The following is a 230,686-nucleotide window of genomic DNA, read 5'->3' as shown; positions in this document are numbered from 1 at the left end:
TTGTTGGAGGTTTAACGCAACCTATATTTAAAAACGGAGAAAATAAAGCACGTTTAAAAATTAATCAATCATTACAACAACAAGCGTTTTACGATTATAAAGCATCTTGGTTAACTGCAGGTCAAGAAGTTTCCGACGCCTTGTTTTTATATAAAAAATCGCAAGAGAAACAGATTTCTAGAACACATCAAATTTCATCTTTAGAAAAATCTGTAGAGTTTACAGAAGCCCTTTTAGAGTATTCTTCAGATACTAATTATACCGATGTACTTACTACAAAAAACAGCCTATTATCGGCACAAATAGATGGTGTAGAAGACAAGCTTCAGGAGTTACAATCCATAATACAATTATACCGAGCACTTGGTGGTGGATGGTAGAATTAACAAGTATAAATTACAGAGCTTAAAGAAGTCCGTTTAATTATTTGAATGGACTTATTATTATAAATGGTAGAAGAATTTTTTAACAATTAGGTTGGTTTTAGTGGTAACGAATAAAAAATCACCACAGAATGTCTAATTTGTTAATCTTCCGATTTAAAGCTGAAATTTTGATAAGTTGTGTGTCCTGTTTTTATGAAATTGAATATTCTTCAAATACTATTTTGATAATCTTGATTAGTGTGTGTTTTTCAATAAATAATATTTTACGAATACAGCATATTTTAGCATTTGTAATCCATGTACTACAAATGTAAATTTCGTAAAAGTGGTAGATTCAATTAAAACTATCAACAAATATTACTTCGTTTACATTTCATTTGTTGTGATTGACAACAATTAATTTAAAGCTAAGCAGTGTAAGGTTACTTTTAAAAATTACAAATTCATTAAGTACACGAATTTGTAAATGGATTTTTTAAAATGATCGAAACGCTTAAAATTATATTTTCTTTAAAATTAATTTGGAAAAGGATATTCCTCTTTTTTCTATTGCTTTTGCTATGTGATTCTTTATTTTCTCAGCAAACTACTACTTGGACTCAAAAACCACTGTCGACTACTTGGGAATCTATTAGCTCAGATGGTCTGGTTAGGGTAGAATGTAGAATAACATCGGGAGTGTCAATTTCCGGAAACGGAATTATGGGTTGTACGTCAGATGCAACCTATGGAAATCCAACACCAGATATTTTTGGGAGTCCTTCACTAGAGCTTTCTTTAAGTTCTTTATTTGCAGGTACTTTGGAGTTTCACTTTTTTGATGCATCTACTGGCGATGTGGTTTATTTGGCAAACCCTTTAGTCAATGTAGATAAAGTAGGTACTTATAGTATTTTACCTTTTCCATTATTATCAGGTTCAAGTACAGGTGTTTTTACATCTACCAATGGCTCCTGGTCAAATATAAGTAGAAATGGTCCCATTTTTGAATTCACGAATACCACTTTTAATATAGATTCAGGGTCATTAATAAGCACGAATGGAGGTGAGTGTGGTAATGGCTCAACAACCGGTACTGGCGGGGGTACCATGCGTATGGATGATGCTGTAGAATCCATAAATATGAATGCTTATGTTTCGGGAAGTCTTTTAGGTTTTAATGATGAAGTTGAGTTTGTGATATCCAACCTAATTATAGCTAAACCAGAAATAGAAATAACGAAGACCGTTGTAAATAATTTTAGCTCTCCTGTTGTAACCGGTGATTTTGTAGATTATACAATTGAGGTAGAAAACACAGGTAATGTAAAAGTTTCTAATGTCGCATTAACAGATACGTTCAATGATGCTGGCGGTAATACAATTGAACTAAGTAGTGCTCCATCTTTTTCGTCTGCAACAATGAGTTCTTTAGAAGGTGTCCTTTTGGCTGGTGAAGTGGCAACATATACTGCAAGTCATATCTTAACGGCCAATGAGATTGCTGAAGGCGGAGTGATTAATCAGGTGAGTGTTTTGGCTGATAGTCCGTACGGTCCAGGTGATACAGATGATTTGTCTGATGATGGAGATGATACAGATGGTAACTTGTTGAACGATACTACCGATAGTTTTTTTCCGGTTCCACTAATTGATAATGAATCTGTAGAAAAGAATAATACAGTTGATATTTTAGTGACCAGTAATGATGATTTTGGCGGTAATGGTCCTGATTCCGGAAGTATTTATTTAGTTAGCACTCCAACAAACGGTAGTGTTTCATTAAATAATAGTGGGACAGCGACAAATCCGGTAGATGATTACTTTACTTACACACCTAGCACTGATTATATAGGAACTGATTCCTTTACTTACGGAATAACGGATTCTCAGGGTTATACTCAGCACGCAACTGTTACGATAACGGTTTACACATGTCCAAACGCTGGTATCGATGGAACATTGAATATCTGCGTTGGAGATTCATTCGCAAATTCAGACTTATTCGCACAACTGACAGGTTCCCCAGATACAGGTGGAATATGGGTTGATAACAATGATGGCACTCACACGTATACCGTAGCTGCAACATCACCTTGTACAATAGATGATGAAAGTATCGTAACCGTAACTCAACAAGCTCCACCAAATGCAGGCATAAACGGCAGCTTGAATATATGTGCCGGAGATAGTTTTGACAATGATGATCTGTTCGCCCAGTTAACAGGTTCACCCGATACAGGCGGAACATGGGTTGACAATAACGATGGCACGCACACATATACGGTAACTGCAACATCACCATGTACGGTTGATGATGAAAGTATCGTAACCGTAACTCAACAAGCTCCACCAAATGCAGGCATCGATGGGACATTGAATATCTGCGTTGGAGATTCATTCGCAAATTCAGACTTATTCGCACAACTGACCGGTTCACCCGATACAGGTGGAACATGGGTTGATAATAATGATGGCACACATACATATACGGTAACTGCAACCTCGCCATGTGCAATAGATGATGAAAGTACAGTAACCGTAACTCAACAAGCTCCACCAAATGCAGGTATAGATGGAACATTGAATATATGTGCCGGAGATAGTTTCGATAATGATGATCTGTTCGCCCAATTAACAGGTTCACCCGATACAGGTGGAACATGGGTTGACAACAACGATGGCACTCACACATATACAGTAGCGGCAACATCACCATGTACAATTGATGATGAAAGTACAGTAACCGTAACTCAACAAGCACAACCAAATGCGGGTATCGATGGAACATTGAATATCTGCCAAGGAGAGACATTCACCAACGCTGACCTTTTTGCCCAATTAACAGGTTCACCCGATACAGGTGGAACATGGGTTGACAACAACGATGGCACTCACACATATACAGTAGCTGCAACTTCACCATGTACGGTTGATGATGAAAGTATCGTAACCGTAACTCAACAAGCTCCACCAAATGCGGGTATCGACGGAACATTGAATATCTGCGTTGGAGATTCATTTGCAAATTCAGACTTATTCGCTCAGTTAACAGGTTCCCCCGATACAGGCGGAACTTGGGTTGACAATAACGATGGCACGCACACATATACCGTAGCTGCAACATCACCATGTACAGTTGATGATGAAAGTATCGTAACCGTAATTCAACAAGCGCAACCAAATGCAGGAGTAAACGGCACCTTGAATATTTGTGTCGGAGATAGTTTCGATAATGATGATCTGTTCGTACAGTTAACAGGTTCACCCGATACAGGTGGAACTTGGGTTGACAATAACGATGGCACTCACACATATACAGTAGCTGCAACTTCACCATGTACGGTTGATGATGAAAGTATCGTAACCGTAACTCAACAAGCTCCACCAAATGCGGGTATCGACGGAACATTGAATATCTGCCAAGGAGAGACATTTACCAACGCTGACCTTTTTGCCCAATTAACCGGTTCACCCGATACAGGTGGAACATGGGTTGACAATAACGATGGCACGCACACATATACGGTAATTGCAACATCACCATGTACGGTTGACGATGAAAGTACAGTAACCGTAACTCAACAAGCGCAACCGAATGCCGGTATTGATGGTACATTAAATATTTGTGCCGGAGATAGTTTCGATAATGATGATCTTTTTGCCCAGTTAACAGGTTCACCCGATACAGGTGGAACTTGGGTTGACAATAACGATGGCACTCACACATATACCGTAGCTGCAACATCACCATGTACGGTTGATGATGAAAGTATCGTAACCGTAATTCAACAAGCGCAACCAAATGCAGGAGTAAACGGCACCTTGAATATTTGTGTCGGAGATAGTTTCGATAATGATGATCTGTTCGCCCAATTAACAGGTTCTCCCGATACAGGCGGAACTTGGGTTGACAATAACGATGGCACTCACACATATACAGTAGCTGCAACTTCACCATGTACGGTTGACGATGAAAGTACAGTAACCGTAACCGAACAAGCACAACCAAATGCGGGTATCGACGGAACATTGAATATTTGTGCCGGAGATAGTTTCGATAATGATGATCTTTTTGCCCAGTTAACAGGTTCTCCTGACACAGGTGGAACATGGGTTGATAACAACGATGGCACGCACACATATACCGTAGCTGCAACCTCACCATGTACGGTTGATGATGAAAGTATCGTAACCGTAACTCAACAAGCTCCACCAAATGCAGGAGTAAACGGCACCTTGAATATATGCCAAGGAGAGACATTCACCAACGCTGACCTTTTTGCCCAGTTAACCGGTTCACCCGATACAGGTGGAACATGGGTTGACAATAATGATGGCACTCACACATATACCGTAGCTGCAACCTCGCCATGTACAATAGATGATGAAAGTATCGTAACCGTAACCGAACAAGCACAACCAAATGCAGGAGTAAACGGCACCTTGAATATTTGTGCCGGAGATAGTTTCGATAATGATGATCTTTTTGCCCAGTTAACAGGTTCACCCGATACAGGCGGAACATGGGTTGACAATTATGATGGAACTCACACGTATACCGTAACTGCAACATCACCATGTACAGTTGACGATGAAAGTACAGTAACCGTAACTCAACAAGCGCAACCGAATGCCGGTATTGATGGTACATTAAATATTTGTGCCGGAGATAGTTTCGATAATGATGACCTTTTCGCCCAGTTAACAGGTTCCCCCGATACAGGCGGAACATGGGTTGACAATAATGATGGCACTCACACATATACCGTAGCTGCAACATCACCATGTACAGTTGACGATGAAAGTACAGTAACCGTAACTCAACAAGCGCAACCGAATGCCGGTATTGATGGTACATTGAATATCTGCGCGGGAGATAGTTTCGATAATGATGACCTTTTCGCCCAATTAACAGGTTCACCCGATACAGGCGGAACTTGGGTTGACAATAACGATGGCACGCACACATATACCGTAGCTGCAACATCACCATGTACAGTTGATGATGAAAGTATCGTAGCCGTAACTCAACAAGCTCCACCAAATGCAGGTATAGATGGAACATTGAATATATGTGCCGGAGATAGTTTCGATAATGATGATCTGTTCGCCCAATTAACAGGTTCCCCCGATACAGGTGGAACATGGGTTGACAATAACGATGGCACGCACACATATACCGTAGCTGCAACATCACCATGTACGGTTGATGATGAAAGTATCGTAACCGTAACTCAACAAGCTCCACCAAATGCAGGAGTAAACGGCACCTTGAATATATGTACTGGAGATTCATTCGCAAATTCAGACTTATTCGCACAACTGACCGGATCTCCCGATACAGGTGGAACATGGGTTGACAATAACGATGGCACTCACACATATACAGTAGCTGCAACATCACCATGTACGGTTGATGATGAAAGTACAGTAACCGTAACTCAACAAGCTCCACCAAATGCAGGAGTAAACGGCACCTTGAATATATGTACTGGAGATTCATTCGCAAATTCAGACTTATTCGCACAACTGACCGGATCTCCCGATACAGGTGGAACATGGGTTGACAATAACGATGGCACTCACACGTATACCGTAACTGCAACCTCGCCATGTACAGTTGATGATGAAAGTATCGTAACCGTAATTCAACAAGCGCAACCAAATGCAGGTATAGATGGAACATTGAATATCTGCCAAGGAGAGACATTCGCAAATTCAGACTTATTCTCACAACTGACCGGATCTCCCGATACAGGTGGAACATGGGTTGACAATAACGATGGCACTCACACATATACCGTAGCTGCAACATCACCATGTACAATAGATGATGAAAGTATCGTAACCGTAACTCAACAAGCGCAACCGAATGCCGGTATTGATGGTACATTAAATATTTGTGCCGGAGATAGTTTCGATAATGATGATCTGTTCGCTCAGTTAACAGGTTCTCCTAATGCTGGTGGAACATGGGCAGATAACGGTAATAACACCTTTACATATACCGTTGGGGCAATAGAGCCTTGTGTGATTAATGACACTAGTATAGTTACTGTTGAATTTAATCAAACAGATGCTAATGGTAACGGAATTGTAGATTGCAAAGAAACCATTATAGTACTTCCTATTATAACTATAGTTGATGTTGCTTTAGATAATATTGTTAATGAAACCGAAGCTCAGAATCTGATTTCTGTAACAGGAACAGTTTCAGGTGATTTTACACCAGGAGATATCGTTACGCTAATTATCAATACCAATAATTATACGGGTCCTGTTGGTGAAAATGGTCTTTTTGCAATAGTGGTTCCTGGTACAGACTTAGTAGCAGATGCCGATAGTAATATTATTGCTTCGGTAACTACGCTAACTATTGAAGGAAACACAGGCTCAGCTTCGGATCAACATACTTATATCGTTGATACTGAACCACCATTGGTAGATAGTTTTGAAACAATGGATACGTTTCCAATTTTACTTGGTTTAGGGAGTCCTAATGAAATATTATCTATCACTGTGGAAGTAGGAGATACTGGGGTTTCTCTCCTGTATGTTATTAACACGGACATCAATGGTATTTGGGAAATTCAAACTGATGTAGATGAACCCGAAAATGGTTCTTTCCCTATAATAAATCCAGAACTAACATTATATATCATTGCTGTTGATATAGCAGGAAACCAAGGTTTCGGTGAAGTAGATATCATTTTTAATAATGAACCTCTTGACAATGACAGTGACGATGATGGTCTACCTGATGATGAGGAGGTTACAATTGGCACTGATCCTGATAATCCTGATACCGATGGTGACGGAATTATAGATGGTCAAGAAGTTTTAGATGGTACAGATCCTTTAGATGCATGTGATTCTTTAGGTGGAACGCCACCAGCTGATGCGCAATGCGATATTTATGTAGAACTTGATTTGGTTAAGCCGGGAGATATCATGAACGGTAGTTTTGAAATTATCAATATTGACATATTTCCCGAAAATACGGTCAAAATTTATAATAGATACGGAGTGTTAGTTTGGGAGGTCGAGGGTTATGAAAATAAAACTAAAGCTTTTAGTGGTTTGTCAGATGGTAGAATTACGATAAACCGAAATGAAAAATTACCATCAGGCACATATTATTACGATATATATTATACTGTTAGAGGCGAGCAGAAATTATTAACCGGATATCTATATGTAATTCGATAAAAGATGAAGAGAATATATTATACAATCTTTTTGATATTTACCATGGTCATAGGCGGTCAACATTTTATGTTCGGTCAGCAAGATGCCCAGTATACCCAATATATGTATAATACTTTTTCTGTGAATCCTGCTTATGCAGGTTCTCGTGATGTTTTAAGTATTTCGGCGTTGCACAGATCGCAATGGGTAGGTAGAGATGGTGCTCCAAATACACAGACGTTAAGTGTTCATGGTCCAACATCAAATAAAGTGGGATTAGGCTTATCTATTGTGCATGATGAAATAGGTAATAATACCAATCAAAATACATACATAGATGCTGCATTCTCGTATACTTTAAATACTTCAGAAACTGATAAGTTATCCTTTGGTTTTAAAGCTGGCGGACACCTTCTAAATCTAGACTTTAATAATCTAAGAAACTTCAGTGCAGGCGGAACTGCCATTACAGATACTGATTTATATAAGAAATTTACACCTAATTTTGGAGCTGGTATTTACTTTCATAACGACAAGTTTTATGCGGGCTTATCTATACCCAATTTTTTGCAAACAGAACATTTCGATAGCTCTGATGGTAATGATAGGCTAGTGTCGGTAGATAGAATGACATGGTATTTAATATCTGGTTATGTGTTTGAGATGTCTGAATCATGGAAATTTAAACCTGCATTTTTATTGAAAGCTACCCCGGGTGCACCTTTACAGGCAGATGTTTCTGCTAATTTTTTATTGAACGATAAATTTTCAATGGGCGCCGCTTACAGATGGGATTCCGCTGTAAGTGCGTTATTCGGATTTCAAATGACCGATGAGTTTATGCTTGGTCTTGCCTATGATAGCGATATTTCTGAATTAGGCGGAACAAAGTATAACAATGGTTCTTTTGAGGTTTTTCTTAGGTACGAGTTTATTAAGAAAGATAAGATTGATTTAACCCCTAGATTCTTTTAAAATTAACTGATAATGAAAATCAAAACATCCATAATTCTCTTATCGTTTCTTTTTGTTACTACGCTATGTTTTGCGCAGAACGGGAACAAAAAAGGACTACCGGATAATTTTGGACACTATGCATATATGGGTAATGCATCAACTTATGAAGAGTTGAGTAAAAAGGGAATGTCTGATGAGGATATTTGCAAAAACCTTGGTAATGAAGCTTACTTAAGGGCAAAGTATGACGAAGCTAGTTATTGGTACGCAAAGTTGTTAGAATTGAATAGTTCAACGATAGAGCCTGACTATATGTACAGATATGCTCAGTCTTTAAAATCAATTAAGAATTATAAAGATTCCGAGGTTTGGATGAAGAAGTTCAAAAAGGCGAAAAAAAACGATGTACGTGCTCAGAACTATAATAAGGATGAAAGCTATTTTGATAAATTAATGACTGCATCAAACGAATATACCATTGAAAATTTATCTTCTGTAAATTCAAAAGAATCAGATTTCGCACCGTCATTTTATAACGAGTTTTTGGTGTTTTCAACTGGTAGGGATTTAGAAACTACCGATCGTAGTGCTACTCCTTATTTAAATCTTTATAAAACAACGCGCCCAGAGAAAGGGCAATATAGTACAGCAACTGCATTTCCAGAAGAGTTGAAATCTGTGGCAAATGAATCTTCTACCACTTTTTCAAAAGATGGTAATATCATGTATTTTACTAGAAATAATTATAAAAAAGGTTCGTTCAATAGAGACAAAAACGGAATTAGTAGATTAAAGATTTATAGAAGTACTTTCAAAGATGGTGTATGGGGAAATATAGAGGATCTGCCATTTAATAGCGACCTGTATTCCGTCGCACACCCTGCCCTGAACGAAGATGGAACAATCTTGTATTTTTCTTCTGATATGCCAGGTAATTTAGGAGCTTCAGATATTTTTAAAGTAGCTATTAATTCTGATGGTAGTTTTGGAACGCCAGAGAATTTAGGGTCTAAAATAAATACCGAAAGTAAAGAGACATTTCCGTTTATATCGGAGTCTGGGGTATTGTATTTTGCATCTGACGGACATCCTGGTTTAGGCGGACTAGATATTTTTTCAGTCAATCTAAAGAGTCAGGGAGCAGTTAAAAATTTAGGTAACCCTATTAACAGCCCCAACGATGATTTTTCAATGATTTTCGATGAAGAAACCAATTCAGGTTTCTTTGCCTCTAATCGTTCTGGCGGAGTTGGTGGTGATGATATTTATGCGTTGAAAACTATAGACTGTATGGTCACCATAACCGGTACCGCAGTAGATAAGGATACGGAACAACCTTTGCCATTTGTTACGGTTAACGGTAAGAACATTTCAGGAGGTAATATAGGGGAGACTACAACTGATGAACAGGGCAATTATAGTATAGAAATTCCATGTCAAGAGAGTCAATATTCAATTACTGCCAATCTTAACGGTTACGAAGAGGGTTCTTTGTTTATGTTCACTACACCAGATGAAAAGAATATAAAAGATGCACGTGTGGTATTGGAAGAGAGTAGTAAAGTTGCGGTTATTGGTGCCGATTTGGTAAAAGTTTTAAAATTAGCTCCAATCTATTTTGATCTAAACAGTTCTTACTTACGAGAAGATGCTTTTGAGAATTTAGATAAAGTGGTCGATTATATGTTAAAAAGACCTAAAGTAAAAGTAGAAATTGGGTCGCATACAGATAGTAGAGAAGAGGATAATTACAACCTGTGGCTCTCTGATCGTAGAGCAAAGAGAACGGTAGCCTATATAATATCTGCAGGAATTGATGAAAATCGTATTTCAGGTAAAGGTTACGGAGAAACGGCATTGATTAATAAATGCTCAAATAGGGTCATTTGCTCAGATCGAGATCATCAATTGAATAGACGTTCAGAATTTATTTTGATAGAGTAAGATTTAGTTTATATGCTTCGCTACTACCTCTATTTCTTTAACGACATGCATTGGTTTACCATAAGAAGTAAATCCGTTTAAAATTACTTCATAGGTTCCTTCTACATCTGAAGTGAAAAAATCAAACTGATAATCACTATCGGCAATATTTAAAAGGGGGTTCCAGTATAGCATCCTCCTGTAATCTGGAATTCTATCAAAAGAAACATTCTCTGGTTGATAAGATTGTACAAAATAGTTCTTTTTGGCTACGGGTTGGGTAAACGGTACAACTAGGCTATTTTTAGCAGTATAGGTGTCTAGAAATTCTGCATTGAAAGTTTCAATAGAAATAATACCTTGATACTCTTTTTGACCCAAACGAAATTGATCTCTTGTCAAGCTTATTTTTTCAATGTTTCGGGCATCAAAGGTTCTGATTTTTTCGTGATGAGGTATGAATACCCCATCTATTAAGACAATGGCAGGAAAATCGTTGTAATCTTCATCATAAGATTTAAAATCTTGACCAATTCTTATATAGGCGTCACTGGTATTCACTTTTCTAAAGCCTGCGAATTTCACTACTTCTACCAAAGTTTCTTCAAGCGTAGGAAAACGCGTGTATTCATCAAGAATGATAACTTCTGGTATGCCACCATTAAATATATCAATAGGATTGCTTTGTAAAATAGAATCTGGTTTGGCACCAAAGAACTGATTTTCTATTTGGTTTAGTACGCTTCTATTCTTTATATATTCCGCCTGCTCTTTTGATAAATTGAAATTTGCGAATGATAGGTCGGCTAGGTCAATAGGACTGGGTGTTCCTTTTTCAATAGTATACGTTTCGCTTTGGTCTTTAACCTGTATAACTGCCATTGGGTTTTTACGGTCTTTGCGTATGTAAGAATAGAAATTTCCATTTTGGTCGGTTTTTGAAAACTTAAATAATGATTCTTTCCCAGGAATAGAAATAACAACGGGAAGGTTCTCAGCAGGTAATCCTGAGTTAGCTTTTGTTACGGTGCCGTAAACTAGTTCTCCTCTTTGTTCAGGCAAGAAGATGCTATCACCAATGGTCTGTTTAATTTCTTTATCGGCATTGAAATATGCATTACCGTAGGTGACGGAATTGAGAGAAGATAGAATAGCTATTTCTTCCTTTCTTTTCACTTTAATACTATAAAAACCATGACCTAAAGCTCCTTTGTAATTTTTAATATTCAGGCTTACTTTCTCCCGAGTTTGATACGTAGATTGATTGGTTCTAATTGTAATTGTTGATGAGTCTGAAACCGAAATGGCATCAGTTGAAACTGATGTTAGTGCATCGGGTTTATTTTCTAGAAGGGCAGATTGGTCTACTAAATAAGGATTGATGATTACAATATCATCTTTAAAAACTTGAGATAAACCTGCGTTTTTCATCCATTGGGTATAGCCTAATAACTTGTACCTGCCAGAGGGTATATCTGTAGACACAAAGAAATCACCATAGCCATGTCCTTTGCTCAATTTTACTTTATGTTCAAAAACAAAGTCCTTTGCTTCATTTACTAGGGCTACGTATCCAATGGTACTTATTTTAGTAGGGTTATTGGTTTGTGCGTTAAAACAGTGTATAGAATAATATAAATACTCTCCAGAGAGCACTAACGGACCGTTATGGTCTACGTATGCTTTTTCCTGAGGTACTTTTTTTAGACTCAAAAGGTCGCTACCATCTTTGATCACATATTGGGCGCTACCGAGATTGGTAATTAAAATGATTATTACAGTAAGTATTTGTGTTGTCTTCATAAGTTCTAATTATTCTACCCAAAAATCTGGTTCAATATTACTACCCAAAGCTGTACAATCTCCGCATACTCTTGGTACAAATATGTGTGGTCCGCCACAGTCTTCCTCATTAACATTTGGCTTCACATAACTTATTAAATCAAGATCTACTTGTTGAATTACTGATTGTGGACATGGGTTTGGACCTCTCATTCCACTAAAACAAAAAGAAACATGAGATTCTGGTGCTGTCAATTCACTACAATTAAAAGGGTATGGGGGTAATTCTTCATTCGGATAAAAATCGGTGTAATTGAAAAAGAGCCGATTTTTAGAAACGGATACTACATCAAAAAAACCGATTACATTACCCTGAGAGCCATCGTCTGCAGAAAGGTTACCTTCTAAAAATCCGGGTTGTATTCGAGAAAAAATACTACCGGTTTGGCTGAAGTTATTCAATTGATCGTAGAAACTAAAAGATGCTGCACTTGAAACTAATTGTTCTACTTCAATACTATATCTATGGCTTATAATAAAGTTTTCTTGGTCAATAAAACGTACCATAAACTTTGTAATATTATCACCTAAGTTACCTTGTTGAGCTTGTATGATAGAATTAGAAAGGTTATTGCCATAGCAAACCTGTTGTTCTTCTTCTCGTTCTACAATTTCAAGGTCATAAGTTACTTCTGGTAAGGCGCATGGATCGTAGTTGGTAAGTTTAAAAGCTTCTGGAGACCAATTTGGAGCTATTATTTTATACGTTTCATCATAAGTATAGCGTAAGTTTTGAACGGTACCCGACTCTATGTTGTTATCTACAAATATGCCAATACCTTGTACTCCAGATTCACTTGTCGTTTTTTCTGCGTAAAGATTAGAGATAGCTGCTAAACCTTCAATTTGCATATTGGTCGAGGTGTACCTTTTTCCATCTGATGTAGTAATATTCAATTGATATGCATTGCCCATTTCAGCAGCAAATTCAATATCAGATTCATAAATACCCGGACTTGCCTCATTAAAAGAATAGGTGGTGCCATTACTGTTTTCAATTGAAACCGTAGCATTGGTTTCGTAGCGTACCAAATCTCTATTTATATCTCGTATTGGTGTGTACGGGTTGTAAACGGAGTCTATTCCTAAATCTACTAAAGTGTCCATTCTGCTTAATGCTACCGTATGGTTTTTTAGTTCGTTGGTTAGTGTGGCTTCTACAATTAATATTTTTAAGACTTCATCATCTGCGGCTATACCCAAATCAACCTCTTCAATGCATGATGCTAAAGTGGAAATACAAATTATAAATAGAATTAATTTTTTCATTTATAGTAATTTTCTATTCTTTAAAACTTGAAATTATAGGTAATGGAAGGAATAGGAATGGAGAAAATAGAACTTTGTAACGCCTTTACTTCGCCATCATCTGTTACGAAAAACACCGAGTACGGATTGTTTCTACCTAATACATTATAAACTGATATGGTCACAAAACTATGTGCTAACTTATTCTTCTTATGGTTTCCTTCAATGTTTAATCCTAGATCTAAACGATAGAAGTCGGGTATTCTAAACTTGTTTCTATCGCTAAAAGCAACAAAATCTGCGTTATTGAATCTAAATGTGCCTACGGGGTAGGTAATAGGTCTTCCAGTTTGGTACACAAAATTTGCAGATATGCTATATCGCTTTGTAAAACGATAGTTGGTAATAACACTTACATCATGGGGCTTATCAAAATTAGAGGGGAAAAATTCACCGTTGTTAATTCGCTCCTCGCTAAATTCACTATCAAAACGGTATAAAGATCTAGAGTAGGTGTAACTTAACCATCCGTTTAAATCACCGCTTTTCTTTTTTAATAAAAATTCTACTCCGTATGCCTTTCCGTCACCTTGTAATATCTGTGTTTCTACATTTTCGTTTAAGAAGAGGTTGGCACCGGTTTTAAAATCAAGCACATTTTCCATTATCTTGTAATACCCTTCGATACTTAATTCATATTCGTTTTCCTTAAAGTTTTTATAGAAGCCAAGAGAGGCTTGGTAGCCCTTTTGTGCTTCAATATTCAGATCAGAAAGTTTCCATGTATCAATAGGTGAAACTGTGGTGTTATTTGAAAGGGTATGTAAAAATTGATACGAATTGTTTAGACTGGCTTTTACAGAAAAATCGGGTGTAAATAAATATCTAGCGGAGACTCTGGCTTCTGGTCCGCCATAGGTTTTTATATTTTGATTACTTGAATAGGCTATGGTGTCTTGAACGGTAGATTCATTCTTTGGCATCCCTTCTTCATAGGTTCTTTGGGTAGCCTCGCCCAATGCAGCAAAAAATGCATATCTCACCCCTAAATTGACAGATAGTTTTTCATTAACCATAATTTCATCCCCTATAAATAGTGCGCCCTCAACAGCTTGTTCTTTATCAATAGTAAATTCACTGATGTCCGACTCGCTTCCGTCGGGTTCTATGCTTCCAGGGTTAACAGAATAGTATTTGGCTGAACCGCCATAGTCTAAAGTGTTTTTATTGTTTAGAGCTGTTCGAAGCTTATATTTTAATTCGGTTTCGTTAATGTTGTAATCAAGCTTAAAATCACTGTTCGATTCACCGTCAAAATCAATTCCGAATCCGTAATTACTATTATCGACAATAAGTGCGCTATTGGTTTTATCACTCATTCTATGGTCCCAACGTACAGAAAACAGTCGGTTATCATAGTTATATAATGAATCTGAGGTGATACTAAAAGCATCTCTGCTATAATAGGCAGTCGCTTTCACTTCATTTTTGTCATTTATTTTATTGTGATATTTAACGATGCCGTCAAAAAACGTAGCGTTGCTATTGCTTAACGATTCGTCATCTAAAGACCGTAAAATCCAGTCCGCATAAGCACCTCTACCACCAACGACAAGGGATGATTTTTCTTTTTCTAACGGAATTTCCAATGCCAAATTTCCGGTCACTGGACCAATAGAACCTTCACCTGAGAACTTTTCTACATTACCATTTTTTGTTCTAATATCGAAGACCGATGAAAGACGGCCGCCAAACTCTACAGGAATAGCACCTTTATAGATATCTACGCCCTTGGTCGTAAACGGATTCAAGGCTTGAAAGATTCCGAAAAAATGCTGTGGGTTGTATATAACCGCATCGTCTAACAGTACTAAGTTTTGGTCTGTTTTACCGCCACGAACGTTTAAGCCCATTGCACCTTCGCCCGCAGATGAAATACCAGGCAATGCCTTGGCGACTGACAAAATATCTCGTTCCCCTAAAACTAGGGGAATGTTCTTAGACTCTTCAGAATCTATTTGCTCACTACCAGTAATAGCTTCCTCTACATTTTTATAAGCATCTGCCTCTACTACTACTTCATCTAATTGTTGTAGCCCTTCTTCCATCAACAAATCTGAACTACCATTATTGTACATAATGACTTCACGTTCTGTAGATGCAATACCCATGGCACGTATACTTAGTACGTTATAGCCCGAAGGTAATGTTAAAGAGTAATTACCATTCGAGTCGGATACAGTAATTTGGTTGGAGCCTTTAACGCGAATAGTTAAATCTGGAATAGGCTCACCTGTTTTAGAATTTATGGCTCTACCGGTTAATTTATAGGATTCTTGTAAGTTATTAGGGTCGCTTTTACCAACCTTGGCTATATCGTAATTTCGTTTAACCTGAGTATTAGTGGTATAAAATGTTGGGGGAGGTGCGTTGACTTTTGTTTGTTTGCCGTTATTTTCTTCAACTACTTCTTCTTGACCAAAAAAGCCATTGGGTAGGTCGTCATATACTATTGTATTCTCTAAAAGAATGATGCGTTTCTGTGATTCTAGAATATAATAGTTTAAAGAGGTGTCCTCTAAAAGAGATTGCAAGGCAGTGGTTAAATTTTCATTGTCAAAGTTGGCAGTTACGTTGATGCTTTGTGCCCAACTTTCTAGAAAGAAAAATTGATAACCTATTTGTTCTTCAATATCGGTAATTACAGATGATAAGGGAGTTGCAGAGTATTGACCATTAACAGTAATAGTTTCTTGAGCATAACCTATACTTAAAGCAAAAAGTATGGTGAAATAGACTACGGTTTTTTTTATAGGTGTTGCCCCGCTAATTTCAATAAAAGTTTTGAGCAAACTTTTATTCGTTTTTTGGTTGGTCATGTTGGTTGGTTGGATTATTACAAGGTAATAAAAACTATATTACAACAAAATGTGATATTTAAAATAATTGCGTTGAATTATTGAAAAAAAATGAAATAACCTTTGCATTATTAATGATTTGGTATTTATAGTTAACAGGTTTAAAGAGAAAGAGTTAATTTTAAGAGTATAATCTTTTACTTACATTGTTGTTTTATTATTTATCAGTATTTTATTACTATTTTTATTCATAAATACTTGTTAAAATAAATACGTTGACTCCAATTTCCAATAGAATAGAACTTCAAGAAAAGCATCACCAAATATTTATAGAACAAGCTCCGGCCGCAATAGCTATGTTAGATCGCAATATGGTCTATTTAGCAGTATCTAATCGTTGGTTAAAGGATTTTAGTTTGGAAGGAGAACAATTGATTGGTAGAACTCATTACAATGTATTTCCAGAAATTGGAGATGATTGGAAAAAAAAGAATGAAAAGTGTTTAAACGACGCAATAGATATTTGCGATGAAACCACCTTTCATCGTAAAGATGGTTCTATTCAATGGATTTTTTGGAATGTTCAACCTTGGTATAATGCTGAAGGTGAAATCGGCGGACTCTTAATACATGCAGGTGATATAACGGAACAGAAAGAGAAAGAGTTAAAAGAAAAAAAGTTTGAAACCATATTAAGTGATACTAGTGAGATTGCACGAATTGGTACTTGGGAAATTGATCTTTTAAAAGAGAAAGTAACCTGGAGTACAATGGTGTATGAGATTCATGAAGTTCCTCTAGAATTTGAACCAACAGTGGATTCTGGATTGGCGTTTTTTGAAGATGAAGTAAGTCGAAATAAAATCGTAAAAGCACTTAAAGCGGCTCAAGAAATTGGTACGCCCGTAAACTTAAATTTAAAACTTAAGACGGCAAAAGGAAATTATCGTTGGGTTAAGGTTGTGGGAAATATAGAGCGAATCAACGGCATTTCTACAAAGATATTTGGTATTACTCAAGATATAACATCTTCAAAAAATTCAGAACAGCTTTTAAATGTTGCAAATGCAGAGTTAGAAGCTATTTTTAACTCAGATGTAATAGCAGTTATTACAACAAATTCAAAAGGAATTGTTAATCGATTTAATAAAGGTGCCGAAAAATTATTAGGATATACTGCCGATGAAATTGTAGGTTTAGAAAAGCCTGATTTATATCTTCTAAAAGAGGAGCGTGATAAATTTAAAAATGATATTACGAAATTATTTAACGGCAATTCTACATTGATAGATTCAAAGTATAATTATCGTAACGAAAATATTAACGATACAAGACAATGGACATTTCGTCGAAAAGACGGGTCTTTATTTTCAACACTTACTTCAATTACAGCAATTAATAATAATGATGGCGTTAATGACGGTTTTATATCAATAATAACCGATATCTCAAAAATAAAAGAGATAAAGAATGAATTGAGAAAGAAGAATGATTTATTAAATTTTGCCGAAAGACTGAGTTTATTAGGACATTGGCAATGGGATACTGTATTGGATAAGTTGAAATGGTCACAAAATCTTTATACCATTTTTGAACTTGATGAAAATGTAACTGAATTTAAATTTGATACTTATTTCAGTTTTGTACATACTGATGATAAAGATTTGGTAACAGAATATTTTGAAAAATCGGCTAGTGATAAAATATTCTACAACTTTACCCATAAAATTATTACAACCCATGGAATTGAAAAAACAATTCATTTAATTGGTAAGGTTATTACCAACGAGAAAGGCGAGATGGTAGAAATGTTTGGTACTTGCCAAGATGTTACCGAAAGCAAGATGGTAGAGCGTCAATTGCAAAAAGCCCTTTCAGAACTTCAAGCTATATTCAATTCAAAATCTGTTGCAATCATCACCAGCGGTAGAGATGGAATCATTAATAATTTTAATAGTGGTGCTGAAGCTTTATTAGGATATTCCGCAGCAGAAATTATTGGCATTCATAATGGTTTCCTATTTCTTGCAGAAGAAGTGATAGTAGCTCATGAAATTGAAATAGCGCAATTGTTTGGCGAAAAGATACCCAGGTCTGACCATTATGAAGCTGTCTCAAAATATATAGATTTATCTAAAGAGGAAGTACACGATACCCGGGAATGGACGCATCGCAGAAAAGACGGGTCAACATTTCTAGGCCAAGTAACAATATCATCTATTAAGAACATAGATGGTAAGCATATTGGTTTTATGGCGATGTTATTGGATATTTCGGAAATTAAAAATACGGAGCTTGAATTGCTGAAAAAAAATCAACTTTTAACTTATGCCGAACAGATTTCAAAGATGGCCAATTGGCAATGGAACCCTTTTACCGATGAAGGAAAAAGTTCAAAAAATCTATATAACATTCTCGAGCTTGACGAAAATATTACAGATCTTAAGTTAGATATATATTTGGATTTTGTTCATCCAGAAGATAAAGAAATTACTGCTCAACATTTTGAGAAAGCCGTAATAGATAAAAAATGGGAAAGTTTTACGCATCGTATTATTACCACTTCGGGTATCGTAAAAACAATTCAGCTCTTGGGGGAAGTTTTAACTAACGAAAAAGATGAGATTATAGAAATAAGCGGTACTTGCCAAGATGTGACCGAAATTAAAATGGCGGAACGTAATTTGCAAAAAGCCCTTTCAGAACTTCAAGCAATATTCAATTCAGAGTCTATTTTAATTATATCAACAGATAAAGATGGTATTATTAATCGTTTCAATCATGGTGCTGAGGTGTTATTGGGGTATTCTGCTGCAGAAATGGTTGGAATAGAAAAGCCTAGAAAATATGCTCATAAAGATGAAATCAAAAAATTTAAACATGATATTGCTAGATTAAATGGTAAAGATCCATCTGTATATGATCATTATCGAAACCTTTCGAAAGAAGATTTAAACGATACTCGAGAATGGACCTATTACAAAAAAGATGGTTCACCGGTTTCCGTACTTTCTACCATAACGACTATTAAAAATAGTGACAACGCGAATGAAGGCTTCATAGCAATTTCAAAGGATATTTCGGAAATTAAAAATACGGAGCTTGAATTGCTGAAAAAAAATCAGCTTTTAAATTTTGCCGAACAGATTTCAATGATGTCTAATTGGAAATGGGATACGGTTGCCGATAAAGTAGAATGGTCGCAAAATTTTTATAAAATTCTAGAGCTTGACGAAGCTATAATTGAACTTAAGTTTAACTCGTATTTCAGGTTTGTTCATCCAGAAGATATAGAAATTGTTAATCGACATTTTGAGAAAGTAGAAAGGAATAAAAAATGGGAAAGTTTAACACATCGTATTATAACCACTTCGGGTAAGGTAAAAACAATTCTAATTTTAGGAAGGGTTTTTACGAATGAAAAGGATGAGATTGTAGAAATGATCGGTACTTGCCAAGATATAACCGAAATTAAAATGGCGGAAAAGAAGTTTAGAGGACTTTTAGAGTCTGCCCCAGATGCCATGGTTATCGTCAATGAAAAAGGCAGAATACAACTAATTAACAAACAATCTGAAAAACTATTTGGATATGCACCAGAAGAATTATTCAATAAAAAAGTAGAGGTTTTGATTCCTGCAAGATTTACCCTGAAACATTCTTCATATCGAGAAGGTTTTTTTCATACACCTAAGACTAGACTTATGGGTGATGATAAAGATTTATTCGCGCTTACAAAAAAAGGAGAAGAAATACCTATTCAAATAAGTTTGAGCCCACTACATACAGAAGAGGGTCTGTTGGTTTCTGCAGCTATACGAGATATATCGAAACAAAAAATAGCGGAACAAAAGATTATTGATGCAAAAGAAAGTTTAGAAATTGTAGCACAAAAATTATCTCACCAAAATAAGCAACTGGCAGATTTCACACATATTACTTCTCATAATCTGAGAGCACCTGTGGCAAATCTAAACTCGTTAATGGAGATATATAAGCTAACTGAAGATGAAACAGAACGTTTAGATGTTTTCAATAAATTCGACACTGTAATAGATCGTCTTACGCTTACATTGAATACTTTGATAGAGGCCCTAAAAACAAAAATTAGCGATTCTAAAGAAGAACTTGAAAAAGTAGACTTAAATAAAGTTTTAGAAAATACAACTCAAATATTAAGTGGTGCCATATTAAAATTTGGAGCGGTAATAGAATCAGATTTTTCTCAATACTCAGATGTTACTTATAACAGTATTTACATGGAAAGTATTTTTTTAAATTTAATAGGTAATGCCATAAAATATAAAGCTGAGAATAGATTGCCCCACATATTAATAACAGCAAAAATTGAAAACGGTAAAAATATTCTTACATTTAAGGATAATGGCCTTGGTATTGATTTAGAAAGGCATGGCCATAAATTATTTGGACTCAATAAAGTTTTTCACAGACACCCAGATGCCAAAGGTGTTGGTTTGTTTCTTACCAAAACACAAATTGAAGCGATGGGTGGTACAATTACCGCCACCAGTGAAGTAAATGTAGGAACAACTTTTAAAATTAACTTTAATTAAACTTGCTATGAATAACGTTTTAAAAACTTGTATTGTTGATGACGACTCTATTTACCGTTTTACAATGGTCAAAACTTTAGAGTCAACAAAATTACCAATGGAAATAATGGTATTTTCAGATGGAGAAGAGGCCATAGATTTTATGTTAGATAATCTTGAGCAAGATTCTGTATTTCCAGATGTTATTTTCTTGGATATTGATATGCCGGTTATGGACGGATTTCAATTTATGGAAGAGTACGTAAAAATTAAGCCTAGAGTAGGTAAAAAAATAACGATTTACATGGTGTCATCTTCCTTAGATCCAGTTGATATAGAAAGAGCTAAGAAAATTAGCGCTATTTCAGATTATATTGTAAAGCCTATTGGTTTAGGTAGGTTAAAGCATATTATTGTGGGGTTGTTAGAGGAAAGAAAAGGTTAAACTTTATTTTAGTTTCTTAAAATTTTTAAGGACATCATTCAATTTAATCGGGTTAAGCTAAAATGCTAAATACCAGTAATTTTGATTGAACCTAAAAATTAAACTATGTCTTTACTAACAATAATTTTAAATATATTATTACCACCATTAGCTGTTTTTATGAAACATGGTATTGGTACTACTCTTTTAATAAGTATTCTATTGACTTTGCTTGCTTGGTTACCTGGAGTAATCCATGCATTTATTGTTAATCAATAGTGTTATATAACTTTTAAATTGCCGTTGCATATTTCTGGCAAAGCATATGAAAACCGAACAATTATCGTATACAAGATAATTGTTCGGTTTCTTGTTAACGCTTAAACGTTTTAATAGTTGGTAACATTAACATTTATTTTGATTGACCATTTATGATTCATTAATTTTAATGATAACTTTGAATTGTTAGGAGTCGTTATTTTGTTCGACTACTAGTAAGCTCTAATTTATATGTAGTTTTAGGTTTATTACTTTAATTTATAATCGATGCATAATTTTTTTAAAATAATTTTTGGGATTGTCCTTTTGGTATTTCTAGGTTGTAAAGACCATTCTAAACAAAATAAAATTGCTGTAGACAATGCAGAAGTCAATGAAGTTTTTAATAAAAAAAATGCCGAAATTACCATTCAAGATGCTATAAAAGCCCATGGAGGATCTTTATACAATACAGCACATTATGAGTTTGTTTTTAGAGATAAAATGTACATGTTCAATAATGCCAACGGTTATATTTACAAGGTAAATTTTAAAGATAGTACAGGAAATAGAATTGAAGATATATTAAACAATGGTGTGTTTAGAAGAGCGGTTAATGATGAAGTTGCTGAGTTATCTGAAAAAGATGTTGCAATACATAGTAATGCCTTAAATTCAGTAATTTATTTTGCTACGCTGCCTCATAAATTAGATGATAAAGCAGTTCATAAAGAAGGTAAAGGCGAAACTACAATTAAGGGTGAAGATTATGATATAGTACGTGTAACTTTTGGTAAAGAAGGTGGTGGTACAGATCATGATGATATTTTTATGTATTGGGTTAATAAGAAATCTCATTATATAAATTACTTTGCATATAGTTATAGCGTAAATGATGGTGGTGTTCGTTTTAGAAGCGCATACAACCCGAGAACAGTTGACGGTATACGCTTTCAAGACTATATAAATTGGGAAGCTCAGGTTGGTACTCCTTTGAAAGAATTACCATCACTCTTTGAAAAGGGAGAGTTAAAAGAACTATCTAAAGTTGAAACATTGAATGTGCGTAATCTTAACGCTGTGGAATTGGTAGAATAAGGCTCTTCTAGAACACAATTTACTTATTGTATCTTTGAAATACTGTGTTTGAAACTTTTTCAAATACTTGTTATATAAACTTGCTTTTTAATTGAACTACGTCTTATATGAACAATCATGCCTTATTTGAAAGTTTTAGGGTTGTTTCTGGAAAGGAATGGAAACAGAAGATTCAATATGATTTAAAAGGTAAAGACTACAATGAAGAGGTAGTGTGGAATTCTCCTGAAGGTATTAAAGTAAAACCTTTTTACGATTCAGAAGATTTAGAACATATAGCGGTAAAACCTTCACTAATTAATACATGGAATATTGGTCAGGTGGTTTATGCTGGTAATGCTATAATGTCTAATGAAAAGGCACTTAAGTTTATTGAAAAAGGTGCTGAAGCTATTCGGTTTCTAATTCCAGATACAACTATTGATATTGCTAAAATTTTGAACGATATCGATTTAAATGTTGTAAAAGTATATCTAAACATGCAATTTTTGTCTAAACAATTCATGGACAATACTCTTGTTAATGTGTCGCGATCTAATAATATACATTTTCAAATTGACCCTATAGGTTATTTAGCTAGGTCAGGTAATTGGTACGATACGATGTCGGCAGATATCGATATGGTAGTAGATTTGGCTTCCTGTGATATTGAAAATTTACTTTGCGTAGATGTTTCGCTTTATGAAAATGCTGGTGCAGATATGGTACAACAATTAGCATATGCCTTGGCGCATGCTAATGAATATATGAACATTTTAAATGAAAGTGGTAATCTTAATAAATTAAAAGTTATAGATTTTAATGTAGCTGTTGGAGGTAATTATTTCTTTGAAATCGCAAAGCTAAAGGCTTTACGTAATCTTTGGAGTATTCTTGTTGCTGAGTATAATACATTTGTAAAATGTCATATAACTTCAATACCGTCTAAACGTAATAAAACCATTTATGATTATAATGTAAACTTGCTTAGAACTACAACAGAATCTATGTCTGCTATTTTAGGAGGAGCTGATTCTGTTTTTAACCAGAATTATAATGTAGTTTATAAAAAAAGTACTGATTTCGCTGAACGTATTACTATAAATCAGTTGATTTTATTAAAAGAAGAGAGTTATTTTAACAAGGTGGAAAATCCAACGGAGGGTAGTTATTATATTGAAACGATTACAAATCAATTATCAGAAAAGGCTTTAATTTTATTTAAGTCAATAGAAAAAGATGGCGGATTTTTAAAGCAACTAAAGAATCATACTGTTCAAAATAGAATTGCGGAGAGTGCTAAAAAGCAACAAGAGAAATTCAATTCGAAAAATACGATTTTGGTAGGTACAAATGCATATCAAAATGGTGAAGATAAAATGTCGAAAGAGATAGAATTATATCCTTTCTTAAAAAAGAATCCTAGAAAGACATTGATTAGTCCTATTATAGAAAAACGATTAGCAGAGGAACTAGAGCAAAACCGTTTGTCAAATGAGTAGAAAAGACATACAACATATAAGCTTAAAACCCTTTCAAATTGCCGATAAAAGTGGTGGTACTTTAAAGGGTAGCAAAGAACAGTCGACTTTTGAAACTGCAGAAACGATTCAGTTAAAAAAAAAGTATTCTAAAGAAGATGTAGCCGATATTGAACATTTAAATTTTGTTGCAGGTTTTTCACCATTTCTTCGAGGTCCGTATGCTACCATGTATACCCAGAAACCTTGGACGATACGACAATATGCAGGGTTTTCAACAGCTAAAGAAAGCAACGAATTTTATAAAAAAAATTTAAAAGCAGGTCAGAAAGGTTTGTCGGTAGCTTTTGACCTACCTACACATCGAGGTTATGATAGTGATCATGAGCGTGTGGTCGGTGATGTAGGTAAAGCAGGTGTGGCCATAGATACCGTTGAAGATATGAAAGTGCTTTTCGATGGCATTCCGTTAAACGAAATGTCGGTTTCTATGACAATGAACGGTGCGGTGCTTCCTATTATGGCATTTTATATTGTTGCGGCAGAAGAACAAGGTGTGCCATTAGATAAGTTATCTGGTACCATACAGAATGATATTTTAAAGGAATTTATGGTGCGTAATACTTATATCTATCCACCAAAACCTTCTATGCAACTGGTAGCGGATATTTTTGAGTACACAAGTAAAGACATGCCTAAATTCAATAGTATAAGTATTTCAGGATATCATATGCACGAAGCTGGTGCCCCGGCTCATTTAGAGTTGGCTTATACCTTGTCTGACGGATTAGAATATATTAGAACGGGATTAAAAGCAGGGTTGAAAATTGATGATTTTGCACCGCGACTTTCCTTCTTCTGGGGCATAGGGATGAACCACTTTATGGAAATCGCCAAAATGCGTGCTGCAAGAATGTTATGGGCAAAAGTGGTGAAAGAATTTAATCCACAGAACGAGAAATCGTTGATGTTGAGAACACATTGCCAAACTAGCGGTTGGAGCCTTACGGAACAGGATCCGTTCAATAATGTGGCAAGAACTACTATTGAGGCGGCTGCTGCTGTATTTGGTGGCACACAGAGTTTGCATACTAATGCATTAGATGAGGCAATAGCGCTGCCTACAGATTTCTCTGCGCGTATTGCAAGGGAAACACAATTGTACCTGCAACATGAAACGAACGTGACTAAAACGGTCGACCCTTGGGCGGGAAGTTATTATGTAGAGAAACTTACGCATGATTTAGTACATAAAGCATGGGAGTTGATGCAAGAAGTGGAGAGCCTAGGCGGAATGACCAAAGCTATTGAAACCGGTATACCAAAAACACGTATTGAAGAAGCCGCCGCTAGAAAACAGGCAAGAATAGATAGTCAGCAAGATGTAATTGTAGGCGTCAATAAATATCAATTGAGTGAAGAAGATGAACTTCAGATCTTAGAGGTCGATAATAAAGAAGTGCGCAGGCAGCAATTAGAACGACTAAAAGAAGTAAAAGCAAATAGAAATACAGCTGTAGTTGTCCAAAAACTGAAAGAACTTACCATTGCTGCTAAAAATAAATTGGACGATAGCGATTCGGAAGAAAATTTATTAGCTTTAGCAGTAGACGCGGCAAGGGAGAGAGCAACTTTAGGAGAAATTAGTAGTGCTTTAGAAGAAGCATTTGGCAGGCATAAAGCGATTATAAATTCATTTACAGGCGTGTATTCAAGAGAAATTAAAGAAGATAGTAGTTTTAAGAAAGCACAGGAACTCGCAGATCAATTTGCAGAGCAAGACGGGCGTAGACCACGTATTATGGTTGCCAAAATGGGGCAAGATGGTCATGATCGTGGAGCTAAGGTTGTTGCTACAGGCTATGCCGATTTAGGGTTTGATGTTGATATAGGTCCACTATTTCAAACTCCAAAGGAAACAGCTAAACAGGCAGTAGAGAATGACGTCCATATTTTAGGAATATCATCACTTGCTGGCGGACATAAAACCTTGGTGCCGGAAGTAGTTAAAGAACTTAAAAGCTACGGTCGTGAAGATATTATGGTTATTGTTGGCGGAGTAATACCGAAACAAGATTATGATTTTCTAAATGAAGCTGGTGCAACTGCTGTTTTTGGGCCTGGAACCAAGATCAGTGATGCGGCCATTCAATTGTTGGAATTACTTTTGGAATAAATTGATACTACGATATAAAAAAAATGCCCGAGCAATTTCATTGCTTGGGCATTTTTTTTATATCATTAAAAGAAGTTACGCAGCGGCAACTTCTACATTACTCTCTTTATTTTTTAACCAGAAATATAGAATGGTAAATAGCACTATAAGTATAGCTGGGAAAAGTACCATAGTACCTAAAGTTTCTTGACCTGAGACTAATTCTAATTCATCACCTGTGAATCCTTGTGCTTCTGCAGCTGCTCTGTCAGCATCGATCCAACCACCAATAATAGGTTGAAAAATTGAAGATGAGAACATCCCTATAGCTCCAATAATAGACATGCCTAAGGCACCTGTTTTTGGTGTCTTAGTGGCAGCCAAACCAATCATGTTTGGCCAGAAGTAAGCAACACCCAATGCAAATATTACAGCGGCAACATAAGCCATTGCCCCTGTTTGCGTGCTAAATAAATAAATACCTAAAGTTGCTAGAATTGCAGATCCTAATAACACTCCCGTTTGGTTGAATTTCGCTACCATGCTGCCTCCAAAGAAACGTGCTACAGCCATTAAGCCTGCCGTCAGTGCTAAAATTAAAGTTGGTTCAGCTCCACTTTTAGAAAGAATAAGTCCAACCCATTGGTTAGGTCCAAATTCAGAAATTGCTGTTAGTGCCATACATATTGCAATGAACAAAAATAACGGAGTAAACATACCTTTTAAGTTTCCGCTAATGGTTGCAGCTTCTTCAATTTTAGCTTTAGGCCACGTTTGACCAAAGAATAAAAACGCATAAATAACCGCTGGTATTAGTAACAACCATACTTGGCTCTGACCAATGATTCCCATATCTGTCATAAAACCAGATAATAAGCTCCCTACAGCAATACCACCCGGGAACCACATATGAAACCTGTTTAGCATCGTACTCATTCTATTACCCTTGTAAGCATCTGCAATCATAGGGTTACAAGCAGCTTCGGTACAGCCGTTACCAAGTCCAATTAAGAGATTGGCAACCAAAAGACCCATATAACTTCCTGAAAAAATTAAAAGTAAAATACCAATGGCATGTGCAAAAAATGCAAATTGCATAATGACTTTGCCACCTACTTTATGATAGATCAAACCACCAATGACCATAGCAATTGGAAAACCTAAAAACCACATGGAGGTTATAAGTCCCGCTTGACTAGCGCTTAATTCTAATTCTGTTTTTAATTGGTCTAATATACCTGCCGCAATGGCAAAAGAGAATGCCGTGGTAATTAACGCGAAACAGCTGGCATAAAAGAGCCTATTCGCATTTACTTTAGAAGTTGAGTTAGAACTGTCCATATTTAAATTGATTTAGTTGTTGTTTTGCATAATGTGCTAAACTAATAAAAATGAAATAATATCAATGCTTTTTTAGTAAAATGATACCTTAACTACGACAGAAAGCACAAAAAATAGTATTTATATAATTTTTGATGTTTTTTATGCAATGAGCTGTATATAGATTTGGACAGTATAGTGTTGATTATGAACTATTAGGTAACTTGTAGTCTAAATAACCACCTTTAATTATAAAATATGAAATACGCTATTTATGTTCTCTTTGCTTTTATTATCATGAGTTGTGCCGATGCAAATACGAGAACTGAAAATGAAAAAAGCTCTAATGTAATTGCTAATGCAGATTATAACCCAGAGGCTAAACTTGATAGTTTAGATATAAAGCTAAGGGGCCAAGGAACTCCTGTTGCAAATTACGTACATGCGGCAAGAACGGGAAATTTGCTATTCTTGGCAGGCAAAGGACCAAAACAAGCGAATGGAGAAAATATTGTTGGTAAGTTGGGCGATAGTTTAACAGTAGAACAAGGTTACCAAGCTGCACGCGAAGTAGGTATTAACCAGTTATCAGTGTTAAAAGCTGAATTAGGCAATCTTAATAAAGTAAAAAGGATTGTAAGCGTTCATGGTATGGTTAACTCCGCTCCAGATTTTAAGGATCATTCTAAAGTAATCAATGGCTATTCAGACTTAATGGTAGAAGTTTTTGGTGATAATGGAAAGCACGCGCGCGCTGCTGTGGGTATGGGCTCTTTGCCAGGAAATATGGCTGTTGAAGTAGAAATGGTTGTTGAGGTCTATGAATAAGTTAATTTGCTTTTAATAGGGTGAAAGATTTATTGAAGAACTTAATAGGCATCAATTTAATAACCAATTGTTTACCTATAACTTACTTTCTATCGAACTAAGAGGCATAGTTTTGTTTTGCCTTTTAAAAAGGATACGTTCTTAGTTTGAGTTAGTTTAGTAAAGCCGGTTTATATAATCGGCTTTTATTTTGCCATTTAGTATTGACTAATTTCTCTAAATACAGTTGATTTTTTCGAACTAATTCTTGTTTTCACTAAAAAAGAATACCAATAAAAAGGCAACGATTAAACAAATTGCGAAAAATCCGAAAAGGTTAATGTAGTTGGACATAAGTAGGAATTTTCCGCTAATCTATAAAAAGAATGGCAGGGCTACCTTCATCTAAAGTTATTTTCGATAAACGGTGTCCATTTTATAATCCAGTCATTATTCTTTTGCTCCAAATTTCATACATAGGTTCTCCTTTGCTGTTTTTACCTGTATGATGCCAGTCATCCCCTTCTAACTTATAATTGAATTCTAATTGTGCTCCAACTCTAGTATTGTCTTTAGAGAAAAATGCTATGTCTTCTTTATAGATGCCATTTACGGATGAGTAGGTGCCGCCGCCAGTTCCTGAAAATCGAAAAGATTCGGTATCATAGGCTATCCATTGAAATGTATTATCCATTAAAAGTTTCATTGTTTTTCTTGAATTTTCTTCACCTCTTCTTTCTTGCCCGGTATCTGGTCCTCTAGTTGCAAAAAGCCAAGCACCTTCTAAATCTTGTGTTGTAGCATCAAGTGGTGTTAATGTCAGTTTTTGTTTCCAATTCATTTTTAGATTTTCACCGTCCATTTCTACTGGGATAGATAACTGTCTTAAAGTATCATTCTTAAAATTAGAATTGAATTCTAACAATACAACCAATTGGGTGTTCGAAGCCGTATTTTCAACTTGATAAAATCCGCCAACGGTTTTTATGAATTTTGCGGGTTCAATTTCATATGCATTAGAGATGAAATAATCATCGTTTACCTTTACCTGATACACCGTTTTTGAACCATTATTTTGAATGGTATCTACATAGACTCCGGACGGAATTTGACCGTAAGAAACTAAACTAACGCCGAAAAATAAAAATAGAGACGATTGTAGAAGTTTTAAGTAAGATTTTTTCATTTTTATGAGTTGCTAGTTAATTTTGTAATTAATTGAAAATAAGATATTTATATTTTCCTTTATACTATTTTAGGATTGATTTTCTTAAAAAATGTTAATTATCGTAAAAAAAATAAAAATGCTTGTTTTTTCATTTTTTTTGATTTCATTTGTCCTGTTCTAATATACAACTTTGTATGTTGGATATTTCAGGCTTTTAGCTGAACATTATGTATCGTTATTCTATGTTCGGGTTTGAGGGAAATTGGAAGTATTTTTCTCAAATGGCTTATAAGATAGGTTGCCGATTAGTTAAGCAAACTTCCAACTCATATTCTACTATCATGCAAAGTCAGCATGATTACTTCTTTATTCCTACTACTCAGAAGCAAATTCTGGTGTGATGTCTTAACTTAAAATAGTTACGTTTTCTTAACTTCAAGTCTATAGGCTAGTTACTACATTTATCATAATCATATTTCATTATTATTTAATATTCAATTCATGAATACCAAATACATTGATCTTATTGATCAAACTTACTATTTCCCCCAAGAAGAATTTAATTTAGATGGTGAGCACTTACAATTTCACGGCATTCCGTTGAACGATTTGGTTCAGCAGTATGGTAGTCCGTTGAAATTTACATACCTCCCCAAAATATCAGAGAATATTTTGAGAGCCAAAAACTGGTTCGCAAATGCTATAGAAAAGAATAACTATAAAGGTAAATACCATTATTGTTATTGTACAAAGAGTTCGCATTTTCAACATGTAATGCATGAAGCTCTTAAGAATGAGATTCATATGGAAACCTCTTCTGCTTTCGATATTAATATTGTTGAAAAACTAAAAGCAGATGGTAAATTAACGGACCAAACGTATGTTATCTGTAACGGATTCAAACGTGAGAAATACATTGATAATATTGCACGGTTAATTAATAACGGTCACCAAAACTGTGTGCCCATTATCGATAATTATGAGGAGATAGATTTACTTTCAGATGCCATTAATGACACTTTTAAAGTGGGTATTCGTATAGCATCTGAAGAAGAACCAAAATTTGAGTTCTATACTTCTCGTTTAGGTATTGGTTACAAGAATATTGTTCCGTTTTATGAGAACCAAATAAAGGATAATGATAAAGTAGAACTTAAAATGCTTCACTTCTTCATTAACACGGGTATTCGAGACAATGCGTATTACTGGAACGAGCTTGTAAAGTGTTTAAAGGTTTATGTGCGTTTAAAGAAAATTTGTCCTTCATTAGATAGTTTAAATATTGGTGGTGGCTTCCCTATTAAGAACACATTGGCATTTGATTACGATTACCAATATATGATCAATGAGATTTTAAACCAGATCAATATTACGTGTTCAGAAGCAGATGTGCCTGTGCCTCATATTTTTACTGAATTTGGTAGCTTTACTGTAGGCGAAAGCGGCGGAGCTATTTATGAGATTTTATACCAAAAACAACAGAACGATCGTGAGAAATGGAATATGATAGATTCTTCTTTCATTACCACGTTACCAGATACTTGGGCAATCAATAAAAGATTTATCATGCTGCCTATTAACCGTTGGAACGATGAGTACGAGCGAGTGCTGTTAGGCGGATTGACCTGTGATAGTGATGATTACTACAATAGCGAGCAGAATATGAACGCTATCTATTTACCAAAATATAAACGAGAAAAGCCATTGTATATCGGTTTTTTCAATACTGGTGCTTATCAAGAATCTATTGGTGGGTATGGCGGTTTGCAGCACTGTTTAATTCCGCAGCCAAAACATATATTGATCGATAAAGACGAGAACGGTAATTTCACTTATAAGCAATTTAGAGCCCAACAAAAAGCAGAAGATTTATTGGGTATTTTGGGCTACGATGTAGCTTCTGATACTGAATAAAATTAATTTGATTTCAAAGACTTACACTAATAGAATTACGTATATAGAAGTGAAAATAGTACTAAAAAACCACTTAATAATAGCTAATATATCATGAGTACATCTAAGAATTATGCCGGAATTTCCGATGAATTCTCACAACTAGAAAAATCGAGAATTATCTTGATACCTGTTCCTTATGACGGAACCAGTACTTGGGGTAAGGGAGCGGACAAAGGCCCGGAAGCTTTCTTGGAAGCTTCTGAAAACATGGAATTGTATGACATTGAAACCGATTCTGAGGTTTACAAACAAGGTATTCATTTAACCGAGCCTATAACCGAAAACAGTTCGCCAGAGGCAATGGTCAATGAAGTACATGCTATAACCAAAGACTTTATTAAGCGTAATAAGTTCGTAACCTTATTTGGAGGGGAACATTCTATTTCCATAGGTTCTATTCGAGCCTTTAATGAATGTTTTGACAACTTAACCGTGTTGCAAATAGATGCACATGCAGATCTTAGGGAGTCTTATGAAGGTACAAAGTATAATCATGCCTGTGCCGTTTATGAAGCCAGCCAGACCACCAATTTGGTACAAGTTGGTATTCGTTCTATGGATGTGATTGAAAAAACCGTAATGGATGAAGAAAAAACATTCTTCGCTCACGAAATGGTAGCGGATGAGTATTGGTCGGATAAGGTGATAGAGGCTATGACAGAAAATGTATTTATCACATTAGATTTAGATGCTTTTGACCCTTCTATTATGCCATCTACTGGAACTCCAGAGCCAGGCGGATTGTTATGGTACGAGACTTTAGAATTCTTAAAACAGGTTTTTGAAGATAAGAACGTAGTAGGTTTTGACATCGTAGAACTGTGTCCTAACAAAAATGATAAATCGTCAGATTTCTTGGCGGCAAAATTATATTATAAAATGCTCAGCTATAAGTTTGCAGGGCAAGATATTGATCAAGAGTATGACAATACTTTTGATGTTGATTATAAAGCAAACACAAATTCAAGATTCGAAGATGACGAAGACTAAAGGTGCAATCACCAATTTTATAGAAAAGTACTATTTACATTTTAATGCAGCTGCTTTGGTAGATGCTGCAAAAGGCTACGAAGAGCAGTTGGAAAATGGTGCCAAAATGTTGGTTTCATTGGCAGGTGCTATGTCTACTGCAGAATTAGGTAAAATCTTTGCAGAGGTTATACGCCAAGACAAGGTGCAGATCATTTCTTGTACAGGCGCAAACCTAGAAGAAGATATCATGAATTTGGTAGCGCATTCGCATTACAAGCGTGTGCCAAATTACAGAGATTTGACTCCGCAAGACGAGTGGGATCTATTGGAAAAAGGTTTAAACCGAGTTACGGATACTTGTATTCCAGAAGAAGAAGCTTTTAGAAGATTACAAGAACATATTTTCAAAATTTGGAAAGATGCCGATGATAAAGGAGAGCGTTTTCTACCTCATGAATTCATGTACAAAATGTTGCTTTCTGGAGTGTTAGAGGAATATTATGAAATAGACCTTAAAGATTCTTGGATGTATGCAGCTGCAGAAAAGAACTTGCCTATCATTTGCCCAGGTTGGGAAGATAGTACAATGGGGAACATTTTTGCATCGTATGTAATGAAGGGCGAATTGAAAGCGAGTACCATGAAATCCGGTATCGAATACATGACGTTCTTGGCAGATTGGTATACTCAAAATTCAGAAAACGGAATCGGATTCTTCCAAATTGGTGGTGGTATCGCAGGTGATTTTCCTATTTGTGTGGTGCCAATGCTATATCAAGATATGGAACGTACAGATACTCCTTTTTGGAGCTATTTCTGCCAAATTAGTGATAGTACTACCAGTTATGGTTCGTATTCAGGTGCAGTGCCCAATGAAAAAATCACATGGGGAAAATTAGATATTAATACGCCTAAATATATTATTGAAAGTGATGCAACAATTGTTGCGCCCTTAATTTTTGCTTACCTATTAGATATGTAATTATGGATAAGAACGCACATTTAAAAAGAGTAATCGTGGACTTTAAAAAGTTGACGCCAGAGGTTTTAAAACTATTAGTAGAAAGATACCCAGATGGGTATGATGACCGTAACATTATCTCTTTCAGAAACGGGCAGGGAGAACGTATAGAAGCTGTTGAGGTATTGACCGAAGACACTAAGTACTTAGTGAAAATCAGTGCCAAGCTTGAATATACGATGGAGAATTATGATGAGGATGATTATGAGGATTTTGATGATGATGATCCAACTGCTGTAGTAGAGCCAGATCCTGAGGATATGGTTGATGGTGCAGACGAAGACTAAGTTTTCTAGTCCATTATCAAGATTTTACTTAAAGATTCCGGTTTGCTTTTAGTAAGCCGGAAAATGAATCACACATAAAAATTAAACTAAATATCGTTGTACTTACAACAGATAAATGAAAATCGACGAAATTGAAAATATTGAATTAAAGTTTTTAGATCTTGATGATTATCAAGAACTGAAAACTGCTATGATTTCTGCCTATGCAAATATGCCCGGTTCATATTGGAAAGAGGAACATATAAAATCTTTGATCGATAAATTTCCAGAAGGTCAGGTCGTTATCAAGATCAATGGGCAATTGGCAGGAGTAGCCTTATCCATTGTGGTAGATTATGATGCTTTTGATGACAGCCATACCTATGAACAAATTACCGGTAAGTACAGTTTTGATACTCATGATGATGAAGGCGATGTGCTTTACGGTATTGAAGTGTTTATAAAACCGAGCTTTAGAGGTTTGCGCCTAGGGAGACGTTTATATGATTATAGAAAAGAACTTTGTGAGAAGTTGAACTTAAAGAGTATTGTATTTGGTGGTCGTATGCCTAATTATCATTCATATGCATCAGAATTGTCACCAAAGGAATATATCGATAAGGTGCGTAGAAAAGAGATTCAAGATCCTGTCCTGAATTTTCAAATTAGTAACGATTTTCATCCTGCAAAAGTGATGAAAGGCTATTTAGATGGGGATAAGGCATCGCAAGATTTCGCTATTTTGATGGAGTGGGATAATATTTATTACCAAAAACCCTCTAAGAAAGCTGCAACTAAGAAAACCGTAATTCGTTTAGGGTTGATTCAGTGGCAAATGAGACCTTATAAAGATTTGGACGAGCTATTAGAGCAGGCAGAATATTTTATAGATGCTGTTTCTGGATATCGTTCCGATTTTGCATTGTTTCCGGAGTTCTTTAATGCACCCTTAATGGCGGTTAACAATCATATGTCTACTCCAGATGCTATTAGAGAGCTGGCAAAACATACACAGGCAATTGCACAGAAATTTTCAGAATTTTCGATTTCCTATAATATCAATATCATTACGGGTAGTATGCCCGAAATGATTGATGGTCGTTTGTATAATGTGGGGTATCTATGCCGGAGAGATGGTAGTATGGAGCGTTATGAGAAACTGCATGTAACACCAGATGAGGCTAAGGTTTGGGGTATGCAAGGTGGTAATCAATTAAAGGCTTTTGATACCGATTGTGGTAAAATAGGGGTGTTGGTTTGTTATGATTCAGAATTTCCTGAATTAAGTCGTTTATTGGCAGATGAGGGTATGGATATTTTGTTTGTACCTTTCTTGACAGATACACAAAATGGCTATTCTAGAGTTCGTAATTGTGCTCAGGCAAGAGCAATAGAAAACGAATGTTATGTGGCTATTGCTGGTAGTGTAGGTAACTTACCTAATGTTCAGAATATGGATATTCAGTTTGCACAATCTATGGTATTTACCCCATGTGATTTCTCTTTTCCGACCAACGGAATTAAAGCAGAGGCAACACCAAATACCGAAATGATTTTAATTGCCGATGTGGACATTAGTTTACTTAGAGAACTAAATCAGTTTGGGGCAGTACGTAACCTTCGCGATAGAAGAACAGATTTATTTGAGTTAAAAAAGAAATAAGAAAGCTTCTATATTTAGGGGTCAAAAACAAACAAAATTGGATAATTTAAAGATAGTAGGTAGTGAAGAGTGGTGTGTGTTTAATGATTTGGGTATCCCAGCGATAAAAGCCAGGGTTGATTCTGGGGCAAAAACATCTTCCATACAAGCTACCAATTTAAAGATTGTTACTAGAAACGGACAAGAATGGGTAAAGTTTGAGGTGAGTCCGCTACAAGAAAATCGCAGTATTGCCATTGAATGCCAAGCACGATTAGTTGCGCGACGTATGGTAAAAAGTTCATCGGGTATTTCTGAAGAACGTTTGGTCATTAAAACTCCGGTGACTATTGGTGAAGATACTTTTGATATTGAACTGACCCTGGCGAATAGAGATACAATGGAGTTTCGTATGTTATTGGGTAGAGAAGCTTTAAACGAGCGCTTTGTAGTCAATCCTGCTGTAAATTATCAACTACAATCATTTGAAGACAGCGAAGTCAATAAGCTATATACTCCCTATTTCAAGGAGAAAACAGGGTTAAAAATTGCACTCTTAGCAAGTAATCCAAACTTATACAGTAATAAAAGAATAGTAGAAGCTGCAGAGGCTCGTGGACATGAAATACATTTTTTAAATGTTGAGCAAGCCTATATGAAGCTCGATGCTCATTCCCCAGAGATACGTTATAGAGGCGGAATCATTCTAAAAGAGTATGATGCCGTTATTCCTAGAATTAAGCCTTCTGTAACTTTTTATGGTTGTGCCTTAATTCGTCAATTCAATAATTTAGGAGTCTATTGTCAAAACTCATCTGAAGCAATTACACAGTCAAGGGATAAGTTGTTCGCTTCTCAGTTATTTTCTAATCATGATATTCATATACCCATAACCGGATTTGCAAAATCACCGATGGATACCAAAGACCTGATCAAAATGGTCAACGGTGCGCCATTAATTATTAAACTTCTGGAAAGTACGCAAGGTAAAGGTGTTGTTCTAGCAGAAACCAATAAGGCTGCAGAAAGTGTAATAAACGCTTTTAAAAGTGTTAATACCAACATTTTAGTACAGGAGTTTATTAAAGAAGCAAACGGACAGGATATTCGTTGTTTCGTAGTAAATGGTAGAGTAGTGGCAAGTATGCAGCGCCAAGCTCAAAAAGGAGAGTTTAGAGCTAATATTCACCAAGGAGGCAAAGCATCGATTATTAAAATCACTGCAGATGAAAAGAAATTGGCTCTGAAGGCAGCAAAGGTATTGAACCTTGCCGTTGCAGGTGTAGATATTATACGTTCCAATAAAGGACCTTTACTGTTAGAGGTAAACTCTTCACCAGGTTTAGAGGGTATAGAAAATGCTACAGGTAAAGACATTGCCAATGCTATGATTATGGCAATTGAAAAACGATTGAAGTTTGTAGGTTAAAAATAATTTGAAGAACAGGCTAAACCCTGTTCTTCAAATTTTCTAACATTGCTTTTGTTGTCTTTTCAAGGTCAAATTCCGCTTTCCAATTCCAATCTTGTTGCGCATTGCTATCATCAATACTGCTTGGCCATGAGTTAGCGATCTCTTGTCTAAAGTCTGGCTCGTAGGCTATGTTGAATTCAGGAATTATAGCTTTAATACTTTCCGCCATTTCTTTTGGCGTAAAACTCATAGCAGCTAAATTGTAGGCAGAACGTTCTTTAATATTCTCTTCAGATGCTTCCATAATCTGCAAAGTGGCACGTATGGCATCGTCCATGAACATCATTGGTAATTTAGTGTCTTCTTCTAGAAAGCAAGTGTATGAGCCCTCAGAAAGTGCTTTATGGTAGATTTCTACTGCATAATCTGTAGTTCCGCCGCCTGGCATGGTTTTCCAACTAATAAGCCCTGGGTAACGAATGCTGCGTACATCTACATTAAATTTATTATAATAATATTCGCACCAGCGTTCTCCACTTTGCTTACTTATGCCGTACACGGTACTTGGTTCCATAATGGTATTTTGTGGAGTATCTTCTTTTGGAGTATTGGGTCCAAAAACGGCAATACTGGATGGCCAGAAAATTTTATCTATTTTTTTCTCTTTTGCTAAATTCAATACATTGAAAAGCGTGTTCATGTTCAAATTCCAAGCACGCATGGGAAATTTCTCTGCCGTAGCACTTAACATAGCGGCCATTAAATAGACTTCACAGATATCGTAATAGGCGATAACCTCTTCTAATGCATCATAATTGGTAGCATCTAAAATTTCAAAAGGTCCAGAGGCCATTAATTCATCATTACCTTCTCTAATGTCACTGGCAATAATGTGGTCACCGCCGTGTTTTTCCCTTAGAGTTAAGGTTAATTCCGTTCCTATTTGGCCACAGGCTCCAATAATCAATATATATTTTGGCATTAAAATTTGCGTTAAATGAATTTGAGATAAAGATACCTTTTCTTAAAATTTGTACATTCGCTTATGTCCAAAATTATCTTTTTTTTGTCAATCGTTCTATTGGCTGCGTCTTGTAAAGATGCTGTTGAAGAAAAAGCCAGTATTCATGAAACTCGTTGGGAAGAAACTACAGATAGTCTGCCAGTGAAAATTAGTGTCGATGCGAAGGCACAAAACATCTTAAATGATTGGCTAGAATATAATGCATTAGAAAAAAGTTTTGATAAAATATATACTTCTGAGAATATAGAAGATTTTCAGTTTGTTGTAGATGAGTTGATAGAGAATCAAAAGAAAATGGAAGAGGGTAAATATCCTGTTAAATTTGATATTCAACATGTTAAGGGTAGACAGAAATTGTTAAAAACTTTTATCTTAAAAACTAAAGGAGACTTAGAGTATAGACAAAACCCTAAAGCATCTATTGTTCAAATGATTACCGCTTATAATGATTTAAGAAATCAGTTTAATGTAGTAGTTAATAATACCTTACCAGATGAATTAATTAAAAATGAAGATAATTAGGGTATTTCTAATTTTGTTGAACTGCTTACTATTGCCCAAGTGAACGACGAAGATAAACTTGATATAAGGAATTTAAAATAAAGAAATAGAAAAGGCGAATCTTCTGATTCGCCTTTTCTATTTTCAATAATATTTCGCTATTATTTTTTCTCCTCTGGAGCATCTTTTCTAGAGGACAATGCTTGCTTACTTAAACTAGCTAAGTTAAAATTTGGGTCAATTGCCAATGCTTCGTCTAAAGTAGCGATTGCTTGGTCAATATTGCTTTTATCCATGTTATACTGAATAAGAGCCTTCACGTGAATAAAAGCCGCTTTTAAAGGAACTTCGTATGGTTGCTGACGCTCGTAAAAAGCATATTTCATATCATCTGTAGCGTTTGTAATACCATATTCAACATGTTTCATTGCACCAACATTATCACCTGTTTGTACTTTAAGATCTGCTAGTTCATAGGCAAGGTATGCATTTGGTTCTCTGGCATACAAAGCTTCAAATTGTTCTAAAGCTCTTTTTGGCTGGTTTAAAGCTTTTAAAGAAACCGCTTTTACTTGAATGGCTAAATTAGAATCAGAATCTACTTTCTCGATTCCTATAATGTTTAAAGCTTGTAAGTGTTGATTGTCATTTGCATAAATATAAGCAAGGGTATCATTACGTTGCTGAGAAGGGGATAATATATTTAAATGCGTTAAGGCATTGATGACGCCATCAACATCGCCTTGTAATCGCATTTGGTCGTAAAATGCTTCGTAATGCGTTAGTAATTCTGATTTGGTCTGTGAATATCCATAACTACCTGAGAATAATACGGCAGCTACAACTATTAAAACTGATTTTTTCATCTTTCTTGTTCTTTTTAAAGTGCGCTAAACTATTAAAATAATCTGTATGATCTTGTTAAGGAAAGGTTTAAATGTTAGAAATGAAAAAAGGTGACCTACAGGTCACCTTTTTTAAACGTCAATAGTTTTTAGATTCTTAAGCTAATTCCAATCTATTATTAGATTTTTTAAAAGAATTTAAAAGCTGTGTATAAAAGCCAATACTCTTGTTGTCTTTTTCAACACATGAAATTAGAAACTTACATAAGTTGTTAAATAGTAAGTTCGTGTAAAATGTTGGTAAATAAGTATTTACCGTTTTAGGATCATAAAGGCTATCGTCTTCTATTACTTCCATTTTAATTCTATGGCGATGATAGTCTATAGTTACGCTTGTTGCATTATAGTATTTTTTCAATAACGCAATATGTAATTCTTCGTACTTTTTAGAACCGTTTGGGTTCTTGCAACTTAGGGAGATGAGCTTCTCTAATTCAACTAAAACCCTCTCCCGTAATTTATCTTTCTTCATAATATTATGGTTTTATATTGTTATACAAAGGTATGTCATACGTCGATAAGTAGTTGAAAATCAACAATATATTAACGCTGTTTTTGGGTATTTGTTGTGAAAGGGAAGCTAAGTGTTGTGTAGGGTTAGTTTATAGGTGTAAGAAAGTCATATTTATTAATAAGAAAAATACTACAAAATGATACTATTTTTTGATTTTTGCCAGTAACATCGTATTGTGGTGCTGGTATACTTCTTTTAGCAGCTTGTTTGGTATAATATTCTTTTTTTGTTGGATGCTCAGGATAAACGGCATTCATCACATCATTGTAATGGTCGTATTCAATAATTCTTTTTATTATTCCGATACAATCATTTAAATGAATTAGGTTGACGGGAGCGTTACCACCTTTAAGGTTTTCTCTGCCTGATAACATAGTTACAGGATGTCTGTTCGGACCAATTAATCCTCCAAAACGGATAATGGTTGTATTTAAATCATTATCGCTTTTTAAAAGGTCTTCGCATTGTACCAATTGTATGCCAGATTCCGTAGTGGGGTTAGGTGCCGTTTTCTCGGTAACTATACCTTCTGTATCACCATAAACTGCCGTGCTACTTGCAAATATGATATTCTTTACTGCCGATTTTTTAATAGCCTCGTGCAATAATGTAATTTTTGCAATGTAACTTTCTTTAGGACCATTTCCTCTTAACTTGGGCGGAATATTTATAACTAGCACTGATACCGAATCAAGAAATGAATCAATATCGCCTTTGATATCATTCTCGGATAAAGCTATTTTAAACGGTGTAATGCCTTTTTCTTTTAAGATCGATATTTTCTCATCAGATGTAGAAGTTCCATTGACTTTATAACCACTTGCTATTAAACTTTCAGCCAATGGTAAACCCATCCATCCACAACCAATTACGCCTATTTTCTTATTCAAATTTCACTTTTTGTATAGTTAATATGGCGTCGTTCAATACAAAAGGCATGGGTATTTCATTTTCTTTTCGCTTTGGTATCGTGAATAATCCATTTGTAAGTAAATCATTAGAAGCTTCATATATGGTAAGTTCCAATTCTTGTTCCACTGGTACTTGTAGCGTAATGTCGGTGTAATTTTTATCACTGATGTAATGTGTAATCAGTCTACCTCCATACCTATTTTTAAGAAAATGCTCAGACAATTCTATTCCATTTACATCTGCCTTTTGAATGTCAACAGCATTGGTAAAAACTTCCAAACGGTTTATAGGTCTGTTCGGAGTAATACATAAACGAACTGTGCGCATATTATTTACTATAGTATCTAGTTGGACCTCAATAGTTGGTTTTGGCACATTCTTTAACGGAGCTTCATTTGTAAACGTAAAATTAGAGCCGTATTTGCTACTTATGGTCTTTTTTGAAAGAAGAGTATCTGCAGCTTTTTTAGTGATGTATTGCGAAGTCCAGTCAGATGGACGGTGCTCATAAGTTGCCCATTTCCCTTTATTTTCATCGGTATCTAAAACATATAGTAAGCTAGTTGGTTTCGGTCTATCGTTGGTAAAGCCAGAGTTCATATGCGCAGATGCCATAAAGCCTGCAAACAACAAGAAACTTAGAAATGCCAATGCACCTTTTTTTCTGTATTTGGTCACCAAGGGAAGTAATAAAAAAAAGATTAATGTCGTCAATAGAGTAGTAGCCACTAACATTTTGAGACCTAAGCCAACCGGAAACATTTTCACGAAGGGTGCGAATATAAATAATGCCGGAATACCAAGAAATACCAGTAAAAACGGATTCGGATTCTTTTGATTTATATGCACGTAAAAGGCAACTAAAAAGCTATATAAAGGTATAATGAAAAATGCGGCTCCTTGTAAATACACAGCCACTAGTCCACAAATGATAATCCAAATTATGAACGGGGCTACCAATAAATTTGCGGTTTTAATTACCTTGAACTTATAGTATGCATAAAAACAAGTACCTAATGAAAATAGGGTAAACGCAAAGATATAAGCATGGCCATTATAAGTGAAACCATGTAAAATATCTTTATAGCTTGGGTATAGCCATTTTAAAAACTGCCAACTAAAGTACCCTACAACTCCGTTTACTATTAAGGTAAAGAGTACGGGAATAAACCCTTTTAAAATATCTTTTCCATTTAGGACTTTTTTTCGAAACCCTGATACTAATAATAGGATGAAAAAGAGAATGGCAATGACAAGCATGGGTATGATCCAACTAAACGGATAGGAAACCATTTTAAAGAAAGGTACATTGAAATATACGCTATCATCAAGGCTTTTTAAGTTACTGATGTCAGCATTACTGAAATAGGTTAATAATGGTATTAAATAACTACCTTGGTGAGCCAGCGTGTTTCTATCTAATCTTTCATAATTGTCTATTTGGGTATGGTAATCGAAGTGATCATCAATAAACGCAAAGTTGAACCCTTCTACATCGCCATCTTCTCTAAATACGGTTAGATCCGTATCATTGGGTAACATCTTATAAATACTATAGGCAAGTGAATTTGCTACTGGAAACTCAGGATTTGCAGCTATAAATTCAGTAATCAATTTACTATTTCCTCTATTGGTCTCCATTAACATATAACTTGGTCCGCCACTACCACGAGCTTCAAAATTTAAAACCAAGCCAACATCTTTCAGCCATTCATGTTTGTCTACAAATAGATCTGCACCGTTAAGACCTAATTCTTCAGCATCAGATATGAGAATTATAATATCGTTTTTAGGTGTGGTATTAGTCTTTAAAAAAGCCCTTACGCCCTCTAGAATTGTAGCAACACCACTACCTGCATCACTAGCGCCTAATGAAGAATGCGGATTACTATCATAATGACTTAGCAGTAATAAGGCCTTACCAGATTCACTTCCTTTAATTCTAGCCAATACATTTTCTGCTTTACTTAAATTACCCCAATCACCAGCGGTATAGCCTTCTTGCAAAGAAGTTTCCAAACCTAACTTTTGAAGTTCTGCAGTAATATAATTACGTACCGTTGTGTGTGCAGGAAAACCGACACCATGTGGTTCTTTTGATATTTCTTTTACATGTTGCAAGGCTCTATCGGTAGAAAATTCGGTGTCTACGACTGTTTCACCCTCATTATATTGTGGTAGAAGTACTCTAAAACTCCAATATGTGGCAAGAATAATAAGAAGTAAGGTTAGAACGGTTGGTGTCTTTTTCATGATTACGATATTCTTTTAAAATTTCATAAAATATTAAGTATATAATACTGTATAACGAATATTATTAGCAAATTTCGTTTTATTTATTATCTTTAGTAATCAACCTCTAAATAAACTATCATGGGAATCAAAAGCTTTCAAGGCGTTAGAAAAGTATTTAAAAAAGAATTTGAAGCTCCTATTTTGGTCGCTGATTACATGACTACTAAGTTAATCACTTTTTCGCCAGATGAGTCAATTTTAGCTGTAATGGAAAAATTTGCAAAACATCATATTTCTGGTGGACCCGTTTTGGATAAAAATGGATTTCTTGTTGGTATCATTTCTGAGGCCGATTGTATGAAGCAGATTTCTGAAAGTAGGTACTTCAATCAACCTATTTTAGATAAGAGTGTAGAAAATTTTATGACTAAGTCAGTTGAAACTATTCCTCATGACATTTCAATTTTCGATGCGGCAGGTATTTTTGCTCAACACAATAGAAGAAGATTACCCGTAATGAAAAATGATATTTTAGTGGGTCAAATTAGTAGAAAAGATATAGTCGTTGCAGCACTCAAATTAAGTGGACATAATTGGAAATAGAAATTGTAAAGTATGAAGTAAGAAGTAAGCTTGAAAAAAGTCTCAACCAACAAGCAACTATTCTCTCTTCACAATCATATAGAAATCATTGTCTAATGGTAGGTAACCTAAATCATATAGAAAATAGTAAGTGGTGCCTTTTTTTGTTGTGTAAAGGTTGGTCACATAATCAAAGTCAAAACCTTTATCGATTAATCGAGTGCGAGTGGTTTTGGTTTTTCCTTCTGTTAATTTGTAACTATCTAAAATTTTGTAATTTTTTCGTAGCCTATTATTAATGTTTCTTATGAGATTTTTACTGTCGGGATTTACTTTGTTATTATAGGAATTGCGACAGTAGTCATTGCAGAATTTTTTATCTATTCTACCTATAACCTCTTTTTCACATTCTAAACATTTCTTTTTCATTTACTGCCTGTGGTAATTAAATTTTATTTCACTTGAAGACCCATCTTCTTCACCAACTTCCACATACATATTTATTTCCTTGTCAGATATATATTCAATAGTGAAATCATCGAAGTAAAATCGATTTCCCTCAACTTTTACCAACCTAAAATCAATATTCTCGTCCTTTTCTTCCCAGCCGCTTAAATTGGCATCAAAATGTTTTAATTGTAAGATGAGTGTTTGATCTGTCTCGATAAGGTGACCGAATTCATAAAAGCTTACGTCACCTTTATCAAGTAATCTAAAAGAAAACATCATTGAACCATCTGCAGGCGGGCTCCATATTTCTTCGGCAATACCTCCAAAAGCTTCTCCTTTCCAATGTCCTGCAAGCCAATCTATGCTGCTAATAGTCGCAGCTGGACTCGTCATGCCTTCTTCAAAAGAAACTGTGTTTTGTGCCTGAAGTAAACATATTGATGATAGTAACAAAGGCAGTAATAATTTCATGTTCTAGTATTTTCAACAAGATACAAATTAAACGTTTACATACGGCTTTGCTTACTTTTCATAAAACTCTATTGGTAAGTCGTCTGGGTCGGCAATGAAAGTGAATCGCTTATTGGTAAATTCATCTATACGAATAGGTTCTGCTATTACATCGTGTTTTTTACAATGTGCAATAATATTTTCTAAATTGTCTACTTCAAATGCTATATGACGCAAACCACATGACTCTGGTCTAGATGGTCTTTTTGGTGGGTCTGGGAAAGAGAACAATTCAATAACATACTCCCCTTGTAACGCCAAATCTAATTTGTAAGATTGTCGTTTTTCTCGATAAACTTCTCGAATAATCTCTAAGCCTAAAACTTCGGTATAAAATTGTTTAGAAACTTGGTAATTAGAGCAGATGATAGCGGTGTGGTGTACTTTGTTCATTGGTTTCAATTTAGAACTATTTTTCTAAAAGTATGTTAGCTAGAAAATTTATAAAACAAAAAAGGTGGTTTACAAACTTGTAAACCACCCCTGTAATACTATAAAAAGTGTTCTTATAACTTATAAGTAATTCCGATTCTACCACCACTTACAACATTTCCTCCACCAATTTGAAGGTTGATTGCAAAGTTGTCATCGAAGAAATAGCGACCACCAACTTGTAAACCTATACCGAAACTATCGGCACCACCATAATCAACAGTACTACCGTTAATTTTAGTAGACCAGCTATAATAGGTCAGATTAGCTCCTGCATATAAATCCCACTGACTTGGAATTTCAAAGACCTCATTAAAGTGATAATTACCATTTCCTGTAATTCCAAAAATTGAACTCTTGTAGTCGCCGCCAAAACCACTACCGTGGTTGTAAGTTTGATAAGATAATTCTCCACCAACAGAAATATTCGGTGCTACACCATATTCTAATCCTGCATAGATCGGAACTCCCCATCCTGAGAAACCGACTCCTGCATTTGCTTGTAAGGCTCCTTCCTCTAATGGTGATTGTGCGTACGTAAAGCCAAGTGTAAATAAGGCTAATAATAAAGTGATTTTTTTCATGGTTAATGTTTTGATAAACAATTAGTTAATTAATGTTGTTTGTGATGATTAAATTGTAAATATCTGCGAAAGATAATTAATTATTTTAATTGTTAATGTTTATTAATAGTCTAATTATATAAGTTGAAATTTATGGTAGTTGCTAGTAAGACCAACATCCAAATAACAATTTCTTAGACTTATTATAGCAACATTTATGAACTCCTAACTATTCCCGACCCTCATATAATTCAATCGCCTTCAAATAATTTTTTGCTCCAGTCATAGTTAGGTCATTTACAAAACCATCTAGTTTTGGGTGGTTTATTTTTATCCAATTCACTAAAGAATCTTTCTGTTGATTCCATTCTTTCCAATTAACATCTATATAATCTAGCTCTTCAAGTTTTGTTATTTTGCTTGAAGTAAAAGAGACTCTAACATTCAGCTTAAGCGGATTGTTCTTTAAAAAGGCATTGCGAATATTCTTTTGACTGATGGTCGCAATAAGGTGATCGTTATCTTCAACCAATTCAAGTATTTCATATGACGGCTTAAAAATGGAATCCCATTTATAGAATTCATTGAAACTATCCTTATCAAACGGCATTAAAAAATCACCGGAAATTAATGTAATACTATCATGAATTACTGTTTTTAGCTTTTCGAAGTCGCCAGAATCAAAAACTTTATAATATGTAGTAACAGTTTCCTTATGACTTAACTCCTTATTGCCGCAACCGAACAATAATCCTATTACGAATAGAATAAGAAATGTGTTTTTCATTATTTCTTTAGTTTAACGATTCTACCATCTTTTTGATTTTCACCGCTTTTTCAAAATGGTCTAATTTGTGTTCTAAAATCCACCATTGAGCAACTTCCATCAAAAGTTCAGGATTGTCATTTTTGTTTTTGAAGAATGCATAGAACGATAGTCCTACATTTTCTCCTTTAGCTGCGATTTTGGCATCACAGACTTCAATGATTTTTCCTTTAATTGCTTGGTTCATTTTTAAAATTCTTGATTAATTTCAGTTAAAAATCTTTTAGTCAGGGATTTTTCTCTCCTCACTCCATTGAAATTTTCATAAGTCTCTTTGGAATTTTCTATTGAGATAATTAGTTCGTCATCAATTATTGACCATACTCCATTCTTTGTTTGATCAACAGTCGGTTTCTTGCTATATGGATTGTATACCCACATCCATTTTGCATTTCCATCATCTGAAAGAACATAGATTTCAGCGAATTCTATCGAATTTGTATCGCTAACGTTGACTATGTAATTTCCAGCATGCTTAGTCCATAACAGTTGTTTTTTATTAGTAAAAATCGAATCAGATTTAATTCTTTCAAGTAAAAGATTCTTTTCTATACTATCAATTTTTTTAATAAGTGTCCTAGCCTTTTCATAATCTTTATGATTAGATTTCAACATGTTCAATTGATTTTTTGCTAATACATAATTAGATTTAGAAAATGATTTTTCAGCTAAATTAAAATAGTTTGGTTCCTCTTCATTACAAGCTGAAAACACTATAAATAGATATGCGATAAAAATTTTTCGATTCAATTTCATATTGAAAATTTAGGTAGTCTTAAATTAGGGGTTTACTTAATTTAGTATCTTCAATTTGTGTTTTTGTAACAACCCCGTTAAATTATCTTTCGAGAATATGGCTCCTGACATAGAATTATTATCAGGGTCAATACTGAAATTTATTGCCGAACTAAAATCCGATTTTTCAAGATTGGTTCTTGAGAAAATAGCACGTTCTAGATTGCATTCATCAAATTTTGATTTGCTTAAGTCGCAATCTCCAAAATCTACTTCTTCCATTTTACAAGAAACAAAAACCTGATTCATCAGTTTCAAATCGGTAAAAAGGGAGAAACTTAAATTGCAGTCAAAAAAGGAAAAGTCCATTAAAAAAGTATTGCAGGTATTAAAAGCTAACCCCATAAGTTTACAGTGCGAAAATTTCACATCTTTGAACGTGGTATTTACAACATTTGCATTGCTCAAATTACAATCTATAAACTCACACTCTAAGAAGGTTTGGTTGTCTACATATCCCTTAGAAAAATCACAACTTTCAAAAATGCAATTCTCATACTCCGCTCTGGGTAGTCTGGTGGCTGTATAATTTTGACCTTTAAAAGTTTGATCTAGTATTAATTTTTCCAATTCTATTTTAGTTTTGTGCCTGTGGTAAAATGATTGCAGGTATTTCTAAACTCTTAAACATCGTATTATACGCTTTCATTTCGGTATTGATAATCGCATTATGCTCTGTTTTAAAGGTATTCCACATTGCTAATAGATCTTTTAATCTCTCTTTTGCACCAGCGGTAACCTTTGGGTTTGAAGCATCAATATAACCTCTTAAATTCAATAATTGTGAATTCAGTTTATTTTCAAAATTAATCACATCTTGAAAGGTTTTCTGGTTAGGCTGAATTAGATTTTCTTGCCATGTTGTAATGCGTTTTGTTAAAGAATCGCCTTGTGTTAATAACGCTTCTGCTTTTTCATTATCTGTAAGTAATTTATCATATTGTTTTAATTGCGATTTTGCCGACTGCATATCGTTTACAGCATTATGTATTTCTATTACGGTAGCTTCAATGGTTTTCATCATTGTTTGTTGCTCTGCATAGTCTGCCATGCTAGCCTCTACTTTTGGGTGTGGTAAAATAGTTACGGTAGTTTCTGCTGTTTGCTCGCTTAAGGTCAATTTTAACTTATAATCACCAGGACCAACAGTAGAACCGTTTAATCCGCCAAGAACAAAAACCTTGTCCACTGCAGGTAAAGGCTCTCTTTTAAAATCCCAAGTAAAACGGTTATATCCTTTTTTTGAAGCTAGAATAGCTGGCTTTGCCGGACCGCCTGGCCAAGATTTAAATTTTTTGTCTTTTTGGTTGGTTATGGTTCTAATTACCTCACCGTCTTTCAGTACTTCTAATTTTAATTCGGTACTGTCTTGTGCTTCGCTTAAATAATAATCGAAAGTTACTCCGCTTTTTGGATTGCTGCCCAAACCAGGAACTGGTTTTTCACTAGAACCTCCAATGAACAAATACGTGTCCTTTGGTTTGAAAATATTTAGCTCTTGTTTTGGGGTAGTGCTATTCTGTATAGCAGCTAAGTCATCTAAAATCCAAAATGCACGACCAGCCGTTGCAGCAACCAAATCATTGTCTTGAATAACTAAATCATTAATAGGAGTTAAGGGTAAATTTAATTGCAATGGCTGCCAGTGTAAACCATCATCTATGGAAATATATAAGCCAGTTTCTGTACCTGCGTAAAGCAATCCTTTTACTTTTTTATCTGCACGTACAACTCTAGTGAATGTATTATCGCCTGTTATACCATTGGTAATTTTTGTCCAAGTGGTTCCGTAATCTGTTGTTTTGTAGATGTAGTTGGCAAAATCCATTGACTTGTATCGCATCAAAACAATGTAAGCTGTTGCTGGGTCATGAGGCGACACTTCAATACTGTTAATGATACCATTTTTGGCACCAGTGGGTGTAACATTTACCCAGTTTGCGCCACCGTCTTTGGTTACATGAACTAGTCCATCATCACTACCAGACCAAATAACACCCTCTTCATGTGGAGATTCTGTCAAGTAAGTTAGGGTGTTATATATTTCACCACCAGCAGCTTCATTGGTAAACGGACCACCGCCAAGACCATGTTTGTCTTTTTCATCTCTTGTTAGATCCGGACTTATAACCGACCAACTTTGACCTTCATCTGTTGATTTGAAAACAACATTACCACCATGATAAATGGTTTTTCTGTCATGTGGCGAGGTGATAATCGGGGCATTCCAATTGTAACGGTACTTTGCATTTTCTGGCGATATACTTAAGCCCAATTCAGGGTATTCTTTAATAGGTTTAGATTCTTTGGTATTTGCATCCCACTTATCAATATTACCTTGGTATGTCCCACCATATATCAATTCAGGATTATCTGGGTCAAAGGCTAAAAATGCACTTTCGCCACCAGCAACGGCATACCAATCTTTCCAGTCGATACCACGATCATTTGTTCTAGAGGCAATCGCAACGGTAGAGTTGTCTTGTTGCCCGCCATAGACATTATAGGGTACTAGATTATCTGTAATTACCCTGTAGAATTGTGCTGTATTTTGGTTCTCTTGTGTGCTCCAACTTTTACCACCGTTATTAGAAACATTCGATCCTCCATCATTAGAGTTGATCATACGTTTGTTGTTCATTGGGTCTATCCATAAATCATGATTATCGCCATGTGGTGTTGGTAGGGGTGAAAAAGATTTTCCACCATCTATTGATTTTGTTACAGGTGCATTTAATACGTAAACGATATCTTCATTTTGAGTGTCTGCAAAAATCTCCATGTAATACCAAGAACGTGTAATATTGATACGGTCTTTATTCATTAAAGTCCATTTTTTACCAGCATCATCAGAGCGGTATACGCCGCCTTTTTCTCCCTCTGCTTCTATTACAGCAAATACACGCTCTGGGTTGGCTCTAGAAACGGAAATACCTGCTTTACCCATTTCTTTAGGTAACCCTTCTTTTAATTGTTCCCATGTTTCTCCACTATCGGTCGATTTGTAAATGCCTGAGTTCTTTCCACCAGATTCCATCGTCCAAGGAAAACGTCTGTGTTGCCACATAGCTGCATATAAAATGGTAGGGTTGGTCATATCCATAGATAAAGCAGAAGCCCCGGTTATGGTATCAACGAACAATACATTTTTCCAAGTGTCACCGCCATCTGTAGACTTATAGATTCCTCGTTGAGAAGAAGGTCCATATTGGGCGCCTTGTGCGGATACAAAAATGATATCGGGATTTGTAGGGTCTATAATAATATCAGATATATGTCTAGTTTCATCAAGCCCCATGTTTTTCCAAGTTTTCCCTGCATCGGTAGATTTGTATACGCCGTCGCCCATTGAGGTCATCACACCACGGGCTGCATGTTCGCCCATACCTGCGATTACGATATTTGGGTTACTTTCAGAAACGGAGATTGCACCTACAGTAGCGGTTTTTAAGAATCCGTCAGAAATATTCTTCCATGTAATTCCGTCATCCGTGGTTTTCCATATTCCGCCACCAACGGTTCCCATATAATAGACCATGGGCTGACCTAAGACACCGGTTGAGGCTACACTTCTACCACCTCTAAACGGACCAATATTTCTCCATTTTAAGCCTGTAAAAAGAGAGTCTTCTAGTTTAACGGTAGGTTGGGTGATTTTACTTTTTCTTCGCTGAGATTGTAATGCTAGCGGTGCCATAATGACGAGCACGAGCAAAAGTCTGATGATTTTCATGGTGTGGTCTGTATTAGTTGTTGAATAGGGAAGATAATAAAAGGCTGTGTAAAATGATAGTCTATAAATTGAATTTGGTTATTCTAAGTTTAAGGGGGTGAATTTTATGGTTTTAACCAATATCAATTTGCTAAAATGACAAATTGGTTTTAATGTTGGCAGTCCTTTTTTTTTCGCTTTTATCTGGTTAAGTTAGGTGGAGTATGATACACCAAAATAGAGTTTTAAAGCAAGAAATAACTACTGAAAAATTAAAAGAATATTTCCCGAACGGAGCGTTAAAAACATACGCTAAAGGATATGCCATCAGTTATATTCATAAAAAAGTAAGAACGTTTAGATGGCTTATAGAAGGTAGTGTCAACTATTACATTTCACTCGATAATCCTGAAAGTGATATTCTCGTTTGTCAAAACTCAGAACCTTTTTCTACTATTGGTTTAAACGGATTCAATACGCCCAAAAGATTTACATATAAAGCTACGGTTGCATCACCAAAAGCATCATTTTTTGAAATTCCATTTCATGAGCTAGACACATATTTAAAAAAAGGGCATCAGAATATTTTACTGAAAAATATTGGTTCAAAATTGTACCGTGTATTGCATACTGCCCTAACGAAGCAAACCGAATTATTGAGTCCCGTAAGGTTTCAGCCTTTTGTTGAAGACCGACAGTTTTTTATTTCTCCCGTTTCTGAACAAGAAGAGATTGTTTCTTTAATGCGACGCTCTCCTTTTTTGGATTATTTTGAAGAGAAAAATTTAATGGCTTTAGCTGCATTGGCAGAACGTAGGGAATATGAACCCGATGAGGTTTTATATGTACAAGACGGTTCTAGTAATGGGTTGTTTATTCTCATTCACGGAGAAGTTACCATTAAGCGAATAGAGAACACAATCGAAATTAAACAGCGCTCCATTAAAAATTCCGGCTTTGTATTTGGGTGGTCATGCCTATTGAAGGAGAAAGATATTTGCTCTGCTATTACAAACACGAAGACCTCTGCTTATTTTATTCCTGAAGGCGATTTAATGAAATTGTTTCAAATTGATGATGCTTTTGAAGGTCAATTTTATCAGCGATTATTGTGGCTTATGGGCAATCAGCTAAATGCTGCTTTTGTACGTTATGTTGGCTTGTTGGGCAAGCACAATCTGCAGGCCGTGTATCAATTGATAAAGAATAATAAATCGCGACTATTATTATCATCACCATTGCACCAAGTGCCACATCTATTAAAAAGTAATACCACCAAACAGTTTGCCTATGATGCCTTAACAGGTTTGGTTAAAAATGGTACTGCACTAGAACGGCATATTGCCTCATTAAGTTTAGAACTGCTGGGCGAAGATCAAAAAGAGCATGAGTTTATAAGCGGTTTACAGCAGATTTATGAGAATGTAGCAGAAAAGAACAGTAAAGATGCTGAGCAAAATAGAAAGGTTTGCGCTGAGTTGACCATGAAGGTGTTTAAAAACGTACCCTATATTATTGAAGGATGGGATAATTTGCCTAATGATACCGGTAACATTTTTATTTATAACCACTTAATCAATGACCCACATTATACATTAAATAATAATTTTCAGATTACCTTAGATTCTCATTTTCTAAGTGCCATGGTTTTGTATAAAAAATACGAGGAACCTGGTATTAGAACAGTTAGAATAGGGCAGGGACAAGAATACGGTCATCAGAATTACTACGACAACCTTGGCTATATAAATGTATATACCAAAGAATCTGATGAAACTTCTAGTAATAGAAAAGAAGAGGCAAGAAGTATTTTTTACAGTGAAGCATCTAAACATTTAAAACAGAAATACAACTTAATTATAAGCCCTGAAGGCACCTCTTACAGAACAGATGAATCTCCCGGTCCTTTTAAAATGGGCGCTTTTAAATTGGCATTGCATACGGATCCAGAGCCGTATATAATACCTGTAGTCATGGTAAATTTTGATCATAGAATTGGTAAATCTTTATACTACTGTGCCATTAAAGAACCTTTTTTGCTAAGTGAAAAAGTACCTTCTAAAAGCAATAAAGATTTATATGCTTTTATGGAGCAATACCAATTAGAATACCAGGGCTATGTCAAAGAAGCTATTGAAAGAGCTGAACAGTTAAATGTATCTAGTTCGGGTGCTGATAATTTAGAAGAGCCACCTGCTATTTGGTGCAATGAAATAAAACGACTTAAAAGACGCGTAGCTAAATTACCTACCCAAGAAAACTTGATAGCTTTCTACGGAAGTTCATCGGTACGTTTATGGGTAAATATGAAGCGAGATCTTAGTCCTTTTAATGTGGTGAATCTTGGTTTTGGTGGATCTACATTCGCTTGGTGTATTCATTATTTTGATGAGATATTTACAGAAGCTAATCCGTCTAAAATAGTACTGTATGCAGGAGAGAATGATTTGAATAGTGGTAAAACTCCGCAAGAGGTTCTTTCTGGATGTATGGAATTAGTAGGATTGATTCAAGATAAATATCCTGATGTAGAATTGGCATTGATCAGTCTTAAACCTAGTGTAGAGCGAGAAGCTTTAATTCCGTTAATAATGGAAACTAATTTAATGTTGTCCAAGTATTTTATCACCGAACTAAATGCACAATACATCAATGTATTCGCACAAATGATTACTACTGATAATAGACCGATACCGGAATTGTATCTTTCTGACGGATTGCATTTAAACAAACAAGGCTATGCACTGTGGAGTACTGCAATTAAGAAAGCACTGCAAGCAGCGGATAGCCTTGAGCTTGAAAATCAATTATAGATTAATTATTCGTCTTGCCCACCTTTGCGTTGTGGTGATCTTGGTGTTGGCCATTCTCCTTTTTCACCAGATCTAGGGTTAATACCTAACACTGCTTTTTCACGTGATGTTTTCTCTGGATCTTCACAAGCCATATACGTAAGAATCGCCGTTAGAATAGCGTTGTTACGTACGTCGTCGAATACTATCTTGTCATACGTATCTAGATTGGTGTGCCATGTGTAATTCCAATAATCCCAACTAAGAGAGCTTAAAGAAAAAGCTGGTGCACCAGCAGCAACAAAAGAGGCATAGTCAGAACCACCACGCCCAGGTGATCCCGGGAAGGTAGTTTCTATTTCATTTTTATACGTTTCTGGTACGGCTTCTAACCAACGCCCTAAATAATCATAGGCATGAAGAAAACCTTGTCCCGATAAACGAACAACACGACCGGTACCATTATCTTGATTGAAAACAGCTTGTACGCCAGCTACAATTTCCGGGTGGTCTTCAACAAATGAACGAGAACCGTTTAAACCTTGTTCTTCACTACCCCAATGTCCAATCAATATCGTTCTTTTCGGATTCGGATATACTTTTTTAAGAATTCGAGCAGCTTCTAACATGGTAATTGTGCCAGTACCGTTATCAGTTGCTCCCGTTCCACCATCCCAAGAATCGAAATGAGCAGAAAGAATTACATATTCCTCTGGGAATTCAGTGCCAGGTATGGTGGCTATGGTATTGAATGTTGGTACCACGCCTAGGTCTTTAGATTCCGCTACTATTTTAATCTTAGTATCGGCACCATGTTCAACCATTCTGTACAGCATTCCATAATCCTCTAAAGAAATATCCACTGCAGGAATTTTATCAGTACCTGCACTAAATATTTTGTTAGCGCCAAAACCTTCAGACCATCTGGATTGTGCAATACCAACTGCGCCTGCTTTTTCAAATGCAGCATTGATATTTCTACTCGTGTAGCCTGTATTGTTAATATTCTGTCTCCATATTTTTTCGATAGAATCGCGCTCCGTTTTCATTTTCTCGAAGGATGATTTTGTTGCGTATTCTTCCCAGTTTTCATCTGGTCTACCTGTAGGTTGCAGCATGCTCACCATAACTATTTTCCCTTTAACATTAGGAAGCCATTTTACAAAAGATAAGGAGTCTTTGAAACTTGGCAATGTTATTAAAGATGCGGTAACACCTTTAGAACTTGTACCTGGGTTCCATGCCAATTGTGTAGCGTGAAGCGAAGCTACACGTGGCGATACCAAATCTACGTGCGTGATGCCTCTCTGCCAACCTTTCCAAGTTCCCCATTGTTGGTTTTCGGCAGCAATACCCCATTTTTTATAGGTATTTATTGCCCAGTCATGTGCGGTTTTCATTTCTGGTGTTCCAACCAAACGTGGTCCGTTGAGGTCCATTAATTCGTAAGCTAATTGCTCTAATTGCGAGTTTTCAATGCCTTCTTTTTCAATGGCATTGACAATGTCTTCTGTAGTTTGCGAAATTGCGATGGTAGTGCATAGAAAGTATGCACAAATGAGTAGTCCTTTTTTCATGTTCAAGATAGTTTGTTAGTTGAACTAAGGTACTAATTTAAGGGTAGAAGATTGCTGTTAAAATTTGTCTGATTTTTGAAGGAAGAGAGGTAAGCTTTCCTTAATTAAATACGACCATCCTGCCTCGCCGCTTTCTCTTTTAAATTCTGGAATATGTGTTGGAAAATCTTTTGTGATTTCGCTTGTGAGCGTAAGTAGTGTTTGATGCTCCTTCTCATATAGCTCAAATGTAGAGATGCTTTCTCCTGGGTATTCATCGAAGGTCCAAGTGTAACTAATTCTAGATTTTGGAATAGCGGTCGTTACAATCCAATTATGAGTGAAGTTTCGTCCCCCATTCGTAATTAAAAAGCTAGTTTTAAAAGACATCTCTGGCTTAAAATCAGGAATAGCATTAAAATACCATTGCCGCATATCATCCACATTGGTCAATGCTTTCCATACCTGCTCAATTGATGCATTTAGAAGTTGTTCTATATGTATGGATTGATTGTCTCTCATAAAATGTTATTTAAGCTTATCGTCCAAAGCCAAAATAGTTTGTAATAATACATTAGCACCATTTGCCATGTCAACCGCAGAAGTAAATTCTTTAGGAGAATGACTAATTCCGTTTTTACTTGGTACGAATATCATTCCGGTGGGTGCAATAAGTGCCATGTCTTGGGCATCATGACCCGCGCCACTTGGCATTGATTTGTAACTCAATTCAAGAGATTGAACACTTTTTTCAATTTCAGATTGTATGGTTGAATCCATGATGGCTGGGTCTGCTGTGGTATCTAGTTTGTTAAAAGTGATATCTACGCCAGATTCCTTACTAATTTCTACAGCTCTTTTTTCGATAGCAGTATACATCTCTTCAATAACCTCAGAAGACAAATCTCTAATTTCAAGACTCGTAACTACATAACCTGGAATTACATTAGGTGCTCCTGGTTCTGACTTTATTCTACCAACAGTTGCAACTTGTGAACCATCAAAACTTTTGGCAACCTCATTGACTGCAATGATGAATTTTGAGGCTGCTAATAATGCATCTTTTCTTGCATTCATTGGTGTTGTACCTGCATGGTTGGCAAAACCGTTGAATTCAACATCCCACCATTTAAGTCCCACAATACCTTTTACAATACCAATCTCTAAATTTTCTTTTTCAAGAGTACCACCTTGTTCAATGTGTAGTTCTATAAAGGCAGCAACGTCTCCTTTTTTACGAGCCACTTCTGCTAGTCTGGTGGTATCTCCACCTAATCTCATCATACCTTCGCCAATGGTGTACCCTGTTGAATTTTTAACGCCAAAAGCACTTTTATTCAAATGACCGGCGATTGCTCTACTACCTACAACACCACCTTCTTCATTAGAAAATATGATAATTTCTAAAGGATGTTTGGTTTTGACTTTATTTTCATCAAGCACTTTAAGAACTTCCAAAGAAGCCATACTACCAACACAGCCATCATAATTGCCACCATGCGGAACGCGGTCTATATGTGAGCCAAATGAAATAGGTTTCATATTTGGTTTTGTCCCTTTTCGTATTCCAACTACGTTGCCTGCATAGTCGATATGGGTTTGAATGCCCATGGCTTTTAATTGTTCAATAAACCATTGCTGGGCAGCAACATCGGCATCACTAAAAGCAACACGTTCGGTTTCACCATTTTCTTGAATGCCAAACTGGGCAAGATCTAGAATACGCTTTTCTAATCGGTCTTGATTCACCGAGATTTGAGCGATACCTAATAAAGGACTAATAATTAAAAGTAAAGTAAATATATTCTTATATTTTTTCATGATCCTTTATGGTGAAGTGTTTGTAATACTCTGTAAATATTCCAAAAATAGGTGAACTAAAATTATAGACTATTAGGTGTATACTTTCAATATTTAGAATACACCTAATACTTATGTTTACACTATTTATAGATTAACCTATCCATTCTATTTTTCTATGTGATCCATCACAAAATGGTTTGTTTTCTGAGACTCCACAACGGCAAAAACCCGTAGTTCCTTCTTTTGTGACAATTTCGCCTGAAGCAAGTTGAATTTCTAAATTACCTTTGACTTTTAAAGGTCCATTATTAGCGACAATAATTTGAGTTGCAGTTGTTTCTTTTTCTTCCATTTTAATTTTTTTAGAAATTTTAAGGTAGGAAAAAAATGATTCTGTAGGGTAATCAGGGTAATATGAATTTATAAAAACGGTTATTTGTTTTTATTCTATATTAATTTATCATTTAGTGAGGCTTTAAAACGTAAGGTAAAAGTTGTGCCTTTATTTATTTCGCTTTCGCAAATCATTTCCCCGCCATTCATTTTTACAAAATCTGTTGTAATCATTAAACCAAAGCCAGTGCCTATTTCACCTTTTGTACCTTTTCGTACTTCTGGTTTATTATTGTTCCAATCGGTACTCATACCTTGGCCAAAATCTGTTACGGTTAATTCTATAGAATCATTATTGTATTTTGATGATAATATAACATGTTGGCCTTTTTTACTAAATTTAATAGCATTTGAGGTTAAATTTCTGAGAATAACTTTCAACATATTCTCATCTATAAATATCTTATGACCAGATAACTCAAGTACTATTTCAATGTTTTTATCCTCTGCGAGCCACTTAAATTCTTTAGATATAGAAGTGAAAATAGCATTTAGTTCACAAGTTTTTTTATTAAGGGTAACACCATCTAATTGCTTATAAGACCAATCGAGTAAGGCGTTAACCATAGAGATTCTATCATTGACATCATTTTTTAGCTTGTTGGTAAACTTTTTTAAGGGACCATCTGCAAGTTCAACCTCAATCATTCCCATTATAGTGCCGACGTTATTGAGTGGACCACGTACATCATGTGTAAGTAATGAAAATAGCTTGGTCTTAAGTTTATTAACAGTTTCAAGTTCTTCATTTTTAATTTCAAGTTCCTTCTTTGCTATCTGAAGATTTTTAGTCTGTTTATCAACTTCTACTTTTAACTGTTTATTGGTTTCTATTTGCATTTTTATGTTGTCAACTTCAATAAATTTAAACTTAAAGCTGATTAGAATGGAGAAAAGTATTAATTGTAGAACTACTAATGCTGATGTGATTAATAATGTGTGGTCCGTGTATATATTGAAGTATTTTTTAATCAGCCATGTTCCAATATATAGGGCCGAAGCGATTAGTAAAGGAGTGTAAGCGTATAAATAATATTTGTTGACCTTTTCTTCATTATATAAGCGATATCCTGAAAATATATTAAGAAAAATGCCTGACATAGCCGTTATTGCAGCGATTAATTTTAAAAAATCACTTAGCAGGTTTAAGTTGAATATAAAATTGAGAATACCATGTAAAACCGATAATGAGACGGTAATTACAATTAGTATTTTATAATATCTAGATAACTTTGGGTGATTGCTTTTGCTTATGTTAAGGTAATTTTTCGTGAAATTTAAAAGACCAAAAGTACTAATCATTGCAGTTATTAGAGAGATGTTAACTATAAACTCTAAGGCTTGGTCATTTGTAGCTTTGTATATAAATATATATAGGCTCCAATGTAAGGTTATTCCTAAAATGAGAATGAAATAATAAAGTAAGATCTTATGTCTTAATATGAGAAAAGATATAAGGTGATATATCGCAAAAACACCAAAAATTGCTGTAAAAATAAATATTTCTAAATACTTGAAATCAATAACATTCATAATATAGTATTAGAAATAGTTACAAGTTAAATAGTTGAAATTTCATTTAATTTTAAGGTAATGAAAATTAATCTCTTGTTCATGGTTATTTGGGGTAATTTATAACCATTATGTAAATTTAAGTCGCCTTATGTATAAAATTCTTAATTAATTTACGTGTATTTCTTTTTTTTAAATAAGTACGGATTAGATTATATCATTAATTTATTTTAAGAATTAAAAGTGTTTGCTATATCTTCAAACTTTTGATTAGTATTTATTTTTTTTTAAAACTGATTATATTTATTGGAATGGTAAATTTAGAAGAGCAACTTAAAAACCCGGTTTGGTATTCTTTAAACGAAACACATAAAAAGTTTAGGGTTAAACTTGATGGAGTTCAATTTTATGACCAAGAGGTGTGCACTTTTGGTTCTTTTTTCGATGAAACTAAGACAGTAGAAGCTTCTAATGAATATATAAAAACAATAGATAATTTTTTCTTTGTTTCAGAGAATCAAACGCCTATTGTAGATGAGAGGAATATTCTTTTCGAAAAGAAAATAGAAGGTTGTCAAATGGTTTTAAACGAGTTTTCAGAAGTTTCAATAACTGAAGACATTGTTTTATTAGGTGAAGAATATATCGATATAATATATGATTTAATCTGGTTGGTAATGCCTGGGTATTATCGTAAAAGAACCTTTGAAATGGGTAACTATTACGGAATTTTTAAGGATGGTAAATTGGTTTCATTAACCGGTCAACGAATGCAGACAAATCTTTTTATAGAGGTGAGTGCGGTTGTTACACATCCGGATTATACTAGAAAGGGATTGGCAAAACAACTGATTAGCCATACTACTAAAGAGATTTTAAAAGTGAATAAAACTCCTATTTTACATACGAATAAGGGTAATTTTGCTATTCCACTTTATGAGAAATTAGGTTATAATGTAACTAGAGATATGAACTGGTGGTTGTATTCAAAAAAGTAAAACTCTTCTATGTTTATCTTTTGCAATACTATATTGTTGATGATCAATAGTATAAGCGTTTTTTAACGACTGTATACGATTACAAACGATAGTAAACGTTTACAAACCGATTAAAGTTTTAATGCTGTTCTAGGTTTGCAGTGTCAAGTCGCAATGTCTTGAAAGTAATTTGTTTAACCATAAAATTTATTTAAGATGAATGCATTAAAAAACAAAGTACAATTAATTGGGAATTTAGGTCAAGACCCCGAAATCGTAAACTTAGAAGGTGGAACCAAATTGGCAAAATTCTCTATTGCCACTACCGATAGTTATAAAAATGCTAAAGGCGAAAAAGTAGATGATACCCAATGGCACAATATAGTTGCTTGGGGCAAAACGGCAGAAATCGTTGAAAATTACTTATCGAAAGGTAAGCAAGTTGCTGTAGAAGGTAAACTTATGCATCGTTCTTATGAAACCAAAGAAGGCGAAAAAAGATATATTACCGAAGTAAGGTGTAATGAGTTGTTGATGTTGGGGAAGTAAGTTGATACGTCTTCACGAGGAGGTACGACGAAGTGATCTGTTAGTTTGGTACACGAATTCGGCAGATTGTTTCGTGCCTCGCAAAGACGTTTGGATTGTATTTTCTGAACTTATAGTATCGAATTTTCATGGTAACGTCTTCACGAGGAGGTACGACGAAGTGATCTGTTGGTTTGGAATACGAAATTGACAGATTGCTTCTTGCCTCATAAATATCTAATCCTGTGAAAAGACCTGCTAAAGACATTCTCAAACACTATTTTTGCAAAACATGACAGCAACAGAAAAAGATTTAATACCATTATTAAAAAAACATTTTGGTTACGATTCATTTAAGCCTAATCAATTATCAATAATTGAAGATGCCCTTGATAAAAAAGATGTTTTGGCGATTATGCCAACTGGTGGTGGTAAGTCTCTTTGTTATCAGCTGACCGCTTTAGCTTTAAAAGGAACTGCAATTGTAATTTCACCGTTAATTGCTTTAATGAAGGATCAAGTAGATGTTTTAAAAGCTAACGGAATTGCTGCCGAATACTACAATAGCTCTCAGACCCAAGAAACACAGCAAGAGATTCTAGGAAAATTGGAGAGAGGGGAGTTAAAATTGTTTTATGTGGCTCCAGAGAGTTTGGGTTTTTTCAATAACATTCTTGGGAATTTAAAAATCAGTCTGTTCGCGGTTGATGAGGCTCATTGTATTTCTTCATGGGGGCACGATTTTAGACCTGCATATACTCAGCTCGGAGGATTAAAAAGAAGGTTTCCAAATATACCGGTAATGGCACTTACGGCGACTGCCGATAAAACTACCCAAGACGATATTGCAGATCAATTACAAATTACGTCTGCTGAACGTCACCTGGCATCATTCAATCGACCTAACTTGTATCTTGATGTAAAACCTGCTCAAGACCGAATAAAACATATTCTCGATTTCTTGGATGATCGACCTAATGAAAGCGGAATTATTTACTGCCTAAGTAGAAAAAGTACGGAGTCTATTGCCGAGAAATTGCGTAATGCAGGTTTTAAAGCAAAGGCTTATCATGCAGGAATGTCGTCTGAAGAGCGTTCAAATGTTCAGGAAGAGTTCATTACCGATAAGGTGCCCATTATTGTAGCAACTATTGCCTTTGGTATGGGTATCGATAAGAGTAATGTTCGTTGGGTTATTCATTATAATCTTCCAAAAAATATAGAGGGCTATTACCAAGAAATTGGTCGTGGCGGTCGTGACGGTTTACCTGCCCACGCCTTATTATTTTACAGTTTTGCCGATGTAGCTCAGTTACGTAGATTTATCACAACAAGTGAAAATGCCGATGTTGAATACGCTAAGTTAGAACGTATGCAGCAATTTGCAGAGGCTTTGAGCTGTCGTAGAATCGCTCTACTAAATTATTTTGGAGAGCAGGTAACAGAAGGTTGTGGCAATTGTGATATCTGTAATGCTCCACCTGCTTATTTTGATGCTACATTATTGGCGCAAAAAGTATGCTCTGGCGTTGCTCGGTTAAAAGAGCGAGAACCAATGGGTATGGTTATCGATGTTTTAAGAGGTGCACAGAATGCACAAGTTCTAGAAAAAGGCTATCAGAATATCAAAACATATGGTGCCGTAAAAGATGTCTCTTGGTTAGACCTGCAACAATATGTTATTCAGTTATTGAATCAAGGCTTATTGGATATTAACTTTAGGGAAGGTGCAAGACTTGGTTTAACTGAACAGGCGAAAGAGGTTTTGTTTTCAGGTAAAAAAGTTCAATTAGCGGTCTTACAAAAGGAAACAGAAAAGACAAAGACGGCTGCCAAATCAAAAGTTAAGAAAACTGATTTATTTGAAAAGCTACGGGTGCTTAGACAGCAAATTGCAACGGAACAGAATGTACCAGCTTATGTTGTTTTTGGAGATGCAAGTTTAAAGGATATGGAAGCTAAGCTACCTAAAAATGAGACAGAGTTCATGGAAGTTTCTGGAGTAGGTCAAGCTAAGCTAGAAAAATATGCCGAGGTTTTTCTTAAGGAAATAAAAATGCATATTGGCACTAAAAAATCGAAACGAAAAACCCATGATCAAACTTTTGACCTTTTTAAAGAAGGACTTACAGTTTCTGAAATAGCGACTTCAAGAAACCTCTCTGAAAATACCATATATGGTCATTTGATGAAGAAGCATGAAGAAGGTGAGGATCTCGATTTAAATCAGTTTGTAGACGCTAAGGAAATAGCGGAAATAGAAAAGGCAAAATCAGAACTAACGGAGGTTACAGGTCTAAAAGACTACTTTGATTTTTTTGAGAAAAAAATGCCGTATTGGAAAATCAAATTTGCACTATATATGTTAGATATATAATGTACTAAATTTAAGTGTTTTAAAAAGATGAGTTACCTATCTAAATAAAGAAAACCTTGAATGTTTAAATTTTCTTTACCTAATTCTATTTGATAGAAATAAATGCCTTCGGCTAAACCTGTTTTTCTGCTAATTGCCTGTATATTAGAACTTACATCTCCATTAAATTCATTCGTATAATTTTCTTGTTCAAAAACCTTAAGTCCATTTCTGTCGAAAATCAACATTCGATTATAATCATAATCACTAAGTTCTGGTATGAATAAGAAATCATTTATACCATCACCGTTTGGCGTCACTAAATAATGATACCCTTTGTGGGAAACTGGAGATTTATCCTCTAGAACGCCAAAGGTTAAGGCACTGAATAGATTGGGTGTAAATGTCATTGAAGTAATAAACCCCTCTTCTAGATTTCCGGTAATATCAATAGCACCTAAATTTGTCCACTCTCTCAATTCTTTGTCGAAACCTACTACGGTTAAAGAATTAATGTCAGAAGCCATACTGTGTAGTGAACTTCTTTCGTTCCATCCGATAGTAATCTCTGTAGATGATTCTCCTTCTAAGATCCAATATTCTAAATTGCTAATTCTCGATAATTTTGAGTCTTTTGATGTTATTTGGTTATAGTCTGAAGTAGCATCTTCAAAGAGATATGCACTTTTAAAATTTGATAGTGTTTCTTCGGTACTTATACCAAGAGGTCTTAAATACGTTTCATCACCTATAGGGAATATAAAGCTTTGAACATCTGAAATTGCTACGAATCCGTCTACTTTTGAAAAATCAGATTCTCCATTATAAAATGAGGTAGCACTAAAATATAAATACGAGTTGTTGTTATATTTTTCGGTTATAATATTACCGAATACGAAATTGGTATTATTACTGACCTCGATAGTTCGTTGAAGAAAAATGCCTTCATCATTGTTTATTTCTAAATCATAAAAATTAGGTTGAATAGAACCAGAAATAGAGTTTTGAACATCACCATAAAAACCTGCTAGTCCGATAGTGTTATTAAAGGTCCCATCATTAACAAGAGAGGAGAAAAAACCTAATTTGCCAGATTGATGTATTTTTAGGTCACCAAAATTTCTAATATTTTGAGCTTGTATCGTCGGCATATATGTAATGCTAAGAATAAAAATAAATATAAATTGTTTATTCATTTTAGAAGTCTAGTATGGTAAAATAACATGTTCGGTCAACGTAATTGTCTAAAGGTATTGTACCCCCAAATTCTTCTATAATAGCAATACTGAATGTGGTTAATGTTTGTGATGTAACATAAATATTAATGTTTCCTTGGCTAGACTCTAATACACTTAATTGTATTGGGTAGGTGGTAGTTGATCTTGTAGATGCCATGGTAAATGTATATCTGCCAGTACCATTTTTAACAGCATTACTAATGCCAATGGCCGTGTAGGAGTTAGATGAAGGAATTAATGTACCGTATGCTTTTATTGGATTATTAAAATATGCTCCACCATCAGTGCCAGTTGTGATACTGTTGTTTGCATTTGTACTTACTACATTTACGGTTTGCGTACTTCCATCTTCACTATGATGTGTAATTGCGCCTGTAGTCGTATTTTGTGAAATTGTAGTTTTAGTTTCTAGGCTGGTAATAGGTAGCTCCCTTAAATTTCCATCTGTGTCGGCAGTCACAATATTATCAGTATTTGCACCTGTGGCAAGGGTTCTTATTTTGACATTTCCATTTACATCTAAATTGGAATCAGGACTATCCGTTCCTATTCCTACCCTATTGTCGTCTCCACTTATGACTAGGGTATTGGTATCAAAATTAAGATCAAAATTATTTTGTGTAATTGCCCTGTTATCACTTAAAGTACCATCATATGAATATAGGTTAATATCGTTACTATTGGCTAGTTCAGTTAATGCGCCTTCTACGTTTGTAGCCGTGAAAATACCACCGGTATCATCGATATTCACTTCTTCGGCGTCTTGTATTTCATTTGTGGAACTTAAATCGTTATCTGCGGTTATATGATTGTTGATTAACGTTGTATTTGCAGTAATGTCGTCAGATTCTTCTAAATCTGAAAGATCGGCAGAAAAATTTGTTGAGCCTTCTTCAACTGTTAAATCTGTACCGTTAAAACTAACATCTGTAATGTCATCATCACTTGCGCTAGTCAATTGGTTATCAACATAGGTCTTTACAGCGAGCTCAGTTGGAAATTTCGTGTTTGTCGCATCTGCTAAACTGGTATCCGTAGATTTATTTGCGCTATCTTCTTTTTTGGAAAGTGCATCTAAATTTATTGTCAACCAATTACTACCATCATAAATCTTAGTAAGTTCTGTACTAGTGTCGAACCAGATATCGTTCTGCAAAGGAGTGTCAGGAGCAGTTGCAGCAGTTGTTACAATCGTATTTCTAACTTTTACACGCGTACCCTTTAAATCAATAACCTCTTCTACTTGAGCGAAAATGCTTATTTGTAGAATAAAAATCATTAAAAAGCTTGTTAGACAATATTTGGTATTTATAGTTATAATGGTCAAGTAAGTTTAGATGAAATGTAAAGTTTAGCATAGTAATTATGGGCTCTATGTTGAATGTGCATGCATGAGCCCATATAAAAATTATTTTACGTATTGAACCTCAATAACATCTCCTGCGTACACAGACCAATCATTTGGAACTGTGGTATTTGGAACCAAAGTAACTGTTGAGGTAGCAATAGTATAATCTAAATTTGCAATTAATTTTGCTCCATTTCTATACACCCATACTTGGCTAAATGCCGGTAATACAGGTGAGCCTGTAAGCGCATAGGTAGTTTGACTAGCAGTTGCCGTAAAAGCCTCTTGTCCACTTTGTATTAAATCTGTAGCCAACAATTTTTTGGTTGCACCGGTAGCTTCATCTCTAACTAATATGGTATAACCAGTTCCTGTACCTGCGTCAGATTCTGTGGTAGCATCTGAAGAAGCACTTTCTGTTGAGGTATCTATTAATTCTAAACCGTTTAAACCAAATAACTTTCCATCTATGTCAATAAATGTAGAGTCGGTTAGTACGCCACCTAGCTGCCAGGTTGTAGTAGTTACATTATCGGTTGTGTTCGAAAGCATGGTAATACCATTTTGCGATTGTAGATATTTAATGGTTCCTTTATTGTCGACTACTCTAACTGCACCTGCAGTGGTCGTAGTTCCCGGATTAATATCGCCTTGCTTGGTAACGTCGCCCGTGGTCTGTTGAGCACTAAGTGATGCGCCTAAAAACAATGAACAGACTACCAGTATTTTTTTTGAGTTCATAATATTTAATTTAAAAATTTAAAGAATTTATTTATATTGGTTTATTAGAATATTTGTACGATTCTTATCGTATCATTTTGATAACATGTCGCGCCGCTTTCTAGTTGAATTGTGTTAGCGTTTAGAGTTGTAAAAGCTATTTTTACACCGTTTCTAAATACCTCTATTTTATTATCGTCAATTATAGGAATGGGCGTGGTAAATTGGGTTTGACCGGTACTTGCTGTAATTACTGTTTGTTCTTGATTATGGCCTGTATTAGTTCCTTCACAGAGACTTATCCAACTGGTTCCGTTATAGGAATGAATGCAACCAGTATCTATATTATATACCAAACCACCAGCCAATGGATTTATAGCCATCATTTGATTATTGGTCATACGCGTAAGTACCATGACCTTAGTAGTACTTTCTAATTCTAATATAGAAGTTTCATCAATAGAATTGATATCGTCACCAATTTTTACTTGTGCTATTAGAGTAGAAGTTAGTCCAGAAATTAATAGAAATAAAATGTAAGTTTTAGTTATTTTCATTTATCGAATTATATTCGATACTAAATAACTGATTAATAGATCAGTAGATTAAATAATGTTGTAAAATGTAAGAAAAGACGTATGAAAGCCTATAAATATGTTGTAAGAATAATCTTATAAAAATTTAAATATGAATCTATATTTTATCACTGAATAATTAAGAAATTCTCAATACTGAAGCTTAATTAGAAATTTACGGTAATACCCATTTGACCGGGACCAAAATTGAGGTTCCAACTTACCATTTTCTTTTGGTCATTATACTTTTCATCATACCTTTTATCTAGGTATCTATCAATAGATTCTACGGTAGCTATACTAATGGCAAAAGCAAAAACCATATCACTTAACCAATGTTGACCATCCCAAATACGAGAAATGCCAGGTATGGCACCGACTGTGTAAATACCGGCTTTTACCCACGGATTTTTAAATTGCTTACCAATAGCATATGCATTTGTAAACGCAAGTAAGGCGTGTCCTGAAGGAAATGAGTGAAAATTTCTACTAGAATTAAATGGGTCAAAAGTATCCTTGCCTAATTCTGCTACCGGTCTTGCTCTACCAACTACAGATTTTAATACCTGTTGTAGTAAACCGGCAGATGTCGCAGATGAAATTAGTAAGACCCCGGTTCTTCTTAATTTTTCGTTTTTGGTAATTAATCCTACTGCATAAACACCAGAGGTTGCTATATAATTGTTTGAAGGATTGCCATAGAATTCTCCATAATCTCGAATTACTTGAGGTACACCTTCTCTATTGTTTCTAATAAATCTGGAAGTATCATCATCTGTTAGATAAACTAAAGCTGTACCGCCAACAACAGCACCGAATTGAGCCCATTGATTGCCTTGCCAATGTAGTGGTCTGGTATAAGAATGACCTACTCCTTTAAATATACTTCCAACATCATATTTAAACATATTCCACCTGGTATCTGTAGAATCTTTGCTTTTGTCTTGGGCGTGAAGAGATATACAAAAGGTTATGCCTAAAAGGAGTATTAGTTTATTCATGGCGTAAATTTAAAGTTCTGGTTGTTTATAAAATAATCAAATTAGATCAATGTTTTGCCAAAACGTTTTCAACGACCTTAAAAATATAGATTTTGAGCTATTCTAAAAGTATTGGCATGAGCTTCAACAATAATGTTGATGTCAGGAGAATAACCGCCGCCCATACTACATTGTACGGGTATGTTTAAGTTGTGACATGTAGTCAAAACAAATTCATCCCGCTTTTTGCAACCTTCTAATGTTAGAGCAAGAGTGCCTAATTTGTCACTATCTAAAATGTCAACACCACAGAGGTAAAAGATGAAATCTGGTTTTACCGTATCTATTAGTTTGGGTAAATTTTCTTTTAATATAGAAAGATAGGTGTCATCAGTAGTTCCCTTTGACAAAGGAATATCTAAGTCCGACTTTTCTTTTTTAAACGGATAATTACTTTCGCCATGCATAGAGAATGTAAATACTGCATCATTTTTTTCAAATATTTCTGCAGTTCCGTTTCCTTGATGTACATCTAAATCTACAATGAGAATCTTTGTCGCAAGACCTTTGCTTAATAAGTATTTAGCGCCAATTGCTTGGTCGTTCAACATACAAAATGCTTCACCATGATCGCTATAGGCATGATGAGTTCCGCCGGCAATGTTCATGGCAATTCCATATTCTAAGGCATAATCGCATCCTTTTATCGTTCCATAGGCAATAATACGTTCTCGCTCTACTAAATCTTCTGAGAGGGGAAAGCCTATTTTACGAGCCATTTTGGGCGAAATCATCATATTCAACAAATCATAGAAATACTCAGGGTCGTGAACAGCTACAATATGTTTGTCATTTGGTATTTCTGGCTCAAAGAAATTCTCTTCTGTACAGGTTCCTTCATGAATTAATTGCTGTGGTAATAGCTCATATTTCATCATAGGGAAACGATGCCCCTCTGGTAGCGGATGTTTATATATAGGATGATTTGCTATTTTCAGCATCAGTTCAATTATTTATGCAACTTTAATTGAATACGTTTTCTCGCAACATCCACATCTAAAACTTTTACAATAATCTGCTGATGTAAATGCACATGTTCATTTACATCTTTTACAAAAGAATCTGATAAGTTAGAAACATGTATTAAACCACTTTCTTTAATGCCTATATCTACAAAACAACCGAAGTTGGTAATGTTATTTACAATGCCTGGCAGCAATTGTCCGCTATGTAAATCAGTAATAGATTTTATGGTTTGATCAAAGGTGAACACTTTTGCTTTCTCACGACGGTCTAATCCTGGTTTTTCAAGCTCAGAACGAATATCTTCTAAAGTAGGTAGCCCAACATTATTGGTGCAATATTTTTGAAGATCAATTTCTTTGAGTAACGTTTTATTTCCTATCAATGATAGAATTTCTGTTCCCTTATCTTTCGCCATCTGCTTGATTATTCCATAACTTTCTGGGTGTACGGCAGAATCGTCTAGCGGATTTTTAGCATCTTTAATACGTAAAAAAGCTGCACCTTGTTCAAATGCCTTACCGCCTAATCTAGGGACATCCTTTATGTCTTTTCTGCTTTTAAACGCTCCTTTTTCTTTTCGTTGGGTAACAATATTCTCGGCTAATTTAGGACCAATACCAGATACATAACTCAATAAAGGAATGCTAGCTGTATTGATGTTCACGCCCACAGAATTCACACAACTTTCAACAACCGTATCTAACGAAGTCTTTAGTTTACCCTGGTCCACATCATGTTGATATTGCCCAACACCAATAGATTTTGGGTCTATTTTTACGAGTTCGGCAAGTGGATCAGCCAAACGCCTGCCAATAGAAACGGCACCACGTACGGTAACATCATAATTTGGGAATTCATCTCTTGCAATTTTAGAGGCGGAATAAATAGAGGCACCGGCTTCACTGACTACGAATACTTCAACAGGATTGTTAAAAATCACTTTTTTCACAACCTGTTCTGTTTCCCTTGATGCCGTACCGTTACCAATGGCTATGGCTTCTATCTTATAGGCATTTGCCAATGAACTTAATTTCTTTATCGCCCCAGAAACATCATTTTGTGGTGCATGCGGATAAATTGTTTCATTATGTACTAAATTGCCTTGTGCATCTAAGCAAACCACCTTGCAGCCAGTTCTAAAACCTGGATCTATGGCAAGAATACGTTTTTCGCCTAGAGGTGCGCCTAGTAATAATTGTCTTAGATTATTAGAGAAAACAGCAATAGCTTCATCATCCGCTTTTTCTTTTGCTCCCTTGAGCAATTCGTTCGATAGGGAAGGAAACAACAATCTTTTATAGGCATCTGAGAGGGCTAGTTCAATTTGCTGTCCACAGGCATTGTTTGTTTTTATGATTCTATTTTCAATTCTATCTAATAAACGTTCATCATCCAACTCAATTTTAACCCTTATGAATTTTTCAGTTTCGGCACGTAAAATGGCAAGTAATCGGTGAGACGGACATTTATTTAAAGGTTCGCTCCAATCAAAATAATCTCTGAATTTCTGAGCCTTTTCATCATCTTTTTTAGTGCCTATTACTTTGGTGCTAATAATAGCAAATCTTGCTAATTGAGATCTTATAGAACTTCTTATATCTGTACGTTCATTAATCCATTCAGAAATAATGTGTCGAGCACCTTCTAAAGCATCATCTTCGTTTTCTATGGTTGCATTGAGATATTTGGATGCTGTGAAATCAATATTGTCATCACGTTGCGCCATTATGATTTTTGCTAAAGGCTCTAATCCGTTTTTACGCGCTACTTCAGCTTTGGTTTTTTTACTCTTTTTAAATGGGAGGTATAGATCTTCTAACTGGGTGAGATCTTCAGCCTTTTTAAATTTCTGTTTCAACTCAGCAGTTAATACACCTTGTTCATCTACAGCCTTTATAATTGCTTTTTTACGCTTATCAAGAGCTTCATACTGTTCTTTAAATTGAACTATTGCACCAACTTGTACTTCATCTAAATTGCCCGTACGTTCTTTACGATACCTAGAAATAAAAGGTATGGTACAGTCGGTATTTAAAAGCTCAATAGTATTTTGAATTCCCTTCTCTGGCAGTTGGGTGTGTTTTAGTATATAAGGGAGTAATTGCATGTAAAATCGTTTAGAACTTTTAAAAATACCCATTATTAGGTATTGAAATCAAGCTGATCTAGGTATTTATTTGTCAATAATATTCCCTCCTAATAATTCTCCCCCGGTTCGCATTTAAAAATAGCACAGTTATGATGGAATAACTGATTCTATATATTATTAATCATTAACCAAAACTAAACCATTATGAAAGTAAAAGTATTTACAATTTTTTGTGCATTGTTGTTGACCATGGGATGCAACAAAGACGATGACACAATTGAAGAAACACAAGTAGAAAAACCAGAAGAGCAAGAGCTGCCAAATGAACCCACTTCAGTTACGGTTCTAACCGGTAAATTTATTGATGGCGCAGTACAAGGACTAACTTTTGAAACTGCAACCCAAGAAGGAGTTACTAATGCAGATGGAGAATTTAATTATGTTATAGGTGAAGAAATCACCTTTAAGGTAGGTGAAGTAGTATTAGGTTCTGTAATTGCAAAAGAGGAAATTACACCGATAGATATTGCTCAAGTGGCTGATGCAAATGCAAGTATTGAAAGCCGAATAGCTAAAAATATAGCAGCTTTTTTACAAACATTAGATGATGATCAAGATCATACCAACGGTATTAATTTAACTACAGATGTCATCGCTGCATTGGGCGTACAGAGCATAGATTTTTCTAGTAGTATTTCATCTACTCTTGCAGATATAGTCATTAATGTTTCTCAACAAACGGGTGCTTATTTAGAGATTGTTTATCCTGAAACTGCTACAGTAAATATGGCTGCTGCGTTAGAATTTGAATATACTGAACAAGAGAATTTGGCATTAACACATTTATTGCCGCTACTTGAGTCTTTATACGCCGCCGATGTGCCAAAATCTGCTGTTTATAAGAATTCTTTTAATGCGGATGGAACATTACTTTCTACAAATATTGTTTTAAGATATTCGGGGCGCATTTTGCATGAACTTACTTTTTCAAATTACAATAATTTAGGTTTACCTTCAACACTTACTAAAATAGATGTAAGTCCGAGATTGTTAGGGGGTACATATGGATATCCAATTAGTTCATACTCTAATTCTTTTGATTTAATTTATAACTCAACTAATCAAATAGAACAACTTGTTTATAGAAATAGTGCGTCAGATACACAACATTTTATTCAAATTTCTGAATGGAATGAAGAAAATAAAGCTTTGTCTTATGTAGAAAATATTACTCAAGAAACAAATGTTTATAGTCGAGAAAAAACTTGTATAAACACCTATGTAGAAGGAAAACTTAAATCTCAATCGATTAATGATATTTCTCAGACTAATGACGTTGAAGGACAGTATAATTCTAATAATAATTATACGTCAACTACTAATTTTCAATATAACGAGAAACAAAATTTTTCGGAAATCAGTATTACCTCTAGTAGCGAGTATTCATCACAATATCAAGATGATTTGCCATATGAGAATGTCTCTAGTTCTACTCAAATTTGGGCATTAGACTATAGTGATGCCAATAAACTTACCGAATTGAATATTCAAAGCAATACAGTAGGTCAAGATTATATTTCTTCATTCGAAAACAATTTTGTGTTCGATGAAAATGAGTTGGTAGTTGCCAATACTTTTACAACAGGTGATGGTTTTCAGCAAGTGCGAACCTTACTAGGAGGATATTTACTTACTTCTGAAAGTTTTGATAATGGTTTATTAACTTTTAGTACTACCTATGAGTCTGATGGCTCTTATGTCCAAATGATCAATCAGTACAATGACAATTCGGAAATTATTTTTTCATATGCTAATAACTGGGTCATACTTCCAACTGGACATTATGTTATTCAAAAAACTGAATATTTTGACGCTAACGGGGTTTTAACTGACTATTATAGTTATGAATTTCATGAAAATGGAGTTGTAAAAGAAACACGTTCATACGATGCTTTTGATGAACTCAATTGGGTTGATTATTATGACGAAAATGGTTATTGGATAAAAACAGAGTATTTTTATTTAGGTGCAGTTGACTATACGTATCTCTATGAAAATGATGAAAATGGAAATAGGTTAAGTGCAGAAGGATATGATTTAAATGGAATTTTATCTGTAGCATTTTACTATAATGATTTAGGTTATGTTTCTTATGAAGAGTATTATGTTCAAGGAGTTCTAGAGGAATATTACCATTATAACTATGAGAACAATATTCTAATAACCGTTGATGGTTATTTGGCAAATGGTCAGTTATATTTAATTGAGTATTATGAAGATGGTATTTATATAAGATCTGAGTTTTTTGATGCAGACGGTAACCTTACAAACACATCTACCGGCAAGTCATTTAGCGTTCAAGCAAATAGACGTTTAGCATCTTTAAAATTAGACGCTGCTAAAAGGTTGCATGATGCTTACGAATCTAAATCGGTTAAACGTATCATTAAGTCTAAATATGCTCTTAAAGACAAGCGCATGCTAGAACAGTATTAAACGATGACATAATATGATAAAATAAAAAGCCTGGGTAAATATTCACCCAGGCTTTTTAAATGTATGAAAATTGTTATTCTAATTTATCCCTTCACCATTACCAACGCTATCCTCATCTGGATTAACAAATACTAGTTTTCCATCGGCATTTTCTGTCATTAGAATCATGCCTTCACTATCAACACCACGTAATGCTCTTGGTGCTAGGTTGACCAATACGGTTACTTTCTTACCTACAATGTTTTCTGGTTTAAAGCTTTCTGCAATACCAGAAACAATAGTTCTAACATCTAAACCTGTATCTACTTTTAAAACTAAAAGTTTTTTGGCTTTTGCCATTTTTTCAGCTTCGATAATAGTACCTACACGCATATCCAATTTAGAAAAATCATCGAATGTAATGGTATCTTTTTGTGGCATTACTTGTTTGTTTTCGTATTCGTTAGCTTTTTTGGTCGCCTCTAATTTGTCTAGTTGAGCTTGAATTTCACTATCCTCAATCTTTCTAAAGAGTAATTCTGCTTGATTGATTTGATGGTCTGCATCAAGTAAATCTTCTTTTGAAGAAACATTATCCCAATTTAGGTTTACATCTATATTTAAAATAGTTTTTAGTTTATTAGATGTAAATGGTAAAAATGGCTCGCTTAAAACCGCTAATCCTGCTGCTATTTGTAGTGCAACATTCATAATGGTTTTTACGCGTTCTTCATCAACCTTGATGACCTTCCAAGGTTCGGCATCGGCTAAGTACTTATTGCCTAATCGCGCTAAGTTCATTAATTCTTGACCTGCTTCTCTAAAGCGGTAACGCTCAATAGAACTTGAAATGATTCCTGGATATTTTGATAATTGTTCAAGTGTCTCCGTATCAACATCGGTTAGGCTTCCTGCAGCTGGTACTTTACCATCGTAATATTTATTGGTCAATACTACCACTCGGTTAATGAAATTACCTAAAATGGCTACTAATTCGTTGTTGTTACGAGCCTGAAAATCTTTCCAAGTAAAATCGTTATCCTTTGTTTCTGGTGCGTTTGCTGTTAACGTGTAACGTAACGAATCTTGCATTTCAGGAAAATCGACTAAGTATTCATGTAACCAAACTGCCCAATTTTTAGAGGTAGAAAGTTTGTTTCCTTCTAAATTCAAGAATTCATTTGCCGGTACATTTTCCGGTAAAATATAGCTTCCTTCCGCTTTCAGCATAGACGGGAAAATAATACAGTGAAAAACAATATTATCTTTTCCTATAAAGTGGACTAGTTTGGTGTCTTTATCTTTCCAATAAGGCTCCCAATCTTTTCCTTCTCGTGCGGCCCATTCTTTGGTAGAGGAGATATATCCAATAGGTGCATCAAACCAAACATATAAAACTTTGCCTTCTCCACCTTCTACAGGTACGGGTATGCCCCAATCTAAATCTCTGGTTACCGCTCTTGGCTCTAATCCGCCATCGATCCATGACTTACATTGCCCGTAAACATTAGGTTTCCAGTCGTTTTTATGTCCTTTTAATATCCATTCTCTTAGAAAATCTTCATATCTGTCTAGAGGTAAAAACCAGTGTTTGGTTTCTTTGGTAGTTGGTATAGTACCTGTGATTGTTGATTTCGGATTAATTAAATCCGTCGCATTTAAACTAGACCCGCAATTTTCACATTGATCACCGTATGCCTCTTCATTACCACATTTTGGGCAAGTACCTATTACAAAGCGATCTGCCAAAAATTGCAGTGCTTCTTCATCATATAATTGAGCTGTAGTTTCTTCAATAAAATCTCCTTTTTCATAAAGATTTATAAAGAATTCTGATGCGGTGTCATGATGTACCTGCGCAGAGGTTCTTGAATAATTATCGAACGTAATACCGAAATCGACAAAAGATTGCTTAATAATCGCATGGTATTTATCAATTATATCTTTAGGTGTTACCCCTTCTTTTTTAGCCTTCATTGATATGGCAACACCATGTTCGTCGCTACCACAAACAAAAGCAACGTCTTTACCTGTTAATCTTAAGTAACGAGCATAAATATCTGCTGGAACATATACGCCGGCCAAATGACCAATATGTATTGGACCATTTGTGTATGGTAATGCTGCAGTAATCGTATATCTAGAGGGTGTTTTAATATCGGACATCAAAATAAATTAGGCTGCAAAAATACAGAATTTGACGGGAGAATTACTAATTACTTCGCAATTGTGGTCTTGTAGAAAAGTGAATTTGTTTCGGTTTTTTTAGAAATGAAGCTTAAAGTTAAATTACAGCTGAAAAAATATAATAAAACGCATCCATTTTAGTTCTATTGTAAGAAAAAACTTATTTATTAACTAAAACATATAAGATATGGGTGTTGGTAATTCTAAAAAAATTATGTTGGATAATGGTCTGGATGAGATAGAAAAGGCTATAGAAAAAGCTAGTACTAATAAAGAAGATGTCGTTAGACTTTTTAAAGATAAGAACCATAGGGTTAAAAAAGAGCTGCGGTTCGAATCTAAAATGAACAATACTAAATTAACATAAATAAAAAGCCCTATTCATTATCAATGAATGGGGCTTTTTACATAGTGGGAAACCAATTAGACTACCATTACAGATTTACTCATTTTTTGATTCTGTACATTGATACGATAAATGTACTTTCCTGTAGATAGTTGTTCGGGCATGCGCTCTCGTATATTTATTTCGGTAGAACCCTCAAACATCATTTCGTTAAAAACGGTGCCTACTTTCTGCCCGAGTATATTAAAAAGTTCAATATCTACATGTGCCGAAAATGGCATTTCTAAATAGATATGTGGTGTACTATCCGTTGGGTAAAATGGTTTATGAACAACGGCATTTATTAAGTCTGGGTTAAACGGAGTTTCAGCTTCTTCATCTGGGTATACTGGTGGAGTAACTTCACCGTCGCTATATACGATATCGGGGAAAGCTTCACCGCTACAACTAAAGCCTAAATCTACCGGCACATATGGTTTATAGTTTAGTAAGTGAGCTTCTACCAAAGGAATGTCAACACATAGCCATTCTGCAAGTACAGTAGCATAAAGGTCTCTAAAATCCATCGTGTATTCTAAATTACCTCTACCATCTGGGTCGTCTAACGTTGGGTGGTCACCAACAAAGGCGCTACCATTTAGACCAGATCCGAAGAATAAGGTCGGTGTAGCTTTACCATGGTCGGTACCATTAGAACCGTTTTCGAAAATACGTCTTCCAAATTCAGAAAAAGTCATGCTAAGAACCTTGTCATCTTGCTGCGTAAATGCAATATCTTCATAGAAATTATTTACTGCTATCGAGAGATTGGTCATCAATTCAGCATGAGTTTGAGGTTGATTACCGTGCGTATCAAAACCGCTCATAGAAATCATATATACCTTTGTACCCAAATTACCTTTTATCAATCTAGCTATAAGGGCCAGTTGACGGGCGAAGCTATTATCTTGATATTCTACTTGGTTTTCTCCACGCGTGTAGGCATCGTGTATTGTACCAGAATATTCATATGTAGTATTTGCAACTCCCCTTAAAAACTTAAGTTGATCGCCATACATACAATCATTGAATAGGGTGTCGTCTAAACCATATACTACACCAGATTCTGCGATTTCTTCTAGCTGATCAACATTAGAAGTTACAAAAGCATAGTTGGTCTCATCGCCTTGAAATACTAAGCTGCCGAATTGGCCAATTTGTATAGCCGCTGGTGCTTCTGGCGGATTGATTAAATAATCGGGATAAATGTTTTCAAAATGTCTACCCATCCAACCAGTGTTTAAACCACTGAAACCTGTAGTTTCTATATCTGTATTTGCAAATATATCTGAACCCGTAAAGTGTGATAAACTTTGACCTTCGTACCCTACTCCGTGTACGGCCTTAAATTGACCTTGGTCCCACATTGGTGCCAACGAGTTCATATAAGATGGTACACCGAATTCATCGGTCAGTTTTAAAACTTTACTTTCAGGTATATAGATATTCGGTCTTGCATTGGCATAACTATCATATTGTTCTATAGGTATTACGGTACTCAAGCCATCATTACCACCTGAAAGGCGAATAAGTATTAAAATATTATCTGTTTCAGCTGCTGATATACCAGCCGATAATGGCGATGGTGCAGAAGCTGATAACATATTTGCACCTAACATCATTGAGCCTGACCCAGCAATGCCCATTGCTTGTAAAAAAGAGCGTCTGCTCCATGTTTTGTGTTCTTCATCATGGCCTTCGTGTTGCAGACCTTTAAATGGTGAGTGGTGTGTGTTGCACATAAGAGTAGGTGTTATTTTAATTGATACTCAGGTTGTCTAGCTAAATACTGAAAAAGGAGGTATACTTGAAACGGACCTTGTTGCCAAGTACCCAATGTCCAAGATTCTTGATTACCACCTTCGTAGTAGACATCTTCTACATCACTTCTAAATATGGTAAAAGCTTTGGCATATTCCTCCTCATTTAGAAGTCCTTTTGTGAGTATGAAATCTATTATTAGTCTGGCAACTTCATCAGGATTTGAGCTTGTTAAACCTACGTTACCTGATATTTCCAGTCCGAAGGTTCTAAATTGCTCATTATCGGCCATATAGAATTCTTCTAATATACTTTCAATAGTGAGCCAACGTCCAATCATAAAGTTGGTGTTTATCCAAGATCTGTCTCTTTGCCAACCAGCGACATCAAATGGTTCAAATATTTCTTGACTAAGTAGCGTGCTATAGTTGACCATTTCAGCAACATTCGTATCAGTATAGCTAAAGCCCGATTCGTTTAATGTGTTAAAATAGAAATCTACAGGACTCTTTATAATTACACCAATAGCTTCATCATCGAAAAAGTGTTGACTCTTAAATAAAAGTCGTAATACAGGTGCCAATTCAAAATCATTGGACACAAAAGCTGCAGCCATACCATCGATAATGGTTTGTGCATTGTTTGCTTCATCTTTAGAATCTGGATGAACAAAAAATTCATATAATTTACGACAAATGAATTCTGCAATTTCGGGTGCTCTTTGTTCGAAGAGAATGTTAATAACATCATCGTACCCCCAGTTACCTGTTTGCCCTAAAATTGTTTTAGTACTTTCATCATGTTTGGTGGCATCAAAGATAACAGCTGAACAACCAACTTCTCCACGTTCTACATAACCACTAAGAGCTTTAGCAGTTTCTATAATATCCTCTTCCGTATATCCATTACCTTCACCTAAAGTAAAAAGCTCATATAATTCACGAGCATAATTTTCATTAGGATTGTTACCGTTATTATAAACGCCATCTAAATAGTATAACATGGCATTGGTGAGTCCAATTTCACTGGTAAAAGTTTTAAAATTGCCTATAGAATGCCTTTGTAGGCAATCTATATATTCATATAAATATGAATTACAATTATATACCTCTAATTCTGTCACGAAATGATTACTCCAAAAGAAACTTAATCGATCTCTTAAATTGTTATTTAGTAAACTATTGGCATAGGCCAATTGAAACTCAGATTTTTGTTCTCTTTTTAATTGATTGCTTTCATCACTATCTTCAGGGTAATTGTCATTGTTCCAATTTGACCATATAGGTGTGGGAATTTCTGGCATATTCAATGCTTCATCTACCATACTATCGACCAATGCGGCTGCAGATTGACCCGTTGCTTGGTTAATTGTGGCGACAGAGGCACTAAATCCTAATCGTCTGTATAAATGAGCTGCTCTAAGCTGATCTAAGTTAGCTGTATATGGAGCAAGAGTAGAAGTATTACAATTAATGAAATATTCCATATTCTTAAATAGGCATTTGTATTACGTTCGTAGAGTTGGGGCTTCTAAGCTAAACGTATCGAAATTTGGTATAGTATTTTTAACTATCTATTTTCGATAATCAGATGTCAAATAACGAGATTAATTGGTAAAATGACGATGAAATTCCAATTTTTTCGATGAATTACACAATTTAGTAAGTATGTTATGGGTAAACACAATGAATTTGGAAAAGAAGGGGAGCAGATAGCAGTAGATTATCTTAAAAAGAAAGGATACGCTATCAACTATAAAAATTATAGATATCTTAAAGCTGAAATAGATATTATCGCAAGAAAAGAAGATACTTTAGCTATCGTTGAGGTGCGTTCTAGAAGTTCAGATTTCATAGAGAACATTGCCGAGACGGTTACACCTAAAAAAATTAAGCTTTTGGTTATGGCTGCTGACCACTATGTAACCGTTAATAATCTTGATGTAGAAGTGCGGTTTGACATCATTACAATACTTAAGAATAAGAACAAATTTGAGCTAGAACATTTAGAATCTGCCTTTTATCATTTCTAAGTATTCTACTAAATCAGTAGATTTATTAAAAAACATTTTGTTTTATTTATAACAAGTTGTTATATTTGCACAACAACCATACAGTAAAATGAAAACAATATCATCAGTCGTTGAAGAGTACATCAAGAAAAAGCCATTTTTACAAAGTGCTCTTGCACAAGGTATCATCAATCTTACATCACTATCTAGAATAGTAAAACCAGAGATTGAACATGAATTAGGTAAAGACATACGTAATGGCGCAATTGTTATGGCTTTGAAACGTCTTTCTGACGACCTAGAATTTAGGGCAACACACAAAATTCTAAAAGTGTTGAAGAATATCGGTGAAATAACCGTTCGTTCTTCTTTAACGGATTATACTTTTTTAGCTTCTGATAAAATATTGGTACACCAAGCAAAGTTGCTAGAGGAAATAAATAATAATCAAGATGTCTTTTATACTTCTAGTCGCGGTGTTAATGAAATCAATATTGTAATCAGTAATTTAATGGATAAAACAGTTGAAAGACTGTTTAAAGATGAAAAGTGTACTCAAAAAGCTGAGGATCTTTCTTCGATTACAGTAAAATTACCGGCTGAAAATGTATCTGTTCCAGGAATTTACTACTTTATCTTTCAACGATTAGCTTGGGAGGGTATAGTTCTTTATGAGGTAATCTCAACAACAAACGAGTTTACCATATTAGTAAATGATGAGCAGGTAGATATGGCGTTTAAGACCATAAAGGATTTAAAATCTCTTTAATTTTCTAAAAATTCTATTACTTCTTTATCAGATTCTGGCTTAGCTAAAAATCGTTTTTCACTATCCAATATAAAATAGGTAGGTGTACTTTGAATGCCAAAAGTTTGCGCATAATCACTTTCCCATCTACCTAATGCTATGGCATGATTGAACCTTGGTAAAGTTGCAGAGACTTCTTTCCAATTAACATCATCATCTTCTAGTCCTACAGCTATAATTTTTAGATTTTCATAACCTTCTATTTCTTTATGCAATGCTGGAAGCTCTTTTAGGCAGTGCGAACACGTACTGCTCCAAAATACGAGCAGATAATTATCTGCTTTTTCCATATTTAAAAGTGAATGCTTCTTACCATTTACTTCCCAAGTAATATCAGGTGATATAGCGCCTGTTCTTAATCTTGAAGCCATTTCAATTTCATCCACCAATTTTTGATTGTTATTGGCAATTGCTAATTTTTTTAAATGATTTTTAAATATGGTGTCTTGTACAGTTGCCATTCCATTTATTTCTGCGACTTCCCACAATTGATGAAATGCTTTTTCTTGAAAGCCAATAGGTGTTGTCGCTATTAACCCAGCTATTGTTTTTATGTTTTTATTGACTTCTACCTCAAATTCGTCTTTTGTAGTAATACTTAACGGAAGTGCTGAAAAGGCATAACTGGCAAACTTATCCGTTAATAAATTTGAGGATTGTAATAAAGGGTCGTTTATAGTTAAATGATCAAAATGATGCTGTTTCTTATTTTTTAAAAAAGTTTCTAAGTTTTCAAATTTTGTTGGAATATAGCCTCTATTTGCTTTAATGAATTTATGTGCAATGGTGTTTGCATGTTTTTCTTCAAAAGTCGTTTGTATTGTACTTAGCTCATCAATTATATTGGTGTATTCTTGTTGAGAGTCTCCGCCTGATTCATAATATTCTAAAAGATCATCTTGAGCCACGGTTATTTTTTTAAAATACTCATGGTACCATTTATTTTCTTCTGAGTTTGTAATTGTTAATCCATCTTTAAGATTGAAATTAAATTTTACATCTTCCTTTTTATTGTAAATAACATCTATATAAAATTCATCTTGTGGTACTGCATAAACCAATCTATATATGCCAGCTTGTGCGGTTGTGGGCATTTCTAATATAAAAGACCCATCTCTTATAGCTGTATCTACACTATAACGTTCGCCGTTTGGAGTAAGTTCATACGCAATTAACCATTTGAAATCTTTTGGAGGCGAAAAATTTCCTGATATGGAGCCTTGTGCTTGAATGCTAAAAGATATACAGATTAGGTAAAAACTGAGAAGAAATTTCATGACTATATAAAAACAATTATTAGACCAACTAGTAAAGAAAAACACTGAAAATTATACTATTCTATTTTTGAATCGTATTATTCATTGGTGTTGTAGTAAAGAATATCACTATTAAAGTCAATAAAAGTAATAATCAAGAAGCAATTGTGTACCTATATTTTGAAAAGCTTATGAAAATTCTTTCTCAATTTCCATATGAGCCAGGGCTTCAGTAATTTTAATTAGCTCCTTTTCATGAACAAAGCCATCTGATTTAGCTACTTCATCTAAAAGTTTAGCTAGTTTTTTCTTTTTAGGTAAAGACATTAAGCTTAATGTCTTATAAGCCTGATCTTTATTTAGATTTCTTGCTTGACCTACAAAAAAACTATCAAACGTAAAGCGGTCCATTAATTGTGTAAGATATCGCATTTCTGCGGGGTCTACTTTGCTATCTGCTAGAATAACATAATCAACCATTTTTACAACGGCTAATTTCTCTATTTCTGTAAATTCTATCATTTGTTAAATTACTCAGTTTCTTCTCCTAAACCAATATTAATGAAGGTTTCAATAATAAGCTCCATTTCTTTTTTATGAATAGCCCCATCAGCCATTGCAACTTCATCGAGAATTTCTGCTAAGGCTTTTTTTCTTTCGTGAGGCAGGTTGTATAGTGTAATTAATGCATTATCATAATCAAGCAATTTTGCCCTTTCTAAAAATGCGTCGTTAAAGCCAATGCTATTTTTTAGTTTGTTCAACACTTCTAATTCACCAGGATGAATTTTGCCGTCTGCTTCTATTACTTCATAAATCATCTTAACAAAGGCTGCTTTTACAAACTCTTGAAACTCCATGTGTTTTATTTTGGAGTCGAAAGATAAGCAAAACAGGGCTATATTTTATTATCTCGAGGTAAGGAGTTTTATAATAATCTTAAAAAATTATTAGTAGTAATCGTTAATTTAAAATATGAATTGTAATATCGAATTTTATCTCTTTTAGGTTTATTTGATATTAAAAGAAGTGCTTTTTTATAGCTTAAAAAATAGTTTTATCTAAATCAAATTATAAGTGCGTTTGTAATGATGATAATCTAATTAACGACTTATGCTTTTTTTGATACCCCAATTTCTGAGAAAACGTGACGTATAATTTCATTTTCTTTTTCATGAAAATGACCATCTGAAATAGCTACATCTTCTAAAATTTTAGCTAATGAACTTTTTTTACTTACTGACATGTTCTTTAAAATTTTGACACTTTGTTCCAAGTCGATGTTACGTGCCTGGATAAGAAAATTACTATCAAAATCAATAATTGTCATTAATTTAGTTAACGCATTAATTTCACCTTTGTGAACTTCTCCATCGGCAATAATTACTGAGTCTATTAAGTGTACCATTGCCAACTTTTCTGATATATCAAATTCCATTATGCAGTTGTTTTTTCTTTAATTTCAAAAGGCTTTAATGCTAAAAAGGCCCTGTCTATAGAACGTATGTTTTCAAATACTAACAATAACCGTAAACCGTTACGGGTCTTTTTTTCTTTAATTTTACATTGCTTTGCATGTGACTGTACGTATTGTAAAACTCTTGTAAATGTGGCAGTTTGATAAAATGCCGATTGTTGGTCGCTTATAAAGTACCCAATCATTTTACCCTGTTTCATTACTATTTTCTCTAGACCTATACTATTTGCTATCCATTTTATGCGAACTGAGTTTAATAAATCTTGAGCTTCATCTGGTAATTCGCCAAAACGATCTACTAATTGTGCTTCAAACTTTTGGAGCGCTTCTTCATTTTTTATTTGGTTTAGATCGGTGTATAAGGTAAGCCTTTCTGTTATATTATTAATGTAATCATCTGGGAAGAGCAATTCAAAGTCAGAATCTATCTGTGTTTCCTTTACAAAGACCTTCTCATGTTTGCCTTCCACTTCTTCATACAGGTCCTTAAATTCATTTTCTTTTAACTCATCTATGGCTTCGGCTAGTATTTTTTGATACGTTTCAAACCCAATTTCATTGATGAATCCGCTTTGTTCACCACCTAAAAGATCTCCGGCACCACGAATCTCTAAATCTTTCATAGCGATATTGAATCCACTACCTAGTTCTGTAAATTGCTCTAGAGCCTCTATACGTTTACGAGCATCTGTGGTCATTACTTCGTGAGGCGGAGTAATAAAATAGCAAAATGCTTTTTTATTACCACGACCGACACGACCACGCATTTGGTGCAGATCACTCAGCCCGAAATTGTTGGCATTGTTTATGAAAATAGTATTCGCATTGGTAACATCCAGTCCACTTTCTATAATGGTGGTTGAAACTAGAACATCAAACTCGCTATTCATAAAGCCAAGCATTAAAGCTTCTAGTTTTTTACCTTCCATTTGACCGTGACCAATACCTACTTTGGCATCTGGCACCAATCTTTGAATCATACCGGCAACTTCCTTAATATTTTCAATACGATTGTGAATAAAGAAAACCTGACCGCCACGTTCAATTTCATAACTGACCGCATCTCTTATGACTTCTTCATTAAAACGTACTACCTGACTTTCTATAGGGTATCTATTTGGTGGGGCAGTAGTAATTGTAGAAAGGTCACGAGCCGCCATTAAACTGAATTGGAGGGTTCTTGGTATAGGTGTTGCCGTTAAGGTCAATACATCCACATTTTCTTTAATGGACTTTAATTTGTCTTTTACCGCAACCCCAAATTTTTGTTCCTCATCAACAATTAAAAGTCCAAGATCTTTGAACTTAACATTTTTATTGACCAATTGATGGGTGCCAATAATAATATCGACTTTACCTTCACTTAATCGCTGTATGGTGTCTTTTTTCTCTTTTGCCGTTCTAAATCTGTTCAGATAATCTACCGTTACCGGCATGTCCTTTAATCGCTCGGCAAAAGTACGATGGTGCTGAAATGCCAATATGGTTGTAGGTACTAAAACTGCTACTTGCTTACCGTTGTCTACAGCTTTAAATGCTGCACGAATGGCAATCTCTGTTTTTCCAAAACCTACATCGCCACATATTAAACGATCCATTGGTCGCTCGCTTTCCATATCTCTTTTTACATCTTCGGTAGCGGTACTTTGATCTGGGGTGTCCTCATAAATAAAAGAAGCCTCTAGTTCATTTTGTAAGTAACTGTCCGGACTATATTGAAAACCTTTTTCCAGTCTACGTTTTGCGTAAATTTTAATAAGGTTAAAGGCAATTTTTTTGACGCGTGACTTGGTCTTGTCCTTAATTTTCTTCCACGCACCTGAGCCCAATTTGTAAATTTTTGGTGGTGCACCATCTTTACCATTGAACTTGGAAATTTTGTGTAATGAATGTATGCTTACATACAGAATATCACGTTCGCCATACATTAATTTTATGGCTTCTTGCTTTTTACCTTCAACGTCTATCTTTTGTAAGCCGCCAAATTTACCTATACCGTGATCAATGTGGGTAACGTAATCACCAATTTCAAGCTTGTTTAGCTCTTTTAAAGTTATGGCCTGCTTTTTTGCATAGCCGTTTTTTAAATGGAACTTATGATATCGCTCAAAAATTTGGTGATCGGTATAGCAAACCAATTTTTGGTCATCATCAATAAAACCTTGAAATAACGGAGAAACTATAATTTGGTAGTGAACCTGTTTGTTTACTTCTTCAAAAATGTCATGAAAACGTTTGGCTTGCTGCTCACTGGCACAAAAGATATAATTGGTGTAGCCTTTATCTTTATAACCGTTTAAATTATCGATTAATAAATCGAATTTTTTATTGAAAGATGGTTGAGGTTTTGAATGAAATTCAATTAGGTTGGGAGCGTCGCGCTTGGCATCTTGTGTTAAAAGTGTAAAGCCAGATAATTGCTCGTTAAACTCTTTGCCGCCCATGAACAATTCTTCAGGCTCGGCATGTTTAATGTCTTTTGACAATTTTGTAAAAGCTTCTTTCGCCTTTTCAAAGAAATCATCTAACCTATCAAATAAAAAGTCAGTATTCTTAGCGAAAACTAAGGTGTTAGAGGATACATATGTTAAAAAGCTCTGTCTTTTGTCAATTAGAAATTTATCTGCCATGTTGGGCACAATGGTAATTGACTTTACCTTTTCTTTAGATAGCTGTGTTTCTACGTCAAAAGTTCTAATACTATCAATTTCATCACCAAAAAACTCAATTCTATAGGGTTCGTCATGAGAGAATGAATATACATCTACAATACCCCCACGAACAGAAAACTCACCTGGTTCGGTAATAAAATCGACACGCTTAAATTTATATTCGAATAAAATCTCGTTCAAAAAGTCTAATGAAAGTGTATCCCCCAATTTCATTTTCAGGGTATTCTTATCCAACTCTTTTCTGGTAACTACTTTCTCAAAAAGTGCATCTGGGTAAGTGACTATTACCGCGGGTTTTTTTCTTGAATTTATTCTGTTCAACACCTCTGCACGTAACAGTACATTGGCATTGTCTGTCTCTTCAATTTGATAAGGTCTTCTGTAACTACCTGGGTAAAAAAGAACTTTATCTTCACCAATTAGTCGTTCCAAATCGTTTAAATAATACGCAGCCTCTTCTTTATCATTGAAGATTGCCAAGAACGGGCGATCTTCTGATTGAAAGATGGTTGAAAGAACAAAGGATAACGACGACCCTACAAGACCTTTTAATTGAACGTTTTTAGTGCCTGAATTTTCAGAATCGGAAATAGCGTTTTGCAGTTTCCCTATTTGGGGAGACTGGCTATACCGTTGTTGTATTGAAGAATGACTCAACAGTTTAAGTTTTTGCAAATATACGGATACCTAAGAAATGGATACCACTCATTATTATCACAAATGGGCTACATATTGCCCGTAAAAAGTCGCAAATTGTGTAGTATTATAAAAAGTACTGTTTTATGGATGATAAGGAGTTTGATGTTTTTGTAATAGGAAGCGGAATTGCGGGGCAAACCGTTGCGAAAGCTTGTGTAAAAGCTGGTATGAAAGTAGCAATAGCAGATAACCGTGAGTTTGGTGGTACCTGTGCCAATAGAGGGTGCGATCCAAAGAAAATTTTGCTGGGTGCCATGGAGGCATACGAATTAAGTGAAAATTTAAAAGGAAAGGGAATTAGTAAACCTGCTAAAATCAATTGGAAACAACTGCAAAAATATAAGCGAAATTTTACGATCAATGTTCCCGTTTCTACCGAGCGTATTTTAAAAGAAAAGGGGATAGTTCTATTTCATCAATCCCCGAAATTTATTGACAAAAACAGTCTGTTAGTAGAAGGTAAAAAAATTACTGCAAAAAAGATCGTAATTGCAACGGGACAAATACCAAGAACACTAACAATGCCTGGGGCAAAGCATTTTAAGAATAGCGACGATTTTTTAAACCTAAAAAAGCTACCTTCTAAAGTTGTATTTGTGGGAGCGGGGTATATAGGAATGGAGTTCGCTCACATGGCGGCAAGATCTGGAGCCGAAGTAACTATTATAGATACCGGTAAAAGACCTTTACATGCGTTTGATCAAGATTTAGTTAAAGAGCTTAGAAAATATTCTGAGTCATTAGGTATAAAATTCATTTTTGAAGCAACACCGATTTCTTTGAAAAAGAAGCGAAAATTACGTACGTTGACGTATAAAATTAAAGGTGTAGAAAAGACGATAGAAGCTAATGTATTTTATAATACTGCCGGTCGTGTACCAGCATTAGCGGCTTTAGATCTTGAAAAAGGCAATGTTGATTTTAGTGATAAAGGTGTTGAAACAAATAGCTTTTTGCAAAGTAAAAGTAACCCTAATGTATATGCTTGTGGAGATGTATCTGATAAGAATTTACCGCTAACTCCGCTCTCGGGTAGACAAGGTTATGTGGTGGCTGAAAATATTTTAAACGGGAATAAGAAGGAATTGGAAGTTCCAGTGATACCGTCAGTGGTATTTACATTGCCTAATTTGGCAACCGTAGGTTATTCTGAAGATGAGGCAAGAGCTAGATATAAAAATGTACATGTCAAATTTGATATAGCGACAGATTGGTTCAATGCCAAAAGGATAAACACACCTTTATACGCCTATAAAGTTATTTTGAATGCACGTACCAATGAGATTGTTGGTGCACATCTATTAGGACCAGATGCCGGTGAGACAATAAATATCTTTACCATGGCAATAAATAATGGAATGACGGATAGTGATATAAAGTCCACTATTTTCTCATATCCTTCTTGGGTAAATGATATAAAAAGTATGGTCTAGGATTTGTCTTTTAAACGCTCTTGAAATTTTTTGAACGGACTAGTTTTGTGGTTTTTTATTCCATGTGCTGCAATAGTGGTAAAAAGAATAATAGCACCTGCCATTGCTGAATAGGCAATGTACAAATTAGAGCCATTATGTCTTACAAAAATGGCTGCCAATGCCCAAACGCCAACAAGGGCAAATTCTCTCATGTTTCTTTTCCATATCATTAATAAATTAATGACTGTGGCTGCTACTATCATATTTATCGTCCAGGCTTGTTCAGATAAAATACCCCCGTTCCAATCTAGCTTGCTTAAATATGCTGATATATTGGCAATGGTGGCAACAGATATCCATCCACTATAAAAACAAATAGGCCACCAAACAAAAGCCAATACTTCTATAGGTGCATCCCATCTTTCCATATTTGTGTTCAGAATAATTTTTATGAGCGAAAGCAGTATACCTAACATAATTATAACTGAAAGTCCTGTGTAATTGTACATAAATGCAATTACCCAGCAACAGTTTAAAACATTCGCTAAGACAAACCAGTAACCTGTTTGTTCAATAAAATCACTTGATTTATCACTGAAAAAAGCTCTTTTTACTTGAAAAATACCATATGCCAGTAGGCTCAAAAATATAACACCCCAAATGGCGAAAGCATATCCTGCAGGAGTAAACAAGTTAGCGTACTTGGCGCTCATTTCACCTATTGTGGTATCGTTTAAAGAAAATGCCTGTGAAATGTAATTCACTAGAATGACCAAAATAACGGAGACTAAGTTGAGAACGGATAGCTTCTTTTTCATAATGTAAAACTATAGCGGTTATCTTATAAAGTTATGCTCTTTAGCACATTAAACGGACTATTTTCGGTATTTACGCTTCTTTTTCACCTCTTTTATAGGAACAGGTAGTACTGCATCGCCTAAAAGGGCATAGACTTCACAACCATCAGAAGGTTCTAAAGTGTAGGTGCCCGTAAATTCACCAAATGCAGGTACTATCATTTGATGCTCGGTTTTATAAAAACAAGGTAGCCGAACAGATTGCCTACCTAATCCACTTAATTTAATGGCGGGGTGTATGTGTCCCGAAAAATTAAAAAGACCTTCCCGTTCTTCTGGGTGATGGGTCAATAAGAAAGAATCGACTATCAACTCGGGAATTACCTTTATTGATAAAGCTTCATATTTTAAGGGTGATATGATATCATGATTGCCGCTTACAAGAATAATTTCAGCTGATATGGTTTTTACCCATTCTTCAAAAATTGCCCATTCTATATTTAATGAGGAATGGAATAAATCACCTAAAAAAATAATTGTTTTAGGTTTAAAATAGTCTACAACGTCAGTTAAAGCGTCAAAATTTTGCTTTACGGCTTGTTGCGGTACTGCAGCGCCATATTTTCTAAAATGAGAAACCTTGCCTAAATGCACATCGCTGATTAATAGCATTGAATTTTCTGACCAGAACAATGCGCCAGAGAAATGCATTTCAAAAGTTTGATTATGAAGGATGATGGAATGGGTCATTGATGCAAAATTACAAGAAAGTCCGGATTTAAAATTCATTTTGACCTCAAGAACAGAAATTCCCTCTTTGGTGGTTAAGGGGCAAGGTTTTTTATTTCTTCATCAATAGTGCAGCCATCTTTTTAATTCTATCAGCTAATTTTTCGCTTGATAATTTTTCGCGTCCCACACGTTCGGTAATTAAAGGGAAAGAAAATGGCGTGGGTTGATCGCACGCCTTCCAAACGATTTCTTGTGTTGCAATTCGCTCTAAGGACAATCGTAAACGACCTTCTTCTAACTGGTGTTCAAAAGTCTCGGTAAAGGCTTGTTGAAATAACAAATTGTCAGGCTCATAATCTCTAAATACATCGAATAGCAATTGAGAACTGCTTTGTAAATGTTTCATTTTTATTCCCTTTTTAGGGTAGCCGGTAAATACCATACCGCTAATAATGGCAACATCTCTAAACCTGCGGCGCGCCATTTCGGTAGCATTTAAGCTTTTTTGCAAATCATCTAACATATAATCTGTCGTAAAAAGATCATTATCCAATACTTGTTGAATGTCAATGGGCTGGTCTGATAAAAGTTCAAAACCGTAATCATTGAATGCTAATGAAAAAGTAATAGGGGAGAGCAAACTAATGCGATAGCCCAGTAAGCTGCCCATGGCTTCGTGTACAAAGCGACCTTCAAAAGGGTAGAAGAGGTGATGGTAGCCATCGCGAGTTTTAAAGGTTTCAATTAAAAATTCCGAAGGTTTGGGTACAATGCTATCTCTTCGTTGTCGGTCAAAAAGAGGTTTCAATGCCCGTATTTCTGCAGATTGATTTTTTACAGGTTCACCAGAACTATATAATTCGTTTCTAAGTAATTCTGACATTTGAGAGGAAAGGGTTAACCTACTTCCCATCCAACTAGATATCTTATTGGTTTTTTTGTTCGAGTTTTTTACCTGAACGGTCATTTCCTTTATCCGAATGAATTCTAGGTTTCTGCCCGCAAATGTAAATACATCACCTCTATTTAGTTTAGAAATAAAGAACTCTTCAATAGATCCAATGTAGCCTCCTTTTTGGTACTTGACGGATAAATTTACATCACCAACTATAGTCCCTATTTGAAAACGGTGACGCATCGCAACACCTCTATTATTCACCTTGAACTTGCCATCTTCTTCAATTTCTACTTTTTTATACTCGTCATAACTCTGTAAACTCTGGCTGCCCATCACCAAAAAATTCAATAACCATTGCCACTTTTCTTCAGTAAGTGCTTGGTAGCAAAATGTTTGCTTTATTTCTTGATAAATTTTATTAGGATAGAATCCATCAGAAATCGCCAAGGTGGTTAAATACTGCAAGAGCACATCATAACTGTTGAGGTAGGGCATGCGGTCTTCAACGGTATTCTGCTTTACTGCTTTTTGCAATGCCGATGCTTCTATAAGCTCAATCGCATGCGTAGGTAAAAAATAGATAACACTTTCCTTGCCAGGTCTGTGACCGCTACGCCCAGCACGTTGTAAAAAACGGGCAACCCCTTTTGGACCGCCAATTTGAATTACAGTTTCTACGGGAGCAAAATCTACACCCAAGTCTAAACTAGAAGTACACACAACAGCTTTTAACTGTTCATTTCTAATGGCATTTTCTACCCAAACCCGTGTTTCTTTATTTATACTACCATGGTGCATTGCCATTTCACCTGCATATTCAGGATGTTTTTCCAGTATTTTCTGAAACCAAATTTCGCACTGACTTCTAGTATTTGTAAAAAGTAAAGTGGTCTTGCTGTTATTGATAATGGGTACAACATCTTCCAGTAAGTGTAAACCTAAATGCCCACGCCAAGGAAAGGTTTCCATCTTTTTAGGAATGATGCTTTTTACCGTAATCTTTTTATTGATTTTGGCTTTTATAAGAACGGAATTTTCAAGAGTTTGAGATTCAATACCTAGTAGCACATCTCGTGCTTGTTCTAAATTACCTATGGTTGCGGAGATTCCCCAAATGCGTAATTGTGGCGATACATTTTTTAAGCGAGATAGTGCAAGCTCCATTTGTACACCGCGTTTGGTACCAAGAATCTCGTGCCACTCATCAACGACAATTGCCGAGCAATCTTTAAATATTTTCTCGTAGCCTTTAGTGGCGAGTAATAGTTGTAAGCTTTCTGGTGTAGTGATCAGCAAATCTGGCATTTGCTTTTTTTGCTGGGCGCGTTCTTTCGTGGTGGTATCACCAGACCGAATACCAACGGTCATTTGGGTGCCTAAATCCAAGGTAATACGTTCTGCGGATTGTTTAATTTCTTGGGATAACGCACGCAGCGGAGTAATCCAAATAGCCTTTAATCCTTTTTTATGCTTTGTCTTATAATCGGGATTGTTTTTAATGTAATTTAATACGATAGGAAACCACAATGCATAGGTTTTACCACTACCTGTTGGTGCATTTAGGAGTCCGTTTTTACCCTGTAGAAATGCTTTCCAAGTATCTTTTTGAAACTTGAACGGTTTCCAATCTTGTTCTTGAAACCAATTTTCTGCTATATCGTATAACTTCTCTCTATTCATTGCTCGGAATTAATCCCTTCAAATCCTCAAGCGTATTTGCTTCATGAATGTTCTTATCTTTTCGCCATCGTAGCATTCTGGGAAAACGAGTGGCTATTCCGCTTTTATGTCGTTTAGATAATGCGATACCTTCAAAAGCGATTTCGAAGACGTGATGCGGAGTAACACTTCGTACGGGTCCGAACCTCTCCAAGGTATTTTTCTTTATCCATGCATCAAGCTTTCTGAATTCTGCATCTGTTAAACCGGAATAAGCCTTTGCAAAAGTTACCAGTTCTTTTTCTCCTTCCTCGTTGTCTTTCCAAAGGGCAAAAGTATAATCTGTAAAGAGATTGCTGCGCCTTCCATGCCCTCGCATAGCATAGGTAAGTACGGCATCAATAGTTAACGGGTCAACTTTCCATTTCCACCAATCGCCTTTTTTTCGTCCTACCAAATAAGGAGAATCTTTTCTTTTTAGCATCAATCCCTCGCTATGCATTTCACGAGAGCGGTCTCTTTCTTGTGCCAACTCATCCCATGATTTAAAATGCATTGTTTCAGAAATGTGAAGCGGTATTTCGTTTTGGCTACGTTTGGTGATATCGTTAAACATTTTCTCTAAAATCTCTCTACGCTCCATAAAAGGCAATTGTCGAGTATCTTTTCCTTCCCATTCTAAAATGTCATAGGCTTTTAAAATAACAGGCACTTTTTTCATAAGTGCCGCAGTTACATTTTTACGCCCAATACGAGTTTGTAAATCGTTAAATGTTCCAATTGTTCCATTAGGATAAGGAAGAATTTCGCCATCTATAACGGTACCATTGGGAATTACGCTGATAAACTTTTCAAATTCGGGATACTTATCCGTTACCAATTCTTCACCACGGCTCCACACAAAAAGTTCATCATTTCTAAGAATTACTTGAGAGCGGATGCCATCCCATTTATGTTCTGCTGACCAGTCATGAATATCGCCTAAGTCAGAAGCTTCACCTTCTATTGCATAGGCTAAATAAAATGGGTAGGGTTTAGATAGGTAATCACTTTCATTATCTTCAAGTACCAATTGCTGAAAAGATATAGTGTTCGGGTCCCAATTTCCCATGAGTTTATAGGCTAGTATATCTTCATCTATTTCGGTAGCTTTGGCTAATGCCCGGGTCATTAATTTTTGACTTACACCAATTCTGAAACCGCCAGTTATCAATTTTGTAAATACAAAACGTTCATAGTAGTTTAATACTTTCCAGTTTTCATATAAATACGTTTTCTTTTCTTCATCTGTCTTCTTTTTTAAAGCGATCATTTCTTGTAAGAAGACTGTTAAGCTTTTATCTGATGACTGATTTGCTGCAGGAATGACCAATGCTATGGTCTCGGCTAAATCACCTACAATATGATAACTCTCTTCAAATAACCACAGGGGTATATTTGCCAATTCAGATGCCCAAGTTCTTAAAAGAGTGGTGTTGACAGGTCTTGGTGGTCTTCTATGAGATAAAATAGCTATTGTCCATACCTTATCAGCATCGTTGGCTTTTAAAAAGTAATCGGTCAATGCCCGTACCTTAACCGTAGTTTTATTGGTGCTATCTAGAGTCTTTATGAGCTGGGCGAAATTTTTCATATGGCTGTAGTAGATTTTGAAGCCAGTGCGGTTTCGTTTTCTTCTTCACCGTATTGTGTGGCTTCGGTTCGTGCATCATAACCTTGTTCTCGTAAATATTTAGAGAATATATCTGTGTACCCGTGTGTGCAGATAATTTTTTCTGCTCCTGTTGCTTCAATACTTTGTAGAAGCCCTGGCCAATCGCAATGATCACTTAATACAAAACCTTTATCTATGGCTCTTCTTCTGCGAGCTCCTCTAAAGGTCATCCATCCGCTTGCGGAAGCAGTTACATAAGGTACCATTTTTCTAATCCACGTACTGCCATGTGCACTTGGCGGTGCTAATACAATATTGCCCAGTAATTGCTCTTTCTTTGTTTCTTTGGTAATCAAAGTCGTTTTTGGAAAATCTACAAGAGGACGCAATACCTCTGTCATATTTTCAATGGCGCCATGGGTGTAAATTTTACCAATGTCCGTATTTAAATATTTTAATAGACGCTGCGCCTTACCTAAACTATAGCCAAAAAGTATAGAGGTTTTGCCCTCTGCTTTATTTTCTGCCCACCAATTATTGATATTTTCCAATACTTCTGCTTGTGGTGTCCATTTAAATGCCGGTAAACCAAAAGTACATTCGGTAATGAAAGTGTTACATTTTATAGGCTCATACGGAGTGGAAATGCCATCATTTTCGGTTTTATAATCGCCTGTAAACACCCAAACCTCACCTTTATGTTCTACACGTATTTGAGATGAACCAATAATATGACCAGCTGGGTGAAGACTAAAAGTTACATTATTGATAACAAATGTTTCTCCCCATTCTTTTCCTGTAACATTTATTTCACCTAATCTGTGAAGAATAATAGGAACATTTCTATGATGTGTTATATACTTTTTATGACCATATCTACTATGGTCTGCATGACCATGCGATATTATGGCATGGTCAACGGGTTTCCATGGATCAAGATATACTTGTGCCTTTTCGCAATAGATACCATTGCTTGTAAATTGTAATAAAGGAGATTTCATAGCGATAACAAGTTACAACTTTAGGTTGCAAACAAAGTTGATGACAAACGAAACTATGACCTCTAAAAAAATTATATTTGCTCAATAATTAAAAAATAAGATATGTCTTTTGCAGATTTATATAGTAGCGGTGAGCACAGAAGAAACTTAGCTCATTTTGCAGCTTTAGCAACTTTAGCGTCTATTGACGGTGAAATAAGTACCGAAGAAAAAAAATTATTGGATCGTTTCGCTAGTAAATTGGATATTACCGAGTCTGAGTATACAGAGGTATTGAAGAAAGAAAATAAATACCCAATAGATTCTACACCGGATTCTGAGAAAAGGTTAGAACGTTTATATGATCTTTTTAGAATTGTTTATTCTGATCATGAAATTGATGATGAAGAAAGATTACTAATTAAGAAATATGCTATAGGTCTTGGCTTTACAGGTGAAAAAGCTGACACTGTTATAGAGCGCTCTGTTGCAATTTTTGGAGGAAAACTAGATTTTGAAGATTATTTGTATCTGATAAAACACTAAGTTTTTTAGAAAAGAAAAGTAAAAAAGGGAGCGTTTAGCTCCCTTTTTATATTTAATGATATTTATCTAAGAATTCTTGAAGTTTTATAACCATATTTTTGCTCCCGCAAAAGAATGGAACACGTTGATGCAGTTCTGTTGGTTCTATATCCATAATACGATTTTTACCGCCAATTGCTAAACCGTTTGCTTGTTCGGCTAAAAAAGCCATAGGGTTACACTCATAAAGTAACCTTAGTTTTCCACTTTCGGTAACACTGCTTTTTGGGTACATATATATACCACCTTTAATCATGTTTCTATGAAAGTCAGATACTAGAGATCCTATATATCTAGAAGTATAAGGTCTGTCATCTTCTTCCATTTGGCAATACTTGATATAATCTTTTACACCTTGATGAAAATGCACGTAGTTACCTTCATTTACAGAATAGATTCTGCCATTTTCAGGGAATTGCATATTTGGGTGAGATAGATAAAAAGTTCCTAATGCAGGATTTAATGTAAATCCATTTACACCATCACCTGTAGTATATACCAACATGGTTGATGTACCGTAAACTACATAACCTGCCGCAACTTGTTTGTTGCCAGGTTGCAGAAAATCTTCCATAGTTACAGGTGTACCCACTGGAGTTACACGTCTATAGATAGAAAAAATAGTACCTACAGAAACGTTTACATCAATATTAGAAGAACCGTCTAATGGGTCAATCAATACAACATATTTGTTTTGATGGTTATCATCGTTGCTGTTAATACTAATGAAGCTATCTTCTTCTTCAGAGGCAATACCGCATACAATTTCTCTATTTTTTAAAGTTTGAATGAATTTGTCATTTGCGAAAAGATCAAGCTTTTGTTGATCTTCACCTTGAATGTTGGTTTCTCCAACTCCGCCCAGAATATCTATTAATCCGGCTTTGCTAACCTCATGGTTAACAACTTTTGCAGCTAATCTAATAGCATTGATAAGTTTTGATAATTCACCTGAGGAATATTGAAATGAATCTTGATTTTCAATAATAAACTCCCCTAGTGTTTGATTTCTTTTTGGAGACATTTTTTAGTTTATGGTTTATACAAATATCGTGTATTTTGTTAAACGTTCAATATTGATTTTAATTACATTTTTTAAATTTATAACTTTGTGTTTTATTTGTAACAAATATGGATTATACAATTAGGATTGCTAGTAGAGAAGATATGGGGCAAGTGCTTCAATTAATTCAAGAATTAGCCACTTTTGAGAAAGAAGATGATGCAGTAGAGGTAAGTGTGCAAAATTTGGAGGAAGACGGATTTGGTAAACAGAAGTTGTTTCATTGTTTTGTTGCAGAAAAGAATGATAAAATTGTTGGTATGGCTTTAGTATATCCAAGATATTCTACTTGGAAAGGACCGGTAATACATTTAGAAGATTTAATCGTTACCAAAGAAATGAGAGGTACTGGTTTGGGTACCGCGCTTTTAGATGAGGTGGTGAAATATGGAGATGAATTAGGCGTAAAGAGAATAAGTTGGGAAGTGATTGACTGGAATGAGCCTGCCATTGGTTTTTATGAAAGTAAAGGGGCTAACGTCATGAGAGATTGGGATGTGGTTCAACTAGATGAAACCGGAATGAAAGAATATTTAAGTGCAATAGCTTAATTGAAAAAGAACAAGAAAAATTAGATAGATATTGAGTATGAGGGTTTTTAAATTTGGAGGAGCATCGGTTAAAGATGCAAATGCGGTTAAAAATGTAGTGAAAGTTTTGCAAGAAGTAGGGTATGAAAATACACTATTGGTAGTTTCGGCAATGGGGAAAACAACCAATGCCATGGAAGATATCATAAACGCTTATTTTAACGATAAACAAGAAATTACTTCTAAGGTGGCGGAGTTGGTAGATTACCATCATGGTATTGTATCTGAATTATTTCCTAATGCACAGCATGCCATTTATAAGGAAATAAAGATTCTTATTGATGAAATCAACGGATTTTTAGTTTGGAACAAATCACCCAATTATAACTTTGTTTATGATCAAATTGTAGGTTACGGAGAATTGCTGTCTACCACCATTATCAGTGCCTATTTTAAAGAAATAGGCATAAAAAATAATTGGTTAGATGTTAGAAGTTTTATTAAAACTGATAGTAATTATAGGGATACCACGGTAAATTGGGAACGTACGCAAGAGAACGTTACGAAAATAGACCAAAAGGTTCTTAATATTACTCAAGGTTTTTTAGGTAGCGATGATAATAATTTTACAACTACCTTGGGTCGTGAGGGATCGGATTATTCTGCAGCTATATTAGCCTATTGTTTAAATGCAGATTCCGTAACTATTTGGAAAGATGTACCAGGAGTGTTAAATGCCGATCCTAGATACTTTAAAGAAACACAATTGTTAAATAATATCTCTTACAGAGAAGCAATTGAATTGGCTTTTTATGGCGCATCGGTAATTCATCCTAAAACTTTGCAGCCCTTACAACGTAAAGAAATTCCGCTTCATGTAAAATCATTTGTAAACCCTAAGGATAAGGGTACTACAGTTGGTAAAGGAATTGGTATTGAACCAAAAGTACCTTGTTTTATAGTAAAAAAGAACCAAGTATTAATGAAACTTTCTTCGCTTGATTTTTCTTTTATTGTTGAAGATAGTATCAGTGAACTTTTTAAGTTATTTCATGAGCATAAGATAAAAGTAGATTTAATTCAGAATTCTGCCATTAGTTTTTCGGTCTGTGTAGATAACAAATTCGGTGGGTTAGAAAAACTTTTGCAGCAAGTAAAAAGTAAGTTTAAAGTAGTGTATCACGAGAATGTTTCTTTATATACTATTAGACATTTTAATGCTAAGGCACTTGAATCTTTACAAAGCGGAAACGAAGTGTTGTTAGAGCAGCGTGGTACAGAAACTGTACAATTGGTAGTAAAGTAACTTACATTATTTTTCAGTTTTTTAAAAACGTAGCTGCAAAGGCTATTTTCCTATATTTACAGTCTAATTTTTGATGATGTATGGGTTTAGTTACCGCTAAGGAAATAGCAATAGCAATCAATCTCTCTAAATATGGGGTATTGGGTACTTTTGTAGGCTGGGTACTATTAAAGGTGACACGTTTATCTCGTATTAATAGAGACTATGATAACATTGCTCATTTAGAAGGAGAAGATTATGCCAATGCTATTCTAAAATTATACGAAATTGATTATGAAATACCTGAAGAAGACTTTAGACGTTTACCCAAGGAGGGTCCTTATGTGACTATAAGTAACCATCCTTTAGGCGCTATTGACGGTATTTTGTTGTTCAAGTTAATGGTAAAACAACGACCCGATTATAAGATAATGGCCAATTTCTTACTACAAAGAATGGTGCCGTTAGAGCCTTTTGTTTTACCCGTAAATCCGTTTAGCGAACATAAAGATGCTAGAAGTAATTTAGCCGGATTCAAGAAAACTTTAGAGCATTTAAAAGGTGGTCACGTATTAGGGGTTTTTCCTGCTGGTGAAGTCTCTACTTATAAAGACGGTAAACTCATTGTAGATAAACCTTGGGAAGAAGCCGCTATAAAATTGATTAGAAAGGCAAATGTACCTGTAGTTCCAATCTACTTTCATGCAAAGAATAGTTCTTTGTTTTATCGTATTTCTAAATTAGGCGATTCTTTACGTACGGCAATGATTCCGTCTCAAGTTTTTTCTCAAAGAAATAGACCTATTAAGGTAAGGATAGGACAGCCTATTTCTGTATCCGTACAAAATGAACAAGAGAGTTTAGAAGAATATACAGATTTGTTACGCCGTAAAACTTATATGCTGTCTAACGCATATGAAAAAGAGCGTTTAATAGATCAATTACCTACGTCTCTAAAAATACCCAAACAACCTAAGAAAATTGCAGATGCGGTTCGAAAAGAGGTGATGGAAGGGGAAATAGAAAAGCTTAGGGAAAAAGATTGCCGCTTGCTTCAAAGTAAGAATTACGAGGTTTTTTTAGCGAAGGAAAAAGACATGCCGTTCATCTTAAAAGAAATTGGGAGACAGCGCGAAGTAACTTTTAGAGCAATAGGCGAAGGGACTAATAAAGCTATTGATTTAGATAGCTTTGATAGTTATTATCACCATCTTTTTCTTTGGGATAATCAAGCAAAATGTATTGTTGGCGCCTATAGGATGGGTATGGGGTCAGAGATTTTTCCTGAACACGGTATTAATGGTTTTTATGTTCAAGATCTCTTTAGGGTAGAGCCAGAATTGTACGGTATGATGCAAAATTCCATAGAAATGGGTCGTGCTTATATTACCAAAGAATACCAGCAAAAACCAATGCCTTTATTTTTACTTTGGAAAGGGATTGTGCATACTACATTGCGGTTTCCTGAGCATAAGTATTTAATTGGGGGTGTTAGTATCAGCAACCAATTTTCTAACTTCTCTAAATCATTGATGATCGAGTTTATGAAGTCTAACTATTGGGATCCATATGTTGCTCAGTACATTAGACCTAAGAAGGAATTTAAAGTGAAACTTAATGATGCGGATAAGGAGTTCGTTTTTGATGAAACACAAGCCGATTTAAATAAGTTTGATAGACTAATAGATGAGGTAGAACCAGGAAGTCTTCGTTTACCGGTTTTGATCAAAAAGTATATAAAGCAAAATGCAAAAGTTGTCGCATTTAATGTAGATCCATTATTTAACAATTCGGTAGACGGCTTAATGTACATTAAGATAGCCGATTTACCAGAGAGTACTGTAAAACCTGTAATGGAAGAATTTCAAGCAGAATTGGAGCGAAAATTATTGGAGTCTCAAAATTCTGAGACAGAAGAATAATTAGTCTATACCAACAAAGCTACTGCGTCTTTCAAAGAGTACATTGTCTACCCACTTTCCGTGAAGTTTTCCAATACGTTCACGTTTGCCGATCATTCTAAATCCTGTAGCTTTATGCACTTTTATACTACCATAATTGGTGGGAAATATACCAGATTGCAATGTCCAGATACCTTCTTTTTCGCTTGCGATTATTACATGTTGTAATAAACATTTGCCCAGACCTTTACCTCTGCTTTTTTTAGAAATATAGACGCTTATTTCTGCCACTCCGCCATAAACGCACCTGTTGGAAACTGGGGAGAGCGCAACCCAACCTAATATTTCATTATCACTTTCAGCTACAAAACGGCAGGTGCTCATATGTGCTTTGTCCCAAGTTTCAAAAGCGGGGACATCGGTTTCAAAAGTGGCTATGCCAGTATCAATGCCTTCTTTGTAAATATTAGCTACGAATTCCCAATCGGTAGGTAGCATTGTTCTTATTGTTATATCATTCATATAAATTTTTTTTAACAACAATTGCTTTTGGTGGCGTCGAAGAAAGAATTTAATAGTGCTTGTACTGCTGTCCATTTTTGTAGATTAATACAATAACATACTTTCTTACCTTCAATTTCACCTCTAATTAAATCTATACTCTTTAGTTCTTTTAAATGCTGTGAAATAGTAGGTTGTGCTAAACCTATTTCATCAACGATGTCATTGCAAATACATGCATCTTGCTGGCTTAAATATTGTAGAATTGCAATACGTGCAGGGTTGGACAGTACCTTGAAAATGACCGCCAACTTATTCTGCTCTGTATTGAAAATTTGTGTTTTGGTAATTCCCATTTTGTATTTATATATTGCTATATTACGATAATAAAATATATAAAAAAGCCAGATAATGTTTTATCTGGCTAAAGTTATTTAGAACCAAGGTTTTCTGCCTACTTGGTATGTATTGTAAAATTCTTCGTCTGATTTTGTTAAGTAGATGATACCTTCAATCAATCCGATAACTCCTGGAACCCATACGAAAAGTAGACCAACCCCAACACAAGATAAAACCCAGGCAGCCACTGAAACACCTAAAAGAATAAATCCTTCTTTTTGATATCCCAAAATAAATTTATGAACTCCGAATCCTCCTAAAAATATTGCTAATAATCCTGCTAATACTTTTTTATTGTCCCCTCCAGGACCTCCGCTAAAAGCCTCTTTGGCTCCTGCAGTGAAATCGTTGGCTGTTTTTTTAGCTCCTTCGCTAAATTCTTTTGCAGATTCTTCTGCCTTATCTCCGAAATTTTTATTTTCTTCTGACATTTTTATATGATGTTTGGTGATTATTATTAGGGTTAAATGTAGCAATTATTTAAATATCATAGAAATGCTTTATCAATTGGTTCCCAGAGTTCTAGCTTATTTCCGTCTGGGTCTAGAATCCATCCGAATTTTCCATATTCAAATTCTTGTATTTCACCAACAACCGTAACCCCTTCTTTCTTGAGAGTTTCTAATAGTTCTACAAGATTTTCAACCCTAAAATTCATCATAAAACTTGATTGGCTTGGCTTGAAATATTCAGTGTCTTCGTTCATTGGGCTCCATTGTGTTGAGCAGTCGTTGCCTTCTTTGTCTTTCCACCAAAAAGTACAGCCATATTGATCTGTATTCAACCCTAAATGCTTGTTGTACCAATTTTTAGAATGGTCAGGGTCTTTTGTTTTAAAGAAGAATCCGCCTAAGCCTGTTACTCTATTTTTCATAGCTATCTATTTTTTGATATTATTCTCGTATAAACTAATCCATTCTTGGGGTGTCATTTTAGTGCATAGTTCTGCAATGAGCTCGTACGGAATATCATCCATACTTTTAAAACGAACGTAACTTTTGCCCATATCTAGCTTGTGTTTGCAATGAATAGGGTATTCGCTCTTGAACCAGTTCATTAAAGCAGGGTCTGCATATATGCCGGAGTGATAAAGTGCGATAAAATTCTTCTGTGAAGCCAAATTTACAAAAGGCAACGGTAGTTCTGCCTGTACATGATACCCGGCCGGATATAAAGAATGTGGCACTACATAGCCCAACATGCCATAACTTAATTGCTCTTCAAAACCATTGGGTAAATTTTGTAAAATAATACCTCTTAGCTTTTCAATAACCTCTTTACGTTGTAGTGGTAATTGGGCAATATATTCGTCTGGTGTGTTGGCTTTATATTTCATATCACTCTAAAAATTTTGCTTTCACTTTGTCTACTACCGTTTGGGCTAGTTTTATTTTGCTTTCTACCGTCCAACCTGCCACGTGTGGTGTTAGAATTACTTGGTTAGAGTCAATTAGATATTGAAATGCTTCAGGTAAATTATTATCTGTAAACATATTTTCAAAAGAGGCTTTTTCATACTCCAGTACATCTAAACCTGCACCAAGAACTTTTCCTGATTTTAAGGCATCGACCAAATCCGTAGTTACAATACATTTGCCTCTGGCGGTATTAATAATCCAAATTGGATTATTGAATTTTTCTAGAAACTCAGCATCGACCATACCAATGGTCAATTCTGTTTGTGGTACATGTAGACTAACAACATCAACTCTATTCTGGAATTCCATAATACCTACTTGGCGTGCATTTTCATCTTCTACACCACCTTGTATGTCATAGCAAATAACCTCTTCTACATCAAAACCTTTTAGTTTTTTAGCAAAGGCTTTTCCCATATTACCATAACCAATGATACCTACTACTTTGCCTTCTAGCTCTATACCACGGTTACCTTCGCGATCCCATTTGCCATTTCTAACTTCTTTGTCGGCGGTATTTAATTTATTAAATAACGATAAAAGCATACCTAACGCATGTTCACCAACGGCATTACGATTGCCTTCTGGTGCAGCAGCTAGAAAAATACCTAGTGATTTTGCGTGTTTTGTATCGATATTTTCTAAACCTGCGCCTAGTCTACCTACAAATTTCAAGTTTTTTGCTTTGTCTAAAAATGCAGCATCTATAGAAAATCTACTTCTAATTATGAGTCCGTCATAGTCTTCGATTTTGGCTTCGATCTGTTCTTTGGTCGAGCTATAATCTTCATCGTTCTGAAAACCTAATTCAGCAAATTGTTCAATGATCAATGGGTGATTTATATCTACGTGTAATACTTTCATTTATACTTAATTATATTTCGGGGTAATCTGTTTTTGTTTTTTCGTCTGCAACGTTGCCGGTATGAGCAGTACTTAATTTTTCAAATAGCATGACATGTACTTCTTCATCGTTCTTCGTTATTGGGCAATGTTCAATGCCTTTGGGGACTATAATAATCTCTCCTTGTTGTACTACTTCCGTACGGTCTCTAAATTGCATATGCAAAGTGCCTTTTACTACTTGAAAAAGCTCATCTTCATTGTCGTGTGAATGCCATACAAATTCACCTTTTAGTTTTGCCAATAAAACCTGCATATTATCTACAACACCTATTTTATGTGGATGCCAATGCCCATTTACCAAATCATATTTTTCTTTAAGATTAATGCTTTTCATGGGCGTATATATTCGATTCTAAATTAGCAGTGAAAGGAATTTAATAGAGTAATATACGGAAAGCCACAGTATTCTAAAAAGAAGAGTAGTAGTTTATTATATGCCCAAAATTAACTTGGCGATAGAAAAGTAGATTAAAATACCGAAAATGTCATTACTTGTGGTAATAAATGGTCCGGTTGCAATGGCGGGATCAATACCTCTTTTGTCTAAAAATAACGGCACGAAAGTACCTATGAATCCGGCAACAACAATCACTGCAATAAGTGAAATGGAAATTGCCAAAGAGGTAAGGAAATCTCCCTTCCAAATCCATGTAAAAATCAATAATAAACAGGAAAGTATAACGCCGTTCAACAATGCCAAAAGCATTTCTTTGATTAATCTGCTACTTATACTTCCTTTAATGTCGTCATTTGCCAAACCTTGTACTATTATGGCGCTAGATTGTACACCAACGTTACCTGCCATTGCAGCTATTAATGGTGTAAATAGAAAGAGTACGGTGTATTCACGAAACATTTCTTCAAAACCACCCATGATCAATGCTGCACCTGCACCACCAAAAAGACCTAAGATCAACCATGGTAAACGCGCCCTTGTAAGATCCCAAATACTATCATCAGCTTCTACATCTTGAGATATACCGGCTGCCATTTGGTAATCGCGCTCAGCTTCTTCTTTGATGACATCAACAATATCATCAATAGTAATACGGCCTACCAATCTGCCAATTTCATCAACTACAGGTATGGCTTCTAAATCGTATTTACTCATGATCCTAGCAACTTCTTCTGGATCTTCATTAACGTTGACAGAATCTACATTTTTTATAAAAACATCTTTAATATGTGTTTTGGTTGAAGTGGTCAATAGATCTTTTAACGATAATCTTCCTTTTAGCTTGTCCTCATCATCTACCACATAAATAGAATGTACGCGGGTTACGTTCTCTGCCTGTGTGCGCATTTCTTTAACACAAGTAAGCACATTCCAGTTTTCATTGACCTTTACGAGCTCTTTTGCCATAAGACCACCTGCGGAATCATCTGCATATCTTAAAAGATCAACGATATCTTTTGCGTGTTCTCTATCTTCAATTTTAGAGATAACGTCTTGTATTTGATCTTTAGGTAACTCGCCAATAATATCTGCGGCATCATCGGTGTCTAGCTCCTCTAATTCGCCGGCAATTTCTTTTGTAGATAAACTGCTTAATATAGCTTCACGAACATCTTCATCTAACTCTGTAAGAACATCGGAAGTTTTATCGCTGTCCAATAATTTAATTAGATAGGTAGCTTTGTCCTTATCCAATTCATTAATGATTTCAGCAACATCGGCATAATGCACCGTACTTAACATAGCGTTTAGTTCAGTATCATTGCTTTGTTCAATGAGCTGTTCTATCTCTACTACAAGTTCTTCTGTAAGCTTAAAGGGTGTCATCCGCTATTTTGTTCGTCAATGCTATAAAATCATCAACCGCCAACTGTTCCGGTCTAAGGTCAAATATAGTATCTTCTCTGAGATTATCTGATAATGAAAATGTTTTTAAACTGTTACGTAATGTCTTTCTACGCTGATTAAAAGCGGTTTTTACTACTCTATATAGTAATTGCTCGTCACAAGAAAGTTCAAAGTTGGTTTTACGTGTTAATCTTAAAACTCCCGATTGTACTTTTGGTGGTGGGTCAAAAACATCTGGTTCTACCGTAAAAAGGTATTCGGCATCGTAAAAAGCTTGAACTAAAACCGATAAAATGCCATATGCTTTACTGCCTTCTGTTGAACAAATACGCTGCGCAACTTCTTTCTGAAACATCCCTGAAAATTCAGGTATTTGATTTCGAAGCTCCAACATTTTAAAGACGATCTGTGTAGATATATTGTATGGAAAGTTACCGGTAATACCAAATTGCTCATCGCCGAACAAAGTAGCAATATCAAAGTTTAGAAAATCTGCTTCTATCACTTTAAAAGAACCATCGCCCTCAAATGCCTTTGGGTGTTCTAAAGGAAAAGTTTCGTTTAAGTACGTAATGGACTCTGTATCCAAGTCCATTGCTACTAAATTGCTATCTCGTAAAAGTAGATATTTGGTTAAAACACCTGTTCCCGGACCTATTTCTATGACATTTTTATAATCTTGCTGTAATAGTGTTTCGGCAATTTGTCTGGCAATGTCTTCATCTTTTAAAAAATGCTGACCTAAATGTTTCTTCGCTTTTACAGGACCTTTTTCATGATGCTTTTTATGAGCATACTTATCACCTTTGTTCTTCTTTCTTTTCGTTCCCATAAATCTCTTTTAGCGACAGTTTATTTTGCTATATAGGTCCAAGCTTTTTTTCCCGATGCCAATTGAATCTCAATTCTTTCGTATGCTTCACCTTCGTATCTATCTGCTTTATGTAATTCTTGATGAGATAGTGTATATACTTGACCTTTGATTGAATCTTCTTTTGATCCTGTGTGTTGCAGTGTAGGGTAGAGGTCGGCTACTTTTATATCTGATATTGTATATAATGGTAATTCGTCTTCAAATCCGTTTAAAGGTCTTGCGAATACCCCCAATTGTACTTCTCTTTCCTGTAAAGTTCCGTAGGTGAATAAATAGTGGGTTGCTGTAGCTCTTTGTACAAAGAACTCATCTACTACTTCTAATTCTGTTTTAAAAGAAACCAACTGACCTGCAAATTTCTTTTGAATACTTTCTATTAGTGCCGGTGCATCTTCTTCATAATATCTGTCTAAAGTAGCTTTGTCTGGTACGGTGTATTGAACTGAATAGGTATAGCCACCCATATCTTCTTCTACCAAAACTTTAGTGAATTTAGCACTTAAGAATTTACCGGTTGAAAGAACTTGTGGTATATGCGTTTCTTTCATCCATTGCAGCCAAGTATCATGGGCCGTTTCTTCTATATTGGTGGTAACGTTATATATATACATGTATTATTTCAAGTTCTATTTGAATTGCAAAGTTAGTTCAACTAGGGCTTAAAACGAATTAGATAGGTGGCGATTTTAATTTATGGCGTCTCCCCTTAAAATTCTAAAGTTTTTACGTGCTTCAGGAAAGTAATAGCTGTCTTGATAATTGTAGATGATTTTCTCGTACTGCTCTTTTGCCTTTATGGGGTCATTGAATTCTTTACGGTAAAGTTCGCCCAATGCATAATATGCATCATCGGCAAGAATACCATTGCCATAAAATGTGATGATTTTTTGATAGTTTAACTGAGCGTCTTCGTATTTCTTTTGCTTTTCAAATAGTTGTGCTTGTTTTAAGAGTGCTTCATCTTCGATCTTTTCCCCTTTATGATTTTCTAATATATCGCCCAAAGCGGTAATGGCTTCATCGGTTTTATTTTGATAGGCCAAGAAATCTGCTCTCGCATATTTTTTTAAGGCAGTTTGCGTAGAATCTTCCAACGAATTGTCTGATATCAAAAGGCTCAACTGCATAGCGTCATTTGCGATGAGCTGAGAAGTAGAACTTCGTAGTACTTTTAATTGCGTTAATGCCCAATCGAAATCTCCTTTGTAAAAACTTGTCTGTGCTACTTTATAACGTGCGTCTTGACCAAGTACATCGTTTTTTAATTTTTGCTGAATCTGAGAAAAATAGATAAGTGCTTCATTAAACTTTTTGTCATACACCAAAATATCGCCTAGTGCCAATTTTAAATAAGCGGTACCTCTATCGTTTAATGGTAATTCTAGACTATTCTTTAGCAATTTTTCTGCAGGTGCGGGATCGTTCTTTTTGAACGTAAGAAAATTTGCATAGGCAACTTGCAGCTGTAATGATTGCGATTTATATCCGTAAACATCTACAAGAGCGTCGTACTTTTTTTGAATAGCATCTAACTGTCCGTTTGTAGCATTTAGTAAATCAATATCAATTAGGTTTAGTTCTGCATCTAATTGCGTAATCTTATTACTAGTATTCTCAATGATGTAACCGTAGATATCTTTTGCCGTGTCATATTCTTCATTATCTAAGGCATCGTTGCCTAAATTCTCTAATCTGGTGGTAGAGCTGCCGTTCATGCGTTTAAAAATGGCTTTTTCTTGCCTAAACGCACTACCGTATTGCTTTTGCTGAACAAATAACCAGCTTAAAAGCTCATTCCAAAGAACATCTGGGTTTTTCTGTGCACGCTCTAGTAATACCTTTTTTAATAGGATGTTATTTTTATCCGTTGCATTTTCAGATATAAAATCATCTATACTTCTTAGAATATTTGATTTAGAGGTTTTTCCATCAATAACAAGATTGAGGTATGAGTTGTACATGGCTTCAACATTACCTTGTTCTCCATATATTCTGGCAAGTTGAAAATTGAAGTTTAAAGCAGGATTCAATTCCATAGAATTTTTAAAAGCTTTAATCGCTAAGTCCAGCAGGCTGTATTTTTGAAATTGAAGACCTAAGGCGTAACCGTAATTAGGGTTTTTAGGGATAACATCTAACGCCTTTTCATAATACGTTTGTGCCATCTGTTCATTATCCTGTAACTTGTAGTTATAACCTAAATCAATCAATAATGTGGGATACGGATTTCGGTCTTTTAAACGCTGATTTAAAAAATCTTCAGCATCTTGGTAGCGTTCTAATTGCTGATAGCAGGCAACTAAATCTTGCACGTATTCCGTTCTTCTAGGACTTTTTTCTACTAGTTTTTCGTAAAAAACTACTGCTTTTTCAAAATCACCATCGGCAAAATATTGCTTCGCCAAGAAATCATCTTGGGCAAAACCGAATGTTGACAGAGCTAAAAATGTAATTATGAAAAAGGTAAAGCGCATAATCAAAGATACATAGAATGCAGTAAGTTGTTGTTAAGTAGATGCTAACAAGCACTTGATTTTATGCCGTTATAGTATTTATTTCTAGTTAGCAAATCTTGTAATCACTATCTCATTAATGAGATACTACTTTAAGACCTATAATAGAACCAATTAATGTTGTAATAAAAAGTATACGTAAAAAAGTAGCCGGTTCTTTAAATACGAATATACCAACGAGTACTGTGCCTACCGCGCCAATACCTGTCCACACGGCATATGCGGTACCAATGGGTAATGTTTGTGTCGCTTTCACTAATAGTATCATACTTATGGCAAGAGCAACTAAAAAACCAACATACCATAAATACATTTCATTGCCAGTGGTTTCTTTGGCTTTGCCTAAACAGAAGGCAAAACCTACCTCAAAAAGACCAGCGATTATTAACAGTGCCCAATTCATAATTGTACAGATTTAGTAAAAGTAAAGGTCAATAATCTCTTTTATTTACTTGTTAAAATGAATGTATTTTTTTGAGGTTACTATCTTCAATGTTTTAGGAAAGATTTTATTGTAGATAATTAGGTGATAACCATAACCTGGATTAAAATTATTTTGGTTGTAATGTGGTTAAAAAGGTATTTGTTATTTCTTTTTTTTGATAATAGATTAAATCTGCTTAGAAGTTTATGTTGATAATGAGTGTGGAAACTATTATTTAAAAATATCCGATTTCGTTAAACGATTTAAATGGAGTAATTATCTTATTAGTGAAAAATGACCGGTAAATGTTGAGTCACTCTCTGCTTCAATAAATCTATACCAATAATCTGATTCAGGTAGATCGCTGCCATTGAAAGTTCCGTTCCAGCTTCCGGTCTCGGCATCGAACTGATAAAGTAGTTTTCCGTAACGGTCGTAAATAGTAACAGTTCCGCTAAGTGTAAAAAAATCTTGATCGACCTTCCAAAGATCGTTGGATCCGTCTTCATTTGGAGAGAAAAATTTTGGAAACTTCAGTTTTATGGCTTCATCGGAATTTTCGCATGCGATAAGATCTATATCGACCTCAAAGCTAGATTCTGCAAAGCAAGTGCCGTTATCATCGTAAATATAAATGATTTGGGTTTCCGTAATTTCCTCGCCGCTATTCAATAAAGTACCCGTACCTCCACTTTGAGTATAGTAATTACCGTTGTTTAATTGTGGTAATATATACACGCCACATTCAGTGACGTCCTCTAATTCTTCTACTGTGATCAAAGGTTCAATTGTAGCCAAAAAGTTGGATTGATCTGAGCAATCTCCTGCACCGGCATAAATATAAATGGTCTGTGTTGTGGTAATACTTTCTCCTGCCTGTAATAGCGTTCCGCCAGCATCGGGCTGTGTGTAATAATTACTGCCGAGATCTAATTCTGGTAAAGTGAAACTTGCACATGCCGTTACATCGTCAAATTGTTCTGCAGTGGCAGGTAATGTCGTTATCAAATTAAAGGAAGTCTCGTCAGAACAACCGCTAGAATTGGTAACGCGAACGGTTATGGATTGTGTGTTCGGTGTTGTGTTGGTAAAATTATCAGTTAGTGTCAGAGGATTTTCTGATGCATCGTAATAGGAGACTGTCAACCCTGTTTGGTTCCCTATGGTTTGCGATTCTAGGTCTGTAATGTCAATTGTAAACGCTGTAAATCCGTCACCATCTAAATCACAAACTGTAATGTCCGTAATTTCATTTGCGGTTGGGGCATTATCATTAACGGTAACCGTAATCGGGTTTCGTTCTAACGTCAGCCCTGTTACTATGGTGCTGGTGATTTCACAAGTATATATGCCCACATCGGCTGTACCTAATGGGTCTAGAATTAGGTCGGCATCATTTGCACCAGTAACTGGTGAGCCGTCTTTGAACCATTGGTAAACGTTGGCCGTACCACTGACCGTTGTAGATAGCGTTATGGTAGAACCTACACAGTTGTCAGTACTTTCTATTTCATTTACTTTAGCTTGTTCTATGTATCTAAACGCAAAAAGTTCTTGGTTGTAATAATCAAACTCATCTTCAAAATCGCCAAATTGAAATCTGTTGTTATTTATTTGTAAAAAATCTCCAGATGTATCACCACTAAGTGCTGTTGTAAAATCTGGTACTTGTCCTTCAAATTGATTGTGTTGAAAACTAATTCCTTGAGCATTTGCCCAATTAGAAAAATCGGGAGATAGTTCACCACTAAATTGATTGTACCCTAGATTTAAAAATTCTATATTAATTAGGTTTGCAAATGTGTCTGGAATTTCACCGCTTAATTCATTGTATTGTAAAGCTATAAAGGTTGCGCTAGCCCAATTAGAATAGAGAGGAGATAATTCTCCAGAGAGATTATTATACGAAACCTCAAAATTGGTCATATTAATAAAGCTAGCATAACTTTCAGGAATTGATCCGGAAAGTTGATTTGATCCTGCTTTAAAGGTTGATAATTGAGTCCATTGCGAAAAGTCAGGCGACAGTTCGCCTGATAATTCATTACTGAAAACCTCAAAATTTCTTAATTGTGTAAGATTTGCAAGTGAACTTGGTATTGTACCTGTGAGTTCATTTACATATAAACGTAAACTTTGTAATTGAGTTAGGTCTCCGAAAGATTCCGGTATACTGCCAGATATATTAGCGGAACTTATATCCATACTCACTAAATTACTTAGGTTGCCAAGATTGTCAGGTAGTGTGCCGTTCAAATCGTTTCTGCCGATATTTAAAAACCTTAAGCTGGTCATATTTCCTATTTCTGGTGGTATTGTACCTGTAAGTGAATTACTAGATAAGTATAATGTTTCAAGATTAACAAGATTTTCATATTCTGGATATATAATACCTGTAAGTTGGTTAGAGGTAAGTTTTAAGGTTATTAATTGAAGCATGTCGGTAAATTCAATAGGTATTTCTCCAGAAAGGTTATTGTTGGATAGTTCTATTGTTTCAAGATTTGTTAGAGTAGTTAGTGATACTGGTATCTCGCCTTCAAAATTATTATCATAAAGTCGTAAAATTTTTAAATTTACTAGTTGAGATATTTGATCGGATATTTCTCCTGATAAGTTATTTGACCTTAAATTAATTAAAAGAAGGTTAGTTAAGTTAAAGAGGCTGTTAGGTAAATTTCCAGATAAGTTTTCTGCAGCTAAATTAAGCGAGCTGAGTGATGTAAAATCTCCAATTTCATCAGGAATTGTGCCTGTTAAATTGTTTCCTTCAAAAGTTAAATTACCTGGGTTCATGTTAATACTAATAACATTTTCGCCAGAAATCGTTAAACCTTTCCAGTCATTTGTTACGGGGCCTGAAAAATCCCAATTGTCTGTTAGGTCCGCATCATTCTCACTAAACCAATTAGGTCCATCTGTGGCAGTGTAAAAGGCTTGAAGTGCAGCTCTTTCTTCTAGAGTTACCTGTGCTAAAGAAACATGGGCGAAAGTCAGCATAACCAAGAGTAGACAAAATCTCATGTACGGGGATTGAATTTGATACTAAATTGCAAATGAATTATCACAATATACAATTTTCACTTGCCTAATCATAAAGCAATTATTTAAATCTAATGGATATTGGTGAAAAATCGTTGAAGGGTAAAAAATATATAGATTCGTCTTCTTATTATTTTTAAAAAAAAACAATAAGAGTAGGGCTAAAAAATATTTGAGGGTTAATGATGCAACATCATTAACCCTCAAATAGATTATATCTATTAGGTAAATATCATATGTATTACTCTATTAAATCAAAACCACAATAAGGTACTAATACATCTGGTATTTTAATGCCATCTGTAGTTTGGTAGTTTTCTAAAATTCCGGCTAAAACACGTGGCAATGCTAAAGAGCTACCGTTTAATGTATGAGCTAATTGGTTTTTTCCGTTTTCATCTTTAAAACGTAGTTTTAGTCTATTAGCCTGGTATGTTTCAAAATTAGAAACAGAGCTAATTTCTAACCATCTGTCTTGCGCGGTTGAGAATACCTCAAAGTCAAACGTAAGTGCAGCTGTGAAACCTAAATCACCACCACATAGTCTTAGAATTCGGTATGGTAATTTTAGTTCTCGTAGAATATTTTTTACATGCTCAACCATACCATCTAAGGCATCATATGATTTTGAAGGATGCTCTACACGTACAATTTCTACTTTATCGAATTGATGCAGACGGTTTAGGCCACGCACATGTGCGCCATAACTACCTGCTTCTCTTCTAAAACATGGAGTATACCCTGTGTAGGTAATAGGGAAATCACTTTCCTTTACAATAACATCTCTAAAAATATTCGTTACCGGTACTTCAGCTGTTGGTATCAAATAAAGGTCATCTGCTGTTACATGGTACATTTGACCTTCTTTGTCTGGTAATTGACCTGTGCCATAACCAGATAGTTCGTTTACCAAATGCGGCACTTGAATTTCAGTATAACCCGCTTCGGTATTTTTATCTAGGAAATAGGCGATAAGTGCGCGTTGTAAGCGGGCACCTTTACCTTTGTAAACCGGAAAACCGGCTCCAGCGATTTTAACGCCTAATTCAAAATCTATGATGTCATACTTTTTCGCCAGCTCCCAATGTGGTAGGGCACCTTCAACCAATTTAGGAACATGACCTTCGCTGAATATTTCTTCATTATCTTCTTCAGTTGAACCTTTTTTCACAGAAGCATGCGGTGCATTCGGTAATTGGTAAAGAAGGTTTTGTAGCTCTTCTTCTGCGGCGTTTAAATTTTCACCTAATTGTTTGGATTCTTCTTTTAGCTTTACCGTTTGTTCTTTTAATAAATTTGCTTCTTGAGCTTTTCCAGTTTTGTACAAAACGCCGATTTCTTTGGAAATTTTATTCGATTCTGCCAAAACGTTGTCCAAACTTGTTTGGGCAGCACGTCTGTTTTCATCTAATTGAAGCACTTTTTCAATTAAAGGTTGTGCATCAATATTTCTTTTTCCAAGGGCAAGGATAATATCTTCTTTATTATCTCTAATGGTCTGTATTTGTAACATTATTGAATTGTATTTAACTGCAAATTTACGTTAATCTTATATTTATAGCAGGTACTTTTGAGGACTAAACACGTATTGCCTAGTTTTTAGAGTTCCCGAAGTTGGAGGGAAGAATCCAGTCGTGATGTTTTGTTTGATACCAAGTCTCTGCCGCCAAATCAGTTTTTGCATCAATAAAGGGGACAAAAGGTTTGCGATTGATACTTATTCTTGAGTTTTCTAGATAGACAGAAACGTTTCTATCGTCTTTCTTGAACTCCTTTTTTAAGTATTGGGCAAACTGCCAGGCAAAATCCGGGTAGGCAAATATTTTGCGTTCTTGACCTCTAGATACATAATCTTTAGGTTTTATGATGAACTCTTCTTTAGTGTCTTTGTCAACTACTTTAAATCTGCCTTTGCCCTGTCTGTTACGTAACATCATTCGCCAGCTCATTCTATGACCCTCTTCGGTCCAAAGTACATTGTCTTCAATAGAATGATGTCGAACAGGTAATAAAATCTGAACTATAAAATAGATGCCTGCCACAAGTAGCAATGCATTTTTATAATTAGGTGTTTTATCGTAAGTCGACGTAAAGACCGGTTTAGTTTTAAAGAATATTTTACGGATTGTTTCCGGTTTAAAAAAGAAAACACTGAAAGCTATCGATAGGTAGGGAAAAATACCGATTTGAAAGACAATAGAATTAAATAGATGAAAGAATAGTGAAATAAAGAATGCTACTTTTCTTGTAGGTTTCCAAAGTAATGCAGGTACAATAAGTAAATCAAACAAAATACCCACGGTACCAATAATACTGTGTACCCATGGTTGCTGTAAAATTTCACCTATTAACCAATACTTTTTTTTGGATCTCATTAAACCTTCTATAGTGCTAAAGTCTAACCAATCGCCATACATTTTGGCGATTGAGGCATATACATAAACAATAAACAGTTGAAGTATTACAATCCATTTTATATATGCATACATTGAATTGCTCTCTAAACTCGGGTTTACTTTAACATCACAAGACCTACTTCTTTCTGCAGGAAAGAAACACATGATCGTCGATATTAAGATCAACAAATAATAGTGATTATTGTAGGCTGTTTTCTGCATCAAATAGGTTGCAGTCCATAATAATGTAAACGATATGATGCTTGTACGATATTTAAATCCAACAGCTATAAAAAGCCCTAATAAGCCCATAAGAGCAAAGTAAAAATACATGCCAAAACCAGGTAATGGCTGTAGAAATTCAAAATCTATAAAAGGAAATTTAAATTTTGGCTCTATCAAATTTCTTTTGACCCAACCTGTAGCGATCGCACCAAAACACTCTAGGGAGACGAGTATGCCAAAAAAAACACGAAAAATAATTAATGGGCTATTATCGATTCGTTGAAATAATAACCTATTGAGCATAATTATTCTTTAATATAGTGAAGTGACTTTTCTTTGTCCTTGGCTAATTGAGCTTTTAAAGCATCAATAGATTCAAATTTATGCTCATCTCTTAAACGAGCCAAAATATTAACTTGAATTTTTAATTCATATAAATCGTTGTTAAAATCAAAAAAATTGATTTCTATAGTTTTTTCAGTACCGTTTACGGTTGGGTTGAAACCTATATTCATCATTCCATAAACAGTGACACCTTGTAAAACACTTTTAACGATATAGGCTCCATTTTTAGGTATAAGCTTATAATCCTCGGCAATAGAAAGATTTGCTGTTGGGTAACCTAACTGTTTGCCAATACCTTTTCCTTTTATAATCGTGCCCGTAAGCATATATTCATAACCTAGATAACTATTGGCGGTTTCAATATCACCATCTTCTAATGCTTTTCTGATTTTTGTAGAACTTACAGATACATCGTCAATTTCTTGAGCAGGAATTTCATCTACCGAAAAATTATATGTATCACCAAATGTAATAAGGTCTGTAATATTCGCATTTCTGTTCCTCCCAAACCTATGGTCATAACCAATAATTACTTTTTTAATATTTAAGGTATTTACAAGAATATCACGTACAAACTCTGTTGCCGTAAGTCTAGAAAAGTCTTTAGTAAAAGGATGAATGATAAGAATATCAAGACCAAGTCTTTCTAAAATAGAAATTTTTTCTTCTATAGTATTCAACAGTTTTATGTTGGCATCTTTTTGCAGAACCATTCTTGGATGAGGAAAAAAAGTAAGAACCGATGACTTCAATTCTGTACTCTTGGCATGATTTATGATTTTATTAAGTATTTTCAGGTGACCTATATGTACACCATCAAAGGTTCCTATGGTAATGACCGTAGGATATTCTTCTTTGTACTTAGAAATGTTGCGGACTGTAATCACCTGTGATAGAAAATAAAAAGACTTATATTTGATTTTTGAGTTAAAAGCCTCTTAATGATTGCAAAATTACGCCTAGTTTTCTCAATTACCATAGTATTTCTATCCTTTTCCGGTATGGCTCAAACAACATATTGGAAAAATACTGAGCTAAAGGGGTCGGCAAAGCAATTTTCTAAACAACGCTTAAGAGTCGATAAAGGCAAGGCTTTTAAATTAAATCAAAAAGATTTTGTAGCTGCTCTTGCAGGTAATAATGACTCTAAAATAATATATTTTCCGACTGAAGAAGGTGATATGATTCCCTTTCTAGTAGAAGATGCCCATTTATTTTCTGAAGAACTTGCGGCAAAATATCCAACCATACAATCTTACAAGGGGATAGCTTTGAATGATCCTACTAGGCAGATTCGATTTAGTCTTTCTTCTAAAGGTATTCAAAGTACAATGAGTACATCAGGCGAAGATGGTGCTTTGTTTATGCAAAAATCATCAGAAGATACCTATGTATTATATAGGCGTACAGAACAAGACGAGCGTGATATAGATTTTCTGTGTAAAACCATACCAGAAGTACAAGATTATACACAGAACCATACAGCTAAGTTGGTGGATGATCAAACGCTTAGAAAATTTAGGGTTGCAATTTCAGCTTCAGGAGAATATACAGAATTTCATGGCGGTACCGTATTGGATGCACTTGCGGCAATTAATGCCTCTTTAACCAGAATAAATGCTGTTTTTGAGCGTGATCTTGCAATAACGCTTGAGCTTATAGCCAATACAGATTTAGTTATTTATACTGATCCAGATACTGATCCTTATACGGGTAGCTTAAGTTCTCAAGTTCAAAATACGCTTACTAGTGTTATCGGTGAAGCCAATTATGATATTGGTCATTTATTCAATCAACAAGATAATACGTTGGACGGTAATTCTGGTTTTATTGGTGCAGTATGTACAGATACTAGAAAAGGTAGTGGTTATAGTACTTTGTCGTCTCCATTGGGAGATGCATTTGATATTGACCTGGTAGCGCATGAAATGGGGCACCAGTTTGGAGCTAACCATACTTTTTCGCATACTTCTGAAGGTACCACAGTGCAGGTAGAACCAGCGAGTGGTACAACCATTATGGGTTATGCTGGTATTACAGGTGATAACAATGTAGCTTTAAATAGTGATGATTATTTTCATTATGTAAGTGTGGTACAAATTCGAGATTATTTAGAAACTGTTTCTTGTGGAGAGTCGGTAAGTCTTTCTAATGCGCCGCCAACTTTGACTCCGCTAGTAGATTATATCATTCCAAAAGGAACAGCTTTTGTACTTACTGGTAAAGCAGAAGATGTTGATGTAGATAATGTACTAAGTTATAATTGGGAGCAAATAGATAACGGTATTGTTACCCAAGCTACCTTCGGGCCTGATAATCCCGCAGGGGCGAATTTTAGATCGCTACCCTCTAAATTGGTTCCAGAACGGTATTTTCCAAATTTAAATAGGATTTTAAGTGGTGAACTTACTCAGACAGAGCCTTCTGTTGGAGATGATTGGGAAACAGTGTCTAGTGTTGGTCGCGATATGAGTTTTTCTCTGACGGTTAGAGATAATGCTTTGAACGGTGGTCAATCCGACTCAGACGAATTGACCGTTTCTGTTATCAACGATGCAGGACCATTTTTAGTCAGTTCTCAAACTGCTGAAGAAACTTATGAAGCCGGTACGGTACAGACCATTACGTGGGATGTTGCAAGTACTGATATTTCTCCTGTTAATACAGAGACTGTTTCTATATTTTTATCTACCAATCGAGGAATAACTTTTCCTATCACTTTATTGGAAAATACATTGAATGATGGAAGCGAGACCATAATTGTGCCAAATATAGCGACCAGTACAGGTAGAATTATGATAAAGGCAGATGACAATATCTTCTTTGCCGTCAATGAAGCAAATTTTGCAATTACGCCTTCAGAAATAGTTATGAATTTCGATCAAGTTATATTCGATATTTGTAAGCCAAACAATCTTAGCATACCTTTTACATATGAAACAAATTTAGGTTTTGATGAAGAGACCACATTTAGTGCTCTTGATTTGCCTGCGGGTTTAACAGCATTATTTACACCAACAACTGCAGATTCTACCGATACTCTGGTTACTGTTGATTTTGAAGGTTTTTCGACTTTAGATGTAGGTACTTACCCTGTACGTATTTTGGCTACTTCAAATTCTGTATCTAAAGAAATTACTCTGCAACTAAGGGTTTATGACGATAATTTTGAAGATGTTGTTTTAGTAGCTCCAATTGATGGATTTGAAAATGCTTCAACCGATGTGTTATTAGAGTGGGGTACATCTGTAGGTAATACACAATATGAAGTTGAAATTTCCGATGATGTTAATTTTACTAATATTATTGAATTAAGTGCGGTAAGCGGTAGTTCATATTCTCCTAATCTTTTAGATAATAATAGTACTTATTTTTGGCGGGTAAAACCTAAAAATGAATGTGGAGAAGGAAATTTTAGTGAAGTGTTCAGTTTCTCTACAGTACAGTTTAATTGTTCTATTAAAAGAGCTACAAATTTACCTATTGCAATTTCTAGTAGTGGAACGCCTGTAATTACTTCTAAAATAGTGTTTTTTGAAGATTTACCGTTAGCTGATATTAATGTTCAGTTAGATATTGAGCATACCTTTTTGGCAGATTTAATTATTACCTTGACATCTCCTTTAGGTACTACCGTTACTTTGGTTTCTAATTCTTGTGGAGATGCTAGTGATATAGATGCTACTTTTGATGATGATAGTCTGGTGTTTGATTGTTCTGTAAGTCCAGGAATAGGAGGTTCGGTAAAACCTTTGGGAAGTTTGAGCTCTTTCAACGGCGAATCAATCTTAGGGGAGTGGGTTTTAGAAGTTCGAGATAGTGCGCCGTCTGATGGTGGTAGTCTAGTTTCTTTTGCATTAGAAGCGTGTGTTGAAGGTGAATTTAGGCCAGATGCTGACAATGATGGTGTTTTCGATGATGGTGATGATCTTTGTTTGGATACTGCCGATGGTCAAGAGGTAGATGCTTCGGGCTGTGCCATATATCGTTTTCCGTCAGAGAATTTTGTTGTTACTTTAGAAAGTGAAACCTGTAGTAATAATGATGATGGCTCGTTATCCATCGTGCCGAAATTAACTTTAGATTATCAGGTTGTAGTTTCTGGTAATGGAGTTAATTTAACTCAAAATTTTTCTAATGTCTTTAACTTGGCAAATTTATCTTCAGGTTCATACTCTCTTTGTATTACTGGAACAGATGGACTTGTCTCTTATCAAGAGTATTGTGTAGAAGTGCAGATTACAGAGCCTTCACCTCTTAGCGTGACTTCTAAAATTGTTGATGATGGGTCTTTAATTACCCTTGAAATGACAGGTTCATCTTTTTATACTATAGAGTTGAACGGAGTGGCAATACAAACCGAGGAATCTACAATTGCACTTAGTTTAGAAAAAGGAGTTAATACTTTAAAGGTATTTACCGATATACCTTGCCAGGGCGTCTATGAAGAGCAGGTGGCTTATTATGATCAACCCATTGTATTTCCAAATCCGGTAAAAGACCTCGTTGAAGTTTATTTTAAAAATCAGCAAGAAGAGGTTGTAGTTAGTGTATTTAGTGCTGATGGACGTTTAGTTATGAATGTAACGGCTTTGCCAATTGGCGGAACAATTAGATTAGATTTGAGTTCTTTAGCTGCAGGAATTTATTATTTAAAGTATGTTGGTAATACAGTAAATGGAACTTCTAAAGTAATAAAGGAATGATGCGCTTTTTGATAATTATTATTTGTTTGATTATAACCGTTACCAGTTGTAAAAAGAAAAGTACTGCACAGTCACCCGAGGTGGTACAGTTGATATTTCCAGAAAAAAATTCTGAATGTACAACTGGTGTTGATATAAGTGATGAAAGTAGTAGGGTAGAGTTTACGTGGAATTTAGCAGATAATACCGAAACATATGAATTACGAGTAACAAATATAGCAACGGGTACCATACAGACTATTGTTTCTTCATCTAGCTCAGCAAGCTTGCCTTTGGCGAAAGGCGAGCAATTTTCGTGGTTTGTGCGTTCTAGAAATAGTGAAGTGGAACAAACCGTGTCAAGTGAAGAATGGTATTTTTATAATGCAGGGTCTAGAACCACATTTGCGCCTTTTCCTGCAACTATTGAAAGTCCGGCATCGTCTGATAATGTATTTAAAGATATTAACAATGAGGTCGAGCTATCTTGGACTGCGTCTGATTTAGATGATGATATCAACGGTTATGAGGTATATTTCTCTGTAGAAACACCTCCGATAGATTTAATACGTGAGGTTACGTCTTCTGTCACCAGTGTAAAAGTATCAGTCACTTCAGATACTGTTTATTACTGGAAGATTGTAGTAATAGATGAAGAAGGTAATAAGTCTGATTCGGGTATTTATACCTTTAAAGTTCTTTAAGAATTATTGAATTGATTCATAGTTCTTGCGATACCAGCTAACACAAATGAATTTATAATTTCTGTAGATTTTTTTAAACGTTCGGGCATTAGTGCTTTCTCTTCATCGTTCCATTGTCCTAAAACGTATTCTACCTGCCTACCTTTGCCGAAATCAGCTCCAACGCCAAATCTATACCTATTGTAAAGTATGGTCTGAAGAAACAGCTCTATATCCTTTAATCCGTTATGACCGCCATTACTTCCTTTTGTTTTTATTCGAATAGTTCCAAAAGGTAAATTGATATCATCGGTTATCACTAAAACATTGCTTTGAGGTATTTTTTCTTTATCCATCCAATATTTTAAAGCTTTACCACTGCGATTCATATAAGTAGATGGTTTAAGGCAAATAATTGTTCTGCCTTTAATTTTATATGATCCTATATCGCCAAGTTTAGCGGTTTCAAAAGTAAAGTCATTTACTTTGGCTACTTCGTCCAGTACTTTGAAACCTATATTATGACGGGTTTCTACATATTCTTCTCCTATGTTGCCAAGTCCAACTATTAAAAATTTCTTCATGGGGTCTTTCTCTTCTATAATTATGTTCTGTTTTGTAAAAAGAGGTTTTAAAAACTTGAACATTGGTAGTTTGATTTGAGGTGTAAAAATACAAAAGCATCCTGATACAATTATCAGGATGCTTTAATGTATAATTTAGACTTTTAAGACTATTCTTGAGCAGCTTCTTCAGATGCACCTTCTGCACCTTCAGCTCCTTCTTCACCTTCTTCATCTTCATCAACCACAACAGCGGTACGAGCAGTTTTAACTTGTACAACAACTTGACTTTCTGGATGTAAAATGGTGAAATCTTCACTCATCAATGATGCTACAGAAATATTTTGACCGATTTTCAATTTAGAAATATCGACGTTAAAGAAATCTGGTAATTTGCTTGGTAAAGCTTTAATTGAAAGTTTACGTTTTCTGAATAATAAACGTCCACCATTACGTACACCTGGAGAATTTCCTTCTAATGTTACAGGAATATTCATAGTAACCATTTTGTCATCGAATAATTGATAAAAATCAATATGGATGATGGCATCTGTTACAGGGTGAAACTGAATATCCTGCATAATAGCTTTAACCGAAGCTCCGCCATCTAATTCAATTGCAACTGTGTGTGCATTTGGAGTGTAAACCAAATCTCTGAACGCTAGTTCATCTGCTGAAAAGTGTAATGGTTTATCCCCTCCGTATACTACGCAAGGAACCTTTCCAGCATTACGTAGGGCTTTCGTTGCCTTTTTGCCCACGCTTTCTCTTTCTGATCCTTTAATTGTAATTGACTTCATTATATGTATTAAAAATTAATATTCTTGTTTTACTTCTAACTTACATTAAGAACTTAGAAGATATAGAGTTATTGTTATGTACCTTATCCATTACTTCTGCAAATAGGTTGGCACAGGTCAATACCCTTACTTTATTACTCTTAACTTCTACAGGTATAGAATCTGTAATAATCAATTCTGTCAGTTTAGAGTTTTCAATTTTTTCATATGCATCTCCTGATAGTAAACCGTGAGTGGTAATTGCTCGTACGCTAAGTGCACCACGTTCCATCATTAAGTCTGCAGCCTTTGTTAATGTTCCGGCAGTATCTACCATGTCATCAACAAGTACTACATTTTTACCTTTTACGTCACCTATCAATTCCATATGTGAAATTACATTGGCTTTAGCTCTTTGCTTGTAACAAACTACTACATCACTGTCTAGCGCTTTAGAATATGCGTAAGCTCTTTTAGAACCGCCCATATCTGGCGAAGCAATGGTAAGGTCTTTTAAACCTAAGCTTTTTAAGTATGGTAAAAATAACGTAGATGCAAATAGATGATCAACTGGTTTTTCAAAGAAACCTTGTATCTGATCTGCATGTAAGTCCATTGTAATAATTCTAGTCGCACCTGCTGTCTCCAGCATTTTGGCAACTAGTTTAGCTGCAATAGGTACTCTAGGTTTGTCTTTTCTGTCTTGTCTTGCCCAACCGAAATAAGGCATAACAGCAGTTATGTGACGTGCGGATGCTCTTTTTGCAGCGTCTATCATCAATAACATTTCCATTAAATTCTCAGGGCCAGGATGTGTAGAGCCAATTATGAAAATTCGCGTTCCACGAATGGATTCTTCAAAAGAAGGTTGGAACTCCCCATCACTATATCGGGAAAAAGATATTTTACCTAATTCCATACCGTAAGCCTTAGCAATTTTCTCGCCTAAGATTTCACTTTGTGTACAAGCAAATATTTTCGGTTGTGGAACTTGATATGGCATGTCTTTCTTGTTGTTTTTCAAACAGTTGCTTCAATAGTTAATTGGAGCGGTTGTTTTTAAAGAGGTGCAAATTTAAAAATTAAATTTGGTTGCTAATGCATAAATCTTATTATTTTTAGTGTTGGAAAGAAAATAATTATTTAGTTTTGCAATCCTGTTTTACAGGATGCCCTTTTATAACGGTAATATATGCTCGAGTGGCGGAACTGGTAGACGCGCTGGATTCAAAATCCAGTTCTTCGGAGTGCGGGTTCGATTCCCGCCTCGAGTACGAAATAAAACCCCAAGAATTTGAAAATCAAATTCTTGGGGTTTTTGTTTTGCCAAATTTTTGTGAAAGTATTTCAAATCGCTTTTTCGAATATTGGTATGTGTTATATTAGCGAATTATTATATCTTAAGAATATTTATTATTTAATAATGCTTTGAAGGCAATAAGATTCTTGTTGATGGTTGCACTATTGATCAGTTTTTTGAAAAAGTATGAAATATGGGTATTCTTGCTACTTGCACCTTTGTTGAATACGGTTATTACCTATGCTAGTAGTAAGGGATATATAGACTTTTTTCCGTATACGAACGGTCGCTTTTATGCACTGTTTTTTTTGTTATTATTTATAGTTAAAATAACAAAAGGAAATGAAGGTATAAAGTGCCTATTTAGACCTATGCGTAATTGGAGAGTTCACCCTAAGTGGTATGTGTTCAGTTTGTTATTCGCATTTACGATAGGTGTTTTGACCTTAGCGATTAAAGCTTTGTACCACGGCGATATGTCTTTTCTCTCTTTTGACTTATATATACCAACCTTAAAATTTACGCTGTTCTTATTGTCATGGGCATTTTTGGGTGAAGTAGTTTGGATCGGTTATGCGGTACGAGAACTATCTAAGATTATAAGTCCGTTTTACGCAAGTCAGATTATCGGTTTTGTATGGACATTATGGTGGTTGCCTTCAGTTTATATAAATGTGGGGGTTATTGAAGACCTTCCTGTATGGCCATTACTTGTTAACATGATGGGGGCGGCTGGTATGTGTACCATTGTTTATGCAAAAACTAAAAGTGGTTTATGTGTATTGATAATACAATCAATGCTTAATATGTCTCTCGTTTTGTTACCTATTTCACCAGATGCCGGTGATTATACCTATACTATTTTTGCAGTACTTTATTTTGTGATTATGTTAGGCTTCATGTACTTTATGCCTCCTAAGTTAAATTCAGATACGTTAAAGAACGAAAAGTCAAATGATTTGGATAAACTAATCGCTAGCGTAGAGTAATAAAGCTTAACTATACTATTACCTGATCAGCTTTTATTTTAAAAGATTTTTTTGGTTTTTGAATATCATTAATCTTTAATTGTTTCATTATGCTGCTAGCTAAATACTTTGCTAAATTAACAGGTACGGCATTGCCAATCATTTTATAACCTGCAGCTACTTTTTTATAATGAAAAACAAAATCATTCGGAAAGGTCTGTATTCTGGCACATTCTCTTACACTTAGTCTTCTATACAACTGTTCTTTTCCTGGTACAAAAACACGTACGTCTTTTTCTATCAGTTTCATTTTTGGTGCTTGCGGGTGTAATGGTGCGTGCCTGCCACCTGCTTGTATAGTAAAAGATTGTTCATCCCAATTTCGAACACGATTTCTAGACATAAACATAGTAGAAAATCCACCTATCATATATTCGTGATTTGGTATAATACATTTATCAGCATTAGTATTGTTGAATTCTAATGCAGGAATTGCTTTTTTGTCTAAATCACCTATGGCAGATTTTAGTGTAATTTTTGGAAAAGTCTCAATCGGAAATTCATATTTGAAATTTAAATCTTTTCTAATTCCGATGAAAAAAACTCTTTTTCTATCTTGAGGTACATTGTAATCAGCTGCATTCAGCATTTTAAACGAAAGGTCATAACCTATACCCGCATTTTTTAAAAGATTCTTAATGCCATCAAGTGCTTCGCTATGTTTGTTGATCAACATACCACTAACGTTTTCAGCTAGAAAGAACTTGGGTTGTTTGGCTTCTAGTATTCTAATGAAATCATAGAATAACTGACCTCTTTTATCTTGAATGCCTCTTGCTGCACCAGCAGCGCTCCAACTTTGGCATGGCGGACCACCAATGATTCCGTCACAATCAGGGACTTCATCTGCGGGAATATCTGCAATGCTTCTTTTATCGAATATAGTGTTAGGATGATTCTTTTCATACGTCTCCCAAATATCTTTGTCATACTCATTTGCCCAAATAACATTGAAGCCAGCTTGTTCAAAACCAAGGTCTAGACCGCCTGCTCCAGCAAAAAAGGATACTATATTCATTTTCTTATGCTATTCTTTTAATATTGTTTTTTTGAAAGACTTATCGAAAAGCAAACCACATTGATACAAAAATACATTTTAGAATTTCAAATCACTTTTAATTTGTCAACCTATTTTATTTGTATGGTTTCTTTTTTGTTTTTAATGCCCGCAATATTTTTTTCAAATGCTGTGATTGTATTTTGATCTTTAATAACCACATGCATGCCTACTTCGCAATGTATACCGTTATAACTAATGTCAGGCATGTTTTTAAATCGAGAAATATTTACATTATCTAGATAAATAAATTGGGTGGGAGTAAAATTAAAAGAACAGTAAATTAGTGTATTATCTATAAGTATATATTTCGAATGTATGTATTCGTTAACGAAATACTCAATATTATTGGTAACCATAATTTGCTTGTAAAATTTTTGGAAATTAGTGGTGTTGACGGGTCTTCTGAATTTAGTTTTTTTAAATTTATTTTCATCTTCTAAAAGAGGTGTAAATGTCTGGGATAAACAGGTGACATTTATACTTTTTTTTGCCATTTCTAACACAGCACCTAAGATACCTTTTCGTGTTTCATTTTTTGTCATGACCGAATGGTGCTTAGCGTTAAATTGATAGTTGAAAGCTGCTAAATGTTGTGCGCAAATAATGATTCTTTCTTTAGCAGATTGAATATATTCGGTAAGAGTTTTTTCTGTAATGTGAGCAGAATTGTTATAGAATGGAGCGGTAATGCCAATAAACATTGATTTCTTAAACACTATTTTTTTATACAAATTACAAGTAGTGTTCAATAATTTATTGTAATCTTTTATGTGAATTGAATTATTTATTAAATCAAAATAGAAACTTTTTACAATCTTCTCATAACCTTGTTCATCTTCAATACTGATCATTGATTCATGTTTTACTAAATCTCTAACAGCTAGATTAGATGAACTCAATAGTAAGGTATATCCGTTTGTCTTTTTAATGTACGCTGATTTAATATGTAAAGAATAGGGTAGGGATCCCCTTGAAAATTTATTGATATAACTACTTCGAACATATAAATGAGGAAAAATATAAAGGTTAAAATTTGGATGTGATGTTGAGTGGTACATCTCTCTAAAAATTTTTCGAGCCAAATCATATTTTGTAACTTTTGCTATATTGATTTCTCCTGTAGTAAGGTTCTCTAGAGGTTGAGGTTTTGTATGGTCATACCCTTCAAGAGGAATGGTAATTACATTTATTAGAATGCCTGTTTTTGAGATTTCCTTTAGATAATCATGTACGTATTTATTGTTGTAGAGGTACCAAGAAATGTTAATTTCCTCAATATCATCTTTTTGATGTTCTATACTTTCAATAAATTTTTTAAGTAAAAATGGAGAGCCGCCTTGCTCATAAAAATTGAATTTATTTTTATAGAGGTCGGGTTCATCAAAGTATGAATTAAAGGGCATATTGCAGTGTTTTGCTATTTTACACTGATTAAAACGGCCTCACAACTTTGTAAATCAGAATTTAAAACAATGTTTTCTGATGTTTTACCGTCAGATATTTCTACCGAAACTGTATTTGGAGGTGAATCTCCTAAATTATGGGCATATAGGAATAAGTCGTTAGATTTTTTAGGGTCTAATTTTATTTTGAATTCTTTTTTCCAATACGTTAAATAGTACTTTTTAACTACCTGAACACCGTTAAGGTAGATAGAAACTATGTCACCATCTTGTCTGCCATGATCCCAAATTTTCACAATGATATTCTCAGATTCAAACTCGAACTCTTTGGTGTAAGAGATTTTTCGACCGTCAAAACTATCTCTTACTTCTGTTTTGTTTTCAGTTTCGGTAACTATAGTTTTCTGGGCTTCGGTTTGTTCTTTATTTTTAGACTTTGACTTTACTTTCTTTTTTTTAGGAATAATGGTTGTATTTGCCAATTGCTGCTTTTTCTTTCTTTCGTCAGATGCTGCATTTACTATTGAAAAAAACGGGGTTACCTTTTTTGCAATATTAAACTTGTCATCTGGAAATAGTTCTATTGCAACGACTTGATATCTATTGCCCGACCCAATATTTTTAGCTAATTCAATCTCTTCTTCAAGCCCGTCATTTTTAAATGAACCCAATTCTTGTACGACCATTTCGTCTCGAACAAGAAAAAACCGAATAGATTTACTGGTATCTATTTTAATAGTATTCCAATGCAACGCTACCTTGTCTGGAATATTCCATACGGTGCTTTCATTAGGGAAAGCTATGTTAATTGTAGAAATATCTTGCCCGTGGCTAAAAGATGATAACAGCAAAAAGGTAACTATAAATAAAAAAAGAATTTTACGCATATATAATAACTTATCTCAAAGATAGTATTAAACCAGAAAGTTGATTAATACCTTAGAAATCTACAAGATATATGCTGTTTAACGAAAAGTTATATCAATTTAATATAAAAGCACATGACTTTTTTAAGTTATAAATTTTAAATCAATTTCTTTTCAACGGCAACTTTTATTAGAGATGCGGCATTTGATACTTCTAATTTTTGCATTAAGTTTCTTCTATGGGTTTCAACCGTTAGCGGACTAATAAATAGTTCTTCCGCAATGGTATTGGTGGTTTTGCCATCGGCGATAAGTGTAAGAATATGTTTTTCTCTACGTGTTAGTTTAGGGGTGTCTTTGGTGTCTTGCGATACAGAGTCTGCTAGAATTTTTTGTATTTCGCTACCAAAATAAAACCTGCCTTTATTTACTTGAGTAATGGCTTCTACTAGTTCGTTGCTAGTGGCATTTTTTAATAAATATCCTTTTACACCATTACGTATCATTTGATTGATGATACTGGGTTCAGAATAAGTGCTTAATCCTAAAATTCCAATATTGGCTCTTTTATTAAGTATCATGCCCACCATTTCAACACCGTTAATATCAGGTAGGTTTACATCTAATAGTATAATATCACAAGTTTCCTTTTCTAAGTAGTCTAGCGTGTCTTTGCCGTTGGTAAAATAATTTTTGATATGAATTGTAGGTTCACCTGCCAAAAGTGTTTTTAATCCCTCTATAACCATTGGGTGGTCATCTACAATAACTACATTGATTGGTTTAAGCTGCATCTATGTTTATATGTACGTTAACGGTTGTGCCTTCATTTATTTCTGAGCTAAAATCTAAATTACCTTTAAGGTAAGCAACTCTGGTTTTTAAGTTAGAGAGACCCATGCCCGATGATGGTGTGTTATCGGTCAAATCTTTATTAAAACCTACGCCATTATCTTCTACGGTAATATCTACTTTATTGCCCTCTCGTATATATTGCACCAATACTTCAGAAGCATTGGCATGCTTAATGGCATTGTTGATCAATTCTTGTATTACTCGGTACATTGTTACTTGTTGGTTTATTTCAATGCCTTTTTCATTGCCATAAAATTGAAGCATTACTTTAGTTTCATTACCAGTCATGCTGCTACAGTAATCTTTTAAAGCAGCTTCAAGCCCGAATTTCACCAAGGTTTCGGGCATCATATTTCTGGCTATGGACCTTAGCTCGGTTAATGAATCTCCTAAATCTTTCATTACTTTTTGAAGTTCCTTTTTGGGGTATTCTTTGGGTTCGTCTTTATCTAACTTAGAAAGGTTTAGACTTATTCCTGATAACCTGCCGCCTAAACCATCATGAAGGTCGATTGCCAATCTCTTTCGTTCTTTTTCTTGTCCCTCTATCATTGCTGAAAAGATTTGATTTTGTTGCTCTTGTTTAAACAAATTCATTTCAGATTCGTGCAGGCGTTCTTTTTTTCTAGCCTTTCGTAACCTTTGGTTATAAATGTAATAGCCGCCAAAAAGTAAAAAAGCAAGAACAGAAGCTAAACCGATTAACATGTAGGTTTGAGATTTTTTCTTTTCATTGGTTATGGTCAAAGAAAGAATTTCTTTTTCTTTTTCAGCGGTATCATATTTAAATTCTAAATCTTTTATATTCTGCATCATTTCATGCGTATTTATACTATCATAAATGTCTATTGCAGCTATGTAATCAAAATATGCATTTTTGTAATTTTCTTGTATGGCCTCGTATTGTGATCTCTTATAAAGACCTTGAAAAACATTGGTTCTTTTTTTCTTTTCTTTGGCTGTATTGATAAATTCGGTCATGTAAGAAATGGCGGCCGGGTAATCATTACTCTTTTCGCTAACAATGGCATAGCGTTGCAAAAGAATATAGAAATCTTGGTGCATTTTGTTTTTAACAACAATCTCCCTAGCATTGTCTAACGATGATATTGCTTCGGTATAATTGCCTAAGCCTGTATTATAAAAACTTTCTTGAGTGTAGTACAATTGCCAATCTAGGGCGTTTGGATCTGTTTCTAGTAAATCTTTCGCCTCTTTTAGGTATGGTTTCATTTGGTTTACCGAATCTAATTGATATAATAATTGGGCAAACATGAGGTCGGTAAAAATGGTTCGTTTTTTAGAGGCTAAAGTTTTATTTATTTCAATACTTTTTACAAAGTTCTTATACGCATCTAGAGATTGCCCCATTCTCATATTCATAACACCCATATTGGTATATACTCTGGTTAAAAAATCTAAGTCATTTAGTTTTTTTGCCACAGGTATTACCATGTAGGTCATTTCAATCTCTTTTTCTAAATCACCTTTGTAGCTGTAGTTTATGGCTTTAAAATAATTGCCTTTTAGCCATAATTTTAAATTGGCTCTAGAAGAATCTTGCTTTACTAAATTTTCAATAATATGCAAACCTTCGTCAAGATATTCATCGCCTTTTTCAAGTTCAAAATAATCCATATACGCACCGCCAATAGAGAAAAGTGCAGCAGCTTCTCCTTTTTTGTACTTTATTTTTCGACTTAACGATAATGCTTCAAAAGCAGTTTTAAATGTCTCTACAGAATCTGTTTTACTTAATACTATTGATAGCTCTGAAAGTAAATTTACTTTGGCAGTATCTGTTTTTACCGATTTAAGTTCATTGCGTAGGCTATCGATTTCTTTTGTGTTGTCAATTTGAGAAACCAAACAATGAGGTATAATCAGAACTAGTAATAATATGTTAAAATGAAATGTGTTTGTTTTCATAGAGAAATGTTATTAGCCCCAATATACATCTCTTTACAATAGTATAAATACTTCAAAATCAATATACCAGAAAACCAGTAGATAAAAATACGGTTTAGAGGGTATTTCCTAAAACAATAAGCGAGCCTAACTTGTGCCTATCAAATGATAGCCAACCAACCTAATAATTTTAAGAGCACAGAATGAAGTTAAAAATAACCTTGACTATTTTATTATGTATGCTGTTGTTTTCATGTAAATCACAACAATTCACTGTAGATAACTTACCAGAAAAACGCTTAGTTTTTGGTAAAGGTGGTGGTATGACCGGAGTAATAGATACCTATATTCTTTTAGAGAACGGTCAGTTGTTCCATACCAATTCTATCACTAAAAAATCAGAAGAGCTCAATTCTATTTCTGAAAGTAAAACCGAAGAGCTTTTTGATCACTTAGATATGCTACAGCTAGTTAATGTTGATTTTAATCACCCTGGTAATGTCTATTATTTTATTGAAGATGTAAATGAAGAGTTCACTACAAAAATCGTTTGGGGAAGTTTTGAGTATGGTATAGCACCCAAGTATAAAGCTTTATATGAAAACTTAATAAAACAAATAAAATAAGTAACCATGAAAAGAACACTAAGCTACTTAATTGTTTTAAGTTTCCTTTCCACTACCATAGTTATGGCTCAGGATTCTTTTGATGACAAACGACATGATAATCAAGGGGCTACATCTAAATCTGTTCAGCCCAAACCTTTTAATCTAGATCCTTTAAAACAAAATACCCAAAGAACATCGGTATTAACGGGTAATAGAAATTTTCAAATGCCTTCAGTTTTCAATAGAATAAAGGCTGATGCAAAGTTTATACATACTACTATTAAAAGACAAAATAGTGCTTCTTCTATTTTTATAAAGAGTGTATCTACCGATGAAGCTAAACAAAACATGTCTAGAACATCTAATGAGGCTACAGCAAGAACATATCTTTCTGAAATTGCACCATTATTGAATATCAAAGATGCTACAAATGAGTTTCGGTTAAAAGCCGAAACAACCGATGATTTAGGTCAATCTCATCTTAGAATGGAACAGGTGTATAAAGGGGTAAGGGTGTACGGGGCAGAGGTTATTGTGCATATTGGTGCCAATAAAAATGAACTGGCAATTAACGGTTCGCCGTTTTCTAGTCCGGCCAATACTGATATTACGGCTAAAGTATCATTTGATAATGCGATTATGCGTATAGAATCAGATTTGAAAACCAAGCTGACCAAGTCGACTATTTCAAATAACGGATTCATTACCATTCCGCAACCGGAAGCCGAACTTATTTTTTATCCTACAGAAGAAAATTTGGTTTTAACACATCACATTACTGTACACCCTAATATAAAAGATCGTTGGGAGTATTTTTTAGATGCCAATACGGGCGAGATACTTCATAAGTACTATCATACCTGTACTTTAATGCATGAGCTAAACTCTTTTGAGCCAAGTGAAAATGCACCTGTATCACCACCGTCCAGTGGATCTGGTCAAGATTTAAATGGTATAACAAGACAATTGAACACCTATAATACAGATGGTTTCGATTATATGATAGATGTTTCTAAACCAATGTACAACGCTTCTCAGTCTACAATGCCCGATAACCCGGTAGGTGGTATAATGACACTTGATCTACGAAATGCCATACGTGATGAAAACACGGTAATTTATCATGTGCAGAGTTCGAGTAGTACATGGAACAACCCTATAGCAGTTTCGGCACACTATAATGCTAGTGTTGCTTATGACTACTTTTTAAATACATTCAATAGAAATTCTATTAATGGGGAAGGCGGTACTGTTTTTTCATATGTAAATGTTGCCGATGATGATGGCGGTGGTTTAGATAATGCTTTTTGGAACGGTACATCTATGTTTTATGGTAATGGTAGAGATGCATTCGCTCCATTGGCAGGTAGTTTAGATGTAGGCGGCCATGAAATGTCTCATGGCGTTATCCAAAATACTGCGGGGTTGGTATATGAATATCAATCTGGAGCCATAAACGAATCTTTTGCTGATATTTTTGGTACGATGATCGATCGTGATAATTGGCAACTGGGCGAAGATATCGTAAATACAGAATACTTTGCCTCTGGTGCTATGCGCGATATGTCTAACCCTAATAATGGCGGTAGTGAACTTAGTGATCGAGGTTGGCAACCTAAAGATATGACCGAGTATTATACGGGATCAGGCGATAATGGCGGGGTACATATTAATAGTGGTATACCCAATAGGGCATATTATTTAATAGCTACGGCAATAGGAAAAGATAAGGCAGAGCAGGTATATTATAGAACGTTGGCAACATATCTTACGGCAAACTCGCAATTTATTGATCTTAGATTAGGGGTAATACAAGCTGCGACCGATTTACATGGTGCCAATTCGCAAGAAGTACAAACGGTTATTGATGCTTTTGATACTGTGGGGATAGTAGATGGTACTGCCACCGATACCGAGAATGAAATACCTACGGCAACTGGGTCAGAATATATTTTGAGTGTAGATATTAGAGATGAAGACCCTAATACACTTTATATTTCAGATACTAACGGTGAAAATTATGTGCCATTGACCACTACTAAGCTTTCTCGCAAACCTAGTGTAGCAGATGATGGTAGTCTTGCTATTTATGTTACAGAAGATCATACCATAAATGCGGTGGTCTTAGATCAAAATAATATAGAAGAATTTGTAATTTCTGAAGAAACAATATGGGCTGCTGTGTCTCTATCGAAAGATGGTTCAAGGCTTGCAGCGGTTAGAAATGATGTTGACGGAGTAATTTTTATTTCAGATTTGGTAACATCAGAAGCGATGGTTTATGAGTTGTATAACCCTACTAGTGCAGACGGAGTTACCACAGGAGAAGTTTTATATGCCGATGCTTTAGAGTGGGATTATTCTGGACAATATTTAATTTACGATGCTTTAAATGAATTGAATAATGCCAATGGGTCTTCTATAGATTATTGGGACGTTGCATCGCTTCGTGTATGGAACAATCAGACCAATACTTTTGGCGATGGTAATATTCAAAAAATATTTACCAATCTGCCCGAAGGATTAAGCATCGGTAATCCTTCATTTGCTAAAACATCGGGTAATATTCTGGCATTTGATCTATTTGATGAAACAGATGATTCTTATGAGGTTATTACGGCAAATATTGAAACAGGTGAAGTAAAAACGGTTTATATCAATAATAAATTAGGATTTCCTAACTACTCGAAAAATGATGATAAGTTGTTATTTGACACCTTTAATGATGGCGATGAAGATATAGCGATAATCAACTTGGCAGCAGATAAATTATCTCCAAATGGGGCGGCAAGTGCCATTATACCTAACGGAATTTGGGGTATTTGGTATACCGAGGGTTCGCGTGAAACGGCTAGTAGTGAAAAAGATATTACAGATTTTAGGTTTACTGTTACCAATCCGGCATCGGTCGGGGCTGTCAATGGAACCAATATTTCTATTTCGGTGCCATCTAATATTAATACTCAGAATTTAATAGCCACATTTACCCATTCTCAAAAATCTCAAGTCTATATAGGCGATGTGCTACAGCAAAGTGGTGTTAATGCCAACGATTTTTCGAATCCGATAAATTATACGGTTATAGGTGAAGATGGTAGTAGTAAAGTATATACCGTTACATTGAACGGTAGTAGTACTACAGACCCTAACGATGATGATGGTGACGGTGTGCCAAATGATTTGGATCAATGCCCTAATACGCCATTCAATACTTCTGTGGATACAAGTGGGTGTGAGATTTTCTCATTGCCTGCAGATAATTTTAGGGTGCTTGCTAAAGGAGAATCTTGTATAGGTAGCAGTAATGGTAGTATCACTGTGACTGCTAGTATGAGTGCGAATTACACAGCGACACTAAGCGGTAATGGAACAGATATAGCGGTAAATTTCACTAATGAAATTGCATTTAACGATTTAGTCGGCGGTGCATATACTATCTGTATTTCGATACAAGGTCAAACTGGTTATGAGAATTGTTTTGATGTGGTCGTTGCAGAACCAGATAGCTTATCGGTTTCTTCTAAAACCGATCTTACTTCTAAATCGGCAACTTTTAACTTATCCGGTGGATCTTTTTATACCATTAAAATAAACGAAGAAGTTTTTACAACTTCAGAGGCTGAAATAACAATTCCGTTACAGGTTGACGTTAACAATATAACTATAAAAACAGATGCTGATTGTCAAGGGGTCTATGAAGAAGTTATCGAATTGTCGGCAAAGACCATCATCTATCCTAATCCTGTTAGTACGGGTGAAATTACAGTACAGTTAAGTGCTCCGTCCGATCAGGTAATGACGATGCAGTTGAACACTTTCGATGGTAGTACTATACTATTGAAAATGATAGCACCTGGTACTACCATGGTTGTTTTAGATGCAGATATGCTTCAAAGCGGAATCTATTTGTTATCCATTATGAATGAGGATAGAATTGAAACTTATAAAATTATAAAGCAATGAAAAGCGTATTAAAAATAATAATGGGAGTAGTGGGTCTAATCACACTTACGTCTTGCCCTGGTAGTAAAGACGACTCTGGTAATGACAACCCAAATGAAGGTGGTGACCTTGGTAGTGTTACCTTGGTTTTTCCAGAAAATAATTCTGAATGTACAGAAGGCGATTCATTGAATGATACCGAAAGTACAATAACCTTTATGTGGGAAGAAGGTGTCAATGTAGATAACTATGAGGTTACGGTTCGTAATCTCAATACTAACAATATAAACACCGTTAACGCGAGTACCAATGAGAAGGCCATCAGTCTTACGAAAAATACCCCTTACGAGTGGTATGTAGTTTCTAAGGCTGCTGGTTCTGATCAAGCTCCAAGTAGCGCTAAATGGCAATTTTATAATGCGGGTACGGGTGTGGAAAATTATGCTCCTTTTCCGGCTACAGCAGTAAGTCCTACAAGAGGGCAAACAGTTAGTACAGCTGGTACTATTACTTTAGAGTGGAATGCCAATGATGTGGATAATGATATTGTAGATTATGAGGTGTTGTTTAGCACATCTAACAATCCTACAGAAAATATTGCAAATACATCGCAGAATACAACAACTGCGACTATTAGCTCTGGGCAAACCTATTTCTGGCGTGTCATTACTAAAGATGAAGCAGGTAATTCATCTAAATCAGATGTGTTCGATTTTAAAGTGCAATAAATACGAGAGATGAAGAATTATATAAAATCTAGCAGCTTTTTTATTTTATGTTTTCTAAGCATTTTTATAATAGGTTGTACAAAAGATGCTGAGGTAGCATTGAATGAAGACGGAGAAGTCATTAATCCAGAACAAGGAAATAAAATTGTTTCTGGTGACCCTGTTATGAATAGTTTTATTATGACTACTTGGGATGAAAGTATCGTTAAATTAGATGCTACTACTGGAGAAGAGGAAATTGTGTATACGCTTCCAGATTATATTTATCCTGAAAGTTTGCCAGATTATAGTAACGGGGTGCTTTATATAGCTTCAGATGATAATTCGGTCAATGCCGTTGATGTAAATACGAATAGTTTTTTATGGGATACGCCCATGTTAGAATATCATAATGCTTCGGGTATTTCCAATACCAATTGTGAAGGTGGTATTTGTTATACTTCTGGTGGTTACGGGGTAGTTGTAGCGTTGTTTGAAGGTTCTGGAGATATAAAATGGCATTATTCTACAGATTTAAATGGGGAGTTGGATGATGTCTTAAATGAGGCTACGACACCAATTGTTTATCAAGATAAAGTGTACATTTTTAGTGAAGAAGATTTTTTGGAGTATTACCCTGCGTACATGCATGTGCTCGATAAAGAAACTGGTGCTTTGCTTAGTAAAGTAGAACTGCCTAATGATATTTCTTCTGTGCCGGTTATAGAGAATAATATGTTATACCTGCCAGCGAAGAACATGTACGCTATAGATTTGAGTACGTTACAGGTGCGTTGGTCTTTTGAAGCCGAGGGTGTTAGTGCGCCCCAAGTAACTGAAGATAAAGTATTGTTTGGTGGGATACCTGCAGATGATACTATTCACTCGGCACTGTATTGTTTAGATAAAGAAACAGGTGCTTTTATATGGGGAAAAGAAACTGGTTTTGATACGTTATGGTCGCCAACCGTCGTAGAAAATGTTGTCTTTGGTGTTCATGAAAAAGGAACTTCTTTTATCGCTACTAACGGTAGACCTTTTGCATTACGACTATCTGATGGGGAGGAGCTCTGGTATAGAGATAGTGTTTCTTGTGATACTACCCCGGTATACGCTAATGGTATGCTTTACTTTCATGGGCATAATATTAACGCTAGTTCTGATAGTGACGAAGATGTAGGTTTAATTGCTATGGACGCTAATACAGGTGATGTTATTTGGCTCAACAATATTTTTGGAAATGATCGTGCATATACACCTATTGTAATAGCACAGAACGGAGTCTTTGGTCCGGGATATTTTAGGTAAAATTTAATAGGGTGTTTGTTCGAAACCCTGTCACCGTTAGTTGGGTGGCAGGGTTTTTAAATTGCCATTAAAAATAATAAGCGACCCCAAATAATAGGCCAGATGTATTTAGGTTGAGGTTAAAATTGTTGTTTTTTGAATAATTTCCTGCATCGTATTTAAGTTCTGAAAAAGAGTATCCTAAAGAACCATAGTTAACTTCCATTGCTAATTTTTTATTTAAGAAATAGGTAATGCCTGGGCGTATTCCAATAAATATAGTGTTTATGTTATAGTCATTTTGGTCATTTTGATTATTCAGTTTATTGGAATTCCAAGATTTAAAATAATTTGCCTCGCCTTGTAAATAGAGAGAAAGTTGTTTCCCTATACCTTTATAAGCTCTTACGTAAGGGGCTATTCCTAAACCGTGTTGAGTTGATTTTGAAGAATTACTAGTAATGTCATCACTTATGGTGCCTTCAGAAGTATAATTTCTGTACTGTAAACCTAACCCCAAACTTATATTGTCTTTAAAGGCATAGCCAAAAGACGGTGTTATTAAAATTGAGCTACTTGATGTTTCTCTGGTATCACCAAAAAAAAGAGATGTTGGATAACTATAATCCGTACTATTCGAAAAATTTATGGAGGTCTTACCAGTAATGTTCCAAGTCCCTTTTTCGATAATTTGTTTTTCTTCGGTTTCTTGTGCGGCACAAAAAGTGGTAACGCAGATGGCGGTAATCAGTAAAATTGTTTTCATAGAAAGTATGTTTTATGTTCACTTAGGCACTATCAATTGATATGCCATTATTGATGTAAATTCTTACATTAACCATTGCATAACATTAAATTAATTTTGATGTTAAATATTGGAAATAATCCTAATAATTGGAAATAATCCATAATTTAGCTATCCCGAATTTTAAAGGATAGTTATGAGCAAAACCATTTTACATATAGATTTAGATACATTTTATGTATCCGTAGAACGATTAAACAATCGTGAATTACAGCATAAGCCATTATTAGTGGGCGGTACGGGAGATCGCGGAGTAGTAGCTGCGTGCAGTTATGAAACCCGCGGATTTGGAGTGCATTCTGGTATGCCCATGAAAATGGCGCGTGAACTGTGCCCTGATGCTGTTGTAATTCGTGGTAATGCGGGTGACTACAGTAAGCATTCAGATATAGTAACCGAAATCATAAAAGAGTATGTTCCTGTTTTCGAAAAATCGAGTATCGATGAGTTCTATGCAGACCTCACCGGTATGGATCGTTTTTTTGGTTGTTACCAGTATGCATCAGAAATGCGTAAGAAGATTATCAATGAAACCGGACTCCCAATTTCTTTCGGATTATCAGCTAATAAAGTAGTTTCTAAAGTAGCGACGAACGAGGCGAAACCAAACAATCAATTAAAGATAGATGAGGGATTGGAAAAACCTTTTTTAGCACCGCTATCCATCAAAAAAATACCAATGGTGGGCGATAAAACTTATCAGACTTTACGGAACCTTGGTTTGCGACAAGTACGAACCGTACAAGAAATGCCCATGGAGGTAATGCAAAGGGTGTTGGGTGCTAATGGCGGAGTAATATGGAAGCGTGCTAATGGAATTGATAATACGCCTGTAATTCCGTTCTGTGAGCGAAAATCTATTTCTACAGAACGAACTTTTAACAAAGACACTATTGATGTAAACAGACTACGAGGTATTCTCATTGCTATGACCGAAAACTTGGCGTACCAATTACGAAGGGGCGAAAAACTGACCGCTTGTATTTCGGTAAAGATTCGGTATTCCGATTTTAATACTTATTCAAAGCAAATGCGCATACCGTATAGTAGTGCCGACCATATTCTAATACCTAAAATTTTAGATCTATTCAAGACCTTATATAACCGTAGGTTATTAGTTCGGTTAATTGGTATACGTTTCAGTCATTTAGTGTCCGGTAATTATCAGATTAATCTGTTTGATGATACCGAAGAAATTCTAAGTCTTTATAACGCTATGGACAATATCAGAAAACGCTACGGAGACAAAAGTGTATTGCGGGCATCGGGTATGGGAGCAAAAACAATAGGCAGAATGCATAACCCTTTTAACGGATTGCCACCTGTGGTTTTGGCGCATAGGAAAATCTAGTTGTTGGTTGTTCGTTCGTTGTTCGTTGATGGTTGTTGGTTGTCGGTTGTTGGTTTTTTGCGCCACACGCTAAGCGCAAGTACGTCTTCACGAGGAGGATCGACGAAGTGATCTGCTAAATTGGGGTGATAATGATTATCCCTAGTACCCATTTTCGGCAGATTGCTTCGGTGAAAATACCTCGCAAAGACGACACCCGTTCACTGAGCGTAGCCGAAGTGAAGTATTGTTTAAGAAAGGAGAGAAAAGAAGAAGAGCATTGCGCAGCACGCTTAGCGCCTCACGCAAAAAAAAAGCACACTGCGCGTAGCGTCAAGCGAACAGCGCAAACACGAACAACCGACAACCAACAACCGTCAACCAAAAAGCAAAGCGCAAAAAACGAACAACCAACAACGAACAACGAAAAAAGTGTACCTAAACTGCCACACATACTACAGCCTTCGCTACGGGACTTTCTCGGAGATTGAGCTTTTGCAATTGGCAAAAAAGCATGGTATTACACAATTGGTATTGACCGATATAAATAATACATCGGCTTGTTTAAACTTTGTTCGTAAAGCACCCGAATATGATGTGCGACCTATTTTGGGTATCGATTTCAGAAACGGAGTGGAACCATGCTTTGTTGGTGTAGCAAAGAATAACGAAGGGTTTTTAGAGCTCAATGATTTTTTGTCGCATCACATTCATAACGAAAAGAAGATTCCAGAAATCGCTCCGCAGTTTCAAGATGTGTTTGTTATTTATCCCTTTGAGAAAGTATTGGAGAGTGAAAAGAAAGTCTTTGCAGCACATGAGTTTATAGGGGTTTCCGTTAATGAGTTAAAACGACTTCGTTTTTCAAGGTTATTAGAACAACGAGATAAAATTGTATTGCTACAACCAGTCACGTTTAGAAACAAGCGCGATTTTAATGCACACCGATTACTTCGTGCCATTGATAAAAATACTTTGCTGAGTATGTTGTCGGTTACCGAGCAGGCTCGCGATGATGAACACATGTATGCGATACCTAATTTGGCGGCGCATTTTTCTGAACACAGCTTTATTTTAGAGAATACTCAACAGTTGATGGATGCCTGTACTATAGATTTCGATTTTACCGAAGGGCGAGAAACACAGAACTTAAGTACCTATTTGGGCAGTAAGGCAGAAGATGAGGTATTTTTAGAACAATTGTGCCAAGAGGGATTGCCCAAGCGTTATTCAGAAATTGACCAGACTGTTTTGGACCGTTTAGCGAAAGAGCTGTACCTCATTAAAAAGATGGGTTTTGTGTCTTATTTTCTCATCAATTGGGATATCATCACTCATGCTCGAAAACAGAATTTCTTTTACGTGGGTAGGGGTAGCGGAGCCAATAGTATAGTGGCGTACTTGCTTTTTATTACCGATGTAGATCCTATGGAGCTAGATCTGTATTTTGAGCGTTTTATTAATCTGTATCGTGTAAATCCGCCCGATTTCGATATTGATTTCTCGCATCGCGACAGACCGGTTATGACGGAGTATATTTTTAACCGATTTGGGAATGTGGCGCTCTTGGGGACCTATGTTACTTTTCAATCTAGGGGAGTAATCAGAGAGCTGGGTAAGGTATTTGGGCTACCAAAAGATGAAATAGATCTATTATGTAATGGTAATGTTGAGGCAAGTAGATTAGATAATATATCGGCTTTGGTTTTGAAATACACACAGCTGCTACATGGCATGCCCAATTACTTGAGTATTCATGCAGGCGGAATTCTAATTACCGAGAAACCTATTCACTGGTTTTCGGCGACCAATATGCCACCAAAGGGATTCCCGACTACGCAGTTTGATATGATTATTGCCGAAGATGTCGGTATTTTTAAATTCGATATTCTTGCTCAACGCGGACTCTCAAAAATAAAGGAGACACTTGATATTTTAGAACGCGACCGACCAGAAGAATTTGCCAAGTTCGATATTCATGATATTAAGGCATTTAAGAGAGATCCTAAAATCAATAATTTGGTGAAAACAGCACAGTGTATGGGTTGTTTTTATGTGGAATCTCCCGCCATGCGGATGTTATTGAAGAAGCTTGAAGTAGATACCTATTTGGGTTTGGTAGCGGCAAGTTCTATAATTCGCCCGGGAGTATCTAAAAGCGGAATGATGCGTGAATACATTCTTCGCCATCGTAATAAGGGCAGGGCAGAGGAATTGGCGCACCCGGTGATGTTAGAAATTATGCCAGAGACGTACGGAGTTATGGTCTACCAAGAAGATGTGATAAAAGTAGCACACCATTTTGCAGATTTAGACTTGGGTGAAGCTGATGTATTACGACGCGGAATGAGCGGTAAGTTTCGTTCGCGAGAGGAGTTTCAAAAAGTGCAAGATAAATTTATGGACAACTGCCGTAGAAAAGGATATGCAGAGAAGCTCATTCAAGAGATTTGGGATCAAGTTGCAAGTTTTGCAGGCTATGCTTTTGCTAAAGGGCATTCGGCATCATATGCGGTAGAAAGTTATCAGAGTTTGTTTTTGCGTGCCTACTATCCGTTAGAATTTATGGTGGCGGTGCTCAATAATGGTGGTGGATTTTATAAACCCGAATTCTACGTACACGAAGCCCGTATGTTAGGGGCAACAATTCATCCACCTTGCGTAAATAGAAGTAATGCGGATAATCGTATTTACGTTAAGGATCTGTATTTAGGATTAGGCTATTTACGGGAATTGGAACAACGGGTAATGGAGCGTATTTTAAAAGAACGCTTTGTAAAAGGTGATTTTATATCGTTGGAAGATTTTTTGGATAGATTGATTATTTCCATAGAACAAGTCAGTATTCTAATACGAATTGATGCTTTCAGGTTTACGGAAACCAATAAACATGAACTGCTATGGAAAGCACATTTGTTTTTGAACAAGACCAAAAAGATAGACCACCCGAAATTATTTGCACCACGGCACCAACATTTTGAGATTCCGTCATTATATAGTACCAATTTAGAAGTCGCTTTTACGCAGTTAGAGTTGTTAGGGTTCAGTTTATGCAGTCCGTTTGAGCTTTTGGTAGAAACACCATTAAATAGTTCGGGCAGTAAAGATTTGGAACGTTACCTGAATAAGAATATTGATATCTATGGATATTTGATAACGGTAAAGCGAACCAGAACACATAAAGGTAAAGCTATGTTCTTTGCTACGTTATTAGATCAACAAGGGCAAGTTTTTGATACCGTGCTGTTTCCGCCCGTTGCTAAAAAATATATGTTTCTAGGAAGAGGCATTTATAGGTTCTATGGAAAGGTGGTCAGTGAATTCGGTTTCTTGAGTATAGAGGTCATTAAAATGCAAAAGCAAGACTTTATACAAGACCCTAGATATGCCGATATGAAAACCAGCATTAAGGTTTTTGATCAAAAGAAAATTGGAGAAGAGAAAATAGAAGTTAGAGAATAGAGGAAGCGCAGTTCGCTATTCGCAATATGCCACTCGTAAAGCGCAAAAATAATCATCGAGTGAATCGTTCAGGACGAGGCGAAAAGCACCCAGCGCAAAAACCAACAATTAACACTTGTGCTGAGCCTAGCCGAAGTAACCAATTTAGAAAGCCTCTAATACATAACCGAATATCCAATAAAGAAGGATAAATACAAAAAAGGTTCCAATACAACCGCATTTTCCACCGCCTATTTTCTTAGCTCCATACCAAGCGCCAATAATTTGAATTAGTTTTTTCATGAGAGCAATTTACGGGTTTTTGTGGTTGCTTTTGGTTTAAAAGTTAGCTCAAAAGGTCGTGGTATATGGATTTGAAATCTTTTTTAGATGTTGGGTCAACCTATATCATAAAATAAATGGCAAGATATTTCATGACTTATATTTTAATAGTATAATTTTATGTGTAATATATACATGTAAACTTCGTTATCATCACATAAACTAAGTTTATTAAAACATTAAAGGCGCCCCCATCATAGATGCACGAAAATAATAAAATCCTTGTTGATTCATTGAAATGGTTTGTTCTAGTGATTAAGCGTAATCACGAAAAGCAGGTGGCGAAGATTCTAGAAAATCATGGGTTTGAAATCTATTGTCCTTTAAAGAAAGAAATTAGGCAATGGAGTGATCGTAAAAAAACAGTTGAAGTTCCAATTTTTCAAAACTATATATTCGTTAGAATAAAAGAGTCTAATAGAGATACTGTATTTCTAACTTCTCATATTAAAAAATATCTGTATTGGTTAGGTAAACCTGCTATTGTACGCGATGTTGAAATCGAAGTAATTCGTAGATGGATGACTGATGATTCGGTCTGCAACGTAACAGCTTCGCATTTACAAAAAGGAAAACTTATTAAAATAGAAAAAGGAGCTTTTAAAGATAAAGAAGCTACCATACAAGAAGTTCGAAAAAACGAATTAAAACTTGTTTTAAATGGTTTAGGTATTGTGTTACTAGCTAAAATTAGAGATGTAGCTTAACTAAGGTGCTTCTGTCGACTGTTTATTCGCGTATTTTATTAGAATAGGATTTCGAATCACTAATTAAACCGCCTTTTTTAATTGATAGAGTTCATAATTGACCACTTTTTGTGCAATTGGTCTTAATTACGCATCTTATCTTTTTTATTTCTTTCAAATTACTTTTATTTGCCCTACCATAACTATTAATTTGCTTAAAACGAAGTATTTGTAAGTTTTTTCTATCAAAAAACTTAGTAAAGGCAAAAAAATAAACACTAATCTAATCTAAACAATGCACTATCTTAAAAGTGTGAAAATTATGATGTGGATTTAACGGCGGAGCCGTTGAACTACCTGAAATAAAAGTCATAATTATCTAAGACTAATTGAGTTTTTTTGTAAAAGTCAACGGTCATTTTCTAAATAATTTAGCGGCTTTTAAAATTCGATGATGTTTCACATAGTAAGCATTAATCGTGCTTTGCACTATAAGAAAATAACAAATCTTTTTAAAAGGTTAACTTATCATGTAAATGATTTTCTTCGTCGAATATAATTGTAACTATGATTAAATTTTACAAATATTGCCAAGAATAATTTTGTTATTATTCCATATCTATATTAAAGTTTTCCCTTATCAATAAATGAAATATCGAAATTCAGATTTTATAATACCTGTATCTATAATACTGCACTTATGTATTATAAATGGAGTGTTATTCATTTTAACTCCAGAAACATATTTTAATGCATTTAATATAGCGTATTACAGCATTAGTTGGCTACTGGTTACTTTTTTCTTGAACTACTATACCACAGAAAGAAAAGAGCTTTTTTTTACAAGGTTCCACAAAATCATACAAGTTCTTTTCGTTTATTTTCTTTCCTATTTTGCCTTGTTTGCAATTAAAGATGAAAGAATACCTTCCGTTCACTATCAATATTTAGTTTATGGTATTTTATCTCTAGCGTTGTTTTGGTATAGGGTTGTATTTTTTTGGGTAAGAGGTAAGTTTAGGGTTGTCGGCGGTAACAATGTTAAAGTTGTCGTTCTGGGGCGTGATCGTAATTTGAAAAAAATTAGAAAGGTTTTTGATAACCCTACTTTTGGGTATCATTACATGGGTTATTTCTCCGATAGACCATCCAAAAGCCCTACATATTTAGGTGAGGTTGTTAATTCATTTGGTTATATCTTAGATTATGATGTTGATATCATTTACTGTGTGGCTTCTAATTTCAATGAGTCTGAACTAAAGAATTTTGTTGATTTTGCAGATAATAATTTGATTCGTTTTAAGGTGATATTAGATGATATGGATGTTTTTAACCGTGCAATGTCTATTGAAACCTATAATACCACACCGGTACTTAATTTACGCAATGTACCTTTAGATACCGAATATGGTCGTATTATTAAGCGTGCATTTGATATCGCTTTTTCTGGTATGGTCATATTATGCATACTCTCGTGGTTAACACCTATTTTATATATTTTAATAAAATTAGATTCCCCTGGTGATTTTTATTTTAAACAATTACGGCATGGGTATAAAAGAAAAACTTTTTGGTGTTATAAATATCGTTCTATGACAGTAAATATGGAGTCTGATTCGCAGATGGCTAAAAAGGGTGATATGCGTGTTACGCGTATTGGTAAATTTATTCGTAAAACCAGTATAGATGAATTACCGCAATTTATAAATGTATTTAAAGGAGATATGAGTATCGTTGGTCCCAGACCACACATGGTAGTGCATACCAGTGATTTTGAAAAATCTGTAGATAAGTACTTGGTACGACACTTTGTAAAGCCAGGTATAACTGGTTTGGCCCAAATAAAGGGATATAGAGGCGAAATTGTTAAGCCTTCAGATATTATGAACCGTACGCGTTTAGATATTTTCTATGTAGAAAGATGGTCTATGGGCTTAGATTTGCAAATTATATTTTATACAGTTTATAATATATTTAAAGGAGAAGAAAAGGCATATTAGTATTTTTGCCTTAATACGATATCGATGTAATTAAAATGATATGAAAAAGATAAAAAATATGTTCTTGAATTTTACCAATCTACAATTCAGAAATTTTGTTGGGGTGCTATTTATACTAATGTTTGTTTCATGCGGCAATATGAAAAAGTCAACATATTTTTATGAAGCTCCAGATTCTATATATAATTCTTCGGTCCATGAAAATTTAGAAGATACATTACGAGAGAACGATTTGTTAAGTATTTCGGTAAGCAGTGTAAATAAAGAAGCGGCCGCTATGTTCAATACTTCTAACCAAGTAGGGGCGAATACGGCAATGGTAAGTGGTGTTTTAGGGCAAGCTTCTGGGTATTTGGTTGATAGACACGGCAATATTCGTTTTCCTATATTAGGTGAAATTGAGGTCATTGGTAAAACAAAGCAAGAACTTAGAGACCATATAACTACTATGTTAACAGATAAGAAATTGTTGTTAGAACCTATTGTAGATGTGCGTGTACTTAATTTTAGGGTTTCGGTACTTGGTGAAGTATTAAGACCTAACTCTTTTATAGTACCGAGTGAAAAAATATCGGTTTTAGAAGCTTTGAGTTTAGCCGGTGATATTACCATTTACGGTAATAAAGAGCGGGTTTCGTTAATTCGTGAAGTGGGTGATAATAAAATATTACAACATCTGGACCTTACCTCTAGTGAAATTTTAAGTTCACCTTATTTTTATTTAAAATCTAATGATGTTATATACGTAGAGCCAAGACCTTCAAAAGTGGCAGAATCAAGTGTAGTACGACCATGGATCCCGGTAGTGCTAAGTGCAATTTCTTTAGCGGTAATAACTATAGTAAATTTTAATTAAAATTTTTCATTACTAAGTTACGGCATTTTTTAATGGGATCTGCTCTTGCGATAAGTATTGAAAAAATAGTTTAAAACAATATTATGTCTGAATTTCAAATGGCAAATAATAGGCAGCAAAACCTATTTCATATCATTCTCCAAAAATTTTTACCATTTTGGCCTCTATTTGTGGTCTTGGGTTTTGTCGGGCTGGTAATCGCTCAATTTTATATATGGAATACAGTACCAAAGTTTGAGAGTTCTGGTGCTTTAATTGTCAATGATGAAAAGAAAGGTGTAGATCAATCGCAATTGATGGAATCTTTTAATGTCTTTGAGTCAAAGAAAATTGTAGAAAATGAAATAGAGGTTATTAAATCAAAAGATGTTGTTGAAGATGTGGTCAACACTTTAGGTTTATATGCAAATATATTTACCAATGGTTTTTTTAACGAACATGTATATTATAAAGATGCTCCAGTTAAAATAGTTTTAATGGATCCATCAGATGTACCCGTTGATTCTGATATTGATGATGTTGAGTTTTCTGTAGACTTTGAAAAAGGCATGGTGTATATGGATGGCGAAGGTACACCGTTCGATACTTGGGTAAGTAATCCTTTTGGTGGTAGTGTACTAAAATTTCTTCCTAATGGTTATGAAAAGTATGATAATGACAAAGTGTTTAGATTTCAAATCATTCCGCCAAGGCTGAAGGTGAATCAAATAGTAAGTAATTTATATGTTGGTGCGGCTAGTAAATCTGCTACTGTTGTTAAAATTCTTTACACTGATGCTATACCGGAGAGGGGAAATGAAATTGTAGATCAACTTATAGAATCGTATAAAAAAGCAACAGTAACCTCTCAAAATTCATTGGCTTCAAATACCCTTAATTTCATTGATGAAAGAATGGAGGTTGTGGGTAAAGATCTTCAGGAAGTTGAAAAGGACCTAGAAAAGTATCGATCTAAAGAAGGTGTCATTAATTTAGGAGAGCAAGGTAATTTATACCTTCAAAATGTGGGTGATTATGATCGTCAAATAGGTGAAATAGATCTTCAGCTTTCGGTTTTAAATAAGGTGGAGCGCTATGTAATATCAAAAAATAAAACTAGCGGTATTGTGCCTTCCACTTTAGGGGTGAACGATCCTATTCTAGGGCAGTTATTACAAAGATTATATGATGCGGAAATTGAATATGGAGAGTTAAGTAAGACTACAGCAGAAAATAATCCATTGTTGACCGTAGTAAGAAATAGAATAGAAAATATAAGACCTAGTATTCTCGAGAATGTTCGCAGTCAAAAGTCTAACTTACAGGCTAGTAAAAGTAGTTTGTCTACCAATAGCGGTAAATATAATGAAGCGCTTAATGTATTGCCCGAGCAAGAACGTATATTTTTAGAAATTAATAGGCGAAAGAAAAGTATTGAAGATTTATATGATTTTCTAGTACAAAAAAGGGAAGAAACTGCACTGTCTTATGCCCCAACCTTAGGTAATGTTAGGGTAATTGAAAAAGCTGAGGCTTCTATTAGACCAGTGTCACCTAAGAAGCCTTTTATATATCTCATTGGTATGTTGATGCCATTAGTTTTAGGGCTGGTATGGGTTGCAGGCAGGGAGCTTCTGAATACTAAAGTCTTATTTCGCTCAGATTTAGAATTGGATGCAGCAATACCTGTTTTGGGAGAGTTGGCCTTTGTAGATAAACCAAAAGAAAAATTATTGGTATCTCAACATAAAGATCTTTTTATTGTAGATCAGTTTAGACGTATTTTAACCGATATGCACATGTATGACGGTGGTGAAATGATACAAACCGTTATGATAACTTCTAGTATCGCTGGGGAAGGTAAAAGTTATGTTAGTTCTAATTTAGCCATGACTTTAGCATTATCTGGTAAAAAAACGGCACTTATAGACATGGATTTAAGAAAGGCTGGTGTTACCCAATTATTTCAATTAGAGAATGATATGGGTATGAGTCAAGTATTAAATAATGGGATGTCATTGAAGGTTGGTGTACAAAAAGCAGAAAATTTAACGGTGTTTCCAGCGGGTGCAAAAACATTAGATTCATCAAATCTATTGGTTAGTGATTATTGGAAAACATTTATAGCTGCTATAAAAAAAGAATATGATGCGGTAATTATAGATACACCGCCTACAACCTTAGTTTCAGATGCTACTATTTTAGCCCAATATGTAGATAAGACAGTTATTGTTATTCGACATGATCATACACCTAAATTTGTATTGCAACATATAGATGAAACTGTACTTAGAAAAGGTTTTGAAAAGAGCACTCTCATTTTTAATGGGGTTAAAATTAGGGGTGTGATTAAACAAGGGTATGGATATGGGTATGGTTATGACGATTCTGTAGAATTTCAAGAAAATTCATTTTTAGTTCGTTTTAAAAGAATAGTTCAAAACTTTTTTAACTAATTATGCTACAATACATTATAGCGTTTGTTATCATTTTGCTTTTTTTGTTTTTTTTTATAAAAAAACCTACGGTTGAAACTTATGTTAAGTTCACAATTCTTTCATTGCCATTTACTGACACTAAGTTATTACCATTGGAATATGGCTTTGTCAAAGTATTTGATATTTTAGCTTTAACGGCTTTCATTTTTTTATTTAAAGAATTCCTTACTTTAAAAAATAAAAGGACTAATATGACTTATCTAGTTATGGTTGTTATTTTTATAAGTATTACATTATTTGGTAAATTTTCTTCAAGCTTCCCAGATGAAAAATTATATACACTATATCCTATATTTACTATTTTTATTTTTTTAAGATATTTTATCAAGTATTTATATGAAGATTTTACACGTAGGTTTGAATTAGTACACCTTTTAAAAATCGGATTTGTAGTAGCCATGGTTGCTATGTTTCTTCAAATGTCCGTTAGCCAAGAGATAACTTATTATTCCGCTGTGCATGGAAATGCTCGAGGAGAATCTATTAGTACAACTCGATTCCCTGGTTTGTTTGCAGATTCACAAACAAATGGACAATTTTTAGCTATGGGAAGTTTTCTTTTTTTATATGGAACAGCAAGTATAAGAAAAGTGAACTATTTAAGATTTCTTGGATTTATTTGTATGGCGTTATGTGTCGTTTTAGCAGGTAGTCGTTCGGCATTAGGTGGTCTATTAGTGGGTACAGTACTTATTTTTTTAATGGCCAATCTTCGTACAAAATTGATTATTGGTTCACTTGCCGCTATTACAATGCTAATAGTTATAGTTGCTAAACCCAGCATAGCAATTTTAGGGAGAACGGATAATGTTGGAGAAGATCTGTCTTTCAGAGAAGCTATTTGGGAAGAAACAATGCTAATGATTGAAGATAATCCAATAATTGGTATAGGATTGGGTAACTATCAAAAATACATCATGACTTATTATCAAGATTTAAATATAGTTATTGAACCTGGTGTTAAGTATTATTATTTTAGCCAACCGGAGAATGGCTATTTAAAAATACTTGTTGAGCATGGTATAATAGCATTTGTCTTGCTTTTTATACTTATTTTGCGTCCAGTTTTTAAAAATTTCTTAAGGCTTATGAATCATTCGGCTATGGTTGAAGTAAAATTTGTTCTCTGTTCAATTGTAGCTTTTTTGGTGGCATTTACAACCGTTTATAGCTTTCTTGATTATCGATTGTTATCACTGTTCGGAATACTAATTTCCTTATCTATATTACATACAAATTATCGTAAGTCTTATAACCATACTGCGACACAGTTTATTTAAATTTTATAAAAATTCTATTGGTTGAATAAAATTTTTTCAATGAAAATGCATGCCTATCTACAAACTTAGAAATTAATATGAAAAATCTAAATTGGCCAAAAAGATTATATGCTCTGGATATATCCAGAGCTTTTGCTTCTATAGCTGTTATTTTATGGCATTGGCAACATTTTTATTATAATGGCACCTTATTAGATCAGAATTTTGACAGGGTTTCACAACCTTTTTACTCTTTTTTGAGAATTTTTTATGAGCAAGGTGGGCGCGGTATTCAGTTTTTTTTTCTGCTCTCTGGATTTGTTTTTTTTTGGATATATTATGATGCTGTTAAGACTAAAAGAGTAAGTATAAAAGACTTTTTTTTAGCTCGATTTTCTAGGTTGTATCCGCTCCATTTTTTAACACTTATGATTGTACTCTTTTTGCAATTACTTTATTTTTCACGAGAAGGAACTTATTTCGTTTATGAATTTAATGACTTATATCACTTTATTTTAAATCTTTTTTTCGCTTCGCAATGGGGTATTGAACAAGGCTGGTCATTCAATGGACCTGTGTGGTCAGTTTCAATTGAAATATTGCTTTATTTTATATTCTTTATTGTAGCCGTAAAAAAAATAGGAAACTTTTTTTTCTGTATTTCCATTTCGCTCTTGGCATTTGTCGTTAGCAGTTTTTTCTCAGACCATAGCATTTTTGTGGGGTTAACCTCATTTTTTTTCGGCGGTGTGCTGTATCAATTCATACGGCTTATGACCTCCAAATATTTCAGATACAATTATCTGATTTATGTAGTATGTGCCGTATCATGGATTCTAGTAATAACCAATATTTATTTGGTCGAGTTTAGTGAAAACTTAATTGCATATGGATTTTTAGGAAAGTCTGTAGTTGTAATGTTTCCCATTTATATTCTTTTTCCATCAACTGTTGCTTCTTTAGCCATTTTTGAAATATCTAGTTATCATAGTTCTAGTAAAGTTATTGGTTCATTAAAATCTTTATCGTGGATTGGTGATATTACGTATTCATCGTACCTTCTACATTTTCCGTTACAATTATTGGCTGTTTATGCTGTTAGCTATGGCATTTTAGAAGATAGATTTTATTTAACTCGGTGGTTTTTTATTTTATTTTTTGTCTTATTACTACCACTGTCATATGTAACTTTTTTAAAGTTTGAAAAACCTATGCAACGCTGGATTAGGAAAAAATTTGATGTAAAGAGAAAAAACAGCTCGATATTAAAATAAAAATTAATCCTTAAACATAGAACGTTAACCAATTGTAATTATTTTCGATAGCAATGCTCTTCAATTCTTTTCAATTTTTGCTTTTTTTTCCTGCTGTCTGTCTCATATACTATATTCTTGAACCAAAGTATAGATGGGTATTCCTCTTGGTGGCCAGCTATTATTTCTATATGAACTGGCAACCTATTTACGCAGTTCTCATATTTACTTCTACTTTGGTGACTTATTTATGTGCCTTAAAAATTGATAGCACTACAGTTAAAAGTAAAAAAAAGACATATTTAACAGCCAGCCTTATCATTAATTTGGGCATCCTATTCTTATTTAAATATTATAATTTTTTCAATGAATCTATTTTCGGTCTACTGAATGATTGGGGTATTCGTATGACCTTGCCAAATTTTGACCTCTTGCTACCCGTTGGAATTTCATTTTATACGTTTCAAGCTGTTGGCTATACTATAGACGTTTATCGCGGTGACATTAAAAGTGAAAAACATTTTGGTATATATTCATTATTCGTATCATTCTTCCCTCAGTTGGTAGCTGGACCAATTGAAAGAGCAGTAAATTTACTTCCACAGTTCAAAGAAGTAAAAGTATTCAACTACCAACAAGCAGCTGATGGTATTAGGTTAATGATTTGGGGCTTCTTTATGAAAATAGTTGTGGCAGACCGTTTAGCTATCTACGTAAATTCGGTTTATGTTGTACCCGAAAACCATAGTTCTATTACGCTATTGGTAGCTACTATATTTTTTGCATTTCAAATTTATTGTGACTTTGCTGGCTACAGTAATATTGCGATTGGCTGTGCTAAAATAATGGGCTTTGACTTAATGACGAATTTTAAACGGCCCTATTTTGCCCAATCATGTGCTGAATTTTGGTCAAGATGGCATATATCGTTGTCTACATGGTTTAAGGATTATGTTTACATTCCCTTAGGAGGAAATCGAGTAGGTACTATTAAAAACTATCGTAATCTACTTATCACTTTCTTGGTAAGTGGGTTATGGCATGGGGCGAATTGGACATATGTGATTTGGGGGGGCTTAAACGGCCTTTATCAAGTTATCTATAAGATATTGGGTATTTCACCTAAAAGAAAAAAAACAAACGTAAGTATAAATTTGGTCTACATTGGTAACCTCTTGCTTACGTTTGTTCTAATATCTTTTTCTTGGATTTTCTTTAGAGCTAATACACTTTCTGATGCGTTAATCGTAATTGAGCGTATGATAACTGCCCAAGGTTCATTATTTCTGGGAGATAAAAGTTCATTTGTCTATGGCTTGTTTGCAATAGTTATATTGATGCTAAAAGATGGGTACGACGAATTCTACCCAAACGGCACTTTGTTTTTTACGAGTAAACTGAGGCCTGTACGCTATATATCTTATTCTTTGGTGATTGTTTTGATACTACTTTTAGGAGTTTTTGACGGAGGCCAATTTATTTACTTTCAGTTTTGAAATTATGAAGAAATTTATTTTAAGTTGTTCAATAGGTTTTATTTTGGTTTTTGCACTAGATTTTACCCTAGGTCATGGAGTAACTTATTTTTATTACAATCAATCCGCAGGGCCTCAGTATATGACCACTTATGCCATGGACAAATCCAAAGAAGAGTTGTTGATTTTTGGCTCTTCCAGAGCAAAACATCATTATAATACAAAAGTTTTAGAAGACGAACTTGAACTTTCTATCTTTAATACAGGGTCTGATGGTAATTTTATTTTCTATCAAACGGCACTGCTCAAAGCCATATTAAATAGACATACTCCAAAATTTATAATTTACGATTTCTATGGTAGTTTTGGATATGAACAGAATGATTATGATAGATTGTCGGCATTATTACCATATTACAACAATCACCCTGAAATTCGTGAAATAGTAAATATGAGAAGTCCTTTTGAACTAATAAAGAATATATCTCATATTTACCCCTATAATTCAACTCCGGGAAAAATAGTAATGGGCAACATAACATCGAAATCCTCAAAAACAGCTCATCATAATAATAAAGGCTACGAACCTGTAAATAAAAAATTTCACAATTTAGCAGAAATCCCTTATCGTGAACCTTATGATTTTGACGAAAACAAAGTTAAAGTATTCAGAGAATTTTTACAACTATGTAAAAATCGCAATATTCCAGTCCTTGTTACAATATCGCCGGTTTCCTATAACTATCCTAACGATTTTTCATTTGAAATGTGCAAAGACATTTGTGAGCAAGAAGGTATAAGTGTTTATGACTTTTCTAATAAAACTGCATTTCCGAAAGACTTAAGTTTATTTGCTGACGAAATACACCTTAATGAACAAGGTTCTACAGTTTTCTCAAAACTTATTGTAGAATTGGTAAAAACTAAATTTAATTACAAAAAATAGTAATCATAGATAAAGTAATTATATGTCATTTATATTACAGGACTGGAAATCCAATACCACCAAAGGTCGTATTGTATTGGTATTTTTTCGATTGGCAAATTTGGGTACACGCAACAAATTTTATAAAATAATCGGTCTACCCTACCGCATTTTTTACACCATTTTGGTGGAATGGATATTAGGTGTAGAACTTCAATGGAACACGAAAGTAGGCAAGGGGCTTATGTTACACCACGGGCAAGCATTGGTTGTGCATGGCGCCACAATATTAGGTGCTAATTGTAGTCTTAGACAAAGTACAACTATTGGCAGAAAAGAATTACCTGATGGTAGTTTTAGTACATCGCCGGTCATTGGAGATAATGTTGATATTGGTAGTAATGTATGTATTATTGGAGCGGTTAAAATAGGTAACAACGTTAAAATAGGTAGCGGTTCGGTTGTGATAAAAGATATTCCCTCCAACTCGGTAGTTGTTGGAAATCCAGCAAGAATTCTAGGGTGAAATCATATAAAATTAAGTCTCAACAAACCGCATAAAGCATGAAAACTATTTCCAATAATTTTTTTAATAAGTTTCGTTCCAAAATTTTTAAAAATAGCATTTGGGGTCTTCTAGGTAGTTTGCTAAGTAATGTTTTTTTAAGCCTATTTTATGTTTTGGTGGCTAGACACTATTCTGTAGAAGATTTTGGTCAGTATATTATTGCCTATAGTCTTTATCAAATGGTGGTTGCCTTCTCGGCTATGGGATTAGGTCATTGGTTTATTCGTGAAGTTGTAAACGTTCAAGATAAAAATGAATTAGTTGGTAAATTTTTAAAGATGCAAGCTTATTTTGGCATATTTTTCTTTTTACTTAGTTTGTTGTTTACCGTAGTATTATATAAGGATAGTACGGTACGTATTCTTTCTTTGTTTTTTGCCTTTAACATCGTTTTTGACAACATTATTTATTCAATTAAAAATGTTAATATTGCAGAATTTGCTCAGAAGAAAACAGTTACTGTTATGTCTATCGAAGCTTTTTCTAAATTTGCAATTGCCTGTCTTCTTTTCCTTTTTCCTTTTTCTATTATTGTTTTGGCGATTTTACTCGTAATCATACGTTTTATTACGCTTAATCTATTTCTTAAAATTGGGGCTGCAGATGGTATTAAATTTGTTGGATTTTGGAACGCAAAATTACCTTGGAGTTATGTTAAAAATGTTTTATACAAATATTGGCCTTTTGCTGTAATTGGGAGTACTTTTGTTATTTATTGGAAGTCCGCTACATTAATTATTTCAAAAATGCTACCCTTAGAATCTGTAGTTCATTACGAAAACTCATTTAAAATATTTTCTTTGGCACAGATGGTGCCAGTAGTTGTAATTACCACTGCACTACCCAAGTTAGTAGAGCTTTACAAAGAAAATAGCATGCCACTTTTAAAAAGTACTTACAAAAACATTTTTCAGTTATGTATGGTTTATGGTCTCGCTGCCTTTACCTTTACATACTCCTTTGCTGATGAATTAGTACCATGGATTTTTGGTGAAAAGTACGCTGATTCTGCCTTATACACCAAAGAAATGTTCTTTACTATGTTGGTATTTCCTACTTCATTGTTACAAGCAAATATGCTAATTGCTATGAGATTAGAAAAACTAGACATGTGGTTTAACATTAACAGTGTTGTTATTAACACCTTAATTTGTATTATTGGGCTATCCTTTATTCAATCTCTTTCTGTTGTTAACTACGGTATCTTCTGCTCTTTTATAATATTTCACATCTCTCAAGATATTGTGTTGTTAAAACGTAAAATAATTTCACTTACCCATATTATTGGATTCATTGTTATTAGTACGGTCCTAGTGACGAGTTATATTTGGTTTTCTGCAGAACTTTTAAATTACTACTTATTCCCTGTCTTTTGGATCATCATTGGCTTTATTTATTTTTCAATTACTCAAAGCCGAGCCAAGAAAAAAACTACCTGACACAAATATTATGAAAGAAAAAAAAATTGTTTATTATACACAGGTACATTTTCTGGATATGGCGATAGAATACGCTCGTTTATTATCTACCAATGGCTACAAGATGCATTTAATTATTGAAATGTCTCCCAATCAGTTAAAAGCTAATATTCTAGACATCAAAGCAAACCTTGAAGAATATCCAGCCCTTACCACTTTTAATTCTGTTGTAAAAAAATGGCGGTTAGAGTATCTGTCACCATATTTTGAAAACTGTGTTTCTGTTCATTTTGCGGTCTATCCTTCTAACGGTATTTTGCAAACACGGTCAGTGGCCAAATCCGTTCAGAGATACATTTCCACTATTGGTCCTGATTTTATTCACTTAGATGATTTTTCCAGTCGCACGCTCTTCTTTCTTAGTTATTTTATAAAGTATAGAAAAAAAATAGTTGCCAGTATTCACGACCCCTTAACTCATAGTGGAGAATTTGAATTGCAGCGAGAAGTTTATCGTAAAATATGGTTCTACCTAATTCCTATGTTTGTTGTTTTTAGTGAATTCAGCAAAACTATTTTAAAACCCCAACTCTCAAAAAATAAAGAGATCACTGTCCTTAAACTTATGCCCTATACAGTTTATAAATCATTTTTAGCTCAAGATGTTATAAATAAACACCAGCCCAAAGAATACATAAGTTTCGTTGGACGTATTTCTCCATACAAGGGTATCGATATATTCGTTGAAGCTGCCAAAACCATATCCAAATCTTTTCCTGAAGCAAAATTTTTAATTGGTGGTAAAACTGCTCGCGGATATCAACTGGATTTTTTGAGCAGCTCTCACGATAATATTACCATAAATCACAAATTTTTAAGTAACAGCGAGTTATCTTCCATAATCATAAAGTCAAAATTAATCGTATGCCCATATAAAGATGCGACACAAAGTGGTGTTATTATGACTTCATATGCTTTAGGGTGCCCTGTTTTGGTCACTCCTGTTGGTGGTCTACCCGAATATGTCGCACACAACATAAACGGAATGATATCGGAAGAGGTATCAGCAGAGGCAATTACAGCATCAATTAGTGATTTTTTATTAAAAAATAGGTATCAGGAAATGAAGAAAGTCTTAGAAGAAAATACCTTAAAGGAATTTGAAATATATAATATCAAAAAGATAAATAAGGAGTTGTATCAATAAATACTTAGTTGAATCCCTTCGCAGGTAGTGGGAGCAATTCATTGCAGTTAAATAACTCTAACTAATTGTTTACCTAAATGATATTTTGGTATAGCCCCATCATTATGACTGCTTTTTGGTCCCAAGACAATTCCTTTTGACGAAGTGCGCAATTATTTGCAAGAGTTTGGAGTTCTTCTCTATTATTATATAAATTATGGAGCTGTTCGGCAAATTGACTTACAGACTCGTTTGGTGTTGACAAGGGTATTTTTCTTCCTACTTTGTTATTGATTACCTGTCCCATACCACAGGTGTCAAAACATAACACGGGTAAATGATTGCTAATGGCTTCCATCACAACTGTGGAAGTGTCTTCACTAACACTCGTAAAAAAAAACAACTGCGCTCTTTGCATAGCTTCCTGAACAATTTGATGTGGCTGATTACCATGCCAAATAATTTGATTATCAATACCTAAATCAGATGTCAAATTTCTGACATTTTCTTCTTGCTTCGTTCCCCCAGATCCATACACATGCAACTTTATATATTTATTCTTGGTGGTCGCAATAGATTTTAACGCTATTGGAAGCTGTTTTCTAAAGTCGAACTTACCTACCCACATTATGTCAAATGTATTATTTTCAAATCGTTGTTTTGAAATATTTTCAGAAGAAAAGCACCCTGTTTCCGTTATTATTACAGATTCCAAACCTTTATATTTTTTTATAGCATTATATGAATCGGGAATGGAACTAATAAGTAAACTTGCCCGGTTTAAAGCTTTATTAACTCTTTGGTCGTATTGCAATTGTTTTACATTTAATAAGTTCTTTAAACGGACAAAAAGCTGTGTCTTTAAACCAGCTCCCCTTAAATATGCTACAGGGAATTGTTTCAAGCCCCCAATTGGCCCCCATATGAAAGGTAGCTCTTTAATTTTCCATAAATAACCCGGCTCTCTAAAACCTATCATATTAAGTTGATGCACTGCATCAATTGTTTCCTTGCGGCAAATGTCAACCGCCATTTCGTAAGTTTTATATTGCCATTTTTTATAATGTTTATAAAAGCGCCAATCCCCTTGGTTCCAGCACATTTCCCTTACCTGAGTAGCAACAGGATTGTAGTAAAAATGCATATTCTTAGACTGAGGAAGTGTCTCTAAAGCTTTTTCTATATGAACTTTAAACTCGCCTTCCGTAATTATGTGCAATTCACAGTATTTCGCTAAATAACTACACCAGTTCCATGCCATACCAGGCTCACTTCCTGTATGAGGTGAAACTGCATAAGCGTTTATTAGGATTTTTATCATCATATCTAAAAACCATCAACAATTTCATTTTCTAAGGGTACAGAATTGTTTGTCAAATCAGTTATCTCCTCAATATACCGTACCATTTCACTTGTTCCTTGACCTCTATTAACTAGACAATTTATTGTTTTATTGGAGAAGGGTTGAATATGATATTTCAATTTAAATCTTCTTACAATAATATCATTCATCCATTTTCTATTAATAGGAGATTCTCTACGAAATACTTTAAACTTATAATTTAATAGATAAAACAAAGACGACATCAAATAGGTATAACGATCATTATCACCTAGTGCCCTATATACTGAACCGGAAAACATACTACCTAAATTAGGAAATTGAAAGTCTTGATACTTATGTCTTTTAGAATGAAAAATCTCCATTTTATTTTCAATTGACGATGCATTTCCTTTCTTTGCATTAAAAGTAACTTTTGTAATAACCGCAGAAATTTCGCCTCTTCTTAGTGCTGAATTTCTTTTTTCAAGTCGTAAATCATTAATGCTAAAATTAATAACATTCCCGTTAAAATCTACCGCCTCGACTTCCTTTAGAATTTCACTAATTTCATAACCATAAGCACCAGCGTTCATAAAAACTGCACCGCCTATTGTCCCTGGGATGCCTTCTAGACCTTCGAATCCTGTAATAGAATTAAAAAGTGCTATTCTAGATAAATGTGGTAGCATTAATCCACTTCCAGCAATAATTTCCCCAGAACTTTCCAGATATTCAAAATCGTTTAAATCTTTAGTAGAAAGGAGACAATTATAACGAGTTTCATCCAAAAATAATAAATTTGAAGTTGCACCCACAACCTTAAATAGAATTTTCATAGATTTTAAGGCTCTAATTACAAGAACCATTTCAGCTGTATTTTTTGGATATATAATTAAACCAGCGTTACCGCCAGTACCCAAATAAGTGAAACGTTTAAGGTCAACATTTAAAGAATAATTAATCTTTGACTTATTTATTTCAGATATTAATTTATCCATTATCCTAAATTTTTCTTGATATAATTCAAAGAATTAATTTTTTTTTCATTTAACCTTTCATTCGATACTTTAAAATTAATATCAGAATCTAAATCTTCTTGCTCACTTCCTTCCCAAATAATCCTTTCAGAAAGACCTAAAGTGCCTAAAAAATCAGTGATTCTAGAATTATTAGCTTTGTTAGGTTTTAGTACTGCATAAAACGGAATATTAAAATTTACAGAAAAAGCTGTTCCATGAAAGGAAGTTGTAAAGACAAATTCTGCGTTTCTAAATAATGCTACAAATTCCGCAGGTCCCGCATCTAATAAATTTACAACTCCCTCATGAGTAGCATTAGAAAAAGCCCTTTTGCATATATTATAAATCTTACAATTCATTTTTTCCTTTAAAGCTAGGGCCTGTTCAATTAATGTTTCGGACTCATGCAGCTTGTAAATAAGGATATATTTTTCCTTTGGTAGTGAACTCGTATCTTTTAATACCGTCTCCCAGTCATCTTTAGACAACAACAATGTGGGGTCCAAAACTTGAGTTGCCTCTTTGCCGGAGATGGTTTTTACTAACTTTACACCTTGGTTTTCTCGAACGGCAATATGATCTAAATTATTAAAATAATTTTTATAAAGGTCATAGTATTGTTTTGGGATTTCAGAAACACCAAAACTTGACGCATATGTCATCTTTAGTTTTCCCTCCGGTGCAAATTCTAAAAAATAAGGTGAAAGAGATGTAGCCGTCCCTGGATTCCAAACTTGGTCACTCCCAACTATAAACACATCATAGTCTAATTTTGCATTTTTTAATTCTGGATAGCTCTTAAATTGTTTTGAGTATTTAGTACCACCTTGTTCATGAAATTTTTTAAAATTTCTTAGTCTTTGTTTTATAGGGCTATATAAAACAGCACCTACCTTATCTACCAACGGTGAAATAATTCTATAAGTCAAAAAATTTTTAAAGGTTTGCTTTTTACTGAAAATAACATCCGGTTGTGATGCCTTCGTGGGTTTGTGGTTACTATGCTTAAAATAGAGATAATCTATTAATTCAGCATCGTATCCTAACTCGTTTAACTTTCTTTGAAGCGCATGAGCTTGTAGTTCCGCTCCGTAATTACTTGTTCGAGAAATTGTGATAATTCCTATTCTTTGTCTCATCTTTTTAGTTTTCCATTAATTACCCCTTCGTAAATCAAAGATAGTTGATGATTGATTATTTGTAGATTAAATTCGTTTTTCATAAGCTTATCTGCTTCCCGAACTATAGCCATTCGACTTTCTTGAGACTCCATTAAAACGAACAGCTGTTCTACGAGCATTTCGGTGTTGTAAGTATCAAAAATATATCCATTTTCTCCATTTTTAATAAGATCTGGTATACCTCCAACTGGTGTAGTTATTACTGGAATTCCATATGCGATTGCATCCAATACTCCCATTGGAAAACCTTCTCCCCAACTGGGCAAGCAATAAATTGATGCTTGTGAAAATACTTTGTCTTTTTCAGAACCACTTACCCAACCTAAAAAATCTACTTGTGATTCAATATTTAAATCTTCTGCTATTTTTTTTGCTTTTTCAATTTCTCCATTGCCTGCAAATTTTATCCTCCACTCAGGATTACGCGGTCCAATTTGAGCAAAGGCGCTTAAAAGCCTATTATATCCTTTTCTTTCATTTAATGTGCCTGCAAATAATATATATGGTTTAACTTTTTTTACACTTCTTATAACTTGTGGGCATGGATTATATAATACTTGAAAGTTAAAATTATTATCTGGATATGCTTTATTTATCCATCTTATCCATTGTTCTGATAAAACAATTAATTTGTCAGCAAGCATAAAAAGTTTATATATGGATTCACTATGTTTTTTGTCAAATAAATGTTTTTCTGTGGCTGGGTGGAAATGAATAATTATTGGTTTGTTAGCCCATTTTGCTAATGTTGCAAATATCATTTTACGTTTAACAGAAGCTTTTAAACCAACATGGATGTGTGTAAGTTGATAAAAAGGTAATAGGATTGTGTATGTTATTAGCGATTTGCACAAATACCAAATTTTAATTATAAATGAACCATCACGATGAGTTTCTATCCATTTACAATGGTAATTCTTCCATTGATTGCCTTTTTCATGGGATTTAACAACTGAGGTAATTCCACCTCTTGTTTTTCTTGATGTAGCAATTACTAATACTTTAGGTTTTTTTTCCAAGATTTGATTTTATATAATGTATAGCTTTCAGAATTCGAAAAGTGAATTTGATTAAATTATTTGAATTAATTAATTAGACCTCTTGCAAAGAAAGTAGATGTATCATTTTCGTTATTTACTTGGATATAGCCATTGAGCATTAGTAATTCATCGTAATTAATAATAATTTCATTAATTATTGTAATTTCATTAAAACCGAAACCGTTTAAACTGCCTTTGACTGGGGATATAGGTTTTATGAACTCACTATTATCTTCTTGAATAATGTGAATTGAACAAGGCAATTCAATATTGTCATTTATACCAAATACACCAACGGTTAGTGATGTGTTGCCTTTTTTACGTTCCTCTAAGGTTGCTATCCCATTAAAAACTCCATCAGGTGATATTAGGTTAATAGTGGTATTTCTACCAGTTAATTCATTTGGTCCTAAGTCTGCATATGCGATTAGTAAACCTTCGCTATTATTTTCACCTTCGATAGCAATATAACCATCGAATTCTGATAGTTCGGAGTAATTTATTGTTTCTTCATTATTTAGTTTTGATATTGTACTAACACTTGCCCCGGTTTCACCATTAATATTTTCTAAATTAATGGCAATGTCACCCCCTAAGTTTGCAGTGTTTCGACGTAATCTTACAGGGTTGTTAATACCTTTTACTGTGTTATTTGCTTTTACTGAAATTGTAGTAGAACCATTTGTATTTTCTGTAAACTCTATAATACCTGTTAAATCAGAGAAGTTGGTTCTTAAAATTGTATACGTTTTGCTGACCCCTGTTGGCACTATTGGAGCTGTTTCTTCTGAAGAACAATTAATCAACATAAAACTTAAGAAAATTATTAATATTATTAGTATATAATTATTAATGGTTTTGTTGTGAAACATAATTTTTAGTGGTTGTTTTTCAATTAATATAGGTTGTATTTATTTTTTCAATGGATCAATATAATCTAATTTTTATTGATCTTAAACGTACTTTGCAGTTTTTAGTTGAATAACGATTGTTGTAGTTGATTTTACTCCATTCGACGAATAAAATTAAAGTATTGAGCAATATTTAATATTTTGTGTTGTTTTGCCATCTAAAGCTACTAGTGGTAAATTTTATGTGTTATGAAAAATTCTTTTGTTCTTTTAATGTTATTGTTGGGTTTTTTTAATAATGGATATAACCAAATTAAAATAGGTGACAATCCTGAAAGTTTAGACGCTTCATCTTTATTGGAATTGGAGAGTTCTTCTAAGGTGTTGGTTATCTCTAGAGTGTCCGAAGCTACTATGTTGCAATTGACACCGCTTACAGGGGCTATGGTCTATAATACTGATGCCGCTTGTATCTATTATTATAATGGTGCTGCATGGATTAGTTTATGTACAGATGGCGTTAGCGTTGCAAATGCAAGTTTAAGTGATAATGGTGATGGTACTTTTACGTATATAGGTGAAGATAACGTTCCAATTTCATTTTACGGTGCCGAAGAAAACTTAACTACGTTTATAGAAAATGAAGATGGGACTTATACTTATACCAATGAATTAGGAGCTGAAACCGTTTTAACTGTATCCGGTAATGTTCAAGAAACAACTAGTACCTTAGCTGATAATAATGACGGTACCTATACCTATACCGATGAGAATGGAATTGAAACCTTAGTAGATACCAATTCTACAATCGAAGAATTTATGGGTAATACAGGTTCTGTACTTTTTGCTGGCGCTGATGGAAAAGTGGATGAAAATAATTCGAGTATTTATTGGGACAATAGCAATGAACGATTAGGAGTTAAAACAAACGATCCTAATTCAACAATTAGTATCGATGGGTCAATGTCTACCCCTATTGACTTTGTCGGTGGTACTGCTATTGGCTTAGGCGAGTCTAATCATACCGCTTTAATCAATGGGTCTGGAAATGTTACTTTGTTTCTGCCGGCGGCCAATGTTGTTACTGGGCGTATGTATATTGTAAAAATAAACCCTAGTATTACGTTATCTGTTCCATCTGGTTACCGGGATTCTAGTAGTAACACGCTTTATGAAGTGCCAAACGGGATTAATGTTATATGGTTTCAAAGTAATGGTTTTACTTGGGAGCAAGTAAATTAGTATTTGCTAACCAATCCTTCTAGCGTATTTAAAACGATTAGCCCATCTTCTGCAGTACAAGGATTTTCTTCTTTACCAAGAAAATAATTGACTGTAGCTTGGATCATAGGTTCTTGAACATGCTTTGGGTTAGTGAATGAAAATATTTGTTCTTTTTTGATGGTTTTTAAAATAACCTTGCTTCCAAAAAAGGAAAACTCAATGCTTCCTTCTGTACCATAAATAATACACTCATCTTTTTGGTCAGTTTCTGCTACATTGAAATTCCAGATGCCACGAAACTGAATTCCGTTTTTAAAGGAAATGATACCATTTACTATTTCTTCAATTTGAGGGGTTTCTGCGTTAGCTTTAGATAAACCAGCAACATGTGCTATTTCTCCAAAATAATGCATCATTAAATCTATATGGTGTGGGGCCAAGTCATAAAAATAACCGCCGCCAGAAATTTTGGGGTTAACGCGCCAATTATCTTCCGTATCCGCTACGAAAAGAGTTTTTTTAGATTGTAGTACCTGTAAATCCACATGAAGTATTTGACCTATACTATTTTCGGCTAGTAATTCTTTTACTTTTAAAAATGCAGGAAGCTTACGTCGATAATGGGCAACAGTAAGCTTGCTATTAGAGCTTTTGAGTGTATTACATATTTTTTCAGCTTCAATAACATTTAAGGCCATTGGTTTCTCTAGATAGACATGTTTGCCAGCTTTTAGTGCTTGAATGGCATAAGTAACATGGGAAGAAGGTGGGGTGGCAATATATACAGCATTGATTTTGTTATTATTCAAAATATCATCGGAATTAGAAGTCCAATGTGGAACTTTATGCCGTTTTGCAAAATCTTTAGCTTTTTCTTCATTTCGACGCATAACGGATAGTAAATTAGAATTAGTCACTCTTTGAAAAGCTGGTCCGCTCTTTAATTCAGCTACATCTCCACAACCAATTATACCCCAGTTAATCTCTTTCATCTTTTTGTCCTTAAAGTTTCTAATCTATATGTTCTTGATCTTTTAAAATTACAAAATAGAGACGATTTATCTTTTTTACTGATAGAATTCCCATAAATGAAATGGTTAAATTATTTTTGATTAAAATTAGTAATACATGGCTTCAGGATTTTTTGCAATATTAGATGATGTAGCAGCACTTTTAGACGATGTAGCGGCAATGAGTAAAATAGCTACTAAGAAGACAGCTGGTATTTTAGGTGACGATTTAGCTGTGAATGCAGAGAAAGCTTCAGGATTCGTCTCTCAACGAGAATTACCTGTATTATGGGCTATTACTAAAGGTTCGTTGTTGAATAAAATAATAATATTGCCTATTGCATTTCTGTTGAGCGCATTTTTACCATGGGCGGTAACCGTAGTTTTGGTGCTAGGTGGAATCTACCTTGCCTTTGAAGGAGCTGAAAAAATATATGAATTTTTTGTACCACATGAAAATGAGCTTAGTGCCGCCGATATAAAGCCAATGACAGAAGCAGAGATTCTTGAATTGGAAAAAACGAAAGTGAAATCTGCTATTGTAACTGATTTTATATTATCGATCGAAATCGTCATCATCGCTTTAGGTGCAGTAATACAAGAGCCATTGGTAACACAAATTGCGGTGGTCTCGGTTGTAGCATTAATTGCCACTATCGGAGTTTATGGTATTGTAGCACTAATTGTACGTATGGATGAATTCGGATTAAAATTAATTAACTTAAATAAAGAAGAAAATTCTATTTCAGATAAAATAGGAAGGTTCTTTGTCAATGCCTTGCCCATGGTAATTAAGGCATTGTCAGTGATTGGAACACTCGCTCTGTTATTGGTGTCTGGGGGTATATTCGTACACAATATTGATTTTTTACATCATATTTTGCCGGGTGTACCTAGTATTTTGGTAGAATTTGTTGTTGGTCTATTAGTTGGCTTTGTTGCTCTTATACTTTTTAATGGTCTAAAAAAAATATTTAAAAAATAAGAACGAGTTTATGGTGTTTAGCCTAACACCATTACTGTGTGTTCAAGATAAACGATTAGTAGATAAATTGCCTGTGATTTCTCTATTATAGTTGATCCGGACTAATCAAATATTCTTAATTAATTTTTGAATCAATATGCTCGCTCTTCTCCTTTTATAGCATTGTATATGGTAAGGAAAACGATTTTAGCATCTAGGGCAAGAGACCATTTTTCCATATAAAAAATATCATAACGAACTCTGTTTACAATATCAGACCTATTAATTATTTCGCCTCTACACCCTTGAATCTGAGCTAAACCGGTTATACCTGGTTTTAAGAAATGACGAACCAAATACTTGTCTACAGAACCTTCGTACTGCTGTGTGTGCACCACCATATGTGGCCGAGGGCCGACAACGCTCATATCACCCATTAAAACATTGAAAAATTGAGGTAGTTCGTCTATACTGGTCTTTCTAAGAATTTTACCCAGTTTAGTAACCCGAACGTCATTTTTAGTGGCCATTTGCGTATCGCTCGTGCCACTTTTAGTCATGGACCTGAACTTGTAGCACCAAAATACATCTCTATTAACACCGTGGCGCTGTTGCTTAAAGAATAACGGACCTTTGCTATCTATTTTCATTAAAATATAAACGATAGGTGTCATCCAAGAAAGTATGCCAATAATAGCAACACTTGAAATGATAATATCGAAAATTCGTTTAATCAGATTGGAGTAATCTAAGTCTAAAGGAGAAGCTCTTAAATTTAGAATGGGTACGGCACCGTATAATTCTAATGACATCGCTCTTGAAAACAACTCTTTGTTATCAGGAATTATTTTAATTCTCTTTAGACTGTTATCGGCAATCTTCATGACATACTGTATCTCTGCCTTCGATAACTTAGATGCCATACAGTATACTTCTTCAACATTGTTTTCAAAAATATAACTGAATGAATTTTCTATGTCCCCTAGATAAGCATTACTGTTAGATTTAGAATTATCAAAATAACCCATGTACTGATATCCATATTCCGGATTATCGAAAATACGTCTAAGTTTTTGCAGGTTTTTATCTTTACCTATAACGACTACTCGTGTACTATTATATCCTTTAGTTCTGTATAATTTTTTCGCCCAGTAAAACAACACCCTGAAAAGCGTGAGTAAAAAACAAATTTGTAAATACACCAATATTAAATAAAGAGGTGTGTAAGAGTCTATACCTAAAAAGACAAATGAGGTAAAATACACCAAACCATAGATGACAAAAAGCACTATAAAAGTTTTAAGATTGGTCATAAAACCATCTCTTCTGGCAGTAGGGTAGAAGTTCAAGCTATAAGTGGTTATGAGCCAAGTTAGGTTGTAGTAAAGTATACTATAACCATTAAGATAAACTTTTGGTATGTGTACAAATAACGTTAGGTTGATGAACAGTATATGTACAACAAACGATATCGGTATTATGAAATTAGATTTCTTCATTTTCAGCTTTTAGTAATGGTTGGGCAAACAGCTAATGATAGATTATTACAATTAAGTAACAGTCACCTGACTATTACTTAATTGTAAATTTAAGTTTGATAGAAATCTGTAGGTAAATGACAACTATTTCTTAGTAGTATACCAAGAATAAAGTTGTTCGATTCCTTGAGATAATGAAACGGTATGTTTCCATCCAAGGGCATGTAATTTTTGGGGGTCTGTTAGTTTTTTTAATGTACCATCTGGTTTTTCGGTATTAAAGTATAATTGGCCTTTAAAATCAATGGTTTGTTGTATCAACAAAGCCAAATCTTTTATAGAGATATCTACTCCTGTACCTATATTAATATGTGTGTTGCGCACTTCTTTGGTACTTTGTGCATAACAATCTTTAAAGTCTCTCTGTTCCATTATAAATACACAGGCATCTGCCATGTCTTCACTCCAAAGAAATTCTCGCATAGGATTACCAGAACCCCATATTTCTAAGTGAACGACATTATCTTTCAATGAAATGCCATACTTATCTAAAATTGAAAGAATTTCATTTTTAGTAGCATTGCCATCGACACCTTCAATCGGTAACGCATTTAAATCTGATGAGATCGCGTCCCAGTCATTATTTTCAAGCGCGCGACCCAAGTGCATTTTACGTATTAACGCTGGCAGAACATGTGACTTTTCTAAATCAAAGTTGTCATTAGGGCCGTACAGGTTTGTGGGCATGACAGAAATAAAATTCGTATCATACTGCAAATTGTAACTTTCACACATTTTAATGCCCGCAATTTTAGCGATAGCATATGGTTCATTTGTGTATTCAAGTACATCTGTCAACAAATAATCCTCTTTCATGGGTTGCGGGCAAGTTTTAGGATAAATGCATGTGCTTCCTAAAAAGAGTAGCTTTTTAACTCCATGAAGATAACTTTGGTGTATAACATTGTTCTGAATCATTAGATTCTCATAAATGAAATCTGCCCTGTATGTATTATTTGCGACGATACCGCCTACTTTGGCAGCGGCAAGAATAACATATGCCGGTTTTTCTATCTCAAAAAACTCGGCAACTTTTGTTGCATTGGTCAGGTCTAGTTCTTTGTGCGTTCTAAAAATTAAGTTAGAATACCCTCTATTTTTGAGGTTTTTAACAATCGCACTACCCACCAGACCACGATGACCTGCTATATATATTTTAGCTTCTTTATTTAACATTTGGCGTAATTTACCTATTGATTAAAAGAATGATAATACAGAATTATCTATTCAAAATAATTAAAGGTTACATAACCACCTTTTTTCAAATATTGATCTTTTTGCATCAATTTTAAATCATGGGTCATCATGTCTTTTACCAAGCCTTGTAAGTCATATTCAGGAATCCAACCTAATTTGGTATTTGCTTTTGTTGCATCACCAATTAATAACTCAACCTCTGTTGGTCTAAAATATTTAGGATCAACCGCAAGAACTTCTTTGCCGATTTCTACTTGTATCTCTGGGTTAGAACATGATTTTACATATCCTTTTTCATCTACACCTTCACCTTTGAATTCTATTTCAATACCCATTTCTGCGAATGCCATTCTTACAAATTCACGAACAGGTGTGGTTTTACCAGTAGCTATTACCCAGTCTTCTGCCTCATCAGCTTGAAGAATCATCCACATCATACGCACGTAATCTTTGGCATGGCCCCAATCTCGTTGTGCATCTAAATTACCCAGGTAAATTTTATCTTGTAAGCCTAGACCAATTCTTGCTGCAGCTCTTGTGATTTTTCTGGTAACAAAAGTTTCTCCTCTAATTGGTGATTCATGATTAAAAAGAATACCATTACAAGCGAACATATTATAAGCTTCTCTATAGTTAACGGTAATCCAAAATGCATACATTTTAGCTACTGCATATGGGCTACGTGGGTAGAAAGGAGTAGTCTCTGATTGAGGTACTTCTTGCACTTTTCCGTATAATTCTGAAGTTGATGCTTGGTAAATACGTGTCTTTTTCTCAAGACCTAATAAACGAACGGCATCTAAAATTCTAAGTGTACCTAAACCATCGGCATTACCAGTATATTCAGGAACTTCAAAAGATACATGAACATGGCTCATTGCCGCTAAATTATAAATCTCATCTGGTTGAATCTCTTGTATTAATCTAATAAGATTAGTACTATCTGTCATATCACCATAGTGAAGTACAAAATTTCTATTCTCAATATGTGGGTCTTGATATAGGTGGTCAATTCTGTCTGTGTTGAACAATGATGCTCTTCTCTTAAGACCGTGTACTTGATAACCTTTTTTTAATAAAAACTCACTCAAATAGGCGCCGTCTTGTCCTGTAACTCCAGTAATTAATGCTACTTTCATAGGGTTGTAAAATGGATTTATAAAATTTATTTTTTAATCTAAAGTCTAAATTTAAATATACTAAATAGTAACTATCTTTTTGATATGATATTGCCCAATTAAGCCATTGCCAGTGTATGGATCGCTTAAATACTGAATAAAATAATTATGGAATTGTTTTCTACAAGGGGAATCATTTTTAAAATAGTATAACTGGTTTTCAGTAAAATTTGTTTTACCACTACCTAGATTATAATAATTTAAGTATTAGAAGTTATTAAGATGCTTATTAAAATACAACATCTTGTAACTGTGGTTAATGGTTATGATACAAATTTAGAATATTATTTGTGTTTTGGGCGCTAAAAAAGTAAACCTTAGATTAACTAATGATATAATCGTTAAACTGTGGTTATTACACTTTTTAGAAAATGAATTTATTTGATAATTTGAAGAAGGCTGACCATTTTAATAAACCGAAATGATGTTAAAAGCTTAATAACCTACTTGCTTGTTTTTAGTTTGATATTGCCAAGTGCCATGTTTATTAGGTGTTTGGTGTTTTGTAGTAAGATTTGTTAGATGTTCTTTATAGCGTTAAGAGATAAAAATTTATATCACAGTTCAATTCATAAAATACAATTTTAGCGATGTATTTTTTATCATTATAAAAGTAATTAAGTTAATTTTTTATAAAATACTTGATTTTTTACTGGATAATTTATTTTTTTGACTTATGTTTAAACTGTCAAGTAAATATGTACTTACATTTCGGAACAAGTAGGAATAAAACTACGTTTTTGAAATTATTGTGAAATTTCCCCGTTATTATATCAAACTTAAACCACCTTATTATGATATCTAACATCTTGCCGAGTAGACTGACTTTTGCCTATCAAAACAAAAAGTTAGTATCTCTTGAAAATTGCTATATGCATCTTAAGCCTTATTTTAGGATTAAGAAAAATGTAAAGAATAAGAAAGTCGAAAGATTTGTAGTAGAAAAAAAAGCTACAAATCAATTGGCTCGAGATTCATATAGTACTATTGAACAAAATCAAATACTATATGCTAAAATTTTGACTGAAAAACTGTTGAAGGTATAGTGTTGAAAAAAACCATTAATAATTATTTAAAGAAAGTCCCGAATCTATATAAATTCGGGACTTTGTTATTTTATACCTAGCTAAATTTTTATGGTTTTAAAATCATGAGAACTGTTATTAAGAAGCAATTGTTCCTTTGCTTAATTTTGGTCTTATCTACAAACAACTCTTTTTATTTACACATCAGCGAAACAAAATATGTTTTTTAAGGATTATAAATATATTTAACACGTAAAAGATTAATGTTAACCTTTTGAACATTGTTTTTTTAAAATTGACTTGATAAATAAAGTTACCAAACAACGGTTTCCCCAACCTTTAATAAACCTATTTAGTTACATATTTTGGAAGTACTAACACATTTTAATCCTTTTGAAGGACCCGAGATTAAACATATTTTGCGTACTACAGATGCACAAGAAGAAATTTGGTATTCTTGTTATTTTGGAGGTGATGATGCAAATAGAGCTTACAACCTATCACTAACGATAGAATTTTCTGGTCAATTAAATATAACAGCGTTACAATGGGCACTTGACATGCTAATAAGTAGGCATGAATCTTTACGTTCCGTATTTAGTCCTGATGGTAAATATATTAATGTATTTTCTTCACAAGGTGCAAGTATAGATTTTCAAGATTTTAGTAAACTTAACATTGCAGATAGGGAAATTGAATTAACGAATTACACAAAACAAGATACGAATACCGCTTTTAATTTAACTAAAGGACCTTTAATACGTTTTGCACTTCTAAAGGTTGAAGATCAAATGCACCAATTGGTCATTAATACGCACCATATTGTTTGTGATGGATGGTCTGTAGGCATAATCATGCAAGAAATCGGAGCTTTGTATTCTTCAAAAGTTGAGAATAGACAACATACGCTACCTGAGGCTGTGCCATATTCAGATTATGTAACGCAACAGAATGAGATTAAGTTAAGTGACGAGTTTTTACGCACCGAAAATTATTGGTTAAATGTGTATAAAGGGGATGTGCCTAAAACCAACCTACCTACCGATTTTGGACCAGTGACCAAAAGAACATACAATGGAGCACGTATAAATCAATTTTTAAATAAGGATATCGTAAAGAAGGTAAAGCAGACGGGTATAAAAGCTAATTCAAGCTTGGTACTTACTCTAATGGCTGCTTTTGAAATTCTTTTATATAAGATCACAACACAAAATAGCATTGTGCTCGGACTTCCTGTTGCAGGTCAATCGGTTATGGGTGCAAAACATCTTATAGGGCACTGCGTTAAGTTGCTTCCCATAAAAGGAAGTATGAATATGAAAGATACTTTTCTTACCTACCTGAAGAAAAGAAAATCTACCAATTTTGATGCTTTTGATAATCAAGAGTTGACTTTTGGTAGTTTGTTGAAAAATTTAAATTTAAGCAGAACACCGGGTAGAGTGCCGTTGGTACCTGTGGTTTTTAACGTAGATATGGATCTAGACGACGGGGTTGCTTTTTCTGGTCTTGATTTCAAATACCATAGTAATGCCCGTGAATATGAAACATTTGAATTGTTTTTGAACGCAACCGGTTCTAAAGAAAATATTGTACTCGAATGGTCGTACAATACGAATCTCTTTAAAGAAAGTACCATACTTACTATGGGTAAATCTTTTGAGGCTATTTTAAATACATTGGTAGCTGATCCAAATTCAAAACTTTCTGATATAATTGGTAAAGATAAAATAGATCATGCAGTAAAAGGCGTTTTATTAGAATACCCAAATACTACACTTCACGAATTATTTCACGAACAGGCTACAAGTACACCTAATGCCATAGCGTTAGAATTGAATGATGAGAAAATAACGTATGCAGAAATGCAACGTAAAATTAATAGTAGTGCAGGTTACTTATGGCAAGAAGGTGTTGGACCGGGAGTAACAGTTGGTATTTCTCTTGAAAGATCACCTGAATTAATAATATCACTTTTTGCAATTCTTCAATGTGGCGCTAGGTATGTACCTATAGATACAGGCTACCCTGATAATCGTGCAAATTTGATGTTGTCTGATGCCGACGCTGATTTCTTTATCTGTGATCAGTCAAAAAAAGCATTGGTTCACAATGCTAAAACAATTTTCATTGAAAATATATTTTCATATAACGAACAAAGTTATGAAGATATAAGTGTGTCTTCTGATGCTGGAGCTTATATTATTTACACCTCTGGGTCTACAGGTAAGCCTAAAGGCGTTCAGGTTACGCATAAAAATGTAATCAATCTTCTATATTCCATGGGTAAAGAGCCGGGAATTAGTTCTGAAGACAGAATATTTTCTACTACTACAATTTCGTTTGATGCCATGGTAATGGAAATTTTCTTACCATTAATACATGGTGCCAGTGTTGTATTGGTGGATGAAAATACTCGAAAAGATGGGTATTTGTTATTGCAGAAAGCAATTAAAGATAAAATTACGATGATGTGGGGTACACCAACTATTTGGCAAATTCTACTTGATTCCGGTTGGAAAAAACCATTACATTTAAAAGCATTAATAGGTGGTGAGCCTGTTTCTAAATCACTCTCTCTTCAATTAATTGAAAAATGTGATGAGGTATGGAATATTTATGGACCTACAGAAACTACCGTTTGCTGCATACTTACAAAAATTTCACCTCAAGATGATCCAATTACCATTGGTAAGCCCATTGCTAATACTAACATCTATATTTTAGATACCCATGGTAATCCCGTTTCAAGAGGAGAAGTAGGAGAATTAGCGATAGGAGGAGATGGCGTAACTTTGGGTTATTTAGGTCAAGAGGATTTTACCAACGAACGCTTTGTAAATGATACTTATAGCGCTATTGATGAAACGAAAATGTATTTGTCTGGTGATTTAGGTAGACTTTTACCTAACGGTCAAATAGAATGTTTGGGTCGAAAAGACGGACAAGTAAAAGTGCGTGGGCATCGAATAGAACTGGGTGAAATTGAACATGCGTTGCATAAATTAAAAGGTGTTGCAGCTGCAGCTACCGATGTTCGAAATAATGCCTTAAAAGCGTACATTGTATATAATGGTAATGATGCTGATTGGGAAGAAGAGGTGTTACATTGGAAAAATCAATTAGCTGAAGAATTGCCGGTATTCATGTTACCACATGAATATATTAAACTAGCAGAATTGCCAATTACCCTAAATGGTAAGTTAGATCGAAAAAGTCTGCCAGAAGATACTAATATCATCACCAGTAAAGTAGAAAGTATTCAACCTTTTACCAAGGCAGAAAAGTTAGTTTCAGAAGTATGGAAAGAGTGTTTATTCTTAGATAATGTAAATTTAAACGATGACTTCTTTGAATTAGGAGGACATTCATTGATTGCTGCCAAGGTGATGACTAGATTAGAAGAAAAATCTGGTCAACGATTACCGCTTTCTTCTTTGTTCGAATATTCGACGGTCAAGAGCCTTGCGAGCTTATTAAAAATCGAAGAACATACGGTAACATGGGATGCTATGGTGCCAATTCAACCTAATGGGTCTAAAGCCCCATTATTTATAGTGCATGGTGCAGGCTTAAATATACTTTCATTCAAAACCCTTAAAGACCACATGAACCCTGATCAGCCAATTTATGGTTTTCAAGCTAAAGGTTTAAATGGTAAAGAGGAATTGTTGACTTCTGTTGAAGAAATAGCAGCGCATTATAATGAAGCCCTTGTGGCAACACAGCCTAAAGGACCATATATGTTGGCAGGTTATTCTTCTGGCGGTATTATCGCTTATGAAATGGCTAGGCAATTAATGGATAAAGGGGAAGAAGTTTCTACCTTGGCGTTATTGGATACGTATGCTTATGCCCATTATGGTAAGAGCACTAGTTTAGGTAAAAAACTTGCTTACGGTAATTATATAGCGAATAAAACATTACATGTCTTAAAACAACTATTGTTAAGTAGAGAAGGTTTTAATTATCGTGTTGGCGTGACAAAAGCTAATTTGAAGAAGTTTTATCTGCGTTTAAAGAAAGATAAAAATACCTTGTCTAAAATGGATTACGATTGGGAATATGAACAACGAATTATTGAACATAACAAAGTAGTAGATAGATACCATTTAAAGCCGTTACCGATAAAGGCAGATTTATTTAGAATTCAAGATGTCATTGATTATACCCATGATAGTGTTCATTTAGGGTGGAAATCTTTTGCAGAAAAAGGGATTGACCTACATTATGTGCCAGGAGAGCATTTAACAATGTTTGCCCCGCCTAATGATATAGTAATGGCAAAAACACTTCAAAGCGTATTAGATAATAACACGGCTAAGTAGTGGAATGATTTCTGAAAATTAACGAAACATGACTTTGGAAGTTTTAATTTTAATTCTGATGGTTTAGATGTATTAAACAAATCATCTTCATAATGAATGACAGATGTATTCCTTGTAATGATATAAAATAGTACTGGGCTGATTTTATGCTACGACTTATCCTAAAAATCTAACAATTTATCTATTGGTGTTTCAACTTCAAAAAATAGTATCGAGGAACGTATTTTTTTGTTCGATGAAATTTTATAGGTTAAAAATATGAATTCAGTGTGATATCTTTAATTTTAAAATTTAAAACATTGAATATCAATTAATTATAAAAAATATTTTCAAAATATCATCGTTGATATGGTATGTTTGAATCAAGTTTATATTTAAGTTTTGCTAATTTTACTGATACAATTAGTCTTGAAATTGACTAGTTATTACCCAAAAGTAGTTTTGAATAACTTGGAAATTAATACAAATCGATTTGTTTTTAGCCCAATAGGCTATTACAGAAATATGTTTTATAAATGTTCTAAGAATTTACAACTCCAGTTTTTAACCTACGAAGTCATTAATTATATCGTGTTTAGATATGAAAGCTAAAAATGAAGGTGCTAATTCCAATACTGCAAAAGCGTATTGGAATAATTTATTATCAGATGATATTAAATTGTTGGACCTGCCTAATAGAAAAATATCATTAAGGAATAGTGCAGGTAAAGGATCTTTACTACGCACCTATTTTTCAAATGAAACAACGAGCAATATTCGTTCGTATGTTTCTGCTCCAGATAATTTGGAGAGTTTCTTAGTGGCATCTCTTGCTGTGCTACTACATAGGTATACAAGTCAAACAGATATAGCCTTTGGGTTAATTATCAACAATAATGAGCGTTTAGGTGTAAACAATAACGTATCACTTTTTAGAAATACAATAGAGCCTTCTTTTGATTTCAATTCAATTTATAACAATACAGAAAAGAGATTAATATCAAATTTTGCTAATTACTTTGCTACAAACGATTTCTTAAATGATTTTGATCTAATAGATAACAATGGACAAAACTCATTGTTAGACGTTGTACTTTCTATAAATACCTTGGGTATAGAAGATAAGAATTCAAATAAAACTAAAAGTAAAGATGAGACTATTGAATTTGTAGGTGAAGTTGATTGTGATGCCAACCTTAAATTCTTACTTGAAGTTGATGACGAGCAAATAAAGTTCGATGTCATTTATAATGAAGAGGTATTTGAAAGATCTCTAATTGAGCCATTAATAATTCACTATAAAAATATTATAACTAGTTTAATTGAACAACCGATGCTAGAAATTGGAAAAGTTGATTTCCTTTCCGCAAAAGAACGTTCTACCTTATTAAATACATTCAATAAAACTGCCGTAAACTATCCAAGAGAGAAAACTATTATTGATCTTTTAAATGAACAGGCTGCTAAAACACCTGATAATATTGCCGTAGTTTATGAAGATACCAGTTTAACATATGATGAGCTTCATAGGCTATCGAATCAATTTGCAGACTATCTTATTAAAAAACATGGCGCTACCAAAGGAGATTTTGCCTGTTTAATACTAGAACGTAGCGAATGGTTGATCATAAGTATGTTGGGTATTATGAAGGCTGGGGCAGTTTATGTGCCTGTTGATCCTAATTACCCTATTGAGCGTATCAATTACATAAAGGAAGATAGTAATTGCGATTTTACGGTTGATGCTACGGCAATTAAAGAGTTTAAAAATACGGTTGATGAATATGCTACTGAAGATATTAAGAACAATGAATTAACACCAGACGATTTAATTTATATTATTTATACTTCTGGTACCACTGGTAAGCCAAAAGGGGTACAATTAGAGCATAGAAATATTGTTAGTTTGTTCGTAAACGATGAACCGTTCTATGATTTTAACGAAACCGATGTTTGGACTATGTTCCATTCCTATTGTTTCGATTTCTCGGTATGGGAAATGTATGGGGCATTATTGTTTGGGGGTAAACTAGTCATTCCTTCAAAAGAGGTGATTAAAGATCCTTACGAATTCATGTCTTTGGTAATTAAGGAAAAGGTGACGATTTTAAACCAAACGCCTTCTTCTTTTTTGAATATTATGGGTAGTTTGCCTACGGGTGATATCGATTTAAATTTACGCTATGTCATTTTTGGGGGCGAAGCTTTATTTCCTAAGTATCTAGAAAAATGGTATCGTAAGTTTCCGAATATCAAATTTGTAAATGGATATGGTATTACAGAAACGACCATATTTACAACCTTTAATATTATTGATGATGAAGATATTAGAACCAATGTTTCTAATATTGGTAATTGCATATCAACATTATCTTCTCATGTAGTAAATACCAATAATCAATTACAACCAATTGGTGTTATTGGTGAATTATGTATTTCTGGTCATGGTTTGGCAAGAGGTTATTTGAACAGACCAGAACTGACCGATCAGAAATTTATAGATAATCCATTTGAACTTGGTGAGAAAATGTATCGCTCAGGTGATTTAGTAAGAAGACTTGCTGATGGTACGTTAGAATATATTGGTAGAATAGATCACCAAGTTAAAATCCGTGGACACAGAGTTGAATTAGGGGAAATTGAATCTTCTATTGATGCCATTTCGGGTATAAAACGCACTATTGTCTTACCTAATACAAATGAAGAAGGTGAAGCCAGATTGGTCGCTTATCTTCTGGCTGATGGTGAAAAACCTGAAATAAGTAGTATAAGAAAAGAACTTGTAGAGAAACTACCCGAGTTTATGGTACCTACATTTTTTATGTGGGTAGATGAGTTTCCAACAAACTCCAACGGTAAAATCGACAAGGACAAATTACCGGAACCAAGTTACGTTAGATCAACTTCTGACGTCATATTTAGGAAGCCACGTACCAAGATTGAAAAAGGTCTTGCCAGTATTTGGGAAAAAGAACTAAAGGTATCGGGTATTGGTTTAGATGATAACTTCTTTGAAATGGGCGGTACTTCTATTGTAGCACAAAAGGTAGTTAATGCTATCATGAAAACGCTTCAAGTAAGAATACCGGTAACCAAATTATACCAGCATACTACTATTGCAGCTCTTTCAGAATTTATGGGAGGCGATAAGAAAACAGCATTGTTTTCTGGCAAACGGAAAGTGAAAAACAATAATCAGTCTAACGATGTTGCTATTGTTGGTATGGCAGGTCGGTTTCCCGGCGTAAATACCATTGATGAATTCTGGGATGTCTTAAAAAATGGAAAAGAAACTATTTCATTTTTCACGAAGGAAGAATTGGATCAAAGTATACCAGCGTCTTTACGAAATGACCCGTTATATGTTGCTGCAAGAGGTGTTGTGCCGTCTGCAAAAAAGTTTGATGCCCGTTTCTTTGGCTTAACGCCTAAATTGGCAGAAGCTATGGATCCCCAACAACGTCTATTTTTAGAATTGGCTTGGGAGGCTCTTGAAGAATCTGGTCACTTACCGGAACATTATACAGGTAGAGTAGGGGTTTACGCTGGTACAGGTACAAATACCTATTATAAAAAGAATGTATTGCCAAATAGTGAGGTAGTAGAAAGCATTGGGCAACTGCAGTTAGATACGGTGAACGAGAAAGATTATGTGGCTTCAAGAACCGCGTATCAATTAAACTTAAAAGGTCCGGCTGTTAGTGTGCATTCAGCATGTTCTACATCACTATTGGCAATTGCCGAAGCCGTAGAATCTATACGTAACGGTCACTGCGAAGTTGCTTTGGCGGGAGGTTCTAGTATTACCGCACCTATAAATAGCGGACACCTTTACCAAGAGGGTTCTATGCTAAGTACAGATGGTCATTGTAGACCTTTTGATTCTCAAGCAAGGGGAACTGTTTTTAGCGATGGAGCCGGAGTAATCGTTTTAAAAGATTTAGAAGAAGCCAAAAATGACGGAGATGTTATTTACGGCGTAGTAAAAGGTGTTGGTATAAATAACGATGGTGGCGGTAAAGGAAGCTTTACGGCACCAAGTGCAGAAGGTCAGGCAAATGCTATTAAAAGTGCCATTGACGATGCCAATATTTCACCGGATACCATTAGCTATGTAGAAGCACATGGTACAGCGACTCCGTTAGGGGATCCTATAGAAATAGATGGTCTTAATCTGGCTTTTGGTGAGCAATCTAAAAAGAATTTTTGTGGTCTAGGTTCTGTAAAGAGCAATATGGGGCATATGACCGCAGCTGCGGGTGTTGCGGGTGTAATAAAAACAATTTTATCATTTAATCATAAAGTAATACCGCCTTCTTTAGGTTTTGAAAAACCTAATCCTGTAATTGATTTTGAGAATAGTCCGTTTTACGTCAACAACAAATTGACTAATTGGAATGTTGAAGGTTCACGAAGAGCGGGTGTAAGTTCTTTTGGCGTAGGTGGTACCAATGTTCATGTAGTTTTAGAGGAATATGAAATGGAGGAGAAGACTTCCAAATTTCAACGACCTTTGCAACTACTACCTATTTCGGCAAAAACCGAAACAAGTTTAGCGGGATTCGAAACCGTGTTAAAAAAACATATCGATGCTAAACCAGAATTGAATTTGGCAGATGTTGCTTATACGCTAAGTACTACCAAAGCTAATTTCAATAACCGTAGATTTATTTTAGCGGGTGATACCAAAGACGCTTCTGTATTGTTGGTTGATAGTGATAAAAAAGCTACGCATTCATCAATTGTAAAAAACGTTCCAAACGAAATCGTATTTCTACTTCCAGGTCAGGGTTCCCAGTATCTAAATATGGGTAAAGAATTATATGATGGGGAAAGCGCTTTTAGAGAAGCTGTAGATATTTGTGCCGATTTACTGTTAGACACCATAAAAGTAGATATCAGGGAAATCATTTTTCAGGATGCGAATTCTGAAGACGCAAAAAATAAGTTACGAGATACCCGTTATACACAACCTGCTTTATTTACCATAGAATATGCGCTTTCACAATTATGGATGAGCTGGGGAATACAGCCTACCGTATTATGCGGACATAGCTTAGGGGAATTTGTAGGTGCTCATTTAGCCGGAGTATTCAGTTTAGAAGATGCCTTGAAATTAGTTTCAATGCGGGGTATTCTGGTCAGCGGACTTCCAAAAGGGAGCATGCTTACCGTGAGAATAGACCAAGAATCCTTAGAAAAAATTCTTCCTAAGACATTATCTATAGCAGCAGTAAACTCAGCAAAGCTATGCGTAGTATCTGGTGAAGACGATGAGATAACGAAATTCAGTGAGCTTCTAAAAGAGCAGAGCTTAGCATACCGTTTAATTGCTACCAGTCATGCCTTTCATTCTTCTATGATGGATCCTATTTTAGAGGAATTTGGTGATGTGGTCAAGAATATCAATTTAAACATTCCTGAATTACCAATAATATCTACCGTTACAGGTACTTGGCTTACGAATGAAGAGGCTGTAGATGCTGTATATTGGACAAACCATTTACGAGATACCGTACGATTTTCAGATGCTATGGATACCATAGTGAAATTAGAAGACGTTGTATTGTTAGAAGTGGGTCCGGGTAATACGCTTACCACTTTAAGTCGCCAGAATAAAGGCGCAAAAAATATAAAATCTTTAGCTTCATTACCTATCCCTAAAAACGAAGAGAATTCTTATCACGGGGTATTAAAAGCTTTAGGTCAATTATGGCTAACTGGTCTTACTATAGATTGGAACGCTTTGTACACAAATCAAGAAAGACAAAAACTTAGATTACCAACTTATGTTTTTGACCGTAAACCATGCTGGATCGATCCTCTGGTTTCTATCCCAAAAGAAAGAACCCATTTGAATGTCAATCAACCAATAACTAGAATAATAGAAAAACCAAAAAGTGCCGCACCAATGAGAAACGTCTCTATTTTAAATAAAATTTCAGAGCTAATTTCAAATTCATACGGAATTGAGCTTGAAGTTGCCGACAAAGACAGTAGCTTTTTAGAATTAGGATTAGATTCTTTAATTCTAACACAAATGGCGATTACATGTAAAAAAGAATTTAAGATTCCTATTACATTTAGACAGCTAAATGAAGATATTAATACGCCTGAGCTTCTAGCGAATTACTTAGATAAGAATTTGCCAGCAGAGTTTATGGCGCCACAACCGGTTGTAGAAGCAGTTCCTCAGCCAGTTGCCGCTGTTAATCCTTTGCAACAAGCTGTTCCTGCTAATTATAATACATCCGCTACCAATCAAACGGCTATCGGCTTAATAGGTGAACAGCTTAATTTATTAAGTAGGCAGCTTCAGTTGTTGCAAGGCAATGCGGTAACACCAGCTCCACAACCAGTTGCTGTTCCAAAGCCTGCTCCGGCAAAAGTGGTAAATGGATCGGCTACATTAGATTCTCGTTCAGAAAAAGAGAAGCTTGAACATAAAAAACCTTTTGGTGCATCGCCAAGAATTGAAAAGCAGTCAACGGGATTGGATCAGGCGCAATCGCAGTATCTAAAAGAACTTACTAAAAAGTATAATACCAAAACTATTGGTAGTAAAAACTACGCTCAAGATAATAGAGCTAAAATGGCAGATCCTAGAGTAGTATCTGGTTTTAAGCCTTTAACCAAAGAATTAGTATATCCGGTGGTAATCGGTAAATCTTCAGGTAACCGACTATGGGATGTAGATGGTAATGAATATATAGACGCCTTAAATGGATTTGGTTCTTGTTTCTTTGGTTATCAACCAGATTTTATCAAAGAGGCTATGCATAAACAAGTAGATCTTGGTTATGAAGTAGGACCACAACACCCATTAGCAGGTGAGGTTTGTGAACTTTTATGCGAATTTACAGGTCATGATAGAGCTGCCTTGTGTAATACAGGGTCAGAAGCCGTTCTTGGAGCTATGAGAATTGCACGTACGGTTACCGGGCGTTCGCTTATTGTGGCATTTACGGGTGCTTACCATGGTATTAACGATGAGGGTATAGTAAGAGGTTCCCAAAAGAAAAAAACATTTCCGGCTGCTGCGGGTATTTTGCCAGAAGCGGTTCAGAATATGTTGATACTTGATTATGGAACAGATGAAAGTTTGCAGATTATAAAGGAGAGAGCTCATGAAATTGCTGGTGTGCTTATAGAACCTGTTCAAAGTCGTAGACCAGAGTTTCAACCTGTAGAATTTATAAAGAATGTAAGAGAACTAACTACTAAAGAAGAGATCGCTTTTATTTTCGATGAGGTTATTACAGGTTTTAGAATGCATCCAGGTGGTGCTCAGGCATTATTTGATGTCAAAGCAGATTTAGCTACCTATGGTAAAGTTATGGGTGGCGGAGTTTCCATTGGTGCCATAGTAGGTAAAAAAGAATATATGGATGCGCTTGATGGCGGATTCTGGCAATATGGAGACGATTCGTACCCTGAAGTAGGTGTAACCTATTTTGCCGGTACTTTTGTTCGTCATCCCCTGGCTTTAGCTTCATCAAAGGCAGCCTTACTTCATATGAAAGAACAAGGTCCAAGTTTACAGGCAAATGTGTCTGCTATGACAGAGCACATGGCCAAAAGCTTGAATGCTACTTTTGCAAAAGACGGACTCCCCATAGAAATCACTTATTTTGGTTCTCTATGGAGACTGAAATTTAAGAAAGATATTCCCTATTCAGAATTACTATTCGTTAGTATGCGTGAAAAAGGTATTCATATCTGGGATGGTTTCCCTTGTTTCTTGACCACTACGTATACGAGCGATGATGTTGATTTCTTGATGAAAACCTTGTTGTCTTCAATAGATGAGTTGGTGGCTGTAGGAATCCTTACTAAGGAAGGTTTAAATGGTAATCATGTTGCTAGCTCGCAATCATCTTTTGATAAACTAAATACGCCTCCAGTACCTGGTGCGCGCTTGGGTAGAGATGAAAAAGGCCAGCCAGCATGGTATGTAGCAGATACGAATCAGGAAAGTGGTTATATGAAAATTGAAATCAAGTAATTTTGTAGACTAACTTATTCGAAATAAAAAGAGCAACTTAAATTAATGATACATGTATTATTTACGTATTTAACAAGTGAAAATAATGATGAGTTTTTTGCAAATGCGCAACATAACTTTTCAGATGATTTCATAAATAAAGTATCTAAATATAAACGCTGGCAAGATGCAAAATCTACAATTTTAGGTAGGTTGTTATTAGGTTATGGGCTAAAACATTTCTATAATCAGGATGTTGAGAATATCAAGATGGATTTTTCCAAGGATAAAAAACCATTCTTGGAAAATTCTTCAATTCACTTCAATATATCTCACTCTAAAGAGCTTGTTGTTTGTGCAATTTCTTCTATGGAGGCTATTGGTATAGATGTGGAGAAAATTAGTGATTTGAATATAGAAGATTTTAAAGACCAGTTCTCCAAAACTGAAATTGCAAGAATGCAAAATTCTTCAAATTCCATAAAGAGCTTCTATCAGCATTGGACCCAGAAAGAAGCCATTGTTAAGGCTAATGGTTCGGGTTTGAATATACCTTTAAGTTCATTTGAGGTCAAAGACGATCAGGTAATAATATCAAATCAGTCTTATTATTTGAAAGAAATACCTCTCAATCCTCGCTATATATGCAATGTAGCCACCCAAAATGTAATATTTGATAATGAAATTGCGTTAACAAATCTTACTGCTGATTCAATAACATATTTTGAATCATGTAATAATTTTAAATCTTTTATTTAAGAGCAGGAAGGCTATCAATGTTCGTTAAAATGCCAATCAATTAATTTAATCTACGTACGGGTAAAGTAGATATTGGAGGTTTTCTTTATTTCGACGATTATATAAACTAGGATATCGGAATTAATACGGAATCAATTTTTGTTTGATTTAATTTTGAACCTTACCATGTATAACAACTATAAGCTATAAACTTTACTAATTATGAAAGCTGAAATTTCCCCAATCAATCTTAGAAATATTTTTTTAAGATTTTCTTTACTACTTGTATTGGCAGTTATTATTTCTTCATGCGGTTCGGCCAAGAAGTCTTCTTATTTTAACGAAGTTGGTAATAATACGTTTGCTTCATATTACGAGCCCTTAGAACCAATTTTACAAAAAAACGATTTATTAAGTATAAACATTAGTAGTTTAAATGCAGAAGTAACAGAGATGTTCAATATTGCAAATAATGCTGGAGGAACTCAAATCGGAGGGTATTTAATTGATCAAGATGGTTTTATCCGTTTTCCTGTTTTAGGCAAAATTGAAGTTGCTGGCTTAACAAAAAAAGAATTAAGAGAATATATTAGAGGAGAGTTGATTTCTAAAAGGTTATTAATGGAACCTATTGTGGATATCCGTTTTATGAACTTCAAGGTTTCCGTTTTGGGAGAAGTAAACCAACCTTCCGTGTTCACAATTCCGAATGAGAAAGTTACCCTGTTAGAAGCTCTTGGTATGGCCGGCGATATGACCATTTTCGCAAAAAGAGATAATGTATTGTTGATAAGCGAAGAAGATGGTGTTAAAAGTACTAAGAGAATTGATCTGACCTCAGATGAATTGTTTACTTCACCTAATTATTATCTGCAGCCTAATGATATCGTTTATGTACAGCCTAATGATAGAAAAGTTAGAAATACTTCTAATTCAGCCCAATGGTTTTCAATAATATTGGGTTCATTATCGTTAGCGGTAATCTCTATTTCTACTTTCTGATATACTAAATAATCTAGTTTTAAAATAAACAGTTTACACAAAAACTAAAGTGTACTATTTTAAAACATGGGTTATAAATACTGAAACTTGTTTACCATATAAATTTAAATATAATGACTGAAAAGGAATATTTTGATTCACAATTATCTACCAAACAAAATGCAGAAAATTTTGATTTGAAGGGATTGTTGAATAGATACCTTAAATCATGGAAATTTTTTATTATTTCTTTGGTTATATTTTTAAGTTTAGCCTTACTCGCTTTACAGTTCATGAGTACATCTTATGATGTTTCCAGTAAATTATTGCTCAAGAATGAAACATCTAATATTAATGCTTCGGGTAATAATTTAATGAACAACAATCCTTTCAGTAATTCTGAAAGGGTAAACAATGAGATTGAAGTGCTTACTTCGGTACATTTAATGCGCTCTGTATTAGACACTTTATCACTACAGTCCAGGTTTACAGTTACTGATGCCTTTTCCGAAACAGAAATTTATGGGTCACAATTACCTTTTAGAATGGTAGTGGATACTCTATATCCATTAGCTTACGAAACTACATTGACTATCAAATTGGAAGGAAAGGATAGTTTTAGTATTATAGAGGAATTTAAAGATTCTTCAGAAGAGAAAATTTCTATAAGTTCTGATTATGGTTACAATACATACAATTATGGGTATAAAATTGAAAAACCTTATGGTATTTTTAAAATTGTAGCGAACGAAAAAAGTACATCAAAAGATACCGAGTTTACTGCAAATTTCATGGATATTGATGAATTAGCCCATGACTATGTTAAAAAAGCATTGTCGGTTTATGTAATGAACAAGGATGCCTCTGTTATAAACATTGTTTTAAAAGAAGAAATACCGGAGAAGGGTGAAGATATCATTAATAGTCTGGTTGAAATTTATGGATTAAAATCATATTTGGAGAGAAACACTATAGCATTAAACAATGTTAAATTCATTGATAATCGTTTAAATACGTTGTCTGCAGAACTGACTGCTGTAGAGATGAATGTAGCCCAGTTTAAAACAGAGAATGAATTAGCTAGTGTTGAGTTTGATGCCAATTCTTTTGCTGAACAAGAAATTGATTACGGAAGAAAATTAACAGAATCGGAAATTGAATTAAAAGTTCTAAATGCTATAGAAAGTAATTTAAAAAGTGGTGATAACGAATCTACTTTAAACTCTCTTAGCATTACAAGTCCAAACTTAATTTACTTAATAGATAGTTATAATAAGTTACAAATAGATAAGAAAAATTTACAGCGAACCGTACCGGAAAACAACCCAAGGATGATTGATCTTAGAGATCAATTAACACAACTTAGGAGAAACATACTTGGTAGTCTTTCAACATCTAAACAGAGCTTAAGAATTACTATTAACAGTATTAGAGGTAGGTCTAATCAATTTGCTGCAAAGAAGCAAAGAATACCAACAATGCAAAGACAATTACTTGAAATCAGTAGAGAACAGGGCATAAAAGAAAACTTATTCTTATACCTATTGCAAAAACGTGAAGAGGCTGCTTTAATGGTTGGTGCTAAACAAGATAATTTTACAGTTATTGATCCAGCTATTACTGATTATGAATCAGGTTCCTCAAGTAAAAAATTATTTCTGTTGATTTCATTTTTAATGGGACTGGCAGTACCAGTTGGTATCATTCATTTAAAAGATGGTTTAAATACTAAAGTTACAGGTAAAAAAGACTTAGAGAAAAGAATAACTGTACCGGTTATAGGGGAAATAGCCCATAATGATTCAGGGAATAATTTAATTGGAAAAGGCGAAGAAGAAAGTCGTTTAGCTCAAGGTTTTAGAATGTTGAGAATGAATTTAGATTTTATGCTCTCTAAAAAGAAAGTACAAACTGTTTTGGTGACTTCAGCAATTAAAGGAGAAGGAAAAACATTCTTTTCATCTAATATGGGAATAGCCTTGGCTTCATCTAGTTCTAAGGTGGTAATACTGGAGTTAGATAAGCATAACCCGGAATTAATAGATACACTTGGCGAAACCAAAAAAGAATATGGAGTTACTAATTATCTGAAACAAAATAATAATACAATAACGGTTAACGATTTATTGATTTCTGTAAAGAACAATCCTAATCTGTTTGCAATTGGTTTAGGGACGGAAAATGTTGACGGACTCGAGTCTTACAATTCGAATAGAATGGAAGTATTGATGAATCATTTAAAACAGGAGTTCGATTATATATTAATTGATTCAGCACCTATAGGTAAATTGGCAGATACTTTTGCACTTTCCAGATTTACAGATTGTTGTATTTATATGGTTCGGGAAAACCACTCTAATTTAGAAGATTTAAAAATGATTGAAGATATTAAAGTGAATAAAAAGTTTAAAAATCCAATGGTTGTTTTGAACGATTTAGCTTCTAATAAATAGGTTGACTATTTCACTGAAAATAACTAGTACAAAGTAAAAAGAGAATGAATATATATTATATTATTACTTTGTTTTTTTTACTATTTGCTTCTAAAGCTAATTTTTTAGTTGAATCTAATTTAGCTTGGTTTGGCTTTGAAGTATGTATGATATTTGTTGCTTTTTATTTTAAAAGGGTAAAGAAAAAAGATGTGCAGTTTTTTCTGATAAGCGGTGGAATTTATTTTGTCTATATTTTATTTAGGTTTAAATTAAATCAATTACCTAGCGATTATTTTAAGAGTGATGTGTTTTATTTTTTCAAGTTTATTTTCACATCATATTTATTCTGTTTAATTCTAAAAGAAAAATCGCTATACTATTTAGTGAAAGTTATTTCACATTTGGCATTGGTATCTATAGTGTTCTATGTCATTCAGTTTTATCAGAACGGTGCTATTGTTAATGCTATAGGTAATACGTTTGAAAGCTTTACGATTAATGATAACTCTCCTAGGTTTACCAACTTTTTAATATTTACATATGATAGTCTTCATTACTATAGAAACTCTGGTTTTTGTTGGGAGCCAGGAGCCTTTGGGTCATTTTTAATTTTAGCACTCTTATTCAATTTTTTAATGAACAATTTTAAGTTTGACAAGCAAACGGTTATTCTTTTAGTCGCCATTTTAACTACCGTTTCCACTACGGCATACTTCGGATTGTTTTTACTATTATTCTTAAGATATAGAGTATTAAATAAGGGTAATAAGACAACCATGATTGTCTTTGCGATTATTTTTGCTCTGGCAATACCTAATGTACCATTTTTAGGAGAAAAAATAATTGAAATTTATGAACAGGATATAAGGGATTTGAAAGAATTAGAACAATTATCAACCTATTATGATGATGTTGACAGACAAATGCCGTTGAATAGATTTGGAAGTGTCATCTTCCTTTATCAACAATTTGATTGGAAACTATTTTTAGGGGTCAGCAATCAATATGAAAAATATTATATAGATGAGTATAATGTCAATATATCTAATGGAATAATGGACTTCATAACCAAATTTGGTCTTGTAGGGCTGTTTGTTCTCTTGTATCGTTATGGGAAAGTTTGCAAGGTGTATCTCCGTAGGACAGAGTTTGTAATCTATTCCGTACTGATTTTAGTAATTCTAAGTTTTGGTGAACCTATACTTATACTACCTATTTGTATAATATTCATGTTTTTACCCACATTTAAGAATCAAGATTTTTTGACATTATCTTATATTTATAGAACTAAATATTTAAAGTTCCAAAGCCTCAATAATTTATGATTATTAAAAGATATAATACAGTTAGGGTATTTGTAAAATCTTATTTTGAGAACAATTTAAGAAATAATCTATTAGTCAAGAATGTATTTACCTTTTTGAAATTAAGAAGTTTGGGCACTGCTATTAATATTTTCTTTGTGCCTATAGCATATCTATCTTCGATAAAATTAGAATAAGGAATCTTTGAAATTTGTTTGCAATTATAATCACAAGAATAAATGGATTAATACTAGCACCTTATTAGGTTTGTATGGAGAAGAGCATGAACAAGAAAGTATTGGTTTAAAGATTTAACTAAATTATAGATGATGTCTTTTAAAAAAAAGAAATTAATAACAGTTTTACTTACATGTCATAATCGTAAGGTGAAAACATATTCTTGTTTGGAAGCCCTTTTTAACTGCGAATTGGATGACTGCTTCGAACTAAAAATTTATTTGGTGGACGATGGTAGTACGGATGGAACGACTGAATTTATACAAGGAAAATTTGCTAACCTTCAAATAATTCAAGGTTCAGGGAATCTTTTTTGGGCTGGTGGTATGCGGACGGCTTGGAAATATGCGGATGAGCATGAAAAAAATACAGATTATTATTTATTATTAAATGATGATACCATTGTCTTTAAAGATACATTAAAGAGATTGTTTAGTGATTTAAAATATGTAGGAGAAACTAAGAGTATTATAGTGGGACCTACTCAAAATCCAGAAACTAAGAAAATTTCTTATGGGGGGCATAAAATTTTAAATTGGTTTTTGTTTAAAAGTGAAATGGTTGTTCCGAATGATAAATTTCCTCAGCGATGCGAACTTGGTAACGCAAATATTATGTTAGTGCCTAAAGAAGTTTATAAAGCGATTGGTCCACTTTCTGAAAAATATACACATGGTATTGCTGATTATGACTATACTTTAATGGCTTTTAAAAATGATATTTATACATATGTTTCAAGTGGTTTTTGTGGTTATTGTAATTATGACCATGGCGTAAATTGGTTAACCCAGAAAAATAATCTCAAAGAAAGGATAGCATATTTGTATAGTCCTAAAGGGTTGTCCTACAAAGAATATTTACAGTTTATTAAAAGGCATATTCCTTATCATTTACCTATTGCCATTATGTTAATGTGGGCTAAGACGCTCTTTCCAATTATTTGGCAATTGTTTAAGAATAAAGAATACTTAAAATGAGAAAAGAAACACCACAAGCACCTGTACTTTTTATCATTTTCAATAGACCAGAGCAAACAAGAAAGGTTTTTGAAATGATAAGAGAGGCTAAACCTAAAAAACTGTATGTTGCAGCAGATGGACCTAGACCAAATAGGACGGATGAGCAACGATGTAGAGAAACCAGATCAATTGTCGATTTAGTGGATTGGGACTGTGAAGTAAAAACTTTTTTTAGAAATGAGAATGTTGGTTGCGGTTTAGGGCCTAAAGGAGCGATTGATTGGTTTTTTGAAAATGAAGAGGAAGGTATCATTCTAGAAGATGATTGTTTACCATCAGCTAGTTTTTTTAAGTTCTGTTCAGAACTGTTAGAAAAATATAGAGATAATAGTCAGATTATGCATATTGGCGGTTCCAATTTTCAAAACGGATATGTTTCAGATGCCGATCATTCTTATTACTTCTCCTATTTTAGCCATGAATGGGGTTGGGCAAGTTGGAGAAGGGCATGGAAACATTATGATTTTAAAGTTGCAAGTTATCCTGAACTAAAAAAGAAAGGATATTTCGACAATTTTTTTTCAAACTTTATTGAAAAAAAATACCGACTTAGTAAAATTGAAAAAACCTTAAACGCTAAAGAAGTTTCTTGGTGGGATTATCAATGGGATTACACTAAATTGGTAAATTCAGGTCTATCCATTATACCACACCAAAATATGATTAAAAATTTAGGGTTTGGTGAAGATGCTACCCATACCATTAGTGCAAATGACGAAAGGCAGAAAAATGAAGCACGTGATATGCCCTTTCCATTAACGCATCCTAATTTTATTATCAGAGATATTAAGGCGGATAGAAGGTATTTTAATATTTTTTTTAAGAAAACAATCTTACGTAGAAAAATATTAGGAGTTTTGAGAGTTCCAGGGTATTCTATTAGAGGTTAATTGAAAGTGCAGCTGTACGGATAATAAAAGTGGATTCTGTTTTCTGAATTTAGTTACTAGACAGACAGGTAAAATCAAGGACTATGGCACTTCGTGGTTCAAAATCAATATCATTCCTATAGTCTATAACGTCAAAATTATATTCTGGCCAAACAATATTGGTAGGGTTACATGATTCATAAACTATGCAGTCGATTATTTTATTACCACCACTTGTATCAAAAGCTGCAAATATTAATGAATTAGACCCTGGTTGCCCTCTGTCTTGACCTAAATCGCCACATATAATTTGCTTAGCACGTAATCTATTAAAAGTTACATTTCCAGAACCTTCAACGGAAGATGCTACACCATTGCCCATCTCCAAAAAGTCAACATCTTCAACTAGTCCACCTGTACCTCCACGTGCGCCATCGGTATTTTGATCTTCAAACATTACACCAACACCAGTAGGACTGTTATTGCCGATTATCAACCCTTTTTTAATTTGTTGACCACCACTTTTATAAATACTAATATTATCTTCGGTCCATGCAATTTCTCTGTCATTAATCACCGAAAAATTCTCCAATAATCCTCCAATGCATTTATCGTATTGAACTAATTGCCCCCTAGGAAAAGGGCCTCTCATATTATGCCCTTCAATATATGTTAATTCAGAATAATCACATTGGTTCAATCGAATTCCTGTAGAGCCATCTTCGACTTTTACATTTGTAATTACTAAGTTTTCAGAATCTAATCCTTCAATGCAATTTCGGGTATAATCATCTAAAGGACCGGTAGAAGGTGCATTTGTATACTTAATATAGCAATTTTCTATGGTTAAATTATCTGCGTTAGAAAATTTAATACCCATGTAGGCACCAGTGTATTCAATAATACAATTTGATATTACGACGCCGGAGTAGTCATTGATTTCTATACCGTGCTGATTTGTTGCTTTAATATACAGATTTTCTATACGTTGATTATTTTCGCTAACAATTATAGGACCCGATTCTTGACGGTTGTTAGTACATGAGTTTTCTACGATTATTGGTTCTTCAACTGTGGGTATTACAGTATAGTCCACTTTTGCTCCTTCCACATTAGTTACCGTGTAAGTAACTTCATCACTAAAATCTTGTGGAGTGTCAGTATCAGGCTCAATCGTAGATTCGGTATCAACAGTTACAGTAGGCGTTAACTCCTCAATTAAAGTACTGCTTGAATCAATTTCAATATAAATTATTTTTTTTTCTTCATCAATTATACCTAAGATATCTGATTTTAAACCTTCATTATCGGCAGATTGAATGCTGAAATCAATAATTCTAACAATCGGTGCAACACCCGATTCTTCTGTTGGCAGCTTGATAATTACTGATTCGCTTAGAATATCGTAATCTGACGAACAAGAAATCAATTGTAAGATGGTTAATGATAGTATTAATAAGGACATTAAATTACTGTGTATGGAAAATAGGTTTACCATGTTTTCATTTATTCATTATTAATAACCACAACATATATACTACTATAAGAGACTATCGTTAAAAATATTGTTCAAAGAGACTAAATTCTGTTATAAAAAATGACTAAATGGTGCAAATAATATATGATTATATAAAAAATTAAAATATTGCTTAAGGCATATTTTTATTTAAGTAATTGAAATATAGCAATTAATTTAAATTTATGTAAGTATTATGAATTTATTTGAAGACTTTTCTATTTGATTTACAAATCACTCTATGCCACTATTTAATGCAATAAAATCGATAAGTGAAATAAAAAAATAAAAACGATGTCTCAGATTAATTGTAGGTCGGCAAGGTTTTTATATAACAGAAGATTTAATATGTACCTTAAAAAAGTTCTGTTTAGCTATAGTCAGAACTTTTTAAGAATTTAGTAATTTGATGTAATTTTTTTTGAATGTATAACCCTTTTAGTCTGTAAAATATAATTGAACATTAGTATTTAATCTCCTTTGTTCCTCTTATTTTGTATTTTAATATATAGGTTTAATTTTAGTATCACTAAGGTTTCTAATTATAAAGATGTAATTATTCACGACCATGTAAAGTTGTATATAAATTATATCAATATTACTAAAATCCTCAATTCAACCATATGTTCACTTAAATAAAACATAGATTGCATCAATTTAGGAATTCAATTAATTGACTTTTTTAAGACTTAAAAGTAGCACGTAAAACAATAAGAAAGTAAATGTAAATTAACGACAGCGAGACCGTTAATTTAAAGTCATAAAACCTTTCTATGACTTTAAATTAAGGAACTAAAATCAACTATTATAAATTTTCATAATTCCATTTACCCCATTTTGAATGGAGAAATTTTTGCGTACAAAACTTAGAGCATTCTGAGCCATTTCATCACTAGTTTTGTCATTTTTTTGAAGATATAGTATTTTTCCTGCCAGTTCATTATAATTTTCAGAAATTAAAAAACCGTTGTCATCATCGTGTATCAAATCTTTTAAACCTTTCACGTTATACAATATGGAAGGTTTGGCACAAGCCATTGCCTCTATGGCGGCAATTGCTAAACCTTCAAACCTAGAACTCATTATATAAGCATCAGAAGCAATTAAGTAATCTCTGACATTACTTTGATTACCCAAAAAAAGAATCTGCGAATTAATACCTAAAGACTTACTAAGTTCAATTTCTTCATCTGTTGTAACTCCTTTGCCCAAATGAAGATATATGCAATCTATTTCCTTATTTACAATAGACAATGCTCTAATAATGTCATGATGATTTTTGACATCACTACACCCCCCTGTTGATATGATTACAAATGAAGAATTTGAAATATTCAATTTTATTCTCATTTCTTCTTTTTCCTTTTCCGAATTTTGAGGATAAAACCGTTCGTCATCGTACCAATTAGGTACTAATATAGTATCGTTCTTATAGTAATTTAGTTCATTTTCATAAACACTTTGACCAATTGATTGCATTTTCAAGTTTAAAACTTTAGAACTAACATAACGTTCTAAAAAACCTTTGATCCAAGTCCATTTTCTATGCTTATAATTATTATGAACAGTGCTAACCGCTTTCTTTCCTGCTAAATAAGTAGTCAATGAAAAAAGGAAAATGTGTTTAGATCGATGTATATGCAAAACATCAATATTATTATTCTTCAATACTTTGTATATCCATGTAAAATATGGTATAACAACAAAAGGATTGAACTCATTTGATGAAAGTGGCTTGTGAAGTACTTTAATGGATTCAGCTTCAAATTGAGGAAGAAACTCTCCAATGTTCTCTGCAGTACTCAATGCCATTAAATCAACACCTTTTTCTTGAAAATGTGATGCCGCATTGGCATACATTATTTCAGCACCTGAAAACTTTAACTCATAAAAAATATGTAAAACTCGCATAGTATAATTTTTAGTATTCTAATGACCAATGAACATTCTCCTTTATAACCTTATTCGGTACTCCGACTGATATGGTTTTTTTTGGGATATCTTTAGATACGATAGTGCCCATTCCAATAATGGCCCCATCATTTATTTTCGTTCCTTTCAAAATTGTTACCCGACTGCCTACCCACACTTTATCTCCTATGTAAACTGGTAACTCTTTATTAATTTTTTCGTTTTTAGAATTAAAAATACTGTGTGTATCACTAGCCCATATTTCAATATGGTCAGAAAAAAGACAATCTTTTCCTATTTTTACATTGTTTTCTTTTCCAACATTTACAATTCTAACACCTCCAAAAGTCGTTGACTTTCCTATTGTAATATTACAATCAGAACCTCTTATAATTATATTTGCTTGTCTAAGTTTAACATTTTCAGCAATGTATAAAGTGTTGTTTTGTCCGCTAATTGCTATTTGTGAATGCTCTATTAAACCGTTTGTAGATTTAATGCTATTACCATAACCCGAAATTTCGATAAAAGTTTTTTTAAAGTTACCCTTCGTCAAGTTTATAATATTTCCTTTTTCTTTTTTTATTCTAACCAAAAAGAAATTTCCTGAGTAGTTGTCTTTATTATTTTTTTTAAACTGTAAAATAATTTTGTTTAGAATAGAAATAATGGTTTTAATCATGCTGTAAAATTTTTAATTTATTCTTTCTATTAAATCTATTTGAACCAAACACCCTTAGCTTTCTCATTAATTATTTTTTGATATTGTAAAAATCCAATAATAGCGGACATCAAAGAAGAAACGCAAGTGGCCAAAATTATACCCGATAAACCTAAACCCAGGTTTTTTGCAAATAAAATACTTAGTGGGACATTAATACATAAAGTAATTAAACTAATAATTAATTGCATTCTAATTTTACCAGTTGCATTGATTAGCATAAAATAAATGGACTGAAAAGTTGATATGGCTATATACAGAGCCATAGATGTAGATAAGGATAACGGAATTTTAATAGAATCACCTATCCATAACGTATAGAACCAGTTAGATAGAAATAACATCAATACTAGAATTACGGTAAGTGAAAGCCATATTTTCTGTATATTTTTAACTGATTTTTTTATCCAATCAAAGTCTTTTAAAATATAGGCTTCTGTAAAGGAAGACCAATATGGTGTTGTAATTAAAGAATGAATCATAAGCAACATAGAAAAATATTTTAAAGCTATGTTGTAAGGAACTACTTCTTCCGGTCCAAATATATTGGTAATAATTAGGTTGTCCGTAGTAAGTAAAACAATATTAGCTACTTGGATTATAAAAAATATAAAACCTAAACTAGTTATATCCTTTAATTTGTCATAACGCCAATCTTTAAATTCTGGTTTAAACTGTTTGTATCTGCCATTGAAGGCAATAAAATTAAAGCTGATCAATAAGATGATTGGCAACCCAGTATAGAGTGTACCAAATATCATTAAAGAGTTACCAGAGGTTTTAGTCAATAACCAAATGCCAAGTAATAGTAAAGCTTGAATGAAAAATTCTATTTTTCCTTGTATTGAAGGAAGTTGGTCAGCTGTATATATGGTTAAAATCAATTTAGCTACCAATTGCAAAGTGAAAAATGTAAATAAAATGGGCATCAGAAAGGACAGTTCCTTTCCTAAAATTTTTGTAGTATTGAATATTGTTGACCAGTCAATTAAAAAATTGCCAAATATAAAGAGGATGATAACACCTACACAAATTACCGACATAGTAATATAAGCAATGCTAACATATACTTTTGCTAAGTGTATTTCTCCATTTGCCTTCGATTCGGCAAACCTATTTCGCAAACCATGACCCAAACCTATATCAAGAACGGTAAACCAACCAATAAATGAACTTAGCGTAAGCCAAACACCATAATTTTCCTGACCTAAATAGTCAATACTTATTGGTACTAATAAAAAATTGGCTAAAATATTGCCCCCTTTAAATAGGGTGGACCATCCTATATGTTTAACTATATTTTGAGTTCTAGTGCTTGAACCTGTTAATCGTTTGTAAAGCTCGTTAATTTTTATGGGCACTTGAAATACTTTTAAAAGATTGAGTTATTTTAAGAAATAGTTAAATTTCTATTTTTCTTGCTTTGGGCTATTATTTAATCAAAGTTTAGCCAAGATTAATTGACATATTTTACGATTGATTTATCATGTATTCTCAATTTCATTCTTTTATTTCCATTTTAATAAACCTTTTAAATCCCATTTTATTGGGATGTACAGATATAGAAAAACTTACAATGAAAACCTATTTCATTTTTTATAAAAATCTATGATCTGTTTTTTAAGAATAATTGATTGCCAATAATCTCTGGCTAGTAAACTATACTTATCAATACTTTCTAAAATAATTTGATAGTTTCATCATCAAAATGTAGTTCATTTTTATTATCTGTTTATGGCAAAACTTTTCTTTTATAACCATTTACCCATTGCAGGGTTAGCGGACTTGTAATTAATCAAGTTCAGACCTGAAGCAATTAAAGCTCTTTCATAGCAAAATCTTGTCAATAGTACATTATATTTTTTGGATTAGAATCCATTAAACGATGAATGACCTTTTTTCAAGCCCTTAGTGCATAATTAGTATGGTAAGATCTGATTAAGGTTATATAGATTATGTCTTTTTAATATAGAGAATATTAACATTCATCAAAACTTGGTCAGGTATTATGTTATATTTTAAAAATTCTTGTTAACTTAAATCTTGTAGCTAAAAATTGGGTCCATTAATACAAAGGTCGTATGTGCTATGATGCAAACTAACTTTAAGTATCTTAGAATTAAAAATCGGTACTAATACTACTATTACTAATAACTCTATGCTCGTTCTATTAGAAGTAAATCCAGTTAAATTAAATTTAAGTTTTGTATTGAAAAATTTATTTGAAGGCTTTTCTGCTTGAATTATAAATCATTATAAACAAATGAGCTATTTCTCTTGTTAGCTTTTAGCTAGCATATTATAGAATAAAATAATAAAAATGATGCCTCAGTTTGATTGGAAGAGGACATTTTTTATGTAATAGATACTTTAAAACTGTATTTTACTGCAAATTATCGGAACATTATTATGAATATATTATAAATGGATATATTTGTTTATTCTGTTAACCCCCCAGGGTAATTATTATTTTTTCTTTGAAATATATTAAGTACTAATTTATTGGTGCTGATTCAAAGTTTTATGTAATTACAATGCTTTTAGATTATCATATGATTACTACTGAAATTAATTCAGAGGTTTTATGTCTTGGTTATTCAATATATAATTCTTCACTTGAATACTTGCCAAACAAACCCAAATTGCTGGTAAATACAATTAATCAATACTCCTATTGCATAGCAGAAGAAGATGTAGACTTTAAAAAAGCATTATTAGATAGTGATGTTTTATTACCTGATGGTGTCGGTATCGTTTTGGCATCAAAATGGTTAAATGGTGTTTCTGTAAAAAAAATAGCTGGTGCAGATTTTCATGAATTTCAGTTAAAACGTTTAAATGCAATAAGCGGTTCTTGTTTTTACTTAGGTGCTTCTAACGAAACTTTAGCTAAGATAAAGACTAGATTGCAAAAAGATTACCCTAATGTAAAAGTGGGTAGTTACTCTCCACCTTATAAACCCAACTTTACAGAAGAGGATAACGCTAAAATGATACAAGAGGTTAACAATTTTAGCCCAGATGTATTATTTATAGGTATGACCGCTCCAAAACAAGAAAAATGGAGTTATACCCATAATAATCAGCTTGACGCTAAAATTATTTGTTCCATAGGGGCAGTTTTTGATTTTTACGCAGGTACCGTAGAAAGACCCAATAAAATTTGGAGAGATTTAGGGTTAGAATGGTTAGGTCGCCTTTTAAAGGAACCTAAAAGAATGTGGAGACGCTATATTTATTATGGTGCCGTCTTCGCCAAGTATCTTTGGAAAGCTAAATTTAGTCGGTCTAATGAGGTTCGTCCTAAAATTAGGTAATGGTTTTGAGTCTATTGTTGCATTATCGTTATTCATTATCTATATCTTTTACCTTTAAATTATCATCTACACGTAAGTTTTTTTATTAAGGAATTTCGAATGTTTCCTTTAAATCATTTCTACTTTAAATTGGCGGTTTTATTAAATTTTTGATAGGTTTTTGTTTACTTTTTGGAAAGAATGAAAAAAATGTAGACATCAACGTCTTAATGAAGGTTTTAAACGTATTATTTAAACTAAGTTTAAATAATTTCGATTATCGAACAGAAATTTTCGAGTATTCTTTATGTGATACGGTTTATTTTTAAGCCATTGGCTGTTTAGATTTATTCTCGTTATAAATGAAAATAATACTTTCCATTTTATTGATGATATCAACTTTACCAGTATTTGGTCAAAGTGATATTCTTGTGCAAAATTATCAGGAGGCGGAAGAATTTAGTTATTCAATAAATGCAGGAGGAGGAGTTGCTTTAAGTCAACAGGGGAATTATTCATATTCTATCGGTCAAATTTTTGCAAGTCAAGAATTTAAGCAAGATGAACAAATTGATTCTGGCATTCAGCAAAATGAGAGTATTGAAGAAGAATTGTATGGAATTGAAATAAAAGATAGTATACAAGTAGTTTTATATCCGAACCCAGTTACTGATATTTTGTTTGTTGATGTGACCTCTCAAAATTACAGTGAATTATCGTATAAAGTTTTCAATTTTAACGGTAAACTTATTATGAATGAATTGATAGATAATTCAATTTCTGAGATTAAATTTGATTATCTAAGCGATGGTATTTACTTATTCATATTAAACTATAAAGATGAATTTGTTAAGTCAACTAAAATTATTAAAAAATAAAAAATGAGAGTTTTTATTGCTTTATTTTTTACATTCTTTATGCTGCTTAGTGTTAATGGGCAAGTACCTGATAAAATCAGCTATCAAGCAATTGTAAGAACTAATGATGGTAATGTTTTGCAAAACGCTCCTGTTGGTTTGAAAATAGGAATTATTCAACAATCTATTGAAGGGGAATTCATCTATGAAGAATCTCATGTTCCTATTACAAATGAAAACGGACTAATAAGTCTACACATTGGATTAGGTGATGTTTCAAATGGAGATTTTGAACAAATTGATTGGTCCAACGGACCTTATTATTTGGAAACTCAAATGGATTTGAATGGTGGTAGTAACTACACTATAATAGGTTTAACTGAATTGTTAAGTGTGCCTTACGCATTATATGCAAAAACAGCAGGTAGCATTAGCAATGTAAATAATTACCTAACCAAGGCTGTTATAGTTCCTGTGGTTGATAGTAGAGATATCCAAGAAACTGATATCGATAATACTATTGAATGTACTATGAACGCCACCTTAACTTTGGTAGAAAATTTTACCATTATGCAAATTGGTGATATTATAAATTTAGAAGCTCATAATGGCGCTGTACTTACAATTGAAGCTTCAGATGGTGTAGATTTAAATTATCAAAATGCGGGTGATGCCATTTTCCTAAGTAATTCGGGTAATGTGCGTTTTGGTATTCTTCGTAAAGTAGGTGATAACTCTTATATCGTTTCTGGGCAATGAGATTATTTTGTTATTTATTCTTTTTTTCATTGGCACTTACTGCCCAAAATTATCATTATGCGGTTGATAATAAAGCTACTCAAGAAACAGAGTTTTATTTGGAAGAAAAGGCAAGAACTAGTGCGGGTGTTTATAATGGCGACGTATTGTTAAGAACCTTATGGAGCAATGTTGAAAAGGATAAAGGAATACATACCATTGAATGGGATGGTTTAGATGATGAAGGTATACCGGTTTCTTCTGGAAATTATACTATTAAGGTACTTTCTAATAATGTAGAGTACGAATGGTTATCGCCTATAGGAAATACTTCGAATACAGAGGGTGGAACTGCAATTTTAAAACATTTGGAAGTTATACAGGGAATGGTTCAAGTTGGGGATTTTATTTATTATAATTTTGGCTTTAACGAACATGATCCCGCTTTCTCTAAAATTCATGTTGATAGTGTTAATGTTAATTTAGCAACTATTTTGCAAAACATTCATTATGGCTTAGAAGTAAAGTATATGGCTACAGATGGAACTAGTATTTATATTAGTGGTTCTGATTTGTGGAGTACAGGACAACCAAGTATGATTTTTGCTATTAATGTAAGTACAGAAAATCAAGTGGATTTTACAGCGGGTGAGGAGTACACGTTAGCATCAAATCATAAATATACATCAGCTTTTGGTCTAATGGATGATGGTGGTAATACCTCAGAAATTACGGGAATGGCTATAGTAGCTAATTATTTATATGTTGCTAGAGGAGAGTTAAACCAAATTTATGTTTACAATAAAATAACTGGGGGTTTAGAAAGGACTATAGATCATTTTGTACACCCTAAAGAATTAACTGCTGATGCAAATAATTTATGGGTAATAAGTGAAACGAATACTATTGAAAAGTATAATTTAAACGCTAATGGTTCAATAAATTCATTATCCACAATAATTACAGGCGTAGAAGAACCTTTAGCAATAGCTATTAAAAGTGATGGCGAAATAGCCATTACGGATAATGGTACACAACAAATTAAAATTTTTAATTCCTCAGGAACATTAATTGAAACTTTTGGTCAATTAAATGGATATGCTAGCTCACCTGATGTAGCCGATGATAAATTTATGTTTGTTAATCCTTCAGAGCCTCAAATGGGTACGTTTTTATTTTACCAAGATGATGGAAAACTTTGGGTGGGAGACACTGGTAATTACAGATCATTACGTTTTAATACAAATAAAACGCTAGATGATACAATTATGTACTTGTGTTTCATACGCTCAATGGGTGTCGATAGAAACGATGTAAATAGAGTATTTGCAAACTACTTAGAATTTAATGTCGAGATAGCTTCTGGTAATTGGTCTTATTTAAAAAATTGGTCTTACAATATTAATGATGATCAAGACAGTGAATTCCATAGATTAAAATGGGTAACTACATTATCTAATGGTAAAACTTATGCAATTCAACCTGCATTTACTTCTGGTTATTGGGAAGTTGTAGAATTAACCGCTACAGGTATAAGGTTTACAGGGAAATTAATTGATAATTCCAATTCTGCGGTACTTACAGAAGATTGGAGTATTAGAACGTTTAATGATATTATAGGTCAAAGCGAAACAGGACCTGCCTATTGGAAAGACCAACCATTATTGGGTTTTGATGCCAGTGATAATCCAGAGTGGGGAGCGTCAACTCTTATTGGATCAACCGGATTAATTACATCAGATGATCCGACTTATAGAGCAACAGTAGGTTGGAATTTTCCACCAAGAGCAGACACATCATCTAATTTGCTAATTTCATTTGAAGGTGGTATTACCGATGAGTCTCTTTCATCTAGTAAATATCACTTAGGGGCAACACCTAAAAGTGGTGAAGGTTTTGTATGGAAAACTGCAGAAGGTACAGATCGTAATTATACAGGAGATTATCCTAATAATGGTATGTATGATATGGGGAATGGTGTTAACTATCCAGGTGGAATTATCTTAGTAAAAGAAAAAAGTATTTTCTGGAATTACCATGGAGAATTTTGGAAAAATGGTCAAACTAATAAATTTCAACATGTTTATGATAATGGATTGTTATTAGGTGTTTTTGGTGTTGCTGGAAATGAATTATATGAAGGTAAAGCTATTCAAAACCAAATAGGAGTACCACAAATGGCAGGTAATAATATAAAAGGTGATATAGTTAAAATAGGTGAGGATTATTATATATTACATGGCGATGAAGGTAAACATGGTGCAGTACATCGCTGGAAGATAGGAGGCTTAAATAGTATTAAGGAACATAATATTAATATCCAATATAAAGAATAATAGAACTTTAATAATTGATAAATTTAAAAATATAAATTTATTGTGGTATTATATCTTATGTTTTAAACTTGATTTTGGTTTCCACCAATTTCGCTTCATAAAAGGTCGTTCTAAAATAGGAAATGCTATTAAGCATATTATTAATGTTAAGATTAATAATAATATAGCCATTATCTCCCTATTTAATATTTGTAATTGAGAAAGTATCAAATTTCCAGTTACCGATATTACTTGAAAGTGTATTAAGTAAATAATATAACAAGCTCCTCCTATTATTGAGAATAGCTGAAAAGATAAGTAGCGAGTGAAATAACCTTGTATTAGAACCCCATATAAAAAGATAAATAAAACTAAAGGTTGAATTATTTTAACCCATAATTGATTCTCATTTACTGATAAACCAAAGAAAGCTAGTAAGCATGTTAACGTAGCTAATTTAGCAATTCCAATAAAAGGTACTTTGGTTTTTTCTTTGGTTTCTAAAATTGCTAGTACAATTCCAATAATAAACCAATGAAAGTAGGTGGTTAAAAATGGTATTGGATAAATTTGCGAAAAGGCAAAAATAACTGCAGAAAGACTGATCCACTTCCATAAAGATTTTTTAATAAAAAAGAATAAAAGAGGCAATATTAAATAGAATACAATTTCAATCTCTAAAGACCAAGTAACTACATTAATGAGGTTAGTGTCAAAATTACTGGTATATGTTAAAACGCGAAATAGACTATAGTTTTTATCAGCATCAAAGCCATCTCTAAAACTTAGTAGTAAGTAAAATAATATTGTAGTAATTAAAAAAGGCGGCTCAATACGCTCTATTCTCCGAATTAAATATTGTTTGTAACTAAATTTTTTAGACTTTAATAACTGTGATGTTAAAACAAAACCTGAGATACTAAAGAATAAGGGAACACCAGAATGTCCTGTAAACCAAATTTTAGACAGCAAAGAAGGTTTATTCATATATAGCGTTAAAAAACCATCTATATGAAATAGAATCACCGTTATAATTGCTATAAAACGAAGTCCATCAATTTCTGGACGATAAACTCCTTTAGAAATGACTCTTTTAAATATCTTTAAATCCATATATTATTTTTTAGTAAACGCAAATAGTTACTTATCTATCAATCCAGTTTAAATCTGCAAAACAGGGGCCTTGTGTAGCTTCAGAAAATTTTATGTCATTCCCATAACCATTCCATTCCATAAGTATAAATTCACCTTTGCTATCAACAACTAAATCCCACCCAATAGACTTCACCATAGGTAGTTGCATGTGTAGGTTTAATACTTTTTCTATACATGTGTTATAATTAGGAATCTTTTTATTTTTAAAAACAGTTTTGGTATCTGGATGACAATTGATAGTTTGCCAATTGGGTAAATAACCAAATTCGGTTAATCTACCTGTTTCACTTTCAATAGGTATTTTAATATGATTTTTTGAAGTTATATGCGTATCATTTTTTCTTCCTAAGCGCAGATAACTTGACCTTAAAGTTGAATTTCCGTTGCAATCCATAACTGTTGTCATTCTAATTGTCGCTAGTGAAGAAGACATGAAATCATTAAAAAAATGATGTTGTGTTATATAACTTTGTAAAGTGCCATTTCCTTCCTTTTCTATTAAACTTAATTTAAAAGTGTTTTTATTATATATTGATATACCTCTTCCTTGAAATGATTTATCCGATTTATAAACGATGGTTTCAGAAAATGAAAAAGCTAGTTTTTGGACTTCTTTTGAAGGTAGTTGTTTAAAATCAGAAGTAAACCATTGTTTGTTAATGTAATACGCAATATCTGGGCATACGACGGTATTTAAAAGCTTGTTGGTTAAAGGCTTTAGAAAAGATATTTTTCCGTACTCACCTTGAATTTGTGGAATAATAACGTTATAATAATTATCTGGTATCCATCCTTCTTTAAAACTTCCTGCCACCGCAGTGTATACATAAAGCCAAGGTGCATAACCTTTCCATCCTAAAACTTCTCTAGCATATATAAGGGCCTGCTTTTTTAGCAATGGATTTAATATTCCATTTTGTAATTCTATATTTTTTAGTGCACTTTTCGCCGCTTGATTAGATTGGTAATGATAATACTTATTTAAAATATAGGCGTTACTAATTTTAATAGTGTTTTTAAAATTATCGGAAAATTCCATAAGAATTTAATATTCAATTATTAATCTAATAAACTGATTAATATTGGTTTTTTGTTTTTTCTAACTTGTATAGAATTCACTTTTAATGTGGTAATGTTTATTTCGTTTCTAGTTTTTTCTTTTAATGTTTTTACAATTGTCTTTAACTCGTTGCTTTCACTTTTATTTATAGCAGGGTCAATGACATAATGTATTTCTAAAGAAAATTTTTGGTGTTGTATTAATTGAATTTCCCTAATGTGATTTAGTTGCCGCTCTAAAAGAATGTGTAAATGCTCACTTTTTATTTCTAATCCCGATGGGGTTTTTAAAGCTATAGCCTGCCTACCTTTAATCGCATGCATAAGTGGTAGGGGTATTTCACAACTACATTGTTCATTTGTATACTGACCTCTGTCTCCAATTTCGTAACGTATGATAGGAAATGCATAATTGTTAAGATCTGTGATTAAAATTTTCCCTGTAACATTAGGGGCGACAGGTAGGTTGTTTTCATCAACATATTCTATATGGACTGCATCTTGTAAAATGTGCAAACCTTTTTGTTCTGGACATTCAGCGGCAATTAATAAAACTTCGGTATTTCCGTATTGGTCACAAACTGGAGCACTAAATGCTTGTTCCATTATATCGCGTTGTTTTTTTAGTAAAGGCGCAGAAGTTACCCATATCATTTTGGGTGGGTGTATTTTTAAATTGTGGTCTAAAAGGTATAAGGCAAATTCATAGACTACATCTACATAACCTTGTAAAAGTGTTGGCTTTACGGTATTAATTTGACATACAAACTTTTTTACTTCAGTTAAATTCATTTCTGCTCCTGGCAAGAATATTCTACGTGTTGGCCACCATAATACGGTGTTCGTAATTCTTTTTAGTAATGAACGTTTATAGCGGTATATATAAGCTTGGTTTTCATATGGCTTAACGCCCCACCAATTTAATATTCGCCATTGAAGTGATGTAGTGTTAAACCTTAAATCATGTAAAACTGTTATTGGAGTTCCAGTGCTGCCAGAGGAGCTTACCTTCTTTGTATGCCATGGTTTTAAACCATTAACTTTTATAGTGTTAAAATTTAGTGCCAATTCTTCTCTTGTTAAAGGGGGTAATTTTAAAAAAGTATCCTCTGTGATTATAGTTTGGTTCTTTAAAATTGAAGCATATTTGGTTTTGTAAAATGAAGAGTTTAAATAAGCATGCTGTATTAGTTTATACTTTTTTTTAGAGCTAAGTAGTTTTACAGAACCATCTGCTAATTCATTTTCATTTTTTTTATATGAATTGAAAATTCGCGGTTTAAGCAGTTTGGTTTTAAAATTAAAAACTATTCTTTTAATATTTAATAACATATATGAGAATATGTGACTTTTGTTTTAAAGTATTAGTATTTCAATTAGTTAGTAATATTTCTATTTTCAAAATCTTCCATAATATGATCTAGGGATAGAAATTTAGTTGCGTATAAATGAGCATTATTTCTCAGGGCTTGTAAAGAACTATTAGATGTTAGGTGAGAAATGCCAGATATTAAGGCATTTACATCTTCTGGTTTAACTAAATGGCCCATCTCATGGGTGTTTACAATTTTATATAAATCTGTATTTTTATTTGCAGTAATTAAGGCTATACCACCCACCGATAAAATGGTAGTTAGTTTTGAAGGCATAACAAGATCACTTGCATCTGCTTTTTGAATTACTAAATGAATATCGGCCATATTTAGAAAATCATTAAATATCGCTTTGGGTTGCAGCGGTAAAAATGAAATATTGGTAAGCTTCATGCTTTCTGCCTTTTCTTTTAAGACTAATTGATAAGGACCAGAACCGCAAATTAAAAATTTAAGCTGTTTATTATTTTTAAATTCTTCAGCAGCCAATAAAATAATTTCTAAACCTTGTTTTTCACCTATGGCACCAGAGTAAACAATAATTTTATCTTCTGGATTATATCCAAATTTTTGTTTTAAGGCAGTTTTATTGTCAATTGGGTAGAATAAGGAGTTGTCTGTCCAATTAGGAAAATAGAATACATTTTTATTACATTTTTGTTCAACGCGATCAATCATACTCAATGAAATACTACTAACCACATCAGAGTTTTTAAATATAAATGCTTCTATACAAAAAAGAATATTGATTAAAAATTTAGATTTTATTAATCCAAGTTTTGTTGCTGCCTCAATTTGTAGGTCTTGGATATGATGGATGTGTTTGGATTTTTTCACTAATTTGTAAAATGCTCCTAGAACACCAGCTAAAAATGTTGGGGCAACAGATATAACTAATGCTTGTCTTTTTTTTAGAAAAAAGTATAGAAGCATAACTGAAGCGGAAAGAAAAAAAGTAAGGTCAGATATTATACGCTTCATTCCACTTGGCTTTTTAGGAACGTACATTGGGCAGCGGTATACTTTTATAGGATGTTTTTTGCTGTCTGTTTTAACAATTTCTTTCATAAACCAAATTTTTCTTTTTTGGTATGGAGCCTGTACTTTCCATTGCGGGTAGTAAGGGTAACTGGTTATAACAGAGCAATCATGTCCTTTTTTAGACAACCACTCCATCATCTCTCCACTATACTTGCCTATTCCTGTAAGTTCTGGGGAGTAGTTGTAGCCGATTAATAGAATTTTTTTACTCAAAATCATTTTTTTTAGTGGTAATGATTATAAACTTTAAGAAAGAGTTCCTGTATGAGAATCCCATGGTTTTATTTAATGCTTATTGTTTTGTGAATATTAAGATTTTATGAATAAGCATGGTATAGTGCTTTAAGTTTTTAGTTAAAGCTTATGTGGTTATTTAGTATATAATCATTGACGATTAGTTGTTTAAAACTAAAGGATGATTATTTCTATAATTAACGTCGTATAGTTAAAAATGGATGGTTTAGTTTTTTGTTTAATTGAAATAGAAACAATAATACTGTTCGAAAGTTTTGTAGTAGTTTAAGACCAACGTTGCTTGACAAAGTTTGTTGGTATTACAGAAGTAACCAAATTATCGCCAATATTTTGAGTAACTACAGAACCTACAGTAACTACTGTATCTACCCCGATAGTTACATTTGGTCCTATAAAACTACAGGCACCAACCCAACAGCCATCTTTTAATGTAATTGGACCATTTCTGTAAGGCATAGAAGGGTTTTTAAAATTGTGGTTACCACCACAAAGAAAGCTTCGTTGAGAAATACAAACGTTGTTTCCAATGATTAGAGGTTCAAAATTTAATAAAAATGCTTCTTCTCCAATCCACACATTATTGGCAATATTCAATTTCCAAGGAAAATGAATATTTACCCGAGGTTTAATTACTACACCATTGCCAATTTTTGCACCAAATGTTTTCAGTATCCAGATTTTAAATGAGCTTGGGTAGGGTATAGCAGTAAGAAAAAAAAGAGTCTTAAATATATACCATAAAAGCTCTTTAAACTTACTTGCTCCACGATCAAGACCATTAGAGGCATCAAAGTCCTTTAATAAGACTTTGGAATTATATTGGCTCATTTTTAATAGCTTTTAGGTATTTTTTTGATGCCTCATCCATAGTAAAATGATTTTGATAAACCGAATAGGCATTATGCTTCATTTCTTGTAATTCTGTATTGGACAATAAAGAGAAATTTTTCAGTAAAATATAAGTATCATTAAAGGTGTCATTACAAATAATCCCTGCTTTACCGTTTTCTATTTCACGCCAAATATTCACTTTATTAGAAATCAATACCGAACATTTACATGCCAGTGCTTCTACTACTGCGATTCCAAAATTTTCTTGATGACTAGGTAGTATAAAGGATGTTGCGCCATAAAATGATGCCCATTTTTCTGAACCAGAAATCATACCTATAAATAAAACATTGTTCTTTAAATTATTGTTTCTTTCAACTTGTTGAAATAATTTTTGCCCAAACTCATCCTTTATACCTGGTCCAGCTAATACTAATTTTGGTAGTTTAATATTTTGTTTAACACATTTAGAATATGCATCTAGTAAATTAGTTAACCCTTTTTTCGGGTGTAACCTACTTAAAAATAAGAGATATTCTTCATCTGGCAATAAACCATGTCGATTCTTAAAGTCTAAAATGTCTTGGTTGTTTATTTGAGGTGGTGGTAAAATGCCGTAACCAATATTTAATTCTTTTTTTGGTTTGTAGCCCGTAAAAGTTTCTCTCGCTAAAAGCAATTCTTCTTCACATGTAAATAATATTCCATCTGCACTATTTAAGGTTTTCTTTTCAATGAAATTCCAGAATAAAACATTCCTTAAAGCTTTTAGTTTACGGTCTGGTGCTTTTTGAAAGTATGGGTCCATCATTCCATGGGTCATAATAAAGAATTTCGGAATTTTACTTTTTCTGTTCTTTAAATTCGCTAAAACACTTCTTACGGCGTAATCATGGTATTGCCATAAACCATGTACGACTACACTGTCATATAAACTTAAGTTTTCATGTAACCACCCATTTAAATGTTTAGAATAACCCCAAGAAGTTTTTTTGTCACCTAAAGCTATTATTCTAAACTCATCTTTGCCTAAATATTCAGAATCTGGTTCATCTAAACACAACACTTCATTTGTAATAGAATCAGCATTTAAATGACCAATGCTGTTTCTTATACCTTGGCACATTCCACCATGAATTGGATCCATACTGGTGATAACGTTGAGTATTTTTGTCATTGTAGAATTTAAATGGTTGGTGATATATTTAGTTAAGGTTAATCTTCAGATAGTATTTTTGAATATAGTGCTCCAAGCCTATCTAACATTTTTTCTTGCTCAAACCGTTTTACATTATTTATGCCTGCTGTTATACTTTCTTCACGTTCTGTTGAATTTAAAGAAAGCACTTCGCTTACAGTTATCGCTGCCTCTTTAGCCCAATTTATGGTATTTGAGTTCGATGGTCGTTTAGAAATATAAAACCCTGCAGACCCCCCAACTTCTGTCATTGGTGGCTCATTAGTGGTAACAACAGGAATTCCAGATGCCATTGCTTCTGCAATGGGCCAACCAAAACCTTCGTCTAAGGATGGGTATAATAATAAAGAGGCTCCAGCATAGGCATCTTTTACAGTTTCATCAGAGCAGTTAGATAGATAATGTATATCTATTTTATAAGATGATGCCTCTATTAGTTCTTTTAACAGTTCATTAGGTTCTGTACCTACTAATACTAATGGTGTTTTAATATCATAATTTTTACGTAATTCTGTATATATTTCAATAATACCAGTTCTGTTTTTATACCATTGGTTACCACCTACATGTAAAATATAACCATCTAATAATTCTAATTTTGTTTGTTTAGATAATTTTGTTCTTGTCTTTGTAATATCTTGAGGTGAAAAACTTCTGTTCATAGCATTATAAACAACTTCAGAAATTTTAGGTTTAAAATTTAGAAACCTATGTAAATCTGTTTGCGTTTTTTTGGATACCGAAATAAAATTTTTGCCTTTTGTATATCCATTTCTAATCATTTTTTGGTAAAGTTTACCCGTAAAACCAGTACTATTTTCATCAATGCCTTCAAAAGCAGAACGTTGGGCTAAAAAATCGTGACAATGAATAACATGTTTTTTGTTTTTGACTAAAGGTACCCAAGGACCTAAAGCATTATCTGTAAATACAAATAGAGTGTCTTTGTCAATAGTCTTTAATTTCTTTTTTACGACTAATGGAAAAATTAAATATTGATCTATATAACCCATCCATTTTTTTAAAGAATGTGGCACTGGTAAATTAGACGCCTTGGGTTGAGGTGTCCAAATGGTAGTTTTATGCCCCCTTTTTATCATACCCCTGTTTAGCATGTTTGTGAAACGAGGCATACTTTGATGGCCTATAAAATTAGGATGTGAAAAAAATATAATTTTCAAATTTTTATGAATTCAATTAACTTAATTTGTCTGATTTCTTTAGAGTTGCAACGAGAATTCCAGTAGTGAATATGGTGAACCCTAATGCTGTTATTTGACCCCATTGCCCGTTTGCAATAAGAATAATACAAACACTTATAAGTAGCCATGGTAGTTGGTCTCCACTTTTTAATTTAAAATATGCTTTAATTGTCAAATCTATACTTAGAACAACTCGTATTAATATGAATGCAAAACCTAATAATAGCCCAGATTCACCAATAATTCTAGACCATTCATCTTCGGCATAAAATAAAGTTGTTATTTCTCCAGTTAAAATTTTACCACCTGCATTTGTGCCAATACCTATACCATACCCAAAAAATGGAATGTCTGAAGAGCCGAAAATTGACGTTATCATACCGCCTATATATCTGTCTACGATTGTACCTCCTACGCCACCTTCGTATTTCGTAGCCCCTTCAAATCTAGCAGTAAAAGCCTCTAAGGGTGTTTCTAGTAAACTGGTAGAGCTTAAAAGCAAAAGAATAACAACGAAACCTATTGATCCAAATATTATTTTTGGTATGTTTTCTGCTTTTTGCGAAGCTGCAAAAATCATAAAAAATATAGTTATTACCGTCTGGTATAACAGTGTTCTACTTATAGAAAAGGGAATAGCCATAACAAACCCAAGGGTGGCTAATATTAGAACTACTCTGTTAATTAAGTGTTGTTTAAACCAAAAGTAAATAATAAAGCAGGCAGCTAAACTATAATATTGAGTTAGACCGGATATAAAAGAAAATGTACCTGGGGGCCTATAGAAACCTAAAGCACCAGAAAAACCTGCACCTTCTAGATCGCCACCAATACCTCTGTTTACCCATGCAGATTGTGGGCTATAAAACTGCAACGCCATTAACACTGTCATTGGTATCGCTAAATAAACTAGAACTTTTCCCATAGCTAGTACGTCCTTTAAATCTAAAACTTGACCTATTACAAAGATTAACGGAAATTGGAGCAGTATAATTCTAGCACCATAAATACTAACTCCTAAATTACCGTGCCCTAAGAGAAAAGTAGTACCTAAAGCAATGATACCAACAAAGAAAGTAGATACGACATACATATTAAGCTTTAAATATCCTCTTTTTAATGCGACCATTAATATCCACAATGCTAAAGGGTCTCTTACTATGGCAAGTGGTCCAGATAAGAAGGGTAGAAACCATTTACGCAATGCCCCTTCAAAAATAAGTAAGAGAAAATAGGCCCAAATTCCCCATTTTAGCATGTTGTAGGAACTATTATCCCTTTTAATATCCATATTCTATTTACTTGATATGTGTTTAGCAATCGCCTCGGCAACTTCACGCCCGTAAACTTCCCAAGGTCTTTTTTTAGCACTTTCTCTAGCTGCTCTACCTATACTTTTTATTTTTTCCGGTTTTTGCAATATGTCTTCAATTGTTTTTTGTAAAGCTTCAGTAGAACCTGCCTCAATTAACCAACCGTTTTCATCATGATTAATAATATCTGGTCCCGCAGTACGATCTGTTGTAATTACAGGAGTACCTTGTGACATTGCTTCAGAAACAACCATTCCAAAGCCTTCAAATAAAGATGGAAAAATTAAAATATCATTAGCATGCATTAAACTAAGTACATCTTTGTGAGCTAAACTTGGTATATATTCATGTTTTGCCAAATTTTCGTCTAAAACAGGACAGTCATCGGTTACTTTTCTACCTACTACGGTTAATTCTACAAACTCACTAAGATTTTCTGCAATAGCAAAAGTATCAGCTATTCCCTTACGTTGTGAAAGTAGACCAACATAAAGTATTTTTAATTTTTTTCCACTCGATATAGAATTATAGTCCCGTGTTTTACCAGCCTTAGGAAAACCATAGGGAATCACTTCTATTGGAGCTAATTTACCAGGATAGTCTTTTAAGGTTTTTGCTGTAAAGCTACTGGCAACAAAAATACGTTCTGCTAATGCTAATTCATCATCTTTTCTTTGTAGTTTCTGTTCGGAATCTTTTAAGCTAGTAAGAGTAGAAGCCCATTCTGGCCAACGTTCTTGTTCCACTTGTAGCATTTTTCTAGCCGTTCTCCAATAACCAATAGGTAGGTCGTACATACAATGTATGCCAAGTTTTTTTGCAGCAGTAAAAGATTCTAAAGCTCCGTCTTCATAATGGTATAAAGCATCTAGCCCATTCTTTAAATCTTTAGGTAGTTGACCTGCTATTTTTTTATCAAATTGATGGTAAAGCGCATCAATAGAAAATATACCTGTTTCGTGGCGTACCAAGTTGTCGATACCTAATTTTGTCGCCATCATTCTACCAATTTCTTTTAAAGGTTGTGTATGGGTATATGGTTCTAAATGTTTAGGAAAATTTCTTCTCTTAATATCAGATAATTGGTCTATTGAACTCATTTTATCCAAAAAACCTCCAGGAAAGGCAGCTACTGAGGTATGAAATTGATATAGCATATCTAATTCATAGAGACCTTGTACAACAGGGCGGTTTAATTGATTACTTGTTGGGTGTGTTATTGTAACTTTCATATTTGAATATGAGCTTTAATTGACCAAAGAAAAATAGTTTAATTGGAGACATTGTGAAAATTTATTTTTGTGAATTGTAATTCGAGAATAATTTTTCTGTTTTTATTTTATTTGTTTTTGTATGATATCAATATACTCGTTGGTAATAACATCGGAATGGTGTCTATTTAAATGAATAGGCATAGCATTTAATAATTTTCTTTCCAATGCAGGTGTAGTATAAAGTTTGGTAATAGCGTTTGTTAATCGCTCTAAACTGCCACTTTCAAACACTATCCCGGCATTTCCTACTGCCTCAGGAAGACCACCTCCACTAGAAACAATTGGTATACAGCCACAAGCCATAGCTTCTATGGCGACTAAACCAAAAGGTTCTTCCCAAATAGAAGGTATAATAATATACTTGTGTTTATTTAGGGTTTCAACCAAGTCGTTACCAAGTAATGTACCTTTAAAAGTAACATTTGGTGTTATATTTAATTTATTAACAAGTGCTTGTAAATTATCATTTTCAGGTCCAGAACCTATAATTGTTAAATTAGTTTCAATACCAGATTTAATAAGGTTGTGTATTGCTTGTACCGCTAAATGAACACCTTTGTCGGATACTAACCTTCCTAGAAATACAAAATCTCTTGATCTATTATTGGCACTTAACTTTTTAAAAAGCTCTGTTCTATATGGATTAGGAATTACAATAGCATCTTGCCAACAGTTTTTGCGCATTGCATTACTAACCGCAATTACAGCATCAGCTTTTTTTAACCAAAACCTTTTTAAATAATCTTGCCATGCTAATTTACCATCTGTACGTGCTATCCATGTATGTAAAGCAATTAAATGTGGTTTTCTAAAAAATAGGGCGGCCCAAGATAAGCGTAAACAGGGGTTGTTCTCAAAAATTACATCTGCCCATTTAAGGTTTTTGATAATTAAACTTAATTTAGGTTTTCGAACGATACTGTATTGATGATTGCTATCTATACCTTTTGTAGTACTCCAAGTAAGAACTCTAATTTCATAACCATATTTTGAAAATTGATTAGCTAAAAATTCAGACATTATTTCAAGCCCTCCTACATCTGGCGAAAATCCATGGGATAGTATTACAATTTTCAATATTTTAGTATTTGGATATTTATGAAGTTAATTTATCTAGTTACTCTTAATGACATTTAAAGATGAAATGAAATTTTCTGCAACCTTATGTATAGAATTGGTTTCACCTTTAGAGGTATTCAAATTTTTAATAGCTGAAAAATTACCGGAACTATATACCAAAACATCGTTTTGGGCATCATATTTAAAATATCGTTTTGGCACCCAACTTTTAGCAACATTTATAATAGGTAGTTGGTGTAATCGTAATGCTGCAGCCGACCCACTTTTTTCTAATAGATATGCCGGAGTTGTAATAACGCCCAATGTACTATTACTTAAAACATTTGAAATAGAAGAAACAGATTGTTCCCCTAAAACAGTTACCGGTATGTTGTTAGACTTAAATGCGCTTACCCAATTGTTTTTTTCATGACCATTTCTACCTATTAATGTTAGCGTGGCTTTTTGTTTTGTTTCTTTAAGATATGTAGCTACTTCTTTTGCAAAAATTTGGTATGGAGCATTGGGGTATATAGAGCCAAAAATAACCATGGCAATGGTGTTTGTTGTATTTGTTATTTTACTAGTTATAGGAATGTTACTTGGTAAACTTAATAGTTTTGATGTGTACCCAATGTAACCAATTTCTCTTTTGTAAAGCTCTGTTTGTGTATGAATTACTTTTGGTGATAATTTGGTAATTAAATGGGCTATAATTTTTTTCTGTACGCCCCCCATAATTCGGTACTTGATTTTTTCATCATTTGCAAGGCCTACCCAAAGTTCATGAAACATAATATGCCAATTTCTTTCCTTACTTATTTGGCTTAAATTTTTTCCAAGTAAAAATGGTAAGCCTTTGTCATGAAAAGAATAGGCTACAAATTGTAGGCTTAGCCAATTTGGATCTAGTTGTTGTATCCACGTATGTAATTGCTGAAATCGTTTATTGCGTGATAAGGTTTTAGGTAATCTATAAACAGTAATAGTTATATCATCATCTATTTGTGTATTACTGTTGACAGTCGTTGAAAACGAATCGTTAATTGAAATAATTGAAGCTTCATTTCCTTGTCTAATTACTTCACCTGCTAACCTTCTAGTATAATCACCTACACCATCACGACCTGGTTCTATAGAACCACAAATAAAAACAATTTTAAGATTTGTCAAAAGATATTTAGTTTTTATACAGATATCAATAAAGAGTACCTAAAGGGTAGTAGTTTTTGATTAGGAGTTTTAAAAAAATAGAATTGGTATTACTAAACTTGTATTTCATTTTTAATAAGTTGATCAAAATAGGTAATGGTATCAACTAAACCGTTCTTAAGTTCAATTTTTGGAGACCAACCATTTAATTTTTCGAAAGCTAAACTAATATCTGGTTGCCTTTGTGTAGGGTCATCTGCAGGTAAGGGTAAATGAATTATTTTAGATTTACTTTTAGTTAGTTTAATAACATTCTCTGCTAGTTCTAACATTGTAAATTCAACAGGGTTACCTATGTTAACAGGACCTATGAAACCGTCTTCGGTATTCATCATCTGTATCATACCTTCTACTAAATCACTAACATATTGAAAACTTCTTGTTTGCTTACCATCACCAAAAATAGTAATGTCTTCGCCATGTAAAGCTTGCATAATAAAATTAGAGACTACACGACCATCATCTGGTTCCATTTTTGGGCCATAGGTGTTGAAAATTCTAATAATTTTGACATCTACACCATTAGATTCGTGATAGTTGACAAATAAAGATTCTGCACAACGTTTACCTTCGTCATAACATGAGCGTATACCTATGGGGTTAACATGGCCCCAATAATGTTCAGGTTGTGGGTGTAACTCGGGGTCGCCATAAACTTCACTGGTGGAAGCTTGTAAAATTTTTGCGCCAACACGTTTTGCTAGCCCTAACATATTAATTGCACCAAGCACAGAGGTTTTAATAGTTTTAATTGGGTTGTGTTGGTAATGTACTGGTGAAGCCGGGCAAGCTAAGTTATAGATTTCATCTACTTCAATGAAATAGGGCATGGTAACATCATGGCGAATTAATTCAAAATATGGATTATCCATTAAATGAAGAATTTTACTTTTTCTACCGGTAAAATAATTGTCCATACAAATTACTTCATGCCCATCATTAAGTAATCTTTCACACAAATGTGAGCCTACAAAACCAGCCCCCCCAGTAACTAATATTCTTTTCATAATTAATTTGTTTTATACTTAATGTCTTTCTCCTATTTTTTTGGCAGGAACACCAGCCCATATTTCATTTTCGGGAATGGATTTTGTTACAACGGCACCGGCAGCTACAATTGCACTTTTCCCAATTTCTACACCCATTAAAACGACTACATTTACACCTAACCAAACATCTTCGCCTAATTTAATTTTACGTGAGGTGTCAATTTGCCGCTCTTTTTTGGGAATTCGTTCGGTAGAATGGTTATGGTCAATAAACCTGCAACCTGAAGCTATTTTAGAATCTTTACCTATTTCAATACGTTCAGTAATGTTAAACTCACAGTATGATCCTATAAATACATTGTCATCAATAATGATAGAAAATCCTTTGCCCCAAACCCCGTCGTGTTTAAAAAAAATATTATGTTCTAGTTTGCAATTATTGCCTATATATACTCTGTTAGGCCAAGTTACTTTTGTTTTTGGAAACAATATATTTTTGCCAATATACATACCCAATAGACGAAAATATGTTTTTCGAGCAAAGGAAGTTATTCTAGTCATTATTCTAAACCTTATAACGAATCCTGACTTTTGTATAAATTGCTTATAATTCATGAATTTAAATTAAAGTACATAAGAAGGATGAATAAATTTATAATAAAGTGAGGATAAGTTTTACTTATTCTTTACGCCATTGTTAAGGACATACTTACATATAATTATAAATCTATTATAGAATCCTGGTGAATACCAAAGTTTTAAATGATTCTTGCTGAAAAACATGGCAATAGCATCCTTAAATTGCCCGACCTTTAGTGCTTGTACCAAACCTAATGAAACTTTTCTCGTTAATGCGATATTCTTAATTCGATTGTATTTTGGTGCTGTTTTAGTGTTTTTCAAAACTACATATGATTTATATGCTGAGTCTGAATTTGAGCTAAATGATATTTCTGTATCACGATATTTAACTAAATATTTATCAATAAAATACATTTTTGCACCTGTCAGGCCTATTCTTAGTCCAAAATCGTATTCACAACCATTACCTAGTTTAGCATATGATGTTTTTGTCCTCCAAGGAATATTTCTAGCAAGTTCAGCATCTATTATGTATCCATTATTTGGGAATTGTTGAATGATGCCAGCTTCAATAGGCGATAAAACAGAGCCATTATATTTTTTGTTTTTATAATAATAATTACTGGATATTTCAGAATCTTTATAATCAATTACGCCATTTTCAGACATGACATAAGATTTACCAAACGCAATTTTGATGGTTGAATCTTTATTTAGAATGTCAACTAGCGATTCAATAGCATCTGGCACAAATAAATCATCATCATGCATTAATACTAATTTGTTTCCGGTTGCATGTTTAAAAACAAAATTCACATTTTCTGCTTGTTTTAAAGGCGGATTATGTCGATTGTAATTAATAGTTACACCTTCAATTTTAGGCAAAGTATTAATCATTTTTTCAGTTAAATCATCTTTGGAATCATCACCTATAATAATTTCAAAAGGTTTGTAGGTTTGATTAAAGCAAGAGTCTAGCGTTTCTTTTAGTAATTCTGGTCTGTTATAGGTAGTTATACATATTGAAATGTTCATTGAAAAAAGTTTAAAATTGCTATGATCTAGAGGTGTACATAATTTTCAAATTGGAAAAATGTATGTTTTATTAAGGAGATTTTAAAAAAATACAAATTTGAACTATATTTTTAAAATTTTCTTAAATCCATAAGTATTGTGCATTGCGAACTGTACAAACGCTATGAATATGTTTAACCATAAAACACCTACTAAGGAAGATATATCTATTGTTATGATGGCTATTGTTGTCGTAATAATACTTATAGCAATATATAAAGCTGGATTCATAACCCAGCCTCTACTTGAGTACAATGAAAATACAATACCTGAGAATACATTTAAACTACTTCCAATTATTGCCAATAATAGTTCAAATTCTAAATTGGCGTATTTGGAGCCTAAAAACCATAATATTTGATGCGGGAAAAAGTGTACTATTGTAATGAAAAAACAAAATATAATCACTACTATAATTTGTGCTTGAATATAGCGTTTGACAACTAAATTTTTGGAATCAATAAGTCTTGCAAATCGTGGTGTGATTAGCATACTAAAGATAACGGATACTAAATTTAATACCATCGCGATTCTTCCTAGCGCTCCTATTTCTGCAATTGAAGTAGTTGAACCGAAAATTGACATTAACCAAATAGTAATTTGTCCTGAGATGCTATAGTAAATTGCATCTGGTAGCATTCTTCTTACGGTTCCCGCCATTTTCCCTCTTAATTCTTCAGAAGGTTTTTGTTTCCAATCAGCATAATTTTTAGTGATTTTTTTTAAGTGTAAATTCCCTAAAACTTGAGGTATAGTTGCTGAGAAAATAGCTATTACCGCTACAGGTAAAATAAAAAGCGATAATGCCAAAAAAATAAGCCTACCCAAATTTACCAGTACTAAGTTTTTTTGAAGAGGTACAATATCTTGTTTTAGTTTTGGTGCTATTTGAAGTAAAATATTTGATAATTGAGCATAAAATGAAGGTATTAGTGCTAGGGTAATAAAAATTATTATTGATATGGTTGCACCATTCTTTAACAATAAATAAGATAAAATAGGTATACCAATAATTAAGCTCCAAATAGCAAATTTTTTTCTAAAATCAAAACCGGTTATTAGTACTTCACCTAACTTTTCTTTGTCTTGCCATACCTTACCGCCCTCGGCCATTACGGCTACAGGGATTCCTGCGTTTGCTAACATTACCATGGTCCCTAGCATAGTGTTGGCGAGCGTGTATAAGGCATACTCTTCCGTAGGAAGCATTCTTATGATAAATATTCCACTCAATAGACCTAATGCCTGTACACCTACTTGGGCTGTTCCAGTAAATCCAATTAGTTTTACCCAATCTATGGTTCTTTTAAATGTAGGGTGTGATTTTAAAATTTTTAGCATTTAAGATTTAATTCTGATTATTTCAGAGTAAAGATTTTGTGAACAAATTATATAGTAGATTTTTTATTCCCCATATTTTGAAACCTATTTTTCAATTTCAAAATAGGTTTTTCCATTAGACGGTATGAAATTTCCGCAAACAATAAGCTAACTAAAAGCCTTAAAATTGTAACTAAAATTAAATTCAATATACTTCCGGAAACTCTTAATGGTTCCATTGCTAAAAAAATAATGTAGTGATATACATATATACCATAAGAGCGTTGTCCAAACCATAGTAAAATAGAATTCCCTAAAATTTTGTTGTTTGGATTTTTAATAGCAAATATTATTATGGCAAGAGCTAATAAGTTTGTGGCAATAAAACCGCCGTAACGCCATACTAGGTTGTCCACATCTAAAAACAAAACCAGAAAACCCAGTAAGGTCAAGAGTATTAATAACCCACAATTTGGTTGAATATTTATGTTGAACGAAGTGTTATTTTTACTTAAGGCTATTGCCGCTAATCCGCCAATCATTATAGCATCTATTCTACAAAGTGTGAATCTATACGAGTCTATTGAAAAAATACCAAACCGCATGGGTTCAATGCTATTCGTGTGATATACCCATATTCTAAAGGCCGTAATTATCAATATGAAAATGGTTATAAAAGTAATTTGTTTCTTTTTAGGAAATTTAAAAATTAGGCCTGCCATTAAAATGGGCCAAAAAAGGTAAAAATGTTCTTCAACTGATAATGACCACAAATGTACTAATGGTCCTAAATAGGACTTATGAACTATATTCACAAAATAAAAAAGGCTTGAAAGTACAATTAATAATGGGTTTTCATTATCAGTTGATACGATGAAAAATTGATATATTGAATAAAGAATAATGCAAACTAGTAATGGAGGAAGTAGTCTTAGAAACCTTTTAATATAAAAATTAAAGTAAGAGATATTGTCATAAAGGGTAAACTCTTTTAGAAGAATAGCAGTGATTAAATAACCACTAAGAACAAAGAACAAGTCTACTCCTAAAAAGCCACCGCTAATTTTACCGTAAGAAGCATGTACCAATAAAACGCATATTACGGCAATACCTCTTAAACCATCTAAGCTGGGATTATATTTAAATATATGGGACATAATTTTAAAAAATGAACTGTCTGTTTCTATTTTGTATTACCATATCCGTAATTGCTATTTGACTCAGTATCATTAAGAACAACCATAACATTTTTAAGTTTTTGTTTGCTATAGATATCATTTAGAATTTTAACATCTTTCTTAAGTGAAAAACCTTGCCTTAATACAAAGACAGTGGCGTCTATACTCGGCACAAAGGCAAAAGCATCGGCTACTTTTCCAATAGGAGCCGTATCTATTATAATATGATCATATTTTTGTTTTAACTCTTCAATTAGGGAGCTTATTCGTTTATGAAGCATGAGCTCACCTGGATCCGCGGGTATAGGGCCAGACCCTATAACATCTAAATTTTTATAACTTGGAAGGTTAATCAATAGGTCGTTACTCGTCCATTTTTGATCTACAATATAGTCTGTAATACCAATACTTTCTTTTAAGTTTAAACGTTGTAATAATTTAGGAGCCCTAAGGTCAAAACTTAAGGCAACAACCTTTTTTCCACTAAGGGCTAAACTAGCTGCAAAGTTGATTGTAAAAAAAGTTTTTCCTTCCCCGGCATTACTAGAAGTTACCAGTAAAACCTTATTTGCTTTATTCATGGTTAAATAGCTCAGGTTAAATCGCATGAGTCTGAACAATTCTGCAATGGCACTAGTATTGTTTTTATGGGCTATTAAATTTTTACGCTCAGTATTGTGTGATATTTGACCCAATATTGGTGTGTTAGTTAATTTTTCTATATCACTTACGCTAGAAATTTTGTTGTTTAATTGATTTTTGGCAAAAACAATTGAGAATGGAATAAATAGACCAAAAATCAATGCTCCTAAATAAATAGATGTTTTATTAGGACTGACTGGAAAACGACCTGCTCTTGGGGGGTCTACAATGCGTGTATTTGATATAGGTGCTTCTAATGATAGTGCTTCTTCCTCTCTTTTTTGAAGTAAATAAAGATATAGGTTTTGTTTAATGCCTTGATCTCTATTTATGGTTTGTAATGCACGTTCTGCAGTAGGAACCTTTGCAATTTTTGCTTGAGCTCTATAAGAATTGGCTTGTACATTTTTCTGAGCTATAAGTAAACCATCTTTTATATTTCTTAGGTTTTCTAATATATCAATTTGAAGATCGGTCAAGGTTCTATCCAATGTTACGACTAACGGATTATCTGCCGGAGTAGTGCGCATAAGCGTCTTCCGTTCTAATTGTTTACTGTTAAATTGAGAAATTAAACCTGATAAAGTTGGATCCTGAATATTTAGTGAGCTTGGCACTAATCTTTGATCACCATTTTGCCTCAAATAACTTTCAATAGAATTTAAGATGTCTATTTGGGTTTGGTATTCTTCTAATTGTCTATTTGCAAACTGAGCACTTTGTAAGTATACAGCAGCATCTGAACTTATATTGGTAAGATCATTTTGTTGTTTATAGGTTGCCACGTCATTTTCTACACTTGTAATTTCGCCAGTCAATAATTTTAGCCGTTCATCTATAATTTCAATCGTACCAATGGCTAATTGATTTTGATATTTTACCGATTCTTCGGCATAGAGTTCAATAAGTGTTTGCAAAACATCTTTACCCCGTTGTGGTATAGCATCTAATAAACTTAGGGCTAATAAGCTACCTGTTTTGTTTACCGATTCTACCACCAATTGTCCACTATAGTTCATGGCAATATCTTCAATATTGGTAAAACTGGTCTGTATTGGGGTTACATCTATTTGTTCATTGGTATATTGTGGGTTTTTAAGCACCTGAAAGAACTTTTTACCAGTGTAAATTGTATCGCCAAATTGGTAATTTCCGGCTTGTACTTCTGTGGCAGCTGAGGTACTTTTTAGATTAAAAGTTGATGAATCAATTGGGGTGATAATTAAAGGCAAACTAGTTGTTGGCTGCGATTCTTTACTGGCGCGGATATAAAAAGGCAAGTTTTTCCAATATATGGCAATGTCTTTAACTTGGCCCTCAATACTATAAGCCACATTAAGTGCCATTTCTTCCAGTACCTTTTCCATAAAATAGGAAGATGTGATTATACCTATTTGATCCTCAATATTAGAGGAAGGTTTCACTAGACCAAAATCTCCTAAGGACTGTTCAGAATTAGTTGAGGATCCTTTATCCTTGTCTTTTATCAATACAGTACTAGTAATTTGATATTGAGGTATGGCTTTGTACCTTAGATACAGAAATGCTGCAGCTAAACATATGAAAGCACCGATTACGAAGAGATACCAGTGTTTAATATATGATGCTAAAAAATCTCTTAGATTGGGGTTATCTGAGTTAACAGTACTTGATTTGAGTTCAAACATAGGGTTGAGGTCTATCTAAAATTTAATATAACAAGAGATGCCGCGGTTACTATACCTAAAAACAATGAAATGTTAGATCTGGTTAGGCTAGATTGATCTTTACGAGCGGTTACCGGTTCAACATAAACAATATCATTGGGTTGTAAATAATAATACGGAGAATCTAAAATGGCCTTGTCGTTTAAATCTAATTGCGCTACGGTGCGTACACCGTTAGCTTCATTAATAATTTTAATGTTTTCTCGTTTTCCATAAATGGTCAAATCGCCGGCCATGCCCAAGGCTTCTATTAAATTAATACGCTCAGAAGGAACAAGAAAGGTATTAGGGCTTCTAACTTCTCCCAATACAGTGATTCTATAGTTGAGATAGCGAATACTGACAATAGGATTGCCAAGATAATTGGTTAATAAGTTAGTTAAGCTCAATTTAGCTTCTGCCTTCGTTTGTCCGCCAATTTTTATTCTTCCTAAAATAGGAAAATCTATGATTCCATTTTCATCGACTAAATAACCTTCTTGTGAGTTTGACGTTGATGAGTTCGTTGTTGATGAATTAGAGGATATTCGATTAAAAGGAGCTGCAGCGGCAGGATTGGAGTCTGTAATAGTTATTTGTAACAAATCTCCAGATTGAATTACCGGTTGTTTTTTATTAAGAGTAATAGCTTCTGTAAGTACCTTCTCTTCACCGTAATTACTGAAATATCCTAAATTTCTTCGGGAGCATGAGAAAATTAAGGGGAGAAGAATAAAAACTAATATTCTCTTAGAATTAAATAATGGTTTCATATTTAGATATATAGTATTTTGTCTTATGCAATATTAAACATTAGTAAAATGTAATATTTAAAATAACTTATTTTTCATGAGAAGTTATTAGATTTTATAGTTCTGTTTACAATTAATACGCTTTCTTATCATTAAAGAAAATATTGGTAACAGTAAGTATAATAATTTGGATGTCAAGTAGTATAGACCATTTTTCCATATAAAAAATGTCATAACGTACTCTATTAACAATATCCGACTTACGAATAATTTCACCTCTATACCCTTTTACTTGGGCAAGACCTGTAATACCAGGTTTTAAAAAATGTCTTACTAAATATTTTTCGACAGAGGTTTCATATTGTTTGGTATGTACTTCCATATGTGGTCGTGGACCTACAATGCTCATATCACCTTTTAACACGTTAAAAAATTGCGGTAATTCGTCAATACTCGTTTTTCTTAATATTTTACCAAGTTTTGTTATTCGCATATCATTTTTGGTGGCCATTTTGATGTCGCTGTCATCACTTTTAGTCATAGATCTAAACTTGTAGCACCAAAAGGTGTTCTTATTTACTCCATGTCTTTTTTGTTTAAAAAACAGAGGACCTTTTGAATCTATTTTCATTAAAATAAATACTATAGGTACTAACCATGAAAGTACCCCAATGATTACGAATAAAGAAAAGAGAATATCGAACATACGTTTTATTAGATTGGCATATTCTAAATCTAGTGGAGACGCCCTTAAATTTAAAACAGGAACTGAATCATATAATTCTATTGACATAGCTCTAGAGAACAATTCTTTGTTATCCGGTATAATTTTAATTTTTTTAAAACTATTATCTGCGATGTTCATTAAGTGTTTTATTTCATCTTTTGATAATCGTGAGGCCAAGCAATACACTTCTTCCACGTTATTTTCAAAAATATAATTAAAACTGCTCTGTATGTCGCCTAAGTACGTAGGGCTGTTTGACTTATAATTATCAAAATATCCTATATATCTATAGCCATACTCAGGAACATCAAAAATGCGTCGTATCTTTTTTAGATTTTTATCTCTGCCGATTACGACTGCTCTAGTGGTGACAAAATTTTCTCTTCTAACAAGATTTCTTGCCCAATAAAAAAATATTCTGAATAAGATAAGTAATCCACATATTACAAAATAAACCAATAATAAATGTTGCCACGAATAAGGGTGTGGGCTTAAAAATGAGAATGAGGTAAAGTAAACTAAGCCATATAGAAGAATTAAGGTAAAAAAGCTTTTCAAATTGACCTTAAAACTTTCTCTTTTAGCAGTTGGGTAAAAATTGATACTATAGGTCACTACGAACCATGATATATTATAGTATAAGATACTAAAGAAATTAATATATGTATTTGGTGTTAGTGCGTATAATGTGATATTAATTATTAAGATATGAGCTATAAATGATAAAGGAATGACAAAAAAGGATTTTTTCATCTCTTTTAAGGTTAAAGCTGGGGTTTTGTTGAATTGAATAATTGATGTTTTATAGTCAAAGCTTCATTTTTTTTAAGATATAGTGACTAATTATAACCTTTAGAATTTAATCTTGTTTTATTGAATCTGTTAAGTGAATTTAAATTTGAAATAGCGCTCCGCATTGTCAGCCCCAACTTCTAGAACTAACTCAAGGTGTATAAAAAAAATAAAGCCCACCTACGACTTCTGAAAACTTATGGGGGAGATAAAAAACTATTGGCAAACATAAGTACCCAAATGTTACATTCCAAAATTTAATGTTAAGGAATCGGTAAATTATGAATTACTGATTTTAGATTGATTTTACAATGAATATCTATAGAAAACAATCACTATAATTGTCATTTGAAGAGATGAACTTAGATATTCTTACCTGCACAATGTAATGCGATTAGATTAAATGTAGATTTCATCGATTAACGGTTTATTTATTCTCTAAAAAAGTATGATGAAGTTGTAATAGTTTAATTTATTAAATACAACCAGTGAGTTTTAAAGAGATTATCCAATGGAGTATTAAACGAGGTCTTTTATCTTCATATTCAAAACTACACCCATTTCTTCCAATATTAATTTAACACGGGTTTTGCCTATTTCTATGATTTCTGCTTTTTTGTCCTTTAACGCTCCATGTTTTATAGCTACTCTATCGCCCGATTCTAATTTGGTTAGACTGTAGTTTTCGACAGTATCGTTTGATAACCATTTTTTTAAAGTTTCCATTTCAACTTCTCGAATTATAGCTGGTTTTCCTAACCAAAATAAATAGCGAACAACACCTGGTACTTCAAAGACTTTTTGTCTTTCGCATTCCGAAATATTTACAAAAACGTATGATTTAAATAATGGTACCTCAATTGTCTTTTTTCTATCACTCCATTGCTTGATTTCTTTTATCATAGGGCAGTACACCTCAATGTTCTGCTTTGATAATCTTTCGGCTACCTTTTTTTCATTTTTGGGTTTTACATAAAGTACATACCAGTTTTTGGACATAAAGTTTAATGATAGATTTTATCATAAGGTAACAAACTTTTTCATTTTCTAATATTTTAAAGTGTCTTAAAATGAGAATACTATAAGGGTTCGTAATTTTTACATGGGTTAATTACTGGCAAAAGAGCTACGTTATAAATAAATATGAGTTTTGGGATATAAAATTATTGTAAGAAAAATATTACTTATTTTATACTAGATATAAATATTGGGCGTTTATTTAATAACCCAAACCTTATCTTATTATGCTAATTAACTTATTTAAGTCTTTTTCAAAGCAAAGAAATACCTTACAACTTTCTAAAACTTCTGTATCTAATGAATTGAATTCATTATTACATGAATTAACAATTGATAGAAATACGGATCATGAAAATTCAAATACAGATTATCTATCTAAAGAAGAACCAAAATATATTGCAACTGATTTAGAAAGACAGATTGAAGAAAATCAAATTATGTATGCTAAAATTATGAATGAAAGATTGGGTGGTAGATTTTAGAATTAATGTGTTTTAATCTTAAGCTTTATTCAATTTCAAGGTATTAATCTATCTTGAAAATAGTTTATTGTTTAAATCAATAAACCTCATTTTACTGTTGTATGAATTATACTATTCTAGGTAAAAAAGCATTTGTATATATAAGCGATGTTTTTAAAATCGCAATAAATATGTCGGTATTTGCCAAATAAATTCGATGAAAAACCACAAATAAGAGCAAATAACAACATAATAGTCTATGTCTGACAACAAATATGATGATATGAAACATTAAAAGTTAAATTTTGCTAATAGTGATAGAACAAATTTTAAAATACTTTTTGAGTATTTAAAGATGTAAGTGATTACTACAGCAAAGAATAACTGATTTTATGTCCAAAATATTTAGACTACTTTTTATATTATTTCTGTTGATGGGCTTAACAAGCTTTTCGATTCATAAAGAGGTGAGTGAAAATAACGTTTCAGCGAATGTTATTTTTGTTCATAACGATGATGTATTAGACGTACCACCAACTTTTTCGAATTGTCCACCTTCCGATATATCTATAGCTTACACCACAGATGAATGTGGTGCTGTAGTAACTTGGACTCCGCCTACTGCTTCTGCAGATGCAGTAAGTGTAACGAGTAACTATAGTCCGGGTGATTCTTTTCTTCCTGGAACAACAGCCGTAATTTATAGAGCAGAGGATGCTGCAGGTAATGTGGCGGTATGTACATTTAATATTACTGTAGAGGACAATCAAGACCCCGTTTTTGATACTTTTCCAACAAATGTAACTTTAACGGCTGACCCCGATACATGTACGGCCCCACATACGTGGGCGGAGCCAACGGCTTCAGATAACTGCCCGGCAGGGGAAGGTGAAGCTCCTGTGCTTCAAGATTTTGAAAACGCTATTAATCAATGTTATACTTTTTCTCGTTCTTCAATTGAAGCTAACGGACCTATAAACGGTACAAGAAATTTAGTTTCTACAACTATTTCGAGTTTTAATTCAATAGCAAGTTCAATGACCACACCTGTATTTTATTTTAATGGGTTTGGAGAAATTACTTTTTCGCATAGTATATCGGCAGTAAATAATTCCCCTGCTATTCATTTGGATGTGTTAGATGAGAACGGGAATACGGTTACCTCAGATTATTATAGCGCAACTTATACAACTACGGGTGTTCAACAAGAAATTATCCCCTTTAATCTCGTAGGTAATTATCAGATAAAGATTCGGTACTCATCGACTTCTTTTTTAAATTCTGGAGTAGAAGCGTATTTGGATGATTTATTGATTCCTGGAACTATCGTGACCAATATTAATAATACCAGTTGTGAATTAGCGGATTATCTAATTTTTAGAACTGATGGTACAAACCTTGATAGTGGTGATCAATTTGATATTGGTACCACTACCATAGAATATACGGTTAGAGATGCTTCTGGAAACTTTGTGGAAAGATTTTTCAATATCACTGTTGAAAATGACGTAAATCCACCAACAGGTAATACTGAATATGTATATTGTGAAGGCGATACACCTCCTGAAATGACTGTAACGGTAGATGTTGCAGGCGGAGAAACGGCTACTTGGTACGATGATTATGGTACGTTGGTTGCATCGGGTGTTACCTCGTATACGCCACCGGCTTCTGGAGAATTTTATAGAAATTATTCAGTGTATTCACAGAATGCCAATGGGTGTACCAGTGAAAATTTCCTGTCGATAGATTTATATCAAATACCCAAACCACCAACACCGGCTGCGGATAGTCCTGTAGAATATTGTGTTGGTGATACTGCTACACCCCTTACGGCTACGGCATTATCTAATCATACCTTAAACTGGTATACGGTTGCTACTGGTGGTACTGCCGCTTCAACTGCACCTACACCAACTACTACAAGTGCAGGGACAAGTTCATATTATGTAAGTCAGACAGATGATTCTACTTCATGTGAAAGCGATCGTACGCAAATAGATGTTATCGTATATGCATTGCCAACTGCCCCGGTAGTCGATTCTCCCGTAGATTATTGTAATGGTGATACGGCAGCACAAATAGATACACATGCTACGGGTACTAATTTAAGATGGTATGATGCTGCAACTGGAGGAAATGAAATTACGGGGACTACCGTTCCAGATACTTCAACTGTAGGGCAACAATCTTTTTGGGTAACACAATCAACGGTTAATGGAAGCGCTAATTGTGAAGGACCAAGAAGAAGATTACGTGTAAACATATATGACGCACCTGTTATAACCACACAACCAACAAATGAATCGGTATGTGAAGGTAGTACGGTTACTTTTGATGTGGCTGCTAGCGGGTCAGGGGTTATTCATTGGCAACTATTTGATGGGGCTACTTGGAATGATTTAACGAACACAGATCCACATAGCGGCGTAACTACAAATACACTTATGGTAACCGATGTTACCCTGGCAATGACCGGTAACAGCTATCGAGCCATAGCTACAAGCCCTGCGACAAGTTGTTCTGATGCTATTTCAGACGAGGTTGTTCTAACGGTCAATACCGCACCACCTGTACCAACAAGTGGTGGCGACATTACCGAATGTGAGCAAGATCCTATACAGACATTAACTGCTACGGCAACGCCTCCATCCGGAGCGAGTATTATATGGTACGATGCCCTTACAGGAGGTAATGTAGTAGTTAGTCCAACATTAAATGCTGTTGGAACAATAACTTATTTTGCAGAAAGTAATGATACCGTAAATGGCTGCCCGAGTGTGGGAAGAACAGCGGTGACCTTAACTATTCAGCCTGCACTAGTAGCACCAACTAGTGGTGGTGATATCACGGAATGTGAACAAGACCCTATTCAAACATTAACGGCAACGGCAACGGTACCCTCTGGTTCAACTTTAGTATGGTACGATGCTGCTTCTGGCGGAAGTGTAGTTGCTAGTCCAGAATGGAGTACTGTTGGAACAGAAATTTATTATGCTGAAAGTCAAGATGATAGTACAGGTTGTCCTAGTGTAACGAGAACGGCTGTTTCTTTAACTATTCAGCCTGCACCGGCTGCACCAACAAGTGGCGGTGATCAAACGGAATGTGAGCAAAATCCTATACAAACATTGACAGCTACTGCAACAGTAGCTTCGGGTACTACCTTAACTTGGTACGACGCAGCAACGGGTGGCAATACTGTATCCAGTCCTGAATGGAATACAGTAGGTACGGTAACCTATTATGCAGAAAGTCAAAACAATACTTCAACATGTATTTCGCTTTCAAGAACCCCAGTAACTTTAACCATTGATGCGATACCTGATGCTCCTACAAGTGGAGGTGATCAAATAGAATGTGAAGCGAATCCGACGCAGACTATGACCGCTACGGCTACGGCACCCGCAGGTGCAACAGTTGTTTGGTATACAGCAGCTACAGGTGGAAGTATGGTGGCTAGTCCGACATTGAATGCAGTAGGTACGGTAACTTATTATGCAGAAAGTAGCACAACAAGTAGTGGATGTGTAAGTGAAACCAGAACACCGGTAACGCTTACCATGAACGAAAATCCTACAATAGCGATCACACCTAGTTCACAAACCTGTTCTGCAGATTTATCGACCTATGCTGTATCAGTAGATGTTAGTGAGGGTACGGTAACTTCAACCGAAGGTACGGTAATCGACAATGGTGGAAATAATTGGACCATTTCTGGAATTACTTCAGGAAATAATATAACTGTTACGGTAACCGATGCAAACACATGTTCGGAAAGTATTAGTATAAACGCACCAAATTGTGCTTGCCCTACCGTAAATGCACCAACAAGTGGTGGTGATCAAACGGAATGTGAACAAGACCCTATCCAAACATTAACTGCTACGGCAACACCACCGACAGGTGCTAGTATTGTTTGGTACGATGCTGCTTCTGGTGGAAATATGGTAGCAAGTCCTACTTGGAACACTGTTGGTTCGGTAAGCTATTATGCTGAAAGTGTTGATGATGTTAACGGATGTACCAGTACGACTAGAACGGCTGTTAGTCTTTCTATTCAAGCAGCTCCTGCCGCTCCAACAAGTGGTGGTGATCAAACGGAATGTGAAACTGCCCCAATACAGACTTTAACCGCAACTGCAACAAGTGTATCTGGAACTACTATTGTTTGGTACGATGCAGCCACAGGAGGAAATGTCGTGGCGAGTCCAACTTTAAATAGTGTGGGTTCAATAACGTATTTTGCAGAAAGTCAAGATGATGTTTCAAGTTGTGTGAGTCATTCACGTACTGCGGTAAACTTGACTATAGAGCCTATTCCAACGGCACCAATCAGTGGAGGAAATCAAACAGAATGTGAAATATCACCAATACAAACATTGACAGCAACGGCAACTGCACCAGCAGGTTCAAATGTAGTCTGGTACGATGCGGCAACTGGTGGAAGTGTAGTAGCTAGTCCTATTTTAGATGCCGTTGGTTCGGTAACCTACTATGCGGAAAGCGAGAATACGACAACATCATGTGTAAGTACTAGTAGAACTGCTGTTGTGCTTACCTTACAAGATACTCCGGATATTACGATTGCAACGGCAGCAACATGTGCGGCCGATTTATTGACATACTCGGTTTCAGTAGATGTTAGCGAAGGTACAGTAACTTCAACGGAAGGTACGGTTACAGATAACGGTGGAAATAACTGGACGATATCAGACATTATTTCGGGTAATGATATTACATTAACGGTTACGGCGCCAAATGCATGTACACAAACCATGTCGGTTACAGCGCCTGATTGTGCTTGTCCCGTAGTTGATGCTCCAGTAAGTGGAGGAAACCAAACGGAATGTGAAGAGAATCCTATTCAGACATTGACTGCAACGGCAACACCGCCAGCAGGTGCTACAGTAGTATGGTACGATGCCGCTACTGGAGGAAATGTAGTAGCTGATCCATCATTGAATGCAACAGGTACAACAACGTATTATGCTGAAAGTCGTGATAATGTAACGAATTGTGTGAGCAATGCTAGAACAGCAGTAGTGTTGACTATTGATGAAACACCGACTGCTCCAATTAGTGGAGGAAATCAAACAGAATGTGAAACGTCACCAATACAAACCTTGACCGCAACGGCAACTGCACCTTCAGGTTCAAGTGTAGTTTGGTATGATGCCGCAACTGGT

The 230,686-nt window shown here is 34.2% G+C and carries 171 protein-coding genes and 1 tRNA gene (2 of these 172 running past the window's edge); 68 read left to right on the top strand and 104 right to left on the bottom strand.

All coding sequences use genetic code 11. From position 1 onward, the window contains the following. The 4 genes from ACJJVP_RS04485 to ACJJVP_RS04470 form a co-directional block, all read left to right on the top strand. Positions 1 to 380, top strand: the end of a protein-coding gene (locus ACJJVP_RS04485) for an efflux transporter outer membrane subunit (protein WP_405411117.1). 1,027 nt of this gene lie to the left of the window's left edge; 380 of the gene's 1,407 nt are visible here — the last part of the coding sequence; the start codon falls outside the window, past its left edge; its stop codon occupies positions 378 to 380. A gap of 486 nt (positions 381 to 866) precedes the next feature. Continuing rightward, positions 867 to 7,577 carry a cadherin-like domain-containing protein gene (locus tag ACJJVP_RS04480; RefSeq protein WP_405411114.1) on the top strand — a complete coding sequence of 2,237 codons (6,711 nt, stop codon included), beginning with the start codon at positions 867 to 869 and terminating at the stop codon, positions 7,575 to 7,577. 3 nt (positions 7,578 to 7,580) lie between these two features. After that, the gene (locus tag ACJJVP_RS04475; RefSeq protein ID WP_405411111.1) at positions 7,581 to 8,531 is read left to right on the top strand and encodes a type IX secretion system membrane protein PorP/SprF; all 951 of its coding nucleotides are present in this window, start codon (positions 7,581 to 7,583) and stop codon (positions 8,529 to 8,531) included. 12 nt (positions 8,532 to 8,543) lie between these two features. Then, a complete protein-coding gene (locus ACJJVP_RS04470) occupies positions 8,544 to 10,457 on the top strand; it encodes an OmpA family protein (protein WP_405411110.1) in 1,914 nt (637 codons plus the stop codon). A gap of 3 nt (positions 10,458 to 10,460) precedes the next feature. Here ACJJVP_RS04470 and ACJJVP_RS04465 read toward each other — a convergent pair whose 3' ends face one another. Genes ACJJVP_RS04465 through ACJJVP_RS04455 form a run of 3 tightly spaced genes read right to left on the bottom strand, consistent with a single transcriptional unit; the run spans position 10,461 to position 16,405 of the window. Beyond that, complete coding sequence (locus tag ACJJVP_RS04465) at positions 10,461 to 12,239, bottom strand: hypothetical protein (RefSeq protein ID WP_405411108.1); 1,779 nt, start codon at positions 12,237 to 12,239, stop codon at positions 10,461 to 10,463. Between the two features lie 9 nt (positions 12,240 to 12,248). Next, on the bottom strand, positions 12,249 to 13,547 hold the full coding sequence (locus ACJJVP_RS04460) for a DUF4249 domain-containing protein (protein WP_405411107.1): 1,299 nt from the start codon (positions 13,545 to 13,547) through the stop codon (positions 12,249 to 12,251). Positions 13,548 to 13,567: 20 nt separating this feature from the next. After that, a complete protein-coding gene (locus tag ACJJVP_RS04455) occupies positions 13,568 to 16,405 on the bottom strand; it encodes a carboxypeptidase-like regulatory domain-containing protein (protein ID WP_405411104.1) in 2,838 nt (945 codons plus the stop codon). A gap of 254 nt (positions 16,406 to 16,659) precedes the next feature. Here ACJJVP_RS04455 and ACJJVP_RS04450 point away from each other — a divergent pair, with 254 nt between their 5' ends. The 6 genes from ACJJVP_RS04450 (at position 16,660) to scpA (ending at position 26,353) form a co-directional block, all read left to right on the top strand. Then, positions 16,660 to 20,958, top strand: a complete 4,299-nt coding sequence (locus ACJJVP_RS04450; RefSeq protein ID WP_405411102.1) for a PAS domain S-box protein — start codon at positions 16,660 to 16,662, stop codon at positions 20,956 to 20,958. A gap of 7 nt (positions 20,959 to 20,965) precedes the next feature. Continuing rightward, entirely contained in the window at positions 20,966 to 21,382 is a 417-nt protein-coding gene (locus ACJJVP_RS04445; RefSeq protein ID WP_405411100.1) for a response regulator, read from the top strand. A gap of 105 nt (positions 21,383 to 21,487) precedes the next feature. Further along, complete coding sequence (locus ACJJVP_RS04440; RefSeq protein ID WP_036151377.1) at positions 21,488 to 21,640, top strand: YqaE/Pmp3 family membrane protein; 153 nt, start codon at positions 21,488 to 21,490, stop codon at positions 21,638 to 21,640. A gap of 267 nt (positions 21,641 to 21,907) precedes the next feature. Beyond that, positions 21,908 to 22,717, top strand: a complete 810-nt coding sequence (locus ACJJVP_RS04435) for a DUF6503 family protein (RefSeq protein WP_405411097.1) — start codon at positions 21,908 to 21,910, stop codon at positions 22,715 to 22,717. A gap of 107 nt (positions 22,718 to 22,824) precedes the next feature. Further along, positions 22,825 to 24,198, top strand: coding sequence for a methylmalonyl-CoA mutase subunit beta (locus ACJJVP_RS04430; protein WP_405411095.1), 1,374 nt, complete (start codon positions 22,825 to 22,827; stop codon positions 24,196 to 24,198). After that, positions 24,191 to 26,353 carry a methylmalonyl-CoA mutase gene (scpA, locus tag ACJJVP_RS04425; RefSeq protein WP_405411094.1) on the top strand — a complete coding sequence of 721 codons (2,163 nt, stop codon included), beginning with the start codon at positions 24,191 to 24,193 and terminating at the stop codon, positions 26,351 to 26,353. The genes ACJJVP_RS04430 and scpA overlap by 8 nt, the downstream gene beginning before the upstream one ends. A gap of 75 nt (positions 26,354 to 26,428) precedes the next feature. Here the strand turns inward: scpA and ACJJVP_RS04420 are convergent, their stop codons facing one another. After that, a complete protein-coding gene (locus ACJJVP_RS04420; protein ID WP_405411092.1) occupies positions 26,429 to 27,673 on the bottom strand; it encodes an MFS transporter in 1,245 nt (414 codons plus the stop codon). A 237-nt stretch (positions 27,674 to 27,910) separates the two neighbouring features. Between ACJJVP_RS04420 and ACJJVP_RS04415 the strand changes: the two genes are divergently transcribed. Then, complete coding sequence (locus ACJJVP_RS04415; protein WP_405411090.1) at positions 27,911 to 28,480, top strand: RidA family protein; 570 nt, start codon at positions 27,911 to 27,913, stop codon at positions 28,478 to 28,480. Positions 28,481 to 28,895: 415 nt separating this feature from the next. Here ACJJVP_RS04415 and ACJJVP_RS04410 read toward each other — a convergent pair whose 3' ends face one another. Beyond that, positions 28,896 to 29,645, bottom strand: a complete 750-nt coding sequence (locus ACJJVP_RS04410; protein ID WP_405411088.1) for a hypothetical protein — start codon at positions 29,643 to 29,645, stop codon at positions 28,896 to 28,898. Between the two features lie 483 nt (positions 29,646 to 30,128). On the opposite strand from ACJJVP_RS04410, the gene ACJJVP_RS04405 reads away from it, so the two are divergent. From ACJJVP_RS04405 to rimK, 6 genes are all read left to right on the top strand, one after another. Continuing rightward, the gene (locus ACJJVP_RS04405; protein ID WP_405411085.1) at positions 30,129 to 31,541 is read left to right on the top strand and encodes an arginine decarboxylase; all 1,413 of its coding nucleotides are present in this window, start codon (positions 30,129 to 30,131) and stop codon (positions 31,539 to 31,541) included. A gap of 93 nt (positions 31,542 to 31,634) precedes the next feature. Beyond that, on the top strand, positions 31,635 to 32,573 hold the full coding sequence (gene speB, locus ACJJVP_RS04400) for an agmatinase (protein WP_405411082.1): 939 nt from the start codon (positions 31,635 to 31,637) through the stop codon (positions 32,571 to 32,573). Next, positions 32,560 to 33,537 carry a deoxyhypusine synthase family protein gene (locus ACJJVP_RS04395; protein WP_396632461.1) on the top strand — a complete coding sequence of 326 codons (978 nt, stop codon included), beginning with the start codon at positions 32,560 to 32,562 and terminating at the stop codon, positions 33,535 to 33,537. Before speB ends, ACJJVP_RS04395 begins: the two co-directional genes overlap by 14 nt. A gap of 2 nt (positions 33,538 to 33,539) precedes the next feature. Beyond that, positions 33,540 to 33,863: a hypothetical protein gene (locus ACJJVP_RS04390; protein WP_405411080.1), complete on the top strand. Its 324-nt coding sequence runs from the start codon at positions 33,540 to 33,542 to the stop codon at positions 33,861 to 33,863. 115 nt (positions 33,864 to 33,978) lie between these two features. After that, positions 33,979 to 35,505: a bifunctional GNAT family N-acetyltransferase/carbon-nitrogen hydrolase family protein gene (locus tag ACJJVP_RS04385; RefSeq protein ID WP_405411078.1), complete on the top strand. Its 1,527-nt coding sequence runs from the start codon at positions 33,979 to 33,981 to the stop codon at positions 35,503 to 35,505. Between the two features lie 37 nt (positions 35,506 to 35,542). After that, positions 35,543 to 36,913 carry a 30S ribosomal protein S6--L-glutamate ligase gene (gene rimK, locus ACJJVP_RS04380; protein WP_405411076.1) on the top strand — a complete coding sequence of 457 codons (1,371 nt, stop codon included), beginning with the start codon at positions 35,543 to 35,545 and terminating at the stop codon, positions 36,911 to 36,913. 19 nt (positions 36,914 to 36,932) lie between these two features. Here the strand turns inward: rimK and ACJJVP_RS04375 are convergent, their stop codons facing one another. Further along, positions 36,933 to 37,880, bottom strand: coding sequence for an NAD-dependent epimerase/dehydratase family protein (locus ACJJVP_RS04375; RefSeq protein ID WP_405411074.1), 948 nt, complete (start codon positions 37,878 to 37,880; stop codon positions 36,933 to 36,935). An 84-nt stretch (positions 37,881 to 37,964) separates the two neighbouring features. On the opposite strand from ACJJVP_RS04375, the gene ACJJVP_RS04370 reads away from it, so the two are divergent. Continuing rightward, positions 37,965 to 38,444, top strand: a complete 480-nt coding sequence (locus ACJJVP_RS04370) for a hypothetical protein (protein ID WP_405411072.1) — start codon at positions 37,965 to 37,967, stop codon at positions 38,442 to 38,444. 140 nt (positions 38,445 to 38,584) lie between these two features. Here ACJJVP_RS04370 and ACJJVP_RS04365 read toward each other — a convergent pair whose 3' ends face one another. The 4 genes from ACJJVP_RS04365 to ACJJVP_RS04350 all read right to left on the bottom strand — a co-directional run bounded on the left by ACJJVP_RS04365 (position 38,585) and on the right by ACJJVP_RS04350 (position 43,007). Continuing rightward, a complete protein-coding gene (locus ACJJVP_RS04365) occupies positions 38,585 to 39,289 on the bottom strand; it encodes a tetratricopeptide repeat protein (protein WP_405411069.1) in 705 nt (234 codons plus the stop codon). A 136-nt stretch (positions 39,290 to 39,425) separates the two neighbouring features. Next, on the bottom strand, positions 39,426 to 39,800 hold the full coding sequence (locus ACJJVP_RS04360; RefSeq protein ID WP_036151420.1) for a hypothetical protein: 375 nt from the start codon (positions 39,798 to 39,800) through the stop codon (positions 39,426 to 39,428). Between the two features lie 125 nt (positions 39,801 to 39,925). Continuing rightward, positions 39,926 to 40,732, bottom strand: coding sequence for an SDR family oxidoreductase (locus tag ACJJVP_RS04355; RefSeq protein ID WP_405411067.1), 807 nt, complete (start codon positions 40,730 to 40,732; stop codon positions 39,926 to 39,928). Continuing rightward, a complete protein-coding gene (locus tag ACJJVP_RS04350) occupies positions 40,725 to 43,007 on the bottom strand; it encodes a M28 family peptidase (protein ID WP_405411064.1) in 2,283 nt (760 codons plus the stop codon). The genes ACJJVP_RS04355 and ACJJVP_RS04350 overlap by 8 nt, the downstream gene beginning before the upstream one ends. 120 nt (positions 43,008 to 43,127) lie before the next feature. On the opposite strand from ACJJVP_RS04350, the gene ACJJVP_RS04345 reads away from it, so the two are divergent. Then, the gene (locus tag ACJJVP_RS04345) at positions 43,128 to 43,592 is read left to right on the top strand and encodes a CBS domain-containing protein (protein WP_405411062.1); all 465 of its coding nucleotides are present in this window, start codon (positions 43,128 to 43,130) and stop codon (positions 43,590 to 43,592) included. A gap of 57 nt (positions 43,593 to 43,649) precedes the next feature. Here ACJJVP_RS04345 and ACJJVP_RS04340 read toward each other — a convergent pair whose 3' ends face one another. From ACJJVP_RS04340 to ACJJVP_RS04300, 9 genes are all read right to left on the bottom strand, one after another. After that, positions 43,650 to 44,000 (bottom strand): hypothetical protein, encoded by a 351-nt coding sequence (locus ACJJVP_RS04340; protein ID WP_405411059.1) that lies wholly within the window; start codon positions 43,998 to 44,000, stop codon positions 43,650 to 43,652. Next, positions 44,001 to 44,492: a DUF6265 family protein gene (locus ACJJVP_RS04335; protein WP_405411057.1), complete on the bottom strand. Its 492-nt coding sequence runs from the start codon at positions 44,490 to 44,492 to the stop codon at positions 44,001 to 44,003. Positions 44,493 to 44,543: 51 nt separating this feature from the next. After that, the gene (locus ACJJVP_RS04330; RefSeq protein ID WP_405411056.1) at positions 44,544 to 44,933 is read right to left on the bottom strand and encodes a VOC family protein; all 390 of its coding nucleotides are present in this window, start codon (positions 44,931 to 44,933) and stop codon (positions 44,544 to 44,546) included. A gap of 104 nt (positions 44,934 to 45,037) precedes the next feature. Next, on the bottom strand, positions 45,038 to 45,547 hold the full coding sequence (locus tag ACJJVP_RS04325) for an outer membrane beta-barrel protein (RefSeq protein ID WP_405411055.1): 510 nt from the start codon (positions 45,545 to 45,547) through the stop codon (positions 45,038 to 45,040). A gap of 208 nt (positions 45,548 to 45,755) precedes the next feature. After that, positions 45,756 to 46,313 carry a hypothetical protein gene (locus tag ACJJVP_RS04320; protein ID WP_405411053.1) on the bottom strand — a complete coding sequence of 186 codons (558 nt, stop codon included), beginning with the start codon at positions 46,311 to 46,313 and terminating at the stop codon, positions 45,756 to 45,758. A 7-nt stretch (positions 46,314 to 46,320) separates the two neighbouring features. Next, positions 46,321 to 46,539, bottom strand: a complete 219-nt coding sequence (locus tag ACJJVP_RS04315) for a DUF6500 family protein (RefSeq protein WP_405411051.1) — start codon at positions 46,537 to 46,539, stop codon at positions 46,321 to 46,323. 2 nt (positions 46,540 to 46,541) lie between these two features. Then, positions 46,542 to 47,108: a hypothetical protein gene (locus ACJJVP_RS04310; RefSeq protein WP_405411050.1), complete on the bottom strand. Its 567-nt coding sequence runs from the start codon at positions 47,106 to 47,108 to the stop codon at positions 46,542 to 46,544. Positions 47,109 to 47,144: 36 nt separating this feature from the next. Beyond that, on the bottom strand, positions 47,145 to 47,717 hold the full coding sequence (locus ACJJVP_RS04305) for a pentapeptide repeat-containing protein (RefSeq protein WP_405411048.1): 573 nt from the start codon (positions 47,715 to 47,717) through the stop codon (positions 47,145 to 47,147). 7 nt (positions 47,718 to 47,724) lie between these two features. Continuing rightward, entirely contained in the window at positions 47,725 to 50,880 is a 3,156-nt protein-coding gene (locus ACJJVP_RS04300; protein WP_405411045.1) for a WD40/YVTN/BNR-like repeat-containing protein, read from the bottom strand. 203 nt (positions 50,881 to 51,083) lie between these two features. Here ACJJVP_RS04300 and ACJJVP_RS04295 point away from each other — a divergent pair, with 203 nt between their 5' ends. After that, positions 51,084 to 53,672 carry a cyclic nucleotide-binding domain-containing protein gene (locus ACJJVP_RS04295; protein WP_405411044.1) on the top strand — a complete coding sequence of 863 codons (2,589 nt, stop codon included), beginning with the start codon at positions 51,084 to 51,086 and terminating at the stop codon, positions 53,670 to 53,672. A 5-nt stretch (positions 53,673 to 53,677) separates the two neighbouring features. On the opposite strand, the gene ACJJVP_RS04290 is transcribed toward ACJJVP_RS04295, so the two are convergent. From ACJJVP_RS04290 to ACJJVP_RS04270, 5 genes are all read right to left on the bottom strand, one after another. Continuing rightward, a complete protein-coding gene (locus tag ACJJVP_RS04290) occupies positions 53,678 to 55,228 on the bottom strand; it encodes a M20/M25/M40 family metallo-hydrolase (protein WP_405411041.1) in 1,551 nt (516 codons plus the stop codon). Between the two features lie 57 nt (positions 55,229 to 55,285). Continuing rightward, the gene (locus ACJJVP_RS04285; protein WP_405411039.1) at positions 55,286 to 55,729 is read right to left on the bottom strand and encodes an SRPBCC domain-containing protein; all 444 of its coding nucleotides are present in this window, start codon (positions 55,727 to 55,729) and stop codon (positions 55,286 to 55,288) included. A 6-nt stretch (positions 55,730 to 55,735) separates the two neighbouring features. Next, positions 55,736 to 57,028, bottom strand: coding sequence for a Zn-dependent hydrolase (locus ACJJVP_RS04280; RefSeq protein ID WP_405411037.1), 1,293 nt, complete (start codon positions 57,026 to 57,028; stop codon positions 55,736 to 55,738). A 133-nt stretch (positions 57,029 to 57,161) separates the two neighbouring features. Then, entirely contained in the window at positions 57,162 to 57,362 is a 201-nt protein-coding gene (locus tag ACJJVP_RS04275; RefSeq protein ID WP_405411034.1) for a CDGSH iron-sulfur domain-containing protein, read from the bottom strand. A gap of 95 nt (positions 57,363 to 57,457) precedes the next feature. Then, positions 57,458 to 58,936, bottom strand: coding sequence for a sensor histidine kinase (locus ACJJVP_RS04270; RefSeq protein WP_405411032.1), 1,479 nt, complete (start codon positions 58,934 to 58,936; stop codon positions 57,458 to 57,460). Positions 58,937 to 59,226: 290 nt separating this feature from the next. Between ACJJVP_RS04270 and ACJJVP_RS04265 the strand changes: the two genes are divergently transcribed. The 3 genes from ACJJVP_RS04265 (at position 59,227) to recQ (ending at position 62,797) form a co-directional block, all read left to right on the top strand. Next, the gene (locus tag ACJJVP_RS04265; protein WP_405411031.1) at positions 59,227 to 59,913 is read left to right on the top strand and encodes a GNAT family N-acetyltransferase; all 687 of its coding nucleotides are present in this window, start codon (positions 59,227 to 59,229) and stop codon (positions 59,911 to 59,913) included. 195 nt (positions 59,914 to 60,108) lie between these two features. Next, positions 60,109 to 60,441 carry a single-stranded DNA-binding protein gene (locus tag ACJJVP_RS04260; protein ID WP_405411028.1) on the top strand — a complete coding sequence of 111 codons (333 nt, stop codon included), beginning with the start codon at positions 60,109 to 60,111 and terminating at the stop codon, positions 60,439 to 60,441. Positions 60,442 to 60,712: 271 nt separating this feature from the next. Continuing rightward, positions 60,713 to 62,797, top strand: coding sequence for a DNA helicase RecQ (gene recQ, locus ACJJVP_RS04255; RefSeq protein ID WP_405411025.1), 2,085 nt, complete (start codon positions 60,713 to 60,715; stop codon positions 62,795 to 62,797). A 32-nt stretch (positions 62,798 to 62,829) separates the two neighbouring features. Here the strand turns inward: recQ and ACJJVP_RS04250 are convergent, their stop codons facing one another. The 7 genes from ACJJVP_RS04250 to ACJJVP_RS04220 form a co-directional block, all read right to left on the bottom strand. Beyond that, positions 62,830 to 63,927, bottom strand: a complete 1,098-nt coding sequence (locus ACJJVP_RS04250) for a gliding motility-associated C-terminal domain-containing protein (RefSeq protein ID WP_405411024.1) — start codon at positions 63,925 to 63,927, stop codon at positions 62,830 to 62,832. A gap of 46 nt (positions 63,928 to 63,973) precedes the next feature. Next, positions 63,974 to 65,293, bottom strand: a complete 1,320-nt coding sequence (locus tag ACJJVP_RS04245) for a hypothetical protein (protein WP_405411022.1) — start codon at positions 65,291 to 65,293, stop codon at positions 63,974 to 63,976. 129 nt (positions 65,294 to 65,422) lie between these two features. Then, positions 65,423 to 66,103, bottom strand: a complete 681-nt coding sequence (locus ACJJVP_RS04240; protein ID WP_405411020.1) for a hypothetical protein — start codon at positions 66,101 to 66,103, stop codon at positions 65,423 to 65,425. Between the two features lie 44 nt (positions 66,104 to 66,147). After that, entirely contained in the window at positions 66,148 to 66,639 is a 492-nt protein-coding gene (locus tag ACJJVP_RS04235; RefSeq protein ID WP_405411017.1) for a hypothetical protein, read from the bottom strand. Between the two features lie 185 nt (positions 66,640 to 66,824). Then, on the bottom strand, positions 66,825 to 67,658 hold the full coding sequence (locus tag ACJJVP_RS04230) for a phosphatase PAP2 family protein (RefSeq protein ID WP_405411015.1): 834 nt from the start codon (positions 67,656 to 67,658) through the stop codon (positions 66,825 to 66,827). Positions 67,659 to 67,735: 77 nt separating this feature from the next. Next, entirely contained in the window at positions 67,736 to 68,638 is a 903-nt protein-coding gene (locus tag ACJJVP_RS04225) for a histone deacetylase (protein ID WP_405411013.1), read from the bottom strand. A gap of 8 nt (positions 68,639 to 68,646) precedes the next feature. Next, positions 68,647 to 70,770: a Tex family protein gene (locus tag ACJJVP_RS04220; RefSeq protein ID WP_405411010.1), complete on the bottom strand. Its 2,124-nt coding sequence runs from the start codon at positions 70,768 to 70,770 to the stop codon at positions 68,647 to 68,649. Between the two features lie 186 nt (positions 70,771 to 70,956). Between ACJJVP_RS04220 and ACJJVP_RS04215 the strand changes: the two genes are divergently transcribed. Then, a complete protein-coding gene (locus ACJJVP_RS04215) occupies positions 70,957 to 73,248 on the top strand; it encodes a hypothetical protein (protein ID WP_405411009.1) in 2,292 nt (763 codons plus the stop codon). Positions 73,249 to 73,326: 78 nt separating this feature from the next. On the opposite strand, the gene metG is transcribed toward ACJJVP_RS04215, so the two are convergent. Then, complete coding sequence (gene metG / locus ACJJVP_RS04210) at positions 73,327 to 75,393, bottom strand: methionine--tRNA ligase (RefSeq protein WP_405411008.1); 2,067 nt, start codon at positions 75,391 to 75,393, stop codon at positions 73,327 to 73,329. Positions 75,394 to 75,601: 208 nt separating this feature from the next. On the opposite strand from metG, the gene ACJJVP_RS04205 reads away from it, so the two are divergent. Then, entirely contained in the window at positions 75,602 to 75,781 is a 180-nt protein-coding gene (locus ACJJVP_RS04205) for a hypothetical protein (protein ID WP_405411007.1), read from the top strand. Positions 75,782 to 75,837: 56 nt separating this feature from the next. On the opposite strand, the gene ACJJVP_RS04200 is transcribed toward ACJJVP_RS04205, so the two are convergent. Together ACJJVP_RS04200 and ACJJVP_RS04195 are read right to left on the bottom strand one after the other, a co-directional pair. Beyond that, positions 75,838 to 77,541 carry a DUF1501 domain-containing protein gene (locus ACJJVP_RS04200; RefSeq protein WP_405411005.1) on the bottom strand — a complete coding sequence of 568 codons (1,704 nt, stop codon included), beginning with the start codon at positions 77,539 to 77,541 and terminating at the stop codon, positions 75,838 to 75,840. 11 nt (positions 77,542 to 77,552) lie between these two features. Continuing rightward, positions 77,553 to 79,046, bottom strand: coding sequence for a DUF1800 family protein (locus ACJJVP_RS04195; RefSeq protein ID WP_405411004.1), 1,494 nt, complete (start codon positions 79,044 to 79,046; stop codon positions 77,553 to 77,555). Positions 79,047 to 79,232: 186 nt separating this feature from the next. Between ACJJVP_RS04195 and ACJJVP_RS04190 the strand changes: the two genes are divergently transcribed. Both ACJJVP_RS04190 and ACJJVP_RS04185 read left to right on the top strand, forming a co-directional pair. Beyond that, a complete protein-coding gene (locus tag ACJJVP_RS04190) occupies positions 79,233 to 79,592 on the top strand; it encodes a YraN family protein (RefSeq protein ID WP_405411001.1) in 360 nt (119 codons plus the stop codon). 88 nt (positions 79,593 to 79,680) lie between these two features. Then, positions 79,681 to 80,340, top strand: coding sequence for an aspartate kinase (locus ACJJVP_RS04185; RefSeq protein ID WP_405410999.1), 660 nt, complete (start codon positions 79,681 to 79,683; stop codon positions 80,338 to 80,340). Here ACJJVP_RS04185 and ACJJVP_RS04180 read toward each other — a convergent pair. From ACJJVP_RS04180 to mfd, 5 genes are all read right to left on the bottom strand, one after another. After that, positions 80,337 to 81,656, bottom strand: coding sequence for a TlpA family protein disulfide reductase (locus tag ACJJVP_RS04180; RefSeq protein ID WP_405410997.1), 1,320 nt, complete (start codon positions 81,654 to 81,656; stop codon positions 80,337 to 80,339). The genes ACJJVP_RS04185 and ACJJVP_RS04180 overlap by 4 nt on opposite strands. A 168-nt stretch (positions 81,657 to 81,824) precedes the next feature. Then, entirely contained in the window at positions 81,825 to 82,157 is a 333-nt protein-coding gene (locus tag ACJJVP_RS04175) for a hypothetical protein (RefSeq protein ID WP_405410994.1), read from the bottom strand. 8 nt (positions 82,158 to 82,165) lie between these two features. Beyond that, the gene (locus tag ACJJVP_RS04170; protein WP_405410992.1) at positions 82,166 to 82,495 is read right to left on the bottom strand and encodes a hypothetical protein; all 330 of its coding nucleotides are present in this window, start codon (positions 82,493 to 82,495) and stop codon (positions 82,166 to 82,168) included. A gap of 251 nt (positions 82,496 to 82,746) precedes the next feature. Next, positions 82,747 to 83,073: a TerB family tellurite resistance protein gene (locus ACJJVP_RS04165; protein ID WP_405410991.1), complete on the bottom strand. Its 327-nt coding sequence runs from the start codon at positions 83,071 to 83,073 to the stop codon at positions 82,747 to 82,749. Beyond that, complete coding sequence (gene mfd, locus ACJJVP_RS04160) at positions 83,073 to 86,441, bottom strand: transcription-repair coupling factor (protein ID WP_405410989.1); 3,369 nt, start codon at positions 86,439 to 86,441, stop codon at positions 83,073 to 83,075. The genes ACJJVP_RS04165 and mfd overlap by 1 nt, the downstream gene beginning before the upstream one ends. Positions 86,442 to 86,566: 125 nt before the next feature. On the opposite strand from mfd, the gene ACJJVP_RS04155 reads away from it, so the two are divergent. Continuing rightward, positions 86,567 to 87,916 carry a dihydrolipoyl dehydrogenase family protein gene (locus tag ACJJVP_RS04155; protein ID WP_405410988.1) on the top strand — a complete coding sequence of 450 codons (1,350 nt, stop codon included), beginning with the start codon at positions 86,567 to 86,569 and terminating at the stop codon, positions 87,914 to 87,916. On the opposite strand, the gene ACJJVP_RS04150 is transcribed toward ACJJVP_RS04155, so the two are convergent. From ACJJVP_RS04150 to ACJJVP_RS04130, 5 genes are read right to left on the bottom strand one after another with little or no spacing between them, the layout of a single operon-like run. Beyond that, a complete protein-coding gene (locus ACJJVP_RS04150) occupies positions 87,913 to 88,716 on the bottom strand; it encodes a tryptophan-rich sensory protein (RefSeq protein WP_405410986.1) in 804 nt (267 codons plus the stop codon). The genes ACJJVP_RS04155 and ACJJVP_RS04150 overlap by 4 nt on opposite strands. 57 nt (positions 88,717 to 88,773) lie before the next feature. Further along, a complete protein-coding gene (gene pdeM, locus ACJJVP_RS04145) occupies positions 88,774 to 89,484 on the bottom strand; it encodes a ligase-associated DNA damage response endonuclease PdeM (protein WP_405410985.1) in 711 nt (236 codons plus the stop codon). Between the two features lie 52 nt (positions 89,485 to 89,536). Continuing rightward, positions 89,537 to 92,005, bottom strand: coding sequence for a ligase-associated DNA damage response DEXH box helicase (locus ACJJVP_RS04140; RefSeq protein ID WP_405410983.1), 2,469 nt, complete (start codon positions 92,003 to 92,005; stop codon positions 89,537 to 89,539). Then, entirely contained in the window at positions 91,998 to 93,617 is a 1,620-nt protein-coding gene (locus ACJJVP_RS04135) for an ATP-dependent DNA ligase (RefSeq protein ID WP_405410982.1), read from the bottom strand. The genes ACJJVP_RS04140 and ACJJVP_RS04135 overlap by 8 nt, the downstream gene beginning before the upstream one ends. Next, positions 93,614 to 94,639, bottom strand: coding sequence for a ligase-associated DNA damage response exonuclease (locus tag ACJJVP_RS04130; RefSeq protein WP_405410981.1), 1,026 nt, complete (start codon positions 94,637 to 94,639; stop codon positions 93,614 to 93,616). The genes ACJJVP_RS04135 and ACJJVP_RS04130 overlap by 4 nt, the downstream gene beginning before the upstream one ends. A gap of 102 nt (positions 94,640 to 94,741) precedes the next feature. On the opposite strand from ACJJVP_RS04130, the gene ACJJVP_RS04125 reads away from it, so the two are divergent. Beyond that, the gene (locus ACJJVP_RS04125; RefSeq protein WP_405410980.1) at positions 94,742 to 95,164 is read left to right on the top strand and encodes a TerB family tellurite resistance protein; all 423 of its coding nucleotides are present in this window, start codon (positions 94,742 to 94,744) and stop codon (positions 95,162 to 95,164) included. Between the two features lie 52 nt (positions 95,165 to 95,216). On the opposite strand, the gene fbp is transcribed toward ACJJVP_RS04125, so the two are convergent. Further along, positions 95,217 to 96,227 carry a class 1 fructose-bisphosphatase gene (gene fbp, locus ACJJVP_RS04120; RefSeq protein WP_405410979.1) on the bottom strand — a complete coding sequence of 337 codons (1,011 nt, stop codon included), beginning with the start codon at positions 96,225 to 96,227 and terminating at the stop codon, positions 95,217 to 95,219. 107 nt (positions 96,228 to 96,334) lie between these two features. On the opposite strand from fbp, the gene ACJJVP_RS04115 reads away from it, so the two are divergent. The 3 genes from ACJJVP_RS04115 (at position 96,335) to ACJJVP_RS04105 (ending at position 100,003) form a co-directional block, all read left to right on the top strand. Beyond that, the gene (locus ACJJVP_RS04115; protein WP_405410978.1) at positions 96,335 to 96,817 is read left to right on the top strand and encodes a GNAT family N-acetyltransferase; all 483 of its coding nucleotides are present in this window, start codon (positions 96,335 to 96,337) and stop codon (positions 96,815 to 96,817) included. 37 nt (positions 96,818 to 96,854) lie between these two features. Continuing rightward, positions 96,855 to 98,102, top strand: coding sequence for an aspartate kinase (locus ACJJVP_RS04110; RefSeq protein WP_405410977.1), 1,248 nt, complete (start codon positions 96,855 to 96,857; stop codon positions 98,100 to 98,102). A gap of 80 nt (positions 98,103 to 98,182) precedes the next feature. Beyond that, the gene (locus tag ACJJVP_RS04105) at positions 98,183 to 100,003 is read left to right on the top strand and encodes a GNAT family N-acyltransferase (protein ID WP_405410975.1); all 1,821 of its coding nucleotides are present in this window, start codon (positions 98,183 to 98,185) and stop codon (positions 100,001 to 100,003) included. Here ACJJVP_RS04105 and ACJJVP_RS04100 read toward each other — a convergent pair whose 3' ends face one another. From ACJJVP_RS04100 to ACJJVP_RS04025, 16 genes are all read right to left on the bottom strand, one after another. Continuing rightward, positions 100,004 to 100,504 (bottom strand): GNAT family N-acetyltransferase, encoded by a 501-nt coding sequence (locus tag ACJJVP_RS04100; RefSeq protein ID WP_405410974.1) that lies wholly within the window; start codon positions 100,502 to 100,504, stop codon positions 100,004 to 100,006. An 11-nt stretch (positions 100,505 to 100,515) separates the two neighbouring features. Then, a complete protein-coding gene (locus ACJJVP_RS04095) occupies positions 100,516 to 100,839 on the bottom strand; it encodes an ArsR/SmtB family transcription factor (protein ID WP_405410973.1) in 324 nt (107 codons plus the stop codon). 78 nt (positions 100,840 to 100,917) lie between these two features. Next, positions 100,918 to 101,313: a TM2 domain-containing protein gene (locus ACJJVP_RS04090; protein ID WP_405410972.1), complete on the bottom strand. Its 396-nt coding sequence runs from the start codon at positions 101,311 to 101,313 to the stop codon at positions 100,918 to 100,920. A gap of 56 nt (positions 101,314 to 101,369) precedes the next feature. Beyond that, a complete protein-coding gene (locus ACJJVP_RS04085) occupies positions 101,370 to 101,756 on the bottom strand; it encodes a VOC family protein (RefSeq protein ID WP_405410971.1) in 387 nt (128 codons plus the stop codon). Between the two features lie 6 nt (positions 101,757 to 101,762). Further along, a complete protein-coding gene (locus ACJJVP_RS04080; RefSeq protein WP_405410969.1) occupies positions 101,763 to 102,218 on the bottom strand; it encodes a DUF1801 domain-containing protein in 456 nt (151 codons plus the stop codon). A 1-nt stretch (position 102,219) separates the two neighbouring features. Beyond that, the gene (locus ACJJVP_RS04075) at positions 102,220 to 103,164 is read right to left on the bottom strand and encodes a 2-hydroxyacid dehydrogenase (protein ID WP_405410968.1); all 945 of its coding nucleotides are present in this window, start codon (positions 103,162 to 103,164) and stop codon (positions 102,220 to 102,222) included. A gap of 10 nt (positions 103,165 to 103,174) precedes the next feature. Then, a complete protein-coding gene (locus ACJJVP_RS04070; protein WP_405410966.1) occupies positions 103,175 to 103,540 on the bottom strand; it encodes a cupin domain-containing protein in 366 nt (121 codons plus the stop codon). A 96-nt stretch (positions 103,541 to 103,636) separates the two neighbouring features. Next, positions 103,637 to 104,989 (bottom strand): magnesium transporter, encoded by a 1,353-nt coding sequence (gene mgtE, locus ACJJVP_RS04065; RefSeq protein WP_036151544.1) that lies wholly within the window; start codon positions 104,987 to 104,989, stop codon positions 103,637 to 103,639. Then, positions 104,976 to 105,842, bottom strand: a complete 867-nt coding sequence (rsmA, locus tag ACJJVP_RS04060; protein ID WP_405410963.1) for a 16S rRNA (adenine(1518)-N(6)/adenine(1519)-N(6))-dimethyltransferase RsmA — start codon at positions 105,840 to 105,842, stop codon at positions 104,976 to 104,978. The genes mgtE and rsmA overlap by 14 nt, the downstream gene beginning before the upstream one ends. 20 nt (positions 105,843 to 105,862) lie before the next feature. Further along, the gene (locus ACJJVP_RS04055) at positions 105,863 to 106,495 is read right to left on the bottom strand and encodes a DUF4286 family protein (RefSeq protein ID WP_405410961.1); all 633 of its coding nucleotides are present in this window, start codon (positions 106,493 to 106,495) and stop codon (positions 105,863 to 105,865) included. Between the two features lie 75 nt (positions 106,496 to 106,570). Beyond that, complete coding sequence (locus ACJJVP_RS04050; protein ID WP_405410960.1) at positions 106,571 to 108,358, bottom strand: tetratricopeptide repeat protein; 1,788 nt, start codon at positions 108,356 to 108,358, stop codon at positions 106,571 to 106,573. Between the two features lie 115 nt (positions 108,359 to 108,473). After that, positions 108,474 to 108,800: a DMT family transporter gene (locus ACJJVP_RS04045; protein ID WP_405410959.1), complete on the bottom strand. Its 327-nt coding sequence runs from the start codon at positions 108,798 to 108,800 to the stop codon at positions 108,474 to 108,476. 297 nt (positions 108,801 to 109,097) lie between these two features. Next, on the bottom strand, positions 109,098 to 111,845 hold the full coding sequence (locus ACJJVP_RS04040; protein ID WP_405410958.1) for a T9SS type B sorting domain-containing protein: 2,748 nt from the start codon (positions 111,843 to 111,845) through the stop codon (positions 109,098 to 109,100). 259 nt (positions 111,846 to 112,104) lie between these two features. Then, on the bottom strand, positions 112,105 to 113,376 hold the full coding sequence (gene serS / locus ACJJVP_RS04035; RefSeq protein WP_405410957.1) for a serine--tRNA ligase: 1,272 nt from the start codon (positions 113,374 to 113,376) through the stop codon (positions 112,105 to 112,107). 79 nt (positions 113,377 to 113,455) lie between these two features. After that, entirely contained in the window at positions 113,456 to 114,787 is a 1,332-nt protein-coding gene (locus ACJJVP_RS04030; protein ID WP_405410956.1) for an HTTM domain-containing protein, read from the bottom strand. 2 nt (positions 114,788 to 114,789) lie between these two features. Beyond that, positions 114,790 to 115,716 (bottom strand): bifunctional riboflavin kinase/FAD synthetase, encoded by a 927-nt coding sequence (locus tag ACJJVP_RS04025; protein ID WP_405410955.1) that lies wholly within the window; start codon positions 115,714 to 115,716, stop codon positions 114,790 to 114,792. 54 nt (positions 115,717 to 115,770) lie between these two features. Here ACJJVP_RS04025 and ACJJVP_RS04020 point away from each other — a divergent pair, with 54 nt between their 5' ends. Both ACJJVP_RS04020 and ACJJVP_RS04015 read left to right on the top strand, forming a co-directional pair. Continuing rightward, the gene (locus tag ACJJVP_RS04020; protein ID WP_405410954.1) at positions 115,771 to 119,535 is read left to right on the top strand and encodes a reprolysin-like metallopeptidase; all 3,765 of its coding nucleotides are present in this window, start codon (positions 115,771 to 115,773) and stop codon (positions 119,533 to 119,535) included. Next, entirely contained in the window at positions 119,532 to 120,218 is a 687-nt protein-coding gene (locus ACJJVP_RS04015; RefSeq protein ID WP_405410953.1) for a hypothetical protein, read from the top strand. Before ACJJVP_RS04020 ends, ACJJVP_RS04015 begins: the two co-directional genes overlap by 4 nt. Here ACJJVP_RS04015 and pth read toward each other — a convergent pair. From pth to ACJJVP_RS04000, 3 genes are all read right to left on the bottom strand, one after another. Then, positions 120,215 to 120,844 carry an aminoacyl-tRNA hydrolase gene (gene pth, locus ACJJVP_RS04010; protein ID WP_405410951.1) on the bottom strand — a complete coding sequence of 210 codons (630 nt, stop codon included), beginning with the start codon at positions 120,842 to 120,844 and terminating at the stop codon, positions 120,215 to 120,217. The genes ACJJVP_RS04015 and pth overlap by 4 nt on opposite strands. A gap of 86 nt (positions 120,845 to 120,930) precedes the next feature. Then, positions 120,931 to 121,560, bottom strand: coding sequence for a 50S ribosomal protein L25/general stress protein Ctc (locus ACJJVP_RS04005; protein WP_405410950.1), 630 nt, complete (start codon positions 121,558 to 121,560; stop codon positions 120,931 to 120,933). A 40-nt stretch (positions 121,561 to 121,600) separates the two neighbouring features. Then, positions 121,601 to 122,542 carry a ribose-phosphate pyrophosphokinase gene (locus ACJJVP_RS04000; protein WP_405410947.1) on the bottom strand — a complete coding sequence of 314 codons (942 nt, stop codon included), beginning with the start codon at positions 122,540 to 122,542 and terminating at the stop codon, positions 121,601 to 121,603. A gap of 191 nt (positions 122,543 to 122,733) precedes the next feature. Between ACJJVP_RS04000 and ACJJVP_RS03995 the strand changes: the two genes are divergently transcribed. Further along, positions 122,734 to 122,813 (top strand) — tRNA-Leu (locus tag ACJJVP_RS03995). A gap of 202 nt (positions 122,814 to 123,015) precedes the next feature. Continuing rightward, a complete protein-coding gene (locus ACJJVP_RS03990; protein WP_405410946.1) occupies positions 123,016 to 123,828 on the top strand; it encodes a hypothetical protein in 813 nt (270 codons plus the stop codon). 10 nt (positions 123,829 to 123,838) lie between these two features. On the opposite strand, the gene ACJJVP_RS03985 is transcribed toward ACJJVP_RS03990, so the two are convergent. From ACJJVP_RS03985 to ACJJVP_RS03965, 5 genes are all read right to left on the bottom strand, one after another. Further along, a complete protein-coding gene (locus ACJJVP_RS03985; protein WP_405410944.1) occupies positions 123,839 to 124,885 on the bottom strand; it encodes a DNA cytosine methyltransferase in 1,047 nt (348 codons plus the stop codon). A 110-nt stretch (positions 124,886 to 124,995) separates the two neighbouring features. After that, positions 124,996 to 126,330 carry a phospholipase D-like domain-containing protein gene (locus ACJJVP_RS03980; protein ID WP_405410942.1) on the bottom strand — a complete coding sequence of 445 codons (1,335 nt, stop codon included), beginning with the start codon at positions 126,328 to 126,330 and terminating at the stop codon, positions 124,996 to 124,998. A gap of 14 nt (positions 126,331 to 126,344) precedes the next feature. After that, positions 126,345 to 127,217: a hypothetical protein gene (locus ACJJVP_RS03975; protein ID WP_405410940.1), complete on the bottom strand. Its 873-nt coding sequence runs from the start codon at positions 127,215 to 127,217 to the stop codon at positions 126,345 to 126,347. A gap of 137 nt (positions 127,218 to 127,354) precedes the next feature. Beyond that, positions 127,355 to 127,990 (bottom strand): response regulator, encoded by a 636-nt coding sequence (locus ACJJVP_RS03970; RefSeq protein WP_405410939.1) that lies wholly within the window; start codon positions 127,988 to 127,990, stop codon positions 127,355 to 127,357. Then, positions 127,980 to 129,980 carry an ATP-binding protein gene (locus ACJJVP_RS03965; RefSeq protein WP_405410937.1) on the bottom strand — a complete coding sequence of 667 codons (2,001 nt, stop codon included), beginning with the start codon at positions 129,978 to 129,980 and terminating at the stop codon, positions 127,980 to 127,982. The genes ACJJVP_RS03970 and ACJJVP_RS03965 overlap by 11 nt, the downstream gene beginning before the upstream one ends. Before the next feature lie 182 nt (positions 129,981 to 130,162). Between ACJJVP_RS03965 and ACJJVP_RS03960 the strand changes: the two genes are divergently transcribed. The 4 genes from ACJJVP_RS03960 to ACJJVP_RS03945 are packed head-to-tail and all read left to right on the top strand — an operon-like array spanning position 130,163 to position 136,524. Next, a complete protein-coding gene (locus ACJJVP_RS03960; protein ID WP_405410936.1) occupies positions 130,163 to 130,585 on the top strand; it encodes a hypothetical protein in 423 nt (140 codons plus the stop codon). 6 nt (positions 130,586 to 130,591) lie between these two features. Next, positions 130,592 to 134,530, top strand: a complete 3,939-nt coding sequence (locus ACJJVP_RS03955; protein ID WP_405410934.1) for a M4 family metallopeptidase — start codon at positions 130,592 to 130,594, stop codon at positions 134,528 to 134,530. Then, positions 134,527 to 135,237 (top strand): hypothetical protein, encoded by a 711-nt coding sequence (locus tag ACJJVP_RS03950; RefSeq protein WP_405410932.1) that lies wholly within the window; start codon positions 134,527 to 134,529, stop codon positions 135,235 to 135,237. The genes ACJJVP_RS03955 and ACJJVP_RS03950 overlap by 4 nt, the downstream gene beginning before the upstream one ends. A gap of 9 nt (positions 135,238 to 135,246) precedes the next feature. Continuing rightward, entirely contained in the window at positions 135,247 to 136,524 is a 1,278-nt protein-coding gene (locus ACJJVP_RS03945) for a PQQ-binding-like beta-propeller repeat protein (protein ID WP_405410930.1), read from the top strand. A 67-nt stretch (positions 136,525 to 136,591) separates the two neighbouring features. Here the strand turns inward: ACJJVP_RS03945 and ACJJVP_RS03940 are convergent, their stop codons facing one another. Next, complete coding sequence (locus ACJJVP_RS03940; protein WP_405410928.1) at positions 136,592 to 137,269, bottom strand: outer membrane beta-barrel protein; 678 nt, start codon at positions 137,267 to 137,269, stop codon at positions 136,592 to 136,594. Positions 137,270 to 137,444: 175 nt separating this feature from the next. On the opposite strand from ACJJVP_RS03940, the gene dinB reads away from it, so the two are divergent. Both dinB and ACJJVP_RS03930 read left to right on the top strand, forming a co-directional pair. Next, positions 137,445 to 138,659, top strand: coding sequence for a DNA polymerase IV (gene dinB / locus ACJJVP_RS03935; RefSeq protein WP_405410926.1), 1,215 nt, complete (start codon positions 137,445 to 137,447; stop codon positions 138,657 to 138,659). A gap of 411 nt (positions 138,660 to 139,070) precedes the next feature. Then, positions 139,071 to 142,100 carry a DNA polymerase III subunit alpha gene (locus ACJJVP_RS03930; RefSeq protein WP_405410923.1) on the top strand — a complete coding sequence of 1,010 codons (3,030 nt, stop codon included), beginning with the start codon at positions 139,071 to 139,073 and terminating at the stop codon, positions 142,098 to 142,100. A gap of 144 nt (positions 142,101 to 142,244) precedes the next feature. Here ACJJVP_RS03930 and ACJJVP_RS03925 read toward each other — a convergent pair whose 3' ends face one another. Beyond that, a complete protein-coding gene (locus ACJJVP_RS03925) occupies positions 142,245 to 142,382 on the bottom strand; it encodes a hypothetical protein (protein WP_405410920.1) in 138 nt (45 codons plus the stop codon). Positions 142,383 to 142,621: 239 nt separating this feature from the next. Between ACJJVP_RS03925 and ACJJVP_RS03920 the strand changes: the two genes are divergently transcribed. The 11 genes from ACJJVP_RS03920 (at position 142,622) to ACJJVP_RS03870 (ending at position 156,545) form a co-directional block, all read left to right on the top strand. Beyond that, positions 142,622 to 143,128, top strand: a complete 507-nt coding sequence (locus ACJJVP_RS03920; RefSeq protein WP_405410919.1) for a UpxY family transcription antiterminator — start codon at positions 142,622 to 142,624, stop codon at positions 143,126 to 143,128. Positions 143,129 to 143,754: 626 nt separating this feature from the next. Next, positions 143,755 to 145,107 (top strand): exopolysaccharide biosynthesis polyprenyl glycosylphosphotransferase, encoded by a 1,353-nt coding sequence (locus tag ACJJVP_RS03915; RefSeq protein ID WP_405410918.1) that lies wholly within the window; start codon positions 143,755 to 143,757, stop codon positions 145,105 to 145,107. A 139-nt stretch (positions 145,108 to 145,246) separates the two neighbouring features. Continuing rightward, complete coding sequence (locus ACJJVP_RS03910) at positions 145,247 to 145,963, top strand: polysaccharide biosynthesis/export family protein (protein ID WP_405410915.1); 717 nt, start codon at positions 145,247 to 145,249, stop codon at positions 145,961 to 145,963. Positions 145,964 to 146,046: 83 nt separating this feature from the next. Beyond that, positions 146,047 to 148,398 carry a GumC family protein gene (locus ACJJVP_RS03905; RefSeq protein WP_405410913.1) on the top strand — a complete coding sequence of 784 codons (2,352 nt, stop codon included), beginning with the start codon at positions 146,047 to 146,049 and terminating at the stop codon, positions 148,396 to 148,398. A gap of 2 nt (positions 148,399 to 148,400) precedes the next feature. Further along, positions 148,401 to 149,720 carry an O-antigen ligase family protein gene (locus ACJJVP_RS03900; RefSeq protein ID WP_405410910.1) on the top strand — a complete coding sequence of 440 codons (1,320 nt, stop codon included), beginning with the start codon at positions 148,401 to 148,403 and terminating at the stop codon, positions 149,718 to 149,720. Positions 149,721 to 149,797: 77 nt separating this feature from the next. Continuing rightward, entirely contained in the window at positions 149,798 to 150,973 is a 1,176-nt protein-coding gene (locus ACJJVP_RS03895; RefSeq protein ID WP_405410908.1) for an acyltransferase family protein, read from the top strand. A 170-nt stretch (positions 150,974 to 151,143) separates the two neighbouring features. After that, positions 151,144 to 152,448, top strand: coding sequence for an MBOAT family O-acyltransferase (locus ACJJVP_RS03890; RefSeq protein ID WP_405410906.1), 1,305 nt, complete (start codon positions 151,144 to 151,146; stop codon positions 152,446 to 152,448). 4 nt (positions 152,449 to 152,452) lie between these two features. After that, positions 152,453 to 153,373 carry a hypothetical protein gene (locus tag ACJJVP_RS03885; RefSeq protein WP_405410904.1) on the top strand — a complete coding sequence of 307 codons (921 nt, stop codon included), beginning with the start codon at positions 152,453 to 152,455 and terminating at the stop codon, positions 153,371 to 153,373. Positions 153,374 to 153,395: 22 nt separating this feature from the next. Beyond that, entirely contained in the window at positions 153,396 to 153,878 is a 483-nt protein-coding gene (locus tag ACJJVP_RS03880) for a serine acetyltransferase (protein WP_405410901.1), read from the top strand. Positions 153,879 to 153,916: 38 nt separating this feature from the next. Next, complete coding sequence (locus ACJJVP_RS03875) at positions 153,917 to 155,359, top strand: oligosaccharide flippase family protein (protein ID WP_405410898.1); 1,443 nt, start codon at positions 153,917 to 153,919, stop codon at positions 155,357 to 155,359. A 58-nt stretch (positions 155,360 to 155,417) separates the two neighbouring features. Continuing rightward, positions 155,418 to 156,545, top strand: a complete 1,128-nt coding sequence (locus ACJJVP_RS03870; protein ID WP_405410895.1) for a glycosyltransferase family 4 protein — start codon at positions 155,418 to 155,420, stop codon at positions 156,543 to 156,545. A gap of 73 nt (positions 156,546 to 156,618) precedes the next feature. Here the strand turns inward: ACJJVP_RS03870 and ACJJVP_RS03865 are convergent, their stop codons facing one another. From ACJJVP_RS03865 to ACJJVP_RS03845, 5 genes are all read right to left on the bottom strand, one after another. After that, positions 156,619 to 157,848, bottom strand: coding sequence for a glycosyltransferase family 4 protein (locus ACJJVP_RS03865; protein WP_405410893.1), 1,230 nt, complete (start codon positions 157,846 to 157,848; stop codon positions 156,619 to 156,621). A 2-nt stretch (positions 157,849 to 157,850) separates the two neighbouring features. After that, on the bottom strand, positions 157,851 to 158,846 hold the full coding sequence (locus tag ACJJVP_RS03860) for a UDP-N-acetylmuramate dehydrogenase (protein ID WP_405410890.1): 996 nt from the start codon (positions 158,844 to 158,846) through the stop codon (positions 157,851 to 157,853). Then, the gene (locus tag ACJJVP_RS03855) at positions 158,846 to 160,006 is read right to left on the bottom strand and encodes a polysaccharide pyruvyl transferase family protein (RefSeq protein ID WP_405410888.1); all 1,161 of its coding nucleotides are present in this window, start codon (positions 160,004 to 160,006) and stop codon (positions 158,846 to 158,848) included. The genes ACJJVP_RS03860 and ACJJVP_RS03855 overlap by 1 nt, the downstream gene beginning before the upstream one ends. Then, complete coding sequence (locus ACJJVP_RS03850) at positions 160,003 to 161,067, bottom strand: glycosyltransferase family 4 protein (protein ID WP_405410886.1); 1,065 nt, start codon at positions 161,065 to 161,067, stop codon at positions 160,003 to 160,005. Before ACJJVP_RS03850 ends, ACJJVP_RS03855 begins: the two co-directional genes overlap by 4 nt. A gap of 65 nt (positions 161,068 to 161,132) precedes the next feature. Continuing rightward, a complete protein-coding gene (locus ACJJVP_RS03845; RefSeq protein ID WP_405410884.1) occupies positions 161,133 to 161,897 on the bottom strand; it encodes a hypothetical protein in 765 nt (254 codons plus the stop codon). 291 nt (positions 161,898 to 162,188) lie between these two features. Here ACJJVP_RS03845 and ACJJVP_RS03840 point away from each other — a divergent pair, with 291 nt between their 5' ends. Further along, positions 162,189 to 163,181 carry a hypothetical protein gene (locus ACJJVP_RS03840; RefSeq protein ID WP_405410882.1) on the top strand — a complete coding sequence of 331 codons (993 nt, stop codon included), beginning with the start codon at positions 162,189 to 162,191 and terminating at the stop codon, positions 163,179 to 163,181. On the opposite strand, the gene ACJJVP_RS03835 is transcribed toward ACJJVP_RS03840, so the two are convergent. Further along, positions 163,178 to 164,155, bottom strand: coding sequence for a Gfo/Idh/MocA family protein (locus ACJJVP_RS03835; protein WP_405410879.1), 978 nt, complete (start codon positions 164,153 to 164,155; stop codon positions 163,178 to 163,180). The two genes, ACJJVP_RS03840 and ACJJVP_RS03835, sit on opposite strands and share 4 nt — an antisense overlap. A 136-nt stretch (positions 164,156 to 164,291) precedes the next feature. Here ACJJVP_RS03835 and ACJJVP_RS03830 point away from each other — a divergent pair, with 136 nt between their 5' ends. Beyond that, positions 164,292 to 165,158: a DUF808 domain-containing protein gene (locus ACJJVP_RS03830; RefSeq protein ID WP_405410876.1), complete on the top strand. Its 867-nt coding sequence runs from the start codon at positions 164,292 to 164,294 to the stop codon at positions 165,156 to 165,158. Positions 165,159 to 165,289: 131 nt separating this feature from the next. On the opposite strand, the gene ACJJVP_RS03825 is transcribed toward ACJJVP_RS03830, so the two are convergent. The 3 genes from ACJJVP_RS03825 to gmd form a co-directional block, all read right to left on the bottom strand. Continuing rightward, positions 165,290 to 166,636, bottom strand: a complete 1,347-nt coding sequence (locus ACJJVP_RS03825) for an undecaprenyl-phosphate glucose phosphotransferase (protein WP_405410874.1) — start codon at positions 166,634 to 166,636, stop codon at positions 165,290 to 165,292. A 123-nt stretch (positions 166,637 to 166,759) separates the two neighbouring features. Continuing rightward, positions 166,760 to 167,851, bottom strand: a complete 1,092-nt coding sequence (locus ACJJVP_RS03820; RefSeq protein WP_405410872.1) for a GDP-L-fucose synthase family protein — start codon at positions 167,849 to 167,851, stop codon at positions 166,760 to 166,762. Between the two features lie 47 nt (positions 167,852 to 167,898). After that, positions 167,899 to 169,011, bottom strand: a complete 1,113-nt coding sequence (gene gmd / locus ACJJVP_RS03815) for a GDP-mannose 4,6-dehydratase (protein ID WP_405410869.1) — start codon at positions 169,009 to 169,011, stop codon at positions 167,899 to 167,901. A 1,429-nt stretch (positions 169,012 to 170,440) separates the two neighbouring features. Here gmd and ACJJVP_RS03810 point away from each other — a divergent pair. The 8 genes from ACJJVP_RS03810 (at position 170,441) to ACJJVP_RS03775 (ending at position 189,970) form a co-directional block, all read left to right on the top strand. Beyond that, on the top strand, positions 170,441 to 174,403 hold the full coding sequence (locus ACJJVP_RS03810) for a non-ribosomal peptide synthetase (RefSeq protein WP_405410867.1): 3,963 nt from the start codon (positions 170,441 to 170,443) through the stop codon (positions 174,401 to 174,403). 580 nt (positions 174,404 to 174,983) lie between these two features. After that, a complete protein-coding gene (locus ACJJVP_RS03805) occupies positions 174,984 to 182,387 on the top strand; it encodes an amino acid adenylation domain-containing protein (RefSeq protein WP_405410864.1) in 7,404 nt (2,467 codons plus the stop codon). A 45-nt stretch (positions 182,388 to 182,432) separates the two neighbouring features. Beyond that, a complete protein-coding gene (locus ACJJVP_RS03800; RefSeq protein ID WP_405410862.1) occupies positions 182,433 to 183,125 on the top strand; it encodes a 4'-phosphopantetheinyl transferase family protein in 693 nt (230 codons plus the stop codon). 201 nt (positions 183,126 to 183,326) lie between these two features. Continuing rightward, positions 183,327 to 184,106 carry a polysaccharide biosynthesis/export family protein gene (locus ACJJVP_RS03795; RefSeq protein ID WP_405410859.1) on the top strand — a complete coding sequence of 260 codons (780 nt, stop codon included), beginning with the start codon at positions 183,327 to 183,329 and terminating at the stop codon, positions 184,104 to 184,106. 113 nt (positions 184,107 to 184,219) lie between these two features. Further along, complete coding sequence (locus ACJJVP_RS03790; RefSeq protein ID WP_405410856.1) at positions 184,220 to 186,538, top strand: GumC family protein; 2,319 nt, start codon at positions 184,220 to 184,222, stop codon at positions 186,536 to 186,538. 365 nt (positions 186,539 to 186,903) lie between these two features. Next, positions 186,904 to 187,845 (top strand): hypothetical protein, encoded by a 942-nt coding sequence (locus ACJJVP_RS03785; RefSeq protein ID WP_405410853.1) that lies wholly within the window; start codon positions 186,904 to 186,906, stop codon positions 187,843 to 187,845. 305 nt (positions 187,846 to 188,150) lie between these two features. Then, entirely contained in the window at positions 188,151 to 189,038 is an 888-nt protein-coding gene (locus ACJJVP_RS03780; protein WP_405410850.1) for a glycosyltransferase family 2 protein, read from the top strand. Then, a complete protein-coding gene (locus ACJJVP_RS03775; protein ID WP_405410848.1) occupies positions 189,035 to 189,970 on the top strand; it encodes a nucleotide-diphospho-sugar transferase in 936 nt (311 codons plus the stop codon). Before ACJJVP_RS03780 ends, ACJJVP_RS03775 begins: the two co-directional genes overlap by 4 nt. A 49-nt stretch (positions 189,971 to 190,019) precedes the next feature. On the opposite strand, the gene ACJJVP_RS03770 is transcribed toward ACJJVP_RS03775, so the two are convergent. The 4 genes from ACJJVP_RS03770 to ACJJVP_RS03755 form a co-directional block, all read right to left on the bottom strand. Further along, positions 190,020 to 191,414, bottom strand: coding sequence for a right-handed parallel beta-helix repeat-containing protein (locus ACJJVP_RS03770; protein WP_405410847.1), 1,395 nt, complete (start codon positions 191,412 to 191,414; stop codon positions 190,020 to 190,022). Positions 191,415 to 192,263: 849 nt separating this feature from the next. Further along, the gene (locus ACJJVP_RS03765) at positions 192,264 to 193,376 is read right to left on the bottom strand and encodes a glycosyltransferase (RefSeq protein WP_405410846.1); all 1,113 of its coding nucleotides are present in this window, start codon (positions 193,374 to 193,376) and stop codon (positions 192,264 to 192,266) included. 10 nt (positions 193,377 to 193,386) lie between these two features. Continuing rightward, a complete protein-coding gene (locus ACJJVP_RS03760; protein ID WP_405410845.1) occupies positions 193,387 to 194,058 on the bottom strand; it encodes an acyltransferase in 672 nt (223 codons plus the stop codon). 35 nt (positions 194,059 to 194,093) lie between these two features. After that, positions 194,094 to 195,458 carry a lipopolysaccharide biosynthesis protein gene (locus ACJJVP_RS03755; RefSeq protein WP_405410844.1) on the bottom strand — a complete coding sequence of 455 codons (1,365 nt, stop codon included), beginning with the start codon at positions 195,456 to 195,458 and terminating at the stop codon, positions 194,094 to 194,096. Between the two features lie 1,191 nt (positions 195,459 to 196,649). On the opposite strand from ACJJVP_RS03755, the gene ACJJVP_RS03750 reads away from it, so the two are divergent. The 3 genes from ACJJVP_RS03750 to ACJJVP_RS03740 all read left to right on the top strand — a co-directional run bounded on the left by ACJJVP_RS03750 (position 196,650) and on the right by ACJJVP_RS03740 (position 201,324). Continuing rightward, entirely contained in the window at positions 196,650 to 197,414 is a 765-nt protein-coding gene (locus tag ACJJVP_RS03750; protein WP_405410842.1) for a WecB/TagA/CpsF family glycosyltransferase, read from the top strand. A gap of 341 nt (positions 197,415 to 197,755) precedes the next feature. Next, positions 197,756 to 198,271, top strand: a complete 516-nt coding sequence (locus ACJJVP_RS03745; RefSeq protein WP_405410841.1) for a T9SS type A sorting domain-containing protein — start codon at positions 197,756 to 197,758, stop codon at positions 198,269 to 198,271. 734 nt (positions 198,272 to 199,005) lie between these two features. Further along, the gene (locus tag ACJJVP_RS03740) at positions 199,006 to 201,324 is read left to right on the top strand and encodes a hypothetical protein (RefSeq protein WP_405410840.1); all 2,319 of its coding nucleotides are present in this window, start codon (positions 199,006 to 199,008) and stop codon (positions 201,322 to 201,324) included. A gap of 48 nt (positions 201,325 to 201,372) precedes the next feature. Here the strand turns inward: ACJJVP_RS03740 and ACJJVP_RS03735 are convergent, their stop codons facing one another. From ACJJVP_RS03735 to ACJJVP_RS03640, 20 genes are all read right to left on the bottom strand, one after another. Continuing rightward, positions 201,373 to 202,416 (bottom strand): acyltransferase family protein, encoded by a 1,044-nt coding sequence (locus tag ACJJVP_RS03735; protein WP_405410839.1) that lies wholly within the window; start codon positions 202,414 to 202,416, stop codon positions 201,373 to 201,375. Between the two features lie 31 nt (positions 202,417 to 202,447). Continuing rightward, positions 202,448 to 203,497 carry a sugar-transfer associated ATP-grasp domain-containing protein gene (locus tag ACJJVP_RS03730; RefSeq protein WP_405410838.1) on the bottom strand — a complete coding sequence of 350 codons (1,050 nt, stop codon included), beginning with the start codon at positions 203,495 to 203,497 and terminating at the stop codon, positions 202,448 to 202,450. 20 nt (positions 203,498 to 203,517) lie between these two features. Continuing rightward, positions 203,518 to 204,849 carry a phenylacetate--CoA ligase family protein gene (locus ACJJVP_RS03725; RefSeq protein WP_405410836.1) on the bottom strand — a complete coding sequence of 444 codons (1,332 nt, stop codon included), beginning with the start codon at positions 204,847 to 204,849 and terminating at the stop codon, positions 203,518 to 203,520. Between the two features lie 44 nt (positions 204,850 to 204,893). Then, on the bottom strand, positions 204,894 to 206,150 hold the full coding sequence (locus ACJJVP_RS03720) for a WcaI family glycosyltransferase (protein WP_405410834.1): 1,257 nt from the start codon (positions 206,148 to 206,150) through the stop codon (positions 204,894 to 204,896). Between the two features lie 300 nt (positions 206,151 to 206,450). Continuing rightward, positions 206,451 to 207,014 carry a WcaF family extracellular polysaccharide biosynthesis acetyltransferase gene (locus ACJJVP_RS03715; RefSeq protein WP_405410833.1) on the bottom strand — a complete coding sequence of 188 codons (564 nt, stop codon included), beginning with the start codon at positions 207,012 to 207,014 and terminating at the stop codon, positions 206,451 to 206,453. Further along, complete coding sequence (locus ACJJVP_RS03710; protein WP_405410831.1) at positions 207,001 to 208,194, bottom strand: glycosyltransferase; 1,194 nt, start codon at positions 208,192 to 208,194, stop codon at positions 207,001 to 207,003. Before ACJJVP_RS03710 ends, ACJJVP_RS03715 begins: the two co-directional genes overlap by 14 nt. Positions 208,195 to 208,232: 38 nt before the next feature. Beyond that, on the bottom strand, positions 208,233 to 209,330 hold the full coding sequence (locus ACJJVP_RS03705; protein ID WP_405416131.1) for a glycosyltransferase family 4 protein: 1,098 nt from the start codon (positions 209,328 to 209,330) through the stop codon (positions 208,233 to 208,235). An 82-nt stretch (positions 209,331 to 209,412) separates the two neighbouring features. Continuing rightward, complete coding sequence (locus ACJJVP_RS03700) at positions 209,413 to 210,708, bottom strand: hypothetical protein (protein WP_405410829.1); 1,296 nt, start codon at positions 210,706 to 210,708, stop codon at positions 209,413 to 209,415. 3 nt (positions 210,709 to 210,711) lie between these two features. Then, positions 210,712 to 211,962 carry a glycosyltransferase family 4 protein gene (locus tag ACJJVP_RS03695; protein WP_405410827.1) on the bottom strand — a complete coding sequence of 417 codons (1,251 nt, stop codon included), beginning with the start codon at positions 211,960 to 211,962 and terminating at the stop codon, positions 210,712 to 210,714. A 102-nt stretch (positions 211,963 to 212,064) separates the two neighbouring features. Beyond that, complete coding sequence (locus tag ACJJVP_RS03690) at positions 212,065 to 213,081, bottom strand: glycosyltransferase family 4 protein (RefSeq protein WP_405410826.1); 1,017 nt, start codon at positions 213,079 to 213,081, stop codon at positions 212,065 to 212,067. 36 nt (positions 213,082 to 213,117) lie between these two features. Further along, on the bottom strand, positions 213,118 to 214,236 hold the full coding sequence (locus tag ACJJVP_RS03685; protein WP_405410825.1) for a hypothetical protein: 1,119 nt from the start codon (positions 214,234 to 214,236) through the stop codon (positions 213,118 to 213,120). A 92-nt stretch (positions 214,237 to 214,328) separates the two neighbouring features. Beyond that, on the bottom strand, positions 214,329 to 215,282 hold the full coding sequence (locus tag ACJJVP_RS03680) for a UDP-glucuronic acid decarboxylase family protein (RefSeq protein ID WP_405410824.1): 954 nt from the start codon (positions 215,280 to 215,282) through the stop codon (positions 214,329 to 214,331). Between the two features lie 18 nt (positions 215,283 to 215,300). Then, complete coding sequence (locus ACJJVP_RS03675) at positions 215,301 to 215,825, bottom strand: acyltransferase (RefSeq protein ID WP_405410822.1); 525 nt, start codon at positions 215,823 to 215,825, stop codon at positions 215,301 to 215,303. A gap of 114 nt (positions 215,826 to 215,939) precedes the next feature. Then, positions 215,940 to 216,881: a glycosyltransferase family 2 protein gene (locus ACJJVP_RS03670; protein WP_405410821.1), complete on the bottom strand. Its 942-nt coding sequence runs from the start codon at positions 216,879 to 216,881 to the stop codon at positions 215,940 to 215,942. Between the two features lie 102 nt (positions 216,882 to 216,983). Continuing rightward, a complete protein-coding gene (locus ACJJVP_RS03665; RefSeq protein WP_405410819.1) occupies positions 216,984 to 218,261 on the bottom strand; it encodes a polysaccharide biosynthesis protein in 1,278 nt (425 codons plus the stop codon). A 47-nt stretch (positions 218,262 to 218,308) separates the two neighbouring features. Then, positions 218,309 to 219,397, bottom strand: a complete 1,089-nt coding sequence (locus ACJJVP_RS03660) for an acyltransferase family protein (RefSeq protein WP_405410817.1) — start codon at positions 219,395 to 219,397, stop codon at positions 218,309 to 218,311. A 26-nt stretch (positions 219,398 to 219,423) separates the two neighbouring features. Next, entirely contained in the window at positions 219,424 to 221,727 is a 2,304-nt protein-coding gene (locus ACJJVP_RS03655; protein ID WP_405410816.1) for a GumC family protein, read from the bottom strand. A gap of 11 nt (positions 221,728 to 221,738) precedes the next feature. After that, a complete protein-coding gene (locus tag ACJJVP_RS03650) occupies positions 221,739 to 222,518 on the bottom strand; it encodes a polysaccharide biosynthesis/export family protein (protein WP_405410814.1) in 780 nt (259 codons plus the stop codon). Positions 222,519 to 222,630: 112 nt separating this feature from the next. Next, positions 222,631 to 223,977: an undecaprenyl-phosphate glucose phosphotransferase gene (locus tag ACJJVP_RS03645; RefSeq protein WP_405410813.1), complete on the bottom strand. Its 1,347-nt coding sequence runs from the start codon at positions 223,975 to 223,977 to the stop codon at positions 222,631 to 222,633. Between the two features lie 558 nt (positions 223,978 to 224,535). Then, positions 224,536 to 225,015 carry a UpxY family transcription antiterminator gene (locus ACJJVP_RS03640; protein ID WP_405410812.1) on the bottom strand — a complete coding sequence of 160 codons (480 nt, stop codon included), beginning with the start codon at positions 225,013 to 225,015 and terminating at the stop codon, positions 224,536 to 224,538. Positions 225,016 to 225,260: 245 nt separating this feature from the next. On the opposite strand from ACJJVP_RS03640, the gene ACJJVP_RS03635 reads away from it, so the two are divergent. Together ACJJVP_RS03635 and ACJJVP_RS03630 are read left to right on the top strand one after the other, a co-directional pair. Then, on the top strand, positions 225,261 to 225,518 hold the full coding sequence (locus tag ACJJVP_RS03635; protein WP_405410810.1) for a hypothetical protein: 258 nt from the start codon (positions 225,261 to 225,263) through the stop codon (positions 225,516 to 225,518). Positions 225,519 to 225,889: 371 nt separating this feature from the next. Further along, positions 225,890 to 230,686 carry the 5' portion of a gliding motility-associated C-terminal domain-containing protein gene (locus ACJJVP_RS03630; protein WP_405410808.1) on the top strand. Its footprint extends 5,091 nt past the window's final position, so only the first 4,797 of its 9,888 coding nucleotides appear in the window; it begins with the start codon at positions 225,890 to 225,892; the stop codon falls past the right edge of the window.

The sequence above is a fragment of the Maribacter sp. Asnod1-A12 genome (assembly GCF_045063735.1).
GTDB lineage: Bacteria > Bacteroidota > Bacteroidia > Flavobacteriales > Flavobacteriaceae > Maribacter.
Note: the sequence above shows the minus strand (reverse complement) of the source record. Positions and strands in the feature narration are given on the sequence as shown.

What these genes read in the sequence shown, in the direction of transcription:
- ACJJVP_RS04480 (WP_405411114.1), top strand. Translation starts at nt 867, where the DNA reads ATGATCGAAACGCTTAAAATTATATTTTCTTTAAAATTAATTTGGAAA.
- ACJJVP_RS04475 (WP_405411111.1), top strand. Translation starts at nt 7,581, where the DNA reads ATGAAGAGAATATATTATACAATCTTTTTGATATTTACCATGGTCATA.
- ACJJVP_RS04470 (WP_405411110.1), top strand. Translation starts at nt 8,544, where the DNA reads ATGAAAATCAAAACATCCATAATTCTCTTATCGTTTCTTTTTGTTACT.
- ACJJVP_RS04465 (WP_405411108.1), bottom strand. Translation starts at nt 12,239, where the DNA reads ATGAAGACAACACAAATACTTACTGTAATAATCATTTTAATTACCAAT.
- ACJJVP_RS04460 (WP_405411107.1), bottom strand. Translation starts at nt 13,547, where the DNA reads ATGAAAAAATTAATTCTATTTATAATTTGTATTTCCACTTTAGCATCA.
- ACJJVP_RS04455 (WP_405411104.1), bottom strand. Translation starts at nt 16,405, where the DNA reads ATGACCAACCAAAAAACGAATAAAAGTTTGCTCAAAACTTTTATTGAA.
- ACJJVP_RS04445 (WP_405411100.1), top strand. Translation starts at nt 20,966, where the DNA reads ATGAATAACGTTTTAAAAACTTGTATTGTTGATGACGACTCTATTTAC.
- ACJJVP_RS04440 (WP_036151377.1), top strand. Translation starts at nt 21,488, where the DNA reads ATGTCTTTACTAACAATAATTTTAAATATATTATTACCACCATTAGCT.
- ACJJVP_RS04435 (WP_405411097.1), top strand. Translation starts at nt 21,908, where the DNA reads ATGCATAATTTTTTTAAAATAATTTTTGGGATTGTCCTTTTGGTATTT.
- ACJJVP_RS04430 (WP_405411095.1), top strand. Translation starts at nt 22,825, where the DNA reads ATGAACAATCATGCCTTATTTGAAAGTTTTAGGGTTGTTTCTGGAAAG.
- scpA (WP_405411094.1), top strand. Translation starts at nt 24,191, where the DNA reads ATGAGTAGAAAAGACATACAACATATAAGCTTAAAACCCTTTCAAATT.
- ACJJVP_RS04420 (WP_405411092.1), bottom strand. Translation starts at nt 27,673, where the DNA reads ATGGACAGTTCTAACTCAACTTCTAAAGTAAATGCGAATAGGCTCTTT.
- ACJJVP_RS04415 (WP_405411090.1), top strand. Translation starts at nt 27,911, where the DNA reads ATGAAATACGCTATTTATGTTCTCTTTGCTTTTATTATCATGAGTTGT.
- ACJJVP_RS04410 (WP_405411088.1), bottom strand. Translation starts at nt 29,645, where the DNA reads ATGAAAAAATCTTACTTAAAACTTCTACAATCGTCTCTATTTTTATTT.
- ACJJVP_RS04405 (WP_405411085.1), top strand. Translation starts at nt 30,129, where the DNA reads ATGAATACCAAATACATTGATCTTATTGATCAAACTTACTATTTCCCC.
- speB (WP_405411082.1), top strand. Translation starts at nt 31,635, where the DNA reads ATGAGTACATCTAAGAATTATGCCGGAATTTCCGATGAATTCTCACAA.
- ACJJVP_RS04395 (WP_396632461.1), top strand. Translation starts at nt 32,560, where the DNA reads ATGACGAAGACTAAAGGTGCAATCACCAATTTTATAGAAAAGTACTAT.
- ACJJVP_RS04390 (WP_405411080.1), top strand. Translation starts at nt 33,540, where the DNA reads ATGGATAAGAACGCACATTTAAAAAGAGTAATCGTGGACTTTAAAAAG.
- ACJJVP_RS04385 (WP_405411078.1), top strand. Translation starts at nt 33,979, where the DNA reads ATGAAAATCGACGAAATTGAAAATATTGAATTAAAGTTTTTAGATCTT.
- ACJJVP_RS04375 (WP_405411074.1), bottom strand. Translation starts at nt 37,880, where the DNA reads ATGCCAAAATATATATTGATTATTGGAGCCTGTGGCCAAATAGGAACG.
- ACJJVP_RS04365 (WP_405411069.1), bottom strand. Translation starts at nt 39,289, where the DNA reads ATGAAAAAATCAGTTTTAATAGTTGTAGCTGCCGTATTATTCTCAGGT.
- ACJJVP_RS04360 (WP_036151420.1), bottom strand. Translation starts at nt 39,800, where the DNA reads ATGAAGAAAGATAAATTACGGGAGAGGGTTTTAGTTGAATTAGAGAAG.
- ACJJVP_RS04350 (WP_405411064.1), bottom strand. Translation starts at nt 43,007, where the DNA reads ATGAAAAAGACACCAACCGTTCTAACCTTACTTCTTATTATTCTTGCC.
- ACJJVP_RS04345 (WP_405411062.1), top strand. Translation starts at nt 43,128, where the DNA reads ATGGGAATCAAAAGCTTTCAAGGCGTTAGAAAAGTATTTAAAAAAGAA.
- ACJJVP_RS04340 (WP_405411059.1), bottom strand. Translation starts at nt 44,000, where the DNA reads ATGAAAAAGAAATGTTTAGAATGTGAAAAAGAGGTTATAGGTAGAATA.
- ACJJVP_RS04335 (WP_405411057.1), bottom strand. Translation starts at nt 44,492, where the DNA reads ATGAAATTATTACTGCCTTTGTTACTATCATCAATATGTTTACTTCAG.
- ACJJVP_RS04325 (WP_405411055.1), bottom strand. Translation starts at nt 45,547, where the DNA reads ATGAAAAAAATCACTTTATTATTAGCCTTATTTACACTTGGCTTTACG.
- ACJJVP_RS04320 (WP_405411053.1), bottom strand. Translation starts at nt 46,313, where the DNA reads ATGAAAAACACATTTCTTATTCTATTCGTAATAGGATTATTGTTCGGT.
- ACJJVP_RS04315 (WP_405411051.1), bottom strand. Translation starts at nt 46,539, where the DNA reads ATGAACCAAGCAATTAAAGGAAAAATCATTGAAGTCTGTGATGCCAAA.
- ACJJVP_RS04310 (WP_405411050.1), bottom strand. Translation starts at nt 47,108, where the DNA reads ATGAAATTGAATCGAAAAATTTTTATCGCATATCTATTTATAGTGTTT.
- ACJJVP_RS04300 (WP_405411045.1), bottom strand. Translation starts at nt 50,880, where the DNA reads ATGAAAATCATCAGACTTTTGCTCGTGCTCGTCATTATGGCACCGCTA.
- ACJJVP_RS04295 (WP_405411044.1), top strand. Translation starts at nt 51,084, where the DNA reads ATGATACACCAAAATAGAGTTTTAAAGCAAGAAATAACTACTGAAAAA.
- ACJJVP_RS04290 (WP_405411041.1), bottom strand. Translation starts at nt 55,228, where the DNA reads ATGAAAAAAGGACTACTCATTTGTGCATACTTTCTATGCACTACCATC.
- ACJJVP_RS04285 (WP_405411039.1), bottom strand. Translation starts at nt 55,729, where the DNA reads ATGAGAGACAATCAATCCATACATATAGAACAACTTCTAAATGCATCA.
- ACJJVP_RS04280 (WP_405411037.1), bottom strand. Translation starts at nt 57,028, where the DNA reads ATGAAAAAATATAAGAATATATTTACTTTACTTTTAATTATTAGTCCT.
- ACJJVP_RS04275 (WP_405411034.1), bottom strand. Translation starts at nt 57,362, where the DNA reads ATGGAAGAAAAAGAAACAACTGCAACTCAAATTATTGTCGCTAATAAT.
- ACJJVP_RS04270 (WP_405411032.1), bottom strand. Translation starts at nt 58,936, where the DNA reads ATGAATGTTATTGATTTCAAGTATTTAGAAATATTTATTTTTACAGCA.
- ACJJVP_RS04265 (WP_405411031.1), top strand. Translation starts at nt 59,227, where the DNA reads ATGGTAAATTTAGAAGAGCAACTTAAAAACCCGGTTTGGTATTCTTTA.
- ACJJVP_RS04260 (WP_405411028.1), top strand. Translation starts at nt 60,109, where the DNA reads ATGAATGCATTAAAAAACAAAGTACAATTAATTGGGAATTTAGGTCAA.
- recQ (WP_405411025.1), top strand. Translation starts at nt 60,713, where the DNA reads ATGACAGCAACAGAAAAAGATTTAATACCATTATTAAAAAAACATTTT.
- ACJJVP_RS04250 (WP_405411024.1), bottom strand. Translation starts at nt 63,927, where the DNA reads ATGCCGACGATACAAGCTCAAAATATTAGAAATTTTGGTGACCTAAAA.
- ACJJVP_RS04245 (WP_405411022.1), bottom strand. Translation starts at nt 65,293, where the DNA reads ATGATTTTTATTCTACAAATAAGCATTTTCGCTCAAGTAGAAGAGGTT.
- ACJJVP_RS04240 (WP_405411020.1), bottom strand. Translation starts at nt 66,103, where the DNA reads ATGAACTCAAAAAAAATACTGGTAGTCTGTTCATTGTTTTTAGGCGCA.
- ACJJVP_RS04235 (WP_405411017.1), bottom strand. Translation starts at nt 66,639, where the DNA reads ATGAAAATAACTAAAACTTACATTTTATTTCTATTAATTTCTGGACTA.
- ACJJVP_RS04230 (WP_405411015.1), bottom strand. Translation starts at nt 67,658, where the DNA reads ATGAATAAACTAATACTCCTTTTAGGCATAACCTTTTGTATATCTCTT.
- ACJJVP_RS04225 (WP_405411013.1), bottom strand. Translation starts at nt 68,638, where the DNA reads ATGCTGAAAATAGCAAATCATCCTATATATAAACATCCGCTACCAGAG.
- ACJJVP_RS04220 (WP_405411010.1), bottom strand. Translation starts at nt 70,770, where the DNA reads ATGCAATTACTCCCTTATATACTAAAACACACCCAACTGCCAGAGAAG.
- ACJJVP_RS04215 (WP_405411009.1), top strand. Translation starts at nt 70,957, where the DNA reads ATGAAAGTAAAAGTATTTACAATTTTTTGTGCATTGTTGTTGACCATG.
- metG (WP_405411008.1), bottom strand. Translation starts at nt 75,393, where the DNA reads ATGTCCGATATTAAAACACCCTCTAGATATACGATTACTGCAGCATTA.
- ACJJVP_RS04205 (WP_405411007.1), top strand. Translation starts at nt 75,602, where the DNA reads ATGGGTGTTGGTAATTCTAAAAAAATTATGTTGGATAATGGTCTGGAT.
- ACJJVP_RS04200 (WP_405411005.1), bottom strand. Translation starts at nt 77,541, where the DNA reads ATGTGCAACACACACCACTCACCATTTAAAGGTCTGCAACACGAAGGC.
- ACJJVP_RS04195 (WP_405411004.1), bottom strand. Translation starts at nt 79,046, where the DNA reads ATGGAATATTTCATTAATTGTAATACTTCTACTCTTGCTCCATATACA.
- ACJJVP_RS04190 (WP_405411001.1), top strand. Translation starts at nt 79,233, where the DNA reads ATGGGTAAACACAATGAATTTGGAAAAGAAGGGGAGCAGATAGCAGTA.
- ACJJVP_RS04185 (WP_405410999.1), top strand. Translation starts at nt 79,681, where the DNA reads ATGAAAACAATATCATCAGTCGTTGAAGAGTACATCAAGAAAAAGCCA.
- ACJJVP_RS04180 (WP_405410997.1), bottom strand. Translation starts at nt 81,656, where the DNA reads ATGAAATTTCTTCTCAGTTTTTACCTAATCTGTATATCTTTTAGCATT.
- ACJJVP_RS04175 (WP_405410994.1), bottom strand. Translation starts at nt 82,157, where the DNA reads ATGATAGAATTTACAGAAATAGAGAAATTAGCCGTTGTAAAAATGGTT.
- ACJJVP_RS04170 (WP_405410992.1), bottom strand. Translation starts at nt 82,495, where the DNA reads ATGGAGTTTCAAGAGTTTGTAAAAGCAGCCTTTGTTAAGATGATTTAT.
- ACJJVP_RS04165 (WP_405410991.1), bottom strand. Translation starts at nt 83,073, where the DNA reads ATGGAATTTGATATATCAGAAAAGTTGGCAATGGTACACTTAATAGAC.
- ACJJVP_RS04155 (WP_405410988.1), top strand. Translation starts at nt 86,567, where the DNA reads ATGGATGATAAGGAGTTTGATGTTTTTGTAATAGGAAGCGGAATTGCG.
- ACJJVP_RS04150 (WP_405410986.1), bottom strand. Translation starts at nt 88,716, where the DNA reads ATGAAAAAGAAGCTATCCGTTCTCAACTTAGTCTCCGTTATTTTGGTC.
- pdeM (WP_405410985.1), bottom strand. Translation starts at nt 89,484, where the DNA reads ATGAATTTTAAATCCGGACTTTCTTGTAATTTTGCATCAATGACCCAT.
- ACJJVP_RS04140 (WP_405410983.1), bottom strand. Translation starts at nt 92,005, where the DNA reads ATGAATAGAGAGAAGTTATACGATATAGCAGAAAATTGGTTTCAAGAA.
- ACJJVP_RS04135 (WP_405410982.1), bottom strand. Translation starts at nt 93,617, where the DNA reads ATGAAAAATTTCGCCCAGCTCATAAAGACTCTAGATAGCACCAATAAA.
- ACJJVP_RS04130 (WP_405410981.1), bottom strand. Translation starts at nt 94,639, where the DNA reads ATGAAATCTCCTTTATTACAATTTACAAGCAATGGTATCTATTGCGAA.
- ACJJVP_RS04125 (WP_405410980.1), top strand. Translation starts at nt 94,742, where the DNA reads ATGTCTTTTGCAGATTTATATAGTAGCGGTGAGCACAGAAGAAACTTA.
- fbp (WP_405410979.1), bottom strand. Translation starts at nt 96,227, where the DNA reads ATGTCTCCAAAAAGAAATCAAACACTAGGGGAGTTTATTATTGAAAAT.
- ACJJVP_RS04115 (WP_405410978.1), top strand. Translation starts at nt 96,335, where the DNA reads ATGGATTATACAATTAGGATTGCTAGTAGAGAAGATATGGGGCAAGTG.
- ACJJVP_RS04110 (WP_405410977.1), top strand. Translation starts at nt 96,855, where the DNA reads ATGAGGGTTTTTAAATTTGGAGGAGCATCGGTTAAAGATGCAAATGCG.
- ACJJVP_RS04105 (WP_405410975.1), top strand. Translation starts at nt 98,183, where the DNA reads ATGGGTTTAGTTACCGCTAAGGAAATAGCAATAGCAATCAATCTCTCT.
- ACJJVP_RS04100 (WP_405410974.1), bottom strand. Translation starts at nt 100,504, where the DNA reads ATGAATGATATAACAATAAGAACAATGCTACCTACCGATTGGGAATTC.
- ACJJVP_RS04095 (WP_405410973.1), bottom strand. Translation starts at nt 100,839, where the DNA reads ATGGGAATTACCAAAACACAAATTTTCAATACAGAGCAGAATAAGTTG.
- ACJJVP_RS04090 (WP_405410972.1), bottom strand. Translation starts at nt 101,313, where the DNA reads ATGTCAGAAGAAAATAAAAATTTCGGAGATAAGGCAGAAGAATCTGCA.
- ACJJVP_RS04085 (WP_405410971.1), bottom strand. Translation starts at nt 101,756, where the DNA reads ATGAAAAATAGAGTAACAGGCTTAGGCGGATTCTTCTTTAAAACAAAA.
- ACJJVP_RS04080 (WP_405410969.1), bottom strand. Translation starts at nt 102,218, where the DNA reads ATGAAATATAAAGCCAACACACCAGACGAATATATTGCCCAATTACCA.
- ACJJVP_RS04075 (WP_405410968.1), bottom strand. Translation starts at nt 103,164, where the DNA reads ATGAAAGTATTACACGTAGATATAAATCACCCATTGATCATTGAACAA.
- ACJJVP_RS04070 (WP_405410966.1), bottom strand. Translation starts at nt 103,540, where the DNA reads ATGAAAAGCATTAATCTTAAAGAAAAATATGATTTGGTAAATGGGCAT.
- mgtE (WP_036151544.1), bottom strand. Translation starts at nt 104,989, where the DNA reads ATGACACCCTTTAAGCTTACAGAAGAACTTGTAGTAGAGATAGAACAG.
- rsmA (WP_405410963.1), bottom strand. Translation starts at nt 105,842, where the DNA reads ATGGGAACGAAAAGAAAGAAGAACAAAGGTGATAAGTATGCTCATAAA.
- ACJJVP_RS04055 (WP_405410961.1), bottom strand. Translation starts at nt 106,495, where the DNA reads ATGTATATATATAACGTTACCACCAATATAGAAGAAACGGCCCATGAT.
- ACJJVP_RS04050 (WP_405410960.1), bottom strand. Translation starts at nt 108,358, where the DNA reads ATGCGCTTTACCTTTTTCATAATTACATTTTTAGCTCTGTCAACATTC.
- ACJJVP_RS04045 (WP_405410959.1), bottom strand. Translation starts at nt 108,800, where the DNA reads ATGAATTGGGCACTGTTAATAATCGCTGGTCTTTTTGAGGTAGGTTTT.
- ACJJVP_RS04040 (WP_405410958.1), bottom strand. Translation starts at nt 111,845, where the DNA reads ATGAGATTTTGTCTACTCTTGGTTATGCTGACTTTCGCCCATGTTTCT.
- serS (WP_405410957.1), bottom strand. Translation starts at nt 113,376, where the DNA reads ATGTTACAAATACAGACCATTAGAGATAATAAAGAAGATATTATCCTT.
- ACJJVP_RS04030 (WP_405410956.1), bottom strand. Translation starts at nt 114,787, where the DNA reads ATGCTCAATAGGTTATTATTTCAACGAATCGATAATAGCCCATTAATT.
- ACJJVP_RS04020 (WP_405410954.1), top strand. Translation starts at nt 115,771, where the DNA reads ATGATTGCAAAATTACGCCTAGTTTTCTCAATTACCATAGTATTTCTA.
- ACJJVP_RS04015 (WP_405410953.1), top strand. Translation starts at nt 119,532, where the DNA reads ATGATGCGCTTTTTGATAATTATTATTTGTTTGATTATAACCGTTACC.
- pth (WP_405410951.1), bottom strand. Translation starts at nt 120,844, where the DNA reads ATGTTCAAGTTTTTAAAACCTCTTTTTACAAAACAGAACATAATTATA.
- ACJJVP_RS04005 (WP_405410950.1), bottom strand. Translation starts at nt 121,560, where the DNA reads ATGAAGTCAATTACAATTAAAGGATCAGAAAGAGAAAGCGTGGGCAAA.
- ACJJVP_RS04000 (WP_405410947.1), bottom strand. Translation starts at nt 122,542, where the DNA reads ATGCCATATCAAGTTCCACAACCGAAAATATTTGCTTGTACACAAAGT.
- ACJJVP_RS03985 (WP_405410944.1), bottom strand. Translation starts at nt 124,885, where the DNA reads ATGAATATAGTATCCTTTTTTGCTGGAGCAGGCGGTCTAGACCTTGGT.
- ACJJVP_RS03980 (WP_405410942.1), bottom strand. Translation starts at nt 126,330, where the DNA reads ATGCCCTTTAATTCATACTTTGATGAACCCGACCTCTATAAAAATAAA.
- ACJJVP_RS03975 (WP_405410940.1), bottom strand. Translation starts at nt 127,217, where the DNA reads ATGCGTAAAATTCTTTTTTTATTTATAGTTACCTTTTTGCTGTTATCA.
- ACJJVP_RS03970 (WP_405410939.1), bottom strand. Translation starts at nt 127,990, where the DNA reads ATGCAGCTTAAACCAATCAATGTAGTTATTGTAGATGACCACCCAATG.
- ACJJVP_RS03965 (WP_405410937.1), bottom strand. Translation starts at nt 129,980, where the DNA reads ATGAAAACAAACACATTTCATTTTAACATATTATTACTAGTTCTGATT.
- ACJJVP_RS03960 (WP_405410936.1), top strand. Translation starts at nt 130,163, where the DNA reads ATGAAGTTAAAAATAACCTTGACTATTTTATTATGTATGCTGTTGTTT.
- ACJJVP_RS03955 (WP_405410934.1), top strand. Translation starts at nt 130,592, where the DNA reads ATGAAAAGAACACTAAGCTACTTAATTGTTTTAAGTTTCCTTTCCACT.
- ACJJVP_RS03950 (WP_405410932.1), top strand. Translation starts at nt 134,527, where the DNA reads ATGAAAAGCGTATTAAAAATAATAATGGGAGTAGTGGGTCTAATCACA.
- ACJJVP_RS03945 (WP_405410930.1), top strand. Translation starts at nt 135,247, where the DNA reads ATGAAGAATTATATAAAATCTAGCAGCTTTTTTATTTTATGTTTTCTA.
- ACJJVP_RS03940 (WP_405410928.1), bottom strand. Translation starts at nt 137,269, where the DNA reads ATGAAAACAATTTTACTGATTACCGCCATCTGCGTTACCACTTTTTGT.
- dinB (WP_405410926.1), top strand. Translation starts at nt 137,445, where the DNA reads ATGAGCAAAACCATTTTACATATAGATTTAGATACATTTTATGTATCC.
- ACJJVP_RS03925 (WP_405410920.1), bottom strand. Translation starts at nt 142,382, where the DNA reads ATGAAAAAACTAATTCAAATTATTGGCGCTTGGTATGGAGCTAAGAAA.
- ACJJVP_RS03920 (WP_405410919.1), top strand. Translation starts at nt 142,622, where the DNA reads ATGCACGAAAATAATAAAATCCTTGTTGATTCATTGAAATGGTTTGTT.
- ACJJVP_RS03915 (WP_405410918.1), top strand. Translation starts at nt 143,755, where the DNA reads ATGAAATATCGAAATTCAGATTTTATAATACCTGTATCTATAATACTG.
- ACJJVP_RS03910 (WP_405410915.1), top strand. Translation starts at nt 145,247, where the DNA reads ATGAAAAAGTCAACATATTTTTATGAAGCTCCAGATTCTATATATAAT.
- ACJJVP_RS03905 (WP_405410913.1), top strand. Translation starts at nt 146,047, where the DNA reads ATGTCTGAATTTCAAATGGCAAATAATAGGCAGCAAAACCTATTTCAT.
- ACJJVP_RS03900 (WP_405410910.1), top strand. Translation starts at nt 148,401, where the DNA reads ATGCTACAATACATTATAGCGTTTGTTATCATTTTGCTTTTTTTGTTT.
- ACJJVP_RS03895 (WP_405410908.1), top strand. Translation starts at nt 149,798, where the DNA reads ATGAAAAATCTAAATTGGCCAAAAAGATTATATGCTCTGGATATATCC.
- ACJJVP_RS03890 (WP_405410906.1), top strand. Translation starts at nt 151,144, where the DNA reads ATGAACTGGCAACCTATTTACGCAGTTCTCATATTTACTTCTACTTTG.
- ACJJVP_RS03885 (WP_405410904.1), top strand. Translation starts at nt 152,453, where the DNA reads ATGAAGAAATTTATTTTAAGTTGTTCAATAGGTTTTATTTTGGTTTTT.
- ACJJVP_RS03880 (WP_405410901.1), top strand. Translation starts at nt 153,396, where the DNA reads ATGTCATTTATATTACAGGACTGGAAATCCAATACCACCAAAGGTCGT.
- ACJJVP_RS03875 (WP_405410898.1), top strand. Translation starts at nt 153,917, where the DNA reads ATGAAAACTATTTCCAATAATTTTTTTAATAAGTTTCGTTCCAAAATT.
- ACJJVP_RS03870 (WP_405410895.1), top strand. Translation starts at nt 155,418, where the DNA reads ATGGCGATAGAATACGCTCGTTTATTATCTACCAATGGCTACAAGATG.
- ACJJVP_RS03865 (WP_405410893.1), bottom strand. Translation starts at nt 157,848, where the DNA reads ATGATGATAAAAATCCTAATAAACGCTTATGCAGTTTCACCTCATACA.
- ACJJVP_RS03860 (WP_405410890.1), bottom strand. Translation starts at nt 158,846, where the DNA reads ATGGATAAATTAATATCTGAAATAAATAAGTCAAAGATTAATTATTCT.
- ACJJVP_RS03855 (WP_405410888.1), bottom strand. Translation starts at nt 160,006, where the DNA reads ATGAGACAAAGAATAGGAATTATCACAATTTCTCGAACAAGTAATTAC.
- ACJJVP_RS03845 (WP_405410884.1), bottom strand. Translation starts at nt 161,897, where the DNA reads ATGTTGATTAATTGTTCTTCAGAAGAAACAGCTCCAATAGTGCCAACA.
- ACJJVP_RS03840 (WP_405410882.1), top strand. Translation starts at nt 162,189, where the DNA reads ATGAAAAATTCTTTTGTTCTTTTAATGTTATTGTTGGGTTTTTTTAAT.
- ACJJVP_RS03835 (WP_405410879.1), bottom strand. Translation starts at nt 164,155, where the DNA reads ATGAAAGAGATTAACTGGGGTATAATTGGTTGTGGAGATGTAGCTGAA.
- ACJJVP_RS03830 (WP_405410876.1), top strand. Translation starts at nt 164,292, where the DNA reads ATGGCTTCAGGATTTTTTGCAATATTAGATGATGTAGCAGCACTTTTA.
- ACJJVP_RS03825 (WP_405410874.1), bottom strand. Translation starts at nt 166,636, where the DNA reads ATGAAGAAATCTAATTTCATAATACCGATATCGTTTGTTGTACATATA.
- ACJJVP_RS03820 (WP_405410872.1), bottom strand. Translation starts at nt 167,851, where the DNA reads ATGTTAAATAAAGAAGCTAAAATATATATAGCAGGTCATCGTGGTCTG.
- gmd (WP_405410869.1), bottom strand. Translation starts at nt 169,011, where the DNA reads ATGAAAGTAGCATTAATTACTGGAGTTACAGGACAAGACGGCGCCTAT.
- ACJJVP_RS03805 (WP_405410864.1), top strand. Translation starts at nt 174,984, where the DNA reads ATGAAAGCTAAAAATGAAGGTGCTAATTCCAATACTGCAAAAGCGTAT.
- ACJJVP_RS03800 (WP_405410862.1), top strand. Translation starts at nt 182,433, where the DNA reads ATGATACATGTATTATTTACGTATTTAACAAGTGAAAATAATGATGAG.
- ACJJVP_RS03795 (WP_405410859.1), top strand. Translation starts at nt 183,327, where the DNA reads ATGAAAGCTGAAATTTCCCCAATCAATCTTAGAAATATTTTTTTAAGA.
- ACJJVP_RS03790 (WP_405410856.1), top strand. Translation starts at nt 184,220, where the DNA reads ATGACTGAAAAGGAATATTTTGATTCACAATTATCTACCAAACAAAAT.
- ACJJVP_RS03780 (WP_405410850.1), top strand. Translation starts at nt 188,151, where the DNA reads ATGATGTCTTTTAAAAAAAAGAAATTAATAACAGTTTTACTTACATGT.
- ACJJVP_RS03775 (WP_405410848.1), top strand. Translation starts at nt 189,035, where the DNA reads ATGAGAAAAGAAACACCACAAGCACCTGTACTTTTTATCATTTTCAAT.
- ACJJVP_RS03770 (WP_405410847.1), bottom strand. Translation starts at nt 191,414, where the DNA reads ATGTCCTTATTAATACTATCATTAACCATCTTACAATTGATTTCTTGT.
- ACJJVP_RS03765 (WP_405410846.1), bottom strand. Translation starts at nt 193,376, where the DNA reads ATGCGAGTTTTACATATTTTTTATGAGTTAAAGTTTTCAGGTGCTGAA.
- ACJJVP_RS03760 (WP_405410845.1), bottom strand. Translation starts at nt 194,058, where the DNA reads ATGATTAAAACCATTATTTCTATTCTAAACAAAATTATTTTACAGTTT.
- ACJJVP_RS03750 (WP_405410842.1), top strand. Translation starts at nt 196,650, where the DNA reads ATGATTACTACTGAAATTAATTCAGAGGTTTTATGTCTTGGTTATTCA.
- ACJJVP_RS03745 (WP_405410841.1), top strand. Translation starts at nt 197,756, where the DNA reads ATGAAAATAATACTTTCCATTTTATTGATGATATCAACTTTACCAGTA.
- ACJJVP_RS03740 (WP_405410840.1), top strand. Translation starts at nt 199,006, where the DNA reads ATGAGATTATTTTGTTATTTATTCTTTTTTTCATTGGCACTTACTGCC.
- ACJJVP_RS03735 (WP_405410839.1), bottom strand. Translation starts at nt 202,416, where the DNA reads ATGGATTTAAAGATATTTAAAAGAGTCATTTCTAAAGGAGTTTATCGT.
- ACJJVP_RS03730 (WP_405410838.1), bottom strand. Translation starts at nt 203,497, where the DNA reads ATGGAATTTTCCGATAATTTTAAAAACACTATTAAAATTAGTAACGCC.
- ACJJVP_RS03725 (WP_405410836.1), bottom strand. Translation starts at nt 204,849, where the DNA reads ATGTTATTAAATATTAAAAGAATAGTTTTTAATTTTAAAACCAAACTG.
- ACJJVP_RS03720 (WP_405410834.1), bottom strand. Translation starts at nt 206,150, where the DNA reads ATGATTTTGAGTAAAAAAATTCTATTAATCGGCTACAACTACTCCCCA.
- ACJJVP_RS03715 (WP_405410833.1), bottom strand. Translation starts at nt 207,014, where the DNA reads ATGAGCCAATATAATTCCAAAGTCTTATTAAAGGACTTTGATGCCTCT.
- ACJJVP_RS03710 (WP_405410831.1), bottom strand. Translation starts at nt 208,194, where the DNA reads ATGACAAAAATACTCAACGTTATCACCAGTATGGATCCAATTCATGGT.
- ACJJVP_RS03705 (WP_405416131.1), bottom strand. Translation starts at nt 209,330, where the DNA reads ATGCTAAACAGGGGTATGATAAAAAGGGGGCATAAAACTACCATTTGG.
- ACJJVP_RS03700 (WP_405410829.1), bottom strand. Translation starts at nt 210,708, where the DNA reads ATGGATATTAAAAGGGATAATAGTTCCTACAACATGCTAAAATGGGGA.
- ACJJVP_RS03695 (WP_405410827.1), bottom strand. Translation starts at nt 211,962, where the DNA reads ATGAAAGTTACAATAACACACCCAACAAGTAATCAATTAAACCGCCCT.
- ACJJVP_RS03680 (WP_405410824.1), bottom strand. Translation starts at nt 215,282, where the DNA reads ATGAAAAGAATATTAGTTACTGGGGGGGCTGGTTTTGTAGGCTCACAT.
- ACJJVP_RS03675 (WP_405410822.1), bottom strand. Translation starts at nt 215,825, where the DNA reads ATGACTAGAATAACTTCCTTTGCTCGAAAAACATATTTTCGTCTATTG.
- ACJJVP_RS03670 (WP_405410821.1), bottom strand. Translation starts at nt 216,881, where the DNA reads ATGAACATTTCAATATGTATAACTACCTATAACAGACCAGAATTACTA.
- ACJJVP_RS03665 (WP_405410819.1), bottom strand. Translation starts at nt 218,261, where the DNA reads ATGCTAAAAATTTTAAAATCACACCCTACATTTAAAAGAACCATAGAT.
- ACJJVP_RS03660 (WP_405410817.1), bottom strand. Translation starts at nt 219,397, where the DNA reads ATGTCCCATATATTTAAATATAATCCCAGCTTAGATGGTTTAAGAGGT.
- ACJJVP_RS03655 (WP_405410816.1), bottom strand. Translation starts at nt 221,727, where the DNA reads ATGTTTGAACTCAAATCAAGTACTGTTAACTCAGATAACCCCAATCTA.
- ACJJVP_RS03650 (WP_405410814.1), bottom strand. Translation starts at nt 222,518, where the DNA reads ATGAAACCATTATTTAATTCTAAGAGAATATTAGTTTTTATTCTTCTC.
- ACJJVP_RS03645 (WP_405410813.1), bottom strand. Translation starts at nt 223,977, where the DNA reads ATGAAAAAATCCTTTTTTGTCATTCCTTTATCATTTATAGCTCATATC.
- ACJJVP_RS03640 (WP_405410812.1), bottom strand. Translation starts at nt 225,015, where the DNA reads ATGTCCAAAAACTGGTATGTACTTTATGTAAAACCCAAAAATGAAAAA.
- ACJJVP_RS03635 (WP_405410810.1), top strand. Translation starts at nt 225,261, where the DNA reads ATGCTAATTAACTTATTTAAGTCTTTTTCAAAGCAAAGAAATACCTTA.